177 protein-coding genes, 2 tRNA genes, 1 pseudogene and 1 riboswitch are annotated in these 172,050 nt (G+C 68.6%); of the genes and pseudogenes, 75 read left to right on the top strand and 105 right to left on the bottom strand.

The window, feature by feature from the left end:
* Positions 1-90: 90 nt before the first annotated feature.
* Positions 91-1,032: pseudogene (locus ACFQ9K_RS37110) on the top strand (pyridoxal-dependent decarboxylase); the annotation flags it as partial.
* A 26-nt stretch (positions 1,033-1,058) separates the two neighbouring features.
* On the opposite strand, the gene ACFQ9K_RS37105 reads toward ACFQ9K_RS37110, so the two are convergent.
* On the bottom strand, positions 1,059-1,760 hold the full coding sequence (locus ACFQ9K_RS37105; RefSeq protein ID WP_378714127.1) for a DUF2334 domain-containing protein: 702 nt from the start codon (positions 1,758-1,760) through the stop codon (positions 1,059-1,061).
* 193 nt (positions 1,761-1,953) lie between these two features.
* On the opposite strand from ACFQ9K_RS37105, the gene ACFQ9K_RS37100 reads away from it, so the two are divergent.
* Entirely contained in the window at positions 1,954-2,352 is a 399-nt protein-coding gene (locus ACFQ9K_RS37100; RefSeq protein ID WP_378714128.1) for a type II toxin-antitoxin system Phd/YefM family antitoxin, read from the top strand.
* Complete coding sequence (locus ACFQ9K_RS37095; protein WP_378714204.1) at positions 2,352-2,747, top strand: type II toxin-antitoxin system VapC family toxin; 396 nt, start codon at positions 2,352-2,354, stop codon at positions 2,745-2,747. Before ACFQ9K_RS37100 ends, ACFQ9K_RS37095 begins: the two co-directional genes overlap by 1 nt.
* A gap of 83 nt (positions 2,748-2,830) precedes the next feature.
* Here ACFQ9K_RS37095 and ACFQ9K_RS37090 read toward each other — a convergent pair whose 3' ends face one another.
* On the bottom strand, positions 2,831-5,005 hold the full coding sequence (locus tag ACFQ9K_RS37090) for a S9 family peptidase (RefSeq protein WP_378714130.1): 2,175 nt from the start codon (positions 5,003-5,005) through the stop codon (positions 2,831-2,833).
* Between the two features lie 89 nt (positions 5,006-5,094).
* Positions 5,095-5,478 carry a MerR family transcriptional regulator gene (locus tag ACFQ9K_RS37085; protein ID WP_378714132.1) on the bottom strand — a complete coding sequence of 128 codons (384 nt, stop codon included), beginning with the start codon at positions 5,476-5,478 and terminating at the stop codon, positions 5,095-5,097.
* A gap of 47 nt (positions 5,479-5,525) precedes the next feature.
* Between ACFQ9K_RS37085 and ACFQ9K_RS37080 the strand changes: the two genes are divergently transcribed.
* Positions 5,526-6,614 carry an alkene reductase gene (locus ACFQ9K_RS37080; RefSeq protein ID WP_378714134.1) on the top strand — a complete coding sequence of 363 codons (1,089 nt, stop codon included), beginning with the start codon at positions 5,526-5,528 and terminating at the stop codon, positions 6,612-6,614.
* A 33-nt stretch (positions 6,615-6,647) separates the two neighbouring features.
* On the opposite strand, the gene ACFQ9K_RS37075 is transcribed toward ACFQ9K_RS37080, so the two are convergent.
* A complete protein-coding gene (locus tag ACFQ9K_RS37075) occupies positions 6,648-6,881 on the bottom strand; it encodes a hypothetical protein (protein ID WP_378714136.1) in 234 nt (77 codons plus the stop codon).
* Between the two features lie 167 nt (positions 6,882-7,048).
* On the opposite strand from ACFQ9K_RS37075, the gene ACFQ9K_RS37070 reads away from it, so the two are divergent.
* On the top strand, positions 7,049-8,254 hold the full coding sequence (locus tag ACFQ9K_RS37070) for a sensor histidine kinase (protein WP_378714138.1): 1,206 nt from the start codon (positions 7,049-7,051) through the stop codon (positions 8,252-8,254).
* On the top strand, positions 8,251-8,916 hold the full coding sequence (locus tag ACFQ9K_RS37065) for a response regulator (protein WP_378714140.1): 666 nt from the start codon (positions 8,251-8,253) through the stop codon (positions 8,914-8,916). The genes ACFQ9K_RS37070 and ACFQ9K_RS37065 overlap by 4 nt, the downstream gene beginning before the upstream one ends.
* Positions 8,917-8,942: 26 nt before the next feature.
* Here ACFQ9K_RS37065 and ACFQ9K_RS37060 read toward each other — a convergent pair whose 3' ends face one another.
* From ACFQ9K_RS37060 to ACFQ9K_RS37040, 5 genes are all read right to left on the bottom strand, one after another.
* On the bottom strand, positions 8,943-9,902 hold the full coding sequence (locus ACFQ9K_RS37060) for an alpha/beta hydrolase (RefSeq protein ID WP_378714142.1): 960 nt from the start codon (positions 9,900-9,902) through the stop codon (positions 8,943-8,945).
* Positions 9,903-10,038: 136 nt separating this feature from the next.
* On the bottom strand, positions 10,039-10,461 hold the full coding sequence (locus tag ACFQ9K_RS37055; protein WP_378714144.1) for an HIT family protein: 423 nt from the start codon (positions 10,459-10,461) through the stop codon (positions 10,039-10,041).
* Between the two features lie 229 nt (positions 10,462-10,690).
* On the bottom strand, positions 10,691-12,112 hold the full coding sequence (purB, locus tag ACFQ9K_RS37050; RefSeq protein WP_378714145.1) for an adenylosuccinate lyase: 1,422 nt from the start codon (positions 12,110-12,112) through the stop codon (positions 10,691-10,693).
* A gap of 6 nt (positions 12,113-12,118) precedes the next feature.
* A complete protein-coding gene (locus tag ACFQ9K_RS37045; RefSeq protein WP_378714147.1) occupies positions 12,119-12,763 on the bottom strand; it encodes a TetR/AcrR family transcriptional regulator in 645 nt (214 codons plus the stop codon).
* Positions 12,764-12,891: 128 nt separating this feature from the next.
* Positions 12,892-14,055 carry a pyridoxal phosphate-dependent aminotransferase gene (locus tag ACFQ9K_RS37040; RefSeq protein ID WP_378714149.1) on the bottom strand — a complete coding sequence of 388 codons (1,164 nt, stop codon included), beginning with the start codon at positions 14,053-14,055 and terminating at the stop codon, positions 12,892-12,894.
* 99 nt (positions 14,056-14,154) lie between these two features.
* On the opposite strand from ACFQ9K_RS37040, the gene ACFQ9K_RS37035 reads away from it, so the two are divergent.
* Positions 14,155-15,144, top strand: a complete 990-nt coding sequence (locus ACFQ9K_RS37035) for a M23 family metallopeptidase (RefSeq protein WP_378714151.1) — start codon at positions 14,155-14,157, stop codon at positions 15,142-15,144.
* On the opposite strand, the gene purD is transcribed toward ACFQ9K_RS37035, so the two are convergent.
* A complete protein-coding gene (purD, locus tag ACFQ9K_RS37030) occupies positions 15,137-16,414 on the bottom strand; it encodes a phosphoribosylamine--glycine ligase (protein WP_378714153.1) in 1,278 nt (425 codons plus the stop codon). The two genes, ACFQ9K_RS37035 and purD, sit on opposite strands and share 8 nt — an antisense overlap.
* 158 nt (positions 16,415-16,572) lie before the next feature.
* On the opposite strand from purD, the gene ACFQ9K_RS37025 reads away from it, so the two are divergent.
* Positions 16,573-16,950, top strand: coding sequence for a PH domain-containing protein (locus ACFQ9K_RS37025; RefSeq protein WP_150403830.1), 378 nt, complete (start codon positions 16,573-16,575; stop codon positions 16,948-16,950).
* Positions 16,951-16,954: 4 nt separating this feature from the next.
* On the opposite strand, the gene ACFQ9K_RS37020 is transcribed toward ACFQ9K_RS37025, so the two are convergent.
* On the bottom strand, positions 16,955-18,028 hold the full coding sequence (locus ACFQ9K_RS37020; RefSeq protein ID WP_378714155.1) for an alpha/beta fold hydrolase: 1,074 nt from the start codon (positions 18,026-18,028) through the stop codon (positions 16,955-16,957).
* 121 nt (positions 18,029-18,149) lie between these two features.
* Here ACFQ9K_RS37020 and ACFQ9K_RS37015 point away from each other — a divergent pair, with 121 nt between their 5' ends.
* A complete protein-coding gene (locus ACFQ9K_RS37015) occupies positions 18,150-18,575 on the top strand; it encodes an HIT family protein (RefSeq protein ID WP_378714157.1) in 426 nt (141 codons plus the stop codon).
* A 22-nt stretch (positions 18,576-18,597) separates the two neighbouring features.
* Here ACFQ9K_RS37015 and ACFQ9K_RS37010 read toward each other — a convergent pair whose 3' ends face one another.
* Entirely contained in the window at positions 18,598-19,950 is a 1,353-nt protein-coding gene (locus ACFQ9K_RS37010; RefSeq protein ID WP_378714158.1) for a DoxX family protein, read from the bottom strand.
* Positions 19,951-20,072: 122 nt separating this feature from the next.
* Here ACFQ9K_RS37010 and ACFQ9K_RS37005 point away from each other — a divergent pair, with 122 nt between their 5' ends.
* Positions 20,073-20,663 (top strand): hypothetical protein, encoded by a 591-nt coding sequence (locus tag ACFQ9K_RS37005; RefSeq protein ID WP_378714160.1) that lies wholly within the window; start codon positions 20,073-20,075, stop codon positions 20,661-20,663.
* Between the two features lie 72 nt (positions 20,664-20,735).
* Here the strand turns inward: ACFQ9K_RS37005 and ACFQ9K_RS37000 are convergent.
* The 3 genes from ACFQ9K_RS37000 to ACFQ9K_RS36990 form a co-directional block, all read right to left on the bottom strand.
* Positions 20,736-20,807: transfer RNA gene (locus ACFQ9K_RS37000), tRNA-Thr, on the bottom strand.
* 110 nt (positions 20,808-20,917) lie between these two features.
* A complete protein-coding gene (locus ACFQ9K_RS36995; RefSeq protein ID WP_011207082.1) occupies positions 20,918-21,160 on the bottom strand; it encodes an MbtH family protein in 243 nt (80 codons plus the stop codon).
* Between the two features lie 172 nt (positions 21,161-21,332).
* Positions 21,333-22,166, bottom strand: a complete 834-nt coding sequence (locus ACFQ9K_RS36990) for an alpha/beta fold hydrolase (RefSeq protein ID WP_378714161.1) — start codon at positions 22,164-22,166, stop codon at positions 21,333-21,335.
* A 165-nt stretch (positions 22,167-22,331) separates the two neighbouring features.
* Here ACFQ9K_RS36990 and ACFQ9K_RS36985 point away from each other — a divergent pair, with 165 nt between their 5' ends.
* The 4 genes from ACFQ9K_RS36985 to ACFQ9K_RS36970 all read left to right on the top strand — a co-directional run bounded on the left by ACFQ9K_RS36985 (position 22,332) and on the right by ACFQ9K_RS36970 (position 26,408).
* Complete coding sequence (locus ACFQ9K_RS36985) at positions 22,332-22,502, top strand: hypothetical protein (protein WP_218473316.1); 171 nt, start codon at positions 22,332-22,334, stop codon at positions 22,500-22,502.
* A 91-nt stretch (positions 22,503-22,593) separates the two neighbouring features.
* Positions 22,594-24,150, top strand: a complete 1,557-nt coding sequence (locus ACFQ9K_RS36980; protein ID WP_378714206.1) for a trehalose-6-phosphate synthase — start codon at positions 22,594-22,596, stop codon at positions 24,148-24,150.
* Between the two features lie 66 nt (positions 24,151-24,216).
* Positions 24,217-24,954: a response regulator transcription factor gene (locus ACFQ9K_RS36975; protein WP_150403823.1), complete on the top strand. Its 738-nt coding sequence runs from the start codon at positions 24,217-24,219 to the stop codon at positions 24,952-24,954.
* Positions 24,951-26,408, top strand: coding sequence for a sensor histidine kinase (locus ACFQ9K_RS36970; protein ID WP_378714163.1), 1,458 nt, complete (start codon positions 24,951-24,953; stop codon positions 26,406-26,408). The genes ACFQ9K_RS36975 and ACFQ9K_RS36970 overlap by 4 nt, the downstream gene beginning before the upstream one ends.
* Positions 26,409-26,411: 3 nt before the next feature.
* On the opposite strand, the gene ACFQ9K_RS36965 is transcribed toward ACFQ9K_RS36970, so the two are convergent.
* The 12 genes from ACFQ9K_RS36965 to ACFQ9K_RS36910 form a co-directional block, all read right to left on the bottom strand.
* Positions 26,412-26,912, bottom strand: a complete 501-nt coding sequence (locus ACFQ9K_RS36965) for a h domain protein (RefSeq protein WP_364738787.1) — start codon at positions 26,910-26,912, stop codon at positions 26,412-26,414.
* Between the two features lie 11 nt (positions 26,913-26,923).
* Positions 26,924-27,748, bottom strand: coding sequence for a hypothetical protein (locus ACFQ9K_RS36960; RefSeq protein WP_378714165.1), 825 nt, complete (start codon positions 27,746-27,748; stop codon positions 26,924-26,926).
* The gene (locus tag ACFQ9K_RS36955; RefSeq protein WP_378714166.1) at positions 27,745-29,172 is read right to left on the bottom strand and encodes an MCE family protein; all 1,428 of its coding nucleotides are present in this window, start codon (positions 29,170-29,172) and stop codon (positions 27,745-27,747) included. The genes ACFQ9K_RS36960 and ACFQ9K_RS36955 overlap by 4 nt, the downstream gene beginning before the upstream one ends.
* Positions 29,169-30,413 (bottom strand): MCE family protein, encoded by a 1,245-nt coding sequence (locus tag ACFQ9K_RS36950; protein WP_378714168.1) that lies wholly within the window; start codon positions 30,411-30,413, stop codon positions 29,169-29,171. Before ACFQ9K_RS36950 ends, ACFQ9K_RS36955 begins: the two co-directional genes overlap by 4 nt.
* Positions 30,410-31,678: an MCE family protein gene (locus ACFQ9K_RS36945; RefSeq protein ID WP_378714169.1), complete on the bottom strand. Its 1,269-nt coding sequence runs from the start codon at positions 31,676-31,678 to the stop codon at positions 30,410-30,412. Before ACFQ9K_RS36945 ends, ACFQ9K_RS36950 begins: the two co-directional genes overlap by 4 nt.
* On the bottom strand, positions 31,675-32,739 hold the full coding sequence (locus ACFQ9K_RS36940) for an MCE family protein (RefSeq protein ID WP_378714170.1): 1,065 nt from the start codon (positions 32,737-32,739) through the stop codon (positions 31,675-31,677). Before ACFQ9K_RS36940 ends, ACFQ9K_RS36945 begins: the two co-directional genes overlap by 4 nt.
* Complete coding sequence (locus tag ACFQ9K_RS36935; RefSeq protein WP_378714172.1) at positions 32,739-33,761, bottom strand: MCE family protein; 1,023 nt, start codon at positions 33,759-33,761, stop codon at positions 32,739-32,741. The genes ACFQ9K_RS36940 and ACFQ9K_RS36935 overlap by 1 nt, the downstream gene beginning before the upstream one ends.
* Complete coding sequence (locus tag ACFQ9K_RS36930) at positions 33,758-34,954, bottom strand: MCE family protein (protein WP_378714174.1); 1,197 nt, start codon at positions 34,952-34,954, stop codon at positions 33,758-33,760. Before ACFQ9K_RS36930 ends, ACFQ9K_RS36935 begins: the two co-directional genes overlap by 4 nt.
* A gap of 6 nt (positions 34,955-34,960) precedes the next feature.
* Entirely contained in the window at positions 34,961-35,812 is an 852-nt protein-coding gene (locus ACFQ9K_RS36925; protein ID WP_150403814.1) for an ABC transporter permease, read from the bottom strand.
* 4 nt (positions 35,813-35,816) lie between these two features.
* Positions 35,817-36,581: an ABC transporter permease gene (locus ACFQ9K_RS36920; RefSeq protein WP_150403813.1), complete on the bottom strand. Its 765-nt coding sequence runs from the start codon at positions 36,579-36,581 to the stop codon at positions 35,817-35,819.
* 341 nt (positions 36,582-36,922) lie between these two features.
* On the bottom strand, positions 36,923-37,825 hold the full coding sequence (locus ACFQ9K_RS36915; protein WP_378714176.1) for a 3-oxoacyl-ACP reductase: 903 nt from the start codon (positions 37,823-37,825) through the stop codon (positions 36,923-36,925).
* A gap of 45 nt (positions 37,826-37,870) precedes the next feature.
* Positions 37,871-38,059 (bottom strand): ferredoxin, encoded by a 189-nt coding sequence (locus tag ACFQ9K_RS36910; RefSeq protein WP_150403811.1) that lies wholly within the window; start codon positions 38,057-38,059, stop codon positions 37,871-37,873.
* A gap of 156 nt (positions 38,060-38,215) precedes the next feature.
* On the opposite strand from ACFQ9K_RS36910, the gene ACFQ9K_RS36905 reads away from it, so the two are divergent.
* From ACFQ9K_RS36905 to ACFQ9K_RS36895, 3 genes are all read left to right on the top strand, one after another.
* A complete protein-coding gene (locus ACFQ9K_RS36905; protein ID WP_378714178.1) occupies positions 38,216-39,409 on the top strand; it encodes an acyl-CoA dehydrogenase family protein in 1,194 nt (397 codons plus the stop codon).
* A 98-nt stretch (positions 39,410-39,507) separates the two neighbouring features.
* On the top strand, positions 39,508-40,611 hold the full coding sequence (locus ACFQ9K_RS36900) for an acyl-CoA dehydrogenase family protein (protein WP_378714180.1): 1,104 nt from the start codon (positions 39,508-39,510) through the stop codon (positions 40,609-40,611).
* 302 nt (positions 40,612-40,913) lie between these two features.
* The gene (locus tag ACFQ9K_RS36895; protein ID WP_378984207.1) at positions 40,914-41,453 is read left to right on the top strand and encodes a hypothetical protein; all 540 of its coding nucleotides are present in this window, start codon (positions 40,914-40,916) and stop codon (positions 41,451-41,453) included.
* Positions 41,454-41,559: 106 nt separating this feature from the next.
* Here the strand turns inward: ACFQ9K_RS36895 and ACFQ9K_RS36890 are convergent, their stop codons facing one another.
* A complete protein-coding gene (locus tag ACFQ9K_RS36890) occupies positions 41,560-42,147 on the bottom strand; it encodes a TetR family transcriptional regulator (RefSeq protein ID WP_378714184.1) in 588 nt (195 codons plus the stop codon).
* A gap of 102 nt (positions 42,148-42,249) precedes the next feature.
* Here ACFQ9K_RS36890 and ACFQ9K_RS36885 point away from each other — a divergent pair, with 102 nt between their 5' ends.
* Positions 42,250-43,437 carry an FAD-dependent monooxygenase gene (locus tag ACFQ9K_RS36885; protein ID WP_378714185.1) on the top strand — a complete coding sequence of 396 codons (1,188 nt, stop codon included), beginning with the start codon at positions 42,250-42,252 and terminating at the stop codon, positions 43,435-43,437.
* Positions 43,438-43,529: 92 nt separating this feature from the next.
* Here the strand turns inward: ACFQ9K_RS36885 and ACFQ9K_RS36880 are convergent, their stop codons facing one another.
* The gene (locus ACFQ9K_RS36880) at positions 43,530-44,360 is read right to left on the bottom strand and encodes a thioesterase family protein (RefSeq protein WP_378714187.1); all 831 of its coding nucleotides are present in this window, start codon (positions 44,358-44,360) and stop codon (positions 43,530-43,532) included.
* Positions 44,361-44,388: 28 nt separating this feature from the next.
* Positions 44,389-46,041 carry an acyl-CoA synthetase gene (locus ACFQ9K_RS36875; protein WP_378714189.1) on the bottom strand — a complete coding sequence of 551 codons (1,653 nt, stop codon included), beginning with the start codon at positions 46,039-46,041 and terminating at the stop codon, positions 44,389-44,391.
* 61 nt (positions 46,042-46,102) lie between these two features.
* Between ACFQ9K_RS36875 and ACFQ9K_RS36870 the strand changes: the two genes are divergently transcribed.
* Positions 46,103-46,885, top strand: a complete 783-nt coding sequence (locus ACFQ9K_RS36870; RefSeq protein WP_150403802.1) for a crotonase/enoyl-CoA hydratase family protein — start codon at positions 46,103-46,105, stop codon at positions 46,883-46,885.
* Positions 46,886-46,938: 53 nt separating this feature from the next.
* On the opposite strand, the gene ACFQ9K_RS36865 is transcribed toward ACFQ9K_RS36870, so the two are convergent.
* Complete coding sequence (locus ACFQ9K_RS36865) at positions 46,939-47,355, bottom strand: VOC family protein (protein ID WP_378714192.1); 417 nt, start codon at positions 47,353-47,355, stop codon at positions 46,939-46,941.
* A 192-nt stretch (positions 47,356-47,547) separates the two neighbouring features.
* On the opposite strand from ACFQ9K_RS36865, the gene ACFQ9K_RS36860 reads away from it, so the two are divergent.
* Positions 47,548-48,546 (top strand): sigma-70 family RNA polymerase sigma factor, encoded by a 999-nt coding sequence (locus ACFQ9K_RS36860; protein WP_378714194.1) that lies wholly within the window; start codon positions 47,548-47,550, stop codon positions 48,544-48,546.
* A 60-nt stretch (positions 48,547-48,606) separates the two neighbouring features.
* On the opposite strand, the gene ACFQ9K_RS36855 is transcribed toward ACFQ9K_RS36860, so the two are convergent.
* Positions 48,607-50,139: an acyl-CoA synthetase gene (locus tag ACFQ9K_RS36855; protein WP_378714208.1), complete on the bottom strand. Its 1,533-nt coding sequence runs from the start codon at positions 50,137-50,139 to the stop codon at positions 48,607-48,609.
* Positions 50,140-50,227: 88 nt separating this feature from the next.
* Complete coding sequence (locus ACFQ9K_RS36850; protein WP_378714196.1) at positions 50,228-51,265, bottom strand: LLM class F420-dependent oxidoreductase; 1,038 nt, start codon at positions 51,263-51,265, stop codon at positions 50,228-50,230.
* A 142-nt stretch (positions 51,266-51,407) separates the two neighbouring features.
* Between ACFQ9K_RS36850 and ACFQ9K_RS36845 the strand changes: the two genes are divergently transcribed.
* The 5 genes from ACFQ9K_RS36845 to ACFQ9K_RS36825 are packed head-to-tail and all read left to right on the top strand — an operon-like array spanning position 51,408 to position 55,913.
* A complete protein-coding gene (locus tag ACFQ9K_RS36845) occupies positions 51,408-52,394 on the top strand; it encodes a Zn-ribbon domain-containing OB-fold protein (protein ID WP_378714210.1) in 987 nt (328 codons plus the stop codon).
* Positions 52,395-52,403: 9 nt separating this feature from the next.
* Positions 52,404-53,441 carry a thiolase domain-containing protein gene (locus tag ACFQ9K_RS36840; protein WP_378714198.1) on the top strand — a complete coding sequence of 346 codons (1,038 nt, stop codon included), beginning with the start codon at positions 52,404-52,406 and terminating at the stop codon, positions 53,439-53,441.
* A complete protein-coding gene (locus ACFQ9K_RS36835) occupies positions 53,438-54,604 on the top strand; it encodes a thiolase domain-containing protein (RefSeq protein WP_378714200.1) in 1,167 nt (388 codons plus the stop codon). Before ACFQ9K_RS36840 ends, ACFQ9K_RS36835 begins: the two co-directional genes overlap by 4 nt.
* A gap of 5 nt (positions 54,605-54,609) precedes the next feature.
* Positions 54,610-55,500 (top strand): TIGR03619 family F420-dependent LLM class oxidoreductase, encoded by an 891-nt coding sequence (locus tag ACFQ9K_RS36830; RefSeq protein WP_378714211.1) that lies wholly within the window; start codon positions 54,610-54,612, stop codon positions 55,498-55,500.
* The gene (locus tag ACFQ9K_RS36825; protein ID WP_378714201.1) at positions 55,497-55,913 is read left to right on the top strand and encodes a nuclear transport factor 2 family protein; all 417 of its coding nucleotides are present in this window, start codon (positions 55,497-55,499) and stop codon (positions 55,911-55,913) included. The genes ACFQ9K_RS36830 and ACFQ9K_RS36825 overlap by 4 nt, the downstream gene beginning before the upstream one ends.
* Positions 55,914-55,983: 70 nt before the next feature.
* On the opposite strand, the gene ACFQ9K_RS36820 is transcribed toward ACFQ9K_RS36825, so the two are convergent.
* Complete coding sequence (locus ACFQ9K_RS36820; RefSeq protein ID WP_378714212.1) at positions 55,984-57,285, bottom strand: cytochrome P450; 1,302 nt, start codon at positions 57,283-57,285, stop codon at positions 55,984-55,986.
* A gap of 97 nt (positions 57,286-57,382) precedes the next feature.
* Here ACFQ9K_RS36820 and ACFQ9K_RS36815 point away from each other — a divergent pair, with 97 nt between their 5' ends.
* Together ACFQ9K_RS36815 and ACFQ9K_RS36810 are read left to right on the top strand one after the other, a co-directional pair.
* Positions 57,383-58,546, top strand: a complete 1,164-nt coding sequence (locus tag ACFQ9K_RS36815) for a steroid 3-ketoacyl-CoA thiolase (protein ID WP_378714203.1) — start codon at positions 57,383-57,385, stop codon at positions 58,544-58,546.
* Between the two features lie 362 nt (positions 58,547-58,908).
* Positions 58,909-59,325: a helix-turn-helix domain-containing protein gene (locus ACFQ9K_RS36810; RefSeq protein WP_011207048.1), complete on the top strand. Its 417-nt coding sequence runs from the start codon at positions 58,909-58,911 to the stop codon at positions 59,323-59,325.
* Positions 59,326-59,637: 312 nt separating this feature from the next.
* Here ACFQ9K_RS36810 and ACFQ9K_RS36805 read toward each other — a convergent pair whose 3' ends face one another.
* From ACFQ9K_RS36805 to ACFQ9K_RS36785, 5 genes are all read right to left on the bottom strand, one after another.
* Positions 59,638-60,648: a hypothetical protein gene (locus tag ACFQ9K_RS36805; protein ID WP_378984204.1), complete on the bottom strand. Its 1,011-nt coding sequence runs from the start codon at positions 60,646-60,648 to the stop codon at positions 59,638-59,640.
* On the bottom strand, positions 60,645-61,160 hold the full coding sequence (locus ACFQ9K_RS36800; RefSeq protein ID WP_150403792.1) for an ImmA/IrrE family metallo-endopeptidase: 516 nt from the start codon (positions 61,158-61,160) through the stop codon (positions 60,645-60,647). Before ACFQ9K_RS36800 ends, ACFQ9K_RS36805 begins: the two co-directional genes overlap by 4 nt.
* A gap of 87 nt (positions 61,161-61,247) precedes the next feature.
* Positions 61,248-62,216, bottom strand: coding sequence for a hypothetical protein (locus ACFQ9K_RS36795; RefSeq protein ID WP_378722462.1), 969 nt, complete (start codon positions 62,214-62,216; stop codon positions 61,248-61,250).
* A 248-nt stretch (positions 62,217-62,464) separates the two neighbouring features.
* Positions 62,465-63,376 carry an SDR family oxidoreductase gene (locus ACFQ9K_RS36790; RefSeq protein WP_378722463.1) on the bottom strand — a complete coding sequence of 304 codons (912 nt, stop codon included), beginning with the start codon at positions 63,374-63,376 and terminating at the stop codon, positions 62,465-62,467.
* 32 nt (positions 63,377-63,408) lie between these two features.
* Positions 63,409-64,197 (bottom strand): SDR family oxidoreductase, encoded by a 789-nt coding sequence (locus tag ACFQ9K_RS36785; protein WP_378722464.1) that lies wholly within the window; start codon positions 64,195-64,197, stop codon positions 63,409-63,411.
* A gap of 99 nt (positions 64,198-64,296) precedes the next feature.
* On the opposite strand from ACFQ9K_RS36785, the gene ACFQ9K_RS36780 reads away from it, so the two are divergent.
* The 6 genes from ACFQ9K_RS36780 to ACFQ9K_RS36755 all read left to right on the top strand — a co-directional run bounded on the left by ACFQ9K_RS36780 (position 64,297) and on the right by ACFQ9K_RS36755 (position 69,503).
* Entirely contained in the window at positions 64,297-65,061 is a 765-nt protein-coding gene (locus ACFQ9K_RS36780; protein WP_378722465.1) for an enoyl-CoA hydratase family protein, read from the top strand.
* A 13-nt stretch (positions 65,062-65,074) separates the two neighbouring features.
* Complete coding sequence (gene ipdA, locus ACFQ9K_RS36775) at positions 65,075-65,959, top strand: cholesterol ring-cleaving hydrolase subunit IpdA (protein ID WP_378722466.1); 885 nt, start codon at positions 65,075-65,077, stop codon at positions 65,957-65,959.
* A complete protein-coding gene (locus tag ACFQ9K_RS36770) occupies positions 65,956-66,711 on the top strand; it encodes a CoA-transferase subunit beta (RefSeq protein WP_378722468.1) in 756 nt (251 codons plus the stop codon). The genes ipdA and ACFQ9K_RS36770 overlap by 4 nt, the downstream gene beginning before the upstream one ends.
* Complete coding sequence (locus ACFQ9K_RS36765; RefSeq protein ID WP_378722469.1) at positions 66,708-67,769, top strand: NAD(P)H-dependent flavin oxidoreductase; 1,062 nt, start codon at positions 66,708-66,710, stop codon at positions 67,767-67,769. The genes ACFQ9K_RS36770 and ACFQ9K_RS36765 overlap by 4 nt, the downstream gene beginning before the upstream one ends.
* Positions 67,770-67,990: 221 nt before the next feature.
* Complete coding sequence (locus ACFQ9K_RS36760; protein WP_378722489.1) at positions 67,991-68,320, top strand: YbjQ family protein; 330 nt, start codon at positions 67,991-67,993, stop codon at positions 68,318-68,320.
* 304 nt (positions 68,321-68,624) lie between these two features.
* Entirely contained in the window at positions 68,625-69,503 is an 879-nt protein-coding gene (locus ACFQ9K_RS36755) for a LysR family transcriptional regulator (RefSeq protein ID WP_378722470.1), read from the top strand.
* 1 nt (position 69,504) lies between these two features.
* On the opposite strand, the gene ACFQ9K_RS36750 is transcribed toward ACFQ9K_RS36755, so the two are convergent.
* From ACFQ9K_RS36750 to ACFQ9K_RS36740, 3 genes are all read right to left on the bottom strand, one after another.
* The gene (locus tag ACFQ9K_RS36750; RefSeq protein WP_378722490.1) at positions 69,505-70,659 is read right to left on the bottom strand and encodes an acetyl-CoA C-acetyltransferase; all 1,155 of its coding nucleotides are present in this window, start codon (positions 70,657-70,659) and stop codon (positions 69,505-69,507) included.
* Positions 70,660-70,707: 48 nt separating this feature from the next.
* Positions 70,708-71,331 (bottom strand): TetR/AcrR family transcriptional regulator, encoded by a 624-nt coding sequence (locus ACFQ9K_RS36745; protein ID WP_378722472.1) that lies wholly within the window; start codon positions 71,329-71,331, stop codon positions 70,708-70,710.
* A gap of 73 nt (positions 71,332-71,404) precedes the next feature.
* The gene (locus tag ACFQ9K_RS36740; RefSeq protein WP_378722474.1) at positions 71,405-72,133 is read right to left on the bottom strand and encodes a hypothetical protein; all 729 of its coding nucleotides are present in this window, start codon (positions 72,131-72,133) and stop codon (positions 71,405-71,407) included.
* Positions 72,134-72,531: 398 nt separating this feature from the next.
* On the opposite strand from ACFQ9K_RS36740, the gene ACFQ9K_RS36735 reads away from it, so the two are divergent.
* Positions 72,532-72,984 carry a hypothetical protein gene (locus ACFQ9K_RS36735; protein ID WP_378722476.1) on the top strand — a complete coding sequence of 151 codons (453 nt, stop codon included), beginning with the start codon at positions 72,532-72,534 and terminating at the stop codon, positions 72,982-72,984.
* Between the two features lie 6 nt (positions 72,985-72,990).
* Here ACFQ9K_RS36735 and ACFQ9K_RS36730 read toward each other — a convergent pair whose 3' ends face one another.
* Positions 72,991-73,785 carry an SDR family oxidoreductase gene (locus tag ACFQ9K_RS36730; protein ID WP_378722477.1) on the bottom strand — a complete coding sequence of 265 codons (795 nt, stop codon included), beginning with the start codon at positions 73,783-73,785 and terminating at the stop codon, positions 72,991-72,993.
* 150 nt (positions 73,786-73,935) lie between these two features.
* Positions 73,936-75,150: an acyl-CoA dehydrogenase family protein gene (locus ACFQ9K_RS36725; protein ID WP_378722478.1), complete on the bottom strand. Its 1,215-nt coding sequence runs from the start codon at positions 75,148-75,150 to the stop codon at positions 73,936-73,938.
* Between the two features lie 79 nt (positions 75,151-75,229).
* Between ACFQ9K_RS36725 and ACFQ9K_RS36720 the strand changes: the two genes are divergently transcribed.
* From ACFQ9K_RS36720 to ACFQ9K_RS36685, 8 genes are all read left to right on the top strand, one after another.
* The gene (locus tag ACFQ9K_RS36720) at positions 75,230-76,783 is read left to right on the top strand and encodes a FadD3 family acyl-CoA ligase (RefSeq protein ID WP_378722480.1); all 1,554 of its coding nucleotides are present in this window, start codon (positions 75,230-75,232) and stop codon (positions 76,781-76,783) included.
* The gene (locus tag ACFQ9K_RS36715; protein WP_378722481.1) at positions 76,783-77,688 is read left to right on the top strand and encodes an enoyl-CoA hydratase; all 906 of its coding nucleotides are present in this window, start codon (positions 76,783-76,785) and stop codon (positions 77,686-77,688) included. The genes ACFQ9K_RS36720 and ACFQ9K_RS36715 overlap by 1 nt, the downstream gene beginning before the upstream one ends.
* Positions 77,689-78,831, top strand: a complete 1,143-nt coding sequence (locus tag ACFQ9K_RS36710) for an acyl-CoA dehydrogenase family protein (protein ID WP_378984200.1) — start codon at positions 77,689-77,691, stop codon at positions 78,829-78,831.
* The gene (locus ACFQ9K_RS36705) at positions 78,828-79,841 is read left to right on the top strand and encodes an acyl-CoA dehydrogenase family protein (protein WP_378722483.1); all 1,014 of its coding nucleotides are present in this window, start codon (positions 78,828-78,830) and stop codon (positions 79,839-79,841) included. The genes ACFQ9K_RS36710 and ACFQ9K_RS36705 overlap by 4 nt, the downstream gene beginning before the upstream one ends.
* Entirely contained in the window at positions 79,838-80,893 is a 1,056-nt protein-coding gene (locus ACFQ9K_RS36700; protein WP_378722484.1) for an acyl-CoA dehydrogenase family protein, read from the top strand. The genes ACFQ9K_RS36705 and ACFQ9K_RS36700 overlap by 4 nt, the downstream gene beginning before the upstream one ends.
* A 118-nt stretch (positions 80,894-81,011) precedes the next feature.
* Positions 81,012-81,455 (top strand): MarR family winged helix-turn-helix transcriptional regulator, encoded by a 444-nt coding sequence (locus tag ACFQ9K_RS36695; protein WP_378722485.1) that lies wholly within the window; start codon positions 81,012-81,014, stop codon positions 81,453-81,455.
* An 11-nt stretch (positions 81,456-81,466) separates the two neighbouring features.
* Complete coding sequence (locus ACFQ9K_RS36690; protein WP_378722486.1) at positions 81,467-82,714, top strand: MFS transporter; 1,248 nt, start codon at positions 81,467-81,469, stop codon at positions 82,712-82,714.
* 98 nt (positions 82,715-82,812) lie between these two features.
* Positions 82,813-83,565: a DUF427 domain-containing protein gene (locus tag ACFQ9K_RS36685; RefSeq protein WP_378722487.1), complete on the top strand. Its 753-nt coding sequence runs from the start codon at positions 82,813-82,815 to the stop codon at positions 83,563-83,565.
* On the opposite strand, the gene ACFQ9K_RS36680 is transcribed toward ACFQ9K_RS36685, so the two are convergent.
* Positions 83,558-84,424: a phosphotransferase family protein gene (locus ACFQ9K_RS36680; protein WP_378722488.1), complete on the bottom strand. Its 867-nt coding sequence runs from the start codon at positions 84,422-84,424 to the stop codon at positions 83,558-83,560. The genes ACFQ9K_RS36685 and ACFQ9K_RS36680 overlap by 8 nt on opposite strands.
* Before the next feature lie 93 nt (positions 84,425-84,517).
* Complete coding sequence (locus ACFQ9K_RS36675; protein ID WP_378718668.1) at positions 84,518-85,435, bottom strand: AraC family transcriptional regulator; 918 nt, start codon at positions 85,433-85,435, stop codon at positions 84,518-84,520.
* Positions 85,436-85,529: 94 nt separating this feature from the next.
* Between ACFQ9K_RS36675 and ACFQ9K_RS36670 the strand changes: the two genes are divergently transcribed.
* The gene (locus ACFQ9K_RS36670; RefSeq protein ID WP_378718666.1) at positions 85,530-86,588 is read left to right on the top strand and encodes a saccharopine dehydrogenase NADP-binding domain-containing protein; all 1,059 of its coding nucleotides are present in this window, start codon (positions 85,530-85,532) and stop codon (positions 86,586-86,588) included.
* 18 nt (positions 86,589-86,606) lie between these two features.
* On the opposite strand, the gene ACFQ9K_RS36665 is transcribed toward ACFQ9K_RS36670, so the two are convergent.
* Positions 86,607-86,683 (bottom strand) — tRNA-His (locus tag ACFQ9K_RS36665).
* Between the two features lie 101 nt (positions 86,684-86,784).
* Between ACFQ9K_RS36665 and ACFQ9K_RS36660 the strand changes: the two genes are divergently transcribed.
* Positions 86,785-87,195, top strand: coding sequence for a cupin domain-containing protein (locus ACFQ9K_RS36660; protein WP_378718664.1), 411 nt, complete (start codon positions 86,785-86,787; stop codon positions 87,193-87,195).
* A gap of 3 nt (positions 87,196-87,198) precedes the next feature.
* On the opposite strand, the gene ACFQ9K_RS36655 is transcribed toward ACFQ9K_RS36660, so the two are convergent.
* From ACFQ9K_RS36655 to ACFQ9K_RS36645, 3 genes are all read right to left on the bottom strand, one after another.
* Positions 87,199-88,134: an NAD(P)H-dependent flavin oxidoreductase gene (locus ACFQ9K_RS36655; RefSeq protein ID WP_378718663.1), complete on the bottom strand. Its 936-nt coding sequence runs from the start codon at positions 88,132-88,134 to the stop codon at positions 87,199-87,201.
* Positions 88,135-88,228: 94 nt separating this feature from the next.
* Positions 88,229-88,558 carry a hypothetical protein gene (locus ACFQ9K_RS36650; RefSeq protein WP_378718662.1) on the bottom strand — a complete coding sequence of 110 codons (330 nt, stop codon included), beginning with the start codon at positions 88,556-88,558 and terminating at the stop codon, positions 88,229-88,231.
* Positions 88,558-89,778 (bottom strand): Rieske 2Fe-2S domain-containing protein, encoded by a 1,221-nt coding sequence (locus ACFQ9K_RS36645; protein ID WP_378718661.1) that lies wholly within the window; start codon positions 89,776-89,778, stop codon positions 88,558-88,560. The genes ACFQ9K_RS36650 and ACFQ9K_RS36645 overlap by 1 nt, the downstream gene beginning before the upstream one ends.
* Before the next feature lie 198 nt (positions 89,779-89,976).
* On the opposite strand from ACFQ9K_RS36645, the gene hsaA reads away from it, so the two are divergent.
* The 4 genes from hsaA (at position 89,977) to hsaB (ending at position 93,561) form a co-directional block, all read left to right on the top strand.
* The gene (gene hsaA, locus ACFQ9K_RS36640) at positions 89,977-91,140 is read left to right on the top strand and encodes a 3-hydroxy-9,10-secoandrosta-1,3,5(10)-triene-9,17-dione monooxygenase oxygenase subunit (RefSeq protein WP_378718658.1); all 1,164 of its coding nucleotides are present in this window, start codon (positions 89,977-89,979) and stop codon (positions 91,138-91,140) included.
* 8 nt (positions 91,141-91,148) lie between these two features.
* Positions 91,149-92,027, top strand: a complete 879-nt coding sequence (gene hsaD / locus ACFQ9K_RS36635; RefSeq protein WP_378718656.1) for a 4,5:9,10-diseco-3-hydroxy-5,9,17-trioxoandrosta-1(10),2-diene-4-oate hydrolase — start codon at positions 91,149-91,151, stop codon at positions 92,025-92,027.
* On the top strand, positions 92,027-92,932 hold the full coding sequence (gene hsaC / locus ACFQ9K_RS36630; protein ID WP_378718654.1) for an iron-dependent extradiol dioxygenase HsaC: 906 nt from the start codon (positions 92,027-92,029) through the stop codon (positions 92,930-92,932). The genes hsaD and hsaC overlap by 1 nt, the downstream gene beginning before the upstream one ends.
* A 62-nt stretch (positions 92,933-92,994) precedes the next feature.
* Positions 92,995-93,561, top strand: a complete 567-nt coding sequence (gene hsaB, locus ACFQ9K_RS36625) for a 3-hydroxy-9,10-secoandrosta-1,3,5(10)-triene-9,17-dione monooxygenase reductase subunit (protein WP_378718653.1) — start codon at positions 92,995-92,997, stop codon at positions 93,559-93,561.
* A gap of 110 nt (positions 93,562-93,671) precedes the next feature.
* Here hsaB and dmpG read toward each other — a convergent pair whose 3' ends face one another.
* Genes dmpG through ACFQ9K_RS36605 form a run of 4 tightly spaced genes read right to left on the bottom strand, consistent with a single transcriptional unit; the run spans position 93,672 to position 98,066 of the window.
* Positions 93,672-94,712 carry a 4-hydroxy-2-oxovalerate aldolase gene (gene dmpG, locus ACFQ9K_RS36620; RefSeq protein ID WP_378718652.1) on the bottom strand — a complete coding sequence of 347 codons (1,041 nt, stop codon included), beginning with the start codon at positions 94,710-94,712 and terminating at the stop codon, positions 93,672-93,674.
* An 11-nt stretch (positions 94,713-94,723) separates the two neighbouring features.
* A complete protein-coding gene (locus ACFQ9K_RS36615; protein WP_378718651.1) occupies positions 94,724-95,635 on the bottom strand; it encodes an acetaldehyde dehydrogenase (acetylating) in 912 nt (303 codons plus the stop codon).
* Positions 95,636-95,645: 10 nt separating this feature from the next.
* Entirely contained in the window at positions 95,646-96,431 is a 786-nt protein-coding gene (locus ACFQ9K_RS36610) for a 2-keto-4-pentenoate hydratase (protein ID WP_378718650.1), read from the bottom strand.
* The gene (locus ACFQ9K_RS36605; protein ID WP_378718648.1) at positions 96,432-98,066 is read right to left on the bottom strand and encodes an FAD-binding protein; all 1,635 of its coding nucleotides are present in this window, start codon (positions 98,064-98,066) and stop codon (positions 96,432-96,434) included.
* A 113-nt stretch (positions 98,067-98,179) separates the two neighbouring features.
* On the opposite strand from ACFQ9K_RS36605, the gene kstD reads away from it, so the two are divergent.
* Together kstD and ACFQ9K_RS36595 are read left to right on the top strand one after the other, a co-directional pair.
* Positions 98,180-99,889 carry a 3-oxosteroid 1-dehydrogenase gene (gene kstD / locus ACFQ9K_RS36600; RefSeq protein ID WP_378718646.1) on the top strand — a complete coding sequence of 570 codons (1,710 nt, stop codon included), beginning with the start codon at positions 98,180-98,182 and terminating at the stop codon, positions 99,887-99,889.
* On the top strand, positions 99,889-100,755 hold the full coding sequence (locus tag ACFQ9K_RS36595) for a MaoC/PaaZ C-terminal domain-containing protein (RefSeq protein ID WP_378718644.1): 867 nt from the start codon (positions 99,889-99,891) through the stop codon (positions 100,753-100,755). The genes kstD and ACFQ9K_RS36595 overlap by 1 nt, the downstream gene beginning before the upstream one ends.
* Positions 100,756-100,758: 3 nt before the next feature.
* Here the strand turns inward: ACFQ9K_RS36595 and ACFQ9K_RS36590 are convergent, their stop codons facing one another.
* The 6 genes from ACFQ9K_RS36590 to zapE form a co-directional block, all read right to left on the bottom strand.
* Positions 100,759-101,214 (bottom strand): hypothetical protein, encoded by a 456-nt coding sequence (locus ACFQ9K_RS36590; RefSeq protein WP_378718642.1) that lies wholly within the window; start codon positions 101,212-101,214, stop codon positions 100,759-100,761.
* Positions 101,211-102,485: a DUF58 domain-containing protein gene (locus ACFQ9K_RS36585; protein WP_378718640.1), complete on the bottom strand. Its 1,275-nt coding sequence runs from the start codon at positions 102,483-102,485 to the stop codon at positions 101,211-101,213. The genes ACFQ9K_RS36590 and ACFQ9K_RS36585 overlap by 4 nt, the downstream gene beginning before the upstream one ends.
* Positions 102,482-103,444, bottom strand: a complete 963-nt coding sequence (locus ACFQ9K_RS36580) for an AAA family ATPase (RefSeq protein ID WP_378718638.1) — start codon at positions 103,442-103,444, stop codon at positions 102,482-102,484. The genes ACFQ9K_RS36585 and ACFQ9K_RS36580 overlap by 4 nt, the downstream gene beginning before the upstream one ends.
* A gap of 29 nt (positions 103,445-103,473) precedes the next feature.
* The gene (locus ACFQ9K_RS36575) at positions 103,474-103,971 is read right to left on the bottom strand and encodes a hypothetical protein (RefSeq protein WP_378718637.1); all 498 of its coding nucleotides are present in this window, start codon (positions 103,969-103,971) and stop codon (positions 103,474-103,476) included.
* On the bottom strand, positions 103,968-104,888 hold the full coding sequence (locus tag ACFQ9K_RS36570) for a DUF4129 domain-containing protein (protein ID WP_378718635.1): 921 nt from the start codon (positions 104,886-104,888) through the stop codon (positions 103,968-103,970). The genes ACFQ9K_RS36575 and ACFQ9K_RS36570 overlap by 4 nt, the downstream gene beginning before the upstream one ends.
* A 173-nt stretch (positions 104,889-105,061) precedes the next feature.
* The gene (gene zapE, locus ACFQ9K_RS36565) at positions 105,062-106,075 is read right to left on the bottom strand and encodes a cell division protein ZapE (RefSeq protein ID WP_378718634.1); all 1,014 of its coding nucleotides are present in this window, start codon (positions 106,073-106,075) and stop codon (positions 105,062-105,064) included.
* 62 nt (positions 106,076-106,137) lie between these two features.
* Between zapE and ACFQ9K_RS36560 the strand changes: the two genes are divergently transcribed.
* Entirely contained in the window at positions 106,138-106,722 is a 585-nt protein-coding gene (locus ACFQ9K_RS36560) for a TetR/AcrR family transcriptional regulator (RefSeq protein ID WP_378718631.1), read from the top strand.
* A 9-nt stretch (positions 106,723-106,731) separates the two neighbouring features.
* On the opposite strand, the gene ACFQ9K_RS36555 is transcribed toward ACFQ9K_RS36560, so the two are convergent.
* Positions 106,732-107,259, bottom strand: a complete 528-nt coding sequence (locus ACFQ9K_RS36555; protein WP_378718629.1) for an NUDIX domain-containing protein — start codon at positions 107,257-107,259, stop codon at positions 106,732-106,734.
* Between the two features lie 48 nt (positions 107,260-107,307).
* A complete protein-coding gene (locus ACFQ9K_RS36550) occupies positions 107,308-107,883 on the bottom strand; it encodes a TetR/AcrR family transcriptional regulator (RefSeq protein ID WP_378718628.1) in 576 nt (191 codons plus the stop codon).
* Between the two features lie 92 nt (positions 107,884-107,975).
* Between ACFQ9K_RS36550 and ACFQ9K_RS36545 the strand changes: the two genes are divergently transcribed.
* Positions 107,976-109,115: an agmatine/peptidylarginine deiminase gene (locus tag ACFQ9K_RS36545; RefSeq protein ID WP_378718626.1), complete on the top strand. Its 1,140-nt coding sequence runs from the start codon at positions 107,976-107,978 to the stop codon at positions 109,113-109,115.
* A gap of 4 nt (positions 109,116-109,119) precedes the next feature.
* Here the strand turns inward: ACFQ9K_RS36545 and ACFQ9K_RS36540 are convergent, their stop codons facing one another.
* Genes ACFQ9K_RS36540 through ACFQ9K_RS36515 form a run of 6 tightly spaced genes read right to left on the bottom strand, consistent with a single transcriptional unit; the run spans position 109,120 to position 116,064 of the window.
* Positions 109,120-110,298 carry a lipid-transfer protein gene (locus tag ACFQ9K_RS36540; protein WP_378718623.1) on the bottom strand — a complete coding sequence of 393 codons (1,179 nt, stop codon included), beginning with the start codon at positions 110,296-110,298 and terminating at the stop codon, positions 109,120-109,122.
* Complete coding sequence (locus ACFQ9K_RS36535; RefSeq protein ID WP_378718621.1) at positions 110,291-110,710, bottom strand: MaoC family dehydratase; 420 nt, start codon at positions 110,708-110,710, stop codon at positions 110,291-110,293. The genes ACFQ9K_RS36540 and ACFQ9K_RS36535 overlap by 8 nt, the downstream gene beginning before the upstream one ends.
* Positions 110,707-111,642, bottom strand: coding sequence for a bifunctional MaoC family dehydratase N-terminal/OB-fold nucleic acid binding domain-containing protein (locus tag ACFQ9K_RS36530; RefSeq protein WP_378718619.1), 936 nt, complete (start codon positions 111,640-111,642; stop codon positions 110,707-110,709). Before ACFQ9K_RS36530 ends, ACFQ9K_RS36535 begins: the two co-directional genes overlap by 4 nt.
* Positions 111,643-111,676: 34 nt before the next feature.
* Positions 111,677-112,837, bottom strand: a complete 1,161-nt coding sequence (locus tag ACFQ9K_RS36525; protein ID WP_378718618.1) for an acyl-CoA dehydrogenase family protein — start codon at positions 112,835-112,837, stop codon at positions 111,677-111,679.
* Complete coding sequence (locus ACFQ9K_RS36520) at positions 112,822-113,886, bottom strand: acyl-CoA dehydrogenase family protein (RefSeq protein WP_378718616.1); 1,065 nt, start codon at positions 113,884-113,886, stop codon at positions 112,822-112,824. The genes ACFQ9K_RS36525 and ACFQ9K_RS36520 overlap by 16 nt, the downstream gene beginning before the upstream one ends.
* Before the next feature lie 24 nt (positions 113,887-113,910).
* Positions 113,911-116,064, bottom strand: coding sequence for an acyl-CoA dehydrogenase family protein (locus ACFQ9K_RS36515; protein ID WP_378718615.1), 2,154 nt, complete (start codon positions 116,062-116,064; stop codon positions 113,911-113,913).
* 140 nt (positions 116,065-116,204) lie between these two features.
* On the opposite strand from ACFQ9K_RS36515, the gene kstR reads away from it, so the two are divergent.
* From kstR to ACFQ9K_RS36490, 5 genes are all read left to right on the top strand, one after another.
* Positions 116,205-116,867, top strand: coding sequence for a cholesterol catabolism transcriptional regulator KstR (gene kstR, locus ACFQ9K_RS36510; protein WP_378718613.1), 663 nt, complete (start codon positions 116,205-116,207; stop codon positions 116,865-116,867).
* 372 nt (positions 116,868-117,239) lie between these two features.
* Positions 117,240-119,810, top strand: a complete 2,571-nt coding sequence (gene otsB, locus ACFQ9K_RS36505; protein ID WP_378718611.1) for a trehalose-phosphatase — start codon at positions 117,240-117,242, stop codon at positions 119,808-119,810.
* A gap of 188 nt (positions 119,811-119,998) precedes the next feature.
* Complete coding sequence (locus ACFQ9K_RS36500) at positions 119,999-120,883, top strand: metal ABC transporter solute-binding protein, Zn/Mn family (RefSeq protein WP_378718609.1); 885 nt, start codon at positions 119,999-120,001, stop codon at positions 120,881-120,883.
* A gap of 41 nt (positions 120,884-120,924) precedes the next feature.
* Complete coding sequence (locus ACFQ9K_RS36495; protein WP_378718672.1) at positions 120,925-121,800, top strand: metal ABC transporter ATP-binding protein; 876 nt, start codon at positions 120,925-120,927, stop codon at positions 121,798-121,800.
* Positions 121,797-122,666, top strand: a complete 870-nt coding sequence (locus ACFQ9K_RS36490) for a metal ABC transporter permease (RefSeq protein WP_378718607.1) — start codon at positions 121,797-121,799, stop codon at positions 122,664-122,666. The genes ACFQ9K_RS36495 and ACFQ9K_RS36490 overlap by 4 nt, the downstream gene beginning before the upstream one ends.
* Positions 122,667-122,701: 35 nt before the next feature.
* Here the strand turns inward: ACFQ9K_RS36490 and ACFQ9K_RS36485 are convergent, their stop codons facing one another.
* Positions 122,702-123,292, bottom strand: coding sequence for a dihydrofolate reductase family protein (locus ACFQ9K_RS36485; RefSeq protein ID WP_378718606.1), 591 nt, complete (start codon positions 123,290-123,292; stop codon positions 122,702-122,704).
* Between the two features lie 241 nt (positions 123,293-123,533).
* Between ACFQ9K_RS36485 and ACFQ9K_RS36480 the strand changes: the two genes are divergently transcribed.
* Together ACFQ9K_RS36480 and ACFQ9K_RS36475 are read left to right on the top strand one after the other, a co-directional pair.
* Entirely contained in the window at positions 123,534-124,706 is a 1,173-nt protein-coding gene (locus ACFQ9K_RS36480; protein WP_378718605.1) for an acyl-CoA dehydrogenase family protein, read from the top strand.
* 54 nt (positions 124,707-124,760) lie between these two features.
* Positions 124,761-125,570: an enoyl-CoA hydratase/isomerase family protein gene (locus tag ACFQ9K_RS36475; RefSeq protein ID WP_378718604.1), complete on the top strand. Its 810-nt coding sequence runs from the start codon at positions 124,761-124,763 to the stop codon at positions 125,568-125,570.
* Here ACFQ9K_RS36475 and ACFQ9K_RS36470 read toward each other — a convergent pair.
* From ACFQ9K_RS36470 to carD, 6 genes are all read right to left on the bottom strand, one after another.
* On the bottom strand, positions 125,567-125,845 hold the full coding sequence (locus ACFQ9K_RS36470) for a DUF4190 domain-containing protein (RefSeq protein ID WP_378718602.1): 279 nt from the start codon (positions 125,843-125,845) through the stop codon (positions 125,567-125,569). The two genes, ACFQ9K_RS36475 and ACFQ9K_RS36470, sit on opposite strands and share 4 nt — an antisense overlap.
* Positions 125,846-125,926: 81 nt before the next feature.
* Complete coding sequence (gene rlmB, locus ACFQ9K_RS36465) at positions 125,927-126,907, bottom strand: 23S rRNA (guanosine(2251)-2'-O)-methyltransferase RlmB (RefSeq protein ID WP_378718601.1); 981 nt, start codon at positions 126,905-126,907, stop codon at positions 125,927-125,929.
* The gene (cysS, locus tag ACFQ9K_RS36460; protein ID WP_378718600.1) at positions 126,907-128,337 is read right to left on the bottom strand and encodes a cysteine--tRNA ligase; all 1,431 of its coding nucleotides are present in this window, start codon (positions 128,335-128,337) and stop codon (positions 126,907-126,909) included. Before cysS ends, rlmB begins: the two co-directional genes overlap by 1 nt.
* A 64-nt stretch (positions 128,338-128,401) precedes the next feature.
* Positions 128,402-128,869 (bottom strand): 2-C-methyl-D-erythritol 2,4-cyclodiphosphate synthase, encoded by a 468-nt coding sequence (gene ispF / locus ACFQ9K_RS36455; protein WP_378718670.1) that lies wholly within the window; start codon positions 128,867-128,869, stop codon positions 128,402-128,404.
* Positions 128,870-128,892: 23 nt separating this feature from the next.
* Positions 128,893-129,618 (bottom strand): 2-C-methyl-D-erythritol 4-phosphate cytidylyltransferase, encoded by a 726-nt coding sequence (gene ispD, locus ACFQ9K_RS36450; RefSeq protein WP_378718598.1) that lies wholly within the window; start codon positions 129,616-129,618, stop codon positions 128,893-128,895.
* Between the two features lie 2 nt (positions 129,619-129,620).
* Positions 129,621-130,109 (bottom strand): RNA polymerase-binding transcription factor CarD, encoded by a 489-nt coding sequence (carD, locus tag ACFQ9K_RS36445; protein WP_011206964.1) that lies wholly within the window; start codon positions 130,107-130,109, stop codon positions 129,621-129,623.
* A gap of 345 nt (positions 130,110-130,454) precedes the next feature.
* Between carD and ACFQ9K_RS36440 the strand changes: the two genes are divergently transcribed.
* On the top strand, positions 130,455-131,186 hold the full coding sequence (locus tag ACFQ9K_RS36440) for a hypothetical protein (RefSeq protein ID WP_378718596.1): 732 nt from the start codon (positions 130,455-130,457) through the stop codon (positions 131,184-131,186).
* 128 nt (positions 131,187-131,314) lie between these two features.
* The gene (gene radA, locus ACFQ9K_RS36435) at positions 131,315-132,727 is read left to right on the top strand and encodes a DNA repair protein RadA (RefSeq protein ID WP_378719914.1); all 1,413 of its coding nucleotides are present in this window, start codon (positions 131,315-131,317) and stop codon (positions 132,725-132,727) included.
* Between the two features lie 25 nt (positions 132,728-132,752).
* Here radA and ACFQ9K_RS36430 read toward each other — a convergent pair whose 3' ends face one another.
* Together ACFQ9K_RS36430 and ACFQ9K_RS36425 are read right to left on the bottom strand one after the other, a co-directional pair.
* Entirely contained in the window at positions 132,753-133,442 is a 690-nt protein-coding gene (locus tag ACFQ9K_RS36430) for a hypothetical protein (protein WP_378719916.1), read from the bottom strand.
* A 122-nt stretch (positions 133,443-133,564) separates the two neighbouring features.
* Entirely contained in the window at positions 133,565-134,188 is a 624-nt protein-coding gene (locus ACFQ9K_RS36425) for a carbonic anhydrase (RefSeq protein WP_378719918.1), read from the bottom strand.
* Between the two features lie 90 nt (positions 134,189-134,278).
* On the opposite strand from ACFQ9K_RS36425, the gene ACFQ9K_RS36420 reads away from it, so the two are divergent.
* A complete protein-coding gene (locus ACFQ9K_RS36420; RefSeq protein ID WP_378719920.1) occupies positions 134,279-135,175 on the top strand; it encodes an A/G-specific adenine glycosylase in 897 nt (298 codons plus the stop codon).
* 16 nt (positions 135,176-135,191) lie between these two features.
* On the opposite strand, the gene ACFQ9K_RS36415 is transcribed toward ACFQ9K_RS36420, so the two are convergent.
* Positions 135,192-135,965 carry an alpha/beta fold hydrolase gene (locus ACFQ9K_RS36415; RefSeq protein WP_378719921.1) on the bottom strand — a complete coding sequence of 258 codons (774 nt, stop codon included), beginning with the start codon at positions 135,963-135,965 and terminating at the stop codon, positions 135,192-135,194.
* Between the two features lie 93 nt (positions 135,966-136,058).
* Between ACFQ9K_RS36415 and mhuD the strand changes: the two genes are divergently transcribed.
* The 4 genes from mhuD to ACFQ9K_RS36395 all read left to right on the top strand — a co-directional run bounded on the left by mhuD (position 136,059) and on the right by ACFQ9K_RS36395 (position 138,159).
* Positions 136,059-136,373, top strand: coding sequence for a mycobilin-forming heme oxygenase MhuD (mhuD, locus tag ACFQ9K_RS36410; RefSeq protein WP_378719923.1), 315 nt, complete (start codon positions 136,059-136,061; stop codon positions 136,371-136,373).
* A 78-nt stretch (positions 136,374-136,451) separates the two neighbouring features.
* Positions 136,452-136,607, top strand: a riboswitch (cobalamin riboswitch).
* Positions 136,608-136,634: 27 nt separating this feature from the next.
* Positions 136,635-136,829 (top strand): CbtB-domain containing protein, encoded by a 195-nt coding sequence (locus ACFQ9K_RS36405; protein ID WP_378719926.1) that lies wholly within the window; start codon positions 136,635-136,637, stop codon positions 136,827-136,829.
* The gene (locus ACFQ9K_RS36400) at positions 136,820-137,632 is read left to right on the top strand and encodes a CbtA family protein (RefSeq protein ID WP_378719928.1); all 813 of its coding nucleotides are present in this window, start codon (positions 136,820-136,822) and stop codon (positions 137,630-137,632) included. The genes ACFQ9K_RS36405 and ACFQ9K_RS36400 overlap by 10 nt, the downstream gene beginning before the upstream one ends.
* 35 nt (positions 137,633-137,667) lie before the next feature.
* Positions 137,668-138,159: a hypothetical protein gene (locus ACFQ9K_RS36395; protein WP_378719930.1), complete on the top strand. Its 492-nt coding sequence runs from the start codon at positions 137,668-137,670 to the stop codon at positions 138,157-138,159.
* A gap of 59 nt (positions 138,160-138,218) precedes the next feature.
* On the opposite strand, the gene ACFQ9K_RS36390 is transcribed toward ACFQ9K_RS36395, so the two are convergent.
* From ACFQ9K_RS36390 to ACFQ9K_RS36380, 3 genes are all read right to left on the bottom strand, one after another.
* Positions 138,219-138,659: an OsmC family peroxiredoxin gene (locus ACFQ9K_RS36390; protein ID WP_378719931.1), complete on the bottom strand. Its 441-nt coding sequence runs from the start codon at positions 138,657-138,659 to the stop codon at positions 138,219-138,221.
* Between the two features lie 146 nt (positions 138,660-138,805).
* Positions 138,806-139,126 (bottom strand): multidrug efflux SMR transporter, encoded by a 321-nt coding sequence (locus ACFQ9K_RS36385; protein ID WP_150403715.1) that lies wholly within the window; start codon positions 139,124-139,126, stop codon positions 138,806-138,808.
* Between the two features lies 1 nt (position 139,127).
* Positions 139,128-139,775 (bottom strand): FMN-dependent NADH-azoreductase, encoded by a 648-nt coding sequence (locus ACFQ9K_RS36380; RefSeq protein ID WP_378719935.1) that lies wholly within the window; start codon positions 139,773-139,775, stop codon positions 139,128-139,130.
* 111 nt (positions 139,776-139,886) lie between these two features.
* Here ACFQ9K_RS36380 and ACFQ9K_RS36375 point away from each other — a divergent pair, with 111 nt between their 5' ends.
* Positions 139,887-140,489 (top strand): TetR/AcrR family transcriptional regulator, encoded by a 603-nt coding sequence (locus tag ACFQ9K_RS36375; RefSeq protein WP_378719937.1) that lies wholly within the window; start codon positions 139,887-139,889, stop codon positions 140,487-140,489.
* Between the two features lie 44 nt (positions 140,490-140,533).
* On the opposite strand, the gene ACFQ9K_RS36370 is transcribed toward ACFQ9K_RS36375, so the two are convergent.
* Both ACFQ9K_RS36370 and ACFQ9K_RS36365 read right to left on the bottom strand, forming a co-directional pair.
* Entirely contained in the window at positions 140,534-141,385 is an 852-nt protein-coding gene (locus ACFQ9K_RS36370; RefSeq protein WP_378719938.1) for an ABC transporter permease, read from the bottom strand.
* Positions 141,382-142,284 carry an ABC transporter ATP-binding protein gene (locus ACFQ9K_RS36365; protein WP_378719940.1) on the bottom strand — a complete coding sequence of 301 codons (903 nt, stop codon included), beginning with the start codon at positions 142,282-142,284 and terminating at the stop codon, positions 141,382-141,384. The genes ACFQ9K_RS36370 and ACFQ9K_RS36365 overlap by 4 nt, the downstream gene beginning before the upstream one ends.
* Positions 142,285-142,574: 290 nt before the next feature.
* Between ACFQ9K_RS36365 and ACFQ9K_RS36360 the strand changes: the two genes are divergently transcribed.
* Complete coding sequence (locus ACFQ9K_RS36360) at positions 142,575-144,017, top strand: sensor histidine kinase (RefSeq protein WP_378719942.1); 1,443 nt, start codon at positions 142,575-142,577, stop codon at positions 144,015-144,017.
* Between the two features lie 8 nt (positions 144,018-144,025).
* On the top strand, positions 144,026-144,691 hold the full coding sequence (locus ACFQ9K_RS36355; protein ID WP_378719943.1) for a response regulator: 666 nt from the start codon (positions 144,026-144,028) through the stop codon (positions 144,689-144,691).
* Here ACFQ9K_RS36355 and ACFQ9K_RS36350 read toward each other — a convergent pair whose 3' ends face one another.
* On the bottom strand, positions 144,692-145,339 hold the full coding sequence (locus tag ACFQ9K_RS36350) for a VWA domain-containing protein (protein WP_378719944.1): 648 nt from the start codon (positions 145,337-145,339) through the stop codon (positions 144,692-144,694).
* On the opposite strand from ACFQ9K_RS36350, the gene ACFQ9K_RS36345 reads away from it, so the two are divergent.
* Positions 145,338-145,727, top strand: coding sequence for a hypothetical protein (locus ACFQ9K_RS36345; protein WP_378719945.1), 390 nt, complete (start codon positions 145,338-145,340; stop codon positions 145,725-145,727). The genes ACFQ9K_RS36350 and ACFQ9K_RS36345 overlap by 2 nt on opposite strands.
* Entirely contained in the window at positions 145,724-146,533 is an 810-nt protein-coding gene (locus ACFQ9K_RS36340; RefSeq protein WP_378719946.1) for an LLM class flavin-dependent oxidoreductase, read from the top strand. The genes ACFQ9K_RS36345 and ACFQ9K_RS36340 overlap by 4 nt, the downstream gene beginning before the upstream one ends.
* A gap of 72 nt (positions 146,534-146,605) precedes the next feature.
* Here ACFQ9K_RS36340 and ACFQ9K_RS36335 read toward each other — a convergent pair whose 3' ends face one another.
* The 19 genes from ACFQ9K_RS36335 to ftsH all read right to left on the bottom strand — a co-directional run bounded on the left by ACFQ9K_RS36335 (position 146,606) and on the right by ftsH (position 165,443).
* On the bottom strand, positions 146,606-149,164 hold the full coding sequence (locus ACFQ9K_RS36335) for an ATP-dependent Clp protease ATP-binding subunit (RefSeq protein WP_378719947.1): 2,559 nt from the start codon (positions 149,162-149,164) through the stop codon (positions 146,606-146,608).
* Between the two features lie 276 nt (positions 149,165-149,440).
* Positions 149,441-150,382 (bottom strand): esterase/lipase family protein, encoded by a 942-nt coding sequence (locus ACFQ9K_RS36330; protein ID WP_378719948.1) that lies wholly within the window; start codon positions 150,380-150,382, stop codon positions 149,441-149,443.
* A gap of 94 nt (positions 150,383-150,476) precedes the next feature.
* Positions 150,477-151,061 carry a DUF1772 domain-containing protein gene (locus tag ACFQ9K_RS36325; protein WP_378719949.1) on the bottom strand — a complete coding sequence of 195 codons (585 nt, stop codon included), beginning with the start codon at positions 151,059-151,061 and terminating at the stop codon, positions 150,477-150,479.
* A 129-nt stretch (positions 151,062-151,190) separates the two neighbouring features.
* Positions 151,191-151,754, bottom strand: a complete 564-nt coding sequence (locus ACFQ9K_RS36320; protein ID WP_223884889.1) for an FHA domain-containing protein — start codon at positions 151,752-151,754, stop codon at positions 151,191-151,193.
* Between the two features lie 281 nt (positions 151,755-152,035).
* A complete protein-coding gene (locus tag ACFQ9K_RS36315; RefSeq protein ID WP_029900677.1) occupies positions 152,036-152,395 on the bottom strand; it encodes an Lsr2 family protein in 360 nt (119 codons plus the stop codon).
* A gap of 115 nt (positions 152,396-152,510) precedes the next feature.
* Complete coding sequence (gene lysS / locus ACFQ9K_RS36310; RefSeq protein WP_378719979.1) at positions 152,511-154,010, bottom strand: lysine--tRNA ligase; 1,500 nt, start codon at positions 154,008-154,010, stop codon at positions 152,511-152,513.
* A gap of 261 nt (positions 154,011-154,271) precedes the next feature.
* Positions 154,272-154,694: a rhodanese-like domain-containing protein gene (locus tag ACFQ9K_RS36305; protein WP_378719981.1), complete on the bottom strand. Its 423-nt coding sequence runs from the start codon at positions 154,692-154,694 to the stop codon at positions 154,272-154,274.
* An 8-nt stretch (positions 154,695-154,702) separates the two neighbouring features.
* Positions 154,703-155,323: a cysteine dioxygenase gene (locus ACFQ9K_RS36300; RefSeq protein ID WP_378719950.1), complete on the bottom strand. Its 621-nt coding sequence runs from the start codon at positions 155,321-155,323 to the stop codon at positions 154,703-154,705.
* A 182-nt stretch (positions 155,324-155,505) separates the two neighbouring features.
* Positions 155,506-156,303, bottom strand: coding sequence for a type III pantothenate kinase (locus ACFQ9K_RS36295; protein ID WP_378719951.1), 798 nt, complete (start codon positions 156,301-156,303; stop codon positions 155,506-155,508).
* Between the two features lies 1 nt (position 156,304).
* The gene (panD, locus tag ACFQ9K_RS36290; protein WP_378719953.1) at positions 156,305-156,724 is read right to left on the bottom strand and encodes an aspartate 1-decarboxylase; all 420 of its coding nucleotides are present in this window, start codon (positions 156,722-156,724) and stop codon (positions 156,305-156,307) included.
* 27 nt (positions 156,725-156,751) lie between these two features.
* Positions 156,752-157,681, bottom strand: coding sequence for a pantoate--beta-alanine ligase (gene panC, locus ACFQ9K_RS36285; protein WP_378719955.1), 930 nt, complete (start codon positions 157,679-157,681; stop codon positions 156,752-156,754).
* Positions 157,681-158,589, bottom strand: a complete 909-nt coding sequence (locus ACFQ9K_RS36280; RefSeq protein WP_378719983.1) for a Rossmann-like and DUF2520 domain-containing protein — start codon at positions 158,587-158,589, stop codon at positions 157,681-157,683. Before ACFQ9K_RS36280 ends, panC begins: the two co-directional genes overlap by 1 nt.
* Positions 158,590-158,798: 209 nt before the next feature.
* On the bottom strand, positions 158,799-159,779 hold the full coding sequence (locus ACFQ9K_RS36275; protein ID WP_378719957.1) for a DUF6779 domain-containing protein: 981 nt from the start codon (positions 159,777-159,779) through the stop codon (positions 158,799-158,801).
* A gap of 70 nt (positions 159,780-159,849) precedes the next feature.
* Complete coding sequence (locus ACFQ9K_RS36270; RefSeq protein WP_378719985.1) at positions 159,850-160,320, bottom strand: DUF3180 domain-containing protein; 471 nt, start codon at positions 160,318-160,320, stop codon at positions 159,850-159,852.
* The gene (folK, locus tag ACFQ9K_RS36265) at positions 160,317-160,871 is read right to left on the bottom strand and encodes a 2-amino-4-hydroxy-6-hydroxymethyldihydropteridine diphosphokinase (RefSeq protein ID WP_378719959.1); all 555 of its coding nucleotides are present in this window, start codon (positions 160,869-160,871) and stop codon (positions 160,317-160,319) included. The genes ACFQ9K_RS36270 and folK overlap by 4 nt, the downstream gene beginning before the upstream one ends.
* Positions 160,868-161,302 carry a dihydroneopterin aldolase gene (gene folB, locus ACFQ9K_RS36260; protein WP_378719961.1) on the bottom strand — a complete coding sequence of 145 codons (435 nt, stop codon included), beginning with the start codon at positions 161,300-161,302 and terminating at the stop codon, positions 160,868-160,870. Before folB ends, folK begins: the two co-directional genes overlap by 4 nt.
* A complete protein-coding gene (gene folP / locus ACFQ9K_RS36255; RefSeq protein WP_378719963.1) occupies positions 161,299-162,195 on the bottom strand; it encodes a dihydropteroate synthase in 897 nt (298 codons plus the stop codon). Before folP ends, folB begins: the two co-directional genes overlap by 4 nt.
* An 11-nt stretch (positions 162,196-162,206) precedes the next feature.
* Positions 162,207-162,788, bottom strand: coding sequence for a GTP cyclohydrolase I FolE (gene folE / locus ACFQ9K_RS36250; RefSeq protein WP_378719987.1), 582 nt, complete (start codon positions 162,786-162,788; stop codon positions 162,207-162,209).
* Between the two features lie 246 nt (positions 162,789-163,034).
* Positions 163,035-165,443 (bottom strand): ATP-dependent zinc metalloprotease FtsH, encoded by a 2,409-nt coding sequence (ftsH, locus tag ACFQ9K_RS36245; RefSeq protein ID WP_378719965.1) that lies wholly within the window; start codon positions 165,441-165,443, stop codon positions 163,035-163,037.
* 474 nt (positions 165,444-165,917) lie between these two features.
* Here ftsH and ACFQ9K_RS36240 point away from each other — a divergent pair, with 474 nt between their 5' ends.
* Positions 165,918-166,829: a hypothetical protein gene (locus ACFQ9K_RS36240; RefSeq protein ID WP_378719968.1), complete on the top strand. Its 912-nt coding sequence runs from the start codon at positions 165,918-165,920 to the stop codon at positions 166,827-166,829.
* A 25-nt stretch (positions 166,830-166,854) separates the two neighbouring features.
* Here ACFQ9K_RS36240 and ACFQ9K_RS36235 read toward each other — a convergent pair whose 3' ends face one another.
* Positions 166,855-167,691 carry a DUF1266 domain-containing protein gene (locus tag ACFQ9K_RS36235; RefSeq protein WP_150401012.1) on the bottom strand — a complete coding sequence of 279 codons (837 nt, stop codon included), beginning with the start codon at positions 167,689-167,691 and terminating at the stop codon, positions 166,855-166,857.
* 134 nt (positions 167,692-167,825) lie between these two features.
* Here ACFQ9K_RS36235 and ACFQ9K_RS36230 point away from each other — a divergent pair, with 134 nt between their 5' ends.
* Positions 167,826-168,047 (top strand): DUF2277 family protein, encoded by a 222-nt coding sequence (locus ACFQ9K_RS36230; protein ID WP_378719971.1) that lies wholly within the window; start codon positions 167,826-167,828, stop codon positions 168,045-168,047.
* 16 nt (positions 168,048-168,063) lie between these two features.
* On the opposite strand, the gene ACFQ9K_RS36225 is transcribed toward ACFQ9K_RS36230, so the two are convergent.
* On the bottom strand, positions 168,064-169,368 hold the full coding sequence (locus ACFQ9K_RS36225) for a PucR family transcriptional regulator (protein ID WP_378719973.1): 1,305 nt from the start codon (positions 169,366-169,368) through the stop codon (positions 168,064-168,066).
* Positions 169,369-169,526: 158 nt separating this feature from the next.
* Between ACFQ9K_RS36225 and ACFQ9K_RS36220 the strand changes: the two genes are divergently transcribed.
* A complete protein-coding gene (locus tag ACFQ9K_RS36220; RefSeq protein WP_378719975.1) occupies positions 169,527-171,179 on the top strand; it encodes an aldehyde dehydrogenase family protein in 1,653 nt (550 codons plus the stop codon).
* Entirely contained in the window at positions 171,176-172,009 is an 834-nt protein-coding gene (locus ACFQ9K_RS36215; protein WP_378719977.1) for an SDR family oxidoreductase, read from the top strand. The genes ACFQ9K_RS36220 and ACFQ9K_RS36215 overlap by 4 nt, the downstream gene beginning before the upstream one ends.
* The last annotated feature ends 41 nt before the right edge of the window (positions 172,010-172,050 follow it).

The raw sequence follows: 172,050 nt of genomic DNA, 5'->3' as shown, positions 1-172,050 counted from the left end.
TGATCGCTCGCACTATTTCTGCCGCTGACCTGCGGGATCGCCTCGTCATGACGAAACAGTCTATACCCCCTGTATTGACAAGTCACCTGGGAGAAATTCGCGAGGTACTTCGACGTCGAGATCCGGCAGATTCCGCTGCGCGGGGACCGCCTGACCATGCATCCGGACGACGTGGCCGCCTATTGCGACGAGCGAACCATCATGGTGGTGCCCACCTTCGGCCAGACCTTCACCGGGCTGTTCGAGGATGTCGCGGGGATCAGCGGCGCGCTCGATCGGCTGCAGGAGGCGAGCGGGCTCGATATCCCGATCCACGTGGACGCGGCGAGCGGCGGCTTCCTCGCCCCGTTCACCGCCGCCGAGTTGGTGTGGGATTTCCGGCTGCCGCGGGTGAAATCGATCAACGCCTCCGGGCACAAGACCGGCCTGGCACCCCTCGGCGTGGGCTGGGCGATCTGGCGCGAGGCGGCCGACCTGCCCGCCGAACTGATCTTCGACGTGGACTATCTCGGCGGCAGCGTCGGCACCTTCAACCTGAATTTCTCCCGGCCGGGCGGGCAGGCGATCACGCAGTACTACGAGTTCATCCGCCTGGGCCGGGCCGGATACACCCGCGTCCAGTCGGCCATCTATCGCGCGGCCAAGCAACTGGCGGCCGGCCTGCGCGAGCTCGGGCCGTTCGAGCTGATCCACGACGGCAATCCGCACCGGGGCATCACCGCGGTGGCGTGGCGGCTGACCGGTGATCCCGGCTTCAGCCTGTACGACCTGTCGGATCGGCTGCGCAGCCGCGGCTGGCTGATCGCCGCCTATCCGCTGCCCGCGGACCGGGCGGACGAGACGATCATGCGCGCGGTGATCCGGCACGGCTTCACCGTCGACCTGGCCGATCTGCTGCTCGCCGATGTCGAGCGGTGCATGAAACAGCTGGCGCGGCATCCGTTCTCGACCTCGCTCACCCAGCAGGAAGCGGGCGGTTTCACGCACAGCGCGCGGGCCGCCGTGCCGAGCGAGAAGTCCGACCCCGCCTGATCGAGCCCAGTGCGAGGCAGCGTCTTTCAGGCCGCGCGCGCGATGGCCGGCGGTTCCCAGCGGTAGACGGCGCCGGTCGCGCCATGAAACAGGGCGAGATCTACGGCGTCGAGCATGGCCTGACGCGGGCCGGAACGTTCCAGTTGCGCGGCCGACACCGCGAGCCGCAGCATGCCGCCGCGACGCGCCGTCCGGGCGGCGCCCATCACCAGTGCCCGGCACCACCACGGTTCGGCGCGGAAGCCCTCACCGATCCCGTACACCCGAACCTTCTGTGCCACATTGTGTTCCAGGTCCAGGATCGAGGTCAGGCCGAGCGCGACCCGGAAGCCGACCTCGGGCAGCGCCTCGATGGCGCCCGCCGACGCGTCCCAGCGCGGCGCGGCGAACAGCCGGGTGCGCAACTCCACCCGCTCCATCACCCGATCCGCCGCCATGAGCCGTAGCCGCGCCTCATGCCTTGGCAGCGTGGCGAATTCGGCCCGCCTGCGCTTGGTCGCCGCCTGGTCGTAGCCGTGCAGCACGATCGCGTCGCCGCGGGCCCGGCGCCCGCGCAGCCACGCCTGCGTCGCGGGATCCTCGACCAGCTTGTACTTGCCCTTCAACCGGGGTGCCACGAGCAGCGACAGTGGCACACCACGCTGATCGAGTTCCGCGGCGAACTCGATCGCCGCGTCCCGAGTGGTGTCCCGGATCCCGGAAATGGATACGACCAGCTCAGCGTTCATGAACCAACGGTGCCAGGCACAGGTGTACTGGGCGTGCAGGCGGGATGACCGGGCGACGAACACCTTGGCACACGTTCTCGCGGAAAACCGCTTCCGCCGATGTGCCTACATGTTGTACCCTCAGGTAAGCACGTTCGGGCGCGGCATTCGCCGAATCAGCCCGTTGGACCCTCGATCGAGGGGATTTATTCGGATGCGGACAGTTTCTGTCAGGGAATTCTCTTACAACCCGAGCGCGATACTCGCTGAAGTAGAGCAGGGGGAAACGATCCAAGTGACCAAACACGGTAAGACCATTGCCGTTCTCTCGCCACCATTCGAGGAGATGAGTACATACGACAGGTTGGTAGCACAAGGAGTAATCGTCCCGCCGCCGGGCGGAGCCAAAACAGTCGGCGAGATGCTCGCCGACTTCAAGGACCGGTACAAAGACGTGGTTGTGGACTACGCAGCAGGCGACGCCGCGATGGCCAGGTGGGACCGGGAGGAAGAGCAGCGTGAAGAACTGCTGCGACGACTCGCAGCGGGCGAAGATCCACGGGAAGCGAACGCCGCGGTATACGGCGACGACTTGGAGGGGCCGTGGCGGTGATGATCCTCTATCTCGACGCATCGGCGATCATCACCGAGACAACTGGACGGAAGTACGCAAGTGAGCTGAATCTGTTCACCGAGCAGCACCTCTCGGCGCAGTTGGCCACCAGCGCGATCGGATTCGTGGAGTCGATACGCGGATGCGACAGCTACGGTGACTATCCGGGGCTGATGCGCGACTTGAACAATAGATACTTGAAAATCCCAGTGACCAATCGAGTATGCGACCTTGCCGCGTACCTTCCGCAGCGGTTGAAGTCCGCGGACGCCATTCACGTGGCTAGTGCGATGCAGTTGGAACAAGAACTACTAGCGCTGGTCACTTATGACGATCGAATGGCAGACGTCGCCCATCATTTGGGACTACCGGTCGCGATGCCCGGCAAGAAATAGACGAGGTGCACCGGTAGATTCGAGTATTCAGGAGGACCTCTAGTGGGAGGCCGGGGCTGTGCGACCGGCCTCCCACTACCCGACTACGCGTCCGCCAGGCCGACCCGGTCCAGCACCCACGCGTACTCGAAGGCGACTTCCTTCCACTTCTCGTACCGGCCGCTGACCCCGCCGTGCCCCGCGCTCATCTCCGTCTTCAGCAGCAGCTGTGCGTCGCCGGTCTTGGTGGCGCGCAGCTTCGCGACCCACTTGGCGGGTTCGACGTAGAGCACGCGGGTGTCGTTGAGGCTGGTGATCGCCAGGATCGCCGGGTAGTCCTTGGCCTCGACGTTCTCGTACGGGGCGTAGGACTTCATGTAGTCGTAGACGTCCTTGTCCGCCAATGGGTTACCCCACTCGTCCCATTCGATGACGGTCAGTGGCAGGGACGGATCGAGGATCGAGGTGAGCGGATCGACGAACGGAACGTTGGCCAGGATGCCGGCGAACAGCTCCGGCGCCAGGTTCGCCACCGCGCCCATCAGCAGCCCGCCCGCGCTGCCGCCGTCGGCGATCAGCCGGTCCGCCGCGGTCTTCCCGGTCTCGATCAAATGCCGTGCGCAGGAGACGAAGTCGGTGAAGGTGTTCTTCTTGGTGAGCGTCTTGCCGTTCTCGTACCAGAGCCTGCCCATCTCACCGCCGCCGCGCACGTGCGCGACCGCGAACACCATGCCACGATCCAGCAGCGACAGCCGGGAGACGGAGAAGGACGGATCCATGCTCGCCTCGTAGGAGCCGTATCCGTAGAGCAGCAGGGGCTTCGGCGAATCCAGCGCCAGCCCCTTCTTCCACACCAGCGAGATCGGAATCCGGGTGCCGTCCGCGGCGACCGCCCAATCCCGGTGCTGCTCATAGTCGTTCGCGTCGTAGCCGCCGAGCACCGGCTGCTCCTTGCGCAGCAGCAGATCACCGGTGGCGGGCACGTAGTCGAACACCTGCACCGGGGTGATGAACGAGGTCAGCCCGATGCGCAGGGTCGGCTGCGCCCACTCCGGGTTGGCGCCCGCGCCGACCGCGAACAACTCCAGATCGAAGTCCAGCTCGCGCCGTTCGCCGTAACCGCTGTCGGTCAGCGGCCACACCGCGACCCGGGTCAGCGCCTCGCGCCGGTAGCTCAGCACCAGGTGATCGGAGTAGGCGTCGACGTCTTCGAGCCGCACGTCGTCGCGGTGCTCGATCAGCAGGGTCTGGTCCGACGGATCGGCGACCGGTGCGTCGGCGAGCACGAAGTTCTCCGCCTTCACCCCGTCGACCACGTCGTTGTGCAGGATCAGGAACCGATCCTCGCCGCCGACCACCGCGTGCTCGGCCGAGTACTCGACCCCCTCGCGGCGCGGCAGGATCACCCGGAATTCGCCCTCCGGATCGTCGGATTCGAGCACCCAGCCCTCGGTGGTGATCTTGGAACCGACCCAGATCATCAGGTACTTCTCCGAGCGGGTCGAGGTGATGCTCACCCAGTAGCGCTCGTCCGGCTCGTGGAACACCTTCACGTCGGTCGCGGTCGGGCTGCCGAGCCGGTGCCGCCACACGGTGTCGGGCCGCCAGGACTCGTCCACCGTTTGATAGAAGACGTGCGTGCCGTCCAGCGACCAGGTCGCGCCGGGAGCCGTCTCGGCGATCGCGTCGGCGAGCATCTCGCCGGTGCGCAGGTCCTTGAACCGCAGCACATACCGCTCGTCACCGACCGTGTCCACCGAGTAGGCGAGCAGGTTGCCGTCGTGGCTGAGCGAGAACGCGCCGAGCGCGAAGAAGTCGTGGCCCTCGGCGACCACGTTGCTGTCCAGCAGGATCTGTTCGCCCGGCACCTCGGTGCCCGCCTCCAGTTGCGGCGGGGTCCAGGCGTCGATGCCTTCGGCGTCGGCCGCGATCGGACAGCGGCAGTGCACGCCGTACTGCTTGCCCTCGAAGCTGCGCGAGTAGTACCAGTAGTCGCCCATCCGGGTCGGCACGGACAGGTCCGTCTCCTGGGTACGACCCTTGATCTCGTCGAAGATCGAGTCGCGCAGCCCGGCCAGGTGCGCGGTCTGCGCCTCGGTGTAGGCGTTCTCCGCCTCCAGGTGCGCGATGACCTCAGGATTCTCCTTGTCCCGCAGCCACTCGTACTCGTCGATGAACACATCACCGTGATGCACGCGTTCGGTGGGCACCGTCTTGGCGATCGGCGCCGTCACCCCGTCGAGGTCTGAGATCGTTCCGGTACCGCTGTCGAGAGCCATGGGCTCCACCGTAGCGGCGCGGGCCCCGCCCGTCCCGCCAGGACCCGGCAACGCCCCTGCTCGAGCCGCCGCACCTCGCCGAATCCGGGCTAGCCCCGGTCCTCCTCGCGCGGCACGGCGCCGGACGCCGCGTGGATCACGCTGTCCAGCACGTCGTGGGTGCGTTGCAGGTCGCGCATGGCCTGTTCGATCCGCTCGCGTTCGCCGGTCAGCCGTTCCACCAGGAACGGCGTGGCGGCCGCGTTCGGCGTGCCGTCCACGTCGTGGATGCAGGGCAGCAGCTCGCCGACGGTGTCGCTGTGCAGGCCGGCGGCGAACATCTCCTGGATGCGCCGGACCCGGTCCACCGCGGCCTCGGGATACTCGCGCTGCCCGCCGGAGGTCCGCTCGGACGCGAGCAGGCCCTTGGTCTCGTAATACCGCAGCGACCGGACGCTCACGCCGGTTCGCTCGGCCAGTTCACCGATGCGCACGAATCGCTCCTTGACCTGACATTGATGTCAGGTTTTACGGTACAGGAATGTTGCTGCTGACCGAATACCGCACGCCCACTCGCACCCTGCCCAATCGCATCGTCATGTCGCCGATGACCCGGCTGCGTTCGCTGCCCGACGGGTCGCCGACCAGCGATGTCGCCGACTACTACGCACAGAGGGCGGCGGCAGGCCTGATCGTGACCGAAGGCATCTGGCCGCATCCGACCGGGCAGAGCGAGGCCTGGGTGCCCGGGCTGCACACCGAACGCCATGTCGAGGCATGGTCGCGGGTCACCGAGGCCGTGCACGCGAACGGCGGGCGCATCTTCGCGCAGCTGATGCACGGCGGCCGCAAAGGACACCCGCTGGCCCGGATCGATGGATCCTGGCCTGCCGGTCCGTCCGCGGTGCTGGACGAGGATCGGGTGCATCTGATCGCCGGCGGCAAGGCCGACCCGATCATGCCCGCCGCGCTCGACCGGGCCGACATCCACGAGGCCGTCGAGCATCATGCCCGCGCCGCGCGCAATGCCATCGCCGCGGGCTTCGACGGGGTCGAAATCCACGGTGCCAACAGCTATTTCGTGCATCAGTTCCTGGCCGACAACACGAACCTGCGCACCGACGAATTCGGCGGCTCGATCGAGAACCGGATGCGGCTGCCGTTGGCCGTGGTCGACGCCGTGGCCGCGGCGATCGGGGCGCAGCGCACCGGCATCCGGCTGTCCCCCGGTAACCCGCAGTTCAATATGTTCGAGGCCGATCCGGCGCCGCTGTATCGCGCGCTGGTCACCGAGCTCGATGGTCGCGACCTCGCCTACCTGCACCTGACCGACAACGACAGCTACGCCGCGCTGGCCGATCTCCGCCCACGCTGGCGCGGCACCCTCATCGCCAATGTCGGCGAAAACCGTGCGGCGACAACGGCGGAGGCGGCCGAGGGCGTATTGCGTTCCGGCGTCGCCGATCTGGTGTCGTTCGGTCGCCACTTCATCTCGAACCCGGATCTGGTCCATCGCATCACTCACGACCTGCCCCTCGCCCCGATCCGCGAGCACCTGCTCTACGGACGCACCGCCGAGGGGTACAGCGACTACCCGCGGTGGGAGCCCGCCACCGTCGCGTCGCACTGATTTCGGGGTTTACCCGCAGCCGGACATCAGGGTTCAGGCCTCGAGCAGCTTGACCCTGTTGTTCGAGCGCTCGGCGAGCACCCCGCCGGCCGCGGCCAGCACGACCAGCACCGCGAGCTGACCGCCCCAGCCGCCCGGCACCCAGTCGAGCAGGCCCCACACCTGGGACTTGCGGTGGTCGATGAGCAGGCGGATGACGGCCTGGGCCGACGCGACCATCACGACCATGCCGGTGATCTGCAGTCCGATCCACGCGTTCTTACCCATCACGCTCTCCAATTCCGACCTCGTCCGGTAGCCACGTCCCTCATGGTTGCCCCGGGACAGGTCATCGCGCATCGGCCGTCGGTCGGCGGGCAGTTCATCCTTTGGTAGATCCGAATTCGCCCTGCAGGCCGATGCGCGGGCGGTCCGCGGGCTCCTACAGTCGCGTCATGCCCACCGATCCGCTCTCGTCGGCGCCGCCGCTTCGGCTGTGGTCGCACGCCTGGCGGATGACCGCGGTGATTCTCATCGGCCTGCTGGCGTGGTCCTCGACCAAGGGCGAGATGGCGCCGATCGACGGTGCGCTGCTGACCTGGTTCCAGGTCGGCGACCCGTTGCTCGGAGTGGTGTGCATGCTGCTCACGCTGCTGCGGCGGCGGTACCCGGTGGCCATCGCGGCGATCGTGACGGTGGCGTCCACGGCGTCGGTCACCGCCAACGGGGCGGCGGCGCTGGTGCTGTGTTCGCTGGCCACCCGGCGGCGCTACGCCGAGACCGCCGCGCTGGCCATCGTCAGCATCGGCACCGGGTTGCTCACCGACAGCGTGATCTATCCGAAACAGACCGAGTTGCAACCCTATTGGATCGATACGGCGGTCCTCACCGCCGCCATCGCCACCATCGTCGCGATCGGCTTCGCGGTGGGTGCCCGGCGAGATCTGGTGTGGTCATTGCGCTCTCGCGCCGAGACCGCCGAGCGGGAACAGCACGCCCGCGCCGCCGAGGCGCGGCTGCTGGAACGTCATCGCATCGCGCGGGAGATGCACGACGTACTGGCACATCGGATTTCGGTGGTGGCGATGCACGCCGGCGCGCTCGGTTTCCGCACCGACCTGACCAGGGAGCAGACCGCCGCCACGGCGAAGACCATCGCCGAGAACGCGCATCTGGCTCTGCAGGAACTGCGCGAGGTGCTGGGCGTGCTACGTACCAGCGACGATTCGCTCACCGCCACCCCGGAACCACCTCAGCCGACGCTGGCCGACCTCACCCGGCTGGTCGACGAGGCACGCTCGGCGGGCATGGAGGTGTCGATCACCGACGCCACCACCGACGATCTCCCGGCGACCAGCGCGCGCACCGCCTACCGCATCGCCCAGGAGGGACTGACCAACGCGCGCAAGCACTCTCCCGGTGCCGCGGTACGAGTACGGATCGAAGGCAGGCCGGGACAGGATCTGATCGTCGACATCGGCAATGCCGCCTCGCGACAGCCGGGGCTCGCGCTGCCGTCCTCCGGCTACGGCCTGCTCGGACTCGCCGAACGGGCCGAACTGGTCGGCGGCACACTGGATTACGGGCCCGATCCGGCCGGCGGTTTCCGGCTGCGGGCCGTGCTGCCATGGCCCGCAGCCGTCGCGACGAGCGACAGATGACCGCACGCGTTCGCGTGGTCGTCGTCGACGACGAGCCGCTGGCTCGTTCGGCGCTGACGATGATTCTGGGCGGTGATCCCGGGCTGGACCTGGTCGGCGAGGCCGCCGATGGCGAACAAGCGCTGGCCGTGATCGCCGAGCAGTCACCCGACGTCGTGCTGATGGACATCAGGATGCCGGTGCGCGACGGGCTGGATGCCACGCGCGAACTGCTGCGCCGTGCCGATCCGCCCAGGGTGCTGGTGCTGACCACGTTCGACGCCGACGACATGGTGTTGCGGGCGCTGCGCATCGGCGCGCACGGATTCCTGCTCAAGGACACCCCGCCCGCCGATATCGTCGCGGCGGTGAAGCAGGTGGCGGCGGGGCGGCCGATGCTCTCGCCGAGCGTTACCGCGCAACTGATCTCGGTCGCCACCGCCGGGCCGAGCACGGACGACGCGGCCCGCGAGCGGGCCCGCAGCGCGCTCACGACGCTGACCGAGCGGGAACGCGATATCGCCGAGGCGATCGGCCGTGGGCTGTCCAATTCCGATATCGCCAAGGAGTTGCACCTGAGCGTCGCCACCGTGAAGTCGTATACCAGCAGGCTGCTCACCAAGCTGGCGGCCGAAAACCGGGTCCAGATCGCGATCGTCGTGCTCAACGCCGGACGTGGCTAGCGAATCTCGGTGCACCGGTTATGGATTCATGCTCCGATGGCCGGGGCGATGGTGGACCAGGACGCGTGCAGCGTGTCCTGCCAATAGGACCAGGAGTGCGTCCCGGTGGCGCTGTAGTCGACCCGGGCCGGGATGCCGAGCCCGCGCAGGCGCTGCTCGAACGAGACGACGCAGGCGTTGACCCCGAACTCGACCGGGCCGCCGAGGAAGATGTTCTCCGCCAGTTGGGGTTTGATCTCCGTCTCGTGCGGGCCGGGAATGCCGGTGCCGCTGGACAGATAGATTGTCTTGCCGCGCAAGCGTTCTGCCAGCAGCGCCGGATCGTGCTCGGCCCAGGCCGGGCTGCCGGGCGCGCCCCACATATTGAGCGGGTTGCCGCCGCGATTGGCGATCGAGAACATCACCGCGCCCATCGCCAGCCCGGTGTCGGGGCAGGCGCTGTAGCCGGCGACGGCACGGTAGAGCCACGGATTGCGGGTGGCCAGAATGAAAGCCGCGTTGCCGCCCATGGAGAGTCCGCCGATCGCGTTGACGCCGTTGCCGTTGAACCGGGCGTCGATCAGCGGCGGCAGTTCCTCGGTCAGGAAGGTCTCCCACCGGTAGTGGCCGAACTGCGGGTCGTCCTGCTCCCAGTCGGTGTAGTAGCTGGCCTCGCCGCCCACCGGAAGCACCACATTGACATGGGCGCCGGAGAAGAATCGTTCCGCGTCCGTGGCGTTGGTCCAGGTGCTCTGGCTGGTGCCGGGATCGAGCCCATCCAGCAGGTAGTACGCCGGTCGCGCGCCGCCGCCCGCCGGATGCAGCACCTGAACCTGCACCGTTCGGCCCATGGCCGGGGAATCGATGAACACCGCGGCGCGCGTCGGGGTCAGGTTGTCCACCCGCTCGATCTGCGCGGCCGAGGCCGTCGCGGGCCCGGCGACCACAGGGCCCACCACCCCGAGCGCCACGGTCAGCACTGCCACAGCAACTGGCGTTCGACGCATGGTCACACCTCCATCACCGCATCACAACGGCTTTCAAAGGTAGCTCACCACGCATTATTACGGAAGTGACCTTGCTCTCCGGCTTTTATCCAGCAAACCATCCGGTCCGTGCCGCGCCGTCCGCCGGAACCGCCGCTCAGCGGTCCAGCGCACCGCGAATCGAGCCGGCCAGATAATCCAGATCCGCCCGCCGCGGACTCGTCGGCCGCCCGCGCAGCCCGAACCCGTCCCCCGGCGTCCGCGGAATCACGTGCAGGTGCACATGAAACACCTCCTGACCCGCCGTCACCCCGTCGGCCAGAAAGAAATTCACCCCGTCACACCCCACCTCGCTCGCCCGCAGCGCCGCCGCCACCCGCTGCCCCACCTGGAACAGCTTCCCCCCGACCACCGGATCCAGCTCCGCCAGACTTCGCGCCGCCAGCTTCGGCACCACCAGCACATGCCCCGGCGTCATCGGCCGAATGTCCATGAACGCCAACACATCATCGTCCTCATACACCCGGCTGGCCTCGGCCCGCCCGGCAACGATATCGGCAAAAATCGTGTACGGATTCACGCCCGAAACCCTAGCCCGCCGCCCCACCCGGAAATTCGCTACCGCCGCCGAGCCAACCGGTCCATAGCCGGGAGAAGTGGACCCGGCTCCGCTCCGGACGGTGGGCAGTCGGGTTTCGCGCTGTCTACGCGGGTTTTCGACGTCCACGAAGGCATGCATGGCCACCGCCGGACAATACCGTTCGGCTATGACACCTGTTAGCGAATTCGCGGCGAAACGGCCGCTCCCGCTACAGGATTGGCGAAGGGGTGTAGTTCGCGGCGGTCGGGTTCTGGTCGACCAGTTTCTGGACCGCGGCGATGACGTCGGAGACCTGGGCTTCGGCGGCGCCGATGAACGCGGACTTGTCGGCGAGCGCCGCGTCCAGGGCGGGGCGGTCGAGCGGAAGACGGTCGTCCGCGGCCAGGCGGTCGAGAAGATCGGGTTCGCGGCCTTGTTCGCGCATGGCCAGGGCCACGGCGACCGCGTGCTCCTTGATGACCTCGTGCGCGGTTTCGCGGCCGACGCCGGCCCGGACCGCGGCCATGAGGATGCGGGTGGTGGCGAGGAAGGGGAGGTAACGGTCGAGTTCGCGGGCGATGACGGCGGGGTAGGCGCCGAATTCGGCGAGCACGGTGAGGAAGGTTTCCATCATGCCGTCGATGGCGAAGAAGGCGTCCGGCAGCGCGACGCGGCGCACCACCGAGCAGAAGACGTCGCCCTCGTTCCATTGCGCGCCGGCGAGTTCGGCGCCCATCGAGGCGTAGCCGCGCAGCACGACCTGCAAACCGTTGACCCGTTCACACGAGCGGGTGTTCATCTTGTGCGGCATGGCCGAGCTGCCCACCTGGCCGGGCTGGAAGCCCTCGGTGACCAGCTCGTTTCCGGCCATCAGCCGGATGGTGTGGGCGAACGACGACGGGCCCGCGCCCACCTGGACCAGCGCGGAGAGCACGTCGTGATCGAGCGAGCGCGGGTACACCTGCCCGACGCTGGTGAGCACGGTCGCGAAGCCGAGATGCCGGGCCACCTGCTGCTCCAGCGTCGACAGCTTGGCCGGATCGCCGCCGAGCAGATCGAGCATGTCCTGGGCGGTGCCCATCGGGCCCTTGATGCCGCGCAACGGGTACCGGTCGATCAGCTCGCGCACCCGGGTCAGCGCGATCAGCAACTCGTCGGCCGCCGAGGCGAACCGCTTGCCGAGCGTGGTGGCCTGCGCGGCGACATTGTGCGAGCGCCCCGCCATCACCAGCGTCTGGTATTCGGCGGCCCGTTCGGCCAGCCGGGCCGCGATCGCGATGCCGTGCGCGTGCACGTGCTCGAGCGAGAGCCGGATCTGCAGCTGCTCCACGTTCTCGGTGAGGTCGCGGCTGGTCATGCCCTTGTGCACGTGCTCGTGTCCGGCGAGCGCGTTGAACTCCTCGATGCGCGCCTTCACGTCGTGCCGGGTGACCCGCTCGCGCTCGGCGATCGAGGCCAGGTCGACCTGGTCGATCACCCGCTCGTAGTCGTCGAGCACACCCGCGGGCAACTCGATGCCGAGCTCGGACTGCGCCCGCAACACCTCCAGCCACAGCCGCCGCTCGAGCACGATCTTGTGTTCGGGCGACCACAGCCGCACCAGCTCCGGACTGGCATAACGGGTGGCAAGAACGTTCGGGACAAGGCTCACGTTTGGTCAGTCTAATGCGCGGAAACGGTCCACTTGCTGGGGCGTCGCCGGTGCGACGATATCGATCACCTCGAGCAGCGCGCCGCGGGCCATGCGGCGCGGTTCGGGCTCCAATTCGGTGAGCGCCGCGACCACCGCGCCGTCGACCACCGCGACCAGCCTGCGCAGTTGCTCCGGACGCACCAACCGGTCCGAGCGGCGCAATACATCGGCGAGCAACTCGTCGAGCTGAGCCCGCAGGCGCAGCTGCACTTCGCGTAGCTCGGGGTGCCGCGCGGACGCGACCGACCGCTCGTACCTGGCGATCAGCTGTCCGCGCGCACCGTCGTCGTGCCACTGTCCGTCGACGCCGACCAGCAGATCGAGCACCAGGTCGACGGTCGCCTCGGCGCCGCGGCGGCGGTGGCTCACCTCGCCGACCCGGCGGCGCATCGCCTCGAGCTCCACGTTGCCGCTGAACTCGACCGCGCGCGCGATCAGATCTTCCAATGATTCGAAGTAGTAGGTGGTCGACGCCAGCGGAAGATCTGCGCGGGTCGCGACCGATCGGTGCCGCACCGCCTCGAACCCGCCTTCGAGCAACAACTCGGCGGCGGCAGCTACCAAAGCCTGGCGACGCCGTTCGCCTTTCGGGGTCGTCGCGGTGATCACCGTGCCATCGTGCCAGTCGTCATCAGTTCTTCCAGGGGAAATCAGCGAGGAAAAGCAACCATCGATGTTTTACCGTATCCGCGCGGCCACGGTGCCGAACTGCGGAAAGTTGTTGCCGGACACGACGATCAAACACCCAGATAGTGCCCTAGACGAACCAGGGCCTGCTCGATGTCCGCGGTGGCTCCCGCGAAGGAGAACCGCACTGTCCGATTTCCGTGCACAGTGTCGAAGTCGATGCCCGGTGCGAGCGCGACACCGGTGTTGTCTAGCACGTCCGCGCACCAGGCGCGCGCGTCATCGGTGAGATGACCGATATCCGCGTACGCGTAGAAGGCGCCGTCGGCCGGAGCCAGGTCGGTGATGCCGATCTTCGGCAGGCCGTCCAGCAGCAGTTGCCGGTTGATCGCGTAGCGGCGCACGTGACCGTCGAGCTCCGCCTTGGCCTCCGCGCCGAACGCGTGCAGCGCCGCGTACTGCGAGATCGCGGGCGGGCACACGGTGAGATTGGAGGCGAGCCGTTGCAGCGCGGGGCGTAATCCGCTGGGCGCCAACATCCAGCCGAGCCGCCACCCGGTCATCGAGAAGTACTTGGACACCGAGCCGATGACGACGGACTCCCGGGACGTCTCCCAGGACGAGGAGGTCGCGGTGTCCGAGCCGGGATAGGTGATGCCGTGGTAGATCTCGTCGGAGATGAGCAGCGTGCCGTGGTCGTCGCACCAGCGGGCGAGGGCGGCCAGTTCGGCGGGGGCGATCATGGTGCCGGTCGGGTTGGCCGGGCTCGCGACGATCAGCCCGGCCGGCGGCTCGGGCAGCGCGTCCAGCATGGCGACCGTCGGCTGGAACCGGGTTTCGGCGCCACAATCGAGTTCGACCACGCGGCAACCGAGCGCGGTGAGCGTGTTCCGGTAGGCGGGATAACCCGGACGAGCGACCACCACGGTGTCGCCGGGGTCGAAGGCGGCCAGGAAGATCAGCGAGAACGCGCCCGACGAACCGGTCGTGACCACCACGTCGTCCGGGTCCACGGCATAGCCATAGGTCTCGGTGTGATGCCCGGCGATCGCCTCGCGCAACGGCAGGATGCCGAAAGTCTCGGTGTAGCCGAGCAATTCGGCTTCGATCGCGGCCTTCGTCGCGCGCAGCACCGGCTGCGGCGCCGGCGTCGACGGCTGTCCGGCGGCCAGCACCAGCACATCGCCGTGCGTCCTGGCCCGTTGCGCGGCAGCTTTCCAGACGTCCATCACGTAGAAAGGTGGAATGGTCGACCGGCGAGATTCTCTGGACACCCGTCAGACGGTAGACGGTGCCGCATCCCGGCATCGCGCTGACGCTCGCCTTTCCACCTGGTCGTGCGCTCCGCTCCGACCAGGGTTATGGTCGGCTTGATGCTCGAGGATGCTCGACGAGCTGGGCTCGACCGGGTGCGCGGAGTGGGTGGCATCGGGGTCATTCCGCCGGACTGGCGCGCCCGGCTCCGGGAACGACCGGCGCGCGGCCTGCGGGTCCTGCTCGATCGGCGCAACGTCCAGGAACTCCTGCGACGCCGCGCCGATCCGCGGGAGCTGTGGCAGCGGCGCTCCGAGCTGCGCGAGCGATGGGACAGGCGCCCCGACCGCGACCAGATCCTCGCCCTGCTGCGCAAGCACCGGGTGCTGCTGGCCGCGCTCGCGGTCACCGCCGTCTTCGCCGCGGGCGACGCCTCCTTCGCGGGCGTGATCAGCGATCGCACGCCGGACCCGGACCACGCCCAGCGCGTCGCCGTGGCCTACCCCCTGCAGTTGCAGTCCACCCCGCCGTCGGTGCGCCGGCTCCTCAACGCCATCGACAACGGTGAACGCCTGCGCGAACAGGCGGTGGTCGCCGCCGCCGCCCGCGCCACGCTGGAACGGGCCAAGGCCGAGGCGGCCGCGGCGGCGGCCGGCGAATGGCAGCCGTGGATGGGCGGCAACACCTCGACCACCACGCCCGGCGCGATCCTGCCCGGCATCGGCGGCTTCGTCATGCCCGCGCGCGGCACCTTCACCTCCGGATTCGGTTCGCGCTGGGGCACTTTCCACGCGGGCATCGACATCGCGGCGCCGATCGGCACGCCGATCTACGCGGTCGCCGACGGCACCGTCATCGACGCGGGCCCGGCCCAGGGCTTCGGGCTATGGGTGCGGATCCGCCACGACGACGGCACCATCACCGTGTACGGCCACATGTACGACTTCTTCGTCTCCCGCGGCGAACGCGTCCCGGCGGGCATGCAGATCGCCCGGGTGGGCAACCGCGGCGACTCCACCGGTCCGCACCTGCACTTCGAGGTGATCGTCGGGGGGCAGCACATCGACCCGCAACCGTGGCTGGCCCTGCACGGGCTCACCTTCAGCTAGGCACGGCGATCCGGTCCTCGACGGCGGCGAGGCCGATGTCGGTGCGGTAGTGACTGCCCGGCAGCTTGATCGAGCCGATGCGGGCGTAGGCGTTGGTGCGCGCCTCGGCGAGGTCCGCGCCGACCCCGACCACGTTGAGCACGCGCCCGCCCGCGGAGACCAGCGCGCCGTCCTCGCGCAGTGCGGTTCCCGCGTGCAACACCGAGGCGGAGTCGTCGACCGCGCCGTCGCCTGCCCCGGTGATGACATCGCCGATGCGCGGGCGGCCGGGGTAGTTCTCGGCGGCGATCACCACGGTGATCGCGGAGCCGTCCCGCCAGCGCGGCGGATCCACCTCGGCCAGCGTGCCGGTCGCGGTGGCGTTGAGCAGTTCGGCCAGCGGGCTTTCCAGCAGTGCGAGCACCGCCTGGGTTTCCGGATCGCCGAAGCGGCAATTGAATTCGACGACGGCGGGGCCTGCGGCGCCCATCGCGAGGCCGGCGTAGAGCAGTCCGGAGAACGCGCTGTCGCGTCGAACCAATTCGGCCGCAACGGGTTTCACCACGTCTTCGACGATCGCGGTCACCGCCTCGTCGGACAACCAGGGCAGCGGCGTGTAGGCGCCCATGCCGCCGGTGTTCGGTCCGGTGTCCCCGTCGCCGACCCGCTTGTGATCCTGCGCGGGTAGCAACGGCACCACGGTCTCCCCGTCGACCAGGCAGAACAGCGAAACCTCAGGCCCGTCCAGGAACGATTCCAGCAGCACCGGGTGCCCCTGCTCCAGCAATTCGGCACCGTGATCGCGGGCCGCGGAACGGTCGGCGGTCACCACCACCCCCTTGCCCGCGGCGAGCCCGTCGTCCTTCACCACCCAGGTCGGCCCGAACCGGCTCAGCGCGGCGTCGAGGTCGGCCGGGGTGTCCACGATCTCGCTGTGCGCGGTCCGCACGCCCGCCGCCGCCATCACGTCCTTGGCGAAGGCCTTCGAGCCCTCGATCCGCGCGGCCGCGGCGGACGGCCCGAAACAGGCGAACCCGGCGGCCCGCACCGCGTCGGCGACGCCGAGCACCAGCGGAACCTCGGGACCGATCACCACGAGGTCGGCCGCCGCCTCGGTGGCCAGCGCGACCACTGCCTCCGCCGAGCACGGATCGACCGGCCTGGTCGTCGCGTGCTGCGCGATACCCGCGTTGCCCGGCGCGGCGACGATCGCGCTGACCGCGGGGTCGCGGCGCAGCGCGAGGACGAGGGCATGTTCACGGGCTCCGGAACCGATGACGAGTACGCGCACGGCAGACAGCTTAGGTGAAGGCCCGCGGCGAGCTGCGCTCACTCATGAACAGCAGACGACCATCGAATATCGGTCTCGCGACATGGATGATGAAAGGGATGGTTCGGGCAGACCGCATCCGGGCCACGCACCCACACCGCGCGAAGGATGTGCACACGATGGGTCTGATCGACGGACTGATGGGCAATGCCGGGCGGATCGATCCCGGCCGGGCGCAACAGGAATACGCGAAACTGATGGGCGACGGCGAGCAGGTCTATGCCGCGTATCTGCTGGTTCGCGACGCCATCCTGTTCACCAACCGGCGCCTGATCCTGGTCGACAAGCAGGGCATGACCGGCCGCAAGGTCAGTTATCACAGCATCCTGTACCGCTCGATCACCCACTTCTCGGTGGAGACCGCGGGCACCTTCGACCTGGACGCCGAGCTCTACATCTGGATCTCCGGCAGCCACGAGCCGTTGCAGAAGCGGTTCAACCGTCAGGTCGACATCTACGAGGTGCAGGGCATCCTGTCGCACTTCGTCGCGGTGTAGCCGCTCAGGCCTCGGCGCGCTCGTCCGCGCCGGTGACCAGCGGGCGCACCCTGGTCAGCAGCAGCTCGAGGAACTGCGCCGGCTGCCAGAACGACGCGAAGTGCGTCGCGTCGGTGATCAGCGCGAACTCCTTGTGCGGCGCCTGCACGTCATCGAAGTAGCGCCGGGCGCGGGCAACGGGCGTCAGGCTGTCCTGTTCGCCCTGAAAGATGAAGAACGGCAACTCGAATCGCGTGCCCTCCGACCAGGCGTCGAAATGCACGGACTCGACGCCGAGCCGCTCGGAGAACTTCATGCCGTCCGCGCCTGCCTTCAGGTCGCGCAGCCGGTGCTGCGGCGAGAACCACATCGCGGGCAGGATCAGTTTCTCGAGCATGGCCGCGATGAACGGATCGACGCTGGCCACCAGCTTGGCGTGCAGGCCCCAGTCGGCGGCACTCCAGGTGGTCGGGTCCGGGCCGATCCGCTCCAGCTCGGCCGCGGCGGACCGCTTGCCGCCCGCACGAAGTCTGCGCACCACCGCGTGGAACGCGATGTCGTCCCGCTCGCTGCCTGCGATGTTCTGATCGGTGCCCACGTAGGCGGAGTACAGCTCGGGGTGGCTGCGGGCCAGCCGGAGTCCGAGCACCGATCCGAAGGAGTTGGCCAGCAATACCACCTTGTCCGTGGCCAGTCGCCGGTGCACATAGCGGGTGACTTCCACTGCGTCGGCGAGCAATTGGTCGAAGGTGAGCGCGCCCTGCTCGCCGCGGCCGAACGTCTTCCCGGCACCGCGCATATCCCAGCGAACGATGGTGAAGTGCCGCTCCCATGCCCGGGTTCGCCGGGCGAAGTAGGTGTTGGTGACGCCCGGACCGCCGTGCAACTCCAGCAGCACCGGGTTGGCCAGGTCCTCGCCGCGGATCTCGATCCACTGATCGATGCCGCCGATGCGCACGAAGCCGGACTCGACGATGCCGTTCGGGGTGTCGATCCGGAGTTCCGCCGCGGCCCGGCGGCGGCGCAGCTGACGATGGGCGAGCAGGCCGGCGGGGACGGCGGAAACCGTGGCGGCAGTGGCGAGCGCGAGCGTGATCATGCCTGATTCCTAAACTGTGTCCATTGGAAACTAATAAGTGTACGATAGACGCAGTTTCGGCCCCGCGCAACACCACGTCGCCGCGATGCCGCCGGAACCCGCGGCGCGTAGCCTGCGGAGCATGGCTTCTGTCTTCAGCGCGATCATCGCCGGTCAGCTACCAGGTCGATTCGTCTGGGAGGACGACGAATTCGTCGGTTTCCTCACCATCGCACCGATCACCCCCGGGCACACCCTGGTGGTGCCCCGCAAGGAAATCGATCAGTGGCAGGACATCGACGCGGACACCTTCACCCGGTTGAACGTCGTGGCACAGAAGATCGGCCAGGCCGTGCGCGCCGCCTGGGACGCACCCCGCGCCGGCCTGCTGATCGCCGGGCTCGAGGTGCCGCACCTGCACGTGCACGTCTTCCCGGCGTTCACCATGGGCGACTTCGACATCTCCGGGGCCGACACCGACCCGAGCCCCGAATCCATGGACGAGGCCCAGGCCAAGATCAAGCAGGCCCTGCGCGACCTCGGCTACGGAGCCAACGTCCCCGACTGACGCCGCCGAACGCCCGTGCCGGTCACCGGTTGTACGGCTGTTCCTGCACCCAGCTGAAGCCGCGTTCGAGCAGCGGGAAGGACTTCGGGTCGACCTCGGTGAACGAGGTGTGGATGCGGTGGCCGGCGTAGTCGTTCGCGTCGATGACCATGCGGCCGGGGGCGGGCCACCAGTAGGTGAGCCGCACCCGGACCGGGGTTTCCTCGAAGGTGCCCAGTGCTATGCGGTGGTGCAGGTCGATGATGTGCCGCTTCGGATCGATGGTGCCGCCGTACACCTCGAACGAGTCGTCCATGTGCTGGATGGTGAGCACCATCGGGTCCGAGACGTGGAACGGGCGGTCGATAACGACTCGGCGCCACCGTAATTCGTCGGTGAGCAACGGATCGCGGGCGTAACCCTCGGAGGAGAAACCGTCCACCCGGTAGATGCCGTACAGGTGCGGGGTTTCCTTCGACCACTGCTGCCAGTTCTGCGCGCCGAACACGCCGAGCAGGCACAGCCCCACCCCCAGCTGCGCCGCCAGCGCGATCCGATTGGCCCGCGCGGAACCGAACAGCGGCACGGTCCGGACCGCGGGCGCCGGCTTGCCGGCGAACAACGCCGCCAGCAGTCGCCGCGCGTAGGGCGCCAGCAGGAACAGGCTCAGCAGCAGGAACTGCGACGACACCGTCTTCAGCCGGATGTCATAGGTCAGGTTCAGCAGGAACACCTGCGTCATGTCCACCGCGCACAGCAGCGCCCCCGCGGCGGTCGCCCGCGGCACCAGCAACAGCACCCCCGCCAGCAATTCCGCTGCGCCGAGCGCGATTTCGTACGGCTGCGACGCACTGACCTGCGACCACAGCACACCCTCCGGGCTGAAATTCCCGTACGGCTCCACCAGCCGATTCAGCACGAACGGCATCTGCGTCGGAATCGCCTTGGCCATCCCGAAATAGAACATCGCCAAGGCCAGCACGAACCGCAGATACACCTGCGTCCAGGCGAACAAGCGGGCATACCCCGGCCGCCCGCGATCCAGCACCGACCACACCGCCGTGGCCACCGCCGACATCACCACCAGCAGAAACAACCCGGTCCACTGAAACGCACTGTCACTCCCCACCTGCGCACTGGTCACCCGCAAACCCAGCACATGCGCGGCGACCCACTCGACAGGCGGCCGCGCAAGACTCGACAAATGCAACACCGAGCCCGTCTCGATCCCCAACCCCGCCAGCAAAATCGGTATCAGCCCAAGCACCCCCGCCAGCCCGATCCCCCCGAAATAGCACACCCCGAACCGAAACCCGATGTGTGTCAACGGATGCCACCGCCCCTCAGCCCCACCCCCATCCGCCTGCGCCACCGAACCTCCCCTACTCGCGAACACTGTGCCGCGACAGTAGAAGTGGCTCCTTAACGAGGACCGGTCAGTCGCCTTAACGACCACACCTGCACGCAGCCGCATAGCGAATCACTACCTCGGATACGCCAATTCAGGATTATCACCACATGGATCGAGAAACATCGAGACGCGGAGCCGAGTTGCTGGCGGCCGACATCGAGGCGGCTCTCGGCTTCGAGGTGCACATCGACGAAACGATCCCGGAGCACCTGCGCCGGCAACCGTCTCCGCCGGGGTGGTGGATCGAATTCACTGTTCCCGTCCTGAATGTCCTTATCGGCTGCACTCCTGGCGAATCGACCCCCGGCGGTGTGGCGGGCGAACTTGCTCAGCGCATCCACGACGATGTCCTGGCCCGCAGCGGAAAGATCTGGCCCGCCGACCCCGCGGGTGGGGACCAGCCGTTGCTTCCCGCCCACGACGGGTGGCAGGGACAGCGCACCTCGATACCGTACGGGCAGATCGTGACCGCGAAGGATCCCGATCCGAGCCTGGACGGCGTGGTCCGATGGTGGCTCCCCCACAGCTACGGCGGCCTGATCGCCAGCGCCGCCGACGACGATGTGTGGTTCTCCCGCTGGGAATTCCGGGGCGACGACCAGCGCATCACGCCGGGCATGCCGGTCACCTGGCTCATCGGCGAGGGCCGGCACGGAAAGTACCGCAAGGCACGCGAAGTCCGGCCTGCACATCCGTAACCGGATCTGAGCGACGTGCTCCACCTGAACGAAAATCCGTGACCTGCTGCGTCAGCAGGTCACGGATTGTTGAGCCCCCTGTCAGGATTGAACTGACGACCTTCGCTTTACAAGAGCGGTGCTCTACCACTGAGCTAAGGAGGCGGGTGGAAAGCGGTTGTCATCATAGCCGGGCACACCGACTGCGTGACACCGGGTTTACGGCATCACGCAGTCGGCGAGGTGTCCCGGCGCAGTATTCAGCTACCGCGAGATCAGGACTGGGCGCCCTGACGGGCCGCGTCGTCGGCGGCCATCGCGTCGCGCAGGCTCTTCGGACGCATATCGGTCCAGTTCTTCTCGACGTACTCGACGCAGGCAGCGCGGCTGTCCTCGCCGAACACGACGCGCCATCCGGCCGGGACCTCGGCAAAAGCAGGCCACAGGGAGTGCTGTTCTTCGTCGTTGACCAGGACGAAGAAGCGGCCGTCTTCGTCATCGAAGGGGTTGGTGCTCAATTTCACCTCACTGGATACTGGCGCTATGTACGGGAGCGCTCGTGGATCCTTCGGCGCCGGGTCCGACGAACCGAGGGTTCAACGGACTTGCGCGCCGTTGGAGTCCCGAGCGTTGTTTCGACCCTAGCAAGGGAGACGTTACGCCTGGGCGGTTACCTCTGGCCGGAGAATCTCAGCTCGCGAAAAAGTCGAGCAGAATCTTGTTCACCGTCTCCGGGCGCTCGAGGTAGCCGAAGTGACCGGCGTCCGGCACTTCCTGATAGCGCGCACCGGGGATGACCTCGGCGACTTCCCTGGACAGGTAGGGCGGGATCATCCGGTCATCGGCGAATCCGACGGCCAGGCACGGCACGGTGATCGCGCGGTAGGCCTGCACCCGGTCGAAATCGTGATCCATCCGACGCTGCGCCCGGATGCCCGGAGTCACCGGACCGCCGGTGAATTCGAACAGATCGAGCCAGTCGCGCGCCGAGTTCGGGTCGGCCAGGGTGGCGGGCGAGAGGTTCATCACCGCGGTCACCGCGGCCTCGTATTTCTCCGGCAGCTTCACCCCGCTGGCGTCGAGCTCGTGCTCGCCGAGCGAGAGCGTCTTCTGGAACTGATCGAGGCGTCCGTGCCCGGCCATGAAGACGGCCTTGCGCACCAGGTCCGGCCGGGCCAGCGCCAGTTCCTGCGCGACCCGCGCCCCCATCGAGGTGCCGACGACCAGCGCCGGGCCCTCGTCGAGAAACTCGATCAGCGCGGCGGTGTCGGCGGCCAGCTCGTCGATGGTCATCCCGGCCGCCGCCTCGAACGACGGCGCGATGCCGCGGTTGTCGAACGTGCACACCCGGTAACCGGCCGCGACCAGCGCGGGCACCTGATGCAGTTCCCAGACCCGCCCCGGACTTCCGGTACCCATGATCATGACCACAAGCGGCCCCGAACCCTTGACATCGGTACCCCGCGCGCGGTCACCTTTGACCTGGTAGTTGAGGGAAATTCCGTTCACCGTGGCCAGCGGCATATCGACCCTTTCGTGGAGTTGATGCTCCGTCCCACGGTATAGGGCGGGAGGGAGTCGGCACACCGGCCGGGGGCCGGTCTGACGCGGGTGCCACCCGCGCCTGGCGACGCCAGATACCATTGACTATTCGCACGTACGAGCGTAGTGAACCGGGAGGACTTGAAGATGGCCGCGAAGGGCAGCGCGAACGACATCGCGGACGACGATCTGGAACCACTCGCCGACGAAACCGCACGTCAGGCCCAGCGCGTTGTCGCGGCCTACGCCGAGGACGCCGACGAGTGCCGGATGCTGTTGTCGATGCTCGGCATCGGACCGAGCTCCCGGGGCGAATAAAGCTTCAGCCTTTCGACGCCAACGGCGACGTCGACTACACCCGATTCCCCGGGGGACCCAGCGACGCGCAAAGGATGCGTGAGTGGACCAGATGACATCGTCCGACGACTCCGACCCCGCCCTAGACACCCCACCCGACGAGATCACCCCGACGATCACCGGCCCGTCCGAATCCGGCTCCGGATTCGTCGTCGTGGCCAACCGGCTCCCGGTCGACCTGGAGCGCCTGCCCGACGGCACGACCCGCTGGAAGCGCAGCCCCGGCGGCCTGGTCACCGCGCTGGAACCGGTGCTACGCAGCAACAAGGGCGCGTGGGTCGGCTGGGCCGGTGTCCCCGACGCGGACGTCGATCCGATCATCGAGGACGGCCTCGAGCTGCACCCGGTGCCGCTGACCGGGGAGGAAGTCGCCGACTACTACGAAGGCTTCTCCAACGGCACGCTGTGGCCGCTCTATCACGACGTGATCGTGCGCCCGGTCTATGACCGCAAGTGGTGGGCCGCCTACGTCACGGTGAACCGGCGCTTCGCCGAGGCGACCGCGAAGGTGGCCGCCGAGGGCGCCACCGTGTGGGTGCAGGACTACCAGCTGCAGCTGGTGCCGAAGATGCTGCGCATGCTGCGCCCCGATCTGACCATCGGCTTCTTCCTGCACATCCCGTTCCCGCCGGTCGAGCTGTTCATGCAGATGCCGTGGCGCACCGAGATCGTGGAGGGCCTGCTCGGTGCCGACCTGATCGGCTTCCACCTGCCCGGCGGCGCGCAGAACTTCCTCTACCTGGCCCGCAGGCTGGCCGGTCAGCCGACCTCGCGCGGCACCGTCGGCGTGCGCTCCAAGCTCGGTGTCGTGCAGGTCGGGTTCCGCACGGTCCGGGTCGGCGCGTTCCCGATCTCCATCTCCTCGGCCGAGCTCGACGAGCACTCCCGGCGTCGGTCGATCCGCGAGCGAGCCGCGAAAATCCGTGCGGAGCTCGGCAATCCGAAGAACATCCTGCTCGGCGTCGACCGCCTGGACTACACCAAGGGCATCGACATCCGGCTCAACGCGCTCGAGGAGCTGCTGCTGGAGCAGCGGATCGATCCGTCGGAGACGGTCATGGTCCAGCTGGCCACGCCGAGCCGCGAACGGGTGGAGAGCTACATCCAGATGCGCGGCGACATCGAGCGCCAGGTCGGCCGGATCAACGGCGAGTTCGCCCAGGTCGGCTACCCGGTGGTGCACTATCTGCACCGCCCGATCCCGCGCGACGAGCTGATCGCCTTCTTCGTCGCCGCCGACGTGATGCTGGTGACGCCGCTGCGCGACGGCATGAACCTGGTCGCCAAGGAGTACGTGGCCTGCCACAGCGGCCTCAACGGCGCCCTGGTGCTCAGCGAGTTCACCGGCGCCGCAGCCGAATTGCGGCAGTCCTACCTGTGCAACCCGCACGACCTGGACAGCGTCAAGGACGCCATCGTCTCCGCCATCGAGGACGACCGCGACACCAAGCGCCGCCGCATGCGCTCGCTGCGCCGCCAGGTGCTCGCGCACGACGTGGACCGCTGGGCCCGCGCCTTCCTCGAGGCCCTGGCCCAGGATCAGGTCGCGGGCAGCGCGCTGCTGACCGACGACGACACCTACCCGGAGGAGCGTCAACCGTCACGGTAAATCCTTCACAGGAATCACCCAGGTTTGGTCCAGCAAGTTCGCAGGCGAATACCGGACCATGAACCCATGAGTGGTGCGCCTGCGGAGCAGGCACCCGAGGCGCGGGTGCTGGTGGTCGACGACGAGCCGATGATCGTGGAACTGCTCGCGGTGAGCCTGCGCTACCAGGGCTTCGCGGTGGACACGGCGGTCGACGGGGCGCAGGCGCTGGACAAGGCGCGCAGCTTCCGGCCGCAGGCGCTGATCGTCGATGTGATGATGCCCGGCATGGACGGCTTCGGCCTGCTGCGCAGGCTCCGCGCCGACGGCATCGACTCTCCCGTGCTGTTCCTGACCGCGCGCGACGAGGTGCAGGACAAGATCACCGGCCTCACCCTCGGCGCCGACGACTACGTGACCAAGCCGTTCAGCCTGGAGGAGGTCGTCGCCCGGCTACGGGTGATCCTGCGCCGCGCGGGTCACGCCGCGCCGCAGCGGGAGAGTTCCCGGCTGCGGTTCGAGGACATCGAACTCGACGACGACACACACGAGGTGTGGAAGGCGGGCGAGCCGGTCGCGCTCTCCCCCACCGAGTTCACCCTGCTGCGCTACTTCATGGTCAACGCGGGCACGGTGCTGAGCAAGCCGCGCATCCTCGATCACGTGTGGCGCTACGACTTCGGCGGCGAGGTCGGCGTGGTCGAGACCTATGTGTCGTACCTGCGGAAGAAGGTCGACACCGGCGACGAGCGGCTCATCCACACGCTGCGCGGGGTGGGCTATGTGATGCGGGCGCCGAGTCGCAGCCGGTCGGCTGGGAAATGACCGAGGGCCGGATCGCGGCGCTGCGCGCCAAGATCTCCGGTGTGCTCTCGGCGATCCCGCTGCGGGTGACGCTGATGCTGATCCTGGTCGCCACGGCGGGGCTCGGCCTGCTGATCTCCGGCATGGTGGTCACCTCCGGCCTGGAACGCTCGCTCACCGACCGCACCGATCAGCAACTGCGCAACGGCGCGATCGAATGGTCCCGCCGCCGGGTGCCCCCGCCGCCCAGCCTGCCCGGCGATCCGCGGCACACCAGCCAGTTCTATGTCCGGTCGATGCAGGACGACGGACGGGTCTACGTGATCAAGGCGTTCGGCCTCGATGCCGAACCCGCACTGCCGCAGGCACCGCAGATCGGCCCGCTGACCGTGCGCTCGGCCGGCGGCGGCCCGATCGAGTGGCGGACCCTGACCGTCCGGGTCCCGGACGGCACCACCACGGTCGCGCTGCCGCTCAATCAGAACTTCGAGATCGTGCAACGCCTGGTCATGCTGGAATTGGTGGTCGGGCTGATCGTGCTGACCGCGCTGGCCGTCGCCGCGTACTTCGTGATCCGGCGCAGCCTGCGCCCGCTGCTGCGGGTGGAGAACACCGCCGCCGCGATCGCCCGCGGCGACCTGTACCGGCGAGTTCCGGTGCGCGGCAGCAACACCGAGGTCGACCGGCTGTCGCGGTCGCTCAACGGCATGCTCACCCAGATCCAGCAGGCGTTCGCGAAAACCGAGGCGTCGGAGGCGGCCGCCAAGCGATCGGAGGCGAAGATGCGCCAGTTCGTCGCCGACGCCAGCCACGAATTGCGCACGCCGCTCACCACCATTCGCGGTTTCGCCGAGCTCTACCGCCAGGGCGCGACCACCGATCCCGACCTCTTCATGGACCGCATCGAACGCGAATCGCAGCGGATGGGCATCCTGGTCGAGGACCTGCTGATGCTGGCCAGGCTGGACGCGCAGCGCCCGCTGGAGCGACGACAGGTCGACCTGCTCGCGGTCGCCAGCGATGCCGTGCACAGCGCGCGGGCGATGGCGGCGGCCGCGGATCCGGACGGGTCCCGCCGCCGCATCGAACTCGAAATCGAAACCGGCGAGGGCACTTTGGAGATCGTCGGGGACGAGACCCGGCTGCGCCAGGTGCTGGCCAACCTGCTCAACAACGCGCTCACCCACACCCCGCCGGACGCGGCGGTCGCGGTCCGGCTCACCCCCACCGCCGACGAGGTCCTGCTCGAGGTCGCCGACACCGGCCCCGGCCTGCCCGCCGACGAGGCCGATCGCATCTTCGAACGCTTCTACCGCACGGACAACTCCCGCGCCCGCACCAGCGGCGGCGCCGGCCTGGGCCTGTCCATCGTGCAGGCGCTGGTCACCGCGCACGGGGGCACGGTCGACGTGCGCAGCACCGAGGGGACCGGCACCACGTTCACCGTCCGGCTGCCGCGCGAAACGACCGGGTGATCGCTAGACCGGCGTGACCTGATCGACCAGCCAGCGGTCGCCGTCCTTCTCCACGGTGGCCCGGACCCGGCTGCCCGTGGTCGTGCCCTCCGGCGAATCCTTGCTGGTGGTCACCTGATTCAGGAACAGCAGCACGACCACCTTCGACTTGTCGCCGGACACGACGCCGCCCGCCTGGGTGGTCGCCTTGACGTTGAGCTGCTTTTCCTTGGCGCCCGGCGCGATCGCCTGCTCGATCAGCTTCAGGTAGTCGTCCTTGAACTTCGGCGAGAGGTTGTCGGCCGCCTTCGGCAGTTCCTTGTCCACCGTCTGGAAGTCGTAGGTGAACATGGCCGAGACGGTCCGGCTCGCGGCGGTCACCGCGTCCTTGCGGGCCTGCTCGGCCTGGTCGTCGTTCCAGATCCGGTAGCCGCTGACGCCGAGCACCACCACCGCGGCGAGGGCGAGCACGCTCAGGGTGGCCAGGAAGATCTTGCCGCGCTTGGTCATTCCACGAAGGGTCATTCCACGAAGGCTCATCCGACGAACTCCACCTTCGAAACCGTCATGCCGGAGTCGCCGCGACTCACGGTGACCCGGAAGCGATAGAACCGGGTCTGCTCGCCCTGCTGGCCCGCGTTGGTCAGCGACTGCTTGGCCGCGACCAGCACCGTCGCGGAGTCGTCGCTGTCGTTCTCCAGCGCCGCGTCGACGATCTCGCCGTTGGAGACCACCTTGGCCTGCTGCACGATGTTCATGAACGGGTCGACCCGCCCGTCGAATTCGTTCCTGAACTGGCCGGAGGCGACCGAGAGGATCCGGTCGATGTCGGCCTTGGCCGAATCGGCGCGGATGGTGGTGAGGTTCAGGATGGCCTGCCGCGCGGTCTGCTCGTACTCGCCACGTCGATCGTCGCGGGCGTCGATCGATCGCACCTTCATGCCCGCGAAACCCGCGCCGATCAGCAGGGCCAGCACCAGGACAGACGCCGCGGCAACGCCGACGACGCGCCACGTTCCGCGACGGGTCCGCCCGGGATCGGTGTCCTGCGCTTCGGCCGCGGGCACGCCCTTGGCGAGGTCGACCGCCGCGCCGTCCACCGGGTCTTCGACGGCAACGGCATCGACCGGTGCCGCGTCTTTCACCCCGGAAGTCGGGACCGCGGAACTGTTTTCGGCATCCGAGGTGGCACTACCGACCGCCGCCGCCCGATCCGTGGACGCGACGGCGGACTTCGCGGCACCGGTCTCGGCGACCGGAACCGACGTCACTGCGGGGCGCGCGGTCTCCTCGACCGGCGGCCCCACCGAGCGCACCGCGCGTCGCCGCGTCCGGTGCTGATCTGTGCCTTTTTCGCTCATCGTTGCTGCTCCTCGAGCATCGCCTGCCAACTCGACGGTACCGTGCCCGAACCGCCCGGTCCGATATCGCCCTGTCGGTAGGTGCGGCCGTCCGGGCCGATGTACTGGCCGGTGGACGGGTCATAGGATCTCGCGGCAGCGGGCGTGCCGGTGCCGTACGCGGCGGGTGCCACCTGTGTCGTCCCCGGCGCGACCGGCGCGGAGGCCGGGGCAACCGGTCGCGGCGGACCGAACGCGGGGTTGTCCCCCTCCGGGACGTAACCGGTCCGGCAGAGCTCGGGTGTCGGCGCTCGCACGCCGGGGAATTCGGCGCACGGCGTGTTGCGGATGCCGCGCACGTCGATCGGCGAGTCCTGCGGCACTTTGCAGTACAGGCCGGGCGGGGAGGGGATCGAATCCAGCTCGCTCGGCGAGCGACGCTCGTTGGGCGGCAGGAAGCCGGTCGTGCAGGCGGGCGGGTCGTTGACCACCACCATGAAGTCGACCATGGCGCCGTATTCCACCGGCCCGCGGATGATCGTCCGCAGCGCCGCGATCAGCGGCGGGAAGACGACCAGGAGTTGTTCCAGCCCAGCGTGATACGTGACGCCGACCTGTCCGGTACTGACCAGGTTGGTCAGCAGCAGCGGCAGCGTCGGGCGCAGCGACTCGAACTGGGCGCTGACCCGCTGCATCGCGGACGGCCCGTCGCGCAGCACGTTGCGCAGCGACGGATCGTGCGCGCGCAGCTGGTCGGTGACGGTGGCCAGATCGCTGGTCCAGGACCGGATGGCCGCGTCGGACTGGATCTGAGTGTCCAGCAGCGGTCCGATCTGATCGATCAGCTTCTTGGTCGGTTCCGCGCTGTTCTGCGCCTCCTGCACCAGCAGCGACGCCGAGTCGATGAATCGCTGCAGGTCCGGGCCCGCACCGTTGAACGCCTTGAACGCCTCATCGATCACCTGCCGCAGCCGGGTGTCGGCGACGCTGGACAGCAACCGGTCGGACTGGTCGAGCAGCGTGCCGACGTCCTGCGGGAGTTTGGTGCGGTCCACCGGGATCACCGCGCCATCGGCCAGGTTCCGGCCGGCCGGGTGATCGGGCGGGATCAGGTCGACGTACTGCTCGCCGATCGCGGAGACGCTGCGCACCCAGGCGTTGACGTCCGCCGGGACCTTGTAGTCGCTGTCGATGGACAGCTTCGCCTCGACCCCGCTGGTGGTGAGCCGAACATCCTGCACCACACCGACATTGGTGCCGCGATAGGCGACGTTGGCGGTCGGGTACAGACCACCGGTCGCCGCCAGCTGCACCGTGACGTCGTAGCGCCCGATGCCGAACATCGCGGGCACCTTCACATACACCCCGCCCATGATCACCAGGCCGATCACCGTGAGCACGGCGAAGATGGACAGCTGGACGCGGACGAATCGGGTGAGCGTCATCGGCCCGGACCCCCTTGTGGCGCAGTGTCTCCCGGCATCGGCACGGTCAGCCCCGGGATGGCGGGCAGACCCGGAATCGGCGGCAGGCCGGGAATGGTCGGCGCGGGCCCGGCACTCGGGGCGGGCCCGGTTTGCAGGGGTCCGGTCGCCGGATTCCCGCTCTGCGTCGCGGTGTCCGGCGCGAAACTGCCGATCACACCCTCGACACCGCCGAATCGGCCGCCCAGCGGGGTGCCGGTCAACCAGTTGCTGTCCAGCCGCTTTCCGGTGAGGTCGACGGTGATGAACAGGTTCAGGTAGTCGCCCATGATCGCTTTGTCGAGGTTCTTCATCGGGAACGGGAAGGTCGGGATGATCTTCAGCGATTCGACCAGATTGTTCCCCGTGTCGGCCAGCGTCTGCAGCACCGGGGCGAGGCTGCGCAGGTTGGCCTTCAGGTTGTCGCCGCTGCTGGCGATCAGCCGGTCGGTGACGTCGCTGAGGTCGCCGAGCGCGTTGATCGTCGCGGTGATGTTCTGGGTGCGATCGGCGAGCACGGTGAGCGCGGGATGGATCCGCTCGATCGCGGCGGCGACCACGTCGCGCTGCTGGGCCAGCTGGCCGCCGAGGCGGTCGAGTCCGCTCATGGCCGCGATGATGTCGTTGCGCTGCCGGTCCAGATTGGTGGTCAGCTGGTTGAGCTGCGGCAGCAGATCGCGGATATCGGCCGCCCTGCCGTTCAGTGCGGAATTCAATTCGCGGGTAATGGTTTCCAGTTGTGAGATGCCGCCGCCGTTGAGCACCACCGACAGCGACGAGAGCACCTGCTCGGTCGTCGGGTAGGCACCGGCCCGCTCCAGCGGAATCAGGTCGCCATCCTTCAGCTGTCCCTGCGCCGCAGCGTCGCTCGGCGGCGCCAGCTCGATGTGGTTGCTGCCGAGCAGGCTGGTCTGGCCGATCTTGGCGATCGCGTTGGCTGGCAGTCGCACGCTCGGATTCAGCGTGACGGTGACCAGCGCGTGCCAGCCCTCCACCTCGATGTCGGACACGGTCCCGACGGTGACGTCGTCCACCCGGACCGGTGAATTCCTGGTCAGCGTGGTCACATTCGGCATCTGGATGCGCACCTTGTACGCGCCGGCCATGGTGCCCTCGGTGCCGGGCATCGGCAGCGAGTTCAAACCGTCCCACTCACAGCCCGAACTGCCCAGCGCCACCGCGAGACCCACCACCAGCAGTGCCATCCGGCGCGGCTTCCTCATCGCCCTCCTCCTGGAACAGCAAGTCCGGCAAGGCCGTTGGGCACGGTCACCGGCGCCGGACCCGGCGCGGGGCCGGGCGGCGCGGTCTGCCCGGCCAGGCTTGGCGGGCTGTAGGTCAGCTGGTTCGGGAACGCGTGCACGCCGGTGGCCGGATTCAGCATGATCGGCGCGTAATTCATGGCGAGCGAGCTGATCACCGGCGCGAGGTACTGTGCGCACAGATCGGCGGACCGATCCGAGTCGTTGGTTTCCAGCGCCCGCACCGAACCGCAGAGGAAGCCGAGCGGATCGGCGGTGTTGTTGAGCGAGACCGCGCCGGCCAGCGTGCCCTGCGCAGGCTTGTAGATCTGGTAGAAGTTCACCAGCGCCGTCGGCCCCGAATGCAGCACCCGCTCCAGCTCGGGCCGCTTGTCCACCAGCTGCTGGGTGACATCGGCCAGCCGCTGCACGCCCTCGGTGAGCTCGGCGCCGCTGCCGTCCAGGAATCGCTTCACGTCGCCGAGCGCGGTATCCAGATTGTCCAGTCCCGCACCGAGTTCCTGCGCGGTGCCGGCCAGCACCGAGGAGACCGACGCGAGCCGACCGCCGAACTGCACGATCTGCTCGTTGCTCGCCGACAGGACGTCGACGAACTTCTGCAGATTGCGAATGGTGCCGAACAGATCGGTTCGCCCGTCCGACAACGTATTCAGGGTCGCGGACAGCTCGCGCAACGTGTCGCGCAGCTTCTGCCCGTTGCCGTCCATGTTGTCGGCGGCGGTGTTCACGAAGCGACCGAACGAGCCCTGCGCGTCGTCACCGACCGGGCCGAGCGTGGTCGACAGCTTGGACAGTTCGGCCTTGATGTCGTCCCACTCCACCGGCACGGCCGTGTGCTCGAGCGGAATCTCCGCGCCGTCCCGCATTTTCGGCCCGCCCACGTAGGCGGGCGCCACCTGGATGAACCGCGCCGAGACCAGCGACGGCGAGATGATCACCGCGCGGGCGTCGGCGGGCAGGTCGATGCCGCGGTCGATGGTCATCTCGACCTTCACCCGGTCCTTGCCCGGCTCGATCGAGTCGATCCGGCCGACGTGCACGCCGAGCACCCGGACCTCGTCGCCCTGATACAGCCCGGACGTCGACGGGAAGTACGCGGTGATCTCGGTCTTCCCGATCCGGGTCACGCCGCTGTAGACGCCGGCCAGCACCAGCACGGCGACCAGCCCACCGGCGACCAGCAGCGTCCAGCGCGGTAGTTTGCGCGCTCTGTCCAGCATGTTCATCGCGGTGGCTCCTGAAGGGCGGGCCCGATCGACGGCGGTGCCGGGTTGGTGAAGATGTTGCGCAGGTCCTCGGGCAGATGTTCGGGCCACACCAGCGCGTCCACCAGGGGCTGCAACTCGGTGCTCGTCGCGTTGACCACGTAGGCGTTGAACCACGGCCCGTTGCCGACCTGCTCGCCCAGCGCCGCGGCGTACGGGCCGAGGCTGTCGAGCGCGTCGGAGATGTTCTGCTTGTTGCGCTGCAACAGGCCGAGCACCGAATTCAGTTTGTCCAGCGCGGGTTTGAGGATCGGCTCGTTGTCCGAGACCAGACCGGACAGCTGCTTGGCCACCTCGTTCACGTAGACGATCAGCTGCCCGATCGCGGCGCGGCGCCGATCCAGCTCGCCGAGCAGATTGTTGCCGTCCAGCAGCAGCGCGTTGATCTGGTTGCTCCGATCGGCCAGGATCTTGGTGACGTTCTGCGCCCTGGTCAGCAGCTCGGACAGGGCCTGGTCGCGGGCATTGATGCTGCGCGACAACGCGGTGACCCCGTCCAGCGCCGCGCGCAGCGGGGCCGGGGTGTCGGCGAAGGTCGCCGAGAGCGTGTCCAGGGTCTTGTCCACCTGATCCATGTCCAGCCCCTGCACCGTGCGGCCGAGGTCGCCGAGCGCGTCGTTGAGCGAGTACGGAGAGGTGGTGCGGTCCAGCGGAATCGTGTCGTCCCGCCGCAGCGCGCCCGATCCGGTCGGGGTCAGCTCGAGCGATTTGCGGCCGAGCACGGTGTTGGTCTTGATCGCGGCCGAGGTCTTCGTGCCGAGCACGATCGACTCGTCGAGGGTGAACCGGACCAGCACCTTCGCGCCGTTCAGCTGGACATCGTCCACCCGGCCGGTGCGCACGCCGGCCACCTGGACCGGGTCGCCGGGCAACAGCCCGCCCGCGTCGGCGAAGTACGCGGTGTAGCTCGCACCGCCGCGAATGAACGGCAGCCGGTCGAACTGCAAGGCGGACAGGGCGACACACGCCGCGACGACTATCCCGACGATGCCGATGGTGACGGCGCGTGATCGCTCGTTCATCAGGGCGTGCACCTTCCGGTCGTCTGCTTACCCGGCAGGTTCACCTGCATCGGCTGCCCGTTCGGGCCGTCCACCACCAGGTTGGTCCCGCAGACGTAGAGCTGCAGGAACGAGCCGTAGGCGCCGATGCGGATCAGCTTCTTGTAGGTGTCGGGCAGCTTGTCCAGCACCCACTGGATGGTGTCGGAGCCCTCGTCGAGATTGGTGGACAGCCGCCCGGTCTGCTCGATGGTGGAACGCAGGTCCGGTCGCGCCTGCTGGAGCAGTCCGGTCAGGTCGCGGGTCGCGCCGGCGATCCGGGGCAGCGCGTCGCCGATCGGGTCGCGGTCGGCGGCCAAACCGCTGACCAGCCGCTGCAATTCGTCGAGCGTGGTGGCGAACTGGTCGCCGCGCTGATCGATGGTTTGCAGCACCGTGTTCAGGTTGTTGATCACGGTGCCGATCAGCTCGTCACGGTCGGCGAGGGTCTTGGCGAACGAGCCGCCGCTGTTCAGCAGCGAGACCAACGTGCCGCCCTGGCCCTGGAAGATCTGCAGCAGCGCGCTGGTCAGATCGTTCACCTGAGCCGGATCCAGGCCGCGCAGCAGCGGGCGGAACCCGCCGAGCAGCATGTCCAGATCCAGCGCGGGCGCGGTCTTGTCCTTGCCGATGGTGCCGCCGTCGCGCAGCGCCTCGGTCGTGCCCGGCCCCTCCAGCAGCTCCAGATACCGGTCACCGACCAGGTTTTCGTAGCGAATGGTGGCGCGGGTGCTGGTGAGCAGCCGGTACTTGCGATCGACGTCGAACTCGACGTGCGCGAGATGGTCCTCGCCCACCTTCACCGAGGTGACCGAGCCGACCGGCACACCGGCGATGCGCACCTTCGATCCGGGCAGCATCCCGGACGAGCTGGTGAACACGGCGTGGTAGCCGTACTCCCTGGCGAAGCGCATCTGGCTGAACACGATCACCAGTCCGGCGAAGATCAGCGCCATCACCAGGGTGAAGACGAGCAGCTTCACCGTCGTCGCGGTGTTCCTCACAGCGAGCCCACCCCCGGCAGTCCGGCGAACAGGAGCTGGAACACCTTCGGCGCCTCGTTGGGCTTGGTGAAACCCGTGTTCGGCACGTACGGCGCTCCCTCGTTCGTGTCGGTGACGACGTATCCCGCATGGCTGCCCGGCACCCGATCGACCACGCCCTCGCAGTGCGGACCGCCGGTCGCGTTCACCTTCGGCAGATCGTCCGGATACTTGTAGGGCTGCGCGCCGAACATGAAGTTGGTGTTCATCCCGATGCCCGGCAGCTTGCCGCCGAACACCTCCTCGGCCAGCGGCATCATCGGGCCGAGGCCGTTGATGATGCAGCTGAGCGCGGGCGCGTATTCGAACAGCAGGCTCGTGGTCGGCCGCAGCAGATCGAGCGCGGTACTGAAATTGCCCTCGTTCTCCCGCAGCACCGAACCGGTGGTGTCGGCCAGGCCGATCAGGTTGGCCAGCACGTCGTCCAGGCTCTGCCGCTCGTCGACCAGCGTCTGGCTGGTGACGGTGGCGTTGTCCACGGTGCGCAACAGGTCCGGGGCGGTATCCGCGTACAGGTCGGTGACCTCGCCGGTGCGCACCAGATCCTGTTGCAGCGTGGGCAGATACGGGTTGATGTCGCGCAGGTAGGCGTCGCTGCGGGCGAGCAGGTCGCCCAGCTTCTCGCCGCGGCCCTGCAGCGCCGTGCCGAGCGCGGACAGCGTCGCGTTCAGCTTCTCCGGCTCCACCTTGGCCAGCACGTCGGACAGATGCTGGAACAGCGTGTTGAACTCGACGGTCACGTGCTGCGCCGTCACCCGCGCGCCCGGTTGCAGCGAGGCCGACGAAGGCTGTTGGGGCACGGTGAAATTCACGTACTTCGCGCCGAAGACGGTGGTGGAGCGGATATCCACGCCCGCGTTGGCCGGAACCAGCTTCAGCTGTTCGGGATTCAGCGCGAGCTTCAGGCTGGCGCCGTCGGCGGTCTGATCGATGGAGACCACCCGGCCGATCTCCACGCCGCGCACCTTCACCTTGGCGTCGGGGTCGAGAACGAGCCCGCTGCGTGGCGCGTCGATGGTCACGGTGGCCGTCGAGGTGAACCCGCCGACGAACATCACCATGGCGACGGCGACGATCGCGACCAGCGCGAGCACCATCGCGGAGCCGGCCAACTTGTAACCCACTGCTGCGCGCACTTTGTTCGAATCCGCCATATCGCGTTACCCGGAGAGGTGAAAGTTGCCGGAGGTGCCGTAGATGGCCAGCGAGATCAGCAGGGTCACCGTGACCACCGCGACCAGGGAGGCGCGCACCGCGTTGCCGACCGCGACGCCGACCCCGACCGGTCCGCCCGCGGCATGAAAGCCGTAATAGGTGTGGATCAGCATGACCGCCAGGGCCATGAAGATCGCCTGGGCGAACGACCAGAGGATGTCGCTCGGGATCAGGAAGGTGGAGAAGTAGTGGTCGTACACGCCCGCCGACTGCCCGTAGATGACCACCGTGGCGAACCGGCTGGCCAGGAACGACGCGATCACCGCGAGGGCGTACAGCGGCACGATCGCGATCATCCCGGCGAGCACCCTGGTACCGACCAGATACGGCACCGGCCGGATCGCCATCGACTCCAGCGCGTCGATCTCCTCGGCCACCCGCATGGCGCCCAGTTGCGCCGTCGACCCGGCCCCGATGGTGGCGGCCAGGCCGATGCCGGAGATCACCGGGGCGGCGATGCGGACGTTGATGAAGGCGGCGAAGAAGCCGGTGAGCGCCTCGACGCCGATATTGCCGAGCGAGCTGTAGCCCTGCACGGCGATGGTGCCGCCGGCGAACAGCGTCAGGAAGCCGACGATGACGACGGTGCCGCCGATCACCGCCAAAGCGCCGCTGCCCATGCTGATTTCGGCGATGAGCCGAATGGTTTCGGTGCGATAGTGGGTCAGGGCACGCGGAATAGCCCCCAGGGCCTGTGCATAGAACACAGCGTGTTTACCAACAGAATCGAGCGAGTCCGACATCCGACGCACTCGTCGCACGGTACGCGGGAAGCGGGATTCGATCACGAAGGCCATGCGGTCACCGCGCCGTGAACTTGATACCGACCGCGGTGACCACCACGTTGACCACGAACAAGGCCATAAAGGCGAAGACAACGGTCTGATTCACCGCATCACCGACACTCTTCGGACCACCTTTGACATTCAGGCCCAGATAACAGGCCACCAGCCCGGCGATCAGCCCGAACAATCCGGCCTTCACCTCCGAGATGACCAATTCGGGCAAATGCGTCAGCAGCGTGATGCCGTTGACGAACGCACCCGGGTTCACGTCCTGCAGAAAGACGGAGAACAGAAATCCGCCGACGATACCGATCGTGCAGACCAGGCTGTTGAGCATCAGCGCGACGAACATCGACGCCAGTACCCGCGGCACCACCAGGCGTTGCACCGGGTTGATGCCGAGCACCCGCATCGCGTCGATTTCCTCGCGAATCGTGCGCGCGCCCAGGTCAGCGCATATCGCGGTGGCACCGGCCCCCGCGACGATCAGCACGGTGACGATCGGGCCGACCTGGGTGACCGCGCCGAAAGCCGCGCCGGCCCCGCTGAGATCGGCGGCGCCGATCTCGCGCAACAAGATGTTCAGCGTGAAGCTCACCAAAACGGTGAATGGAATCGCGACCAACAGTGTGGGCACGATGGAAACGCGGGCGATGAACCAGGACTGGTCGATGAACTCGCGACCTTGAAATGGTCTGCGCACACTGGAACGCGCGACTTCGGCCGTCAGTTCGAAGAACCCACCCACTGCGCGCAATGGCACAGCAAGGACCTCGTTCATCTTTGAACCTCCTTGCTGAAATCTGCGCGTACGACTCACGGCACGATTCTTCACCGAGGCCGCACCGCCTCCACGATTAGAACACGTTCACTGCGCCGCCGGAAGATGTTTGACACTTTTGAACTGCACTTTTTCTTTGCATCGGCATATGAATATGGAACGAGTGTCAGGAGATTGATCCCACCTTTGTGCGGTGGCCCACATCTCACCCTCCAATGTCTACCAACTGCCCGACCCGTGATCAACAGTTGGACGGCCGATCAGCAGTTCAATGTCAGCGGGTCTTGCAGATGGCAGTCCTCGATCGGCGTGATTCGCCCGAGGAGTTCCACCGATCCGGCTCAGCCGAGATCGAGCAGCGCCGAGGCCGAGAATGTCTGCCCGGCAGGACGTTCGGCGAAATAGCCGCCGAGGGTGGCGGCGAGGTCGGCGGCGGACCACTGCCCACCGGTGGCGTCGAACCGTTGCTCGACGACCGGGGCGGCCATGAGCGCCACCATGCCGCCGTAGACCACGAAGAGCTGACCGTTCACCGCGTCGGCGGCGGGCGATGCCAGGTAGGCGACCAACCTGGCCACGTGATCGGGCGAGAGCGGATCCACCTCCCCCTCGGGCGCGGCGCTGAACACGGCCTCGGTCATCGCGGTGCGCGCGCGGGGCGCGATCGCGTTGGCGCGCACGCCATACCGGGACAGCGCCCGTGCGGCCGACAGGGTCAGCGCGGTGATGCCCGCCTTGGCCGCGCCGTAGTTGGCCTGCCCCTCCGGGCCGAGCAGGCCCGCCTCGGAGGAGGTGTTGATCAGCCTGCCGTAGACCGGCGCGCCGGCCGCCTTCGACTTGCCGCGCCAGTACGTCGCGGCGTTGCGGGACAACAGGAAATGACCGCGCAGGTGGACCGCGACAACGGCGTCGAAGTCCTCGTCGGTCATGTTGAACAGCATCCGGTCCCTGGTGATGCCCGCGTTGTTCACCACGATGTCGACGCCGCCGAAGGCCTCGTCGGCGGTGCGGATCACCGCGTCCGCGGTCGCCCGTTCGGCGATACTGCCCGCGACGAATTCGGCCTTGGCGCCGAGCGCCCGGATCTCCGCCAGGGTGTCGGACACCGCGTCGGATTCCGACAGGTCGTTGACCACCACCGAGGCGCCGGCCGCCGCCAGTGCGAGCGCCTCTGCCCGCCCCAGCCCCGCGCCTGCCCCCGTAACGATCGCCACTCGGCCCGCAAGACTCACATCACTACTCACGAGCCCGACCCTAGAACGTGTTCCATTCTATGGCAAGGGTCGGTCTCACTGGAGCCGCAGCGCGGCTTTCGGGCACTGCGCCACCGCGTCCTCGACGTCGGCCAGCCGGTCCGCGGGGACGTCGGCGGCGAGGATGTGCAGCTGGTCGTCGTCATCGAGTTCGAACACGTCGGGGGCGATTCCGACACAGATTCCGTTCGCCTCGCACTGGTCCAGATCGACGCTGACCTTCATGAGAACTCCTTTACCGCGATCCTTGCCGAAGCCTAACAAGCCGACGCCGCCACAGGTGGCGGCATCGACCCGATTCACCCTCAATACTGGAACATGTTTCAGTTGATATGCAATGATCGGGTGAACCCACATCGACGAAGGCCTGAGGTATTTGCCATGCGCATTGCGTACACGCCGCAGCAGGAGGAGCTACGCGCGGAGCTGCGCGACTACTTCGCGCGACTCATCACCCCCGAGCGCCGGGCTGCGCTCAGCGCGCAGACCGGCGAGTACGGCCAGGGCAACGTCTATCGCGAGGTCGTGCAGGAGATGGGCCGCGACGGCTGGCTGACCCTGGCCTGGCCGAAGGAGTTCGGCGGCCAGGACCGGCCGACGATGGATCAGCTGATCTTCACCGACGAGGCCGCGATCGCCGGCGCGCCGGTGCCGTTCCTGACCATCAACTCGGTCGCGCCGACGATCATGCACTACGGCAGCGAGGAGCAGAAGCGCTTCTTCCTGCCCAAGATCGCGGCCGGCGAGTTGCACTTCGCCATCGGTTACTCCGAGCCCGGCGCGGGCACCGACCTGGCCAGCCTGCGCACCAGCGCGGTGCGCGACGGCGACGACTACGTGATCAACGGTCAGAAGATGTGGACCAGCCTGATCGCGTACGCCGACTACGTCTGGCTCGCGGTGCGCACCGACCCGAACGCCAAGAAGCACAAGGGCATCAGCATGCTCATCGTGCCGACCACGGCCGAGGGATTCTCCTGGACGCCCGTGCACACCATGGCCGGGCCGGACACCAGCGCCACCTACTACCAGGACGTCCGGGTGCCCGCGAGCGCACTCGTCGGCCAGGAGAACGGCGGCTGGTCGCTGATCACCAACCAGCTCAACCACGAGCGCGTCGCGCTCACCTCGGCCGGACCGCTCGGCCTCGCGGTGAGCCAGACCGTCGACTGGGCGCGCAACACCAAGGCGAGCAACGGCTCCCGGGTGATCGACCAGGAATGGGTGCAGCTCAACCTGGCCAGGGTGTACGCCAAGGTCGAGTACCTGAAGCTGCTCAACTGGGAGATCGCCAGCCGGGCCGACGCGGGCGGCGACGCCGCGCCGCGGCCGTGGGACGCCTCCACCTGCAAGGTGTACGGCACCGAACTGGCCACCGAGGCCTATCGGCTGCTCATGGAAGTCCTCGGCCCGCAGGCATATCTGCGCCAGGACTCACACGGCGAAGCGTTGCGTGGCCGGCTCGAGCGGATGCACCGGGCCGCGCTGATCCTCACCTTCGGCGGCGGCACCAACGAGGTGCAGCGCGACATCATCGCCATGACCGCCCTCAAGCAGCCCGCCGCGGCACGCTGAGCCGTGTTCGATGGGCGGCGCTCCCGGGGCCCTGCGTGGCTACGCAGGCAACCCCCTCCGGGCCCGTCGCTCGCACCACCAGAAAGCAGGTAGCAGACATGGATTTCATGCCAACCGAGGCGCAACTCGACCTGGGCCGGTTGACCGGGGAGGTGTGCGGCAAGCTCGTCACCGCCGACCGGCTGCGCGAACTCGACACCGCGACCGAACGATTCGACGAGGCGCTGTGGGGATCACTGGCGGAGACCGGCGTGCTCGCGGCGGCGCTGCCGGAGACCGTCGGCGGCAACGACTTCGGCGTGCTGGAGCAGACCGCGGTGCTGCGTGAGCTCGGCAAGCATCTGGCGGCGGTGCCGTATCTGTGGTCGATCGTGATCGGGGCCGGTGCGCTGGCCCGGTTCGGTGATGCGGCACAACAGGATCAGGCCAGGCAGGCGGGCGCCGGAGAGGTGATCCTGACCGCCGCGCTCAGCGAGGAGCGCAACTGGGAACCCACCCGGCCCGCCACCACCGCCGTCGAGGCGGACGGCGGCTGGCGGCTCACCGGCGCCAAGATCACGGTGCCGTTCGCCGGCCGGGCCGACCGAGTCCTGGTGCCTGCCACGGTGTCCGGTGCTGCCGCGGTGTTCCTCGTCGATCCGTCGGCGGTGACGGTGACCGCGCAGGAGGTGGTCGACCACACGCCGGAGTACGCGATCGAGCTCACCGACGCGCCTGCCGAATTGCTCGGCACCGTAGAGAACGGCGCCGAGATCCTCGACTGGCTGCTCACCCGCGCCTGGCTCGGGCTCAGCGCGCTCCAGCTCGGAACCTTGGAGCGCGCCCTCGAACTGGTCGCCGAATATGCCCGCGAGCGTGAGCAATTCGGCAAGGCGGTGGGCAGCTTCCAGGCCGTGGCGCAGCGTCTGTCCGATGCCTACATCGATGTGCAGGGCCTACGCCTGGCCGTCACCCAGGCGGCCTGGCAGATCTCCGAGGAGCTGCCCAGCGGGGAGGCCGTGCACACCGCCAAGTTCTGGGCGGCCGACGCCGGACATCGGGTGGCGCACACCGTCATCCACATCCACGGTGGCGTCGGCATCGACCGGGATCACATCGTGCACAACTACTTCACCGCGGCCAAGCACAACGAGTTCGCGCTCGGCGGCGGCACCGACCATCTGCGCGCGCTCGGTGCGCTGCTGGCGGCCGGACCGTCCTGATCCGTCACGAACAAGAACGCCCCGCTGGTATCAGCGGGGCGTTTTTGTTGGGCCGACGCGCGCGGCGCATCATCAATTGCGCTGCGGGCAAAGCTCTTTGCGCGCACAACCCGCCGCGCGCCGGCACAGGCCGAATCGGTTGCGGTCGATGAACGAAACCATCCGAGCACGCGCCGGTACCGAATATCGTGCGTGCCCGGGCAACCGCCCGCGGGACACCGACGCGCGCATCGCATATTCCGGAGGACGCTATTCCAGCCGTACGTTCCGCCCTCGCTCGCATCTCGGTCGCCGTGCTCGGCATGCTGGCCGTGGCAGGTGCCGGCCCAGCGGCCGACGCACACCCTGACGCTACGGCCAACGGGCCGGGTACCGAGTCCGCGATACCGACGGCAAGCCTGACCGCGTTGCTCGCGCAAGCGGACGCCCGCGCCGCGAGTGCCGAGGCACGCGGCGCCTCGGCACTCGTGGCGATCGCGTCCGTCAACACCAACGAGCCGGGGACGGAAGCCACCGACACCACCCTGACCCAGGAGGTGAAACCGGCTGCCGCCGAGTACCTCCCGGTCCGCCCGTCGCTGCCGGCGGTAAGCCAGGCCGCGACGGCGGCCGCACGCGCCGCCGCGGCCGCCCTGAAAACCATCGAACGGCTCCCGAACCCGCCGAAGAACCTCCACCTGACCGCGGCGGCGGCAAAACGAGCCGCGGACCAGGCCGCCCTGGCGCCGGCCGACATCACGCTCGCCAATCTCGCCGCGACCGCGGAGAACAAGGCCCTCGCCGCCAGCGCGGCGGAGTTCGGCACCACCGCGACCAAGGTCGAGTGGGTCGCGGGCGGCTAGCCGCCGACCCCACATCGCCTCGACGCGGCGCTGCTCGGCGGGGTGAGCAGGGAAGAACGAGCCGGGCTTCAGCTCGCCGCTACAGGCCGGCCGATCGAGACCGGAGTCAGCGCGGCACGGTCGAAGTCAGGTAGCGTTGAAGGGTTGGCGCGATGTCGGCGACGAGTTCGTCGCGGGTGAACGCGACCACCGGGGGGATGCGCAGGATGTAGCGGCAGAGCGCTATGCCGAGGAGCTGGGTGACGACCAGTCCGCTACGACGGGGAGCGTCGGCGGGGTCGCCGAAGCGCAAGACGGCGGGGAGAACCTGCTGGGCGAAGACGTCGCGGAAGCGTTCGGTGACGGCCTCGTCGGTGATGGACGAGCGCAGCAGGGTCAGCAGAACCGCGTTACCCGGTGGCTCCTCCCAGAGGGCGAGGAAGCGGCGGATCAGTAACTCGCCGACCTCGCCCTCGTCGGCGGCGGCGAGATCGGGCAGGGCGAGATCGATGTCGACCGCGGCGGCGAACAGCCCGTCCTTGCTGCCGAAGTAGCGCATGACCATGGACGGGTCGATGGCCGCGTCCCCCGCGATGGCGCGAATGGTCGCCTTGCCGTATCCCTCGGCGGCGAATCGGGCGCGGGCGGCGTCCAGGATCGCCGCGCGAGTGGCGTCGGAGCGGCGCGCGGGCTGCTGATCAGGCTCGATCGTCATGCCAACGAATGTAGGCCAACAACTGTTGACTTCGCAATGCGGGTAGCGCTACGGTTATGCCAACAGGCGTTGGCCTACAGTTGTTGACCTTCAGGAGTTCCGATGAACACCACCCAGAGCCCGCTCCCGGACACCACTTCCGTGGTGATCGTCGGCGCGGGCCCCGCCGGACTGACCGCCGCGATCACCCTCGCCGACGCCGGAGTCGACTTCGTCCTGCTCGACCGTCTGGCCGAGGGCGCCAACACCTCTCGCGCCGCCGTCGTGCACGCCAGGACCCTCGAGGTACTGCACGAACTCGGCATCGCCGCGGAACTCATCGCCAAAGGCCTTGTGGTGCCGCGATTCACGGTGCACGACGGCGCCCGCACCCTGGCCACCATTCGATTCGACAACCTGCCGACCCGGTACCCGTACACCCTCATGGTGCCGCAGGACATCACCGAGGCGGTCCTGCTCGCCCGGCTGCGCGAGGCGGGCGGCGACGTCCGCCGGCCGTATCAGGTCACCCGGGTCGCCGACGAAAACAACGGCGTCACTGTGGAATACACCGATGCCACCGGCACCGCCGGCACCCTCCGCGCCGACTACGTCATCGGCGCCGACGGTATGCACAGCGTCGTCCGCGCGCAGGCGGGCATCGGATTCACCGGTGCCACCTACCCCGCCTCCTTCGTCCTCGCCGACGTCCGCATGAACTGGCCGATCGCCCGCGACGAAGTGGCACTGCATCTTTCGCCGGAGGGCGTCACCGTCGTCGCTCCCCTGCCCGACGAATCCGAACCGGACCGCTACCGCGTGGTCGCCACCCTCGACGCGGCCCCCGAACACCCCACCCGCGACGACATCCAGGCAATCCTGGACACCCGCGGCCCCGGCGGCGACCTCAAAGTCCGCGAGGTGCTGTGGAGTTCACGCTTCCGCGTCCACCACCGCGTCGCCGATCGCTACCGCGCCGGCCGGATCCTGCTGGCCGGCGACGCCGCCCACGTGCACAGCCCCGCCGGCGGGCAAGGCATGAACACCGGCATCCAAGACGCCGCCACCCTCGGCCCGCTTCTCGCCCGAGTCCTGCACGGCGAACCCGCAACCCTGCTCGACACCTACGAAACCACCAGGCGGCCGATAGCTCTCGACGTAGTCGCCTTCACCGACCGCATGACCCGCATGGCCACCCTCCGCCCCCGCCCCGCCCGTACCCTCCGCAACCTAGCCCTCACCACGCTCACCGGAATTCCCACGCTTCGCACGGCCCTCGCCCGCCGCCTGGCCGAACTCCCCACCCGCTGACCCCACGCGACTATTCACTGAACTACTTCAGAACTTGCCACGGGCGGTGGCCGGAATCGAATGTGCCGAGCTCGCGGCACGCTCGAAAGATGTTATCGGATACCGGCCTTCGCGGCGGTCAAGTCGCCGTCGGTGAAGTCGACCTGGCGGTCGGCGTTGGACAGGGCGGTGACGACACAGGTGCCGAAGGGGCCGGTGCGGTCGAACAGGGTTGCGCTGCCGACGGCTACGCCGTCTGCGCTGAGGTGGCTGTCGGCTTCCACGCCGATTTCGGCGCCGACCGGTGGACGGGCGAGGGCGAGCGTCATGTCGGTATTGATGAAGCCGACGCCGGCGCTGCCCCAGTTGGTCATCAGGCTGGTGGCCTCGCCGATCACCACGGCACCGACGAAGGGTGAGGGCGGTTCGCCCTCCAGCACCGGCATCGGCACCTGCCACATGCGCTTTCGGCTGTCGTTCTGGTGTTCGCCGATCTCGGCGGACCAGCCGTCGGCGTGCGCGTCACTGCCGAAGAGCGGACGCGTGACCTCGGTGGCGACCGGCACGGACGGTGGCCGCGGCAGCTCCGTGCGCGTCCACAACTGCCCCGGTGGCTGGATCGAGCGCTTGAGGAAGACGACGGTCGCCCTGGCGACGTCGACGCCGCCCTGCATCAGCGCGGCGTCCGCCACGCGGATCCGCCGCCCGTCCCTGACCAGTTCCGTCACCACGGTCACCGGTTTGGCCAGGGTGGGCCGAAACAGGTCGACGGTCAGCCGGGCGGGTTGGAAACCAGTCGCGCAATGTTGCCGTTCCAGCGCTCTGGCCATCAGTCCGCAGACCGCGGGCCCGTTGATCATCGTGGGCGACCAGGCACTCGCGGCGAACGGCAACGGCTCGAAGCCGTGCGCGGTCGCCTCGAAGAACCCGTAGCGGACAACCACAGTCGATTTCCCCCTGTTTCCGATGGACCTACTTGCGGCTCGCCTCGGAGTGCTCGTCGGCGGCACGCTGCTCGGTCTGCGCCTTGGCCCAACGATAGTCGGGCTTGCCCGCCGGCGAGCGCTTGATCTCGTCCACGAACCACAGGCTGCGGGGCAGCTTGTAGGGGGCGATCTCCTTGGTGAGGAAGGGGCGCAGATCATCGATGGTGGGGCGGTTCTCGCCACGGCACTGCACCACCGCGCAGACGCGCTGACCCCAGCGTTCGTCGTCGACGCCGACCACGAGGGCGTCGAAGATCTCCGGGTGCGTCTTCAGCGCGCCCTCGACCTCCTCAGGGTAGATCTTCTCGCCGCCGCTGTTGATGCTGACCGAGCCGCGGCCGAGCATGGTGACCGTGCCGTCTTCCTCGACCCTGGCGTAGTCGCCGGGGATGGCGTAGCGAATTCCGTTGTACTCCTTGAACGTTGCGGCCGTCTTCGCCTCGTCCTTGTAGTAGCCGAGCGGAATGTGCCCGCGCCGGGCCAGAATTCCGACCACGCCCGAACCGGGCCGCACCGGATTTCCGTCCTCATCGAGCACCTCGGTGGAGCCGTCGATCTTCACCCGCGGCCCACCGGTGTGGTTGACGCCCTTGGCCACGATCGACAGGCCACCGAATCCGGTCTCCGAGGAGCCGATGGAATCGGAGATCATCCGGTTCGGCAGCAGCTCGAGGAACTGGTCCTTGAGCGCGGGCGAGAACAGCGCCGCGCTGCTGGCCATCACGTACAGGCTCGAAAGATCATAGGGCTGACCGGTTTCCGGATTGCCCTCGATCAGCGCGTCCAGCATCGGCCGGGCCATCGCGTCGCCGGTGATGAAGATCAGATTGATCTTGTGCCGGTCGATGGCCTGCCACACGCCGTGCCCGCTGAACTCGGGCAGCATCACGGCCTTGCCGCCGTCGAACAGGCTGTGGAAGGTCGCCGTCTGCGAACCGCCGTGGATCATCGGCGGAATCGGGAACCGGACCATGCTCGGGTGGTTGGCCGCGCCCACCTTGGACTGCTGCCACTCGTCCTCGATCGGCTCGCCGGTGATGAAGTTGATGCCGCCGCCGAGCACCCGCCACCAGTCCTCGTGCCGCCACATCACCCCCTTCGGCAGGCCGGTGGTGCCGCCGGTGTAGAGCATGAAGATGTCGTCGGGGGAACGCTCACCGAAGTCCCGCTCCCCCGAGGACTGGGCGAGCGCCGCCTCGTATTCGACCGAATCCGCTGCGGTCGGGATCGTCCCGGTCGTATCGTCGTCGACGACGAGAACCGTCTTCAGCAGCGGTGTCTTCGGCCGGACCGCGGCCACCCGATCGCTGTAGCGGCGCTCGTGGATCAGCGCGACCATGTCCGAATTGTCGAAGATATATTGCAACTCGTTCTCGACGTATCGGAAGTTCACGTTGATCATCACCGCGCGCGCCTTGAAGACCGCGACCATGGCCTCGACGGCCTCGATCGTGTTGCGCGAGTAGATGCCTACCTTGTCGCCCGGCTTGACACCGTGTTCGAGCAGGTAGTGAGCCAACTTGTTGGCGCGCTCCTCCAGCTGTGCGTAGGTCACCTCGCGGCCGTCGTCAGCGAGCGCGACGCGGTCGGGCATCAGGTCGATGGAATGTTCGACAAGGTCCGCTATGTTGTAGCTCACAAGGCTAAAAATAGAACGTGTTACTGTTCCTGGCAAGGTGCGAACGTCAGGAGATTCGTCAATGCCACACTGCCTCGTCGAGAAACGCGACCATGTCCTCATCGTGACGATGAATCGCCCCGAGGCGCGCAATGCGCTGTCGGCGGAAATGATGGCGATCATGCGGGATGCCTGGGATCAGGTGGACAGCGATCCGGACATCCGGGTGGCGATCCTGACCGGCGCCGGCGGCGCGTTCTGCGCGGGCGCGGACCTCAAGGCGATGACCACTCAGCACCCCGGCGATTCGTTCGCGGGCGGCGGCTGGGACCTGTCCAAGATCGAGGCGCTGCTCAAGGGCCGCAGGCTGACCAAGCCGCTGATCGCGGCGGTCGAGGGCGCGGCCATCGCGGGCGGCACCGAGATCCTGCAGGGCACCGACATCCGGGTGGCCGGCGAGAGCGCGAAATTCGGTGTGTCCGAGGCGCGCTGGGGCCTGTTCCCGCTCGGCGGGTCAGCGGTGCGGCTGGTCCGCCAGATTCCGTACACCGTGGCCGCCGACATCCTGCTGACCGGCAGGCACGTCACCGCCGCCGAGGCCAAGGAGATCGGGCTGATCGGGCACGTGGTGCCGGACGGCGGCGCGCTGGACAAGGCGCTCGAACTGGCCGCGCTGATCGCCGCGAACGGCCCGCTGGCGGTGCAGGCCATCCTGCGCACCATCCGGGATACCGAGGGCATGCACGAGGAAGAGGCGTTCCAGATCGACGCGAAGCTCGGCACCGCAGTCTTCCGCTCGACCGACGCCAAAGAGGGGCCCAAGGCCTTCGCGGAGAAGCGCAAGCCGACATTCACCGGCAGCTGACAAAGCGACGCCCCCGGCACCTTCCGGTATCGGGGGCGATTCTCCCCACGGGCTCAGCAGCCGGTGTAATCCATCCAGAACGGCTCCCACTGATGGCCGTCCGGATCGAGGAAGCTGCGGCTGTACATGCCGACCTGCTCCTCCTGTGCCCGCTTGTCCGCGTTGATCTCCTCGGTGCCGCCCGCGGCGAGCGCGGCGGTCGCGAGCGCGTCCACCTCCGCGGCGCTGGTCAACGCCAATCCGTAAGTGGCGCCGACCTTCTCGCCGGTGTCGGCGACCTTGCGCCGACAGAAGGTGGTGAAGAACTGGGTGGTCAGCAACATGAGGCAGATGTTGTCGTCGATGACGATGCAGGCCGCGTTGTCGTCGGTGAACTCCTGGTTGACCTTCCAGCCGAGCGCCGCGTAGAAATCCTTCGACCGATTCAGCTCGGCGACGGGTAGGTTGAGAAAAATCATCCGGCTGGTCATGTCTGGGGCACCTTTTCGTAGTCCGCCTGTTTAGTTGCGCATCGATAGAGACGAATCCCGGCTGCCGAACTAATCGCTCGCCCGCCCGATGTGATCGCACACACCGCCGCGGGCCGCTCGATGATCTTGACGGTGCTGGTAGCGGACTTTTGGGTCTCGAATGTGTCGGTGGGCTGTGGCAGGGTGACATCCATGAACGACTTGTCCGGCCAGACCGCCGGCCTCGCTCCCGACGTGCTCGAATCCTTCGAGAAGCACCGCCGGGAATTGTGCGCTTACGCTTACCGCATGCTCGGCTCGTCCTTCGAGGCCGAGGATGCCGTCCAGGAGACCTTCACCCGCGCGTGGAAGTCCTACGACTCGTTCGAGGGCCGCGCGAGCCTGCGCTCCTGGCTGTATCGAATCACCACCAACGTCTGCCTCGACATGCTCGACGGACCGCAGCGCCGCGCCCGGCCGATGGACCTGTCCGGACCCTCCCGGCCGGATTCGCCCCTACCCGCGCCCCAGCCGGACTACGTCTGGATCGAGCCGATCCCGAACGCGCTGGCCTTCGGCGCCGACCCGGCCGACCACGCCTCGGCCAAGGACACCCTGCGCCTGGCGTTCGTCGCGGCCTGTCAGCACCTGCCCGCCACCCAGCGCGCGATCCTGATCATGCGCGAGGTGCTGCGGTTCTCCGCCAACGAGACCGCCGAGGCGCTCACCATGTCCCCCGCGTCGGTGAACAGCGCACTGCAACGCGCCAGGGCCACCATGTCGAAGGTGCAGCCGGCCGCCACCGACACCTACGACGAGTCGAACGAGGACCAGCGCAAGCTGATCGACAACTTCGTCGAGGCGTTCGAGGCCTACGACATGGACGCGCTGACCACGCTGCTGAAAACCGATGTGTCGCTGTCCATGCCGCCACTCGAGTTCTGGGTCTCCGGCCCGGCCGACGTCGCCGCGTTCATGCTCGGCCACGGCAGCGGCTGCCGCGACTCCCGGATGATCCGGCTCGCGGGCGCCAACGGCGAACCGGCCTTCGGCCAGTACAAGCCCAGCGGCGAACCGGGCGTATGGATCCCGTGGTCGGTCATCGTGCTCGAACTGGACGGCAACGCCGTGTCGAACATGTGCTTCTTCCTCGACACGGAGAAGCTGTTCCCCCTCTTCGGCCTGCCCCCGGAGCTGCGCGAACCGGCCTGAAACGCCCCGGCCCGCCCCGAGAGGTTCGGGATCCGCACTGGCCCTCGGGGCGTACCGCGCTCAGGAGGCGGGGACGTACCGCTCGCGCAGTTTGCGCTTGTACAGCTTGCCGTTCGGGTCGCGGGGGAGCTCGGCGAGGTAGTCCACCGACTTGGGCATCTTGTACTTCGCCAATTGCGTTGCGGCGAAGGCCAGGAGCTCGGCGGTGAGTTCGTCGTTGCCCTCGATGCCCTCCGCGGGCTGCACCACGGCCTTCACCTCGGCGCCCCAATCCGGGTGCGGGATGCCGAAGACCGCGACATCGCCGACCTTGGGGTGGGTGATCAGCACGTTCTCGATCTCGGCCGGGTAGATGTTCACGCCGCCGGACAGGATCAGGTCGGAGCGGCGGTCGTGCAGGTAGAGGTAGCCGTCCTCGTCCAGGTGACCGATGTCGCCGACGGTGAACAGGTCGCCGACCCGCGAATCCTCGGTCTTGGCCTTGTCGTGGTGGTACTCGAAACTCGAAGCGCCCATGCGCATGTAGACCAGCCCGGGCTCACCGGCGGGCACCTCGGTGCCGTCCTCCTCGCTGAGCACCTTGATCACCGACCACGGCCAGGCCTTGCCGACCGAGCCGGGCTTGCGCAACCACTCGGTCCCGTTGATCACCGTGCCGCCGCCCTCGGTGGCCGCGTAGTACTCGGTGACCGTCGGCCCCCACCACTCGAGCATCTTCCGCTTGGTCTCCTGCGGGCACGGCGCGGCGCCGTGCACCATGCTGCGCAGCGAGGACACGTCGTATTTGGCGCGCACCTCCTCGGGCAGCGCGAGCAGCCGGTGGAACTGGGTCGGCACCATGTGACTGTGCGTCACCCGGTACTTGTCGATCAGCCGCAGCATCTCCTCGGCGTCCCACCGATCCATCAGAACGAGCTTGTGCCCCAACTGAATCGAGATGGTCGCGAAGTTCAGCACCGCGGTGTGATAGAGCGGAGACCCGCAGATGTGCACGTGGTCGTCGTAGGGCGCCAGCCCGAACAGGCCGAAGAACGCGCCGGTGTGCGGCGGCACCACGTCCGGGTCGGCGCCGGTCAGCGGGCGGCGAACACCCTTGGGCCGCCCCGTGGTTCCGGACGTGTAGAGCATCGGCGCGCCGGTGCTGCGGTCGGATGGGCGCCCGGTGTCCGCGGCGCCGAGCCAGGCCACCGACTTGAAGCCCTCGATCTCGCCGACCGAGAAGCGCGCCGACGCAGGCAGATTCGCCTCGTCGGCGGCGGCCTTCCCGGTGGCGGCGAATCGATCGCTGACCAGGAACGCCTTCGCCTCGCTGTCCTGCAGGATGTAGGCGACCTCCGGACCGGTGAGATGCCAGTTCACCGCGACGATGTACAGCCCGGCCTGGTACGCCGCGAAGTAGGCGGCGATCGCCTCGACGCAGTTGTGCACCATGCTGACCAGCACGTCGCCGGTTTCCAGGCCGAGCCCGCGCAGGCCGGTGGCATAGCGATTGGCGAGGGTGGCCAATTCGCGATATGTCACCTCCCGCCCCGCCGGATCGACCATGGCGATCCGATCGGGTTCGGCTTCGGCGATGTTCCAGAGACCGAGAATTTGTACTGACTCCTGCCCTTGGGGATGGTTAGGAGGCGTAGCCGACGGGGTGGGTGAGGCATTCACCCTATTGAATCTAGAACGTGTTCTACATATCGACAAGGGGTGCGAGCCGACGTAATTGTTCGACATCCGGAGCGGACACCAACATCATGGTGACCCCGGCCGCCGACCAGACGCCGAGTTGCTTGCGGACATGCTCCTCGTCGCCGATGATCGCCGTATCCAGAATCATCTCGTCCGGCACCACGGCGGCGGCCTCGGCCTTCTTGCCCGCCAGGAACAGCCTGCCGATCTCGTCGACCTCGCGCTCGTAACCCATCCGCCGATAGACCTGCGCGTGGAAATTCTGCTCCGGCGCGCCCATGCCGCCGATGTAGAGCGACATGATCCAGCGCATCTTCTCCAGCTCGCTCGCGGCGTCGTCGGTGATCACCACCTGGCAGCTCGCCGCGATCTCGAAGTCCTCGCGCGAGCGGCGCGCCCCGGCCCGGGCGAACCCCTCGTCCAGCCAGTCGTTGTACATGTTCGCCAGCCGCGGCGCGTAGTAGATGGCCAGCCAGCCGTCGGCGATCTCCGCGGTCAGGGCCACGTTCTTCGGTCCCTCCGCACCGAGCCAGATCGGCAAATCCGCACGTAGCGGATGCACGATCGGCTTGAGCGGCTTACCGAGTCCGGTCGATCCCGGCCCGGTGTAGGGCAGCGGATAGTTCGGCCCGTCGTTGGTGACCGGCGCCTCGCGCGCGAGGATGCGCCGGACGATCCCGACGTATTCGCGGGTGCGTTGCAACGGCTTGGCGAACGGCTGCCCGTACCAGCCCTCCACCACCTGCGGCCCGGACACCCCGAGCCCAAGGATCGCCCGGCCGCCGCTGAGATGGTCGAGCGTGAGTGCGTGCATCGCGGTCGCGGCCGGCGTGCGGGCCGACATCTGCACCACGGAGGTACCGAGGCGCACCCGCTCGGTCGACGATCCCCACCAGGTCAGCGGGCCGAACGCGTCCGATCCCCACGATTCCGCGGCGAATACCGCGTCGAACCCGGCATCCTCGGCCGCGACCACCAACTCCCCCGCATTCTGCGGCGGCTGTGCCATCCAGTACCCGAGTTGCAGTCCGAACTTCATGGAACACCCTTTCCGAGCCAACTGCTTGCCAGCAGAATAAGAACCTGTTCTACTCGACATTGTGACTCAGGGGAATACTGCATCCGGCGTAATCGCGGATGAGAGAGGGGCGAAATTGAACACTTCGTCGCGCAGCGACTCCATGAGGGGCGGTGGCCGGGCGGCGGGTGGGCACACCGTGCCCGATGTACTCAGCGCGCCCCTTCGGGTGCGATTCGACTACACCCGGTCCACTGGACCGACGATCGGTAACTTTCTGACCAATCTGCGCGCCCGCAAGCTGGTCGGCGTGCGCGGCTCGGACGGCCGAGTGCTGGTGCCGCCACCGGAATACGATCCGGTGACCGCCGAACCGCTCACCGAGTTCGTCGATGTCGCCGACACCGGCACCGTCGAAACCTGGACCTGGGTGCGCGAGCCGCTGCCCGGCCAGCCGTTCGACCGGCCGTTCGCCTGGGCGTTGATCCGGCTGGACGGCGCGGACACCGCGCTGCTGCACGCGGTCGACGTCGCCGCGCCCAAGGACATCCACACCGGCCTGCGCGTGCGGGTCAAGTGGGCCGCGGAGACCACCGGCAGCATCCACGACATCGCCGCGTTCGTGCCGGGCGAGGAGTCCGAGGCGGCCGGAGCCGTGGCCGAGGGCGAACCGGTCACGGTGATCACCACGCCGGTCGACTTGAGCTACAAGCACACCGCCTCCCCGCAGGAGACCGTCTACCTGCGCGGACTGGCCGAGGGCAAGCTGCTCGGCGGCCGCACCGACGCTGCGGGCAAGGTGTACTTCCCGCCGCGCGGCGCCAACCCGACCGACGGCAGGCCCACCGACCAGGTCGTCGAGCTGCCCGACCGCGGCACGGTCACCACGTTCTGCATCGTGAACGTGCCGTTCCTCGGTCAGCGGATCAAGCCGCCGTACGTCGCCGCCTATGTGCTGCTGGACGGCGCGGACATCCCGGTGTTGCACCTCGTACTCGGTTGCGAGGCAAGCGAAGTGCGGATGGGCATGCGGGTGGAGGCGGTGTGGAAGCCGCGCGAGGAGTGGGGCTTCGGCCTGGAGAACGTGGACCACTTCCGTCCCTCCGGCGAGCCCGACGCCGAGTACGACACCTACAAGCACCACCTCTGAGAGGCGCACGTGACTGACAACGCCACCGACATCGCGGTCGTGGGTTTCGCCCACGCGCCGCACGTGCCGGAGACCTTCGGCACCACCAATGGTGTGGAGATGCTGGTGCCCTGCTTCCAGCAGCTCTACAGCCAGCTCGGCATCACCAAGTCCGACATCGACTTCTGGTGCTCCGGATCCTCCGATTACCTTGCCGGACGCGCCTTTTCGTTCATCTCGGCGATCGACGCGATCGGCGCGGTGCCGCCGATCAACGAGTCGCACGTGGAGATGGACGCGGCCTGGGCGCTGTACGAGGCGTGGGTGAAACTGCGCTCGGGGCAGGCGAGCACCGCGCTGGTGTACGGCTTCGGCAAGTCCTCGGCGGGCACGCTGCGCCAGGTGCTCACCATGCAGCTCGATCCGTATCTGGTGACACCGCTGTGGCCGGACGCGTGGTCCATCGCCGGCCTGCAGGCCAGGGCCGGGCTCGACGCGGGCCGCTGGACCGAACGCGATATGGCTGCGGTGGCCGCGGGTGACGGCGGCGACGTCGAAAGCCTGCTCGGCGCACCCTATGTCGCCGACCCTCTGCGCGCGCACGACGTCGCGCCGATCACCGACGGCGCGGCCGCGATCGTTCTCGCGGTCGGCGATCGAGCCCGCGAGCTCTGCGAGCGCCCGGCCTGGATCACCGGCATGGCGCACCGGGTGGACACCCCGGTGCTCGGCGCGCGTGACCTCACCGTCTCGCCGTCGACCTCGGCTGCGGCGCAGGCGGTTACCGGCGGCGACACCAGCTTCGACATCGCCGAGCTGCATGCGCCGTTCAGTCATCAGCAGCTGATCCTCGCCGAGGCGATCGGCCTGAAGAACGGCACCAGGGTGAACCCGTCGGGCGGCGCGCTCGCCGCGAACCCGATGTTTTCCGCCGGCCTGGAGCGCATCGGTTTCGCCGCGAAGGCCATCATGGCCGGCGACGCGAACCGCGCGCTCGCCCACGCGACCAGCGGGCCCGCGTTGCAGCAAAACCTTGTGACAGTTCTGGATTCGGAGGCGAGCCGATGAGCTTCCCGGCCGCGGTGCTCGGCACCGGACAAACCCATCACGTGACGAAAAGAACCGATGTATCGATGGCGGGCATGTGCCGCGAAGCCATCGATCGCGCGCTCGAAGACTCCGGTCTCACCATCGCCGATATCGATGCGGTCGTGGTCGGCAAGGCGCCGGATCTGTTCGAGGGCGTGATGATGCCCGAGCTGTATCTGGCGGATGCGTTGGGCGCCACCGGCAAGCCGCTGCTGCGCGTGCATACCGCCGGCTCGGTCGGCGGCTCCACCGGTGTGGTCGCCGCCAACCTGGTGCAGGCGGGGGTGCACAAGCGGGTGCTCGCGATCGCCTGGGAGAAGCAGTCGGAGTCGAATGCCATGTGGGCGTTGTCGATTCCGGTGCCGTTCACCATGCCGGTCGGCGCGGGCGCCGGCGGTTACTTCGCCCCGCACGTGCGCTCCTACATCCGGCGCTCCAACGCGCCGAGCCATATCGGCGCGATGGTCGCGGTCAAGGATCGCCGCAACGGCGCGAAGAACCCCCTCGCTCACCTGAAACAACCCGACATCACCCTGGAATCGGTGCTGGCCTCGCAGATGCTGTGGGATCCCATCCGGTTCGACGAGACCTGCCCGTCCTCCGACGGCGCGTGCGCCCTGGTGATCGGCGACGAGGAGGCGGCGACCGCGGTCGAGGCCACCGGCAAGAAGGTCGCGTGGGTGCACGGCACCGCGATGCGCACCGAGCCGACCACCTTCGCCGGCCGCGATCAGGTCAACCCGCAGGCCGGCCAGGACGCCGCCGCCGCGCTTTGGCGGGCGGCCGGAATCACCGACCCGCTCAACGAGATCGACGTGGCCGAGATCTACGTGCCGTTCTCCTGGTTCGAGCCGATGTGGCTGGAGAACCTCGGCTTCGTGCCGCAGGGCGACGGCTGGAAACTCACCGACAAGGGCGAGACCGAGATCGGCGGCATCCTGCCGGTCAACCCGTCCGGCGGCGTGCTCTCCTCCAACCCGATCGGCGCCTCCGGGCTGATCCGCTTCGCCGAGGCGGCCAAGCAGGTCATGGGCCGGGCCGGGGCCTACCAGGTAGAAGGCGCGCGCAAGGCCTTCGGCCACGCCTACGGCGGTGGGTCCCAGTACTTCTCGATGTGGGTAGTCGGGTCGGACAAGCGATGAGCGCGCTGCAGTTCACCCTCGGTATCGCGCTGAGCCCGCTGGAGCAGCTGCCGGAGCTGGCGAAAACCGCTGAGGAGTGCGGTTTCTCGTCGATCGCACTGCCGGACTCGCTGTTCTACATGAAGTCCGCCGCGGCGAAATACCCGTATACCGCCGACGGCAGCCGGTTCTGGGGGCCGGAGACCCCCTGGGTCGATCCTCTGATCGGCGCGACCGCCATGGCCGCGGTGACCAGCCGGATCCGGTTCTACACCAACGTGCTCAAGCTCGGTTCGCGCAATCCCCTGCTGCTGGCCCGTCAGGTCGGCTCGGTGGCCAATCTGTCCGGCAACCGTTTCGGCTTCGGCGTCGGGATCGGCTGGGCCCCGGAGGAATTCGAGTGGTGCGGGGTGCCGTACGCGCGGCGCGGCGCCCGGGTCGACGAGATGATCGAGGTCATCAAGCTGGTCCTCGGCGGCGGCATGGTCGAATTCCACGGCGAGTTCTTCGATTTCGACGAGCTCCAGGTCAGCCCCGCGCCGACCGAGCCGGTGCCGTTCTACATCGGCGGGCACACCGAGGTGGCGCTGCGCCGTGCCGCCCGGGTGGGCGACGGCTGGACCTCGGCGATGATGACCTACGACGAGCTGTGCCGCACCATCGGCAAGCTGGACGCGCTGCGCGCCGAATTCGGCCGTGGCGAGGCGCCGTTCGAGATCCAGGCGGTGTGCATCGACCGGTTCGGCCGCTCCGGCTACCAGGACCTGGCGAATGCGGGCGTCACCGACGCCATCGTGGTCCCCTGGCTGTTCGATGGCATCGGCTTCGACGGCGACCTCGCCGCCAAACAGGACTCGCTGCGCCGATTCGCCGCGGCGAACATCGAAGATCCGATCGTCGCGGAGGTTCCGGCATGACGACCACCGACCATCCGGCCCGGACCGCCGGGCTCGCCTCGCAGGCCGCGGTGCGGGCCAGGGACAAGGACGCGTGGGTCGCGCTGTTCGCCGAGGACGGCATCGTCGAAGATCCCATCGGCCCTTCGGGTTTCGACCCAGAGGGCAAGGGGCACCGGGGCAAGGAGGCGATCGCGGCGTTCTGGGACAAGGCGATCGCGCAGACCGAGCTGATCGAGTTCCGGTTCGGCGACTCGTTCGCCTGCGGGAACGAGATCGCGTTCACCGGCACCATCCGCAGCACGCTCGGCGGCCATCAGATCGACGCGGACGGTGTGTTCACCTACCGCGTCGACGACACCGGCAAAATCGCTGCGCTGCGGGCGTTTTGGGAGGTCGATCGCGCGATGGCCACGGCGAGGAAGATCGGCTGAACACAGACCAACGGGCGAAAGGCCCTCGTGCCGGAAGTGGGGACTGCCGGGACGAGGGCCTTTGTTCTGCTCAGTGCGCGACGGGGCAGGTCTTGAAATCGACCTGGAACTCCTTGATCCCGTTGAGCCAGCCGGAGCGCAGCCGCTTCGGATCACCGATCTTGGTGATGTCGGGCAGGTGATCGGCGATGGCGTTGAAGATCAGGTCGATCTCCAGGCGGGCCAGGTTCGCGCCGACACAGAAGTGCGCGCCGGTGCCGCCGAAGGACACGTGCTGATTGTCCTTGCGCAGGATGTCGAACTGCTCGGGGTTCTCGAACACCTCGTCGTCGAAGTTGGCCGAGCGGTACAGCATCACCAGCCGCTGGCCCTTCTTGATCTGCACCCCACCGAGTTCGGTGTCGGCCAGCGCCGTCCGCTGGAACGAGATGATCGGCGAGGCCCATCGGATGATCTCGTCGACCGCGGTGGCCGGCCGCTCCTTCTTGTACAGCTCCCATTGATCCGGGTTGTCCAGGAAGGCCATCATGCCGTGGGTGATCGCGTTGCGCGTGGTCTCGTTGCCCGCCACCGCGAGCAGGATCACGAAGAAGCCGAACTCCTCCGGGGTCAGCTGATCGCCGTCCACGTCGGCCTCGACCAGCTTGGTGACGATGTCGTCGGCCGGACAGGCCTTCCGATCGGCCGCCATTTGGTAGGCGTAGCCGAGGATTTCGGCCGACGACGCGACCGGATCGACGTCGATGTCCGGGTCGTCGTAGCCGGTCATCTCGTTCGACCAAGTGAAGACCTTCATCCGGTCCTCCTGCGGGATGCCGATCAGCTCGGCGATCGCCTGCAGCGGCAGCTCGCACGCGACCTTGGCGACGAAGTCGCCGGACCCGGATTCGGCTGCGGCCTTGACGATCTCGTGGGCGCGCGCCGAAAGTTCCGCGCGCAGACCGTTGATCGCCCGCGGGGTGAAGCCGCGCGAGATAATCTTGCGCAGCTTGGTGTGTTCCGGGGCGTCCTTGTTGAGCAGGACGAACCGCTGCAATTCGATCTGCTCGCGGGTGATGTCGTCGTTGAACCGCGGAATGGCGGTGTTCTCGAAGGTGGAGAACACGTCGCCGCGCCGCGATACCTCTTTGACGTCGGCGTGCTTGCTCACCACCCAGAAGCCCTCGTCATGGAAGCCACTGACCTCGACCGGCTGCGGATTCCACCAGATCGGGGCGGTCCGGCGCAGCTCGGCGAACTCCTCGACCGGAATCCGTTCGGCGTAAATGTCGGGGTCTGTGACGTCGAATCCGTCCGGCAGATTCGGCCGGACATTCCGAGGGTCTACCACCAGATGTCTCCTTCGACAAACTGAAACACGTTCTATAATCATTGAAGCATAGGCGGCCGGATCAGGAAAGAAACCGGACAGAACCGCCCGAGAGCTACCTGAACTCGTTTCAATTTTTGTACCAAACGAAAGGTTGGACATGGGCACACCCGTCATCGTCGAGGCCGCTCGAACCCCCATCGGCAAGCGCGGCGGCTGGCTGTCCGGCCTGCACGCGGCCGAGCTGCTCGGCCTGGCCCAGCGCGGCCTGCTCGAGCGCGCCCACCTGGATCCGGCACAGGTCGAGCAGGTCATCGGCGGCTGCGTCACCCAGGCGGGCGAGCAGTCCAACAACGTGACCCGGGTCGCCTGGCTGCACGCCGGGCTGCCCTGGCAGGTCGGCGCGACCACCATCGACGCACAGTGCGGCTCGGCGCAGCAGGCCAACCATCTCATCGCCGGGCTCATCGCGACCGGCGCCATCGACATCGGCGTCGCCTGCGGCGTCGAGGCGATGAGCCGAGTTCCGTTGGGCGCCAACGTCGGCGAGCACGCCGGACCGCGCAGGCCGGCTTCCTGGAACATCGACCTGCCCAATCAGTTCGAGGCGGCGGAGCGGATTGCCAAGCGGCGCGGCATCACTCGCGCCGACGTCGACGCGTTCGGCGCGCGCTCGCAGCGGCTGGCCGGGCAGGCCTGGGCCGAGGGCCGGTTCGATCGCGAGGTGCTGACCGTGACCGCGCCGGCCGTGGACAAGGAGGGCAACCCGACCGGCGAGAAGCTGGACGTGTCCCGCGACCAAGGCCTGCGCGAGACGACCGCCGAGGGACTGGCCAAGCTGAAGCCGGTGCTCGAGGGCGGCATCCACACAGCAGGCAGTTCGTCGCAGATCTCCGACGGCGCGGCCGCCGTGCTGCTGATGGACGAAAAGGCCGCGCAGCGAGCCGGATTGCGGCCGCGGGCGCGGATCGTCACCCAGGCGCTCGTCGGTTCGGAGCCGGAGTTCCATCTGGACGGTCCGGTCCAGGCGTGCTCACGCCTGTTGGAGCGATCGGGTATGACCGTCTCCGACATCGATCTGTTCGAAATCAACGAGGCGTTCGCCTCGGTCGCACTGTCCTGGGCCTCGGTGCATCAGCCGGACATGGACCGGGTGAACGTCAACGGCGGCGCGATCGCGCTCGGCCATCCGGTGGGCTCGACCGGATCCCGGCTCATCACAACGGCTTTGCACGAGCTGGAGCGAACCGGCCGCAGCACCGCCATGGTGCTGATGTGTGCCGGTGGCGCATTGGCGACAGGGACCATCATCGAACGGATTTAGGGCCCTCGACCCCCGGAAACCGGATTGTTGAACGTTCATCCCCCAGGCCCGGAAACGTGTCGTACGCCACATGCCAGCCCCGACTTGCAACTAGATGAGACGTCAGCTATCTTTCCGCTATCAGGACCGTGTCGGGGAAGACCTCCGCGACGGGCCAGAACCGGTCCGTACCTCGGCTTCTCGAGAGCCGTTGGGGTGACCCGCAAACGCGACGGTCCCAGTACCTTCGCCGGAGTGGCACCTAGAAGCTTCAAGGAAATCCGGAATCAGGCGTAGGTTTTCAGTTACTGAGCCGCTAATATCAATGATACGTATCCGAGATAACGACTGTTAGTACAGCGAAGGGAATTGGGCGGCTCACAATGGCTGATTTCGCGGCGCGGCTGAACAAGCTGTTCGAAACCGTGCATCCCCCGGGGCGTAAGCCGCACACCAACGCGGAGGTTGCGGCTGCGCTGACTGCCTCCGGACATCCGATCTCGAAACCGTACCTGTCGCAGTTGCGGTCGGGACAACGGACGAACCCGTCCGATGAGACGGTGGCCGCCCTGGCGAAGTTCTTCAAGGTCAAGCCGGACTACTTCTTCAACGACATCTATGCCGCCAAGATCGATCATGATCTGGAGTTGCTGTCCCAGCTGCAGGGCTACGGACTGCGACGGCTGTCGAGTAGAGCGTTCGACCTGTCCGAAGAATCTCAGAACCTACTCACGTCCATGGCGGAGAAGTTGCGGGCAAGTGAAGGCTTGCCCGAAATTCCTCCGGATGGCACCGAATAGGTTCGCTTGCACGTCAAGCACAGTGCGACCCGTCCGGGTCGCACTGTGCTGTGTTATGTGTGCGTCAATGCGAACAGTGGAACGGGGCATGCCCGGAAAAACAGGGGCATGCCCGGTCTGGTTCGCTGACGACGCCCGAACACGCGCAGATGCACACACATTCGACAATTCTCGGACAACAGATTCTTGCGCGCGTGGGTAAACCATCCGTGCGCGCGGAACTCCGCGGGGCCGTCGCCGCAGCCCCGCAGCACAAGATCTCGTAGTACGTACTAGTGCGCCGAATACCCGGCGGAGCGGAACACCGCTAGCTCAATTTCGGACGTGCTCCAGAGATGTCGCGTCATACGCCCGCGCGATGGCCTGGACCCAGCCGCGCGGACTAATCCCCTCCGGCGGAGCAATCCATCGTGCGTCGACCGCCACATCGCCCAACGGGTTTCTCGCCCACTGCGCCACGGTCTCCGCGCGCTCGGCGACCGACCGCGGCGGCGGCGCGACCGCGGCGAGCACCACACCGCCGCCGGACTGCAGGTACAGCGCGTCCATGATCTGCGCCACTTGGTCGGATGCCTTCAACTGAGTCGAGGTGCCGGTCTGGTCGTGCGCGACCACCTCCGGGAAGCGGCCGACCAGAATCCGGTGCAGCAGCCGAATCTGGCGCAGCAGCAGGCGCGCTCGCACCCACAGCTCCACCACGATCCACACCGCGCCGAACGCGACGAGCAGGGCGGCGATCTCCCACACCGGCCACGCCCAGTTCGGCTCGCCCGGCGGGACCGGCGCCGCATCGCCGAACGCGCGCCGGACCTCCAGCACCGCGAGCACCGCGACGACCGCGGACCCTGTGGTGTAGATCGCGATTCCGCGCCCGAGCGTGGTCCAGTCGAGGTTGCGCAGACCGGTGATCACGATGAACACCGCGCCGAACGCGACCACCTCCCAGCCGAAGGTGAACGACCAGGCGATGGCGGCCGCCACGGCGACCAGACCCATGCTGTAGATCACCAGGGCGACCTGACGCAGGTTCTGCCGGGAGACGACCGGCCAGGCGGCCGAGGCGACCACCGAGGTGGCGGTCACGAAGGCGATCCAGGCCGAGACCACGACACCGTCGGACAGCCAGCCCGCGTGCAGGCCGCTGGGACGCAGGTTGTCGATGGCCACCGCGATCTCGGGGACCGCGACGGTGGCGGCCAGTGCGACGGCGGCGACCGCGACCACGATGGCCACCCGCGCCGTCGTCGCCGGCTTGACCAGCACGCGGCCGACTCGGGCGCCTGCCGCCATCCAGACCAGCAGAGCCGTCAACCAGAGGGTCATCCCAGAGCCTCATCGAATCGAAGGACCGAGACGCCTGCGCCTCGACTGTTGAACACGCGGAGCCGGGTCATCAACATCGCGGCGAAGGTCTCGGCCTCCCACTCGGCCAGCTCGTCCGCACCGTCGTCGACGATCTGCTGATGCGCACGCTGGCTCAGCATGTAGGCGATCAGATCGTCGCTGGCCTCGAGGGTCACCTCGGGTGCGGGCGCGCCCTCGTGGTTGAACACGATGTGCCCCAGCTCATGTGCCAGGGTGTGCTCCCTGCTCGGCAGCGACTGGGCGAGCACGATCACGTCGCGATCCGGGTAGAGCCGACGCTGACCGCACACGCCGGGTCCCAATTCCGCACTGGCGATCTCGATTTCGCGCCGCCGCTCGCTGGCGATGGCGAGCACCACCTCGTCGAGCGTGGTGGCGTCCGAGTCCGCGGCCACCGCGCACACGGCATCGACCGCGGCCGCGACCCGGCGGTACGACCGCGAACTGCTCTGCGTCTTGCTCTCACTCATGCCCGCACCTCGCTGGCGCTCGGTTCCGGCATGCGCGAGGCACGCTGCGTCATGATTCGTTCGCTTCGCTCACTCATGCCACACCCCTCACGGCCTCGGGAAGAACATGGCACGGGCGGCGTCGACTCGGGTCTGCGCGGCCGAGGCGCCCTGGAAACTGACTGCGCCGGAACCGGCTCCGGCCAACCCGAGGGCGAGCAGGCCGCCGATCACGGACAGCAGTTTGGGTTTGGGCAGGCCGTCGTTCGCGCTGGTCGGGCGCACGTCGGGGTTGGGCTTGGCGGGGGCCGCCTGCACAGGGGCGGGCGGTGGCGGTGGCGGCGGTGGGGGCACCGCGGCCGGGGCCGCGGCGGGCGCGGGCACGAGTACCGGCAGGGCCGGGATGGCGGGGATCACCGGGGACGGCACCGGCGGGATCGCGATCGGCGGGACCGCGGGCGGAACGGGCGGCGCGGGGATCGGGATCAACAGCAGCAGCAGCGGCGCGGCGGAGCCGACGGCCGCCGAACCCACCGCGGCGGAACCGACTGCGGCAGAACCGGTTCCGGCCGAGCCGACGCCGGCCGAGCCGACGCCCGCCGAGCCCACACCGGCCGAGCCCACCGCCGCCGAGCCGACGCCCGCGGAGCCGACAGCGGCGGAACCTGTTGCGCCGACGCCGATTCCGGCCGAACCGACGGCCGCGGACCCGGTGGCCAGCGCGCCGACCCCGGCCGAACCGGTGATGCCCAGCGCGGCCGAGCCAGAACCGAGGACGAGGCCGAGCCCGGCCGAACCGGAGCCGAGCGTCAGGCCGAGTCCGGCCGAACCGGTGCCGAGGACCGCGCCGAGCCCGGCGGAGCCGGCGGCGCCCGCCGCGGCCGAGCCACCGGCCGCCGCGGAACCACCGGCGGCGGATCCGCCTGCCGCGGCCGAACCGGCGGCGGCGGACCCGGCGGCCGAGCCGGAACCGATCGCGGGATTGGTCGGCACCGCACTGACCTCGGACGGCTGCCCGGGCACCGACAGCGGGTACCAGGGATCCCCGGTGTCATACGGGGGCGGAGCGGGGTCCACAGCGCACCCAGGGCACCGCTCGGCGGGCTGCGCCTGCGCGGCTAACGGCCCGAGTAGCGCAAAGCCGGCCACAGTCCCAGCTACTGCAACCACACGGAACGTGCGACCAACGGCCATGCGCCGAGCCTTCCCCTCATTCGTAAAGCGCAGATCTCACCCGGTCGCCACTCTCACACGGGACTTTTAACGGATGGGGGCCATAGTAAACCCCTATCGTTAGGTGCGCAGGAAGAAGGTCGGAAGCCCGGTCAGGCCCCGTAGACCGGTTCGGGCGGCATCCCCTTGGCAATCAGGTCAGCTACTACCGGGCCCAGTTCGGCGGGTGACCACCGGGCGCCGCGGTCGACCGCGACCCCGTGCCGCCAACCGTCGGCGAGGGCCACTTTCCCGCCTTCTACCTCGAACATGCGCCCGGTGACCGCCGCGGATTGCGTGCTGCCGAGCCAGACGACCAGCGGCGAAATGTTCTCCGGAGCCATCGCGTCGAAGCCGTCCTCCGGCGGCGCCATCGTGTCGGCAAACACGGTCTCGGTCATCCGGGTGCGGGCCGCGGGTGCGATGGAATTCACAGTCACGCCGTAGCGTCCGAACTCCGCGGACGCGGTCAGCGTCAGTCCGGCGATGCCCGCCTTGGCCGCGCCGTAGTTGCCCTGGCCGACGCTGCCCTGCAGGCCCGCGCCGGAGCTGGTGTTGATGATCCTGGCGTCGACCGGACGGCCCGCCTTGGACTCGCCGCGCCAGTACTCGATCGCGTGCCGCATGGTGACGAAGTGGCCCTTGAGGTGCACCCGGATCACCGCGTCCCACTCGTCCTCGCCGAGGTTGACCAGCATCCGGTCACGGACGAAACCGGCATTGTTGACCAGCACGTCCAGTCCGCCGAAGGTGTCCACGGCCTGCCGGATAAGTCGTTGCCCGCCTTGCCAATCCGCGACGTCGTCGCCGTTGGCCACGGCGCTGCCGCCGAGCGCCTCGATCTCCGCGACGACCTGTTCGGCGGGGGTCTCACCGGTCGCGGCGCCGTCGAGCGCCGAGCCGAGGTCGTTCACCACCACCTTCGCCCCGGCCGCGGCGAAGGCGAGCGCGTGCGCGCGCCCGATGCCCCGGCCCGCGCCAGTGACGATGACGACGCGCCCTGCGCAGATCTGCTCGGTGTCCATACCTATGTCCTCTTCGTGGGTGTCCGTTGGGTTCAGGACCGCTGACCAACCGCCGCGGTGGACGCGGCCAGGAACGCCGGGCGCTCGCCGCCGCCGTGCACCAGGAGGGCGGCGCCGCTGACGTAGCCGGCCAGCGGCGAGGCGAGGAAGACGGCGCAGCGGCCGACATCGTCCGGCTCGGCCATCCGCCCGAGCGGAATGGTCTCCCCCACCGCGTCGATGCCGGCCTGGTCGCCGTAGTGCAGCTGACTCTGCTCGGTGACGACCGGGCCGACGACGAGCGAGTTGACCCGCACCTTCGGCGCCCATTCGATCGCGAGCGAGGCGGTCAGGCTGTCGATCCCGGCCTTGGCGGCGCCGTAGGCGGCGGTGCCCGGCGACGGCCGGGTGCTGCTCACGCTGGAGATGTTGACGATCGAGCCGCCGCCCGCCTGCTGCTGCATCACCGCGTTCGCCGCCTGCGAAACCAGCAGCGGGGCAAGCAGATTCAGTTCGACGATCTTGGCGTGGAAATTCTTGCTCGCGGTGGCAGCGAGGGCGAACGGGGCGCCGCCCGCGTTGTTGACCAGGTGGTCGAGGCGACCGTGCCGTTCGGCGATGGTCTCGATCAGCCCGCGCACCGCGTCCGCGTCGCGAATATCACAGGGCAGGAACTCGATGGCGCGGCCGTCGGCCTCGATCGGGACCTCGGCGGGGCGCCGGGCGCAGGCGATCACGGTCGCGCCGGCCACGAGGAACGCCCTGCTCACACCCGCACCCACGCCGCGGACGCCGCCGGTCACCAGAACGACGCGGTCGGCCAGATCGATTTCGAGTGCCACCGTGCTAACCTACCAAGCAACTGCTTGCTTTGCCAATGCTGAGCTCAGGCCGGGCCGGGTCGATCCGACGGGCCACGGCCTTCATGAAGGGATAGGGCGATGGGGATCAACCGTCACTCCGAATCAACCGGCATCACCGTGGTCACGGTCGACTACCCGCCGGTCAACGCGATACCGACGGACGGCTGGTTCGACATCGCCGACGCGATCCGAGAGGCGGGCCGGGACAAGGAAACCCGAGTCGTGGTGCTGCGCGCGGAGAATCGCGGTTTCAACGCAGGCGTCGACATCAAGGAGATCCAGAGCAAGCCGGGTCATCAGGCGCTGATCGACGCGAATCATGGCTGCTTCGAGGCGTTCGCGGCGGTCTACGACTGCCCGGTGCCGGTGATCGCGGTGGTGCAGGGCTTCTGCCTCGGCGGCGGGATCGGCCTGGTCGGCAACGCGGACGTGGTGATCGCCTCGGACGACGCCACTTTCGGCCTGCCCGAGGTCGATCGCGGCGCGCTCGGCGCGGCCACCCATCTGTCCCGGCTGGTGCCGCAGCATCTGATGCGGGCGCTGTTCTACACCGCGAGCACCATCACCGCGCAGCAGTTGCAGCATTACGGGTCGGTGTATCAGGTGGTGCCGCGCGCCGAACTCGACGCCGCGGCAATGGAGGTCGCCAAGAACATCGCGGCCAAGGACGGCCGGGTGATCCGCGCGGCGAAGCGGGCGCTCAACGGCATCGATCCGCAGGACGTGCACCGCAGCTACCGCTACGAGCAGGGATTCACCTTCGAACTCAATCTCGCCGGCGTCGCCGACGAGATCCGCGCCCGGTTCGACGAGGATCTGGCCGCGCGCAAGGTCGAGAAGTAAGGGATTTGCAGTCATGCGAGACAAGCGAATGTCGCTCGACGAGGTAGTCGGCGAGCTGCGCAGCGGAATGACCATCGGGATCGGCGGCTGGGGTTCGCGGCGCAAGCCGATGGCGCTGGTGCGGGCCATCCTGCGCTCGGACCTCACCGATCTGACCGTGGTCAGTTACGGCGGGCCGGATCTGGGCCTGCTGTGTTCGGCGGGCAAGGTGCGCAAGGCGTACTACGGCTTCGTGTCCCTGGACTCGGCGCCGTTCTACGACCCGTGGTTCGCCAAGGCCAGGACCTCGGGCGCGCTGGTCGCGCGTGAGATGGACGAGGGCATGCTCAAGTGCGGGCTGGAGGCCGCCGCGGCGCGACTGCCGTTCCTGCCGATCCGGGCCGGGCTCGGCTCGGACGTGCCGAACTTCTGGGACGGTGAATTGCGCACGGTCGCTTCGCCCTACCCCGCTGCCGACGGAAAGACCGAGACGCTGATCGCGATGCCCGCGCTGAATCTCGATGCGGCGCTGGTGCATCTGAACCTCGGCGACCGGCACGGCAACGCCGCCTACACCGGCGTCGACCCGTACTTCGACGACCTGTACTGCTCGGCCGCCGAGCGCCGGTATGTCTCGGTCGAGCGGGTCGTCGAGACCGACGAGCTGGTGAAAACCGTTCCGCTGCAATCGCTGCTGCTCAACCGGATGATGGTGGACGGCGTCGTCGAGGCGCCCGGCGGTGCGCACTTCACCCTGGCCGGGGACAGCTACGGCCGGGACGAGAAGTTCCAGAAGCACTACGTCCAGTCGGCGAAGACGCCCGAGGCGTGGCAGCAGTTCATCGACCAGTACCTGGCCGTCTCCGAGGACGAGTACCAGGCCGCCGTCCGCGAGTTCGCCCAGGAGGCCAAGCGATGAGCACCGACACCATCACTCGCGCCGAAGTGTGCGCGGTCGCCTGCGCGGAGATCTTCAGTGGCGCAGGCGAGATCATGGCCAGCCCGATGTCGCCGATGTCGATCATCGGCGCGCGCCTGGCCAAGCTGACCACCGAACCGGACCTGCTGCTCTCCGACGGCGAGGCGCTGTTGTTCGCCGACACTCCCCCGCTGGGCGGCAAGGCGCCGATCGAGGGCTGGATTCCGTTCCGCCGCGTGTTCGACGTGGTGGCCTCCGGCCGGCGGCACGTGGTGATGGGCGCCAACCAGATCGACCGCTTCGGCAATCAGAACCTGTCCGCCTTCGGCGCCTTGCAGCAACCGACCCGGCAGATGTTCGGCGTGCGCGGCGCGCCGGGCAACACGATCAATCACGCGACCAGCTACTGGGTTTCGCGGCACACCAGCCGGGTCTTCACCGATCGGGTCGACATCGTCTCCGGCGTCGGCTACGACAAGGTGGATCCGGCCAACCCGGCCTTCCGGTTCCATCACCTGCACCGGGTGGTGACCAATCTGGGCGTCTTCGACTTCGAGGGACCCGACCACACCATGCGGGCGCGCAGCCTGCATCCCGGCGTCACCGTCGCCGAGGTCGCCGAGAACACCTCGTTCGAGATCCACGGCCTGGCCGACGCACCGGAGAGCAGGCTGCCCTCGGCCGAGGAGCTCCGGCTGATCCGGGAGGTACTGGATCCCAAGCAGATTCGCGACACCGAGGTGCCGTCGTGACCGGCAGGCTGCGCACCGCGCTGACCGAGCTGGTCGGCATCGAACATCCGGTCGTGCAGACCGGCATGGGCTGGGTGGCCGGGCCGAGCCTGGTCGCGGCGACCGCCGAGGCGGGCGGACTCGGCATCCTGGCCTCGGCCACCATGACCTACCCGGAGCTCGAGGCGGCGATCGCGAAGACCAAGGCGCACACCGGGAAACCGTTCGGGGTGAACATCCGCGCCGACGCCTCGGACGCGCTCGAACGCATCGACCTGCTGATCCGGGAAAAGGTGGCGGTCGCGTCGTTCGCGCTCGCCCCCAAGCAGGACCTCATCGCCAAGCTGAAAGACGCGGGCGTGGTCGTGATTCCGTCGATCGGCGCGGCCAAGCACGCGGTGAAGGTCGCCTCCTGGGGCGCCGACGCGGTGATCGTGCAGGGCGGCGAGGGCGGCGGGCACACCGGCCCGGTCGCCACCACACTGCTGCTGCCCTCGGTGCTGGACGCGGTGGACATCCCGGTGGTCGCCGCGGGCGGCTTCTTCGACGGTCGCGGCCTGGCCGCCGCACTGACCTACGGTGCGGCGGGTGTCGCGATGGGCACCCGCTTCCTGCTCACCCAGGAGAGCACCGTGCCGGAGGGGGTCAAGCAGGAGTACCTGCGCAGGCAGCTCCAGGACACCGTGGTCTCCACCAAGGTCGACGGCATGCCGCACCGGGTGCTGAACACCGAACTCGTGCAGCGGCTGGAACATTCGGGCCGCGCCAGGGGTCTGGCCGCCGCGGTGGCCAATGCCGCCAAGTTCAAGCACATGACCGGCATGAAGTGGTCCACCCTGGTGCGCGACGGACTGACCATGCGAAAGACCAAGGACCTCACCTGGTCTCAGGTCGTCATGGCGGCCAATACGCCGATGTTGTTGCGCGCAGGCCTGGTCGAGGGCAACACCCAGGCCGGTGTGCTGGCCGCCGGGCAGGTCACCGGCATCATCGAGGACCTGCCCACGTGCCAGGAGCTGATCGATCGCATCGTCGCCGACGCGATCAACCGGATCGAGGCGCTGCACAAGCAGCTCTGAGTCCGTCCGGCGAGCTGCCTCGCGCCCGGTTCGGGGGCGGGGCAGTTCACTCAGCGAATTGCGGTCGCCGCGCCCGTCGCCGTGCCCGTAGCATCCCGCTCATGAACCAGCCGATGCCCCCGCAACAGCCGCAATATCCGCAGCAGCAGCCCGGATTCCAGCACCAGCCGCCGCCGGGGTACCAGCAGCAACCGCAGCCACAGCCCGCACCGCAGTTCCCCATCCTCGTCTCCACCATGAACGACGTGCCCGGGCACCGAGTGGTCCGGGTCTTCGGCGAGGTCGCGGGCCTGACCGTGCGCAGCCGCGGCCTCGGCTCCAACCTCGCGGCGGGCTTCCGCTCGCTCGGCGGCGGCGAGATCACCGAGTACACCCATCTCCTCTACCAATCCCGCCACGAGGCGATCATGCGAATGTGTCAGCACGCCATGTCCTTCGGCGCGAACGGCATCCTGGCCATGCGCTTCGACTGCAACGAGATCGCCAACACCATGAGCGAGGTCGCGGCCTACGGGACCGCGGTGCTGCTGGAGCCCGCCGACAAGGGGTAGCCGGGACCTTTGCCGGTGCCGCCGGCACGCAGCGCGGGGTCGGCGGACGGCTCGCCCGGCTCGATCTTGCCGACCTCCGCCCAGGCCATTGCCTGCTGGGTCCGCCTAGGTCCAGGCGGGTCGGCTGCCGAGCCAGTTCGATAGGTCAGCTAATAGAATTAGCCTGCGCTACAGCTCTGCCGCATCCACGCCGATCATCGCGATAATGACTTCCAGCTGCGACTTCGTCGCGACGCCCAGGAGCAAGCAATACCTGGAACGACCATGCGAAGCATGATCAAGTCAGATAGCTACCATTGCGCAAATGGAGATCCACCACCTGCGCTACTTCTTGACGGTCGCCCGAGCACTCGATTTCGCCAAGGCCGCGCAGGCGTTGCAGATGTCCGTTCGACCGTTGCGCCTGCGTATCGAGGCCATGGAAACCGAACTCGGCGCGGCACTGTTCGAACCCGCCACCCGGCCCGTCCGGCTCACCCCGGCCGGAGCGCGGCTGGTGCCGTTGGCCGCTGGGATCGTCACCGACTTCGACGCGCTCCGCGAGCGACTATCCGCCCCGGACGATCGGCCGATCGACGTGCGCCTGGCCATGCCCGAGCTGCTCGGCGCCGACATCGGTCACCGGCTGAGCACCGCCATGGCCGAGCTCGCCCCCGAGTACACCTTCGCGCTGGAGCGGCTGCGCGCCGCCGATATCGAGGCCGGCCTGCGCGGTCACCACCTCGACCTCGCGCTCTCGCACATCCCGTCCGCCGGATCGGACGTCGAATCCGCGGTGATCGCCACCGAACCGGTCGGCGTCCTGGTCGGATCCACCCGGTTCGAGGGCCGAACCTCGGTGCGGCTGGCCGACTTACGCGGCTTCACCCACATCAAAGGTCCCCGGCATTGGGAACTCGGTCACGGCGACAGGGCCGAGACCGCCCTGTCCGGCGCGGGCATCAGCACGGGCCGCGACCGGTTCAAGACCCTCGACGGCATGCTCATGATGCTGCGCCAGACCCGCGGCTTCATCCTCGCGCCCTTCGATTCCGACGGGCTGCACGCCTTCGACCGGGCCGAATTCCGTTTCCTCCCGGTCGAAGACCTGAACCTCGACGTGACCACCGTCCTGCTCTGGCGCACCGGCGACGAGCGGTTCGCCCGGCTCGCCGCCGAACTCGCCGCCCGCCTGCGCGGCTAGCTCAGTCGCCGAGGCGCTCGATGATGGTGACGTTGGCGGTGCCGCCGCCCTCGCAGATGGTGAGCAGGCCGTAGCGGCCGTTGATCCGCTCCAATTCATTGAGCAGCGAGGCGAAAAGCTTTGCGCCGGTGGCGCCGAGCGGATGGCCGAGGGCGATCGCGCCGCCGTTGACGTTGACCCGCTCCGGGTCCGCGCCGGTCTCCTTCAGCCAGGCGAGCACGACCGGGGCGAACGCCTCGTTGATCTCCACCACGTCGATGTCGTCGATGCTCAGGCCGGTCTGCTCCAGCGCCCACCTGGTCGCCGGGATCGGCGCGGTGAGCATGAAGATCGGGTCGGCGCCGCGGGCGCTGACGTGGTGGATGCGGGCCCGCGGCGTCAAACCGTAGGCCTCGACCGCCCATTCGGAGGCGAGCAGGGTCGCGCTCGCGCCGTCGGAGATCTGGCTCGCGACGGCCGCGGTCAGCGGGCTGCCCTCGGCCAGCGGCGGCAGCGACGCCATCTTCTCCAGGCTGGTCTCGCGCGGCCCCTGATCGATCCAGAAGTCGCCGACCGGCACGATCTCCTTGTCGAATCGGCCGTTCTTGATCGCATCGCGCGCCCGCTCATGGCTGCGCAAGGCCCAGCGCTCCATGTCTTCTCGGCTGATGTTCCACTTTTCCGCGATCAGCTGCGCGGCCCGGAACTGAGTGACCTCGGCGGTGCCGTAGCGATGATCCCAGCCCGCGGAACCGACGAACGGCGAGTCGAAGCCGTACTCCTTGCCCGCGTACATGGCGGCCGAGATCGGGATGGCGCTCATGTTCTGCAATCCGCCCGCGACGATCACCTCGGCGGTGCCGCTCATGATCGCCTGCGCGCCGAAATTGATGGCCTGCTGGCTGGATCCGCACTGGCGGTCGACGGTGACGCCGGGCACCTCTTCCGGATAGCCCGCGGCCAGCCAGGCGGTGCGCCCGACGTTTCCGGCCTGCGGGCCGACATTGTCGACGCAGCCGACGATCACGTCGTCGACGTTGCCCGGGTCGATCGGGCTGCGGTCCAGCAGGCCGCGCAGCGCGGCCGCGCCGAGGTCGGCGGGGTGCACGGCGGCCAGCGCGCCGCCGCGCTTGCCGACCGGGGTGCGCACCGCGTCGATCACGTAGGCGTCCCGCAGCGGGGTGTAGGGGCGACGGGGTGCGGAAGGTGCAGACATCTAGAACTCCTACGTGGTGTGCTCGGCCGTGGAAAGCGTGAGGCCGTCGAGCACGATGGTCAGATATTGCTTGGCGAGGTTGTCCACGGTGATGGGGCCGCCCGGCTGGTACCAGCGCACCGCGACCCACACGGTGTCGCGCAGGAACCGGTAGGCCAGTTCGACGTCGATCTCGGGCCGGAAGCTGCCGTCGGTCACGCCGTTGGTCAGCACCCGGTGCCAGAGCTCGCGGAATTCGCGGTTGTAGTCGGCGATGTAGGTGAACCGCTCGGCGGTGCGCAGGCGCTTGGCCTCGGCCTGGTAGATCGCCACCGCGGCGTGATGGCGGTCGAAGGACTGGTAGGACGCGATCACCAAGGCTTCCAAGGTGTCTCGCGGGCTGAGCCCGGCGCCGACGATCTCCCGGTAGTGCCCGAACAGTTCGTCGAGGAAGCCGCGCAGGATCTCGTCGACCATCGACTCCTTGGAATCGAAATGGTGGTAGAGGCTCCCGGATAGAATTCCGGCCGCGTCGGCGATGTCGCGCACGGTGGTGGCGCGCAGGCCACGCTCGGCGAACAGTTCGGCCGCCAGCGTGAGCAGTTCATTGCGCCGTGCGGATTTCGAAGCGTCGGGTGCGGTCACATCGGCCATAATACAACCAAGCATTTGCTTGGTACAGGGTGGCGCGCCATTGTGCATGCCGAAGACCGGGCAGTACGTCTGTTCAGCGGACCGAATAACGCAGCGGAGAGGACACCGATAGGTCCGCTAGCAGCCGGTCGCAGATCACCACCGGCGCGATGCCCGCTCTGGCCATCCGGGCCACCAGCGCGAGCCTGCGTTCGCAGCTGTCCCATTCGACGGTCAGCTGGCCGCGCCCCGGACCGGCGTCCACGGTCGCCATCACCCGCGGCGGGCCGTAGGCCATCGGCTCCTCGATCAGCTTGAGCACCATGCCGCGCTGCCAGGCCTGATAGGTATCCATGTCCGCGCCGACCACCAGCTTGTCGGTGGCGGCACAGAGGCCCTGCGCGATCTCCTCGTCGAAGGCCACCCGATCGAACCGGAACTTGCGGCATTTGGCCACCACGTCGAGCAGATCCGCGCGCACCTCGCACAGCAGCGCGGACTGCCGGTGCCTGCGCCGGTCCTGCTCGCTCTCCGCCGGATCGGAGCCGAGCCCGATCTGCTTGGCCCGCTCCCGATCTCGCGCCATGTCGGCGCGTAGCGCGCCCCGCGGGTCGCGCGTCACCTCGAGCTCGTCGACGGCGTACTGCGCGAGGATCTGGGCCGCGCGCGTCGCGGTCGCACCCTCGCAGGTGTGCTCCATGAGTTCGGCGCCAAGGGTTAGCGCGGCGAGCACCATGCTGTCCAGCCTGCGCCTGGCTAGCACCACTTCGCGCACCAATTCGAGTTCCAGTTGTTCGCGGGCAGCTGGGCTATCCAGGCCCATAGCCATCGCCCCTTTGGAGAGTGCGGGATCCGATCTCAACCAGCATGGCACACCCCGGCGACATCTGGCGCCGCCTTTTCTACCTGATCAGCCGCCCATTTGCTCGATGTGCGCCGGAAGCTGGAAGGCGATCGCACTCTGGCGCGCTCGGCCGTCCGTCCAGTCTGTCGCGGCGCGGCGACCGTCGCGCGTAGCCAACGACGGGCAACGCGAAAGCGATTCGAGCAACCGATAGCGAAAGATGTTGCGGCCTACGTCGGATCGCCGAATTTCGCGTGTGCGCCACCCGTGGTGCGCGAAGATCGCGGAGAATCACCCGACCGGTTCCGGCGCCCGCCCGAGTCGTCGCGCGCCACCGCGCGCGGACCGCCGATCGAGTTCGCCACGAAGGGATATTCATGCGTATCGCCACTACACCACGACTGCTCGCGGTCGCCGCGTTGGTCACGCTGCCGATGCTCGCCGCCGCGGCCCGGGCCACGGCCGCACCGCCCGGAGAATCCTGGGACACGATTTTCACCACGGTCCGATCCGGGCTCTGCGTCGGCCGGATCGACCCGAGCGTCGGGCACGGCGGTCTCCCCAATGGTGGTGCCCTGTTCAACTTTCAGGCCACGCTGTGGGGCATCGGGGACTGCCGGACGACCATCACCGCCCAGTGGACCAACACCGACAACGGGCGCAGCGGCACGGTCAGCCAGGAGATCACCGGACCGGGTTATCACCACTACGGCGCCGAGCCCCGGTTCTACCCGGGACCCGGCCACGTCGAGGTGACCTTCACGCTGGACGCCGCGTCGGTTCCCGCGCCCGCCCACGGCCGATGGCAGATGCCGGACTACGGAAACTGAATCGGCTCAGGCGCGTTGGCTGCTGACCGAGACCACCTCGCCGGTCAGGTACGAGGTGTAGTCGCTGGCCAGCATGGCGATGGTGGCCGCGACCTCCCACGGCTCGGCGGCCCGGCCGAAGGCTTCCCGCTCGGAGAGCCGGTCGAGTAGTTCGGTCGAGCTGACCTTGTCCAGGAACGCGTGCCGGGCGATGCTCGGCGCGACCGCGTTGATCCGCACGCCGAGTTCGGCGGCCTCGACCGCGCTGCACCGGGTCAGCGCCATCACGCCGGCCTTGGCCGCGGCGTAATGGGCCTGGCCGTGCTGCGCGCGCCAGCCGAGCACGCTGGCGTTGTTGACGATCACGCCGCCGTGGCCCGCGTCGCGGAAATAGCCGAGCGCGGCGCGGGTGCAGCGGAACGTGCCGTTCAGCGTGATGTCGAGGACGCGATCCCATTGCTCGTCGGTCATGTCGACCACCGGGGTCTCGCCGCCGAGGCCGGCGTTGTTGACCATGATGTCGATCCGGCCGATCGCCGCCGCCGCGCCGCGCACCAGGGCGTTCACCTGTTCGGTGTGCTGCACGTCGCAGGCGATCGAGGCGACCTTGCGCTCCGGGAACTCGGCGGCGAGCTCGGCCGCGGTCTCGGCCAGGCGTCGCTCGTGCCAATCGGAGACGACCACGTCGGCGCCCTCGGCGAGCAGCCTGCGCGCGGTGGCCGAGCCGATGCCGGTGCCCGCCGCCGCGGTGATGACGGCGGCGCGCCCGGTCAGCAGGCCGTGCCCGGGAACCGGCTGCGGCGCAACCGAAAGATCACTCATGGCTGTGCCTCCAAGTCCATGAGCGCGGGCCCTCCGTGGTTACGCTGCGCTACCGCCTCCGGGCCTGACGCGCTCATGGACGTGCCTCCAAGTCCATGAGCGCGGGCCCTCCGTGGTTACGCTGCGCTACCGCCTCCGGGCCTGACGCGCTCATGGACGTGCCTCCCGTGGCAGCCCGAGCACACGCTCGGCGATGATGTTGCGCTGCACTTCGTTCGAACCTCCGTAGATCGTGTCGGCGCGGGTGAACAGGTAGAGCCGCTGCCATTCGTTCAGGTCGTTCTCCTCGGCCACCAGGCCGGCCGGGCCGAGCACCGCCATGGCGAGTTCGCCGAGGCCGCGATGCCAGTTGGCCCACAACAACTTCGCCACCGAGGCCTGTCCCCCGTCGTCGACGCCCGCGCCCTCCATGGTGCGGATGGCGTGCGCGCGCAGGACCCGCAGGCCGACCCAGGCCCGGTCGATCCGCTCGGCGATGAGCGGGTCGTCGGCGGCGCCGGTCCGGCGGGCCAGCGCCTCGACGTCGGCGAGTTCGCGGGCGAACCTGATCTGCTGGCCGAGCGTGGAGATGCCGCGCTCGAAGGTCAGTGTGCCCATGGCGATGCGCCAGCCCTCGCCCGGCGCGCCGACCACCAGATCGGCGGCGGTGCGCGCGTTGTCGAAGAACACCTCGTTGAACTCCGAGGTGCCGGTCAGCTGGATGATCGGGCGCACGTCGATGCCCGGCTGATGCATCGGAACCAGCAGGTAGGACAGGCCCTTGTGGCGCGCCGAGCCGCGCTCGGTGCGGGCGATCACGAAGCACCAGTCGGCCACGTGGGCCAGCGAGGTCCAGATCTTCTGGCCGTTGATCGACCATTCGTCGCCGTCGAGTTGCGCCGCGGTGGTGATCGCGGCGAGGTCCGATCCGGCCCCCGGCTCCGAATAGCCCTGGCACCACAGCTCGCTCACCGTGCGGATGCCCGGCAGGAAGCGGTCCTTCTGTGCCTGGGTGCCGAAGGCGAGCACGGTCGGGCCGAGCAGTTCCTCGCCGACGTGCGAGACCCGGGCCGGGGCGTTCGCCTTGGCGTATTCCTCGTGGAAGATCACCTGCTGGCGTACCGTCGCCTCGCGTCCGCCGTACTCCTTCGGCCAACCGAGGCAGGTCCAGCCCGCGGCGGCCAGGTGCCGGTCCCAGGCGAGCCGCTCGTCGAACGCCTCGTGTTCGCGGCCTGGACCGCCGAGCCCGCGCAACGCGCGGAATTCGCCGTTCAGGTTCTCCGTCAGCCACTCCCGCACGTCGGCGGCGAATTGCGCGTCTTGCGTCGCGGAAAACCGCCCGCCCTGCGCGGCGGTGTCGGATTCTGAGGTCTGGATCGCACCCACGCCGGTAGGATAACCTACCAAGCACTTGCTTTGTAGGGCGCTCGTATAAGTGCTCAACACCCGGACGGTAAGGACAACCGTGACAACCCCTGCACTGACGACACCGCTGGCGCTGCAACACGCCGCCCGCACGTTCGGCACCGCGCCCGCCCTGGCCGACGGCCCGGTGCGACTGGACTGGACCCAGCTGCTGGCGGCCGTCCAGGAGGTGGCGCGGGCGCTGATCGCGCGCGGCGTGCAGTCGGGCGACCGGGTCGCCATGTGGACGCCCAACACCCACCACTGGGTGGTCGCGGCGCTGGCCGCGCACTATGTCGGCGCGTCCCTGGTGCCGTTGAACACCCGCTATGTCGCCGACGAGGCCGCCGACGTGCTGGTCCGGGTCGACGCACGGGCACTGTTCATCGCAGGCCCCTTCCTCGGCCGCGATCGGCTGGCCGAATTGCGCGAGGCCGCACCGGAACTCGATATCGAGACGGTCGTCGTCATCCCGGTCGAGCCGGGCACGAAGACCGGCGACGAGACCGCGTTCGACTGGTCCGAACTGGCCGGGGTCGCCGAAAAGGCCACCCTCGCGGAGGCCGAGGCGCGCGCCGCGGCGGTGAGTCCCGAGGACACCTCCGACATCCTGTTCACCTCAGGCACCACCGGCCGCAGCAAGGGCACCGTGGTCGCGCATCGGCAGGCGCTGTCGGTGGTGCGGGCCTGGGCCGAATGCGCGACGCTCACCGGCGACGACCGGTATCTGGTGGTCAGCCCGTTCTTCCACAACTTCGGCTACAAGGCGGGCATCCTCGCCTGCCTGGTCACCGGGGCCGCAATCATTCCGCAGGCGGTGTTCGACGTGCCCGCCACCATGCGGCTGGTGAGCGAGGAGAAGATCACCGTGCTGCCCGGGCCGCCGACCATCTATCAGACCCTGCTCGACTACCCGGACCGCGCGCAGTTCGACCTCGGCACGCTGCGGGTCGCGGTGACCGGCGCGGCGAACGTGCCGGTGGTGCTGATCGAGCGGATGCGCGCCGAGCTGGACTTCGAGGTGGTCATCACCGCGTACGGCCTGTCCGAGGCGGCGGGCTTCGGCACCATGTGCCGACCGGACGACGACGCCGAGACCATCTCGGGCACCTGCGGCCGCCCGATCGCCGACTTCGAGCTGCGGCTCGCGCCCAACGGCGAGGTGCTGCTGCGCGGGCCGAACGTGATGCTCGGCTACCTCGACGATCCCGAAAGCACCGCGGCGACCATCGATGCCGACGGCTGGTTGCACACCGGTGACCTCGGGACGGTGGACGAGCGGGGCAATCTCAAGATCACCGACCGGCTCAAGGACATGTACATCTCCGGCGGGTTCAACGTGTATCCGGCCGAGATCGAGCAGGCCCTGGCGCGGCTCGACGGCGTCGCCGAATCCGCGGTGATCGGCGTGCCGGACACCCGAATGGGCGAGGTGGGCAAGGCTTTCGTGGTCCGCAAGGCGGGCGCGCGGCTCACCGCGGACCAGGTGCTCGCCCATGCGCGCACCGTGCTGGCCAACTTCAAGGTGCCGCGGTTCATCGAGTTCCGCGACCAGCTGCCCTACAGCGCCGCCGGGAAAGTGCTCAAGCGTCAACTACGTGAGGAGATTTCGTAATGTCGGAACCGATACCCGTTGGGGCGGAGGGGCGGGAGAATCACGAGGGTGACGTCGTCACGTACGAGGTGCGCGGCCGCACGGCGATCGTCACGCTGAACCGGCCGGACTACCGCAACGCGCAGAACTCGGTGATGACCTACGCGCTCGACGCCGCCTTCGAGCGGGCGGTCGAGGACCCCGAGGTCGGCGTGATCGTGTTGGCGGGCAACGGGAAACACTTCAGCGCCGGGCACGACATCGGCACCCCCGGCCGCGATCATCACATCCGCTACCCGAACAAGGCCGCGCTGTGGTGGGACCACGTCGACCGGGTCGGCGGCGACCAGCGCTTCGCCCGCGAGCTCGAGGTCTACCTCGGCATGTGCCGGCGCTGGCGGGAGATGCCCAAGCCGACCATCGCGATGGTGCAGGGCGCCTGCATCGCGGGCGGGCTCATGCTGGCCTGGGTGTGCGATCTGATCATCGCCGCCGACGACGCGTTCTTCTCCGATCCGGTGGTGCGGATGGGCATTCCGGGCGTCGAGTACTTCGCGCATCCGTGGGTGATGGGGCCGCGGGCGGCCAAGGAGTTCCTGTTCACCGGGGACCGGTTCGGGGCGGCCCAGGCCAAGGAATGGGGCATGGTCAACCGGGTGGTGCCGCGCGCCGAACTCGAGGCCGAGACGCTCGCGCTGGCCGAGAAGATCGGCACCATGCCGCAATTCGGGCTCGCACTGACCAAGAAGGCGGTCAACCAGGCCGAGGATCAGATGGGCATGCGCACCGGGATGGACTCGGTGTTCGGGCTGCATCACTTCGCGCACGCGCACAATGCCGAGGTCGGCGCCGATTCGCTGGGCGGCATGAACGCCAAGTCGATGAAGGCGCAGGCCGCCGCTGCCGGTGAGAACGGGGCGAAGTAAGTGGATCTCGAGATCGACCAGGCGACCCAGGAATTCCAGGCCGAGGTCCGGGAGTTCCTCGCGGCCAACCAACCCGCGCAGCCGCTGCCCTCGATGGACACCAAGACCGGGTTCGAGGCGCACCGCGCCTGGGAACGCACCCTCGCCGACGCACGGCTCTCCGTCGTCGCGTGGCCAGCGGAGTACGGCGGTCGCGATGCCTCGCTGCTGGAGTGGGTGCTGTTCGAGCAGGAGTACTACGCCGCCGGCGCGCCGGGGCGGGTGAGCCAGAACGGCATCTTCCTGCTGGCGCCAACGCTTTTCGAGCACGGCACGCCCGAGCAACTGGACCGGATCATGCCCCGGATGGCGCGCGGCGAGGACATCTGGGCGCAGGCCTGGTCGGAGCCGGAGGCGGGCAGCGACCTGGCCGGCATCCGGTCGACCGCGCGCCGGACCAACGGCGGCTGGCTGCTGAGTGGCCAGAAGACCTGGAGTTCGCGAGCGGCGTACGCCGACTGGGCCTTCGGGCTGTTCCGCAGCGACCCGGAGGCGGAACGGCACAAGGGACTGACCTATGTGATGTTCCCGCTGTCCGCGGATGGCGTTGCGGTGCGGCCGATCCCGCAGCTGGACGGCGAGCCCGGCTTCGCGGAGATCTTCCTCGACGAGGTGTTCGTGCCCGATCGCGACGTGATCGGCGCGCCCGGCGAGGGCTGGCGGGTGGCGATGAGTACGTCCAGCAATGAGCGCGGCCTCTCGCTGCGCAGCCCGGGACGGTTCAGCGCGACCTCGCGGCGTTTGATCGATCTGTGGCTCGACACCGGCGACGAGGCGAACACCGGACAGCGAGATGCCGTGGTGGACGCCTGGATCGGCAGCGAGGCCTATCGGCTGCACACGTTCGGCACGGTGACCCGGCTGAACGAGGGCGGCAAACTCGGCGCGGAATCCTCGATCACCAAAGTGTTCTGGTCCGAGCTCGATATCGCCATGCACGAGACCGCGCTCGAGGTGCTCGGCGCCGGCGCCGAGCGGTCCGGATCGTGGACCGACGGGTATCTGTTCTCGCTGTCCGGGCCGATCTACGCGGGCACCAACGAGATTCAGCGCAACATCATCGCCGAGCGGCTGCTCGGACTACCGAGAGGAAGCAGCCGATGAGGTTCGCGCTCAGTCCCGAACAACTCGACTTCGGCACTAGTGTGCGCAAGTTGCTCGACGCGGGGCGCACGCCCGCGGCGGTGCGCGCCTGGGCGACCGGGGATCCACGGCCCGGACGAGGGCTGATCCGTCAGCTGGCGGGTGCGGGCGTTCTCGGTCTGGCCATCGATGACGAGCACGGTGGGGTCGGCGCGGAGCCGATCGATCTGGTGGTCGCGTTCATCGAACTCGGCCGCGCCGCGGCGCCGGGGCCGCTGGTGGAGACAGCTGCCGCGATACCCGCACTGCTGCAAGCACTTCCGGACAGGGAACCGGCGGCGCGCTGGTTGCCCGGATTCGCCGAAGGCGCCGAGCTGGGCACCATCGCGTTCGCCGCGCCTGGGCACGGCGCGGTGGCGCTGGACGCCGACAGCGCCGAGGTCGTGCTGATCGCGGACGGCGGTCAGTTGCACGTCGGCCATCGGACCGGGCTGGTGCGGTCGATCGATCCGGCGCGCCGGCTGTTCGCCGTGTCCCCCGACGAGGCGGTCGCCGAGGGTGTCGCCGACGCGATCGCCACCGGGTTCGACACCGGCGCACTGGCCTGCGCGGCACAGCTGCTCGGCGCCGGGCGCGCGCTGCTGGACTCCGCCACCGGATATGCCAAGCAGCGCAAGCAGTTCGGCAAGCCGATCGGCGAATTCCAGGCGGTCAAGCAGCGACTCGCCGACGTGCTTATCGGCCTGGACCTGGCCGAACCGCTGCTCTACCGGGCCGCGCTCACCATGGGCGAGCCGACGCGCGGCCGCGACGTCTCGGCCGCCGTGATCGCCTGCGGCGACGCGGCCTACCGGGCGGCCAGGGCGGCGCTACAGGTGCACGGCGCGATCGGCTACACCGCCGAATACGACCTTTCGCTCTGGCTGACCAAGGTCACCGCGCTCCGTTCCGCATGGGGCACAACGGATCTGCACCGGGCCCGGATCGCGCAGACGCTGCGCGCCGACCGGCAACTTCGAGGGACGGCATGACCAGCACCGAACATCAGGAATTCACCGCCTCGGTGCGCGCCCTGCTCACCAAGTACGCCGGATCGGCCGCGGTGCGGGCCGCGATGGATACCGAACTCGGCTACGACCGGGCGCTGTGGCAGCGGTTGTGTGATCAGATCGGCGTCGCGGCGCTGGCCATTCCCGAGGAATACGGCGGCATCGGCGCGAGCCTGGTCGAATCCTTGCTCGTGGTCGGCGAACTCGGCCGCACCCTGGCCGGCGTACCGATGCTCGGCTCCGCCGTGCTCGGTGCGCAGGCCGTGCTGCTGTCGGCCGACGACGAGGCGTGCGCGCGTCTGCTCCCAGAAGTCGCGGCCGGAACCCGCACCCTCGCGGTGTGCTGGGCCGGCGACAACGGCTGGGACGAGCCGGGCGTGCACGAGTCCGGCGGAACCCTCACCGGCACCACCGGATACGTGCTCGACGGCAGCGTCGCCGACACCCTGATCGTGGTCACGCCGACCGGGCTGTTCGAGGTCGACCCCGCCGCGACCGGGGTCACCCGACGCGTCGTGCCGACCATGGACCCGACGCGCAAACTGACCGAAATCTCCTTCGCCACCGTCGAAGCCCGCCGCCTCGGCGCCGCCGACCCGCAACCGGCCATCGCCCGCCTACGCGAAATCGCCTGGGCCGCAATCGCCGCCGAACAGGTGGGCGCCGCCGAGCACTGCCTGACCATGACCGTCGAGTACACCAAGTCCCGAGTCCAGTTCGGCCGGCCCATCGGCAGCTTCCAGGCGCTCAAACACCGCATGGCGGACATGTACGTTCTCCTCGAATCGGCCAAGTCCGCCTCTGCCGCCGCCACCCTCGCGGTGGCCGAGCAGACCCCCGGCGCCGCCGAGGACGTCTGGGTCGCCCGCCTGCACTGCTCCGACGCCCTCACCGCCATCGTCGCCGAAACCGTCCAACTACACGGCGGCATAGCCATCACCTGGGAGCACGACGCCCACCTCTTCTTCAAACGCGCCCACGGCACCGCCCACCTCTTCGGCACACCCAGCCGCCCGGTGGCGCACAGCTCCTGAATCGCCTGGTCGGAGCCCCGGTATGCGTTGCGTACCGGGGCTTTGGTGTGTTCGTGACCGAGTTCACGAGACATACATAGTTAGCTTATGTAATAATATCTGGGTGCAGCAGGCTCAGGTGAACACAGCGGATGACATTGTCGTCGATCTACTCGTAACCGCGGGCAGGCTCACTCGGCTGGCCGGGGTGATCAGCGGCGATGATCTGCCGCGGGCGGTGTTGCGGGCACTCGCGGTGCTCGACGAACACGGCGCCGTGCGGGTCAGCGAGTTCGCCAGGATCGACCGATGTTCACAGCCGGCGGCAACGACGCTGATCGGCAGGCTGGTCGCGGATGGCTTCGCGACCAGGCGCAAGGACACGGCCGATTCCCGGGCCGTCGTCGTCGAACTCACCCCGGCCGGACGCAACCGGCTCACCCAGGCGCGGCAGGCGTTCGCCGCCGCGCTCACCACGCGGCTCACCGGCTTCGACACCGAACGCCTCGCCCGCATGGACACCGATTTGAACGAACTGCTGGAGGCCCTGAAAACGGCTACGCCACAGCATCATCCGATATAGAGGGAAGATCAATGAGCACCTTGGCTCCTGATCGCGCCGCCGGCGCGGAACCCACCACGAGCAATCGGCAACCGAAGGCCGTGTGGGCCGTCGCGTTCGCGAGCGTGATCGCGTTCATGGGCATCGGGCTGGTGGACCCGATCCTGAAACCGATCGGCGAACAACTGCACGCCTCGCCGTCGCAGGTGTCCCTGCTGTTCACCAGCTACATGCTCGTGACCGGCGTGGCCATGCTGATCACGGGCGTGGTGTCCAGCCGGTTCGGCGCGAAGAAGACGCTGGTGGCCGGCCTGGCCATCATCATCGTGTTCGCCGCGCTGGCGGGGTTGTCCGACACCGTCACGCAGATCGTCGGGTTCCGCGCCGGGTGGGGGCTGGGCAACGCCCTGTTCATCGCGACCGCGCTCGCCACCATCGTCGGCGCGGCCAGCGGCGGTGTCGCCCGCGCGATCATCCTCTACGAGGCCGCGCTCGGCATCGGCATCGCGACCGGGCCGCTGCTCGGCGGCGTACTCGGCGGAATCAGCTGGCGTGGACCGTTTTTCGGCGTCTCGGTGCTGATGGCCGTGGCCCTGGTGAGCATCGTCGTGCTGCTGCCAGAAGGCCCGAAGCCGACGCACCACACCTCGATCGCCGCGCCGTTCCGCGCGCTGCGCCACCGCGGGCTGCTGACCGTCAGCCTCACCGCGCTGCTCTACAACTTCGGCTTCTTCACCCTGCTCGCCTACACCCCGTTCCCGCTGGACATGGGCACCTACGCGATCGGCTTCATCTTCTGCGGCTGGGGCATCCTGCTCGCGCTGTCCTCGGTGTTCCTGGCGCCGCGGTTGCAGCGGCGGTTCGGTTCGCTGCCGATGATGGGCCTGTCCATCGCGCTGTTCGCCGCGGACCTCGCGGTGATGGCGGCGTTCGCCGAGCACAAGCCGGTGCTGATCATCGGCACCGTGCTGGCCGGGCTGTTCCTCGGCGTGAACAACACGCTGATCACCGAGGCCGTGATGATCTCCGCGCCGGTCGAGCGGTCGACCGCGTCGGCGGCCTACAGCTTCGTCCGCTTCGCCGGCGGCGCGGCCGCGCCGTATCTGGCGGGCAAGCTCGGCGAGCACAGCATCGCGCTGCCGTTCTGGGTCGGCGCCGCCTGTACCGCGGGTGCGGTGCTGGTGCTGCTGGCCGGGCGCGCGGCCCTCGCGCACATCGACGACCATGACCCGGCGCCGCACAGCGTCGCCGAGGCGCAAGCGATCACCGTCGGCGACTGAGCCCGGCACTCCGGCTGCCCGCACCCACTCAGGGTGCGGGCAGTTGTGCTGTGTGCGATCCCTACTCGGGTCGCCGCTCGGGAGTACCGTCGGATGTCATGGGCGATACGCAGCGCGGGCGGGTGAAGATCGAGACCAGCCAGAAGCGAGTTCGGGTATTTCTCGGCGGCCGGGTGGTCGCCGACACGGCGCAACCGGTGCTGGTGTGGGAGGGCCCGCACTATCCGACCTACTACATTCGGGCCGCGGATCTCCAGGCGAAACTCGAGCCGACCGGCCAGTCCCACCACTCCCCCAGCCGCGGTGACGCGACGGAGTACGACGTGGTCGTGGACGGCACCACCGCGACCGCCGCCGCGCTGCGCTATCACGATTCGCCGCTGCCCGAGCTGAACGATCTGGTGCGGCTCGACTGGAACAAGATGGACGAGTGGTTCGAGGAGGACGAGCCGGTCTACGTCCACCCGCGCGATCCATACTCCCGGGTCGACATCCTCGGCAGTTCCCGGCACGTGCGGGTCGAGATCGACGGCGTCACCGTGGCCGACTCGCACGCACCCCGCATCCTGTTCGAAACCGGCCTACCGGCCAGGTACTACCTGCCGATGACCGATGTCCGAATGGATCTGCTGCACCTCTCGGACACGCACACCAGCTGCCCCTACAAGGGCACCGCGGACTATTGGACCGTCCGCGTCGGCGACACCGAATACCCGGACTACGTATGGGGTTACCGCACCCCGCTGCCGGAGAGCCAGAAGATCGCGGGCCTGGTCTGCTTCTACAACGAGAAGGTCGACATCTACCTCGACGGGGAGTTGCAGGAACGGCCGAAGTCGCCGTTCAGCTGAGTCCGCGGTAGGCGGTCAGACCGTCCGCCAGTTCCTCGGCATCGCCGTCGTGGTGGGCGTCGAGAGCCTGCTGGAGGGCGAAAGTTCCTTGGATGGTGGCTATTCGGGTGGCGAGATCGGCGGTTGCCGCCCCGGCGAGGGTAAGTAGCCGGGTCAGTATGTCCGCGCCGTAGCCGGCACCGATCGCGGCGTAGTCCTCGGCCGGGTCGCCGAGGCAGGCACCGTCCCAGTCGACGACGCCGCGGAGTATCGGCAACCCATCCGGGTTGTCCCACAACAGGTTTTCACCGCCGAGATCTCCGTGCACCAGTGCGCCGGTCCGGTGCGGCAGGGCGGCGAGCGGGGCGAGTTCCCGCTCGGCCCGTTCTCGCCCGGCGGTTGTCATCAGCGGATACAGCTCGCCGCGGACGTCCTCGGCGAACCGGCTCCAGCGGTCGGCGGGCGCGGGCGGAAGCCGCTCGCGGACGCGCGCGTCGCTCCCCGCGATCGACAGCCTCTCCAACAGGTCATGACATTGCCGCGCAACAGCTTCCGCCACCCCGGGACCGCCGAGCAACTCCTCGGCCAGCGGCGCACCCGCAACCCTGGTCATGACCAGGTAATCCGCACCCGGCGGACCGATCGGCAGGTACTCCGGCACCGCCACCCCGAGATCGACACCGGCCAGCGCCCGCAGCACCGCCCCGCGCGCCGGTAATCGTTGCGCGGCAGCCTCGCTCCGCGCAAAGCACACCACCCGCCTGGACCCAACGACCACGTAGTGAAACTGCCCCTCCCGCACTTTCAACTCCCCGAACCGATCCCCGGGAAGCAACCGCCCGAGCACCTCCCCGTACACCTCCAGCACCCGCGCCGCCATCCCCCGAACCTACCGCCGCACGCCTTCTGATTTCCCGCACCGAAAATTGCATGCGATTCCAGGTGCGGGACATCAGGAGGCGTGCGGCGGGGGTCAGACGGCGACGAGTGGGGGGCGGTCTTCGGCTCGGCGGTATTGGCCGGGAGGTAGGCCGTATTCGCGTTTGAAGGCCTTGGCGAAGGCGAATTCGGAGGTGTAGCCGACCTTTCGGGCGACCGTGCCGAGGGGGGCGTCGGTGTCGCGGAGGAGGCGGGCGGCGGTGAGCATGCGCCAGCGGGTGACGTAGGCCAGCGGTGGTTCGCCGACGGTGGCGGCGAAGCGGCGGGCAAGCGTGGCGCGGGAGACGCCGGCGATGTCGCTGAGGTCAGGGACGGTCCAGGGCCGGGCCGGCTGTTCGTGCACGGCGCGAAGGGCGGCGGCCACCGCCGGATCGGCGAAAGCCCCTGCCCAGCCGGTGGATTGCGCGGAGGACTGCTCGTCGAACCACGCGCGCAGGGCGAAGAGCAGCAGGGTTTCCAGGATGGCAGGCACGGCGGCGTCGCTGCCCGGGCGTGGTTCGGCGATTTCGGCGGCGAGCAGGTCGACCGCGGCGCGCAGCGCGGGATGGCGACCGGGACGGGCGGGCAGATGGATGAATTCCGGCAGCTCGTCGAGCAGCGGATGACTGCGCTGCTTGCCGAGTTCATATGCGCCACAGAGCAATGCGGTGCGCACCCCCGGCCCGGTGACCTCCCTCGGTTCCCCCGGCTGCGCCTTCTCGGTGACCGGGCTGTCCAGGCTGTCGATCAGCACATGGTCGGCCCCGCGCGGCATGAACACGACGTCGCCGACGCCGAGCGCCATGGGCGTGCCGCCCGGCGGCACCAGCCAGCACGAGCCCTGCAACACGACGTGGAAACCGGCGCCGGGCACGACCGGATAGTCGCGTCCCCACGGGGCATGCCGGATGAACATCCCGGAGGTCGGACTGCCCGTGCGGATGGCGGCGATGGTCTCGCTGAGAACGTCCACTCCTTCACCATAGCGCTCCACTCTGAGTGTTTGAGATATAGCAGCGAGCAATACGGCCATTGGTTAACTCATACAGCGGCCATAGATTTGAGCCATGCCATCGACAAGCCGCACCGAATCCAGCAAGCGCATCGCCGTCTACGGCGCCACCGGCATCACCGGCGGCCACGTCCTCGCCGAACTACGCCGCCGCGGCCACACACCGATCCTGGTCGGCCGCAACGAAACTCGCATCCGCGCCGCCGCGACCGCGGCCGGCCTCCCGGACGCCGAGATCCGCGTCGCCGACCTCGCCGACCACGACGCACTGGTCACCGCGTTCACCGGCGCCGACGTGGTGATCAGCAGCCTGCCCGCCTACGTGGAGCACGGCGCGGCGGTCCTGGCCGCGGCGATCGACGCCGGGGCGCACTACACCGACATGTCCGGCGAGCAGCTGTTCCTGCAGCGGGTGTTCGACGAGTTCGGCCCGCGCGCCGAGGCGGCCGGGGTGAGCCTGGTCTCCGGCGTCACCGACAGCAATCTGCCGGGCGACCTGCTCGGCTACCTGACCACCCGCCGGGTGGGCGGCCCGGCCGAGGTCGTGGTCAGCCATCTGAGCAAGGGCGGCGGCAACGGTTCCAAGGGCAGCGCGAAGACGGTGCTGGCCAGCCTGGACTGGTTCCGCGGCGGCGGCTGGCACTACGCGGACGGCGAATTACACACCGGCGCAACGGCCCGGCACGCCTCGATGACCTTCCCCGGCGAGACCGCGCCGACCGCGGTGGCGAAATTCCCGCAGCCGCCGGTCCTCACGATCCCGCGCCACTCCGATGTCTCCTATGTCGAGGGCGTGCTCGCCACGTCGATCCTGGACACCCTCAGCGGCTTCACCGCGGACATCGTCGACTCGCTGCCCGACGCACCGAGCGCCGATCTGCGCTACGACCTGGTCGTCGACGCGTTCGGGGTGGACGGTCGCACGGTCCGCGGCGTGGTGAGCGGCGTGCACTCCTACCGCGATTCGGCGCTGATGGCGGTGGCGGTCGCCGTCCGGCTGGCCGACGGCACCGCCGAGCCGGGCGCGCTCGCACCTGCCGAAGCGCTCGAAGCGGCCGAATTCCTCGACGCACTGGCGCCTTTCGGCATCACCTGGCGCATCGCCGAACTCTGAACCGGGCGCAGGCGACTGTGGGGTGAGTGACCGGACTCGAACCCGCGACCTCCTGGATCACAACCAGGCGCTCTGACCGACTGAGCTACACCCACCATGTGTTCAGCCACGGTAACGCGACCATTCAGCTCCGGTCACCTGGTTTTTCATCGAGGACGCCCGGCACCGCCGCGCATGGATCAGGCATAGTCGAGAGATGACCGACAACCGACCCGAGCTCGCCGCCGCCCTCGACCTGTCACCGCATCCCGAGGGTGGCTGGTTCCGCGAAACCTGGCGCAGCGCCGTGGAATTCAAGCCGGACGGCTACGACGGCGCACGATCCAGCGCGACCGCGATCCACTTCCTGCTCATGCCCGGCGAGCAGTCCGCGCCGCACACGGTCCGCTCGGACGAGCTGTGGCTCTGGCATCGCGGCGGCCCGCTGGTGCTGAACATCGGCGGCGAGGAGGTCGTGCTCGGACCGGATGTCGAGCACGGTCAGGTGCTGCAGGCCGTGGTGCCGGGCGGGGTCAGCCAAGCGGCCCGACCGGCGGGCGACGAGTACGTGCTGGTCAGCTGCTTCGTCTCGCCCGGCTTCGATTTCGCCGACTTCCAGATGGACTGAGCCTCACGCCCCGGCGTACTCGCGCCGCGTCCGTTCGACGAGTTCGGCTACGCCGAGCACCTCGCTGACCCCGGACGCGGCGTGGCCTGCGCTCCAGATGTCCGACCAGTTCTTCGGCGCGTCGGGATCGGCGAAATGCGCTGCGGTGTCGAAGGTTCCGGCCCGCAGGGCAGCGACGTCGATGCCGAGCGACCGCATCGAACCGGCCAGCATGTTGGTCGGCAGGCCGGTGAAGGCGGAGGTCAGCACCACGTCGTCGAGGCTGGACGCGGCGATCAGGTCCTTGTGCGCGGGCGCGGCCATGCTCTCGGCGGTGGCGAGGAACTTGGTGCCCATGTAGGCGAGGTCCGCCCCCAGGGTGATCGCCGCGCGCAAGGCGACGCCGTCGGCGATGCCGCCGGCCACCACGACCGGGCCGTCGAAGAATTCGCGCACCGCGCGGACGAACGCGAACGGATTCGCCCAGCCGGTCTGCCCGCCCGCACCGGCGGTCAGCAGGATCAACCCGTCCACCCCGCACTCGACCGCCCGCACCGCGTGATGTACCGACGCCACGTCCGCGAGGACCAGCGAGCCCACCTCGTGCAGCGGGCCGACCACCTCGCGCGGGGTCCCGACCGAGGTGATCACGATCTCCGTCGGCTGCTCGCGCAACACCTGAAGATCCGGTCGCAGCCGCGCGTTGCCCGGGTGCACGATCAGATTCGCCGCGACCGGGGCAGGCCGCGCCCCGTTACCCGCTGCCAACGCCGCATCGATCGTCGACAGCCACTCCGAGAGTTGTTCCGGCGTACGGGCATTCACCGTCGGGAACGCGCCGATCACGCCGGCCCGGCAGGCCGCGATCACCAGCTCCGGCCCGGAGACCTGGAACATCGGCGCGGCGATCAACGGAACCGTCAGTCGCGCCGCGAGTTCGGTGAATCCAGCATTAGCCATGTCCGGACAATAGAGCAGCCCGTGCGACATCGAAAAACGTTTGGTGAGCTGCCCATACGGCACCCGCCGAAGTTGTCGTCTCGCCAGCGTGCGTCTACTCCGGGACCTCGACCAGGCCCTCGTCGACGGCCCACTTGATCGTCTTCTCCAACTGCGGGCAGGAATCGGGACGGCCGAGGCCGCCCCCGTTGCGGCTGAGTTCGGCGAAGACCGGGCAGTGCGTCTGCGGCGGCTCGGTCCACTGCACCGAGGTCTGGTGCGAACTGCTCTTGCGCACCAGCACCCGGCTCTGGCAGGCCTGACACGACACCGGTGTCAGGCCCTGCTCCAGATAGTGCTGCTTGTCGACCACGGTCTGGGCGCGCACTTCGGCCTGCCGCGCCGGTTGGTCGGCGAAGTCGGGTGCTTTCGCCCAGGTGGCCATCAGACTCCGGCCTCCGCCTGGTTGGCCGCCGCGGCAGCCTCGTCGGCCTCCCGCTTGCGCCGCAGGTTCTCCGCGACCTCGGCCTCCCACACCTCGTTCGCCTTGGTGGTGTCCACCTCGAACTCGAAGCGCTGGGTCATCTTGTCGGTGACGTCGGCGAGGTCGACGTAGAACTGGTCGTACCAGCGGCGCAGCTGGTAGACCGGGCCGTCCTCCTCGCACAGCAGCGGATTCTCGACCTTGGACTTGTGCTTCCAGATCTCCACGTCCTGCAGGAAGCCGACGCTGATGCCCTCGGTCATCTTGGCGGCCAGCTTGTCCGCCATCTCGCCCTCGACGCCCTGCGGCTTCTCCAGCGTGATGCCCCACTGCAGCACGAAGGAGTCCTGGGTCACCGGGTAGTGGCAGTTGATCAGGACGCTCTTGACCTCGTAGCCGGTGTACAGGTTGACCAGCGGATTGATCATGTAGGACGGCCCGAAGTAGGAGGCTTCCGAGGTCAGCGTGGTGTCGCCGCCGTATTTGGACGCCATCCCGATGTCCGGCCTGCCCTTGGTGTTCAAGTACTGAGTGGCGATGTGCCCCTCGAAGACGTTCTTGAAGTAGGTCGGGAAGGCGAAGTGGATGTAGAAGAAGTGCGCCATGTCGACCACGTTGTCGATGATCTCGCGGCAGTTCGCGCCCTCGATCAGCATGGAGTTCCAGGTCCAGTCGGTCCAGCCGCTGTCCAGTTGCTCGACCGGATTGCCGTCCGCATCGGTGTAAGGACCCTTGATATGCGGGATGGTCACCTCGGGCGGCGGCTGGCTGCCCTCGACGTCGTGCCAGACGAACAGCTGGCCGTTGCGCTCCAGCGTGGTCCACTTGCGGGTCCGCGCGAGCGGTGGCACGCGCTTCCCGTACGGAATCGCGGTGCATTTGCCGTTCGTACCGGACCAGCGCCAGTCGTGGAACGGGCAGGCGATGTCGTCACCCTTGACCTCGCCCATGCTCAGATCGCCGCCCATGTGCCTGCAGTAGGCGTCGAGCACCCGCAGCTCATCGTTGCTGTCGGCCCAGATCACGAGTTTGGTGCCGAACACATTCACCGCGTGCGGCTTGCCGTCGCGGAACGACTTGGCCAGACCGAGGCAATGCCATCCCCTCGCATAGCGGGTGGGTACGGTGCCGACATCTAGCTCCCGGACCTTCGCACCGCTCCCCTGTGGGGTAACTGCCATCGCGAATCCTCCTCCTTCTGTACTAGAACACGTTACAAAAATGTGGCGTTCCACGCCAGCGATTCACGCCACTTCCTGCACATGTCCATCCAAGACACCGGATCGACACCCGTTCTCGACAGAAATAGGAACCTGTTCTAGTCTCAGAAGCAAATGAGTACCGGTTATCCAATTGACCAGGCAGGAGTAGGTCCCGAGATGACGCAAGAAGTGACCGAACGGGTCGACGCGCTGTTGCCGAGCCTGCGCGAGCGCGCGCAGGAGGCCGAGGACCTACGCCGCATCCCCGACGAATCCATGAAGGCGTTGCAGGAGACCGGGTTCTTCCGGTTGCTGCAGCCCAAGCAGTGGGGCGGCCACGCGGCCGACCCGGTGGTCTTCTACGACACCGTGCGCAAGCTGGCCAGCGCGTGCGGATCCACCGGTTGGGTGGCGGGCATTGTCGGCGTACACAATTGGCATCTGGCGCTGTTCGACCAGCGGGCGCAGGAAGACGTCTGGGGCGAGGACACCGAGGTGCGGATCTCCTCGTCGTACGCGCCGATGGGCGCGGGCACCGTAGTCGAGGGCGGTTACCTGGTCAACGGCTCCTGGGCGTGGTCCTCGGGGTGCGATCACGCCACCTGGGCGGTGCTCGGCGGTCCGGTGATCAAGGACGGCAAGCCGGTCGACTTCGGCAGCTTTCTCATCCCGCGCGACGACTACCGCATCGACGATGTCTGGAATGTGGTCGGATTGCGCGGCACCGGGTCCAATACTGTTGTGGTGAAAGATGTTTTCGTCCCGACGCATCGCTTCCTCAGCTTCCGCAAGATGAGCGAGCTGACCGCGCCGGGGCTCGCGCAGAACACCGATCCGGTGTACCGGATGCCCTGGGGCACAATCCATCCCACCACCATCGCGACCCCGATCGTCGGCATGGCCTACGGCGCGTACGCGGCGCACGTCGAGCATCAGGGCAAGCGGGTGCGCGCGGCCTACGCGGGCGAGAAGGCGAAGGACGATCCGTTCGCCAAGGTGCGCATCGCGGAGGCGTCCAGCGACATCGACGCCGGCTGGCGCCAGCTGTCCGGCAATGTGGCCGACGAGTACGCACTGCTGCTGGCGGGCAAGGAGATTCCGTTCGACCTGCGGGTGCGCGCGCGGCGCGACCAGGTGCGCGCGACCGGCCGCTCGATCGCCGCCATCGACAAGCTGTTCGAGAGCTCGGGCGCCACCGCGCTGGCGAACGGCACTCCGCTGCAACGGTTCTGGCGCGACGCGCACGCGGGCCGGGTGCACGCGGCGAACGACCCGGAACGGGCTTACCAGATGTACGGCCAGCACGAGTTCGGGCTGCCCGTCGCCGACGCGATGGTCTAGGAGCTGCTGTGACGTCAACGGTGGAACTCACCGCGGAATCGACCTCCCGCTTCGCGCAGGTGCGCCCGGATCTGCGGCTGCACTATCACGAGGCAGGCGTCGGCAACGGGCCGACGATCGTGCTGCTGCACGGCGGCGGGCCGGGCGCGTCGTCCTGGTCGAACTTCGCCCGGAATATCTCGGTGCTGGCCCAGAATTTCCATGTGCTCGCCGTGGATCAGCCCGGATACGGGCAATCGGACAAGCCGACCGAGCATCCGCAGTACTTCGTGCACAGCTCGTCGGCGCTGAAGGATCTGCTCGATCACCTGCAGATCACCTCGCGGGTGCACCTGCTCGGCAATTCGCTCGGCGGCGGCACGGCCGTGCGGTTCGCGCTCGACTATCCGGATCGGGCCGGGAAACTGGTGCTGATGGGTCCGGGCGGGTTGAGCACCAACCTGTTCGCGCCCGACCCGACCGAGGGCGTCAAGCTGCTCGGCAAGTTCAGCTACCAGCCGACCAGGGAGAACCTGGAGGCGTTCCTGCGCATCATGGTCTTCGATCAGTCGCTGATCACCGACGAGCTGATCGACCAGCGCTTCGCCGCGGCGAGCACGCCGGAGTCGCTGGCCGCGGCCAAGGCGATGGGAAAGTCGTTCGCCGGCGCGGATTTCGAGCAGGGCATGCTCTGGCGCGACGCCTATAAACTGCGGCAGCCCGTGCTGTTGATCTGGGGTCGGGAAGACCGGGTCAATCCGCTCGACGGCGCGCTGGTCGCGACGAAACTGATTCCGCGCGTTCAGCTGCACGTGTTCGGCGGATGCGGGCATTGGGCACAGTTGGAGAAGTTCCACGAATTCAACCGGCTGACAATCGACTTCCTCGCCGGTTCCAAGGAGAAGTGATGGGGATTCGATCGCTGGCCTACCTGCGCATCGAGGCGACCGACATGGCCGCCTGGCGCGAGTACGGCCTCAAGGTGCTCGGCATGATCGAAGGCAAGGGCGGCAATCCGGACGCGCTGTATCTGCGGATGGACGAGTTCCCGGCCCGGCTGGTGATCTCGCCCGGCGAGCAGGACCGATTGCAGATCTCGGGCTGGGAGACCGCCAACGCGCAAGAGCTGCAAGATATTCGGACCCGGCTCGAAGGCGCGGGCGTGCCCTACAAGGAGGGTACCGCCGCGGAACTGGCCGATCGGCGGGTGCACGAGCTGATCCGTTTCGATGATCCCTCCGGCAACACGCTGGAGGCGTTTCACGGTGCGGCACTGGAACATCGGCGGGTGGTGAGCCCGTACGGGCACCGGTTCGTCACCGAGGAGCAGGGGCTCGGGCACGTCGTGCTCAGCACCAAGGACGATCAGGCGGCGCTGGAGTTCTACCGGGACGTGCTCGGTTTCCGGCTGCGCGACTCGATGCGGCTGCCACCGCAGATGGTCGGGCGACCGGCCGACGGCGACCCGGCCTGGCTGCGCTTCTTCGGCTGCAACCCGCGGCACCACTCGCTGGCGTTCCTGCCCATGCCGACGCCGAGCGGCATCGTGCACCTGATGCTCGAGGTGGAAGACGCCGACGACGTCGGGCTGTGCCTGGACCGCGCGCTGCGCAAGAAGGTGAAGATGTCGGCGACCCTCGGCCGGCACGTCAACGACAAGATGCTCTCGTTCTATATGAAGACGCCGGGCGGTTTCGATGTCGAATTCGGCTGCGAGGGACTCGAAGTCGACGACAATGATTGGATTGCCCGCGAATCCACGGCCGTGAGCCTGTGGGGCCACGACTTCACGGTCGGGCAGCGCCAGCAGTGACCGACAAGGGGATGGTAGATGGCGAAGCCAACGGGGTGGGTGAGCACAGTGCGAGCGAAACGATGACCCATCCTGAGATCGACGCACGGGCCTTCCGCAATGTGCTCGGCCAGTTCTGCACCGGTATCACCGTGATCACCACCTTCGATGACGCCGGCGCACCGATCGGTTTCGCCTGCCAGTCCTTCGCCGCCCTCTCCTTGGACCCGCCCCTGGTCCTGTTCTGCCCCACCACCACGTCGCGCTCCTGGGCGGCCATCGAGCAGGCCGGCCGCTTCTGCGTCAACGTACTGGCGGAGGAACAGCGAGAACTGTGCGCCCGCTTCGGTTCCCGCGAACCCGACAAGTTCGCCGACGCCCCCTGGCACACCTCCCCCCGCACCCTCCCCGTCCTCGACGACGCCCTGGCCACCATCGAGTGCACGGTGGAAAGCGTCGTCCCCGGCGGCGACCACCATATAGTCATCGGCCGGGTCCACGCCCTCACCGAGTCCACCACCTCCGGCCGCCCCCTCCTCTTCTACCGCGGCCAATACACCGCCATAGAACCGGACAAGACCACCCCCGCCCCCTGGCGCGCCGACCTCGACCACTTCCTGACTACAACCACCCTCGACACCTGGTTGTAGTCGACAGGCAGTGAAAATGGCCGAGAAACCTTGGTTTCTCGGCCATTTCGCGTTTCCGGCGCCTGCGCGCTGATGTCGCGGTGCAGACCGCGACATCAGCCGTTGCGGGATCAGGCGGTGGGGACGGTTTCTTTTTCGCGCTGGAGTTCCAGGGCGATGTCGATGAGTTGGTCTTCCTGGCCGCCGACGAGCTTGCGCCGGCCGGCGCGGACGAGCATTTCGGCGGCGGAGACGCCGTAGCGTTCGGCTTGGCGCTCGGCGTGCTTGAGGAAGCTGGAGTAGACGCCCGCGTAGCCCATCATCAGGGAGGAGCGGTCGAGGAGGCACTCCTGGGGCATGGCCGGGCGGACCACGTCTTCGGCGGCGTCGGCGATGGCGTAGAAGTCGATGCCGGTCTTGATGTCGAGCTTGTCGCAGACGCCGACCAGGGCCTCCACCGGGGTGTTGCCCGCGCCCGCGCCGAAACGGCGGGCGCTGCCGTCGATTTGGGTGGCACCGGCCCGAATGGCGTACACCGAGTTGGCCACGGCGAGGTCGAGGTTCTCGTGCCCGTGGAAGCCGACCTGGGCGTCGGAGCCGAGTTCGGCGACCAGGGCGGCGACCCGGTCGGTGACCTGGTCGAGCACCAGGGCGCCGGCGGAGTCGACGACGTAGACGCACTGGCAGCCCGCGTCGGCCATGATGCGGGCCTGCTTGGCCAGCACCTCGGGCGGCTGGGAGTGCGACATCATCAGGAAGCCGACGGTTTCCAGGCCGAGCTCGCGGGCCAGGCCGAAGTGCTGGATGGAGACATCGGCCTCGGTGCAGTGGGTGGCGATGCGGCAGATCGAGGCGCCGTTGTCCTGGGAGATCTTGATGTCCTCCTTGACGCCGACGCCGGGCAGCATCAGGACCGCGATCTTGGCCTGGGTCGCGGTCTCCGCGGCGATCTTGATCAGTTCCTGCTCCGGGGTCTTGGAGAACCCGTAGTTGAACGAGGAACCGCCGAGGCCGTCACCGTGCGTGACCTCGATGACCGGCACCCGGGCACCGTCGAGGGCGGCGACGATGTCGCGGACCTCGGTGGCGGTGAACTGGTGGCGCTTGTGGTGGGATCCGTCGCGCAGCGAGGTGTCGGTGACGCGGATGTCGAGTTCTGCTGAATAAGCCATGTTTTCGCTCCTTACACCCGAGCCGAGACGATTTGACCGGCGATGACCTCGCCGACCTGTGTCGCGGCGGCGGTCATGATGTCGAGGTTGCCCGCGTACGGCGGCAGGAAGTCGCCCGCGCCCTCGACCTCGACGAAGACCGAGACCTTCGCCATGCCACCGGAAATGACCGACGGCGGGTCGAACTGCGGGTCGTTGAGCAGGCGGTAACCGGGCACGTACTGCTGGATGTCGGCGACCATCCGGTGGATGGAATCGGTGATGGCGTCGGTGTCGGCATCCTCGGGGATAGCGCAGAAGATGGTGTCGCGCATGATCATCGGCGGCTCCGCCGGATTGAGGATGATGATCGCCTTGCCCCGCTGCGCGCCGCCGATGGTTTCGACGCCGCGGCTGGTGGTCTTGGTGAACTCGTCGATGTTGGCGCGGGTGCCGGGGCCGGCCGAGACCGAGGACACCGAGGCGACGATCTCCGCGTAAACCACCGGTACGACGCGGGATACGGCGGCGACGATCGGAATGGTGGCCTGGCCGCCGCAGGTGATCATGTTGACGTTCGGCGCGTCCAGGTTCGCACCGAGGTTCACCGGCGGCACCACGGCGGGGCCGACGGCGGCCGGGGTGAGATCCACCGCCCGGATGCCTGCCTCGGCGTATCGCGGCGCGGCGGCACGGTGCACGTACGCCGAGGTGGCCTCGAAGATCAGGTCGGGCAACTCGGACTGGCCGAGCAGCCAGTCCACCCCTTCGGCGGAGGTCTCCAGCCCCAGCCCGCGGGCCCGCTTCAAACCCTCGCTGTCGGGATCGATCCCGATCATCCACCGCGGCTCGATCGCCTCCGACCGCAGCAGTTTGTAGAGCAGATCGGTACTGATATTGCCGGACCCGACGATCGCGGCGGTGACGGTCCCGTTGTCGGACACCACAAGCCTCCTATATGAATTGCAAACGGACAGAACCGAGTCCAGCGAACTCGGCATGGAATGCGTCGCCGGGGCGCGCGTCGATGGCGCGGGTGCAGGAGCCGGGCAGCACGATGTCGCCCGCCTTCAGCCGCACCCCGAAGCTCGCGACCTTGCGCGCCAGCCAGGCCACCGCGATCACCGGGTCGCCGAGCACGGCGTCGCTGCGCCCCTCGGCCACCACCTCGCCGTTGCGGGTGAGCACCGCGTCGATCTTCTTGATGTCGATGTCCCCGGGCGCCACCCGCTCCTGGCCGAGCACATACCCGGCGGAGGAGGCGTTGTCGGAGATCGTGTCGGTCAGGCCGATCTTCCAGTCCTTGATCCGCGAGTCGATCAGCTCGATGGCCGGCGCGAAAGCGACGGTCGCGGCGAGCACGTCGGCCTCGGTGCAGTCCGCGCCGGGCAGGTCGGCGCCGAGCACGAAGCCGACCTCCACCTCGACCCTGGGGAACAGATAGCGCCCGGCCTCGACCGGAACGTCTTCGTAGACTTCCATTTCCGCGAGCAGGTGACCGTAGTCGGGTTCGTCCACGCCCATCATCTGCTGCATGGCCTTGGAGGAGAGGCCGACCTTGTGCCCGACGATCCGGGCGCCGCTGTCGAGCCTGCGCCGGATGTTGATCAGCTGGATCTCGTAGGCATCGACCACATCGATGTCCGGATGCCGGGCGACCAGCGGATCGATCGCCACCCGGTCGCGTTCGGCGAGCTCGAGCTCATCGGCCAATGCGGTTCGTACCGTGTCGGACAGCACCTAGTTTCCTTCCATTCGATCGAGCGCCCCGAGTTGTTCGGAAAGCACCTGTTCCCCCGCCGCGGACCGACCGGCCCGGCGACCGGAGAAGATGCAGTCGGACAGCGAAAGCCCGCTGACATAGGACTGCGAGCAGATGCCGACGGCGGTCCGGCCTGCCGCGAAGAGTCCCGGAATATCGCTTCCGGTGGTCGATTTCACCGCGCCGGTATGTTCGTCCACGACCACGCCGCCGAGGGTGAGCATCGGGCACGGATTGGCCAGGCTCGGTTTGATGCCGACATCCAGCAGCCAGAACGGCCCGGTACGAAGCGATTTGGTGAATTCGGCGGGCTTGCCGACCGGGTCCGGTGTGCCGTCCTCGATCGCGGTGTTGTGCGCGTCCACCGTGGCCAGCAGCCCGGCCACGTCGATACCGGCCTTGGCCGCGACGGCTTCGAGCGTCGCGCCGCGCTTGGCGGTGCGCCGCATCGTCTCGAACTGCCCGCGCTGGAACCACGCGCCCTGCTTGCCGATCTGGCCGATCGCGGTCCGCATCAGTTCGTCGTCGGCGAGCAACCAGCCCTTGCCGTCGTGGCCGGTGATGAGCGCGTGGCCGACCGCCGCGCCGTACCTGGTCTCGTCGATGACCCGGCGACCCGCGGCGTCGACCAGGATCGCACCGGTAAAGGCGCTGGGCGGCAGGAGGAATCGCCACGCGGAGACATTGCCCATCCGGTCGGTGGCCGCGCCGGCCCGCTGTGCCAGCTGGATGCCGCTGCCGTCGTCACCGGTGGTGCCGAGCGCGAGGCCGCCGCGATAGGCCGGGGCGTGTTCGCGCACCAGCGCGCGATTGGCGATGAATCCACCGGCGCTGAGCACCACGCCGCGGCGAGCCAGCACCCGAATCGTCTTGCCGTACTGGCGATCCAGCCGTTCGAGGCGCTTCTCCAGCGCGGCCCGCAGCGGCGGGTAGTAGATGCCGGGCTTGGCCGCGACCTTCGCCATGCGGGTGTACCGATCACGGACCCGGCCCGGTGCGTCGCGCAGCGACCGGCACTCGACGCCGATCACCGAGCCCGCGTCGTCGACGATCAGTTGGGTTGCCTGCGTGAGGGTTTCGACCCGGACACCGAGCCGGGAGGCGGCCGCGCCGAGCGGGCCCGTGAGCTGCTTGCCGGAGGTACCCTTGCCCTTGACCCGATGCCCGCGCTGCGCGGCGGGGATGTCCCGGAACGCGCCGGAGATCTCGCTGCCCGAGTAGTACAGGTAGTAGCTGTCGTTCGGATACGACGTCTTGTACGGGCACAGCGACGCCTCGAACGGAACGCCATGGCCCTTCAGCCACTCGATCATCGCCGGGCTGCCGTCGACGAACCGGCGCAGCGTCTCCGGCGACACCGCGTCGCCGACCTCGCGCTCCAGGTACGCGAGCATCGCCTCGGGCGTATCCGTGACACCGGCCTCCCGTTGCACCGACGTCCCGCCGCCCGCGTAGATGATCCCGCCGGACAGCGCCGACGCTCCGCCGCCGGCGAATCGCTCCAGCGCGAGCACCTGCGCGCCCTCGGCCGCCGCCTCCAGCGCCGCGGCGGCGCCGGCCGCGCCGAAACCCACGACGACCACGTCGGCAACCAGGTCCCAATCGAACCCCATGTACTTCACTCCGGTCTGAAACTGAAACGAGTTTCTCAGCAAACGGAAAGCCGAGTAAGTCTTCTGCCACACAACATAGACCAATGGCCGCCTCATTCTATAACGTGTTCTACATGATTGATCGGGAATACGATGTGGTGGTCGTCGGCAGCGGCGCTGCGGGCATGACCGCCGCCCTCACCGCCGCCCACCACGGGCTCAGCGTGGTGCTCATCGAGAAGGCCGCGCACTACGGCGGGTCCACCGCACGCTCCGGCGGTGGCGTCTGGATCCCCGGCAACAAGGCGCTGCGCGCGTCCGGCCGACCGGACGACCGCGAGGCGGCCCGCACCTACCTGCACAGCATCATCGGCGACGTGGTGCCCAAGGAGCGGATCGACACCTACATCGACCGGGGTCCGGAGGCGTTCGACTTCGTGCTCGACCACACCCCGCTGAAGATGAAGTGGGTGCCGGGCTACTCCGACTACTACCCGGAGGCGCCGGGCGGACTGGGCGAGGGACGCTCCTGCGAACCGGCCCCGTTCAACGCCAAGGTGCTCGGCGCGGAGCTGGCCAACCTGGAGCCGCCGTACGCCAAGGCGCCGCTGAACGTGGTGGTCATGCAGGCCGACTTCGTCCGGCTCAACCTGATCCGCAGGCACCCGAAGGGCATGGCCCGCGCGCTGCGGGTCGGCGCGCGCACCTACTGGGCCAAGTTCACCGGCAAGCACATCCTCGGCATGGGCCAGGCGATCATCGCCGCCATGCGCAAGGGGCTGCTCGACGCGAACGTGCCGCTGCTGCTGAACACCCCGCTGACCGGTCTCGTGGTGGACAACGGCGTGGTCACCGGGGTCGAGGCCGAGCACGAGGGGCAGCCGGTCACCATCACCGCGCGCTACGGCGTGGTCCTGGGCAGCGGCGGTTTCGAGCACAGTGCCGAGCTGCGCACCAAGTACCAGCGCCAGCCGATCACCACCGAGTGGACCACCGGCGCGGCCGCGAACACCGGCGACGGCATCGTCGCGGGCATGGCGGCCGGCGGCGATGTCGGCTTCATGAAGGACGCCTGGTGGGGTCCGACCATTTTCAAGGGCGGGCGGCCGTGGTTCGCGCTGGCCGAGCGCAATCTGCCGGGCACCATCATGGTCAACGCCACCGGCAAGCGGTTCGGCAACGAGTCCGCGCCCTACGTCGAGGCCGTGCACACCATGTACGGCGGCGAGTACGGGCAGGGCGAGGGTCCCGGCGAGAACATTCCGGCCTGGCTGGTCTTCGATCAGCGCTACCGCAATCGCTACATCTTCGCCGGATTGCAGCCGGGCCAGCGCTTTCCGTCGCGCTGGCTGGAGAACGACAACATCGTCAAGGCGGACACCCTCGAGGAGCTGGCCACCAAGATCGGTGTCCCCGCCGCCGACCTCGCCGCCACCGTCGCGCGGTTCAACACCTTCGCCGAGACCGGCAAGGACGAGGACTTCGGTCGCGGCGACAGTCACTACGACCGCTACTACGGCGACCCGACGGTGAAGCCGAACCCGTGCCTCGCGGCGCTGGTCCAGGGACCGTTCTATGCCGCGAAGATCGTGCCCGGCGATCTCGGCACCAAGGGCGGCCTGGTCGCCGACACCGCGGGGCGGGTGCTGCGCGAGGACGGCACCCCGATCGAGGGGCTGTACGCCGCGGGCAACAGCTCGACCCCGGTGATGGGCCACACCTACGCAGGCCCCGGGGCCACCATCGGTCCCGCGCTCACCTTCGGCTACCTGGCGGTGCTCGATATCGTCGAGAAGAAGGCGGCCCAGCCCACCCGTCCACTGCCGTCCGGCAAGGAGTCCTGATGCCGATCGATCCGAAAGTCGCGCTCGGCGCGGAACTTCCGAGCCGCGAATTCGCCTGGACACCGTCCGACGTGCAGCTGTATCAGCTCGGGCTCGGGGCGGGCACGCGCTGGACCGACCCGGCCGAGCTGCGCTACCTCGACGATCGCGAGCCGCAGGTGCTGCCGACGTTCGCGACCGTCGCGCCGACCCTGCACGAGACCGAGCCGCCGCGGGTCAGCTTCCCCGGCATCGACATCGACCTGGCGAAGGTGGTGCACGGCCATCAGGAGGTGGAGCTGCACCGCCCGATCCCGGCCGCGGGCAAGGCGACCAGCACCGGGCGGATCACCGAGCTCTGGGACAAGGGCGCCGCGGCCGTGGTCGTGCAGGAGCAGACGGTCACCGGTTCCGACGGTGCGCCGCTGTGGACCGCGCGCTCGTCGATCTTCGCGCGCGGTGAGGGCGGCTTCGGCGGCGAGCGCGGGCCGAGCACCAAATCCGAGCTGCCGGATCGCGCACCGGATTTCGACGTGACCACGGCGACGCTGCCGCAGCAGGCGCTGCTCTACCGGATGTGCGGCGACCGCAATCCGCTGCATTCCGATCCCGAATTCGCCCGCGCCGCCGGGTTTCCCGCGCCGATTCTGCACGGGCTGTGCACCTACGGCATCGTCTGCAAGACGGCCACCGACACCGTGCTCGGGTCGGATACCGCCCGGGTCACCGGATTTCGCGCCCGGTTCGCGGGCGTGCTCTATCCGGGTGAAACGATCCGCACCCGGATCTGGCAGCAGGACGGCGAACTGACGATCGCCGCGACGGCGGTCGAGCGCGAGGACGCGCCCGTGCTCGGCGACGTGACCCTGCGGTTCCGCGCCGCCTGAGGTCTACCCCCGCGGTTGGGGGGTCGCGGCGGCGCGGGGGCGGCGGATCGCCGCGCCGTGGACGAGTAGGGCGTACAGCGTGAGCACCAGGATGGGGGCGGCCAGTGGGGCCCAGGCCAGGCGCACCGGGAGCAGGGCCGCGCCGACGGCTACCGCGGTGAAGCCGACCGCACCGGTCACCGACGGGACCGTGGTCGGCACCACGCCGTGCGGGGCGGTGACCGTGGCGGCGTTGAGCAGGTAGGTGGTCGCGACCAATCCCATTGCGGCGGAAGCGAGTACACCGGGGCTCGCGACGGCGAGCACGCCGATGGCGAGCAGGACGGCGGCGACCGCGACCGGGCGGAACCACCAGCCGAGGGCGATCAGCACGAGGGCGGGGACGGCGGCCCATGGTTCCAGCAGCGCCACCGAGGTCACCAGCAACACGCCCGACAGGACGGCGAGGAATCGGGTCATCGGCGCACCCGCACGGTACGCCGGTGTTCGGGCAGCACACGCATGATCTGATCCAGCCGGGTGTCCGCGGGCCAGGCCACGATATCCACCCCGACGGTGCCCATGTCGCGGTACATGGAGGCGCGTTCGAGCTGCCACATCTTGGCCAGGGTCGGGTCGAGCGCCCCTCGGAACGGCGTGCCCCGCAGGACATCCACCACCACCACGACGTGGCCGCGCTTGCGCAGATCGATCAGCGCGAGCGCGAACTGGGTGTCGAGCAGGGTGGAGAACGCCACCACGATCGCGCCGAGCGGCACGGCCGAGTGCGGCGCCAACGTGCCGGTGGTCGGGATGTGCTCGTCGCCGACGCCGAGGACCGTGTCCACGACCCGATAGAACTGCCGTCGCCCGATATCGGGCCGCAGCCAGCGTGGCGCCTGGCCGAGACACACGACGGCGGTCCGGTCGCCGGCCTGCAACGTGGATTGGACCACCTGTGCCGCACCGCGCACCGAGAGTTCCAGCGAATCGGTGGCGGGGCCCGGCGCCTGTTGCGAAGTATCAACCAGCACAACGACATCCGCGGAACGGTTGGTCAGCCGCTCGGTGACGTACAACCGGCCGCGCCGCGCACTCACCGGCCAGTTGACGATGCGCAGCTGGTCACCCGGCGCGTAGGCGCGGATATCGGCGTACTCGACGCCGGGCCCGTACCGCCTGGTCAGGTGCGTGCCGAGGCGCTCGGGCAGTTCGGTGCGCGGCAACCGCATTCGCTGCGGATCGGTGATCGGATAGACGAACAGCTGCCCCGCGGGCAGCACGACGTTCGCCACCGCCAGACCCGCCGGGCTCAGCGCGGACACCCGCACCGACACCGGATAACGCCCCCACCGATCCGCCGACAGCGCGAGCCGCAGACCGGCGGGCGCCACACCCGAGTCGCCGGCCTCCTCGACTTCAATGCCAAGTGCCGCAACCTTTTCCGGCTTCAACCGGAGCAGCGCGTGCCCCTGCTCGACGAACGCGGCGACGGTCAGCACCACCTCTTCGGATTCGAAGCAGCGCAGCGTCCCGCCCCCGTCCACCTGGATCCGGGTCGAGGACTGCTGCCACGGCGCGGTGGCCAGCACGCCGAGCAGCGGCGCGGCGAAAACGACCAGCTGCCACCGACCGAGCAGGACCGCGAGCACCAGCGCCGCTGCGGCGCAGATCGCCAGCATGAAGACCAACGGTGCCGGGCGCCACCGCAATTCGGCCTCGACCGCGGTGCTGGCGTCGCGATGCCTCATGTGACCGTGGCACGCGGAACCGGCAGGCGGCGCAGCAATTCGGTGATCACGTCCTCGCCGCGGATCCGGCGCACCCACATCTCCGGGCGCAGGGTGATCCGGTGCGCCATGGCCGGAATCGCCAGGGCCTTCACGTCTTCCGGGATCACATAGTCGCGCCCGAGCAGTAGCGCACGGGCGCGCGCCATCTGCACCAGGTCCAGCTCCGCGCGCGGACTCGCGCCGACCTCCACCTGCGGGTGCGCCCTGGTGGCGGAGGCGAGCGCGACCACGTAGCTCACCACGTCCGGATGCACCGTTACGTACTCGACCGATTGGCGCATCTCCAGCAGCCCGTTCGCGTCTACCACCTGGGTGACCTGCGGCGTCGTCGCGCCGCGCTCCAGCCTGCGGCGGATCATCTGCTTCTCGTCCTGCTCGGACAGGTACCCGAGCCGGAGCTGGATCGCGAACCGGTCCAGCTGCGCCTCCGGCAGCGGATAGGTGCCCTCGTACTCGATCGGGTTGTCGGTGGCCAGCACGATGAACGGCTGGGGCAGCTGGAAGGTTTCGCCGTCGATGCTGACCTGTCCCTCGGCCATCGACTCCAGCAGCGCGGCTTGGGTTTTCGGCGGAGTCCGGTTGATCTCGTCCGCGAGCAGCACGTTGGTGAACACCGGTCCGCGGCGAAAGGTGAACCGGCCGGAGTTCATGTCGTAGATGGTCGAGCCGAGCAGGTCGGCGGGTAGCAGGTCGGGGGTGAACTGCACGCGGGTGAATTGCAGGCCGAGCGCCGCGGCGAACGACCTGGCGATCAACGTCTTGCCGAGACCGGGCAGGTCCTCGATCAGGACGTGACCGCCGGCCAGCACCGCGACCAAGATCAACCGCATTTCTTCCTGCTTGCCCACGATGACCCGGGATAGCTCCCGGAGCACGGCATCGCTGCGCTGGACCGTGACGTCCATCGGCATCGTCATGTGTGTACCCGCACTTGCCTCAACCCATTTCACATTCTCTGCAGGCGGCTCAGGATCTCGTCCAGCGCCGCCCGTCCCGGTGCCCTACTGGTTTGATCACGCAATGCCGAGTTGGCCGGGTCCACCCAGCGCCACAGTTCCGGCCCGAACAGATGGATCCCGGCGGCCTCGGTCGCCCTGCGGTTCTTCGTCACCCGCTGCCCGCTGGACAGCTCGAACTCCTTGGCCAGCAACGGCCGCAGGTGCCGGTCCCAGTCGGCGCGGGTGCCGTCGGCGCGGTCGGCGAGCATCTGCGCCCTGGCGTGCCAGCGGCGCAGCATCTCGGCCGGACCGTTCTCGATCTCATCGATGTCCTGATACCCGCGCGGCTCCGCGCGCTCGAGCAGCGACCAGACCAGCCAGGCGAAGGCCACCAGGACGGGTACCGCGGCGATGACCAACAGCAGCCCGCGCGCGCGGTCCACGGTGACGATCTCGATCAGCGCTATGCCGATCGCGGCACTGACGACGATGGCCGTTCGATTCAAGCTGCCGCCTCTCCCTGCAGGTCCGCGAGGACGATGCGCAAAAGCTGCTCGGCCCGCATCCGCTGCCACTCGAGCATCGCATGCGGACTGAACCTGGCCTCTTCGAACAGTGCGACCAGTTCCCGGGCCGAGGCGTCGTGCAGCGCGCCGCGTTCGAAGGCGCGGGCCAGCACCTCCATCGGGGTGTCCGAGGCCAGCGGCGCGGCGGCGCGATCGAAGGCGAGGCCGCGTTCCATCGCGACGTAGCACGCGATGATCGCGGCGCGCGGCTCCTGGCCGGGCACATTCATTGCGGCCAAGCCCATTTCGGCGGCTCGGGCCAGCGAGTCCACCGCGGTGGGGGCGACCGGGACCAGCGGTAGCGGGGCCGGGGCCGGCCTGCGCCGGGCGGCCACCGCGACCACGATCAGGCCGGCGATGGCCACGCCGACCAGCGCGGCCGCGGCGACGGCGGTGAGCAGCAGGGCGGTGCCGGTGAGTTCGGCCGGGGTGCTGCCGGGATCCGGTGCGCCGGTGGCGAATTCGGCCGGCGGCTGCCCGGTGGTCGGCGCCGGGGCCGGTGCTGGGGGCGCGCTGTCGCGCCCCGTACCGACGAAGAACACCGCGGACGCGGCGGCGAGGATGAGGGCGAAGACCGCCAGACCGGCCAGCACCAGCAGGCCGGCGCGGCCGAGGCGCCACTGCCGGCGGTCGGTGTCGCGGTCGGGTTCGGGCATGGCCAGCGGCAGGCGGTGCTGGCTGGCGATCACGCCGGCCAGCAGGATCACCATGGACACGGTGAGCAGCACCGGCATCAACGCCACCGACAGGGCGGAGGGCGCGGACGGATTATCGCGGGATTCGGTCACTCCTGGGATGTATCCGCGTAAGGCGAACGCGGCAAGCGCCAGCAGCGTGATCAGCACGATCACGCGCATTATCGGCGCTCGCGCCCGGGCCACGGATTACCACCAAATCTGAGTACTGCACAAAACAGCCACATAGTTACATGCCGGGCAGTCCGCTCGAGCGGGAATCGAATACTTCGGAATACATCCGCTAAAACCGTGCATGGTGCCGCTCAGAGCCGGGTCATCCGTGGCTTGCACAACTATCCGACGGGAGCGGTCGCGAATTGTGACAGTTCACAAAGCCGACTGGCGAGGCGCGCGATATCCGGGACGCCCCGGACGCCGTCGACCAAGTCCGCCAAAGGCACTCGCGCCCGCACGGTGAGTTCGCGATCCGCGTCATAGAGCACGTCGACCACGTTGACGAAACGCATCGCCCAGTCGGGCGGCACCGCACGCAGCGGCGCTACGTCGACGATGGTCCACCGCGGAAAGCGCTGGGCCAGTTCGACATAGTCGGCGGCCGCGGTGGGAGTGCCGCAGAGCGCGGCGAATTCGATGGTGAGCGCGGTATCGGTGGCGGAGCGGGCGCGCAATTGACGCGGCCCGATCTGGATCCGAACCGAGTCGGGATTCAATTCGCCGTGCACCGCCGGGGTGGGCCGATCCGGGGGATCGACCAGATACCGGCCCGCCGCGAAACCTGTTCGGCCATCGGGCAATCGGTCCGCCCTGGTGCGATAGTCCACCGGTCCGTCGAGCGAAATCACATCGAGGTTAGCGGTGATCCGCGCGATCGTCGGCAGAAAGTGCTCGTGAAACAGTGGATTGGGCAGCAACTCGGCGGGCGCGTAATTCGATGTGACCACCAGCGTCACTTGACGCTTGAACAAAGCATCGAGCATTCGCGCGATGAGCATCGCGTCACCGATGTCGTGCACATGGAATTCGTCGAAGCACACCAGCCGCGCGTCCCCGAGCAAGGCGGCGACCGCCTTATCGATGGAACCGGACGCGTGCGCCGCCGCGTGCAACCGGACAAAGAACTCATGAAAGTGAAAGCGCCGCTTACGATCCGCCGCCACCCCGGCATAGAACCGATCCATCACCATGGTCTTTCCCCGCCCCGGCCCGCCGTACAGATAAATCCCCCGATGCCGCCGCACCGGGCGCCCGCGCCGATCCACCAGCTCCCCCAGCCGAGCCGCCGCCCGCAGCTGATCCGCGTCCAAGACGACCGTCGAGATCACTCCGGCCACAGCGTTGGTTTCCATGCCGCCTCCTTGTCCTCTACATTTGTAGAGGGCCAGGAGAAACGAAACCAGCGAAGGTGATCATGTCCACACTCGACCGGCGCACCCTGATCGTGGATGCCGCGATCGAACTGATTGCCGCCCAAGGCCTCCGGGCGCTGACCCATCGGGCCCTCGACACCGCGCTGGATCTTCCCGTCGGCTCGGCCTCCTACTATTTCCGCACCAAACGGGCGCTCATCGAGGCGATCGTGGACCGGATCACCGACCGCTCCCGCACGGACTTCGCCGCTCGGCTCGCGCCGGCCACCGCCGTCGACCCCGGCGCCGCCGCGCGCGGAATAGCCGACTGGCTCGATCGCCTGCTGGCCGAACGCCGCGATCACCTGATCGCGCGCCACGCTCTCGTCCTCGACCTACTGTCGGACGCCGACTTGCATACCCGACTGGCCGGCAGCCTCTTCTCGGCCGCCCGAGCCCGCGAACTGTTTGCCGCCATGGGAGTCGCCGATCCCACGACCGCCGCCGCCGACTTCATCGCAGTGCTAGAGGGCGCGGTTTTCGACCGCTTCGCCGGCGGCCGCACCGACCTGACGCCAGGCACTCCGGACAGCGTCCGCCAGCTCACTACTTTGCTGACGATCTATTTTCGCGGCGTACGCCCTTGACCGAGACACTCAATCGAAGTCCGCGGCCCGGGGATGGTCCCGCAACTCACCGAGGTCGAGCTCGACCTCGGTGATCCCTTCGGGCGCGGCGCGCAGATCGGCCGCGTACCAGCCGCGTTCGCTGTAGGTGGCACCGGTGAAGTGGGCGCGGATGCCTGCGGCGGGGTAGGCGATCATGGCGTCGGGGAGGGCGTCGAGGGGGAACCAGCGCAGTTCGTGGCAGCGGTCGGGTTCGCGGTTGGTGGGGTCGCCGGTCCAGTGGCGGGCTTCGAAGAACAGGCCGAGGCGGGGATCGCGGCCGGAGCCGACCACGTGGGCGGTGTGGATGTGGCGCAGGTCGGCCGGGTCGAGCCGGACGCCGGTCTCCTCGGCGGCCTCCCGGACCGCGGCGGCGGTGGCGGATTCGCCCGCCTCGAGCTTTCCGGCGGGCAGGTGCCAGAGGCCGTCGAATTCGTCGTCGCTGCGGCGCTTGCTGAGCAGCAGGCGGCCGTCGCGGATGAGCAGGATGTGGACGTCGACCAGGTGCCGAGCGGTCATAGGGTTCCTCCCGTGCGGCGATCTCGCCGATTCCAACGTACGCGGGGCTCAGGATCGCACGCCCAATTCGAGAGCGATTGCGCCGCGCACCAATTCGCGCGCCCGGTCGAGTTCGAGGGTGCCGCTGAGCCAGCGCATGCTGACGCCCTCGACCAGTGCGGTGAGGCGTTCGGCGGCGTCGGCGGGGGCGATCTCGGCGGCGACGGCGCCCCGGTCCTGCGCGCTGCGGATCAGTCCGCCCAGGTAGCCGGTCCAGTGCGCGGTCGCGTCGCGTAGCTGGTCCCGCAGTTCCGGCTGGAAGACGGCGGTGGCGCGGGATTCGCCCCACGCGGTGCTGTTCTCGATGACCAGCGGGGAGTCCTGGAGCTCGAGCAGCAGCAGGTCCCGCAGGTGGCCGAGCGGGTCGGCGGCGGCGTCGACCTCGGATTCGGTGTAGCGCTCGGCCCGGGTGCTGATGAAGTCCAGGGTCTGCGCGAGCAGGCCGGCCCGGTCCTTGAAGTGGTAGTAGATCAGCGAGGTGGAGACGCCGGCCGCTTCGGCCAACTCCTCCACCCGTAGGCCACGGATACCGCGTTGCGCGACCACGCGGGCGGCCGACTCCAGGATCGAATCACGACGAGACATGCCGACCATGGTACCGTGTATTCCTGACTGAAATTTCAGTCAGGATCTTGAACCAGGATCATCGACTATCGGAGCCCGTGATGGAGAACCACATGTCCCGCCGATCTGCCTTCAGCGTCCTCGCCGGCCTGCTCGCCGCAGGCGTCCCGGCATGCGGCTCGGCCGAGCCGTCCCGGCCCGGCGACCAGAGCGGTTCCGGCACGCCGGCACCGGCCGGGCCGGGTGGCCGGTTCGGCGCCGAGTGGGAGAGCCACGCACGCACCTTCATGTCCTGGCCCGCCCAGGCGGCGATCTGGGGGCGGTACCTGGGCGACGTGCGCAAGGACATCGCCGGACTGGCCAGGGAGATCGCCGAGTACGAGTACGTCGTCATGCTGGCCAGGGCGGATCAGCGCGACGCCGCGCAGCGTGCGTGCGGCAGCGGCGTCGAGGTGATCTCGCTGGCGGTGGACGATCTCTGGGCCCGCGACACCGTCCCGGTCTTCGTCGAACAGGCGGGCAAGGTGGTCGGCGTTGATCTCGGCTTCAACGGCTGGGGCAACAAGCAGCGCCACGACAACGACGGCCCGCTCGGCCAGAAACTGTTGTCGCGCTTTCAGATTCCGCGCTATCGAGCCCCGTTCGTCGCTGAGGGCGGCGCGCTGGAGACCGACGGCGAGGGCACCCTGCTGGTCACCGAGAGCTCGATCGTCAACGACAACCGCAATCCGGGCAAGAGCCGCGACCAGCTCGAGGCCGAGCTGAAGCAGACCCTCGGCATCGAGAAGGTGATCTGGTGCGCGGGCGTGCGCGGCGAGGACATCACCGATGCCCACATCGACTGCCTGGTCCGCTACGTGGCGCCCGGAGTCGTATTGCTGGACACCGCGTTTCCCGGTTCGCCCGCGGACTCGTGGTCACGGTCGAGCGAGCAGGCCAGGCGGGTGCTCGCCGAGGCCACCGACGCCCGCGGACGCACGTTGCAGGTGATCGACCTGCCGCAGCCCGATCCCGACGAAATCACCGGCGAGGGTGACGAATTCGTCTCCAGTTACGCGAACTTCTACATCGCCAACGGCGCGGTGTTCGTGCCCGAGTTCGGCGACCGCCGGGCCGACGACCGGGCGCAGGGCATCCTGCGCGATCACCTGCCGGGCCGGGACGTGGTCCCGGTCCCGATCGATGAGATCGCCGCGGGCGGCGGCGGCATCCACTGCTCGACGCACGACCAGCCGGGCGCGCCGATCCACTAGCGGCTCAGTCGGTGCTGAGCACCAGACCCGAGGTCGGTACGCCGGTGCCCGCGGTGACCACGATGTTCGTCACGTCGTCCACCGGGTTCACCGAGGTGCCGCGAATCTGGCGTACCGCCTCGGCGATGCCGTTCATGCCGTGGATGTAGGCCTCACCGAGCTGACCGCCGTGCGTGTTCAGCGGCAGCCTGCCGCCGACCTCGATGGCGCCGTCGGCGATGAAGTCCTTGGCCTCGCCGCGGCCACAGAAACCGAGCTCCTCCAACTGCATGAGAACGAACGGAGTGAAGTGGTCGTAGAGGATGGCGGCCTGCATATCGTCCGGGCGCAAACCGCTTTGGGCCCAGAGCTGATCGCCGACCAGACCCATCTCCGGCAGGCCGGACATCGCGTCGCGGTAGTAGCTGGTCATGACGTACTGATCGGCGCCGGAACCCTGTGCGGCGGCGGTGATCACGGCCGGCCGCTGCGGTAGGTCGCGAGCCCGTTCGACGCTGGTGACGACGATGGCCACGCCGCCGTCGGACTCCTGGCAGCAGTCGAGCAGATGCAGCGGTTCGGCGATCCAGCGCGAATTCTGGTGGTCGTCCAGGGTGATCGGCTTGCCGTAGAAGAAGGCCTCCGGGTTCACTGCGGCGTGCTTGCGGTCGGCGACCGCCACGCGGCCGAAATCCGCACTGGTGGCGCCGTATACGTGCATGTAGCGCCGGGCGACCATGGCCACCTGCGCGGCGGGCGTGCCGAGACCCTGCGGGTAGGACCAGCCCGCATCGATGCCCGACGAGGTCGGCGCCGAGGCCAGCGCGGTGGAGAACTGGCCGAACCGCGACACCGAACGCTCGTTGAAGGCGCGGTAGGCGACCACCACGTCGGCGACGCCGGTGGCCACCGCCATCGCGGCCTGCTGAATGGTGGCGCAGGCCGCGCCGCCGCCATAACCGATGTGGCTGAAGAACTTCAGCTGCGGGATGCCGACGGCCCTGGCCACCGCGGCCTGGGTGTTGGTGTCCATGGTGAAGGTGGTCAGGCCGTCGACGTCGTCGGGGGTGAGGCCCGCGTCGGCCAGCGCCGCGGTGACCGCCTCCGCGGCCAAACGCAATTCGCTGCGACCGGAATCCTTGGAGAAGTCGGTGGCGCCGATGCCGACGATGGCCGCGCGGCCCGAGATAGTGGCCTCACTCATGCGAACTCCGGTAAGCGATAACGGCTTTCGCCGTGATGTGGTCGCCGAGGCTGTCCTTGCCGACGATGTCGAGATGGATGTCGTCGCCGTCGATGGCGGTCACGGTGCCGCTCAGGGTGAGCGTGTCGCCGGCGTAGAGCGGCACGCCGAGCCGCAGCGAGATCGACTTCAGCACCGCGCGCGGCCCGGCCCAGTCGGTGACGAATCGCTGCACGATCCCGGTGTCGGTGAGGATGTTGACGAAGATGTCCTTGGACCCGCGGGCGATCGCCTTGTCCCTGTCGTGGTGCACATCCTGAAAGTCCCTGGTGGCCAACGCGGTACTGACCACGAAGGTCGGATCGGCGTGGATGGACAGCTCGGGCAGCACGGTGCCGACCTGCGCGGTGGCCGGTGTGACGGTCGCCGTCATGCGATCACCTGCCAGAACGGCAATGTCGCGTCGTCGTCGAGCTTCTCGAACTCCACCCGGACGGGCAGCCCTACCTGAACCTCGGCGGGATCGATCCCGCGCAGTTCCCCGAGCATGCGCACCCCTTCCTCCAATTCGACCAGCGCGACCACGAACGGCAGTTGCCGCCCCGGCACTTTCGGCGCGTGGTGCACGACGTAGCTGAATACGGTGCCGCGCCCGGAGGCGACGACGTAGTCGGTCGGTTCCGACTTGTCCTTCCACAGGGCGGGGATCGGCGGATGCCGCAGCGAACCGTCCGGCAGCCGCTGGATGCGCAGCTCCCCCGCTTTCGTTCCGTCCCAGAAGAATTCGGTGTCCCAGGACACCAGCGGCTTGACTCGCTCGCCGGCCGGCGCCGGTGGCGCCGCGGTGCCCGGCGCGAACTTCAGCAGCCGGAACAGCATTTCGGCCACCAGCTCGTCACCCACGTGCCAGCTGGTCAGAAAGGTGACGAACCAGCCCTCGCCCAGCGCCGTTCGCTTCGGGCCGCGGATCTCCGACAGCCTGCTGGTCGCCGAGACCTGCTCGCCGACATTGAGATACCGGTGATAGGTCTGCTGGCAGTCGGTGGCCACGACCGAGGTGTATCCGGCCGCGTCCAGCAGTTCGGTGGCGTCGCCCATCGGATCGTCGGCGGGCCGAACGCCGTTGAGCCCGAACATGGTCCACACCTGTGCCATGGCGGGCGGGGCGACGATGCCCGGATGTCCGGCGGCCTTGGCGGCCTCCTCGTCGACGTAGATGGGGTTGGTGTCGCCGATCGCCTCGACCCAGTTGTTGATCATCGGCTGGTTCACCGGGTCACGCCCGAACCGGGGCGTGCAATCACCGGCCGCCTTGATCCGTTCCGCCTCGGCGACGATCGCTTCCGGACTGGTAGTTTCCGGCACGCGCGGCTCCTTCTCGACTAGCACTGTCTGGTGGCTATCTGGGTACTCGCGGCAGCTTCAGCCCGGCCGTGGCGACGAGTTCGCGCATCACCTCGTTGACGCCGCCGCCGAAGGTCACCACCAGGTTCTGCTTGGTTCGCCGGTCCAGCCAGGTGAGCAGCTCCGCGGTGGCCGGTTCGGCGGGATCGCCGTAGCGGCCGACGATCTCCTCGGCGAGGCGGCCCGCTTCCTGCAGCGCCTCGGTGGAGAAGACCTTGGTGGCCGACGCGTCGGCGATCACGCTCGCCGGGTCGCCGTCGACGGTCGCGGCCACCTGCCAGTTCAACAGCTCGTTCAACCGGACCATGGCGTGCATGCGCCCGAGCGAGCGGCGCACATCGGTCTCGCCGAGCACGCCGCGCGGCTGGGCCCATTCGCGCACCCGGTCGTAGAGCTGCTCGATCTTGCCGGACGGACCGAGGCCGACCCGCTCGTGGTTGAGCTGGGTGGTGATCAGCCGCCAGCCCGCGTTCTCCTCGCCGACCAGCATGTCGGCCGGCACCCGGACGTCGTCGAAGTAGGTCGCGTTGGTGTGATGCGCGCCGTCGCAGGTGATGATCGGCGTCCAGGAGTAGCCGGGATCCGTGGTGTCCACGATCAGGATGGTGATGCCGCGGTGCCGCGACTCGACCGAACCGGTGCGGCAGGCCAGCCAGATGTAGTCGGCCTCGTGCGCGCCGGTGGTGAAGATCTTCTGGCCGTTGACCACCCAGTCGCCGGAGTCGTCGCGCACCGCGGCGGTGCGCAGCGAGGCCAGGTCGGTGCCCGCCTCCGGTTCGGAGTAGCCGATGGCGAAATGGACTTCGCCGGAGAGGATTCCGGGGAGGAACTTCTTCTTCTGCGCCTCGGTGCCGAACTGTTGCAGGGTCGGCCCGACGGTCAGCAGCGTGACCAGGGGCAGCGGAACATCCGCGCGCACCGCCTCATTGAAGAAGATCTGCTGCTCGACGGGACCGAAGCCCTGTCCGCCGTACTGTTTCGGCCAGCCGACGCCGAGCCAGCCGTCGCGGCCCATCCGGCGCACCACCTCGCGGTAGGCGTCGCCGTGCCGGTTCACCGCCATCGCGGCTTCCTCGTCCGGGGTGACGAGATCGGCGAAGTACGAACGCAATTCGCCGCGCAGCTGACGCTGCTCGGTGGTCAGGTCGATGAACATCTGGCCCCCAAACGATCTAGTCGGAACGACGCGCCGCCGAGCCAGCGAGCGATGTCCTTGGCTTGTGAGTAGTAGCGGTGCATCGGGTGGGTGATGTCCACGCCGAGCCCGCCGTGCAGGTGATGACACTTCTGCATGGCGGCAGGCAGATCGGCGGCCACGCTGTAGGCCAGAACGTCGAGATCGTCGTCGATCCGCGCCTGGTGTTCCTGACTGGCATCGTCTTGTGCCAGCGCCCAATTCGCCGAGACCGCGGCGACGTGCAGGGTGCGCGAGACAACGTACAGATCCGCGATCTGCTGGGCCACCGCCTGGAACTCGGCCAGCGGCCTGCCGAATTGGCGGCGGGTGCGCAGGTGTTCGGCGGTGAGCACGAGCGCGCCCCGGAGCAGTCCGTCCGCGACCGAGCCGATCGACGCGAGCGCTAGCCGGTGCAGGTCGGCCAGGCCTCCGGGTAGTAGCTGGTCGGCCGGGATACGCACCCGATCGAGCCGGACAGTGCACTCGGGGGTGCCGCCCGAGACCGGCGACGGCACCCGGATCAGGCCCTTCGCGTCCGAATCGATCAGCGCGATACCGGAATTGGTCGGGATCAGCAGCCAGCGGGCCTCCTCCGCGTACGGCACGGCGATCTTGTGCCCGGTGATCCGCACCGAATCGCCGTCGGCGACCGCCGCCGTCTCCGGCTTGACCGCGAACGGCGCGGCCGGCTCGCTGAGCGCGGCGGTGAGCACCGCGCCCTCGGCCACCTCGGGGAACACCCGCTCGGCCAGGCTGTCCGGCAGCAGCGAGAGCAGCGGCAGCAGCCCGAAGCCCAGCGTCGGCAGCGCGGGCACCGCGACCGCGTCGGTGGCCAGCTCGGTCAGCAGCACCGATATCTCGGACAGCCCCATGCCGTCGCCGCCGAACCGCTCCGGCAGCGCGACCGAGAGCAGCCCGGTCTCGACCAGGCTCGGCCACAGGGCGATATCCCGGGCCGGTTCCCGTTCCAATAAACTCACGACGACCTCGGCCACCGCGTCCTGGCCCTCGTCCCTGGTGAAATCCATGCTTAATCTCCAGTCGACTCGTCGCTAGCTGTCCACGTCGCGCGGGAGCCCGAGAATCCGCTCACCGGCGACGGTCAGCAGGATTTGTTCGGTGCCGCCTGCAATCGATAAACAGCGTGTGAGCAGGAATTCTTTTACCACTTCCGAGTCCTGCGCACCGGCGGGACCTGCCGACTCGGCGGCGAATTCCGCGACCGCCTGGCGATGCCGGACGCCGACGAGTTTGCGCACGCTGCTCTGCGCGCCGGGATCGGCGCCGGCCAACATTTTTACGGCGGCGCGCTGTTCGAGCAGCAAACCTGCAATCGCATCGGCGACAAATCCGCCGAGTCGATCGTTCACCAATTCCGCACCCGGTCCGGTCGCCGGCGATTTCGCGATGAGTTCTTCCAGCACCGGCCCGATGCCGTTGCCGCCCATCGCCACCCGCTCGGTGGACAGCGTCGATCTGGCGATCTTCCAGCCGTTGTTCAAGGCGCCGACCACACCGTCGTCCGGGACGAAGACATCGTCGAGGAACACCTCGCTGAAGCGCGCCTCGCCGGTGATCTGCACCAGCGGACGCACCTGCAGCCCAGCGCTGTGCATGTCGACCAGGAAGTAGCTGATGCCACGGTGTTTCGGCGCGTCGGGGTCGGTGCGGGCCAGGCAGATCGCCCAGTTCGCCTGGTCGCCCAGCGAGGTCCACACCTTCTGCCCGTTCAGCACCCAGCCGCCGTCCACCTTTTTCGCGGTGGTGCGCAACGCGGCCAGATCGGACCCGGCGCCCGGTTCGCTGAACAGCTGGCACCAGACGACCTCGCCGCGCAGGGTCGGCCAGGCGAAGCGATCGATCTGCTCCTGCGTGCCGTGCTGCAACAGCGTGGGCACCGCCCAGCCGCCGATGGCCAGGTCGGGCGCGGTGAGGCCGGCCCGGCGCAGCTCCTCCGAAATCAGCAGGCCGGTCATCGGATCCGCGCCGCGGCCGTAGGGCGCAGGCCAGTGCGGCATGGCCAGCCCGGCGTCGACCAGGGCCGCGCGCTGCTGATCGACGGGCAGCGCGGCGATCCGGGAGACCTCCGCCGACAGCTCGTCGGCGCTGCTGTTGTCCACGGGCGCAACGCCTTCCGCGGCGAACACGCGATCGGCCCCGGTGGTGCGCCGATGACCGGCCCTGGTCAGTTCGGTGAGCCTGGCCCGCCAGCGCGCCGACCCGCCGAGCAGCTGCCGCAGGGCCACCGCCCGGCGCAGGTACAGGTGCGCGTCGTGCTCCCAGGTGAAGCCGATGCCGCCGAGCACCTGGATGCAGTCCTTGGCGGTGTCGACCGCGGCGTCCAGCGCGATGGCGGCGGCGATCGCGGCCGCGATGGGCAGCTCGGCGCCGCCCTCGTCCACCGCGGCCGCGGCGTCGGCGGCCACGGCGCGAATCAGTTCCGCGCGGCACAGCATCCAGGCGCAGATGTGCTTGACCGCCTGGAACGAGCCGATCTTGCGCCCGAATTGCTCACGGACCTTTGCGTATTCGACCGCGGTGTCCAGGCACCAGCCCGCCAGGCCGGCCAGTTCGGCCGCGGCGAGTGCCACGGCCAGATCCTCGACCGCGTGCGGTGACCCGAAGCTCTGCTCGGCCGCGACCCGCACGTCGGTGCAGTGCACCCGGGCCAGCGGCGTGCTCAGGTCCAGCGGCGACAGCGGTTCGATCCGCAGCCCTTCGGTGTCCGGCCCGAGCAGGATCCAGCGCTGCCCCTGCGGGGTGGAAACCGGAAGCAGCACAGCGGTTCCCGGCGCCGCGCCGAGAACCGAGTCCCAGGAACCGGTCAGTGCCAGCTCGCCGGCCTCGCCCGGTACGCTGACCTGCGCGCCGACAATGAAGTCCAGCGCGACGCCACACGGTAACCGCTCGTCGATCCGCCCCGCGGTGATCAGATTGGCCAGGGCCGTGGCCAGCACGGGCCCGCCGACCAGATCGTGCGCGGCCTGCTCGACCAGCACGGCGAGATCGGCGACCGAGCCGCCCGCCCCGCCGGCGTCCTCGGCCACGGCGACCCGGAAGATGCCGAGATCGGCGAGGCCGGGCCAGTACGCGCGCCAGAAGGCGCTCGGATCGGTCCGCATTGTTGCAATTGGACGCACCGATCCGGCCCATCCACGCATCGACTCCTGGACGGCTTTATGCTCGTCAGTGGTGGCGATGGTCACACTCCGTACCGCCTTCCCGGCGTGACTCCCACACCTAGAACATGTTCTAATATCCTAGCTGTGCGGAAGTCAAGAGACGACCGCCGAGCCGATACTCGGGCCAGTTACACGAACGACGTCTCCGGAAAGGACTCTCACCGATGGCCAGTCCCTCCCGATCGCAGCCGGCCGATGGCAACACGGCACGAGCGACGGCACCGGCTACCGCGACCGTCACGACGCTCAGTGAGGACGAGCTGAGTTCGGCCGCGCAGCGGGAACGGCGTAAGCGGATTCTCGACGCGACGCTGGCGCTGGCCTCCAAGGGCGGTTACGACGCGGTGCAGATGCGGGCGGTGGCCGAACGCGCCGATGTCGCAGTCGGGACGTTGTACCGGTATTTCCCCTCGAAGGTGCACCTGCTGGTGTCCGCGCTGTCGCGCGAATTCGAGCAGATCGAGGGCAAGCGCAAGCCGCTTGCCGGGCAGTCGCCGCAGGAGCGCATGCACCTGCTGCTGCAGCAGATCACCCGGATGATGCAGCGCGACCCGCTGCTCACCGAGGCCATGACGCGCGCGTTCATGTTCGCCGACGCGTCCGCGGCCGCCGAGGTCGATCGGGTCGGCAAGGTGATGGACCGGGTGTTCGCCCGCGCCATGAACGACGGCGAGCCGGACGAGCGTCAGCTGGCCATCGCGCGGGTGATCAGCGATGTGTGGCTGTCGAACCTGGTCGCGTGGCTGACCCGGCGCGCGTCGGCGACCGACGTGACCGAGCGGCTCGAGCTGACCGTCGACCTGCTGCTCGGCGACCGCACCCAGTAATCGGACAGCCAGCGCATACCCGGCAAATCCCGAGCGGCCGCCGGGTTCGTGCGGAAGATCACATTCGGACCGAAGGCGGGCCGGGCGCACCGAATTCGCGTCCGCGCCCGCCGCTCGGCGTCACCGGGTAGCGCGAGTTTTGCGCGACCCCCGCACTACCCATGGCACATCGGCATGATCGCAGCGCACGCGAAGAAGTGACCAGTTGTGGCCGCTCGGACCCGAGTTCGGGGGCTCGCCGCGCACTCCGGCGCGAACAGGCGGAAAATTAGACACAGCGCACGCATAGCGGCGGGCGTCGGTGCGGCAAATCTAACCCAGTATTGTTCTGCCCGCCCATGAAAAAACTCCTCCGATCACTAGGTTGGATGCGTGAGCGCACAGGATCTGCCACTGGAACTTCGTCGTGCACTGTCGACAGTCGCGCGAGTGCCGAGACTGTTGGTTGCCTCGGATTATGACGGGACGCTTGCGCCCATCGTTTCCGACCCGGCGAAGGCCTTTCCACACCGGGAATCGGTGAGTGCGTTACGCGCGCTCGCCGGACTCACCGGCACCACCGCCGCGGTCATTTCCGGCCGCGCACTGCGAGACCTCGCCGCTTTGTCGCGACTTCCGGTCGAGGTACAACTGATCGGCAGCCACGGCTCGGAATTCGACGTCGGCTTCGTGCACGCCATCGACAACGACGCCAAACAACTGCTCCAAGAGGTGCAGACCGCGCTGACCCAGGTCGCCGCGGAGAACCCGGGCGTCACCGTCGAGATCAAGCCGGCCAGCGTCGCGCTGCACGTGCGCAACGCCAGCCCGGAGATCGGCCACCGGGCGCTGACCCAGGTCCGGCAGGGTCCGGCGCTGTGGTTCGGCGTGCAGGTGACCGAGGGCAAGGCCGTCATCGAACTGGCCGTGGTGCAGACCGACAAGGGCACCGCACTCGACACCATCCGGCATCAGGCCGCCGCGTCGGCCGCGGTGTTCTTCGGTGACGACGTGACCGACGAGAAGGCCTTCCGCGTGCTGTCCGGCCCCGATCTCGGCATCAAGGTCGGCGAGGGCGACAGCCAGGCCAAGTACCGGGTCGACAGCACCGAGGCGGTGTCCTGCGCACTCGCCTTCCTGCTGGAGGAGCGGCGCACCTGGCTGGCCGGCGCGAGCGCGCCCCGGATCGAGCGGCTGACCATGCTGGCCAGCCCGCGCTCGGTGGCGCTGCTGACCCCGGATGCGACGGTCACCTGGTTCTGTCATCCGGAACCGGACTCGGCCGCGGTGTTCGCCCACCTGCTCGGTGGGCCGCAGGCCGGGCACTTCACCATCGAGCCGGAACGACCGGGCCTGCCGCTGTCGCAGCGCTACATCGACAGCACCATGACCGTCGAAACCCGTTGGGCCAAGCTGCAGGTGGTGGACTACCTGCCGCACGACGTGGCCGCCACCAGGACCGACCTGACCCGGGTGATCACCGGTGACGCCAAGGCCGTGGTGACCTTCGCGCCGCGCCCGGAATTCGGCCAGGTGCCGGTGAGCATCGAGGCGTCCGAGAACGGGCTGCGGGTGCTCGGCACCAACGATCCGATGGTGCTGCGCTCCCCCGGATTGACCTGGGAGATCATCAGCGACGGCACGCACGATTCCGCGCGCGCCGTGGTCGACCCGGCCAAGGGGCCGATCGTGCTGGAAATGCGTTGCGGCACCTCCGATCTCGCGCCGGCCAAGACCGACGAGGTGGAGCGGCGGCGGATCGCCGAGGGGTACTGGTCGCAGTGGGCGGGCACATTGCAGCTCCCGCAGCTGAAGCCGGATCTGATGAAGCGTTCCGCGCTGACCCTGCGCGGGCTGGTGCACGCGCCGTCCGGGTCCATCCTGGCCGCGGCCACCACGTCGCTGCCGGAAGACATCGGCGGCGTGCGCAACTGGGACTACCGGTACTGCTGGCTGCGCGACGCGTCGCTGACCGCGCAGGCCCTGGTTTCGCTCGGTTCGCTCGGCGAGGCCGAGCAGTTCCTCGGCTGGGTGCACCGCGTGCTGGAGACGCTGCCCGGGCCCGAGCGGCTGCACCCGCTGTACACGCTGTACGGCGAGACGCTGCCGCCCGAGGCCGTGATCGATCAGCTGCCCGGTTACGCGGGTTCGCGCCCGGTCCGGGTCGGCAACGCGGCCAACATGCAGGTGCAGCTGGACGTGTTCGGCCCGATCGTGGACCTGATCGCGAGCCTGGCGCACGCGCGCGAGCTGCAGGGCATCACCGATCCGGCCGCGGCGCTGCCGGACGCGGACTGGGAGCTGGTGCGCGCCATGGTTTCCGCGGTGCAGCGGCGCTGGCAGGAACCCGACCACGGCATCTGGGAGATCCGCGGCAACCCGCGCCATCACGTGTACTCGAAGGTGATGGGCTGGCTGACCGTGGACCGGGCGCTGACCCTGGCGCGGAAGTTCGCGCGCGAGGTCGACCCGGCCTGGACGGTGTTGCGCGACACCATCGCCGAGGAGGTGAAGTCGAAGGGCTGGAACGACGAGGTCCAGTCGTTCACCGCGGCCTACGACGGCACCGATCTGGACGCGGCGACACTGCACATCGGATTGAGCGGGCTGATCGATCCGTCCGATCCGCGCTTCGCCGCGACCGTCGTCGCGACCGAGGCCGAGTTGCGCAGCGGCTCTACGGTCTACCGGTACCACCACGACGACGGCCTGCCCGGCGGCGAGGGCGGCTTCCACCTCTGCGCGGCCTGGCTGGTCGAGGCGTACCTGCTGATCGGCAAGCGCTCGGACGCCGAGGCGCTGTTCGCTCAGCTGGTGGACGTGGCCGGACCGACCGGACTGCTCAGCGAGGAGTACGACCCGGTGGCCGAACGCTCGCTCGGCAATCACCCGCAGGCCTACAGCCATCTCGGCCTGCTGCGCTGCGCCCAGCTGCTCGGCCAGCCGGCGGAGGTGCTCGTCTAACCGGATCCAACGGGGTTCTTTCCGGGCCCGTCGACCGAGGCGCAACCGCGCGTCCCGGTCGGCGGGCCCGGACTCGTCTCGGCGGCGCGCAGTTGCTAAAGTGAAACAGAAACCATTTCCATTAAGCTGCGTAGTGTCACCCGCTCGAGTGCGTCACCAGCTGTTGAGCGTCACAGGAGTACCCCCGCGTGAAGACAAGCATTGTCATACGGTTCGCCGGTGTCGCCGTGGGGGTTGTCGCCGCACTCTCGCTCACCGCCTGCGGCGGCGACTCGAAGGAGTCGGGTAAGCCGACCGTCATCGCGTCCACCAATGTCTGGGGCGATATCGCCGCGACGATCGCCGGACCGGACGCCACGGTCGAATCGATCATCAGCGATCCGTCCGCCGACCCGCACTCGCACGAGACCTCGGCGGTCGAGTCGGCCAAGCTGCGCGACGCGGACCTGGTCGTCTACAACGGCGGCGGCTACGACGAGTTCGCCGAAAAGGCGGTCGCGGGGCGGAACAAGCGGACCGTCGACGCGTTCGAATCCCGGCCGGACAAGAGCGACCGGAACGAGCACGTCTTCTACGACATGCAGACCGTCGCGGCGGTCGCCGACCGGATCGCGAGCAGCCTTGGCGAGCTGGCGCCCGGCGCCGCGAGCGGTTTCACCGAGCGGGCCACCACATTCAAGACCGGGCTGGCCGGAATCACCTCGATCGCAAGCACACTCGCCGCCGAGCACCCGAAAACGCCGGTGTTGCAGACCGAACCGCTGGCGCACTACCTGCTGCTCGCCGCGGGGGTGGTGGACAAGACCCCGCACGAGTTCCAGGAGGCGATCGAGCAGGAGACCGATCCCGCGCCCGCCGCCGTGGCCGCGACCCGGGAACTGCTGACCGGCAAGCAGGTTCGCGCCCTGATCTACAACATCCAGACCCAGGACAAGATCACCAAGGAGCTGCGCTCGGTGGCGCAGTCGAACGGGCTGGCGGTCGTCGAGGTGACCGAAACCCTGCCCGCCGGAATGGACTACCTGCAGTGGCAGACCAAGAACGCCAAGGCGCTCAGCGCGGCGCTGAGTTGAGCGGGACCGTGACGACGCAGGGGACCGCGGTGAACGAGCACATCGAATCGGAGCGGCGGCAAGCGCTTTCGGCGGTCCGGCTGGACGGGGCCCGGCTGTCGTTCGGCGACCGGACGCTCTGGCAGGGGTTGGACCTCGAGGTCGCGCCGGGCGAATTCATCGCGGTACTCGGGCCCAACGGCTCCGGCAAGACCTCGCTGATGCGGGTGCTGCTCGGCCAGCTCGGGCTCAGCGCCGGTACCGCGCAGATCGCCGGCGCGCCCGCGCGAACCGGCAATCCGGACATCGGCTATGTGCCGCAACAGAAGACGATCGACGCCGGGGTGCAGCTGCGCGGCGTGGACCTCGTCGGCCTCGGCTACGACGGGCATCGCTGGGGTCTCGGGCTGCGCGCGCGGGCCGAACGCAAGCGCAAGGTCGCGGCGGCGATCGCCGATGTCGGCGCGGAGCGGTTCGCGAACGCGCCGCTGGAGACCATGTCCGGCGGCGAGCAGCAGCGGCTGCGGGTGGCGCAGGCGCTGGTCGGCGACCCCAAGGTGCTGCTCTGCGACGAACCGCTGCTCAGCCTGGACCTGGCTAACCAGCGCCTGGTGGCGGAGCTGATCGACAAGCGCAGGCGCGGCCACGACACCGCCGTGCTGTTCGTCACGCACGAGATCAATCCGATTCTGCCGCTGGTGGATCGGGTGCTGTACCTGGTGGACGGCAAGTTCCGGATCGGCACCCCGGAGCAGGTCATGACGTCGGAGGTGCTGTCCGAGCTGTATCAGACCGAGGTCGATGTGCTGCGGGTGCGCGGGCGGCTGGTCGTGGTCGGCACCGGGGATACCATGGACGCGCTCGGCACGGCAGGCGCGCACTGCCACGGTGACAACCCGGCGGTCGCCGAGCCGGAGGCGAGCGTGGTGCGCGCGTGATCGACAAGCTGTCCGGGGTGCTCGGCAAGATGTTCGACTTCGGCACCACCGCGAACCTGATGTCCTACGACTTCGTCCAGCAGGCGGTGCTGGCCGCCGCGTTGCTCGGGCTGCTGTCCGGGGTGATCGGGCCGCTGATCATCAGCAGGCAGATGTCGTTCGCGGTGCACGGCACCAGCGAGCTGTCGCTGACCGGCGCGGCCGCGGCGCTGCTCGCCGGGATCGGCGTCGGCGTCGGCGCGATCGCCGGGTCGGTGGTCGCGGCGGTGCTGTTCGGCCTGCTGGGAGCGCGTGCCAGGGAACGCGATTCGGTGATCGCGGTGGTGCTGTCGTTCGGGCTCGGGTTGTCCGTGCTGTTCCTGTGGCTGGGCCCGGATCGGGCCGGATCGAAGTTCTCGCTGCTGACCGGGCAGGTGGTCAGCGTCGGCAACAGCGGGATCACGCTGCTCGCGGCCTGCACCGTCGGCGTGCTCGCGGTGCTGGCGATCGTCTACCGGCCGCTGCTGTTCGCCAGCTCCGACCCGGAAGTCGCGGTGGCGCGCGGGGTTCCGGTGCGGGCGCTGTCGATCGTGTTCGCGGTGCTGCTCGGCATCACCGCGGCGTTCGGGGTGCAGATCGTCGGCGCGCTGCTGGTGCTCGCGTTGCTGATCACGCCGGCCGCCGCGGCCGCGCAGCTGACCGCGAATCCGGTGCGGGCCACCGTGTTCGCCGTCATCTTCGCCGAAATCGCCGCGGTGGGCGGGATTCTGCTGTCGCTGGCGCCCGGCGTGCCGGTGTCGACGTTCGTCACGACGATCTCGTTCCTGATCTACCTGGTCTGCCGGGTGCTCGGCGGCCGGCGTCGCCGAGTCGCCCGCGCTCGCTGAGCTCAGGGCCGGTCCCTGAGTTCGCGCAACGGCTTTCACGCGGGCTGGTCGACTCGATAGCGGACCAGAATGTTGTCGGAGTCGTCGAACGTGCGGGTGCCGAGCGGGTGCAGGGCAGGCAGGCCCGGCGCGAACAGCGGAGTGCCCGCACCGAGCGGGGTCGCGCCCACGATCAGGTGGAGTTCGTCGACCAGCCCCTGGGTCGCCAGGTCGTTCCACAGCACTCGGCTCGCGAAAACGACTATGTCGCCGCCGTTTTCCTGCTTCAGCGCGCACAGCGCCGCATAGGCGCCGGACCGGCCGACGATGGTGGTGCTGTCCGCCCACGGGTGCCCGGCGGCGGGCGCGGGCGCGCGATCGGAGACGACGAGCTTGTCGATGGCGTTGTAGCGCTTAGCGAATTCCCGATTCGTCGCCGAGGCCGCGCCGTCCTCCGCGACGCCCGGCCAGAAGCCCTGGAACAGGCCGTAGGAATTGCCGCCGAGCAGCACGGTGTCGGCGGTGCTGATCCGCTCCAGGTTGTAGCGGTCGAAGGCGGCGTCCATCGGCATGGCCATGACGTTGCCGCCGGGGCCCTCGTAGCAGCCGTCGAGGGACATGACGTTGACGACGATCAGCTTGCGCATCTGCTTGTTCCTTCCGGTTTCGCGAGCCACGGTGGCGCGCACTGTCAGGTCGGAACTTGGCCGCGGATCTCTACTCATCTCCGGCACGGATTGCATAACGTTCGGGTAACGGCCCATCGGGCAGCGTTGAGGGCATGTGCCTTCAGTCGCTCGCCCCGGGTTTCGTATGCTCGACCCACGCGGCCTCGCGCATACGCGCTCGCAAGCGCGCCGAGTACCTCCGAATGATTGGTGACCAACGATGATCGACTTCTCGATGCCCGCCGAGCTCGCCGCCGAACGCGATCGAGTACGCCAGTTCGTCGTCGACCAGATCGTTCCGTTCGAACGGGATCCGCGGCTCACCGCGCACGGGCCGACCGACGAGCTGCGCCAGGAACTGGTCGAGCTGGCCAGGGCGGAGAAGCTGCTGACCGTGCAGGCGCCGGAGTCGCTCGGCGGACGCGGGCTCTCGCACATCGAGCAGGCGGTGATCTACGAGGCGGCCGGCTGGTCCACCCTCGGCCCGATCGCGATGAACTGCGCGGCGCCGGACGAAGGCAACATGTTCCTGCTGTCCAAGGTGGCGAACCCGGAACAGGTCGAGCGCCACCTCGCGCCGATGGTCGCCGGGCAGCACCGCTCGGTGTTCGCCATGACCGAGCCGGACGGCGCAGGCTCGGACCCGGCCCAGCTGGCCACCACCGCCACCTTCGACGGCGAGAACTTCACCGTCAACGGCCGCAAGTGGCTGATCACCGGCGCGAACGGCGCGAAGACGTGGATCATCATGGCCCGGCTCGCGGAGAACCCGCACCTGCCCGCGGGCCCGACGCTGTTCCTCACCGACGGCGATCAGCCGGGCATCGTCATCGAACGCACGATGAACACGATGGACCGCAACTACGTGGCCGGGCACGGCGTCGTCCGGTTCGACAACCTGACGCTGCCCCAGTCGGCGCTGCTCGGCGAGGCCGGTCAGGCGCTGCGCTACGCCCAACTGCGGCTGGCCCCGGCCCGGCTCACCCACTGCATGCGCTGGCTCGGCGCGGCCGAGCGGGCGCAGAGCATCGCGGTCGCGCACGCGCGCACCAGGACCGCGTTCGGCAAGCCGATCGGCGAGCACGAGGGGGTGTCGTTCATGTTGGCGGACAACGAGATCGCGCTGCACCAGTGCCGGCTGACCATCTGGCACGCCTGCTGGCTGATGGACCGGGGCGAGAAGGCGCGGCACGAGAGCTCGATCGCGAAGTCGTATGTCTCCGAGGAGCTGTTCAAGGTGGCCGACCGGTGCGTGCAGGTGCTCGGCGGCATCGGCATCAGCGACGAGACGGTGGTCGAGATGATCTTCCGCGACATCCGCGCGTTCCGGCTCTACGACGGCCCGACCGAGGTGCACAAGTACGCGATCGGGCGCAAAGTACTGCGTGGCTGAGCGAGGTTTTTCGGGCCCGGGTCAGGGCGGGGTCACCTCGACTAACATGCTGGCATGAGTTCGGAACTGCACGTCGATGTCTCCGCGGGCATCGCCGTGCTCACGCTCAATCGGCCCGCCCAGCAGAATGCCTTCACCCCGACGCTGGCCGCCGAATTGAGCGCCGCGTTGCAGCGCTGCGACGACGAGGACAACATCCGGGTCGTGGTGATCACCGGCACGCCGCCCGCGTTCTGCGCGGGCGCGGATCTGTCCAGCCGGGTCGGCGAGGTCAGCGCCACCATCGAGCCGGCCCCGTGGCGGGTGCGCAAGCCGGTGATCGCCGCGGTGAACGGGCACGCGGTCGGCATCGGGCTGGCCCTGGCGTTGCAGTGCGACCTGCGGTACATGGCGCGGGACGCGGTCTACGGACTCAACCAGGTCCGGCGCGGCGTGGTGGCCGACGGCTACGCGCACTGGACGCTGCCCCGGCTGGTCGGCATGGCCAACGCCGCGGACATCATGCTGACCGGGCGCACCTTCGACGGCGACGAGGCCAAGGCGATGGGCCTGGCCAACGGGAGCATGCCCGGCGGCGAGGTGCTGCCGATGGCGCTGGCGATCGCGCACGACATCGCCAACGGGTCGGCGCCGCTGCCGGTGGCCATGTCCAAGCGGCTGCTGTGGGAGGGTCTCGGCATGAGCCCGGCCATGGTCGGGCGGCTGGAGACCGACCTGAACGCGCACGTCAGCAAGAGCATCGACGGCGGTGAGGCGATGGTGGCGTTCAAGGAACGCAGGCAACCGAACTGGACCGGCAGCGTCAGCGAGGAATGGCCTGCCTGGGACGACAAGGAAGACCAGGAACGGCCCAGCCTCGGTTAAGCGTTGCCGCCCAACAGGATCAGCAGATAGAGCACCGCGAAGATGATCATGAAGATGGTGCCGATGATGCCGAGGATGTATCCGACCATCACCTGAACGCGGCCGCCGTAGGCGCCGTGGGACTCCTCGATCTGATCCAGCGCGCGCTTGCCCATCGCCCACGCCACCGGCCCGAGCACACCGCAGCACAGCACACTCGCCACCCCGAGCCACAGCACCGCCGTCGCGTTCGGATGCTCGATCGGATTGCCGATGGGCTGGTTCGGTATGACCACGACGCGAATTCTACGGTGCGCGCCCGCCCCGCCGCGTCTATTGCAATGTGCCGGGGGGCGTTTCGCGGCGCGGCGGGGTGTTCAGTAGCGGCGCTGGCGAGCGATTTCGGCGAGCACGACGCCCGCGGCGACCGAGGCGTTGAGCGATTCGACCGGGCCGGCCATCGGGATGCTCAGGATCGAGTCGCAGTTCTCCCGCACCAGGCGGGACAGGCCCTTGCCCTCCGAACCGACCACGATGACGGTCGGTTCGCGGCCGTCGAAATCGTCGAGCGTGGTGTCGCCACCCGCGTCCAGGCCGACCACCTGGATGCCCTGCGCCGCCCAATCCTTCAGCGTGCGAGTCAGATTCGTCGCGCGGGCGACCGGCAGCCTGGCCGCGGCGCCTGCGCTGGTGCGCCAGGCGACCGCGCTGACGCTGGCGCTGCGCCGCTGCGGGATCAGCACGCCCTGGCCGCCGAACGCGGCGACCGAGCGGATCACGGCACCGAGATTGCGCGGATCGGTGATGTTGTCCAGTGCCACCAGCAGCGCGGGCTCTGCCGTGTTGCGTACCTCGTTGAGCAGGTCGTCCGGGTGCGCGTAGCGGTACGGCGGCACCTGCAGGGCGACGCCCTGGTGCATGCCGTTGGCGCTCAACCGGTCCAGATCGCCGCGCGGCACCTCGAGGATGGAGATGCCCGCGTCGGCGGCCATCTTCACGCTCTCGGTGAGCCGCTCGTCGTTCTCCGCGCCGAGCGCGACGTAGAGCGCCGTGGCGGGCACGCCCGCGCGCAGGCATTCGACCACCGGGTTGCGGCCGAGCACCATTTCCGGGCTGTCGTCGTCCTTGCGTCCGGCGGCCCGGCCCGAGCTGCCCCGAGGCCCGCCGCCGCCCTTGGCCGCGGCCTTCGCCGCGGCGGCCGCGCGCTTGGCCGCGGGATGCTTGGTGCGTGCCTCGGCGGGCGGGGTCGCGCCGCGCCCCTCGAGCCCGCGCCTGCGCTTACCGCCGGAGCCGACGACCGCGCCCTTCTTGGTCCCGCCCTTGCGGATCGCACCACGACGCTGCGAATTGCCTGCCATTACTTGGCCTTTCCAGGTTGTAGCGCGTCCGGCGCCGTGAGCGGCGCAGCGCCAAGGGCCCATTCGGGACCGTTTTGCGTGTCGGTGACCTCGATTCCGGCTGCCTGCAATCGATCGCGGGCGGCATCGGCGCTCGCCCAATCCTTGTCTGCTCGCGCCTGCTGACGGCGGTCGAGCTCGGCGCGCACCAGCACGTCGAGCGCGCCAAGTGCCGCCGATGAGTCGCGTGGGGTGAACCAGTGCGGATCCAGCGGGTCGACCCCAAGAATACCGAGCATGGCGCGGACCTGTCCGGCCAGGTCCCGCGCGCTGTCGATCGCGCCGGATTCCAGCGCCTTGTTGCCCTCGTGCACGGTGCGGTGGATCTCGGCCAGGGCCTTCGGCACGGCGAGGTCGTCATCGATGGCCGCGGCGAACGCGTCGGTCCACTTGCCGACCGGGATGTCGCCCGCGCGATCGGCGGTGCGGTGGATGAACGCCTCGATGCGCTGATAGGACTGGGCCGCGTCGTTGAGCGCCTTGTCCGAGTACTCCAGCATCGAGCGGTAGTGCGCGCTGCCGAGATAGAACCGCAGTTCCACGGCGCGCACGTGGGTGAGCACGTTCGGCACGGAGAGCACGTTGCCCAGCGACTTGGACATCTTCTCCCCGCCCATGGTCACCCAGCCGTTGTGCAGCCAGTACTGGGCGAAGCCGTCGCCGGCCGCCTTCGACTGGGCGATCTCGTTCTCGTGGTGCGGGAACACCAGATCCATACCGCCGCAATGGATGTCGAACTCGGGGCCGAGGTAGAACTCGGCCATCGCGGAGCATTCCAGGTGCCAGCCCGGCCGGCCGGGACCCCAGGGCGACGGCCAGGTGGGCTCGCCGGGCTTGGCCGCCTTCCACAGGGTGAAGTCGCGCGGGTCGCGCTTGCCCTCGCCGGCGCTCTCGCCCTGGTGCACGTCGTCGAGGCGGTGGCCGGACAGGCTGCCGTAGTCGGGGTAGCTCACCACGTCGAAGTAGACGTTGCCCGCGGAGGCGTAGGCATGCCCGCGCTCGATCAGCCGCTGCATCATGTCGACCATCTGGGTGATGTGGCCGGTGGCGCGGGGCTCGACGGACGGCGGCAGCACGCCGAGGGTCTCGTAGGCGTTGTCGAAGGCGCGCTCGTAGGTGGCGGCCCACTCCCACCACGGCCGGCCCGCCTCGGCGGCCTTGGTGAGGATCTTGTCCTCGATGTCGGTGACGTTGCGGATGAACCACACGTCGTAGTCGTGCGCGAGCAGCCAGCGGCGCAGCACGTCGAAGGCGACGCCGCTGCGCACGTGGCCGATGTGCGGCGCGCCCTGCACGGTGGCCCCACACAGGTACACCGAGGCACGGCCGGGGACCAGGGGCGCGAAGTCCCGCATGGTCCGCGTGTCGGTGTCAAAGAGGCGCAGCGTCACGGCGTTCGATCCTAGCTGGTAGATAGACCTGTACCCGGACCGGCTCGGGTCCGTCGGAGCGGGGTCAGCGACAGGATTGCAGCAGAGCGGTTGCCATGGCGGCAATGCCCTCGCCGCGACCGGTCAGCCCGAGGCCGTCGGTGGTGGTACCGGAGACCGAGACCGGGGCGCCGAGCAGCTCGCCGAGCAGTTGCTGGGCCTCGGCGCGGCGCGGGCCGATCTTCGGCCGATTGCCGATCACCTGGACCGCCGCGTTGACGATCTCGAAGCCGGCCGCGTCGAGCAGCCTGCGCACTTCCTTCAGCATGGCGGCGCCGGAGACGCCCGCCCATTCCGGGCGGCCGGTGCCGAAGACCGCGCCGACGTCGCCGAGTCCGGCGGCCGAGAGGAGTGCGTCGCAGAGCGCGTGGGCGGCGACGTCGCCGTCCGAGTGACCGGCGCAGCCGTCGTCGCCGTCGAACAGCAGACCGGCCATCCAGCAGGGACGGCCGGGTTCGATGGGGTGCACGTCGCTGCCGATGCCGACCCGCATGTCCGCCACCGCGCCGCGCTCGGTCACTGGGCCACCGCCCGGCGCAGGTCCGCGCCGTCGAGCACCGCGTGGGCGAGCAACAGGTCGAGCGGAGTGGTGATCTTGAACGCCAAGGGGTCGCCGGGGATGGTGCGCACCTGGGTGCCGAGCAGTTCGACGAGTCCGGCGTCGTCGGTGGCGTGTACGCCCTCGGCGAGGTACGCCGAGCGCAGCAGTCCGGCGGCGAAGCCCTGCGGGGTCTGGATGGCGCGGAGCTGGGCGCGGTCCGGGGTGCCCGTGACGGCGCCGGCCGCGTCGACGGACTTGATCGTGTCCGCGACCGGAAGCGCGGGGACCACGGCGAGATGTCCGGCGCGCAGCTCGGCGACGACCCGGGCGATGAGCTCGGGCGGGGTGAGGGCGCGCGCGGCATCGTGGACGAGGTAGTAGGCGGCCTCGGGTGCGGCGGCGAGGCCTGCCCGCACCGAGTCGATGCGTTCGGCGCCGCCGACGACCACGTGTACCGAATTCGAGGGCGGCAGCAGGGCAACGGCGCTCTCGACGAATTCGGCGGGAACCATAACGATGATCCGGTCGACCGCGCCGGAGGCGATCAAACCTTCGACGGCGAGCCGGACCATAGGGCTGCCGCCGACCGGGACGAACGCCTTGGGCGTGGCTTCACCCAGGCGTACGCCGCGACCGGCGGCAGGCACCAGAGCAACGACGGTTCCGTCGGCGAGACGAGCACCGTTGTCGAGATTGTTCACGGTCAGGAAGCCGCGGCGAGGACCTCGTCCAGCAGGGTCTCGGCCTTGCCGTCGTCGGTCCCCTCGGCGAGCGCGAGCTCACCGACGAGGATCTGCCGGGCCTTGGCGAGCATCCGCTTCTCACCGGCGGACAGGCCGCGGTCCTGCTCACGACGCCACAGATCGCGGACGACCTCGGCCACCTTGTTCACATCGCCGGAGGCGAGCTTCTCCAGGTTGGCCTTGTAGCGGCGGGACCAGTTGGTCGGCTCCTCCGTGTGCGGCGCGCGCAGCACCTGGAAGACTCGATCGAGACCTTCCTGGCCGACGACATCACGTACGCCGACGTATTCAGCATTCTCAGCGGGAACCCGAACAGTCAGATCGCCTTGGGCGACCTTCAGGACCAGATACTCTTTTTGCTCACCCTTGATGGTGCGAGTCTCGATAGCTTCGATCAGCGCCGCTCCGTGGTGGGGGTAAACGACGGTGTCTCCGACCTTAAAAATCATGTGTCCCGTGCCCCTTTCGATGTTCACAGTTTAACATGCGACTCGGTAACGGCGCGATCAACTGTGCAGGTCAGGGCCACAACGAGGTAGCGGCGGGGCTTGACAGAACGGGGTCGGTGTGCATTACGTTGTGCCAGAACGGGTTACCTCCCCGCACTGCCCCCGTCCCGGCCCCCCGACCCGAGCGGGCAGTGCGTTCGCGATCCGCCGATGCTCGACCGATCTGTTACCAACCGACCCGCGCGTCGCGAGCCCCGGCTCCCGGTCCGTAGCGGGAACTACTACGCTGCCTAGTTACTACTCTCCCCTACGGAGATGAGCCCGGTCGACATGGAGGGACAACCCGTGACTGCCCTGAAAGCTGTGACCGCCCTGAAGAAGGCGCGACGTCGCATGGTGCCGGTTGCCGCACTCGCCGCCGGCGCGGCCATCGCGCTGACCGGCTGTAGCTCGGGCCAGATCTCGCAGACCGCGGACCAGGTGGCCGCGATCAACGGCAACCACGCCGACATCGGCAAGATCGCGCTGCGCAACGTGCACATCGTCTTCCCCGCCCAGGGCACCGAGTACAACAACACCAAGGGCGGCAAGGCGATCATCGCGCTGTCCATCGTCAACAACAGCCCGTCCGTGCCCGACGAGCTGACCAGTCTGACCACCGATCTCGGCACCGTGAAGATCACCCCGGCGGCCGGCAAGTCGACGGTCGAACTGGCCCCCCAGCAAACCGTGGTCGCGGCCGCCAAGCCGATCAAGGCCGCGACGCCGGCCGCCGACACGCACGGCGCCGCGCCGACCAGTTCGGCGGCGCCGACCTCGGCCAAGCCGGACGCGCACGGCGCCGGCCACGCCGACGTCGCCGAGGCCACCGCCGATCCGGAGGCGCACCCGATCCTGATCGAGATCACCGGCCTGACCAAGGACATCACCCCCGGCCTGACCTACAACGTGGCGTTCAACTTCAAGCAGAACGGCACCGTGCAGGTCCAGGTGCCGGTCGACGCGGGCGCCGCCACCGCTCGGCAGGAGTCGGACAAGTCCGGCGCGACCGAGGCAGAGCACAAGGGCGGACACTGAGCGTCTAGCCCCCTTACGGAGACGGCTGCCACATCTTTTCGATGTGGCAGCCGTCGTTTTTCTGCCACCGCGCCGTCAGTGGGCCTGGACGGGCGGGTTTTGTCGGACGCGGTACGTAAGGTGCGCGTGTGGCCAAGACCAAGTCGATCTTCCGGTGCTCCGCCTGCACGCACGAGGTCGCCAAGTGGGTGGGTAAGTGCCCGGACTGCGGCGCGTGGGGCACGGTCGACGAGGTAGCCGTCGCGGCGACGGGTGCGGGCGCACCGGCCCGGCGCGCGATGCTGCCGAGCACCGCCGCCGCCCCCATCTCCACCATCGACTCGCAGATCACCAGGGCCAAGCCGACCGGGGTCAGCGAGCTCGACCGGGTGCTCGGCGGCGGCGTGGTCCCCGGTTCGGTGGTGCTGCTCTCCGGCGAGCCCGGCGTCGGTAAGTCGACCCTGCTGCTCGAGGTCGCGCACCGCTGGGCCAGGCAGAACGACGCGAAGGCGCTCTACGTCACCGCGGAGGAGTCGGCCGGCCAGGTACGGCTGCGCGCCGACCGCACCGGCGCGGTGCACGAACGGGTCTATCTCGCCGCGGAATCCGATCTCTCGGTCCTGCTCGGCCACGTGGAGCAGGTGCAGCCGACGCTACTGGTGGTCGACTCGGTGCAGACCATGCTGGCGCCCGAGGTGGACGGCGTGATCGGCGGCGTCACCCAGGTGCGCGCGGTGACCTCCGCGCTGACCTCGCTGGCCAAGGCGAGCGGGATCGCGGTGCTGCTGGTCGGGCACGTGACCAAGGACGGCAATGTCGCAGGCCCGCGCACCCTGGAGCATCTCGTCGACGTGGTGCTGCAATTCGAGGGCGACAAGAACTCGACGCTGCGCATGGTGCGCGGCCTGAAGAACCGCTTCGGCAGCGCGGACGAGGTCGGCTGCTTCGAACTGCACGAGGACGGCATCGCCTGCGTCGACGACCCGTCCGGGCTGTTCCTGCATCACCGCACCGATTCGGTGTCGGGCACCGCGGTCACCGTCGCGATGGACGGCAAGCGGCCGCTGGTGGCCGAGGTGCAGGGGCTGACGGTGGAGACCGAGATCCCGAATCCGCGGCGCGCGGTCAGCGGGCTCGACTACAACCGGGTCGCGATGGTGCTGGCCGTACTACAGAGCCGCGGCAAGGTGTTCCTCGGCAAGTCCGACGTCTACGCGGCGACAGTCGGCGGCATGCGGCTGCTGGAGCCGGCGGCCGACCTGGCCATCACGCTCGCCATCGCCAGCGCCAATTCCGAGGTGGCGATTCCGGCGGGCTGGGTGATCCTCGGCGAGGTCGGCCTGGCCGGCGAGGTGCGCAAGGTGACCGGGCTGGAACGCAGGCTGGCCGAGGCCGAGCGGCTCGGCTTCACCACCGCGCTGGTGCCGCCCGGCTACACCCCGCTCAAGCGCGGAGGCATGAAGATCCACGAGGTGGCCGACGTGCGCTCGGCCATCCGCATCACCGGCACGCGCAAGCGGCGCGCGCCGAAGGAGGACAAGGAAGTGGCCCCCGATTTCTGACCGGCCGCGCCGGAGCCGGGACGGCTCAGGCGGGCGTCAGGTTGAACGGCTCCGGCGAGCTGTGCAGCGAACCGAATTGCGCGATCACCTGATACGCCCCGGCCGGCACCGGCACCCGCTCGCCGACGCAGCCCTGCTGCGAGGTGGTGCCGGACCAGCGCACCGTGAACAGCGCCTGCTCACCCGGCTTCAGGTTCCGCTGGTTCGACTCGTCGACCGGCGAGCAGTCCGAGCTCGTCCAGAACCGGCGCTGACCGTCCAGCGACAGCACCGAGGCCTGGATCTGGGCCAGGTTCATGTCCCGCTGGCACACGGAGCTGGAGATGTTGGTGATGACGAACCGGAAGTTCGGCTGCTCACCGACCCGGTAGGTCGGCTGGTCCACGCTGATCTTGATCGCCAGCGACTGATCCGCGCACTGTCCCGGTCCCGCCGCGGGCTCGTTCGAGGCGGTGGAGGCGACGCTCGGCGTGGCCGCGGCGCTGGATTCGGCCGGACCCGCCGCCTTGGTCGTCGAGGTGTCTGCGGGCTTGCTCGTCGTCGTGGACGACGCACCCGCCGCTACGGGCTTCGAGTCATCGGACGAGTCACCACCGCGCGCGACCGTCAGCACGAGCCAGATGACCAGCGCCAGCGCTACGACCAGGGCGCCGATCGCCAATGCGCGTCGACGCCAATAGATCTCCGGTGGCAGCGGTCCATTCGGTTCCAGCACGCCTCAACGGTAAGGGCACGACCGGACGCAACGACTCATACGCCCGGCGTGTCGGTCCGGATTACGCGATCGTGGCGATCCAATTCCGGCCCGCACGCTGGGCTGACTCCGCTACCAACGGCTCAGGCGACCTCGCCGATGTTGCCGACGACACGCTGCAACTGCACTTTGCCCTCGGCGAGTTTGTATGTGACACAAGCGATCGCGCATTCGCCGGCCGCGACGCGCTGGGAGATGATCATCGAGCGTTGCATGAGCAGCCTGCTCGTCTCCACCACGTGCCTGGCCTCCATCTCGTCGACGGTGGACAGGCCCTCCCGGCGGCCGATCAGAATGGACGGCGTGACCCGCTCGACCACGCTGCGAATGAAGCCGCCCGGCACCTCGCCGCCGTCCAGCGCGTCGATGGTGGCCTTCACCGCGCCGCAGCTGTCGTGCCCGAGCACCACGATCAGCGGAACGTTCAGCACCTCCACCCCGTACTCGATCGACCCGAGCACCGAGCTGTCCACGACGTGGCCCGCGGTGCGCACCACGAACATGTCGCCGAGACCCTGGTCGAAGATCAACTCCGCGGCCACCCTGGAGTCACCGCAGCCGAAGAGGATCGCGGACGGGTGCTGGCCGCTGACGAGCTTGGCTCGGTCGGAGGCGCCCTGGCTAGGATGCTGCAGCGCACCGGAGACGAAGCGGTCGTTGCCTTCGCGCAAAGACTTCCAGGCAGAGACCGGATTTGAATCAGGCATACCGACCATTGTGCACAAGGCTGGGGTTACCAGCGAGTTCGTTTGGTTACAGGTCGGCAAATACCGGCTGGCGACACTAGGGCAGGAATCGTGAGGAAAGCACCGAACAACATCGATGCCGACGTGTTGCTCGACTGGTACGCGGAGACCGCGCGCGACCTGCCGTGGCGCCGCCGCGAGGTCACCGCGTGGCAGATCCTGATGAGCGAGATCATGTTGCAGCAGACCCCGGTGGTCCGGGTCGAGCCGATCTGGCGGGAGTGGGTAGCGCGCTGGCCGGTGCCCTCGGCGATGGCGGCCTCCTCGCAGGCCGAGGTGTTGCGCGCCTGGGGCAAACTCGGTTATCCGCGCCGGGCGCTGCGGTTGCACGAATGCGCGCGGGTGCTGGCCACCGAACACGGCGACGAGGTGCCCGCCGACGTGGACGTGCTGCTCGGCCTGCCGGGAATCGGGGCGTACACGGCACGGGCGGTCGCGTGTTTCGCCTACGGACAACGAGTTCCGGTGGTGGACACCAATGTTCGGCGGGTGGTCGCCAGGGCCGTACACGGGCGGGCAGAGGCCGGGAATCCGTCGTCGCGGGATCTGCCGGAGACCGAGGCCCTGCTGCCGCAGCAGATCGATCGCGCGGCGGTGTTCTCGGCCGCGCTGATGGAACTGGGCGCGACGGTGTGCACGGCGCGCACTCCGGACTGTTCGCGGTGTCCGCTGCCGAGCTGCGCCTGGGTCGCCGCGGGACGTCCGGTCTCCGAAATCGTCCGTCGCACACAGAAGTACGAGGGCACCGACCGGCAGGCACGGGGCAGGCTGCTCGACGTGCTCCGTGGTGCGACCGGCCCGGTCGAGCAGGTACGCCTCGACCTCGCCTGGCCCCGCGATCCGGGCCAGCGCGCCCGCGCCCTCGACTCGCTGCTGGTGGACGGGTTGATCGAGCAGACCGTGGACGGCCTGTTCGCCCTCGCCGGCGAGGGCGGCAACGCACCCTGACACGCGGCCGAATGTCCTAGTGCCGCCCGCTGTTCGGTGAACGCGGATCGGCGAGGACGCGCCGCAGGAACCGCTCGACCTCCGCCCGGTACCGCTGCGGCTGATCGTCGTGCACGAGATGGGCCGCGCCGGGAACGAGGACGTGCTCGGCATCGGGATGCGTCTCGGCCATCTGCCGCATCTGCCCGGGCGGGGTGATCGTGTGCTCGCCCTCGAGCAGCAACGCGGGCACCCGGATGGCGTGCCACTGCGGCCAGAAGTCGCGACTGCCCCACTCCTCGGAGATGTCCCGGAACGTCGCGACCGATCCGTGCAGCCGGTAGCCGTCCGGTCCGTGCTCGAACGAATTCAGGAAGTACCGCCCGGCGACCGGCCCGAAGAACCTCAGCACCGCGTTCGCGTCCGGGAACGGCTGCGGCCACGCCTCGATCATCGCCGCCCAGTCCGTCGCCGTCCGGCCGGTGAAGTCCGGGGCGATGTCCTCGATCACCAGCGCCCGCACCCGGCCCGGGTGCGTCGCGGCGAACACCCAGCCGTGCAGCGCGCCCATCGAGTGCCCGATCACCACCATCGGTTCGGTGATGCCCGCGGTCGCGGCGGCCAGATCGGCGACGAACGCCTCGGTGGTCAGCTCGTCCGGCGCGGGCCTGCCGTGCCCGGCCGCGTCGAAGGTGTAGACGTGGCCGTAGTCGCGCAGCCAGTCCAGCTGGTCGTGCCAGGTCCTGGCGCTGCCCATCAGTCCGTGCAACAGCAGGATCGGCTCGCCCGCTCCGCCTTCGTCATGCAACACCCCGCCGATTCTGCCGTTCCGGGGCGACCGGTGCGCACGACCCCCGATACGGCCCATACCTGGCACTCGCCCGCGGGTCGTATTGTCGAGCCCATGGCTGTTGTGAAGATCAACGCGATCGAGGTTCCCGAGGGCGCGGGCCCCGAACTGGAGAAGCGGTTCGCCCACCGGGCGCACGCGGTGGAGGGTTCGCCGGGTTTCCTCGGTTTCCAGTTGCTCCGGCCGGTCGCCGGAGACAACCGGTACTTCGTTGTCACCCAGTGGGATTCGGAAGAGTCGTTCGCCGCGTGGCGGGACGGCCCGGCCCGCGAGGCGCACGCGGGCGAGCGGCAGAAGCCGGTGTCCACCGGTGCGTCGCTGCTGGAATTCGAGGTCGTGCTGGACGTGGCGGCCAAGCCCGCGGGCTGACCTGACCACCCGCGCCGGGCGGGCCGGCCCGTCCGGCGACTCGCCCGACGCCGGGGCGCGACCGTGCTGGTCGTGTTGACGGCGGGTGCCTCCAGGTGTCACAGTTCGAATGACAAAACGCGAGGGTGATGCGGTAATTCGGTGAAATTCCGGAGCGGTCGCGCCACTGTGTTCCATGCACCGGGTCCCTGGGTGCCGGAAAGCCAGACACCGGCACCTTCGCAACCCATTCGACGGGACGCGCATCCCTAGGAGGACCGCATGGCTATCGTGCATTCGCCGAGCCGGGCAAACGAAACTCTGGCCACTGTGCTCGTCACAGTGGGTGTCGTTCTTCTCGCACTGCTCACGCTGTACCTGGTCGGCTTCGATCAGGGCGTCATCTCGCGCAGCGGGATGTACATGCACGAGTTGATGCACGATGGACGCCACCTGCTGGGGCTTCCGTGCCACTGAGTGCCGCACTCCCCTTGACCGGTTCGCTGAAGACTTTGCTCCTGCGCGGTCTGCTCGCCGGTCTCATCGCGGGTCTGCTGGCCGCGTCGGTCGGCTTCTTCGTCGGTGAACCGAAGATCAACGCCGCGATCGCCATCGAGGAAGCCAATTCCGCGGCGGCCGAGCACGCCCCCGGCGCGGAAGCGGAGGCGAGCGGCGGACATTCGCACGGCGACGAGGAAGAACCGCTGGTGAGCCGCACCGGGCAGAAGGCGGGACAGTTCCTCGCGCTCGGCCTGGCCGGTCTCGCGCTCGGCGCGATCTTCGCCGCGGTCGCGAACGTCGCCCGGCGCTACAGCACGCTGTCCGGGCCGAAGCTCGCGCTGGCGCTCGGGCTGGGCGGCTGGGCCGCGATCGTGGCGGTGCCGTTCTTCAAGTACCCGGCGAACCCGCCCGCGGTGGGCGATCCGGAGACGATCAATCAGCGCACCCTGCTCTGGGTGGCGGCGGTGCTGCTCGGCCTGGCGGCCGTCGGCATCGGCGTGTACGTCTACAAGGCGCTGCGCGGTCAGCTGAGCACCGTGCGGTTGATCGGCGGCGTGGCCGCGTTCGTTCTGGTCACCATCGTCGGTTACGTACTGCTGCCCGGCATCAACGAGGTCAAGGCGGACTTCCCGGCGACGCTGCTGTGGCAGTTCCGGGTGGCCTCGCTCGGCGAGACCGCCACGCTGTGGGCCTGCCTTGCCCTCGGCTTCGCCGCGCTCAGCGAATTCGCCGCGCGCGCTGATACTCCGGTACGAGAGTCGATCGCTACCGCGGGCTGATCCGCGTCCACGAGACGAAGGGCAGTGTCGGTGTCATGACCGGCACTGCCCTTTCTCTTTGGCCCGCACCGCTGCGTGCGGGCGCACCGGCGCAACCACCGCGCGCCGTCCTCGTCGCGTTCGTCGGCTTGGTGGTCGCGCTGCTGGCCGGCGTCGCCGAGGCCATCGAACAGGCCGCGCTGCTGCTGGAGCGCGACGAGGTCGACGTGGCCGGGCTGGCCACCGGACTCGCTGTGCGACTGGGGATCTACCTGGTCGTGCTCGTCGTCGCGATCCGGATGACGCACGGCGCCCGCTGGGCCCGGCTCCTGCTGACCTTCGGCATCGGCGTGATCGGCCTGCTGTCGCTGATCATCGAACCGCTGGCGGCGCTGCTGTCCGCGGACCGGTTCGGCGACCTGTTCGCGCACCTCACCGTCGAGTCCGTGGTGATCGGCCTGTTCCGCACGATCCACGTGGTCGCGGTGCTGGTCGCCATCCCGGCGATGTATCACCCCGCGGCACGCCGATTCTTCCGCCGGGCCTGAGCATTTCGCACCATCACATGGCTCCCCGCACACCCGAGAGTGTGCGGGGAACCAAGCGACTACGCGAGGGCCGCGTCCAGCACGATGTGGTCGACGCCGGCCAGCGCCTTGCTGACCGGGCACCCGGCCTTGGCGGCCTCGGCCGCGGCGGCGAACGCGTCGGCGTCGATGCCGGAGACCTTGCCGCGCACGGTCAGCTTGATGCCGCTGATCCGGAAGCCGCCGGCCGGGTCAGGGCCGAGGGTCACGTCGGCGCTCACGTCGAGGCTCTCCGGGGTGCCGCCCGCATTGCCGATCTGCGCCGAAAGCGCCATCGCGTAGCAGGACGAGTGCGCCGCCGCGATGAGCTCCTCCGGGCTGGTGGTGCCGTCGGCGTCGTCGGCCGAACGCTTCGGGAACGACACGTCGTACTTGCCGACGCCGGAGCTGGCCAGCTCGACCTGTCCCGACCCCTCCTGCAGAGTGCCGGTCCAAGCAGTACGCGCGGTACGTGTAGGCATCACGGTCCTTTCGCTGAGTAGTGGATGCAGCCCGAGCTTAGCCAGCCTGCCTCCGCACGTCTCGGGGTCAGACTAGAGCGCCGGATTAGCAACCTCGGCGGCATGGCGGACCGGCGGGCACGCACGAAATGTCTTGTCGCGTCGTGTCACTCGGGATTGGTGACCCTGGCCAGCACGATGCCCCCGATGATCAGCGACAGCGCGAACACCCGGCCCGCGCTGAGCGGATCCTTGTTGAACACGATGCCGAGGCCGATGGCGCCGACCGCGCCGATGCCGGTGAAGATCGCGTACGCGGTGCCGACCGGCAGCGTCTGCATCGCCCTGGACAGCAGGTACACCGCGGTGACGCCGAGCACGAAGCAGAGCACGGTCGGCCACAGGCGGGTGAAGTTCTCCGTCGGTTTGATGCTCTGCGACCAGACGATCTCGACCAGCCCGGCGATGCCGAGGACGACCCAGTTCATCTCAGTACTCCTTCGCGAGACCGCGGGCGGTTTCGAGGGCGAGCGCGTACGACTCGTCGTGCTTGTCACGCAGGTGCGCCAGGGCGGGATCCTGCCGGGCATTGGCCAGTTCGGCATTGAGGAAAACCGTGTCGTGGACGGCGAAGTGGCCCGCGAAGAAGTCGCGCAGGAAGCGCTCCTGATAGTCGAACGCGGCCTTCGGCGCACCGGGCGAGTACGCGCCGCCGCGGGCGGTCGCGACGACGAACCGGCGGTGGCCCAGCGACATTCGCGGGAACGTCACCTGATCCAGCCAGGCCTTGAGCGCCGCCGGAATCGAGTAGTTGTACATCGGGGTGCCGATCAGGATGACGTCCGCGGCCAGCACCTCGGCCAGCAGCGGCTCGACGACCGCCCACGCCGCCGCCTGCTCCGCGGTGCGCACCAGCTCGCCCAGCCGGTCCAGGTCTGTGGTCGCCTGCGCGAGCACCGCGTCGCACAGTTCGGTCCACGCCTCGTCGATGAACGGGACCGGGTCGGCCGCCAGATCGCGGTAACGGTACGTGCCGTCCGGGTTCTCCGCGCGCCACGCCTCGGCGAAGACGGCGCTCACCTCGCGGCTGATCGAACGGGTACGGGCGCTCGCGTCCAGGTGCAGCAACGTTGTCATGACGAACCTCTCGAATGAAATGGACAGTGCGTCCACTTACTGACGGGACCGACTGTATCGACAAATGGACACAATGTCCACTTATACTCGAACTCGGGTACAGTCAGCGGCATGACCAGGCACACGGATCTGCTCGGCGGGCAACCGGCCGCCCCGCCGGAACGTGCGGACGCGGCGCGCAACCGGGCCAAGGTGCTGGCCGCGGCCGCCGAGCTGTTCGCAGGCCGCGACCCGCGCACCGTGACGATGGACGACATCGCCAAGGCGGCCGGTGTCGGCCGCGGCACGCTGTATCGCCGCTACCCGGACACGAATTCGATCGCCGTCGCCCTGCTCGACGAACACGAGCGGGCACTGCAGGCGCGGCTGATCGGTGGCGAACCGCCGCTCGGCCCCGGCGCGCCGCCCGCGCAACGGCTGGCCGCGTTCTACGCCGCGATGGTCGAATTGCTGGACGCGCACGCCGATTTGGTGCTCGGCGCGGAGATCGGCGGTGCCCGGTTCGCGACGGGGTCGTACGGGTTCTGGTTCGCCCATGTGCGAGCACTGTTGCTGGCGGGCGGCATTCGGGAACCGGACGCACTGGTCGATCCGTTGCTCGCGCCGTTGGGCGCCGAGGTCTATCAGCAGCAGCGCGGCCGCGGGCTGAGCTCGGCCCAGATCGCCGATGCCCTGCGCGACCTCGCCCACGCCGTCCTCGCCGTGCCGCGCTGAAGGCCGTCGGCGGTTGTCCGCCAACGGCTTTCGGCCTCGATCGCTCACCCCAGATCGCGCCTGCGCAGCAGCCACATGGTCCCCGCCGCGAAGAGCGCGATATAGCCCCCGAGCAGGATCAGTGCCTCGGTCCTGGACAGGATGTCGAGCACGCCGGGCGTCCCCGCCCCGACCGTGCGCATCGCCCCCGCCATCGAACCGGCGGCGGTACCGGGCAGGTGATCGGTGAGCACCGCGATCGGCGCGAAGATGGACGCCACTCCGCGCAGCAGGTTCTCCACCACCAGTACCCACACCAGCCCGAGCCCGACGGCCAGCGCCGGGCCGCGCGCGATGGCGCCGATCAACCCGCCCGCCAGCGTCCACATGCCGAGAATCATTATCCCCGTGAGGATTCCGAGCGCGGACTGCCGAATCGAGGGCAGCGCCAGCGTTTGCGACTGGGTCGCGCCGATCAGCGACGCCACGCCGATGTCCACGACGAACGCGGTGAGCACCAGCCCGGCCACCACGACCACCAGGCTCACCAGCACCCCGCCGACCGCACTGATCCGCGACGGCCCCTGGGTGAACACGGTTTTCCAAGTGCCCCAGCCGTATCCGCTGCCCGTGGTGAGCGCGCCCAGCACCAGCATCAGCGCCCCGCCGAACATCGCCATGCCCTGGGTGAACACCTCCGGCACCGCCGCGGGCAGCAGCTGGTGCAGCAGTGCGTCTTTCGGCAGGCCGTTCGACATCCGGCCGGACTCGCCCGAGGTGTAGGCGAGATAGTTGAACAGATAGGAGAAGGTGAGGTTCAGCAGAATCCAGGTGCCGAGGATGATCCAGAACGCAGGCCACTTGCGCAGCCGCAGCGCCTCCGCCTTCGTGCTCGCCAGCAGGTCGTTTCCGGTCATTTCGTCACTTCCAGTTGAGTCATCTCGAAAAACACTTCCTCCAGGGACTTTTCGTCGATCCGCAGCTCGAGCAGATCGGCGCCGGCCGCGACCACCGCCCGCGCCACCGCGGGCGCGGTGCCGTTGCCCGCCTCGATCCGGATGCCGCCCGCGGTCAGCATCGCCGCGCGCTCGCCGACCACCTCGCGCACCGCGGGGAACGCGATTTCCAGCGGTTCGGCCCGTAGCAAAAGCGATGCGGCGCCGCGCAATTCGGCCACCGTCGACTCGGCGAGCAGCTTGCCCCGGGAGATCACGCCCACCCGATCGCAGATCTCCTGCACCTCGCTGAGCATGTGACTCGACAGCAGTACGGTGTGCCCGTCGGCGGCCAGAGCGGTGATCAGTTCCCGCATTTCGGCCATGCCCTGCGGGTCGAGGCCGTTGGTCGGCTCGTCCAGGATGAGCAGGTCCGGCCGGCCGAGCAGGGCGGCGCCGACGCCGAGTCGCTGCTTCATGCCGAGCGAGTAGGTGCGGAACCTGTCCTCGCCCCGACCGGCCAGGCCGACCCGGTCCAGCGCCGCCTCGACCTCGGCGTTGCCGATGCCGCGGTACTTCGCGAGTACCCGCAGGTTGTCGCGGCCGGACAGGTACGGATAGAAGCCGGGCCCCTCGATGAGCACGCCGATCCGGCGGACCACCGCGGGATCGCCCGGCGCGTGCCCGGCCACCGTCGCGGTGCCGTCGCTGGGCCGGATCAGCCCGGCCAGCATGCGCAGCGTGGTCGTCTTGCCCGCGCCGTTCGGGCCGAGGAACCCGTAGATCTCGCCGGCCGCGACGCGCATGCTCACGGCGTCGACGGCGGCGTGCGCGCCGTAGCGTTTGGTCAACCCTCGGGTGACCACGATCGAATCTGTCATGCTCCGAGAATCCGCCCCGGACCACGTCACACACATCCGCCGCGCGGCGACGTTCGGTGTACGTACCGCGGACGACGACCGACATCCGCGCGGTCGTTACGGTCGAAACAGGCGCGGCACGACAGCGGTCGTGGCGGCGTCGAAGACGCTACTGTCTGTGGACACAACAACTGATTTCGCATGTACATGGGTAACTCGCCGGGCACGAGCTAACTCGCGCACAAATAGCCGCCGGCCGCCGACGTCACTGACTCGGCACTTGTGTCCGGCCCGAATACGCGGAGAGGCGGATGAGCATTTCGAGTCGAGGCTCGCTCGGATGGGACTGGGGTGTGGCGCTGGTGGTCGCCGCGCTGCAGATCGTCGGCGGCACATTCGCGAATCAGAGGATGGGCGACAATTCGCTCGATATCCTCGGCTACCTGCTACTACTCGCCGGTCCGGTGGCGTTGGTCTGGCGGCGCGCCCGGCCGGTGCCGGTGCTGCTCGTCGCGCTCACCGCGTGCGTGGCCTATCTGGCGCTCGGTTACGGGTACGGTCCGATCTTCTTCTCCCTGGTGATCGCCTTCCTGACCGCCGCCAGCTCCGGATCCCGCTGGTGGACTTACCCACTCGTGCCGATCGGCTACCTCGTGCTGGTCTGGCCGGTGCCCGCGCTGTTCGGCCGCGGCGCCAACGTGTGGCAGATCTTCGCGCTGATGGCCTGGCTCACCGTGCTGCTGTGCGTGGTGGAGGGCATCCGGCAGCGCAAGGCCGTGCTGCAGGCCCGCAGGCAGCGCGCCGAGGCCGCGCGCCGGGACGAGGAGGCCCAGCGGGAACGCCGGGCCAGCGAGGAACGCCTGGCCATCGCGCGCGAGCTGCACGACGTACTGGCACACAGCCTTTCGCTGATCAACGTGCAATCCTCGGTGGCGCTGGAACTGTTCGACAAGAAGCCCGAGCAGGCCGCCGGCGCGCTGGACGCGATCAAGACCGCGAGCCGCGACGCGCTCGCCGAGGTGCACACGCTGCTGCACTCGATTCGCACCGGCGGCAACGTCGCGGGCGAATCCGACAGTGCCGACGATGAATTCGCCGATGCCGAGCAGACCGCGCCGAGCCGGCGTCGCCCGCGCGGCTGGAGTGGACGCAACCCCACTGGCGCCGAACGCGTTTCGGACGACGAATCGAACCGGGCCGGCGGCGAACCCGCGGAAAAGCGACCGGCGGCGCCGCGCAATCCCGCACCGAGCATCGGCGATCTGGACACCCTGCTCCAGCGCGCCCGCGCGGCCGGACTGCCGGTGCACACCAAGATCATCGGCGAACCGCAGCAGCTGCCGAGCGTGATCGACGTGGCGGCCGCGCGGATCATCCAGGAGTCGCTGACCAATGTGGTGCGGCACGCGCCGGGCGCGGAGGCCACGGTGAGCGTGCGCTACGCGGCGCAATCGGTGGACATCACCGTCGACAACGCCCGCCCGACCGCGCCGGTGCCGAGGACCGGCACCGGCGGCGGCAACGGAATCATCGGCATGCGCGAACGCACCCATGCCCTCGGCGGCGCGCTCACCGCGGGACCACGCCCGAGCGGCGGTTTCCGGGTCGCGGCGCGGCTGCCGCTGCGGCCGATGGAGCCGAGCGAACGCGGGCCCGCGCCCAGTCGCGCCGAAGACACCGCCCGGCCCGACAATGTCCGGCAGATCCGGCCCGACGACAAGGCGCAGCAATCCAGCGCGCCGGGGGCGCAGTAGGAGGCGCCGTGACGAACATTCGGGTCCTGGTGGCCGACGATCAGGCGCTGGTGCGCGGCGGCTTCGTGGCGCTGCTGGAGGCCCAGGACGGCATCGAGGTGGTCGGCGAGGCGGACAACGGAGAACAGGCCGTGCGCATGACCCGCAGCCTCACCCCGGACGTGGTGCTGATGGACATCCGGATGCCGATCCTCGACGGGCTCGCCGCGACCAGGATGATCGCCGAGGACGCCGCGCTGGCCGAGGTGAAGGTGGTCGTGCTGACCACCTTCGAGCTCGACGAGTACGTCTTCGAGGCGATGCGCTCCGGCGCCACGGGCTTCCTGGTCAAGCACACCGAACCGGCCGACCTGGTGCGCGCCGTGCGGGTGGTCGCGGCCGGTGACGCGCTGCTCTCCCCCGGCGTCACCCGCCGCCTCATCGCCGAATTCTCCGCACATGCCAAGACACCGCCGCCCGCAACGCTTTCCGAGCTGACCGACCGCGAGCGCGAGGTGCTGATGCTGGTCGCCGAGGGGCTCACCAATGCCGAGATCGGCGAGCGGCTGTTCATGAGCCCGGCCACCGCCCGCACGCACGTCAGCCGGATCCTGATGAAGCTCGGCGCCCGCGACCGGACCCAATTGGTGGTCATGGCATACGAATCCGGCGTGGTGCGCCCGGGCTGGCAGTAGCTACGCGCTGCCCGGATTCGCCTGTTCGCGCTCCGCGTCGGTGAATCCGCGGCCCGGCGCGGCCGGTCCGGACTTCTGGATTCGGGCCGAGCTGGCCGAGGCCGCCCGGAAGACTCCCGAAACACCCTGCGGCGCAGCGGCATAGGTGATCGAGTTGCCGGGGTCGAAGCCCATCCTGGTGCCGATCGCGACCGCGTCCATGTTCGCGCCGAGGAACAGGAAATTCCAGCTGTAGACGTCCTGCTGCTGGGTGATCAGCGATTTCACCGCGATGTGCGACCACTCGCTGCTGGAATTCTCGTGGCCGTCGGTGAGCACCACGACGATGACCGTGCCGGGACGTTCGGCTTCCGGTCGTTTCGCGAGTTCCGCGCCGACGTCGGTGACCAGCCGGCCCACCGCGTCGTAGAGCGCGGTCATACCGCGCGGTTGCAGGTCCAGCGGCGGCACCTGGGCCAGCGGGCGGTTGGCATAGACACACTCGTATTCGGTGTCGAACCTGGCCAGCGTCACCTCGATGGTCTTCGGCACCTTGCGCTGTTCCTCGATGAAGGCGTTGAACCCGCCTTCGGTGTCGGACTTGATCGACTGCATGGATCCGGAACGGTCGAGCAGTACGGCTATCAAGGTCAGATCTGGATTTGTCATGAGCACCCCCGGTCGGTTCGATGAACCCCATCCAAAGTACCCCGGCATACGCGCCGCGACGTACGCCGAGCAGCGCCGCACGACCGATGCCGCGGGGCGGCGCGCGGCGCAGGCTTTCGGCATGAACATTTCCACGCAACCCGAGGCCGTCGCGTTCCTCGCCGACCATTACGACGGCGGCTGGCATCCCTGGCCGTTCTTCTGGATCGTCCCGCTGCTGTTCTGGCTCACCTTCCTCAGCCTGGCGTTCCTCGCGCGGCGCCGGTTCATCGGACGCGACAGCGGCGTCGGCGCGCTGCGCACCGCCTTCGCCCGCGGCGAGATCACCGAGGACCAGTACCGCAGCCGCCTCGCCGTGCTGCGCGAACCGAGGCGGCCGGCCAAATGAGCATGCGATTCGGCATTGTCGTCACACCGCGTTCCGGCGCCGAATGGGCCGGTGCGGCAAGGGATGCCGAGCGGCGAGGTTATCGGACGATCCTGTTGCCGGACACGCTGAACACCCCGTCACCGTTCCCCGCGCTGGCCGCGGCGGGCGCCGTGACCAGCGCGGTGCGGTTGCGGCCCAATGTGCTGGCCGCGCCGCTGCGCACCGCCGCCGCGACCATCCGGGAAACCGCTGCGCTGCAACTGCTCTCGGACGGACGGTTCGAGCTCGGCATCGGCTCCGGTCGCCCGGATGCCGGTGCGGAGGCCGAACGGCTCGGCCTGCCCTGGGGTTCGGCGGCCGAACGTCGCGCACAACTGGCCGACACGATCGCGGCGGTGCGCGCGGCCGTCGACCCGGCTCCCCCGGTCGTCGTGGCCGCGAGTGGCCCGCGAATGCTCGCCGCCGCAGCGGGATTCGCCGACCGCATCCTGCTCGCCGCCGGCCCTGGGGTCACCGAGGCGGAGCTGGCCGACATGGTCCGCGTCGTCCGGGACCACACCGACCGGGAGATACCGTTCAGCCATCAATTGATCGGCATCGGCGACCGCCTGCCCTACTGGACCAGCACCCGCCTCGGCCTCACCATCGATGCCCTGCGCGCGGCAGGCGCGGCAGGCGTGCTCGACGCCGACCCGTCCGCCGCCGCGGAAACTCTCGAAACCCGCAGGGAGAAATACGGAATCGACGAGCTGATCATCCCCGGCGAACTGTCGGACGCCTTCGCCCCAGTACTGGCCCGCTTCCCACCAACCGACAACCACTGACCCGCGCTAACCCCACCGGTTGCAGCGAAAAGGCCCGCCTCCCAAGGGGAGACGGGCCTTTACGTGGTGCTTTTACTCGCCGGCGGCTTCGGCGGTGCCTTCGGCGGCGCCGGTCAGGACGACCTCGGGCTTTTCGTCGCCCTTGTCGTCAGCCTTGGTGAGTTTGGTTTTGCCGGTGAAGGTGAACTTGGCGTCTTCGCCGGTGCCTTCGCCGTCCCAGCCTTCGACATCGACGAACACGGTCTGGCCGGGTCCGATCTCGCCGAAGAGGATCTTCTCCGACAGCTGGTCTTCGATCTCGCGCTGGATGGTGCGGCGCAGTGGGCGGGCACCGAGCACGGGGTCGAAGCCACGCTTGGCCAGCAGCGCCTTGCCCTGCTCGGACAGCTCCATCGACATGTCCTTGTTCTTCAACTGGACGCCGACGCGGCCGATCATCAGGTCCACCATCTGCACGATCTGTTCGGTCGTGAGCTGGTGGAAGACGATGACATCGTCGATGCGGTTGAGGAACTCGGGCCGGAAGTGCTTCTTCAGCTCGTCGTTGACCTTGAGCTTCATCCGCTCGTAGTTCGAGCCCTGGATGTTGGACTGACTGAAGCCCAAACCGACCGCCTTGGAGATGTCCGAGGTGCCCAGGTTCGAGGTGAAGATCAGCACGGTGTTCTTGAAGTCGACCGTACGACCCTGGCCGTCGGTGAGACGACCGTCCTCGAGGACCTGCAACAGGGTGTTGTAGATCTCCTGGTGTGCCTTTTCGATCTCGTCGAAGAGCACGACGGAGAACGGCTTGCGGCGCACCTTCTCGGTGAGCTGGCCGCCCTCTTCGTAGCCGACGTACCCGGGAGGGGCACCGAACAGGCGCGACGCGGTGAAGCGGTCGTGGAACTCGCCCATGTCGATCTGGATGAGCGCGTCGTCGTCGCCGAACAGGAAGTTCGCCAGCGACTTGGCCAGCTCGGTCTTACCGACACCGGACGGACCGGCGAAGATGAACGAGCCGGACGGACGCTTCGGATCCTTCAGGCCGGCGCGCGTGCGGCGGATCGCCTTGGAGACGGCCTTGACGGCATCCTCCTGGCCGATGATCCGCTTGTGCAGCTCGTCCTCCATGCGGAGCAGACGGGTGGTCTCCTCCTCGGTGAGCTTGAACACGGGGATACCGGTCCAGTTGGCCAGCACCTCCGCGATCTGCTCGTCGTCGACCTCGGCAACCACGTCGAGATCACCGGAGCGCCACTGCTTTTCGCGCTCGGCGCGCTTGGCGACCAGCTGCTTTTCCTTGTCGCGCAGCCGCGCCGCCTTCTCGAAGTCCTGCGCGTCGATCGCGCTTTCCTTCTCCCGGCGCGCATCGGCGATCTTGTCGTCGAATTCGCGCAGGTCCGGCGGGGCGGTCATGCGACGGATGCGCATCCGCGCACCGGCCTCGTCGATCAGGTCGATCGCCTTGTCCGGCAGGAACCGGTCGTTGATGTAGCGGTCGGCCAGCGTCGCCGCGGCCACCAGCGCGCCGTCGGTGATGGAAACCCGGTGATGCGCCTCGTAGCGGTCGCGCAGACCCTTGAGGATGTTGATGGTGTGCTCGACCGTCGGCTCGCCGACCTGGACCGGCTGGAACCGGCGCTCCAGCGCGGCATCCTTCTCGATGTACTTGCGGTACTCGTCGAGCGTCGTCGCGCCGATGGTCTGCAGCTCGCCGCGGGCCAGCTTCGGCTTCAGGATCGAGGCCGCGTCGATGGCGCCTTCGGCAGCACCCGCGCCGACGAGCGTGTGCAGCTCGTCGATGAACAGGATGATGTCGCCGCGGGTGTTGATCTCCTTGAGCACCTTCTTCAGGCGCTCTTCGAAGTCACCGCGGTAGCGGCTGCCCGCGACCAGGGAACCCAGGTCGAGGGTGTAGAGCTGCTTGTCCTTCAACGTCTCCGGCACCTCGCCGTTGACGATGGCCTGAGCCAGGCCCTCCACCACGGCGGTCTTACCGACGCCGGGCTCACCGATCAGCACCGGGTTGTTCTTGGTGCGGCGGCTGAGCACCTGCATGACCCGCTCGATCTCCTTGGAGCGGCCGATCACCGGGTCGAGCTTGCCCTCGAGCGCGGCCTGGGTCAGGTTGCGGCCGAACTGGTCGAGCACCAGCGACGTCGACGGCGTACCCGCCTCACCGCGCGAACCGGATTCGACCGGCTCCTTGCCCTGGTACCCGGACAGCAGCTGGATCACCTGCTGGCGCACCCGGTTGAGATCGGCGCCCAGTTTGACGAGCACCTGCGCGGCGACGCCCTCACCCTCGCGGATGAGACCGAGCAGGATGTGCTCGGTACCGATGTAGTTGTGGCCGAGCTGCAGCGCCTCGCGCAGGCTCAGCTCCAAGACTTTTTTGGCCCGCGGGGTGAACGGGATGTGCCCGGACGGAGCCTGCTGGCCCTGACCGATGATCTCCTCGACCTGACTCCGCACCCCCTCGAGCGAAATACCGAGCGACTCCAGCGACTTCGCCGCGACACCCTCACCCTCATGAATCAGCCCCAGCAGGATGTGCTCGGTACCGATGTAGTTGTGGTTGAGCATCCGGGCCTCTTCCTGGGCCAGGACAACGACACGCCTCGCGCGGTCGGTGAACCTCTCGAACATCGCTCCCTCACTCTCCTGCTTCCGACATTCTGGCAACAGACGCCGCAGTGTGCTGTGTAACAACCGTGGGCGTCAGCCTGCCATGAAGCCCGGGGGTCGTGGCCCCCGCCTTCCACTCTAGTTGGCGGGGGATGCTGCCGCCGCCAGTCCACCCTATTGGCGACCAGCGTCAGCACGGTCATTCACTCATAACGTGAGCATTGCATGATTCGTTTCCGAAAGGGGTTTTGCCCTCAGCGAACACCGCCGGCGCACCCGATGACCGTTGTCCGGGTGCTACCCCGTGAAGGGTGGGATGAAACCGCACGGCACCTCCCGGGGATGTCCGGGATCGAGCGCGTTGAGCACGTAGGCGGCCGCGCGCGGGCTGCCCGCGATACCCGCGTGCTCGGAAAAGTCCTGGGCACAGCCGTCCTGGACGACGATGTTGGTCACGTTGGGGCCGGGCACCAGGCCCGACGTGTAGGGCACCACCAGCTCGTCGAGGCGGGTAGCGATATTGGTGTAGGTGACCGCCGGGTGGTAGACGCCGTCCGCGTTCAGCGCCGTGACGAAGTCCGAGCCGGCCACGACCTGCCTGCATGCCTGGCACAGCGAGCCGACCAGCGTGTCGAACGCCGGTCCGGCGCCGAGCCGCCGGCTGAACGCGGCGATTTCGCCCGCGCCCGCGACGTTCGAGCCGAGCCAGGGCGGCGCGATGGCGACCAGTTTGTCCACTTTCGCCGCGCCGCCGAGCCGCTTGACGAAGTAGTTGCCGATGAAATTGCCCTGCGAGTGACCGACGATGTCGACCCGCGCGGCGCCGGTCGCGGCCAGCACCCGGTCGACGAAGGCGGCGAACTGCGGCGCGCTCTGCTCCATCGGCAGCATGCCGCCGATGGCTGAGATCGGCCAGGGCAGGTCGTAGGCGCCGTAGGTCATGGAGTACACGCAGTAGCCCTGATCGGCCAGCAGCGGCGCGTATACGCCCCAATTCGTCTGTGCTCCACCGCCGGTGCCGTGCGCCAGCACCACCGGGTTCGGATGCGCGGCGCTCGGGCGGCAGGACCAGTCGTTGGCGCCGGGCAGCGAACCGCCCGGGTTCGCCAGTTCGTTCGGGATGCCGGCGAAGAAGTTGTAGTCGACCGGATATCGCTCGGCCTGAGCCGGGGCCGAGGCGAGCGCGCACAGCGCGGCGAACAGGACGACGAGAAGCGAAAAGCCTGGAACACGCTGCACAGGAGCCTCCAAATCTGGAACGTGTTCCAGAAAGCTACCGTGCGACGGGTCCCAGGCGCGGTCGAGTCGCGAAACTGGTTGTGGCCGTTGCGGTCTAGCCCTGCCGGTAGGCGGGGGCACCCGGCTGGCCGGGGAACTGCCCCTGCGCCGCCTGCGGTCCGGGGGCCGCTGCGCTCGCCTTGCCCTGCTGGACGCCGGAGACGAACAGCGCGCCGCAGAGCACCAGGAAGGCCAGCGTGTGCAGCACCGCGCGGACGATGTTCCACCGCACCCAGGTGGCTTCGAAGTCGGCCCTGACCTTGGCCAGGTCGGCGATCTGCGCCGGATCGCCCGCGGCGGCCAGCTGGTCGTTCAGCGGCACGTTCAGCCCGGAGGTGACGGCGAAGGCGATGATGTTGATGACCAGTCCGACCGCGATCCAGATCAGCGTGGTGCGCTGGTCCTTACCGAGATGCAATGCCGCGGCCAGAATCGAGAACCCGACGGTGCCCATGAACCCGAGCATGAACACCGGGTTGATGATGACCACGTTGATCTTCTGCATCACGTCGATCATGGTGCGATCGTCGGTCTGATTCAGCGCCGGCATCACCGAGTTCGCGTAGCCGTAGAAAAGTCCGGCGATCAGTCCGGTGGCCAGGGTGGCCGCGACCAGAGCGGCCAGGCGTGCGGCGGTCATAAATCCTCCTGAGTGAAACCCGACCGGAGCCCTCATCGCTCCGGTTCGATGTGTCCAAGTCAAGCCGGTTTCGACACGGCTATCCATGGCCGAGACACTCGGCCGGCTAAGCGATCGTCTACGCGCGGGTCACAGATCCCGATCGGAGATGAGGCCGCTCTGAATCGCCAGGAAGGCGAGGCGGACCCGTTTCGCGTTCTGCGGCAGGTCTTCGACGCCGAACTTGGCGAACAACGCGCGCAGATGTGTCTTGATCGCGTCGACACTGAGGAACAATTCCTCGGCGATCTGCTGATTGGACGCGGGCGTCGCGAAGGCCGCGCCGTTCTTGTACGGACGGCACAGCGCGATCAGCACCGACCGCTGGGTTTCGGTGAGCGAGCGGAAACTCGGCGGCACCGTTCCGCTGGACACCCGGGTGATGTCGTCGGCGACGCCACCGAAATCGTGGAAGGACACCCGCGAGGTGCCGACCCGGATGACGTCGCCCGCCATCAGCCTGCGCCGGCCGACCAGCCGGTCGCCGTTGACGAAAGTGCCGTTGCGCGAAAGGCCGTCGTCCACGATGGTCCACTGCGCGCCGAGATACTCGATCGCGGCGTGCAGCCGGGAGACCTCGGCGTCCCAGGGCAGCGCGAGGTCGGCCTGCGGCGAGCGGCCGATGGTCACCCGCTCGCGATCGGCGCTGAGCATGAGTTCCTGCTGACGACCCGTGTCATCTTGGAATCGCAAAAATGATCCGACGAATCCAGTCACTGCGCTGATACCCCGTCTCTCCATACCGCCAGTGACCGTCGCACGTTTCCATGGTGCCGCGTCCTGGAACCACGAGCAAGATCGATCCGCGCGCCACTTCGCGCAGCGTGTCATCGCGCCACGCGGTTATATCAGCAGCCTATGAGCCGCCGGACAAAGAGAAAACCGCCGCCCCGGCGTCGCACGATTCGCTGGGACGGCGGCTGAAAAATATGAAACTAACCCTTCGCGGCCTTGTTGTACGCGTCGGTGATGTCCGCAGAGATACGCCCCCGCGCCGACACCTTGTGTCCATTCCGGCGAGCCCACTCGCGAATTGCCGCACTTTGTTCGCGGTCGATGGAGACCCGGCTCTTCGGGGCACCCGTCGCGGTCGCGGCGGCCTTGACCCGGCGACGGCCACTCACTCGGCGGGCGCTCGAAACCCACTCTTCCAGCCCGTCGCGCAGCTTCGCGGCATTCGCCGACGACAGGTCGATCTCGTACGAAACACCGTCGATCGCAAACTCGATGGTCTCGTCCGCGATGGACTCCCCATCGACATCGTCGATCAGGCTAACGGTGACCTTCTTTGCCATGAGATGAACGTCCTCTCGAAATCGTGCGACCCGCATACTAGGCCGATTACCCGAGGCAAGAATACCTCGAATTCCAAATTTTCCAAGACGAGGCCGAGATTTTGCAATCAGCTGGTCAGCGAGTGACCGGTCGCACAATTGGGAACAGTATTGTTTCCCGGATTCCGAGACCCGTCAACGCCATCAACAGACGATCGATTCCCATACCTGTACCGGTGGTCGGCGGCATGCCGTGCTCCATCGCGGCAAGGAAGTCCTCGTCCAAGGCCATCGCCTCGTCGTCACCCTGTGCGGCCAGTCGCGCCTGATCCACGAAGCGCTCGCGCTGGATCACCGGATCCACCAACTCCGAATAGCCAGTAGCCAACTCGAAGCCACGGACATAGAGATCCCACTTCTCGGTGACCCCGGCGGTGGTGCGATGTTGCCTGGTGAGCGGTGAGGTCTCCACCGGGAAGTCACGCACGAAAGTCGGCGCGTACAGCTTGTCGCCGTACTGGTGTTCCCACAGTTCCTCGACGAGTTTGCCGTGGCCATAGCCCTTGCCCTCGGGAATTTCCAGACCGACCCGATCGGCGAGCGCGCGCAATTCCGCGACCGAAGTTTCCGGTGTCACGGAGACGCCGAGGGCGTCGGAGAGCGACGGGTACATCTCGACCGTCGTCCACTCCCCGCGCAGGTCGTATTCCGTGCCGTCGGCCAGGGTGACCACCTGGGTGCCGAACACCTCCTGGGCGACTTCCTGGACCAATTCCCGGGTCATCCGCGCGGAGTCGTCGTAGGTGCCGTACGCCTCGTACGTTTCCAGCATCGCGAACTCCGGGGAATGCGTGGAGTCCGAGCCCTCGTTGCGGAAGTTCCGGTTGATCTCGAAGACCTGTTCCAGCCCGCCGACCACACAGCGCTTCAGGAACAGTTCCGGCGCGATTCGCAGGTAGAGATCTATATCCAGGGCATTGGAATGGGTGACGAACGGCCGGGCCGCGGCGCCGCCGTGCAGCGTCTGCAGCATCGGCGTCTCCACCTCCAGGAAGCCGCGCCGTTCCAGCGCATTGCGCAGGGCACGCACCACCGCGATGCGCGTCCTGGCCATTTCCCTGGCTTCCGGACGCACGATCAGATCGACATAGCGCTGCCGGACCCTGGACTCCTCGTTCATCTCCTTGTGCGCCACCGGCAGCGGCCGCAGCGACTTGGCCGCCATGAACCAGGAATCGGCCATGACGCTCAATTCGCCGGTGCGCGAGGAGATCACCTCGCCGTGCACGAAAACGAAGTCGCCGAGGTCGACATCGGACTTCCAGGCCGCGAGCGCGTCGGCGCCGACACCGTTCAGGCTGATCATCGCCTGCAGCTTGGTGCCGTCGCCCTCCTGCAGCGTCGCGAAACACAGCTTGCCGGTATTACGCATGAATATGACGCGACCAGCGACACCCACCTGCAACCCGGTCTGGGTGTCCGCGGCCAGATCAGGATATGCGGCGCGAATTTCGGCGAGGGTATGCGTGCGCGGCACGACGACGGGATAGGCGTCACCGCCGTCCGCGAGCAACCGCTCCCGCTTCTCCTTGCGAATCCGTATCTGCTCCGGGGCATCGTCGGCGTCGGGCGCCACGGCAGGCCGCGAATCCGATGCGGGATCGCTGGACGAGGAAGTGTCGCTGGTGCTCACATCCAACAACCCTAGCGTGCACCGGAAATCGTTTTGCGGCCCGCCCGGCCTACTTCCCGGAGTAACGAAACGGTCTCGGCCCGGCCCCGCGTTGTTCGCCGGATTTGCGCGGTCCGCTATCCGGGGAAATAGCGGGCATGCATCGATCCGGACGCGAAACCGCTTGCGCGCCCGGATCTTTCGAGATGGAAGTGATGCAGGTAATTACAGCGAGGCGAGCGAGTCGACCTCGCGGGCGAAGTGCGGCGCCCGGATTCCGATGTGCAGCAGACCGGCCGCCTTCAATGCGTGGAAGCCGCCGACCAGATCGGTCGCCCGGTGCAGCCCGAGTTGTTGCAGCGCCGCGGCGGCGAGGCTGGAGGTATAGCCCTCGGAGCAGGCGACGATCCATTCCACATCGTGATCGGTGGCCAGGGCCAAGCGGGCCGAACTGGTCGGATCGAGCCGCCATTCCAGCACATTCCGCTCGATCACCAGGGCGCCGGGCAACGCGCCCTCGCGCACCCGCTGTGCCTGCGGGCGGATATCCACCAGAATCGCGCCCCTGGCGAGCGCCTGCGGCAGTTCGAAGGCATAGATGCGGTTCAGCTGGGCCCGCGCCTGGTCGAGCATCTGATCGATGGTCAATCGGGTCATTACATATCACCTTCGGGCTGGTCGGTGAGAACGGTTCGGGTGCGCCGCAGGCTTCCGTGGCCGGTGACCTCGTAATAGGACATAGCGGTGAGCGGCGGTGAATAGGCGTGCACGCTGAGCGTCGGTTCGAGTAGTGCGGGGTCGATCGACTCGGTGGTGCTGCCGGCCACGGACTGCGCCGGGGCCCGCATTACATCGTGCACCCAGCCGATCGGAAACGACGCTTGATCACCCGCGGACAGCACCCGGCGGCGTAGTTCGCTGCCGTTCCAGCGGAATTCCGACAGCGCACCGCTGAGCACGGTCAACGCGCCGAGCGAGCCGGCGTGATCGTGTAATTCGGTGGATTTTCCCGGCGTCCAGCTGATCAGCCAGACATCGACTTCATCGTCGGTGAGCAGCCGGGTCGCCCACCGTTCATCGGCGGGCCACACGCCATTCGCGGGCAGCAGATGGTCGTACCGCCCGGCCAGTACGTCCTCGGCGCCTTCGTCGGTCAGCCGCAGTAAATCGGCGGGACGCAGGCGGGTGGGCAATGCGGAGGCGACGGCGCGTTCCAGCGGCGGGGTGGCCGAAAAGGCGTCCCGGGCTACGGAAAGGGAAAGAACGGAAGAACGCATGAGCGAATCTCCAGGAGGTCGCGAACGGTCGAGGGCGATGGTCAGCCTCGATCGGTCGAGGCTTGGTCAGCCTCGACAACACTCCTGGGTGCGCACGCGGAAATACACAGCGGTGACTATATCAGCATCGGGCACTGGGGAGGCAAGCACCGACGGGTGCGACGAATCCGACATGGCGAGAATCAGACAGCGCCCTTGCGACGCTGGTTGCGCTCGTATACGAGCCGCAACCCGGTCAGGGTGAGGTACGGGTCGTGATCGTCGATGGTCTCCGACTCCGGGACGATCAGCGCCGCGGTCGGGCCGGTCGCGACCACCGCGACATCGTTGCCGGAAAATGCCTCGAACTCGTCGCGAATCCGATCGATCAGTCCGTCCACCATCCCGGCGAATCCGAAAACCGCGCCGGATTGCATGGCTTCCATACTGTTCTTCCCCAGTACCGAACGCGGCCGCGCCAGTTCGACCCGGCGCAGCGCACTGCGCTCCACCAGGGCCTCGGTCGCGATCTCCACGCCGGGCGCGATGATTCCGCCGAGGAACTCGCCCTTGGCCGAGACCAGGTCGACACAGATCGCGGTGCCGAAATCGATGACGATGGCCGGTGAATTGTAGTGCTGATAGGCGGCCAGGCAGTTCACGATCCGGTCCGCGCCGACCTCTTTCGGGTTATCCACCAGCAGTGGAATTCCGGTGCGCACACCGGGTTCCACCAGCACGTGCGGCACATGACCCCAATATTGGGTCAGCATCGTGCGCAGTTCGCGCAGCACCGGCGGCACCGTGGCCAGCCCGGAAACGCCGACCACCTGGTCGAGCTGCGGGCCGACCAGCCCGCGCACCTGCATCGCGAATTCGTCCGCGGTGAGCAGTGGATTGGTGTGAATTCGCCAGTGCCGCACCAGTTTCGAATGCGCGCCGGAGCCCGAGAAAAGGCCGAGCACGATATTCGTATTGCGGACGTCGATGGTCAGCAGCATGTCAGGCGAGCGAGAGCGTGCGCGGCGAGGTGAGCCCGGAGCCCGCCGGCGCGTGCGCCGGATCGGAGCCGAGGTCGACCGGGCGATTGCGCTCGTCCACGAAAACGACCTTCGGATCGTATTCCGCGATCTCCTGCTCGTTCAGCTGGCCGTAGGCGATCAGGATGACCAGATCGCCGGGGTGGACCAGATGCGCGGCGGCGCCGTTGATGCCGATCACGCCGGACCCGCGTTCACCCGCGATGACATAGGTCTCCAGGCGCGCGCCGTTGTCGATGTCGACGATGCAGACCTGCTCGCCCTCCAGCAGATCGGCGGCGTCCAGGAGATCCTGATCCACCGTCACCGAGCCGACGTAGTGCAGGTCGGCGTGGGTCACGGTGGCGCGGTGGATCTTCGACTTCATCATGGTGCGCAGCATTGCGTCGCCCTTTCGTTGGTTCGTCGCCTATACGGGCTGGGAGGCCCGCTGGACGGAGGCGTTGGGGTGGCCGTCGATCGGCGCGCCGAGGGTGACGGCGACATTGTCGATCAGCCGGGTGGGGCCGACCTTGGCGGCGACCAGCAGCCGGGCATTGCCGGTCTCCGGCGCGGGACCGAGGTTGGTGGAACGTAATTCGAGGTAATCGACGTCGATGCCGGGCACCGCGGCCAGCACCTGGCGGGCCGCCTCGACCACCGCCTCGGGTCCGAGGCCGCCCGCGTGCTTGCCCGCGGCCAGCGCCGCGGACAGGCCTAGTGCCGATTCACGCTGTGCCGCATCGAGAAACCGGTTCCGCGAGGACATGGCCAGGCCGTCGTGCTCGCGCACGGTGGCCACCGGCTTGATCTTCACGTCGAAGTTCAGGTCCCGGACCAGCTGCCGGATCAGCGTGAGCTGCTGGTAGTCCTTCTCGCCGAAGTACACCTCGGTCGGGCGGGCGATCTGCAGCAGCTTGGCGACCACGGTCAGCATGCCGGCGAAATGCGTTGGCCTGCTTGCGCCTTCGAGCTCGGCGCCGATCGGGCCTGGCTGCACGGTGGTGCGCGGTCCGTCCGGGTACATGTCGGCGACGCTCGGCGCGAACACCAGCTCGACGCCCTCGGCCCGCAGCAGCTCGACGTCGGAGTCCAGGGTGCGCGGGTACTTGTCCAGGTCTTCGTTCGCGGCGAACTGCAGCGGATTCACGAAGATCGAGACGATCACGACCTGGTTGTTCCGCTTGGCCAGCCGGACGATCTCCAGGTGGCCCTCGTGCAGCGCGCCCATGGTCGGCACCAGCGCGACGGTGCGGCCGACGCTGCGCAAGGCGTTGGACACCTGGGTGATCACGGCGGGATCGTGGTGCACGGTGAGCTCACCGGGCCGGTAGGCGGCACGTAATTTCGGATCGAACATCAGCGCCCCTTCAGCAGCTCGATGACGGCGGGATTGGTGCCTGCGCGTTCGGCGGTGCGCAGCGACAACGCGCGGTAGCCCTCGGCCAGGCGGGGATCGACGGATTCCAGTGCGCTCAGGTGTGCGGCGACGGCATCCGCGTCGCCGCGGGCGACCGGGCCGGTCAGCGCGGATTGCCCGCGCCGCAGCGCGTTGTCCAGCGCGGCGGAGGCGAGCGGGGCGAGCAGTCGCTCGGCCAGACCGTTGGGCTGCTCGTCGACGGTCTGCTGCCCGAGCAGGCCCGGGCCTGCCAACGCAACCCGCAGCGCGGCAACGGCATCCACGATCAGTGTGACCAGATGGTTGCTGCCGTGCGCGAGCGCCGCGTGATAGAGCGCGCGGTTCTGCTCGAGCACCCGGACCGGCTCGCCGCCCATCTCGATCACCAGCGCCTGCGCGATGGCATAGCCGATCTCGTCGGCGGCGGTGATGCCGAAGCACGCGTTGCCCAGCCGGGTGATGTCCTCGTCGTGGCCGGTGAAGGTCATGGCCGGATGAATGGCCAGCGGCATGGCGCCGATGTCGGCCAGCGGCGCGAGCACGCCGACGCCGTTGGCCCCCGAGGTGTGCGCGACGATGGTGCCGGGCCGGACCACCTTCGCGCCGGCCAGGCCGCGGGCCAGACCGGCCAGTTCGGTGTCGGGGACGGCGAGAAGCAGCAGCTCACTGCGCGCGGCCACATCCTCGACCGGCATGATCTCGGAATCGGGCAGCCTGGTCTGCGCGCGGCGGACCGAGGCGTCGGAGATCGCGGAAACGCCGAACACCACGTGGCCGACGCGTTCGAGCGCCGCGCCGAGGGCGGAGCCGACGCGGCCCGCCGAGACGATGCCGACGGTCAGCCGAGCGGGCGGGAGATCGCCGCCCATCACCGACTCGGAATTCTCGCTTCTCGAGGTCAACAGTGTCCTCTCGATTTCGTTCCAGTCCCGCCGTGCGGGTACCGGACGTACGGCATCGAGAATATCGGCCCGATGTTTGCCGGTGCCACGGCCCCGGGCAGTGATTTACGCCGCAGTGCCTGACCGGCGGTCCGCTTGGCGGCGTTCGATTCTCCGCTACCAGGCCGGACGATGGGTCAGCGCCGGTCGCGGCTCTTCTCCTCCGATTGCAGGTTGGCCATGATCTCGGCGACCGAGAGCCTGCGTTCGGGGGCGCCGGAATCCGCGTCGGCCTCGGCCCGGCGTCGGCGGCGCGAGCTGGCCGTGCCCACCGTCGGGCCCTCCGTCGTCGGCCAGGCCGAGGGGCGGCCCGACTGATACGTCGGCCTGGGGGCCGGCCGCGGCGCGGGCGCAGGCTGGATGACCGGACCCTCGGTGAAGGCGTCGGCCCAGCCGGACCCGGGCTGCTCCGGATCGTTGTCGGTCACGGTGGCGTCGGCGACCTCGGCGTCGGGCGCGTCGTCGTCCAGCGAGACCGCCGACGTCTCGGCGGTGACCGGGTCGTCGTAGGGGCTGGCGAAGAGCGGCGGCTCCGGGTGGTCGGGCACGAACACCGGGGTCACACTGCTGCGCGGTTGCTGGTTCGACGGGACGGACCAGGGTCCGGCATTCGCGGAGCTATTGTTCGCCGGCTCGCCGCCCGCGCTGGTCAGCTCTTGAATCCTGGTCGCGTCGGCGCGCAGGGCGGGCCGATCCATCGGCAGATCGCCGTCGAACAGCCGTTGCAGACTCGTCCGGAGCACGGTCAGTTCGGCGCGCAACGCGGCCAGTTCGGTGGCGTCGGCGCCGACTTCCTCGCGCACCCGCGCCTCGATGCCGAGCTCGAATTCGCGCCGGGCGGTGACCTCGCGCTCGAGCTGCAACTCGTAAACGGTCTGCAGGTCGCGAACCTTGGCCTTGTCGATCGTCGCTTCCTTGCGATACCTAGTCGCAGCTAATGCGCCGATGACCGCCGCCCACAGGGCCGCGACCAAACCGATCCGGACGAACTGCAAGCTGTTGCTGAAGACCAGGAAAACGCTGGCAACCAGTCCGAGCAGAATCAATACGCCGATGAACAATTTTCCCGCGTCGTCCCGCCGTCGACGGGAAGTGCTGGTACGGGAGGGTGAAACCATGCAAGCCAGGGTAGCTTGATCGACTCCGCGCGCCCACAACTCGGTGCGGCAATTCCGAGGGCGATATTTGCTAAGTGGTTGCCGGATCGTCGGTCGGGTCCTCCGGAGCCCGGCAGCAATACTCGAGCCACAGGGCCGCAGCAACCAAAGCCACCCCCGCCAGCAGCCCGACGATCGCGCCCGGACTGTCCGCGGCGGCCGCGCCGAGGGTGCCGCGCTGCGGGAAGACCCAGCACAGGAAACCGAGCCACACCCCCGCGGCGATCGAACCGACCTGCAGCGACGCCTTGGCCAGCGCGACCGCGCGGGCCGCGGTGATCGGATGCAGCTGATGCCTGCCGTTGCCGAGCTGGTTGTCGCTGACCCTGGCCCGGATGACGAACCCGAGCACCGCCTCGAGCACGGCGACCGGATACAGCGACGCCCCCGCGTAGGTGGAGATCGGCGGAAAACTGTTGTACGCCATCCGGGTCGCGATCCACGCGACGATCGCGGCGATCACCACGTTCGCGGCCAGGTCCAGGACTCGCGTGGGTTTCAGCTGCACGACGCCGAACCTTCGGTGGCAGGCAACAGGGTCAGCTCGGTGCGGCGCACGCCGAGGCGTTCGGCGGCGGGCAGTTCGTCGAGCAGATCGGTGATCGCCCGCGCCCGGCCCTCGACCTCGAGCGTCGCGCCCGGCTCGACGTCCAGCCACGGGATCAGGACGAACGCGCGGCGATGCGCCTGCGGATGCGGCAGCGTCAGTTCCGGATCCGCGCTGCTGATCGCGATCAGCTCGCCGTCCACGCGGTCGGCGCACCAGACCACGTCGACGTCGAGTGTGCGTGCGCCCCACCGCACTTCCCGGACCCGGCCGGCGGCCTGCTCCAGGCGCTGACCGTGGCGCAGCCAGTCGAGCGCGGCCCGCTCCGGATCATCGACCAGGACAACCGCATTGAGATAGTCGTCCTGTTCGACGCCGCCCCACGGCGGGGTCGAGTACACCGGCGACACGGCGAGGACCCGTGCGCCGAGGCCGTCCACGACGCTGCGCAGATGCGCCAGCCGGTCCCCGAGGTTGGCACCGATCGACAGCACCGCGCGGGTCACCGCGGCTCCCTGCGGTGTCGCGCGGTGACCACCCGGACGTCGGCGAAGGTGTGCGGGATCGGCGCGGACGGCTTGTGCACGACCACCTCGACCGAGGCGATGCGCGGGTCGGTCATCACGTCGTCGGCGATCTCCGCGGCAACGGTCTCGATGAGGTTGCGCGGCGGGCCCTGGATGATGCGCACGGCGTTCTCGGCGAGTTCGCCGTAGTGCGCGGTGGCGAGGATGTCGTCGGTGGCGGCCGCGGCGGAGAAGTCCAGCCACACGGTGAGATCGACGACGAATTCCTGGCCGTCGCGGCGTTCGTGCTCGAACACCCCGTGATGGCCGTAGGCGCGCAGCCCGCGCAGCTCGATGCGGTCGGCGCCGCGCTGGACCGTCGGATTCGCCTGCGTCGCGGCCTGATCGGCGGTGCCGGGGGTCGGGTTCATCGGTGCGCTCCTTGCGACGGGCTCGGCGTGGCGGTGCGGTGCCGGGCGGCGGCCTGCCAGGCGTCGGTCACGGTGATGGCGTCCAGCGAGGCGCGCACGTCGTGCACCCGCACGCCCCACGCGCCGTGCATGGCGACCAGCGCGGAAACGGTCGCGGTGGCGATCTCGCGGCCGTCCGGCGGCCGCGGGCCTGCGTCGTCGGCGAGCAGCGCGCCGAGGAAGCGTTTGCGGGAGGCGCCGACCAGGATCGGCAGTCCCTGGCCGATCAGCTCGGGCAGCGCGCCGAGCAGGTCCCAGTTGTGTTCGGCGTTCTTCGCGAAGCCGAGGCCGGGATCGAGAATCAGGCGGGACGGATCGACGCCCGCGGCGACGGCCAGGTCCACCTGGGTGGCCAGCTCGGCGAGCACCTCGGCGACCACGTCGTCGTAGTGGTCGGCAGGCCCGGTGTGCCGGTAGTCGGCGCCCGCGCGCCAGTGCATGAGGATCCACGGGACATCGGCGGCGGCAACGACTTTCACCATGTCGGGGTCGGCGCGGCCGCCGGACACGTCGTTCACCACGGCGACGCCCGCCGCGAGCGCGGCCTCGGCCACGCTCGCGCGCATGGTGTCCACGCTGGTCGGCACGCCCGCCGCGACCAGGCCGCGGATCACCGGAACCACCCGCGCCGCTTCGGTTTCCGGGTCGATGCGCACCGCCCCGGGCCTGGTCGACTCGCCGCCGATGTCGACGATGTCGGCGCCCTCGGCGTACAGCTCGATGCCGTGCGCGATGGCGAGTTCGGGGTCGAGGTAGCGACCGCCGTCGGAGAACGAATCACTGGTGACGTTGACGACGCCCATCACCACACAGGAGCGACCGCCACGCGCGAAGCTGCTCCCACCTGCGGTCATCTGATCCTCGTTCACTTCCGAAGAATGAGATCGAGCGCCTCGGCGCGCGAGGAGGGGCTGGACTGCAACAGGCCGCGCACCGCCGAGGTGGTGGTACTCGCGCCCGGCTTGCGGATGCCGCGCATGGCCATGCACAGGTGCTCGGCCTCGATCACCACGATGGCGCCGCGCGGGTCCAGCTTGCGCATCACCGCGTCGGCGATCTGACTGGTCAGCCGCTCCTGCACCTGCGGGCGCTTGGCATACAGGTCGACCACGCGGGCCAGCTTGGACAGCCCGGTGACCCGGCCGTGCTTGCCCGGGATGTAGCCGACGTGCGCGACACCGTGGAACGACACCAGGTGATGTTCACAGGTGGAGTACATAGGGATGTCGCGGACCAGCACCAATTCCTGGTGCCCCTCGTCGAACGTGGTGTTCAAGACCGCGTCCGGTTCGACGTAGAGCCCGGCGAACATCTCGCGATAGGCGCGGGCGACGCGGGCGGGGGTGTCGAGCAGCCCGGGGCGATCCGGGTCCTCCCCCACCGCGAGCAGCAATTCGCGCACCGCGGCTTCGGCCCTGGCCTGGTCGAACGACTTACCGGTCTCCAGCGCGACGAGCTCGTTGCCGGTCGCGCCGTTGCCGGAACCGTTCTCGTCAACACCGTCCGAATCGGCGAGCGCGTGGCCGCCGAGGTGATTGTTGGCCGACAATCGAGGACACCTCCAAAATCTCGGGTCCCGGCAATCACTCGGCACCCCGATGGTCGAGCCTAATCGTCGCTGCGCACGGTGCGAGCAACCGGCCCGGAGCCGGCGCCCGCCCGACCACGCAGGTCACGCGGGCGCCGCCCGACTTCAGTGCCGACCGTTGTTCGGCCTATCCCACTCGCCGTTCTCACCCTCGCCGTTCGGGTTCGGGCGGCCCGGCTCCTCGTATCCGGGGTGCTCGCCGTAGTTGCCGCGCTCGTAGCCGCCCTCCGGCTGCCCACCCTGCGGACCCCACGACGGCGGGTAACCCTGGTTCGGCTGCGGCTCGGTCCAGCCACTCGGCTGACCCGGCTGCTGCTGCTCGTCCCGCGGCGGCCAGCCGGGGGCCGACCAACCGGCGGGAGCGCCGTAGTCCGGTCGCGAGCCGTGCGTGCCGCCGCGCTGCGGGTAACCACCCTGCGCGGGACCCTGCGGCACCGGATAACCGGTCGCGGGCTGCGCCGGGTAGCCGTACTGCGGCGGCGCGTCGTAGGCGACGGTGTCCGGGTAGCCGTTGGCGGGCTGGTTCTCCCTGGCCACACCGGCCGGCAGCGGCGCGGGGATCTGCTCCGGCGGCCACGGCTCGCCGCGCTCCAGCGCCAGCTCGCCCGGGGTCTTCACCGGCGGCTTGTTCGACGGCACGCGATCGCCGAAGTCGTTGAACGCGGTGATCCGCGGTCGTTTCTGCACCGACGCGAGCAGGGTCTCGAGCTCCTTGCGGTGCAGGGTCTCCTTCTCCAGCAGCGCCGTCGCCAGCACGTCGAGCACGTCGCGGTACTCGTTGAGGATGGCCCATGCCTCGGTGTGCGCGGCCTCGATCAGGTTGCGCACCTCCTCGTCGATGGCGCCGGCGACCTCGTGCGAGTAGTCCGAGGCCTGCCCCATCGAGCGGCCGAGGAACGGATCCCCCGCCTCCTGGCCGTAGCGCACCGCGCCGAGGCGCGAGCTCATGCCGTACTCGGTCACCATCGCGCGAGCGATCTTGGTGGCCTGGTCGATATCGGAGGACGCGCCGGTGGTCGGCTCGTGGAACACCAGCTCCTCGGCCGCGCGGCCGCCCATCGCCATCACCAGGCGGGCGATCATCTCCGAGCGGGTCATCAGGCCCTTGTCATCCTCGGGCACCGTCATGGCGTGGCCGCCGGTGCGGCCGCGGGCCAGGATGGTCACCTTGTAGACGGGCTCGATGTCCGGCATCGCCCAGGCGGCCAGGGTGTGGCCGCCCTCGTGATAGGCGGTGATCTTCTTCTCGTGCTCGCTGATGATCCGGCTCTTGCGGCGCGGGCCGCCGACCACGCGGTCCACCGATTCCTCGAGCGAGTCGCCGGTGATGACTGCGCCGTTCTCCCTGGCGGTGAGCAGCGCGGCCTCGTTGATCACGTTGGCCAGGTCGGCGCCGGACATGCCGACGGTCCGCTTGGCCAGGCCGTCGAGATCGGCGTCGGGCGAGATCGGCTTGCCCTGCGAGTGCACCCGCAGGATGGCGCGGCGGCCGGCCAGGTCGGGGTTGCCGACCGGGATCTGCCGGTCGAACCGGCCCGGACGCAGCAGCGCGGGGTCGAGGATGTCGGGGCGGTTGGTCGCCGCGATCAGGATGACGCCGGTGCGATCGCCGAAGCCGTCCATCTCGACCAGCAGCTGGTTCAGCGTCTGCTCGCGTTCGTCATGGCCGCCGCCGAGGCCGGCGCCGCGCTGGCGGCCGACCGCGTCGATCTCGTCGACGAAGATGATGCACGGGCTGTTCTGCTTGGCCTGCTCGAACAGGTCACGCACGCGCGATGCGCCGACACCGACGAACATCTCGACGAAGTCCGAGCCGGAGATGGTGAAGAACGGCACGCCCGCCTCGCCGGCCACGGCGCGCGCGAGCAGCGTCTTACCGGTTCCCGGCGGGCCGTACAGCAGCACGCCCTTCGGGATCTTGGCGCCGAGCGCCTGGTAGCGCACCGGGTTCTGCAGGAAGTCCTTGATCTCGTAGAGCTCTTCGACCGCCTCGTCGGCGCCGGCCACGTCGGCGAACGTGGTCTTCGGCATGTCCTTGGACAGCTGCTTGGCCTTCGATTTGCCGAAGCCCATCATGCCGCCGCGACCACCGCCCTGCATGCGGGCCATGACGAAGACGAACAGGCCGAGCAGGATGATCATCGGCAGCACGAACAGCAGGATCTGCGTGAGCCAGCTGTCCTGCTTGACCACGGTGTTGTAGGGCGCGCCGGAATTCTTCACGGCGTCGAAGACCTGTCCGGAACTCGCGCTGCCGCCGGGGTATTTGGCGATGATCTTGCTCTGGCCACCGGTCGCGTCGTTGCCGTTTTTCAGCTCGATGCGCAGTTGCTGTTCACGATCATCGATCTGAACATTCTTGACGTTGCTCTTGTCGTTCAGCTGGCTCAATGCGACGGACGTATCGACGCTCTTCCAGCCGCGCGTGTCGTTGCCGAAATAGCTGAACGCATAGATCACGAGCAAGATGCCCGAGACTATGGCCAGGGTGCGAAACACAGTCTTGCGGTTCATAGAGCGTCGGCCGGTCCGGCCAGTCCTTTCCGGTGTCTCCGGTTCGTGCTAGCGATGCGTCGGGCGCGTCCGGCTCCGGGAGGGTTCGGATGCGGACATGCCACGTTACCGCGTACGGTCTAGTCGATACATCGCGCAGTTCGGCTGCAGGTGCAGTTAAAGGGGTAAACGGCCAAGGGACCTCGGTGGTTCCCGAAGACCCCGGTCCGGGTTACTCCAAGTGGTCACAATCATGGCATGTTCGGCCTATCGTGAGCGACGACACAACACCGCGGTGCGAGCGAGGGGCACGGAAGCGGTAGCTTGCGTAAGCAGATAAAGGCCCCGCGAGCACCGTAAACCCAACCTCGCAGGGCGAGCGACGTGCCCGGAGGAGGCAGCGAAGCGTAACCACCTAGAGCACCGCGAGTACTGCAAATCGAACAGAGCGCAGGGGGTATGGACATAGTTGAGCTACGGACACCCACAGCGATAGTGCGTCACGGCCGCGGGCGGTTGATCGTCCTGCGTCCTGGCTCCGATGGCGAGCGGGTGCTCGACGTCCCGATCTCGGATCTGCTGAAGGTCCGGTTGAATCGACGCGCCGACGACGCCGTTGTCATCGAGATCTACCTGAGATATCCGACTCCCGTGCTGACCGGTGTGCCCGCCGACCGCACCCCGCTGCCCGTGCTGATCGCCGAGCACGATGTACCGGCCGCGACCGAGATCGTCGACCGGATCAATAGCCAGATCCTGGCCACCCAGCGCATCGACGTGGCCGCCCCCGACCTGAATCCGCCCGCCCCGACCTGGGGCAAATCCGGCCCGACCAGGGCCGATGTGGACCGTGCCGTGCGCCGGATGGCGCCGCACAAGGAAGCCAGGCCGGCCATCGCCGCGCTGCACCGATATGTCACCCCCGACGAATACGTGCTGGAAACCGCGATCGCCGTCGCGCGGCCGCCGGCCGGCACCGGTCCCGGCCTGCTCGCCGCGACCACCGGGCGGCTGCTGTTCATCTCGATCGGCGCCGGCGACCGCTACGCGCACGAACTACCCATCCCGGCCGTGCTGTGGGCCCGCAACACCGACGGCACGCCGGCCATGGCGGGCGAGATCGGCGCGCCCCGCGGCGAAACCGGCATGGACGTGCACGACGGCAACATCACCCTGCACTTCACCGGCAACGACCGCGCCGACACCGAACGGGTCACGCTCGCGGTGAATTTCGCGGTGCGCCGCGACTCCGCCGACGGCGGCGCCGGCCCGGCCGATCCCGGTGTGGCCCAGCTGTATTCGGAGTGGGAGCTGCTGGTCGAGCGGCACTCGCTCGGTATGGTCGACGACGCTCAGTTCCAGCGCTACGGCCGCGGCATCCTGCGCTCCCTGCCGGACGGCGGTTAGCTCGGCGGGGAGCAGGCCGGTCGGCTCAGGCCTGCACCACCGGTGGCACGGTCAGGCTGATCCGCCGCCACGGGCTGGTCGGCCGCATCCACAGCCGCAGCAGTTCCATCCGGCGGTCGACGCCGCCGTTCTTCAGCTCGGCGAGGTCCTCGCAGGCCTGCCAGTAGGTCCAGCCGGTCAGGTAGGCGTCGCCGAACTGCCGCCAGTTGCGGTACTTGGCCTGGGCAATGGGCAGGGCACGGGCCAGATAGTCCCAAGCCAGGTCGGCGTCGAGATATCCGGCGGTGAAGGCCATCCTGGCGACCGCGACCACCCGGGCCAGGTCCCACGCGTGGATGTCGCTGGGCAACGGCCGGGCCAGATGATCGGTGAAGCCGATCTTGATCGCCTGCGACCAGATGTCGTAGTCGCGGACCAGGGCCTCCGGGTTGTCCATCCCACGGAACGACCCGACCTGTCGCAGGAACGCCCGGTGCCGATCGGCGCGCTCGCCGAACCGGTCCCGCTCGCTGGCGTTGATCGAGGCCATCACCAGCGGGTGGACCAGCGCGTACAACGGCGCGTGCATGCCGTCGAGCAACTGCTCCATCGAGGCCTGCGCCTCGGTCGCGTCGGTGATGCCCCAGGCGCCGGTGAGCGTGTCGATGGCGAGCTCGCGGCGATCGCCGAGCGGATGCTCGCGCTCCGGTCCGAGCAGCAGCGCGTCGTGGAAGGCGTCCCAGCGCGCGGAGTAGAAGGCGCCGAGCGCGAGGGCGCGCAGTTCGTCGTCGGCGACCGCCGCGCCGGACCAGTGGTCCTCTTCGCGCTGATCCAGTTCCTCGTACGGGAAGGTTGTCAACGTGGGTACACCGCGGGCAGGCATGACCTCGATTGTTCCCCATAGATCTTGGAAGAGCCTGTGTAATGGGACGAATTCTGCGTGTCCCCGCAGGCGCGGCGGGATTCGGAGTTTTTCTTGCCCTGCCGCATACCCCGCCGGAGAGCTACTGTGCTCGCATGAGTAGTAACATCACCCTCCTTCGCGGCCTGGAGCCTGCCCCGACCGAGCAGGAAATCTATGCTGCCGCACTGCAGTACGTGCGCACGGTCGGTGGTGTGTCCGGCCTGAGCTCCACGACCAAGGCCGCCGTCGACAAGGCCGTCGCGGCCATCGCCGCGGCCACCACCCAGCTACTCGCGGATCTACCCGATCGCCCGGTCACGGCGGCGTCCGACTGATCGCTCACGCACCGATTCAGGGCAGCGCGTCCACCCCGTAGGCGGCGACGCAGGCCAGCGCCACCTCCAGCGGCAGGCTGCGCTGCTCGATCGGATGACCGAGCAATTCCTCGATGCGCTGGATCCGATAGCGCACGGTGTTCTTGTGCACCCCAAGCAGTTTGGCCGTGGCCTCCGGGCTGCGATGGCTGCTCAGGTAGGCGTGCAACGTTTCGCGCAACCGCGCCGCGTTCGGATCCGAGCCGGACAGCGTGCGCAATTCCCGCCCGATCAGACCGCGCATGGCCGCGTCGTCGGCGCCGGCCAGGTAGGCGATCTCCACCTCGCGATAGCCGACGACCCGCGCCGTCGTGGCCGGGCCGCGTTCGGCCACGTGCCGTGCGGCGACCGCCTCGCGATGGCTCTGCCGGAATCCGCCGACCTGTCCGGCGGGCACGCCGAAGGCGACCCGGACCGGTGATTCGACCAGCCCCGCGGTGATCCGGGCCAGTGCGCCGGGTTCGTGCTCGATCCGAGTCACGTCGGCGCTCGGCAGATCGTCCAGTCCGGCCCACGCCCACATGCCGCTCGACCCGGACGCGACGGTGAGCAGCCTGCCGGTGCCGAGTCCGGCGGCCACCCGGGTCGCGACCCGTTCGAGCTGCCCGACCACCTCGCCGTCGCCGCTGCCGGATTCGCTCTCGTCGGTCCACAGCACGAAGGCGAGGTGCCGCTGGCCGAGCCGGTAGCCCAGCCGCGCCGAGGCCTGGTCCAGATCGAGTTCGTCCCCGGCCAGCAGCGCGCGAATCGTCTCGGTGCGCCGGTTCAGCGCGGCCCGCAGTACCCGCTCCCGTTCGTGCATGTAGGTGTCGGTGAGCAATTCGACCGACAGACTGACCCATTTCGTCGCCCGCTCGAACAGCCGCAGCAGCACCGCCCGCTCGATCTCCTGCGGGGCGGGTCGATGGTCGATGGTGTCGGTCATGTAGTCGAGCACGGCCTCCATGCCGACGTGGTAGGTCCGCAGCAGCAGGCGCAGCTCGAAGCCGCGCCGGGCGATGGTCCGCGCGAACGCGTGCGCCTCCTCGGGCAGCGCGTATTCGAAAGTGTCGCTGGTGATTCCGCTGAGCATCACCCTGGCGTGCGCGCGGGTGCTGGCGGCCAGGTCGCGGCGCATGTCCCGGTCGGCGAGTTCGGGGACGCGGGCGATGATCGCGTTGTCGAGCCGGTCCACGATCTGCTCGAGCTGCTCGGTGCGCATCGTCTCGTAGACGTACTCCGCCAGCCAGTCGCGGACCACTTCGCTGTTGGGCCCGATGCGGCCAGGTGTTGCGGCGGTCACTACCCCTCCGATTTGTACTCCGAGCACAAATTGGCGCGAATCCGTTGACAGATAGAGCCAAGAAACTCGCCAGTCATTGTGTCACGATCATAGTTCAGTGGCCTGTTTCACAACAGTCAGCCATGCGGTTCACAGCACAACGTCAGTGGGAGAACAGCGTGACCAATACCGACCCAGCGCCCGCCGCGGCCAAGAAGGCACCCGCACGGAAACCGGCCGCGAAGAAGGCGGCCGCACCGGTCGCCGAGCCGGCCGGCCCGGAGCCGGTGGCCGACGCCCCCACGGTCCTCGAGGTGCGCAACCCCGCCACCGGCACGCTGGTCGGCACGGTGCCCGTGGCGAGCGCGGACGAGGTCGCCGCCAAGGTCCGCGAACTGCGGCTGTTCCAGCCGGAGTGGGAGGCCATCGGCCCGGACGGCCGCAAGGAATGGCTGCTGAAGTTCCAGGACTGGCTGATCGACAACACCGACACCCTGGCCGACGTGGTGCAGTCCGAGACCGGCAAGCCGCGCGTCGACTCGCTCATCGATCCCGCCTTCGCGACCGACCTGGTCGGCTACTACGCCCGCCGCGCCGCCAAGTTCCTCGCCGACGACCACCCGTCCCCGCACAGCCCGCTGGCCCGGGTGAAGAAGCTGACCACCGCGTACAAGCCGTACCCGGTCGTCGGCGTGATCACCCCGTGGAACTTCCCGCTGGCCATGCCCGCGCTGGACGTGATCCCCGCGCTGGCCGCCGGCGCCGCGGTGCTGCTGAAGCCGTCCGAGGTGACCCCGCTGTCCGCGCTCGAAATGGCAAGGGGCTGGGCCGAGATCGGCGCCCCGCCGGTCTTCGCGGTGGTCACCGGGGCGGGCGCGACCGGCGGCGCGGTGGTCGCGCAGGCCGATTACATCCAGTTCACCGGCTCGACGGCGACCGGCCGCAAGATCGCCGTGGCCTGTGCCGAGCGGATGGTCCCGTACAGCCTGGAACTGGGCGGCAAGGACCCGGCCATCGTGCTGGCCGACGCCGACCTGGACCGGGCCGCGCACGGCATCGCGTTCGGCGGCATGTTCAACTCCGGCCAGGTGTGCATCTCGGTGGAGCGGGTCTACGTCGAGGCGCCGGTCTACGACGAGTTCGTGGCCAAGCTGACCGCGAACGTCAAGGCGTTGCGCCAGGGCATCGACGGCCGCGAGTCCAAGCACGACGTCGGCGCGCTGGCCAACGAGAACCAGACCGCCATCGTGCAGCGCCACGTCGACGAGGCCGTCGCGGCCGGGGCGCGGGTGCTCACCGGCGGCAAGCGGGCCGGGTTCGGCACCGCGTTCGAGCCGACCGTGCTGGTCGACGTCGACCACACCATGTCCTGCATCACCGAGGAGACCTTCGGGCCGACGCTGCCGGTGCTGAAGGTGGCCGACGAGGCGGAAGCCGTTCAGCTGGCCAATGATTCGATCTACGGCCTGTCCGCGTCGGTGTGGACCGGTGACAAGGACCGCGGCGAGCGGATCGCCCGGCAGCTGAACGCCGGCGCGGTGAACATCAACGACGTCTTCAGCAACCTGTTCAACTTCGCGCTGCCGATGGGCGGCTGGGGCCAGTCCGGCGTCGGCGCGCGCTGGGGTGGCGCGAACGGCGTCCGCAAGTACTGCAGGCAGCAGGCGATCACCGCGCCGATGCTGCCCACCCAGGACAAGGAGCTGTTCTGGTACCCGTACTCGATGCCGAAGCTGCTCTTCGCGCTCGGCGCCATGCGCGCCGCCGGCGCCCGCGGCCTGCGCCGCATCGACCTGCCCGCCGTTCTGAAACTCAAGGGAGACAACAAGTGACCGACACTTCGAAGATTCGCGGCAAGGTCGTCGTCATCACCGGCGGCGCCCGCGGCATCGGCCTGGCTACCGCCACCGCGCTGCACGCGCTCGGCGCCAAGATCGCCATCGGCGACATCGACGAGGCCACGGTCAAGGAGTCCGGCACCGCCCGCGGCTTCGAGCTCTACGGCAAGCTCGACGTCACCGACGCGGCCTCGTTCGAGAGCTTCCTCGACGAGGTCGAACGCTCGGTCGGCCCGATCGACGTGCTGGTCAACAACGCGGGCATCATGCCGACCGGCAAGCTGGTCGACGAGCCGGATCAGATCACCCGGCGCATTCTCGACATCAATGTCTACGGTGTCATTCTCGGCTCCAAACTCGGCCTGGCCCGGATGCTGCCGCGCCGGCGCGGGCACGTCATCAACATCGCCTCGCTGGCCGGCGAGACGCACATCCCCGGCCTGGCAACCTACAACGCGAGCAAGCACGCGGTGCTCGGCTTCACCGACACGCTGCGCGAGGAGTACCGCGATTCCGGCGTGCGCTTCTCCTCGGTGCTGCCCACGCTGACCAACACCGAACTCGGCGCCGGCGTCACCGCGCCGAAGCTGCTGCGCCCGGCCGAGCCGGAGGAGATCGCGGACGCGATCGTCGGGTTGATCGTCGCGCCGAAGTCGAAGGTCAGGGTGACCGCGGTCGCAGGAATCATCTCGCAGGTGGTCGGGCTGCTGCCGGACGCGGTCGGCGACGGCATCGCCAGGGCGCTCGGCGCGGGCCACGCGTTCCTCGACGACGTCGACGTGGACAAGCGCAAGGCGTACGAGGATCGGGCGCGCAGCGTCTAGATCGGTGTCGCCGCGCGGGCGCTGCGGCCGGGGATTCATCC

The organism is Nocardia sp. NPDC056564 (assembly GCF_042793755.1).
GTDB lineage: Bacteria > Actinomycetota > Actinomycetes > Mycobacteriales > Mycobacteriaceae > Nocardia.
The sequence above is the reverse complement of the archived record's forward strand: the minus strand, read 5'-3'. Positions and strand labels throughout refer to the sequence as shown.

Coding starts and splice junctions, on each gene's coding strand:
- ACFQ9K_RS36340 (WP_378719946.1), top strand. CDS start 145,724: ATGAGCATGCGATTCGGCATTGTCGTCACACCGCGTTCCGGCGCCGAA.
- ACFQ9K_RS36345 (WP_378719945.1), top strand. CDS start 145,338: ATGAGCACCCCCGGTCGGTTCGATGAACCCCATCCAAAGTACCCCGGC.
- ACFQ9K_RS36950 (WP_378714168.1), bottom strand. CDS start 30,413: ATGAGGAAGCCGCGCCGGATGGCACTGCTGGTGGTGGGTCTCGCGGTG.
- ACFQ9K_RS36945 (WP_378714169.1), bottom strand. CDS start 31,678: ATGAACATGCTGGACAGAGCGCGCAAACTACCGCGCTGGACGCTGCTG.
- ACFQ9K_RS36870 (WP_150403802.1), top strand. CDS start 46,103: ATGCCACACTGCCTCGTCGAGAAACGCGACCATGTCCTCATCGTGACG.
- ACFQ9K_RS36275 (WP_378719957.1), bottom strand. CDS start 159,779: ATGGTTTCACCCTCCCGTACCAGCACTTCCCGTCGACGGCGGGACGAC.
- ACFQ9K_RS36815 (WP_378714203.1), top strand. CDS start 57,383: ATGGGCACACCCGTCATCGTCGAGGCCGCTCGAACCCCCATCGGCAAG.
- ACFQ9K_RS36325 (WP_378719949.1), bottom strand. CDS start 151,061: ATGACCGCCGCACGCCTGGCCGCTCTGGTCGCGGCCACCCTGGCCACC.
- ACFQ9K_RS36910 (WP_150403811.1), bottom strand. CDS start 38,059: ATGAAGGTCAGCGTCGATCTGGACCAGTGCGAGGCGAACGGAATCTGT.
- ACFQ9K_RS36315 (WP_029900677.1), bottom strand. CDS start 152,395: ATGGCAAAGAAGGTCACCGTTAGCCTGATCGACGATGTCGATGGGGAG.
- ACFQ9K_RS36235 (WP_150401012.1), bottom strand. CDS start 167,691: ATGCCTGCCCGCGGTGTACCCACGTTGACAACCTTCCCGTACGAGGAA.
- ACFQ9K_RS36670 (WP_378718666.1), top strand. CDS start 85,530: ATGCCATCGACAAGCCGCACCGAATCCAGCAAGCGCATCGCCGTCTAC.
- ACFQ9K_RS36980 (WP_378714206.1), top strand. CDS start 22,594: ATGACATCGTCCGACGACTCCGACCCCGCCCTAGACACCCCACCCGAC.
- ACFQ9K_RS36680 (WP_378722488.1), bottom strand. CDS start 84,424: ATGGCGGCGCGGGTGCTGGAGGTGTACGGGGAGGTGCTCGGGCGGTTG.
- ACFQ9K_RS36335 (WP_378719947.1), bottom strand. CDS start 149,164: ATGTTCGAGAGGTTCACCGACCGCGCGAGGCGTGTCGTTGTCCTGGCC.
- kstR (WP_378718613.1), top strand. CDS start 116,205: ATGGCCAGTCCCTCCCGATCGCAGCCGGCCGATGGCAACACGGCACGA.
- ACFQ9K_RS36810 (WP_011207048.1), top strand. CDS start 58,909: ATGGCTGATTTCGCGGCGCGGCTGAACAAGCTGTTCGAAACCGTGCAT.
- ACFQ9K_RS36540 (WP_378718623.1), bottom strand. CDS start 110,298: ATGAGTGAGGCCACTATCTCGGGCCGCGCGGCCATCGTCGGCATCGGC.
- ACFQ9K_RS36555 (WP_378718629.1), bottom strand. CDS start 107,259: ATGACCGCTCGGCACCTGGTCGACGTCCACATCCTGCTCATCCGCGAC.
- ACFQ9K_RS36930 (WP_378714174.1), bottom strand. CDS start 34,954: ATGGCGGATTCGAACAAAGTGCGCGCAGCAGTGGGTTACAAGTTGGCC.
- ACFQ9K_RS36850 (WP_378714196.1), bottom strand. CDS start 51,265: ATGAAGTTCGGACTGCAACTCGGGTACTGGATGGCACAGCCGCCGCAG.
- rlmB (WP_378718601.1), bottom strand. CDS start 126,907: ATGGCAGGCAATTCGCAGCGTCGTGGTGCGATCCGCAAGGGCGGGACC.
- ACFQ9K_RS36835 (WP_378714200.1), top strand. CDS start 53,438: ATGAGCTTCCCGGCCGCGGTGCTCGGCACCGGACAAACCCATCACGTG.
- ACFQ9K_RS37070 (WP_378714138.1), top strand. CDS start 7,049: ATGCCCACCGATCCGCTCTCGTCGGCGCCGCCGCTTCGGCTGTGGTCG.
- ACFQ9K_RS36570 (WP_378718635.1), bottom strand. CDS start 104,888: ATGCGCGTGATCGTGCTGATCACGCTGCTGGCGCTTGCCGCGTTCGCC.
- ACFQ9K_RS37075 (WP_378714136.1), bottom strand. CDS start 6,881: ATGGGTAAGAACGCGTGGATCGGACTGCAGATCACCGGCATGGTCGTG.
- ACFQ9K_RS36990 (WP_378714161.1), bottom strand. CDS start 22,166: ATGCCGCTGGCCACGGTGAACGGAATTTCCCTCAACTACCAGGTCAAA.
- ACFQ9K_RS36320 (WP_223884889.1), bottom strand. CDS start 151,754: ATGCTCAGCGCCGATCGCGAGCGGGTGACCATCGGCCGCTCGCCGCAG.
- ACFQ9K_RS36535 (WP_378718621.1), bottom strand. CDS start 110,710: ATGACGGCGACCGTCACACCGGCCACCGCGCAGGTCGGCACCGTGCTG.
- ACFQ9K_RS36705 (WP_378722483.1), top strand. CDS start 78,828: ATGAGGTTCGCGCTCAGTCCCGAACAACTCGACTTCGGCACTAGTGTG.
- ACFQ9K_RS36295 (WP_378719951.1), bottom strand. CDS start 156,303: ATGCTGCTGACCATCGACGTCCGCAATACGAATATCGTGCTCGGCCTT.
- ACFQ9K_RS37005 (WP_378714160.1), top strand. CDS start 20,073: ATGGATCGAGAAACATCGAGACGCGGAGCCGAGTTGCTGGCGGCCGAC.
- hsaB (WP_378718653.1), top strand. CDS start 92,995: ATGACCCATCCTGAGATCGACGCACGGGCCTTCCGCAATGTGCTCGGC.
- ACFQ9K_RS36685 (WP_378722487.1), top strand. CDS start 82,813: ATGGGCGATACGCAGCGCGGGCGGGTGAAGATCGAGACCAGCCAGAAG.
- ACFQ9K_RS36975 (WP_150403823.1), top strand. CDS start 24,217: ATGAGTGGTGCGCCTGCGGAGCAGGCACCCGAGGCGCGGGTGCTGGTG.
- ACFQ9K_RS36595 (WP_378718644.1), top strand. CDS start 99,889: ATGCCGATCGATCCGAAAGTCGCGCTCGGCGCGGAACTTCCGAGCCGC.
- ACFQ9K_RS36970 (WP_378714163.1), top strand. CDS start 24,951: ATGACCGAGGGCCGGATCGCGGCGCTGCGCGCCAAGATCTCCGGTGTG.
- ACFQ9K_RS36230 (WP_378719971.1), top strand. CDS start 167,826: ATGAGTAGTAACATCACCCTCCTTCGCGGCCTGGAGCCTGCCCCGACC.
- ACFQ9K_RS36405 (WP_378719926.1), top strand. CDS start 136,635: ATGGCTATCGTGCATTCGCCGAGCCGGGCAAACGAAACTCTGGCCACT.
- ACFQ9K_RS36890 (WP_378714184.1), bottom strand. CDS start 42,147: ATGACGATCGAGCCTGATCAGCAGCCCGCGCGCCGCTCCGACGCCACT.
- ACFQ9K_RS36425 (WP_378719918.1), bottom strand. CDS start 134,188: ATGCCTGATTCAAATCCGGTCTCTGCCTGGAAGTCTTTGCGCGAAGGC.
- ACFQ9K_RS36925 (WP_150403814.1), bottom strand. CDS start 35,812: ATGGCCTTCGTGATCGAATCCCGCTTCCCGCGTACCGTGCGACGAGTG.
- ACFQ9K_RS36965 (WP_364738787.1), bottom strand. CDS start 26,912: ATGACCCTTCGTGGAATGACCAAGCGCGGCAAGATCTTCCTGGCCACC.
- ACFQ9K_RS36520 (WP_378718616.1), bottom strand. CDS start 113,886: ATGGATTTCACCAGGGACGAGGGCCAGGACGCGGTGGCCGAGGTCGTC.
- ACFQ9K_RS36360 (WP_378719942.1), top strand. CDS start 142,575: ATGAGCATTTCGAGTCGAGGCTCGCTCGGATGGGACTGGGGTGTGGCG.
- ACFQ9K_RS36690 (WP_378722486.1), top strand. CDS start 81,467: ATGAGCACCTTGGCTCCTGATCGCGCCGCCGGCGCGGAACCCACCACG.
- ACFQ9K_RS36865 (WP_378714192.1), bottom strand. CDS start 47,355: ATGACCAGCCGGATGATTTTTCTCAACCTACCCGTCGCCGAGCTGAAT.
- ipdA (WP_378722466.1), top strand. CDS start 65,075: ATGCGAGACAAGCGAATGTCGCTCGACGAGGTAGTCGGCGAGCTGCGC.
- folP (WP_378719963.1), bottom strand. CDS start 162,195: ATGACCGCAGGTGGGAGCAGCTTCGCGCGTGGCGGTCGCTCCTGTGTG.
- ACFQ9K_RS36550 (WP_378718628.1), bottom strand. CDS start 107,883: ATGTCTCGTCGTGATTCGATCCTGGAGTCGGCCGCCCGCGTGGTCGCG.
- ACFQ9K_RS36745 (WP_378722472.1), bottom strand. CDS start 71,331: ATGGCCGATGTGACCGCACCCGACGCTTCGAAATCCGCACGGCGCAAT.
- ACFQ9K_RS36960 (WP_378714165.1), bottom strand. CDS start 27,748: ATGAGCGAAAAAGGCACAGATCAGCACCGGACGCGGCGACGCGCGGTG.
- ftsH (WP_378719965.1), bottom strand. CDS start 165,443: ATGAACCGCAAGACTGTGTTTCGCACCCTGGCCATAGTCTCGGGCATC.
- ACFQ9K_RS36480 (WP_378718605.1), top strand. CDS start 123,534: ATGATCGACTTCTCGATGCCCGCCGAGCTCGCCGCCGAACGCGATCGA.
- ACFQ9K_RS36790 (WP_378722463.1), bottom strand. CDS start 63,376: ATGGACACCGAGCAGATCTGCGCAGGGCGCGTCGTCATCGTCACTGGC.
- ACFQ9K_RS36370 (WP_378719938.1), bottom strand. CDS start 141,385: ATGACCGGAAACGACCTGCTGGCGAGCACGAAGGCGGAGGCGCTGCGG.
- ACFQ9K_RS36580 (WP_378718638.1), bottom strand. CDS start 103,444: ATGACGATGCCGATGGACGTCACGGTCCAGCGCAGCGATGCCGTGCTC.
- ACFQ9K_RS36380 (WP_378719935.1), bottom strand. CDS start 139,775: ATGACAACGTTGCTGCACCTGGACGCGAGCGCCCGTACCCGTTCGATC.
- ACFQ9K_RS36590 (WP_378718642.1), bottom strand. CDS start 101,214: ATGACCCGATTCCTCGCCGTCCTGTCGGGCGTGTTGCTGGTGACCTCG.
- ACFQ9K_RS37105 (WP_378714127.1), bottom strand. CDS start 1,760: ATGAACGCTGAGCTGGTCGTATCCATTTCCGGGATCCGGGACACCACT.
- ACFQ9K_RS36300 (WP_378719950.1), bottom strand. CDS start 155,323: ATGCGTTCTTCCGTTCTTTCCCTTTCCGTAGCCCGGGACGCCTTTTCG.
- panC (WP_378719955.1), bottom strand. CDS start 157,681: ATGTTCGATCCGAAATTACGTGCCGCCTACCGGCCCGGTGAGCTCACC.
- ACFQ9K_RS37035 (WP_378714151.1), top strand. CDS start 14,155: ATGCTCGAGGATGCTCGACGAGCTGGGCTCGACCGGGTGCGCGGAGTG.
- ACFQ9K_RS36350 (WP_378719944.1), bottom strand. CDS start 145,339: ATGACAAATCCAGATCTGACCTTGATAGCCGTACTGCTCGACCGTTCC.
- ACFQ9K_RS36485 (WP_378718606.1), bottom strand. CDS start 123,292: ATGCGCAAGCTGATCGTCGTCAACGTCATGTCCCTCGACGGCTGCTAC.
- panD (WP_378719953.1), bottom strand. CDS start 156,724: ATGCTGCGCACCATGATGAAGTCGAAGATCCACCGCGCCACCGTGACC.
- ACFQ9K_RS36755 (WP_378722470.1), top strand. CDS start 68,625: ATGGAGATCCACCACCTGCGCTACTTCTTGACGGTCGCCCGAGCACTC.
- ACFQ9K_RS36475 (WP_378718604.1), top strand. CDS start 124,761: ATGAGTTCGGAACTGCACGTCGATGTCTCCGCGGGCATCGCCGTGCTC.
- ACFQ9K_RS36740 (WP_378722474.1), bottom strand. CDS start 72,133: ATGGGCCTGGATAGCCCAGCTGCCCGCGAACAACTGGAACTCGAATTG.
- ACFQ9K_RS36395 (WP_378719930.1), top strand. CDS start 137,668: ATGACCGGCACTGCCCTTTCTCTTTGGCCCGCACCGCTGCGTGCGGGC.
- ACFQ9K_RS36770 (WP_378722468.1), top strand. CDS start 65,956: ATGAGCACCGACACCATCACTCGCGCCGAAGTGTGCGCGGTCGCCTGC.
- ACFQ9K_RS36985 (WP_218473316.1), top strand. CDS start 22,332: ATGGCCGCGAAGGGCAGCGCGAACGACATCGCGGACGACGATCTGGAA.
- ACFQ9K_RS36280 (WP_378719983.1), bottom strand. CDS start 158,589: ATGGGCGGCGATCTCCCGCCCGCTCGGCTGACCGTCGGCATCGTCTCG.
- ACFQ9K_RS37060 (WP_378714142.1), bottom strand. CDS start 9,902: ATGCGTCGAACGCCAGTTGCTGTGGCAGTGCTGACCGTGGCGCTCGGG.
- folB (WP_378719961.1), bottom strand. CDS start 161,302: ATGAACCCGACCCCCGGCACCGCCGATCAGGCCGCGACGCAGGCGAAT.
- ACFQ9K_RS36895 (WP_378984207.1), top strand. CDS start 40,914: ATGCTGGCCGTGGCAGGTGCCGGCCCAGCGGCCGACGCACACCCTGAC.
- ACFQ9K_RS36585 (WP_378718640.1), bottom strand. CDS start 102,485: ATGAGGCATCGCGACGCCAGCACCGCGGTCGAGGCCGAATTGCGGTGG.
- ACFQ9K_RS36885 (WP_378714185.1), top strand. CDS start 42,250: ATGAACACCACCCAGAGCCCGCTCCCGGACACCACTTCCGTGGTGATC.
- ACFQ9K_RS37095 (WP_378714204.1), top strand. CDS start 2,352: ATGATCCTCTATCTCGACGCATCGGCGATCATCACCGAGACAACTGGA.
- ACFQ9K_RS36715 (WP_378722481.1), top strand. CDS start 76,783: ATGTCGGAACCGATACCCGTTGGGGCGGAGGGGCGGGAGAATCACGAG.
- ACFQ9K_RS36660 (WP_378718664.1), top strand. CDS start 86,785: ATGACCGACAACCGACCCGAGCTCGCCGCCGCCCTCGACCTGTCACCG.
- dmpG (WP_378718652.1), bottom strand. CDS start 94,712: ATGGCTTATTCAGCAGAACTCGACATCCGCGTCACCGACACCTCGCTG.
- ACFQ9K_RS36560 (WP_378718631.1), top strand. CDS start 106,138: ATGTCCACACTCGACCGGCGCACCCTGATCGTGGATGCCGCGATCGAA.
- carD (WP_011206964.1), bottom strand. CDS start 130,109: ATGATTTTTAAGGTCGGAGACACCGTCGTTTACCCCCACCACGGAGCG.
- ACFQ9K_RS36645 (WP_378718661.1), bottom strand. CDS start 89,778: ATGGCAGTTACCCCACAGGGGAGCGGTGCGAAGGTCCGGGAGCTAGAT.
- ACFQ9K_RS36655 (WP_378718663.1), bottom strand. CDS start 88,134: ATGGCTAATGCTGGATTCACCGAACTCGCGGCGCGACTGACGGTTCCG.
- ACFQ9K_RS36940 (WP_378714170.1), bottom strand. CDS start 32,739: ATGAACGAGCGATCACGCGCCGTCACCATCGGCATCGTCGGGATAGTC.
- ACFQ9K_RS36365 (WP_378719940.1), bottom strand. CDS start 142,284: ATGACAGATTCGATCGTGGTCACCCGAGGGTTGACCAAACGCTACGGC.
- ACFQ9K_RS36375 (WP_378719937.1), top strand. CDS start 139,887: ATGACCAGGCACACGGATCTGCTCGGCGGGCAACCGGCCGCCCCGCCG.
- ACFQ9K_RS36730 (WP_378722477.1), bottom strand. CDS start 73,785: ATGAGTGATCTTTCGGTTGCGCCGCAGCCGGTTCCCGGGCACGGCCTG.
- ACFQ9K_RS36525 (WP_378718618.1), bottom strand. CDS start 112,837: ATGTTCATCGACCTGACCACCGAGCAGCGTCAGCTGCGCGGCGAATTG.
- hsaA (WP_378718658.1), top strand. CDS start 89,977: ATGACGCAAGAAGTGACCGAACGGGTCGACGCGCTGTTGCCGAGCCTG.
- ACFQ9K_RS36845 (WP_378714210.1), top strand. CDS start 51,408: ATGAGGGGCGGTGGCCGGGCGGCGGGTGGGCACACCGTGCCCGATGTA.
- ACFQ9K_RS37015 (WP_378714157.1), top strand. CDS start 18,150: ATGGCTTCTGTCTTCAGCGCGATCATCGCCGGTCAGCTACCAGGTCGA.
- ACFQ9K_RS36650 (WP_378718662.1), bottom strand. CDS start 88,558: ATGGCCACCTGGGCGAAAGCACCCGACTTCGCCGACCAACCGGCGCGG.
- hsaC (WP_378718654.1), top strand. CDS start 92,027: ATGGGGATTCGATCGCTGGCCTACCTGCGCATCGAGGCGACCGACATG.
- ACFQ9K_RS36820 (WP_378714212.1), bottom strand. CDS start 57,285: ATGATTATAGAACGTGTTTCAGTTTGTCGAAGGAGACATCTGGTGGTA.
- ACFQ9K_RS36920 (WP_150403813.1), bottom strand. CDS start 36,581: ATGAACGAGGTCCTTGCTGTGCCATTGCGCGCAGTGGGTGGGTTCTTC.
- ACFQ9K_RS36905 (WP_378714178.1), top strand. CDS start 38,216: ATGCGCATTGCGTACACGCCGCAGCAGGAGGAGCTACGCGCGGAGCTG.
- ACFQ9K_RS36390 (WP_378719931.1), bottom strand. CDS start 138,659: ATGCCTACACGTACCGCGCGTACTGCTTGGACCGGCACTCTGCAGGAG.
- ACFQ9K_RS37025 (WP_150403830.1), top strand. CDS start 16,573: ATGGGTCTGATCGACGGACTGATGGGCAATGCCGGGCGGATCGATCCC.
- ACFQ9K_RS36385 (WP_150403715.1), bottom strand. CDS start 139,126: ATGAACTGGGTCGTCCTCGGCATCGCCGGGCTGGTCGAGATCGTCTGG.
- zapE (WP_378718634.1), bottom strand. CDS start 106,075: ATGGAAACCAACGCTGTGGCCGGAGTGATCTCGACGGTCGTCTTGGAC.
- ACFQ9K_RS36955 (WP_378714166.1), bottom strand. CDS start 29,172: ATGACGCTCACCCGATTCGTCCGCGTCCAGCTGTCCATCTTCGCCGTG.
- ACFQ9K_RS36545 (WP_378718626.1), top strand. CDS start 107,976: ATGTCCCGCCGATCTGCCTTCAGCGTCCTCGCCGGCCTGCTCGCCGCA.
- ACFQ9K_RS37090 (WP_378714130.1), bottom strand. CDS start 5,005: ATGGCTCTCGACAGCGGTACCGGAACGATCTCAGACCTCGACGGGGTG.
- ACFQ9K_RS36825 (WP_378714201.1), top strand. CDS start 55,497: ATGACGACCACCGACCATCCGGCCCGGACCGCCGGGCTCGCCTCGCAG.
- ACFQ9K_RS36800 (WP_150403792.1), bottom strand. CDS start 61,160: ATGAGTGAGAGCAAGACGCAGAGCAGTTCGCGGTCGTACCGCCGGGTC.
- ispF (WP_378718670.1), bottom strand. CDS start 128,869: ATGCGGGTCGGCATCGGCAGCGACGTGCACCCCATCGAACCCGGCCGT.
- mhuD (WP_378719923.1), top strand. CDS start 136,059: ATGGCTGTTGTGAAGATCAACGCGATCGAGGTTCCCGAGGGCGCGGGC.
- ACFQ9K_RS36860 (WP_378714194.1), top strand. CDS start 47,548: ATGAACGACTTGTCCGGCCAGACCGCCGGCCTCGCTCCCGACGTGCTC.
- kstD (WP_378718646.1), top strand. CDS start 98,180: ATGATTGATCGGGAATACGATGTGGTGGTCGTCGGCAGCGGCGCTGCG.
- ACFQ9K_RS36805 (WP_378984204.1), bottom strand. CDS start 60,648: ATGACCCTCTGGTTGACGGCTCTGCTGGTCTGGATGGCGGCAGGCGCC.
- ACFQ9K_RS36735 (WP_378722476.1), top strand. CDS start 72,532: ATGCGTATCGCCACTACACCACGACTGCTCGCGGTCGCCGCGTTGGTC.
- ACFQ9K_RS37080 (WP_378714134.1), top strand. CDS start 5,526: ATGTTGCTGCTGACCGAATACCGCACGCCCACTCGCACCCTGCCCAAT.
- ACFQ9K_RS36900 (WP_378714180.1), top strand. CDS start 39,508: ATGGATTTCATGCCAACCGAGGCGCAACTCGACCTGGGCCGGTTGACC.
- ACFQ9K_RS37065 (WP_378714140.1), top strand. CDS start 8,251: ATGACCGCACGCGTTCGCGTGGTCGTCGTCGACGACGAGCCGCTGGCT.
- ACFQ9K_RS37020 (WP_378714155.1), bottom strand. CDS start 18,028: ATGATCACGCTCGCGCTCGCCACTGCCGCCACGGTTTCCGCCGTCCCC.
- ACFQ9K_RS36700 (WP_378722484.1), top strand. CDS start 79,838: ATGACCAGCACCGAACATCAGGAATTCACCGCCTCGGTGCGCGCCCTG.
- ACFQ9K_RS36780 (WP_378722465.1), top strand. CDS start 64,297: ATGGGGATCAACCGTCACTCCGAATCAACCGGCATCACCGTGGTCACG.
- ACFQ9K_RS37100 (WP_378714128.1), top strand. CDS start 1,954: ATGCGGACAGTTTCTGTCAGGGAATTCTCTTACAACCCGAGCGCGATA.
- ACFQ9K_RS36605 (WP_378718648.1), bottom strand. CDS start 98,066: ATGGGGTTCGATTGGGACCTGGTTGCCGACGTGGTCGTCGTGGGTTTC.